Below are 212634 nucleotides of genomic sequence, written 5' to 3'. Positions count from 1 at the left end.
CGGCCAGACCAATCTGATGATTAAGATCTGTCCAAAACAACCCCCGCAATAATGCGGCCCGACTAACCGGACGGTCAGCAAGGCCACACCCGCAAAGGGTTAAAACATTGGCATTGACTATCAAGCACACTGTTGAGTTCTCAAACAACCGACGCACACCGTCAGAGCTGCAATCTTTCCGATCGCTTCCCTGTCCGGGGCAGTGCCTGTAACTTACCAGGCTCTTTCGGACTTTTCCAAATCCTCGTCAGCCTGTCAGCCGGGAGAATTCTTCAACCATCCGAGGTATTTCCAATTCCCATTTACGCCATCGTCAGAAGAATGAATCCCTGACGACCCGCGGAGGTTGGGACGCCTCCTGGTCGATCGCGGCGCTAGCCGCTTGATCAACGTTCGGAGGCAACCTGTGTAACTTACCCTACCACGTTCCCCGGCGCAAGGACCCTCTTCAGGATCCATGGTTGGGGAGGCGATCTGACAAGCCCCCACCCAGTTCCGGAGCGCACAAGGCTACTACGAGATCTGGGTTGGTTTCCACCCCGGGACCGGCCAGTCGCGCTTGTCGCGCTTCCTGTCCGTGTCTCCCTGTCGGGCGAACAACCGGAACAGTACACAGCGATCGGCGCCCGCGCAAAATCGGCGTGCGATCAGGGCCGCAGGGCGCCGGGAACGCTGGATCGGCGGCGGACCCGATGGGGGTCCGCCGACGTCGTCGTCACTCCACGGTTACCGACTTGGCCAGGTTCCGGGGCTTGTCGACGTCGTGCCCGAGGGTCAGGGCCGCGTGGTACGCCAGCAGCTGCAACGGCACGGTCAGCAGCAGCGGGTCGAGCTCCCGCTCGCTGCGGGGCACGTCGATCCGTTCCGCACGCAGCTCCCCCAGGTCCACGCCCGGGTGCGTGACGACCACGAGCGGCCCGCCACGGGCGGAGATCTCGTGCAGGGCTGCGACGTTGCGGTCGGTCAGCTCGTCGTCGGGCACGATGGCGACGGTCGGCACCTCAGGCGAGATGAGGGCGAGCGGCCCGTGCTTGAGCTCCGACATCTGGTACGCCTCGGCGTGCCGATAGCTGATCTCCTTGAACTTCTGCGCGCCCTCACGTGCCACCGGGTACCCCCGGACCCGGCCGACGAAGAACAAGCTCTCGGCGGCGGCGAGCGCCTTCGCCGCCTCAGCGATACGCGCCTCGCCGTCGAGCACCTGCTCGATCTGTGCCGGCAGGTTCTGCAACCCCGCCACGAGCCGGCGTCCGTCGGCGACGGACAGGTCGCGAACGCGGCCGAGCTGGAGCGCCAGCAGCGCGAAGCCCACGAACATCGTGGTGAGCGCCTTGGTGGAGGCGACGGCGATCTCCGGTCCGGCGTGCAGGTAGATCCCTCCGTCGCAGGCCCGGGCGATCGCGGAGCCCACGACGTTGACCAGGCCGATGACCCTGCCGCCCTTGCGGCGGATCTCCTCCACCGCCAGCAGGGTGTCGATGGTCTCGCCCGACTGGCTCACCGCCACGTAGAGCGTGTCCGGTTCGATCACGGGGCTGCGGTAGCGGAACTCGCTCGCCGCCTCCGCGTCGGCGGGGACGCGCGCGAGCTCCTCGATGAGGGACGCGCCCATCTGTCCCACGTAGTACGCCGATCCGCAGCCCAGGATCTTGACGCGCCGTACGGCGCGCAGCTCGCGGGCGTCCATGTCGAGCCCGCCCAGGTGGGCCGTGGCGAACCGCTCGTCCAGGCGCCCGCGCAGCGCGCGCTCCACGCTGGCCGGCTGCTCGAGCATCTCCGTGTACATGCGCGGGCGTCCGTCGATCTGCCCGTGCTCGTAGGCACTGGGGTCGACGTCGACCTCGCGCGCCGTCGTCTGCGTCCGGGTCAGGTCGCGGCGGAACGTCGTGAAGCCCGACGCAGTCACGGTCGCCAGCTCGCCGTCGGTCAGGTGCGCCACCGTGGTGGTGTGTCGCACCAGTGCCGCGAGGTCGGAGGCGATGAACATCTCCTTGTCCGCCACCCCGACCAGCAGCGGGCTGCCGTTGCGGGCCACCACCACCCGGTCCGGGAAGTCGGCGTGCACGACGGCCAGCCCGTACGTGCCCTCCACCGCGTCCAGCGCGTCCACGACCTTGCCCTCGAGCGTGTCGGCGTCCGACCGCGCGATCAGATGAGCGAACACCTCGGTATCGGTGTCGCTCACGAGTGCCACGCCCTCGTCGGTGAGCCGTGCGCGCAGCGCCGCGGCGTTGTCGATGATGCCGTTGTGCACCACCGCCACCGTGCCGCCCGCGTCCGTGTGCGGGTGGGCGTTGGCGTCCGTCGCGGGCCCGTGCGTGGCCCAGCGGGTGTGGCCGATGCCCACCCGCCCGGGCATCCGCTTGGGCAGCACCTCGGCGAGGTCGCGCACCCGTCCCGCGCGCTTGGTCACCCGCAGCTGGGAGCCGACGACGGCGACGCCCGCCGAGTCGTACCCCCGGTGCTCCAGCCGGCCGAGCGCCTCCACGAGCAGTGGGGCCGCATTCTGGCCCCCCACGTAACCGACGATTCCGCACATGTCTGTTCTCCTTCAGCCGTAGATCTTCAGCCGTAGATCATCCGGCGCAGCTGCCGCTCGCTGAGCCGGGGCGCCGCGACGACCCGGTGCTCCAGCTCGGCGGCGATGCGCGCGAAGATCTCGGGGTTCTTGGCCCCATGGGTCTTGAGCTCGGCGTGCCGCCGTCGGACGATCTCCTCGACCGGGGTGGCGTAGTACGCCACGACGTCGCCGATCACCCGCGCGGCCTCGGCGGGCGTGAGACCTGTGGACGCCGCCACGTGGGCGACGAGGTCGGAAGACGTCCTCATGCAGTGAGACTCGCTCATCTAGATCCAGATCAGCAACTTCTTGCCCGATATCGGGCAAAAACGGGCAGCAGAAGTGTCCGGGCATGCGAAACGGCGGCCGCCCGCTTGTCAGCAGGCGACCGCCGTCGTACGCACCGGCCGGTCAGTCGGCCGTACAGGGAGACGTCACTCCGACGTCGCGACCGCCAGGGTCTTCTTGCCCCGCCGCAGGACGGCGAACCTGCCGTGCAGCAGGTCCTCGGTCGTCAGAGCCTGGTCCTCGGCGGTGACCTTGACGTTGTTCACGTAGGCGCCGCCCTCCTTGACCGCGCGGCGTGCCTCGCCCTTGGAGGCGACGATCCCCGAACCCGCCAGCAGGTCCACGACGAGGTCACCGGCCTTGGCCGTCACCCGCGGCAGCTCGCTCACAGCACCCGCCAGGGTCCGCTCGTCCAGACCGCCCAGCTCACCGCGGCCGAACAGCGCCTGGCTCGCCGCGATGACCGCCTCGGTCGCGGCCGCGCCGTGCACCAGCGTGGTGAGGTCACCCGCGAGCGCCTTCTGGGCCTCGCGTGCGAAGGGACGCTCGGCCACCTCGCGCTCGAGCTCCGCGATCTCCTCCTGGCTGCGGAAGGTGAACACCTTGAGGTAGTTCACGACGTCCGCGTCGGCCTGGTTGAGCCAGAACTGGTAGAAGGCGTACGGGCTCGTCATGTCGGGGTCGAGCCAGACGGCACCGCCCTCGGACTTGCCCATCTTGGTCCCGTCGGACTTCGTGATCAGCGGGGTCGTCAAGGCGTGCACGGCGACACCCTCGGACTTGCGGATCAGCTCGACGCCGGACAGCAGGTTGCCCCACTGGTCGTTGCCGCCGATCTGCAGCGTGCAGCCGTGCTCCCGGTACAGCTGGCGGAAGTCCATGCCCTGCAGGATCTGGTAGCTGAACTCGGTGAAGCTGATGCCCTCCTCGGAGCTCAGCCGCCGCGCGACGATGTCCTTGGCGAGCATCGTGCCCAGCCGGTAGTGCCTGCCCACGTCGCGCAGGAATTCGATCGTGCCCAGCGGGCCCGTCCAGTCCAGGTTGTTCACCATGCGCGCGGCCGCAGGACCCTCGAACTCGAGGTACGGCTCGATCTGCCCCCGGATCCGCGCGACCCAGCCCTCCACGACCTCACGCGACTGAAGGCTGCGCTCCGTGGTCGGACGCGGGTCGCCGATCAGGCCCGTGGCGCCACCGACCAGCGCGAGCGGGCGGTGCCCCGCCTGCTGGAAGCGGCGCATCGTCAAGATCTGCACCAGGTGCCCGACGTGCAGGCTCTGCGCGGTGGGGTCGAAGCCCGCGTAATAGGTGACAGGGCCCTCCGACAGTGCAGAACGCAGCGCGGCCTCGTCGGTGGACTGTGCCACCAGGCCTCGCCATTGCAGCTCGTCGAAGATGTCGGTCACCGTGGTTGCTCCTTGTTCGTGGGTCGGGGCCCGTCCTGGGCCCACCGTCATAGTCTGCCCGACGGCGGGAGCGGCCCGGCTCCGATGAGTTCTGGCGCGCCGCGTCGTCGGACGTTCCATGGAAACGAAAATGCCTCAGCGTTCAGCCGTGCGGTCAGGCAGGCTGGAACAATGACCGACAACGACCTGCCCGACAACGACATGCCCGGCTGGAAGCGGAACGTAGCGCTGTTCCTGACCGGACAGACCATCTCTCTGCTCGGGTCGATGTTGGTCATGTTCGCCGTCATGTGGCACCTGACCATCGAGACGCAGTCCGGGGCCGTGCTCATGATGAGCATCGTCTTCGGCATGCTGCCGCAGGCGGTCATGTCGATCTTCGGCGGGGTGTGGGCCGACCGGCACTCCCGCAAGCTCCTGATCATGGGCGCCGACACGGCCATCGCCGTGGTCACGCTCGGGCTGGCCCTGCTGATGGTCAGCGGTGTCGACGACCTGTGGATCATCTACGTCGCACTGGCCGTCCGATCCACTTTCGCGGGTATCCAGACGCCCGCGGTGAGCGCGATGATCCCGCAGATCGCGCCGGCCGATCAGCTGATGCGCGTCAACGGCATCTTCCAGTCGATCCAGTCGGGGATGATGCTGCTCGCCCCCGCCCTGGCAGCCGTGGTCTATGCGTCCTTCGACATCGTCACGGTGTTCTTCGTGGACGCGGCGACCGCGCTCATCGGCGTCGGGATGCTCGCCCTGGTCACCGTGCCCCGCCTGGTGCGGGCCGACGCCGAGAACGGTCCGGTCAGCTACTTCGGCGACCTCGTCGCGGGTGTGCGGTACATCGGTTCGAACGGCCCCGTGAAGTGGCTGGTCTCGCTGTTCGCCCTGGTGATGTTCCTGGTCGGCGCACCGAGCTACCTCACGCCGCTGATGGTCACCCGCACGTTCGGCGACGAGGTGTGGAAGCTGACCGCCAACGAGCTGTTCTGGGGCGGCGGGATGCTGCTGGGCGGCATCATCATGGCCACCGTGGGTCCGCGGATCAAGCGCCGGGTGCGGCTCATGGTGGGTTCCGTGGTGGCCACCGGCGTGCTCGTCGCGGGCCTCGGCCTCTCCACGAACATGTGGGTGTTCTTCGGGCTCGGCCTGCTGATCGGCATCACGTTCGCGACCCTCAACACGCCGGCGTTCACGATCCTCCAGGAGCGTGTGGAGCCCGAGATGCAGGGCCGGGTGTTCGGCTTCGTCGGGATCGTGATGACCGTCGCGATGCCGCTGTCCATGGTCGTGTTCGGTCCGCTGGCCGACCGGTACTCCGTGGAGTCGCTCCTGATCCTGGCCGGAGTCCTGCTGGTCGTGGTGCTGGGCGGGATCCTCGCCGTACCGGCGGCCCGGCGCTCCCTGGCGCAGGTCGACGTGGCGCCGGAGCCCGTGGACGGCGACCCCGGCTCGCGTGCCAGGATTGACGCGTCCCACTGACGGCAGCCCAGCGTTCGGAAGGTCCCTGTGAGCACTCCCAAGATCTATGCCCTGCACGAGAACCCGGAGTGGTTTCCCCCGTTCGCTGAGGCCTTCGCCGCCGAGGGGGTCGAGTGCGCCGAGTGGATGCTGACCGACGGCGTGCTCGACCTCGACGAGGCCCCGCCCGAGGGCATCTTCTGGTCCCGCATCTCGGCGAGCAGCCACACGCGCGACCACGGGCTCACCAAGGACTACTCGCGCGCGGTGCTGTCCTGGCTGGAGGCCTCCGGGCGGCGCACCGTCAACGGTCGCCGTGTGCTGGAGCTCGAGGTCAGCAAGGTGGACCAGCTCACAGCGCTGCGCGCCGCCGGGATCGACACGCCCCGCACCGTGGCCGCCGTCGGGCGTGAGCAGGTGCTGAAGGCCGCGCAGGGGTTCCCTACCCCGTTCGTCACCAAGCACAACCAGGGCGGCAAGGGTCTCGGCGTGCGCAAGTTCGATTCGTTCGACGACCTCGCCGACTACGTCGGCTCGGACGAGTACGAGGAGCCCGTCGACGGCATCACGCTGGTCCAGGAGTACGTGGTCGCGGCCGACGGCGGCATCACCCGCGTCGAGATCGTCGGCGGCGAGATGGTCTACGCCGTGCGCGGCGACACGGAACGCGGCGGGTTCCAGCTCTGCCCCGCCGACGCGTGCGCGATCGACCCGGAGACGGGCCGGCCGATCCCGCCGGTGGGCGCGACCATCTCCATGGCGCCCGACGAGGACTGGGGCCTGTTCTCCGAGCGCGCGGGTTACGACGACCCGGTGGTCGCCAAGTACCTGGAGTTCACGCGGCGGCACGGGATCGAGGTGGCGGGGATCGAGAACATCCGGACGGCCGACGGCCGCGTCCTGACGTACGACGTGAACACCAACACGAACTACAACAGCGACGTCGAGCGGAGCACCGCGAAGTCGGGACCGCGCGAGATCGTGCGGCACCTGGCCCGCGTACTGAAGGAGACGTACCCGGACGCGTGACCGGAAGCCCGGCCCTAAGCGCTGGCACCGACGGTACTTCAGACGTACTCTTGAGGCGCCGCCCCTGGCTCAGGGGAGTGGAAGTGAGGCCGGGACCCCCCGCCGGACGACGGGAGCCCGGCCTTCGCGCTGTCTACGCAAGCCGAACGTCGATGACGTTGACCACGCCCAGCTCATCCGCGACATCGGCGTCGTGACCGAACCGGGCGCTGCTCACCGCTCCGGCGACAGCATCCGGGGCCCACAACATCGGTTCGAGCTTTGGCAGGGCGAAGTTCACCACGATCGTTCTGGAGATCGAGCCTCGGATGCGCAGTGCGTCGACGAGCCGGATATCGCGCGTGTTCAGCGCATCGTGACGGCTCTCAAGGAACACCTGACGCACGCCAACCTGGTCCAGCTCATAGAGCAGCCGCTCCATACAGATCGCCCTCGCCCTTTCCTGACGCCGGTGATCGATCGGCGCCCCGACGACGACGACGAGGGCCACGTCCTGGGCGCCGATCGCCGATGCAATCTTCAGTCGCCGGTCCACCGTCTCGTCACGCCAGTGAAGCCGCTGTGCTCCACGAAGAAGCAGCGCCCTGAGCGTCTCCCGCATCGCGTCACAGGCCGACGGGTCGGCGACGACCGCGGCCAGCAAGTACAGCCCTTCTCGCCCGTCTCGGGCTGCACGCATCGACTCGTCCACCCACGCGTGCAGGGCAAAGTCGTCGGCCCTAGGTTCCTGATCCACCGGAGGATCATCGCCCAGCACCAGCCATCATGCGCGCCCAGCAGGCGTTGCATATACGCAAGTACGTTCTTAGCTCTACCTTGATCGTCGGCGGGGCTGAGCAGCGCGGTAGGCGGAGACCGTCTCCTCGCCGTCCAGCCAGAGACGCCAGGGATGCAGGTCGGCGCGGCCGCCGTCGCCGCTCACGCCTACGCGTGGGCCGGTGCGGATGGCGGTCGCCTCGACAGGTTCGACCAGTGGAGCGGGCTCGGCGGACGGGGTGGGCTCGACCAGCGGGCGAGCGAGCACCACGTCGCCCTCGGGATCGGTGACGTCGGCGCCGTCGGCGGACAGGTCGAGGCCCAGGGCGACCGCCAGCCGCGCCGGGCCGCGCGCGAGGTCACGGTCGGTCCGGGCGACGCCAGAGGCGAGGCGGCGGGAGCGGGCCAGGTCCACGCCGTCGACCACCTCTCCTGCCCGGACCAGCACCGCCGACGCCTCGCCCTCCGGCCCGCACACCACGTTCACGCAGTGGTGCAGGCCGAGATGGCGGTACACGTACAGCCGACCCGGCTGGCCGAACATCGTCGCGTTCCGCCGGGTGGGGCCGCGATAGGCGTGCGAGCCGGGGTCGGTGGCGCCGTCGTACGCCTCCACCTCGGTGAGGCGGAGGGAGACGACGCCGTCGGGCGTGCGCGTCGTGAGTGTGGCCCCCAGCAGGTCCCGGGCGACGTCGAGAACTGGTCGCAGGTACCAGTCCCTGCCCGGGACGCTGCTGAGGAGGACGTCGGGAGACTTCATGCCCCGATCATGCACGGACCCGCTAGGCGAACGCGAAGACGGGCGGGAAGATCACGACCACGATCAGCGCCCACACGGCGTACGCCGGGAGGTACCGCGTCTGCCAGCGCTCGATCGGGGCGAACGGCCGTGCGCCCCGGAGGAACCCGACGGTCAGCCAGGCCGACCACGCCAGGTGCACCAGCAGCACCAGGTTGAGGCCAAGGGCCGCCACCTTGTTGGCGCTGAACCCGAACTCGGCGATGCGGGTCAGCATCGCGCTGAGGGTCACCGCGTCGACCGCGAGCGCCGCGACCACCAGCACGAGCTGGAGGACGTCGAACAGGCCGGGCGGCGCGAGCGAGTCGCGGGCGGAGATCGAGTAGAGCAGCAGGCACAGGACCAGCACGAGCACGGCGTCCATGAGGATGAGCAGCTCGCGGTCGACGTGGAGCAGGCCGCCGGTGGTCGCGAAGACGCCGAGGAACACGAGCAGCATCACGATGGTGAGCGGCGTGAAGACGCGGGTCAGCACGGGTGCGATGTTCTCGACGACGTTCTGCTTGGCCTCGACGAGCCAGGCCGCGACGATGAGCGCACCGGGCACGCAGAACGGCAGGATCCAGGACTCGAGGACTGGCTCGAAGTCGACGCCGACCAGGCCGAGGGTGCCGAGGGTGAGCCCGATGAGCACTCCCCCGCCGAGCGCGATCAGGACGAAGTAGATGGCGAGCTCGCCGGTGAAGCGGACGTAGTCCATGCGGCGGGCGTCGGACCGCCATCTGCCGCCGGCGTACACGACGGAGACCAGCGCCCACAGGGCGACTAGCGAGTGGCTCGCCGCGAGGAACAGGGTCGAGCCGTCCGGGTCGAACGGGTAGACGTTCAGCACCACCGCGAGCACGGCGAACGGGACCAGGAGCGCCGCGCCGACCCGCCAGGTGAGCTTGCGCTTCCAGGCGAAGTAGCCCGCGAGGAACGGGAGCACCAGCAGCCCGATGTTGCGCACGACCACCATCTCGTCGGCGAACAGCTCGACGCCCAGCTTGACCGCGGCTCCCGCACCGAGGGCGAGCGCGAGGACGACACCGAGCTCGCGCCAGGACCGCGCACCGCCGTCGGAGGGTTCGGGGACGAGCACGAGCTGCTTCCACAGCCGGTCGGAGTGCTCACGGGCGAACTCGCGGGAGACCTCGTCGAGGTTGCCCATGCGCTTGACGGAGACCAGGAAGGCCTCGTCGTCGTCGAGCCCGGTGCCGGTCAGGTCGGTCACCTGCTCGCGCAGGTGGTCCTCCATCTCCTCGACGTCGCTCGCCGAGATGGCCCGACGGCGCTGGACGTAGCCGCGCCACTGGTCGATCTGTGCTTCGAGCTCGGGGTTGGTGCTCATCATGCCCACCCTTCTACGACGACGGGAGGTCGCTGGACGTCCTGCCACACCTGCTTCAGGGCGTCGGCCACCACTGACCACTGCTGCTGCCGGTCGGCGAGCGTCTCGCGGCCGGCCGGCGTGATCGCGTAGTGCTTGCGGCGACGTCCTGCCTCCGAGGTGCCCCAGCTCGCCTCCACGTACCCGAGCCGCTCCAGCCGGTGCAGCAAGGGGTACAGCATCCCGTCGGTCCACTGCATGCGCCCGCCGGAGAGCTCGTTGACGCGCTTGACTATCGCGTAGCCGTACGACTCGCCGTCGGCCAGGATGCCGAGGACGAGCGGTGTGGCCGAGGCGGCCACCAGATCCTTGTCGATGTGCATAGCACTCCTATGCCTAGGTCTTCTAGGGTTGGAACCCTAGCAGATCTAGGCCTAGCGGATCTAGGTATGGACGGTCGGGCGTCCGGCTCTGTCGATCGGGCTACTGCAGCTCGATGCTCGTGATCGTCACGGGCTGCTCCGGTTGTCCGTTGCCCTTGCTCCCCTGCTCCGCTACCGCTTCGAGGATCTCCATACCCGAGGTGACCTTGCCGAACACGGTCTGCCCCTGGGGACTGGGTAGGTTCGAGTCGGCGTACACGAGGGAGAACTGAGCGTCCGAGTACCCCTCACCGTTGAATCCCATGACCAGGCTGCCTGCCGGATACACGGCGTCGGCCGGGACGTTCTCCGGCGGCCCGAACACGAAGCCCGGATTTCCCTCACCGCTGAAGGAGGGGTCTCCGCACTTCAGACGGTAAGGGTCGGCGGTCTTGAGCTCGTGGCATCCGGTGCCGTCGTAGTAGCCACCTCGGGCGAGCTCCACGAAGACCGCGACGGCGGCCGGTGCGGAGACCCCGTCGAGCTCGACCTCGATGTCGCCAACGCAGGTCTTCAGCGTGGCGTGCCACTTCCGGTTCTCGGAGGCCGACTCGTCCTCGGGAAGCGAATAGGTCGCCCGAGGCTCCTGCACCGGGGCCGGGCAGTCGGCCGCGGTGAACTGGCCCTCGTTCGCAGGAGCGCTGTCGGGGGTGTCGGACGGGTCGGCTTCCGTGTCCGCGTTGGCGTCCGTGTCGGTGACGCCGGGACTCGCACCACCGCTCGCCGTGACCAGAGGGCCGTCACCCCCCGGAAGCAGCAACCGCATCAGGAAGAATCCGCCGACGGCGAGCACCAGGACGCCCGCGAGCGCCACGGCGGACCAGATCCATCTGCGGCGGCTCCAGCCCGGCTCTGTCACCGGCGCGGGCGCCTGCGCATCGGGCCGACTCATCTCGGTCGCGTCCGCCGCACCCCGGAAGTGGGTCTCCGGGACGGCGATCGGGATGTCCGACGCCGGTGACGACACGGCCTGTTCACTCGGCAGCGGGGCCACCGGCCGTGCCGGAACCGGCTCCGGAGCCGCGGCAGGGACCTGCCCGGTCGTGGACTGCGCAGGCCGCGCGAGCGGCAGCGACCCGGTCGTGCGTGTCCCGTTGCGCTCCGCGATCATCGTGGCGATCCCGTCGGTGAGCCACGGCCGGTTCGACGCCGCTCCGACCATCACCGTGGCCGCGTCGCCCGAGTCGGCGAGCCAGTCCAGCACCTGCGGCACCTGGGGCCTGGCCGCCGAATCCTTGGCGAGGCAGGCCAGCACCATAGACCTGAGCTCGTCAGGGACTCCGGTCATGTCCGGTTCGCCGTGCACCACCCGGTAGACCATCGTCTCCAGCCGGCCGGACCCGAACGGGTTGTGGCCCGAGACGGCGAAGGTCAGGACACCACCGAACGCGAACACGTCACCGGCTGCCTCGACAGGATGCCCGAGCGCCTGCTCCGGCGGCATGTACGCGGGCGTCCCCATCAGGGCGTCAGCACTGGTGAACGACGTCACGTCGAGAGCACGGGTGATACCGAAGTCGATGACGCGCGGGCCGTCGGCCGCGATGATGATGTTGGCGGGCTTCAGGTCGCGATGCACCAGCCCGGCGGAGTGGATGGCCTGGAGCCCTTCGGCCAGCCCGGCGCCGATCGCCAGGACGGCTTCGACGGGCAGCGGGCCGTGCGCGTCGACGGCGGCCTGGAGCGAGGGTCCGTGGATGTAGTTGGTGGCCATCCAGGGCCGGTCGGAATCGGTGTCGGCGTCGACCACCTCGGCGGCGTAGAAACCGCCCACCCGGCGCGCGGCGGCGACCTCGCGCTCGAAGCGCTGCCTGAAGTGCGGGTCGGCCGCGAGTTCTCCCCGGATCACCTTGAGCGCGACCTCGCGACCGCCGCGGGAACGGCCCAGGTATACGGCGCCCATTCCGCCACGTCCCAGACGGCCGAGCAGTCGATAGGGACCGATCTCACGAGGGTCAGCGGCCGGGTCCAGTGGTTCCAGGAATGTCACCGGCTAAACGTACCCAAGCAGGCCGGTCGTGCTTGACGTTCCGAGCGTAGAAAGCGCAGGAACTGATTACGGCGTGAGCCTGCCCAATCCGTCCAGGCGGATGTCCGCGCGGGCGCGGGTGTCCTCGCGCGTGAAGTGCTCGGCCTCGTCCTTCATCCAGCGCAGCCAGTGCTCGCGTGCGTCGTCGCCGTCGCGCTCCAGGCCACGACGCAGCCGCTCGACGTCGTCCGCCTCCACCCAGATGCGGAACGCGCCCAGCGCGTCCACCTGGCGCGCCGCCGCGCCGCAGCCCTCCACCACGAGATAGGTGGACGGCGGGACGTCGTGCCACTCGGCCCAGTCGCCCTCCACCCAGTCGTAGCGGCGGTAGCGGACGGGCTCACCCGCCGCCAGCGGGTCGAGGACCCACCGGCGCAGGTTGGCGGCGCCGGCGTCCGGGCCACCGGCCCAGCCCTCGTAGAGGTCGTCCATGTGCACCACGGGGGCCTCGAACGCGTCGGCCAGCTGGGCGGCGAGCGTCGTCTTGCCGGAACCGGCCGGCCCGTCGACGCACACGAGGCGCGCGTCGGCGGACCGGATCCGGTCCAGGAGACCGCCCAGGACCGCGGGTGGGACCGTCATCGGGTCTCGACCGAGCGGCGGTGGGTCATGGCTGGGCCCAGAAGCGGTACTCCGTCGAACGCTCCTTCGCCGCCTCGATCTGTTCGCGGACGCGGACCGGGGCCGTGCCGCCCACGGCGTCGCGCGAGGCGAGCGAGCCCTCTACCGAGAGGACGCCGCGCACCTCCGGGGTGAGGTGCTCCGAGATCTTGGCCAGGTCCTCGTCGGACAGGTCCCACAGCTCGATGCCGCGCCCCTCGCACTCCTGCACGCAGGAGCCGGCCACCTCGTGCGCCACCCGGAACGGGACGCCCTGCCGGACGAGCCACTCGGCGATGTCGGTCGCGAGCGAGAAGCCCTGCGGGGCGAGCTCCGCCATCCGGTCGGTGTCGAAGACCATGGTCCGCACCATGCCGCTGAACGCGGGCAGCACAGTGGTGAGCGTCGCCACCTGGTCGAACACCGGCTCCTTGTCCTCCTGCAGGTCGCGGTTGTACGCGAGCGGCAGGCCCTTGAGGGTGGTGAGCAGACCGGTGAGGTCGCCGATCACGCGCCCGGCCTTGCCGCGCGCGAGCTCGGCGATGTCCGGGTTCTTCTTCTGCGGCATGATCGACGAGCCCGTGGAGTACGCGTCGTCCAGCCGGACGAACCCGAACTCCTTGGTGTTCCAGAGGATGACCTCCTCCGCGATCCGCGACAGGTCGACGGCGATCATCGCGGCGACGAACGCGAACTCCGCCGCGACGTCACGCGACGCCGTGCCGTCGATCGAGTTCTCGACCGGCCCGCCCTCCAGCCCCAGGTCGGCGGCGACGGCGGCCGGGTCCAGCCCGAGGGACGAGCCCGCGAGCGCACCGGAGCCGTACGGCGACTTCGAGGCGCGCACGTCCCAGTCGAGGAAACGGTCGACGTCGCGCAGCATCGGCCAGGCGTGCGCCAGCAGGTGGTGCGCCAGCAGGACCGGCTGGGCGTGCTGCAGGTGGGTGCGGCCCGGCATGGGGGCGTCGCCAGCGGCCTCCGCCTGGGTGATCAGCTCGTCGATCAGGTCAAGGAGCTGCGCGGCGATGGTGCGCGCCTGGTCGCGCAGGTAGAGCCGCACGAGCGTCGCGATCTGGTCGTTGCGGGACCGGCCGGCGCGCAGCTTGCCGCCCAGCTCCTCCCCGGCACGCTCCAGCAGGCCACGTTCGAGGGCGGTGTGCACGTCCTCGTCGTCGAGCACCGGGAGGAAGGCGCCGGAGGCGACGTCCTGCTCCAGCATGTCGAGGGCGTCGATCATCCGGGCGAGCTCCGGCTCGGTCAGCAGGCCCGCGCCCGCCAGGACGCGGGAGTGCGCCTTGGAGCCGGCGATGTCGTAGGGCGCGAGCCGCCAGTCGAAGTGCGTCGACTGCGAGAGCGCCGCCAGCTCGGGGGCGGGCCCGCCGGCGAACCGGCCGCCCCAGAGGGCTACCTTCTCGCCGGAGTGCGCACCGACGGTACGGGACGGCGCCGGCCGTGCGACGCCCTGACCTGCAGCGTCGTGACCCGCGACGTCCTGCCCCGCGGCGTCCTGAGGTGTGCCGTCGTGCTCCGTCACAGCGCCCCGACCCCCAGGTCCACGCCGTTGCCGAACTTCTCGTCGCGTGCGGCGGCGAGCTTGGCGGTGAGGCCGTAGATCTCGATGAACCCGCGGGCCTGTGACTGGTCGAACGCGTCGCCCTCGTCGTAGGTGGCGAGGTTGAAGTCGTACAGCGACTGCTCCGAGCGGCGTCCCGTGACGGTGGCCCGCCCGCCGTGCATGACCATGCGGATCTCACCGGAGACGTACTTCTGGGTGTCGTCGATGAAGACGTCGAGCGACTTCTTCAGCGGGGAGAACCACATGCCGTCGTACACGAGCTCGCTCCAGCGCTGCTCCACCTGGCGCTTGAACCGGGCCTGCTCCCGCTCGACGGTGACGTTCTCCAGCTCCTGGTGTGCCGCGATGAGCGCGATAGCGCCAGGGGCCTCGTAGATCTCGCGGGACTTGATGCCCACGAGGCGGTCCTCGACGATGTCGATCCGGCCGACGCCCTGGGCGCCGGCGCGACGGTTCATCTCCTGGATGGCCTGCAGCGGGGTGACGGCGACGCCGTCGAGCGCCACGGGCACACCCTGCTCGAACGTGATGATTACCTCGTCCGCCACCGGCGGGAACGTGGGGTCGTCCGTGTAGGAGTAGACGTCCTTGGTGGGCTCGTTCCAGATGTCCTCGAGGAAGCCCGTCTCCACCGCACGGCCCCAGACGTTCTGGTCGATCGAGAAGGGGTTCTTCTTCGTCGTCGCGATCGGCAGGTCGTGCTTCTCCGCGTAGTCGATGGCCTTCTCGCGGGTCAGCGCGAGGTCCCGCACGGGCGCTATCGACTTCAGGTCGGGCGCGAGCGAGGTGGTGGCCACCTCGAAGCGGACCTGGTCGTTGCCCTTGCCGGTGCAGCCGTGCGCGACGGTCGAGGCGCCGAACTGCCGGGCCGCCGCCACCATGTGCTTCACGATGACCGGCCGGGAGATCGCCGAGACCAGCGGGTAGCGGTCGAGGTACAGGCCGTTGGCCCGCAGCGCGGGCATGCAGTACTCGTTGGCGAACTCGTCGCGCGCGTCGGCGACGTACGCCTCGACGGCGCCGCAGTCCAGGGCGCGCTTGCGGATGACGTTCATGTCCTCGCCACCCTGGCCGACGTCGACGGCAACGGCGACCACCTCGGCGCCGGTGGCCTCGGCGATCCAGCCGATGGCGACGGAGGTGTCCAGGCCGCCCGAGTAGGCGAGCACGACGCGTTCAGTCATGATTGACGATCTCTTTCCGGTGGTGGTGTCAGGTGCGATTGTGAAGTGTTTTCAGGTGCTCAGCGCGAGGAAGCGGCCCGCGAGCGCGGCGCCGTCGGCGTCCCGCGCTATGACGAGGATCGTGTCGTCGCCGGCGATGGTGCCGAGCATCCCCGGGAACACCGAGTGGTCGATCGCCGAGGCCAGCAGGTTCGCTGCCCCCGGCGGGGTTCGGAGGACCACGAGGTTGCCGGACGACTCCGCGGAGACCAGCAGCTCCTTGGCGAGCCGGGTCAGCCGCGCCGACAGGTACTCCTCGCTCGCGTCCGACTGCGTGCTGCGGTCCCCGCCCTCACCCGGGACCGCGTAGACGAGGGTGCCGTCCGAGCCGCGCACCTTCTCGGCCTGCAGCTCGATCAGGTCGCGCGAGAGCGTGCCCTGCGTGACGCTGACGCCGTCCGCCGCGAGCGCCTCGGCCAGCTCCGCCTGCGAGTGGATGGCGTTACGCGTCACGATCTCGGTGATCCGGGCGTGCCGGGCCGCCTTCGTCGTCGCGGTGGTCGCCGTCTGCTTGATGACCATCAGCCCTGCCCCAGCAGCCAGGTCAGCAGCGCCTTCTGCGCGTGCAGCCGGTTCTCCGCCTCGTCCCAGACGACTGACTGCGGGCCGTCGATCACGGAGGCGGTGATCTCCTTGCCGCGGTAGGCGGGCAGGCAGTGCAGCACGAGCGCGCCCTCGGCGGCGCCCGCGAGCAGGTCCGCGTTGAGCTGGTAGTCCCAGAACGGCTTGGCGCGCTCCTCGGCCTCTGCCTCGTCACCCATCGAGACCCAGGTGTCGGTGGCCACGACGTCCGCCCCCGCAACGGCCTCCTTGGCGGACGTGGTCACGGTCACCGAGCCCCCGGTCTCGCCGGCGATCTCGTGCGCGCGGGCGACGACCGCGGCGTCGGGCAGATAGCCCTCCGGGCCCGCGATCCGCACGTGCATGCCCGCCGTGACGCAGCCCAGCAGGTAGGAGTTGCCCATGTTGTTCGCGGCGTCGCCCACGTAGGCGAACGTGGTGCCGGGCAGCGCGTCGAGCCCACGGTGCTGCGCCACCGTGAGGAGGTCCGCGAGGATCTGGCACGGGTGGAAGTCGTCGGTCAGCGCGTTGATGACCGGCACGCGCGAGACCGCTGCCATCTCCTCGATGCGGTCCTGGCCGAACGTGCGCCATGCGATCGCGGAGACCTGCCGGTCGAGCACGCGGGTGGTGTCGGCGATGGACTCGCGGACGCCGATCTTGGCCAGGTTGCCATCGACGACGAGCGGGAACCCGCCCAGTTCCGCGATACCCGCCGCGAACGACACCTGGGTGCGCAGCGTCGGCTTGTCCGTGATGAAGGCGACCGCACGCGGGCCCTCGAGGGGGCGCCGGGCGAACCGGTCCGCGCGCAGGGTGAGGCCGAGCTCAAGGACCGCCTTCTGCTCGGCGGGCGTGAGGTCGTCGTCGCGCAGGAAGTGGCGGGTCATGCGGAGGGCTCCTTGGACTCGGAAGGGGTCTCGACGGGCTCGACCAGCGTCGCGAAGAAGCGGGCGGCCTCTGCGGCCTGCTCCGCGGTCAGGATCAGGGGCGGGGCGAGCCGGATCGCGTCGGGTGCCACGGCGTTCACGATGAACCCCGCCTCCAGCGCCGAGTCGGCCACCTGCGGCGCTACCGGCTCGTTCAGCACCACGGCGAGCAGGAGCCCGCGCCCGCGGACCTCCTTGACGAGCGGGCTGCCGTTCGTCTCGATCTTCTGGCGCAGCTGCGCCCCGATCTCCCGCACGTTGGTGAGCAGGCCGTCGCGCTCGATCACGCCGATCGTCGCGAGCGCGGCGGCCGCGGCGACGGGGTTACCGCCGAAGGTGCTGCCGTGCTGGCCGCGGCCCACCAGCCGTGCGGCGGCGCCGTACGCGATCACCGCGCCCACGGGGAAGCCGCCGCCGAGGCCCTTGGCGACCGTGACGACGTCGGGCACTATGCCACCGCCGATCTCCGGCTGCTGGTAAGCGAACCAGGTACCGCACCGGCCCATGCCGGTCTGGACCTCGTCCAGCACGAGCAGTGCGCCGTGCGTGGTGGTGAGCCGGCGGGCGGCCACGAGGTATCCCGGCGGCAGCGGGCGCACTCCGGCCTCGCCCTGTACGGGCTCGACCACCAGTGCCGCGACCTCGCCGCGCTCGGCGATCGCCTGGGGCGAGAACGCTGCTTCCAGCGCCGTCAGATCACCGAACGGCAGGTGCTCGACGCCGCCGGGGAGCGGCTCGAACGGTTCCCGGTAGGCGGCCTTCGCGGTGAGCGCGAGGGCGCCCATCGAACGGCCGTGGAAGCCGCCCTCCAGCGCGAGCACCCGCGTGCGGGTACCCACGCCGGACGACGACGCGACCCGGCGCGTCATCTTGAACGCCGCTTCGACCGCCTCGGTGCCGGAGTTCGTCAGGAACACGCGCGAGCCCTCAGGGGCCTCGGCGATCCGCAGCAGCGTCTCGGCCAGCGCGATCTGGGCGGGCGTCCCGAAGAAGTTGGAGACGTGGCCGAGCGTGCCGAGCTGGGCGCTGATCGCCGCCGTGAGGGTCGGGTGCGCGTGGCCGAGCGTGTTGACGGCGATGCCGCCGAGCAGGTCGAGGTACCGCTTACCGTCCGCGTCCCACACGTAGGCGCCCTCGCCGCGCACCAGGACGCGCTGCGGCGGGCCGAAGGTGTCCATCACCGCGCCCGTGTACCGCTCGGTCCAGGCCGCGACGGAGCCGTTCGCGGACAGGGTCGAGCCGTCCTCGGTGGGGATCAGCGTGCTCATGATGTGGCACCTTCCTTCTGGGCGGACGGGGCGGGAACGACCATCGTCCCGTTGCCTCGCGTGGTGAAGACCTCCAGCAGCACGCTGTGCGGCTGGCGGCCGTCGATGACCGTCGCGGCGGCCACTCCGCCCTCGACCGCGCGCAGGCACGCCTCCATCTTCGGCACCATCCCGGACTCCAGGCTGGGTAGCAGCTCGGCCAGCTCCGGCGCGGTGATCCGCTCCACGAGCGAGCCCTTGTCCGGCCAGCTCGTGTACAGGCCCTCGACGTCCGTCAGGACGATGAGCTTCTTGGCACCCAGCGCCACCGCGAGCGCCGACGCCGCTGTGTCCGCGTTGACGTTCAGCACCTGGGTGGGGTCGTCCTTGTCGGGCGCGATCGTGGACACGACGGGGATACGACCGGCCTGCAGCAGGTCCTCGACGGCGCGCGGGTCCACCTGGACGACGTCGCCCACGAGGCCGACGTCGACGGGCTCGCCGTTCACGACGGCGTGGCGGCGTTCGGCGCCGAGCAGGCCGCCGTCCTCCCCCGAGAGGCCGACGGCGACGGGGCCGTGCGCGTTGATCAGGCCGACCAGCTCGCGGCTGACCTGGCCGGTCAGGACCATGCGCACCACCTCCATCGCCTCCGGCGTGGTGACGCGCAGGCCGCCCTTGAACTCCGAGGCGATGCCGAGCCGGTCGAGCATCGCGTTGATCTGCGGTCCCCCGCCGTGCACGACGACGGGCCGCAGCCCTACCTGCCGCAGGAACACCATGTCCTGCGCGAACGCGGCCTTGAGCTCGGCGTCCAGCATCGCGTTGCCGCCGTACTTGACGACGACGAGGGCGCCGGAGAACTCCTGGAGCCAGGGCAGGGCCTCGATCAGCACCTCTGCCTTCTGGTCGGGCCGCAGCCCGTTGACGATGTCGCTGCTCATGAGCTGTACGCGCTGTTCTCGTGGACGTAGTCGTGCGTGAGGTCGTTGGTCCAGAGCGTGATCTCGGCGTCGCCGGCGTGCAGGTCGATGGTGAACGTGACGTCGCGCGACGCGGCCATGTCGACCTTCTCCGGCGGCTCGTACGCGCCGCCCGCCTTGCAGACCAGGACGCCGTTGACGCTCACGTCGAGCTCGGCGGGGTCGAACGGCGCGACCTCCTCTGGCACAGTGCCGACCTGCGACAGGATGCGGCCCCAGTTGGGGTCGTTGCCGAAGACGGCGGCCTTGACCAGGTTGGACCGGCTCACGGCGCGCGCGACGGCGAGCGCGGCGTCCTCGGTGGTGGCGTTCGTGACGGTGATGGCGATGTCGTGGGAGGCGCCCTCGGCGTCGGCCACGAGCTGGCGGGCCAGGTCGGCGCAGATGGCCGTGACCGTCTCGGTGAGCACGTCGAGGTCCGGCGTCACGCCGGAGGCGCCCGAGGCCATCAGGACCACCGTGTCCGAGGTGGACATGGCGCCGTCGGAGTCGACGCGGTCGAAGGTGACCCGGGTCGCGGTGCGCAGCGCCGCATCGGCGTCCTGCGCCGGGACGACGGCGTCCGTGGTGATCACGCACAGCATGGTCGCCAGCGCCGGGGCGAGCATGCCCGCACCCTTGGCCATGCCGCCGACGGTGAAGGTGCCGGACGGCAGGTCGACGGTGCGGACCGCCGTCTTGGACACGGTGTCGGTGGTCATGATGGCGGTGGCGGCGGCCTGCCCCGCTGCGGCGTCGGCCGCGAGGGCGTTCGCCGCGACCGGGACGCCCGCCAGCAGCTTGTCCGCGGCCAGGCGCACGCCGATCAGGCCGGTGGAGGCCACGAGCACGTCGATAGCACCGATGCCGAGCTCGTCCGCGACCTTCTCGGCGGTGGCGTGCGCGTCCTGGAAACCACCGGGACCCGTGCACACGTTGGCGCCGCCGGAGTTGAGCACGACCGCACGCGCGACGCCGTCCTTGACCGCCTGGCGCGACCACATGACCGGCGCGCCGACCACGCGGTTGCTCGTGAACACCGCGGCGGCGGCGAACTCGGGGCCGTCGTTGACGACGAGCGCCAGGTCCGGTGTGCCGGACGCCTTGAGGCCGGCGGTGACGCCGGCGGCCCGGAACCCCTGCGCTGCGGTGACCCCCGCTGTGGTGTCGGTCATGGCGCGACTCCTTCGGTGATGAGGCCGGCGGTCTCCCGCAGGCCGAGGGCGAGGTTCATGGACTGGATGGCGGCGCCGGCGGTCCCCTTGACCAGGTTGTCGATGGCGGTGATCGTGACGACCCGGCGGGCGGCCGCGTCGACCGCCACCTGCACGCACGCCGTGTTGGCGCCCAGCGTCATCGCGGTGCTGGGCCACTGGCCCTCCGGGAGCAGGTGCACGAACGGCTCGTCGGCGTACGCGGCCTCCCACGCGGCGCGGACCTGCTCCGGGTCGACGCCCTTGGCCAGCGGGGCCGTCGCGGTCGCGAGGATGCCCCGCGCCATCGGCACGAGGGTGGGCGTGAAGCTGATGGTCACCTCGGGCGCGCCGGCGGCCCGCAGGTTCTGCTGGATCTCCGGGATGTGCCGGTGCGTGCCGCCCACGGCGTAGGGCTGGGCGGAGCCGAGCGCCTCGCTCGCCAGGAGGTGCGGCTTGAGCGCCTTGCCCGCGCCCGAGTAGCCGTTGGCCAGCACGGCGACGATGTCCGTCGGCTCGATGACGCCGGCCGCGACACCCGGCTGCAGGCCGAGCGTGACCGCCGTGACGTTGCAGCCGGGCACCGCGATGCGGCGTGCGCCGGCCAGCTTGTCGCGCTGCCGGGCGGCGGTGGCGACGTCGGCACCTGGCGCCTCTGCATGGATCAGCTCGGGCAGGCCGTAGGGCCAGGTCCCCGCGTGGGCGGAGCCGTAGAACTGCTCCCAGTCGCTCGCCGACTCGAGCCGGTGGTCGGCGCCGAGGTCGATGACCAGGACGTCGTCCGGCAGATCTGCAGCGACCTTCCCCGACGCGCCGTGCGGCAGGCCGAGCAGCACCACGTCGTGCCCGCCCAGCGTGTCCGGCGTGGTCGGTTCCAGGATGCGGTGCGCGAGGCTGCGCAGGTGCGGCTGGACCTCGCCGAGGCTCGACCCGGCGTTCGAGTGGGCGGTGAGCGTGCCGATCTCGACGAAGGGGTGGGCCGCGAGGAGGCGCAGGGCCTCCCCTCCCGCGTAACCGGACGCGCCGGCGACGGCGACTCGGATGAGCTGGCTGCTGGACATATTCCGTACTATACATAATTATGCAGGACGGCGAAACCGCGGAGGCGACCCCCGACCACCCTGCGACATAGGCTCGCCGCATGCACGCAGTCGTAGCCCGTGAAGCGGGCGGTCCCGAGGTCCTGCAGTACACCGAGCTCCCCGACCCGACACCGGGTCCGGGTCAGCTCCTGGTCCGGGTCGCCGCAGCCGGCGTGAACTTCATCGACACCTATCGTCGCTCCGGCGTCTACCCCATGCAGTACCCGCACGTGGTCGGCGTCGAGGGTGCCGGCACCGTGGAGGCGCTCGGCGACGACGTCACGGGTTTCGCGGTCGGCGACCGCGTGGCCTGGCACGACGCGCCCGGCTCCTACGCGGAGCTGGTGGCGGTCGACGCCGCGGGCGCCGTACCGGTACCCGACGGGCTGGACCTCACCACGGCAGCGGCGCTCCCGCTGCAGGGCATCACCGCGCACTACCTCGTGCGGTCCACGTTCGAGGTGCGGCAGGGGCACGACATCCTGCTGCACGCGGGAGCCGGCGGCGTCGGCCTGCTGGCCACGCAGCTCGCCGTCCTGCACGGCGGACGGGTCGTGACCACCGTCTCGACCCCGGAGAAGGCCGCGCTGTCCGCCTCGGCCGGCGCCGCGCACACCATCGACTACGGCGCACCGGACGACCTCACGGCCGAGCTGCCCGCCCTCGTGCGCGAGCTCACCGACGGCCGGGGCGTGCACGTCGTGTACGACGGCGTCGGCCGGTCCACCTTCGAGGCATCGCTCGCCTCCCTGCGTCCGCGCGGGATGCTCGTACTGTTCGGCGGCGCGTCGGGCCAGGTGCCCCCGTTCGACCCGCAGCGGCTCAACAAGGCCGGCTCCCTGTTCCTCACGCGGCCGACGATCGCGCACCACACGCTCACCCGCGACGAGCTCGAGTGGCGCACGTCCGAGGTGTTCGAGGCCGCCGCGTCGGGCGACCTGAAGGTCCACGTCGGCTCCACCCTCTCGCTGGCCGACGCCGGGGCGGCCCACGAGGCGCTGGAGGGCCGGGCCACCACGGGCAAGGTGCTGCTCGTCCCCTGAGCCTGGCTCTCTCCGCGGACTCCGTGACTTCGGTCCGTTGCTCTGAGATCGGTCGGTTGATTGACCGATCTCAGAGCAACGGACCGAAGTCACGCAACGGCTGATGCAAGCGACCGATCTCAGCGCTCACGTGTCTCGTCACCGGGTCTAACGTTGGAGCGAATCTTCCGGTGAGCGAGATCATCGCACCCGAGGCCTTTACAGCGAATGGCCCAGTCGCGACAATTCACCGGTCGAGTTTTCTCTCGCCCGGAGGTTCAACGTGGTACTTCCCCGCTTCTCCCGTGTTCTTGTCGCCGGCACCGCCGTCGCCGCCCTGGCCTTCGGGCTGCTCACGACCAGCTCCGCCGCGGCAGCGCCCGCGGACGGCATCAACACTCCTGCCCGGTCAGGCGGCGTCGCCGCCCCGGGCGACGACGTCTCCGTCCAGGCGACCGTGCGCCCGAGCCTCGCGCTCGACCGCGACTTCCCCGACCCCGACGTGTCGAAGTTCGGCGACGCCTACTACGCGTACGCGACCAACGAGGGCAAGAACCTGCCCTGGGCGACCGCGCCCGACCCGGACGGGCCCTGGACGTACCGGTCCACGGACGCCCTGCCGAACCTCGGGGCGTGGGCGAAGGAGGGACGCACCTGGGCGCCCGACGTCTCCCGCCGTGCCGACGGCCGCTACCTGCTCTACTACACGGCCTGGCACGCGGCGTCCGGCCGGCAGTGCATCGGTGCCGCCCTGTCCGACTCCCCCGGTGGCCCGTTCGCCCCCGTCGGCACCCAGCCGCTCGTCTGTCCGCTGGGTGCGGGCGGCGCCATCGACGCGTCCAGCTTCGTCGACACGAACGGCGCGCGGTACCTGGTCTGGAAGAACGACGGCAACGCCATCGGTGCCACCACCTGGATCCATGTCCAGCGCACGGCTGCGGACGGCATCACCTTCGAGGGCGGCGCCGCCCAGGTGCTGCGCAACGACCGGGCCGACGAGGCGGGCATCATCGAGGCTCCCGTGATCACCAAGGTGGGCGGCCAGTACGTGCTGTTCTACTCGGCGGGCCCGTACACGACCAACCAGTACGGCACGAACTACGCGGTCTCGAGCTCGATCACCGGGCCGTACACCAAGGCGGCCCGGTTCCTGATGACCACCGCCTCGCTCGACGGCGCGGTCGGCGGCCCAGGCGGCGCCGATGTACTGCGTGACGGCGGGGGCGACAAGCTCATCTTCCACGGTCACCGCGACGGAGGCGGCCGCGGTATGTACGTCGCCGACCTCGGCTGGGCCAACGGGAACCCCGTGGTGCGGGGCAGCCGGGTCCGGTACGAGGCCGAGCGCGGCACGCTGCGCAGCTGCTCGGTCCGCACGAACGCCGCGGGCGCGTCCGACGGCAAGGTCGTCGCGTACATCGACCACGCCGACAGCTCCGTCGACGTCGGATCCATCTACGTACCCACCACCGGCAGCTACTCGCTGCACGTCGGCTACGCCAACGGCTCGGCCGGGACGGCGACGCACACGGTGACGGTGAACGGGGCAGCCGCCGGGTCCATCAGCTATCCCGTGACCGGCTGGGACAGCTGGCGACAGGCCACGAAGGACGTCACCCTCCAGGCGGGCTGGAACACCATCCGGCTGGGTAAGGGGACCGCATTCGCGGAGCTGGACTACATCGAGATCGCGTAGGTCCGGATCCTCGTGCGGACATGATGTATCTTGACGTCAAGATACTCGACGACGAGGAGTAATCATGGCCGACTGGAACCCCGGCGCCTACCTGCAGTACACGGACGAGCGGTCCCGGCCGTTCACCGAGCTGGTCGCCCGGGTGCCCGGGACGCCCTCCACCGTCGTCGACCTCGGGTGCGGGCCCGGCCACCTCACGGCGGTGCTCCGCGCCCGCTGGCCCGAGGCCCAGGTGACCGGCGTCGACGCCTCCCCCGCCATGGTCGAGCGGGCGCGCGCCGCCGATCCCGACACCGAGTACGTGCTGGCCGACCTCAGCACCGACGACCACACCGCCGACCTCGTCATCAGCAACGCCGCGCTCCAGTGGGTACCGGGGCACCGCGACCTGCTGACGGCGCTCGCCGACCGGGCCGCGCAGACGTTCGCGTTCCAGGTCCCGGGAAACCACGACGCGCCCAGCCACCTCCTCCTGCGGGAGGTCGCCGGCCGGGAGCCGTACGCCGACGTCGTCGGACCGGTCGAACGGCGGGCCACCGCCGAACCCGCCGAGTACCTGGACCGCCTGGCCAGGCCCGGGTGGACCGTCGACGCGTGGGAGACCACCTACACGCACGTGCTGCACGGACCGGACCCCGTGCTCCGCTGGATCTCGGCGACCGGCGCCCAGCCAACGCTCCAGGCGCTGGAGGCCAAGGACCCGGCACTGCGCACCCGGTTCGAGGAGGAGTTCGGAGCGGCACTGCGCGAGGCCTATCCGGAGCGCGCCTACGGCACGGCGCTCGCGTTCCGCAGGGTGTTCGCGGTGGCGACCCGGGCATGAGCCAGCGCTGAGCCCGCCCTGAGCCGGGCCCTCGAGGCGGCGGACGGAGCAGGGAGTCCTGGCGTTACGAGCCCAGCCTGGCCCGCAGGCCGGCGAGCTCGGTGTCGACGTACTGGCGGGTGCGGCCCATGGTGAGCCTGCCGAGCAGCCAGGCCAGGCCGCCGGTCTGCGTGATCGCCAGGGTCACCCGGGACCGGCCGTCGGGCAGGGGCTCGACCAGGTGCTCCGCCTGCGTGGTGACGCCCGGTGCCTCGCTGATCCACGCGAAGTGCCGCGGCGCGTCCCACTCGTCGATCAGCCAGACCGCCAGCGGCATCTTCGGCTGCTCGATCCGCACCTGCGTGCCGACGTCAGGCGGGTTCGGGCCGTCGATGATCGACACCGAGGTCATGGACGACGTCCAGTCGGGCATGTGCTCGACGTCGGACAGGACTGCCCATACGGCCTCCGGCGAGGCGTCGATCTCTGCGGACGTGCTGTAGTTCGGCATGCGTGCTCCTGTCGTTCCGGTGGTCGCCGACCGGCGGCACACCCATGGTCACACCGCGACGCCGTCTACATCGTCGTAGGCTGCGGATATGACTGATCGCGCCATCCGCATTGCGCTGCAGCTCCAGCCGCAGCACGCCGACTACTCCGCCATCCGCGACGCGGTGCTCCGCGCCGAGGACATGGGTGTGGACGTTATTTTCAACTGGGATCACTTCTATCCGCTCTCGGGCGACCCGGACGGAAAGCACTTCGAGGCCTGGACCATGCTCGGCGCCTGGGCCGAGCAGACCGAGCGCGTGGAGATCGGCGCACTCGTCACGGGGATCGGCTACCGCAACCCCGACCTGCTGGCCGACATGGCACGCACCGTCGACCACATCTCCGGCGGGCGGCTGATCCTGGGCCTCGGTGCCGGCTGGTTCGAGAAGGACTACGACCAGTTCGGCTACGAGTTCGGTACCGCCGGCTCGCGGATCGCGAGCCTTGCCGAAGCCATGCCGCGGATCAAGGCCCGCCTCGCCGCCGGGAACCCGGCGCCCCAGCGCGAGATCCCGATCATGATCGGGGGTGGCGGGGTCAAGAAGACGCTGCGCATCGTCGCCGAGCACGCCGACATCTGGCACACCTTCGGCGACGTCGACGTCCTGAAGACCAAGTCCGCGATCCTCGACGAGCACGGCGCCGCCGTCGGCCGCGACACCGGCAAGCTGGTGGAGCGGTCGGTGGGCGTCAGCGGCGCGCCGGAGGAGACCGGCGACGTCCTCGTGGCGGCCGGCGCGACCCTGCTGACCATCGGCGAGAGCGGTCCGGACTACGACCTGAGCACCGTGCAGGCCTGGGTCGACTGGCGCGACGAGCGCCGCTGAGCCTGCCGGCTCAGGCGATCTTTTCCGCCGCGGGCGTGACGGCCACCTGAGCCGTCACGCCCGACTCGATGTCGCGGGGCGTCGCCCCGCGGCCGAGGCGCAGCGCGCTGTTGACCAGCCCGAGGTGGCTGAAGGCCTGCGGTGTGTTGCCGAGGTGGCGCCCGGTGCGCACGTCGTACTCCTCGCTCAGGAGCCCGACGTCGTTGCGCAGGGTGAGCAGGCGCTCGAACAGGGCGACGGCCTCTTCCCGCCGGCCGATGCCGTGCAGCGCGTCGACCAGCCAGAAGTTGCACACCAGGAACGTCGACTCGCTGCCGGGGAGGCCGTCCACCCGGTCGTCGGCATGCGTGTGGTAGCGGAGCAGGAGCCCGTCCTGGCTCAGTTCCCGCTGTACGGCGTCCACCGTGCCGACCACCCGCGGGTCGTCCCAGGGCAGGAACCCGACCTGCCCGATCAGCAGCAGGGCGGCGTCCAGCCCGTCCGACCCGTAGAACTGCGTGAACGTGTTCCGGCTCGCGTCGAACCCGTGCGCGCACACGTCGGCGTGGATCTGGTCACGGATGGCGCGCCACCGCTTCACGGGCCCGTCGAGCCCACCCTCCTCGACGGCGCGCACCGCCCGGTCGAAGCCCGCCCATGCCATGACGCGGGAGTGCACGAAGGCACGGCGCGGGCCGCGCACCTCCCAGAGCCCGTTGTCGAGATCGTCCCAGTGCTGCGCGAGGTGCTCGAGGAGCGACTTCTGCAGGCGCCATGCCTCGTGGTCGTTCTCCAGCCCCGCCTCACGTGCCAGGTGCAGGGCGTCGAGCGTCTCGCCCCACACGTCGATCTGGAGCTGGCCCGCGGCGCCGTTGCCGATCCGCACCGGGCTCGAGCCCTCGAACCCGGGCAGCCAGTCGATCGTGTACTCCGGGAGGCGACGGCGCCCGTCGAGCCCGTACATGATCTGCAGGTCCGCGGGGTCGCCGGCGACCGCGCGCAGCAGCCACCCCCGCCAGTCGCGCGCCTCGTCGATGAACCCGGTGCCGATCAGCGCCTGCAGCGTGAACGCGGCGTCGCGCAACCAGCAGTAGCGGTAGTCCCAGTTGCGGGTGCCGCCGATCTCCTCGGGCAGCGACGTCGTGGCGGCCGCGACGATGGCCCCGGTCGGTGCGTAGGTCAGCGCCTTCAGCGTGACGAGAGACCGGTGCACGGCGTCGGCCCAGGGGCCGGTGTACGTGGACCGCGCGATCCACGACTGCCAGAACTCCTCGGTGTCCCGGAGCGCCTCGTCCGCCACGACAGGGCTCTTGGCGGCCAGGTGGGAGGCGTGGTACGTCAGGACGAACGGCACCCGGTCGCCCGGTCCCACGGTGAACCGGGCGCGGTGGACGAAGTCGTCGGCCACGCCGCCGGGAGTCATCTCGACCGCCGCGTCGATGTCGAGACGGACAGCGTCCGGACCCGCCACGGCCAGCAGCGCGCCGCCGTCCCGGGTGACCCAGGGCACGACGTTCCCGTAGTCGAACCGGAGCCGAAGCTCGGTGGTCATGGAGACGTGTCCGCTGATCCCCTCGACGATGCGCACGAGGTCGGCCTGTTCGCTGCGCGGCGGCATCAGGTCGATCACGCGGACCCGCCCCTCGGGCAGGTCCCACTCCGTCTCCAGGATCAGCGTGCCGTCGCGGTAGCGGCGTCTGGTGCACTCGCCGCCCCCCTCGGGGCCGAGCTTCCACGACCCGTTGCGCTCGTCCCCCAGCAGGGCGGCGAAGCAGGCCGGGGAGTCGAAACGAGGCAGGCACATCCAGTCGACCGCACCGTCCCGGCCGACCAGCGCCGCCGTCTGGAGATCTCCGACCATCCCGTAGTCCTCGATGCGGCGCGTCATCGCCACAGAATAGGTTCACCGCCCCGTCTCGACCAGGAGACATACCGGCGCGGCGGGCTCCCGCATGTCAGACGTGCAGGGCACGCGGTGCCGTAGTCCCCTCACACCAGTACCGCCGGATGAACGTCCCGTGTCGGCCCGTCAGCGCTTCGTGAGGGCGTCCGCCAGCGGGTCGTCGCTGCCCGCGGGCAGGACCCGCAGCCGGCGGGCGGTCGCCTCGCCGCCCTGCCGCGCGACGTCGGCGGCCAGCGCCTTGAGCGACTCGGGGGTGTCGTGCGAGACGCGCAGGAACCAGCCCGAACAGGCATCGAGCTCGCCGGCTGCTATCGCGTTCACGACATCGGTCACCCGCTCGACCGGGGTCCATTGGGTGCGTCCCTCGTGCAGGGTCATCCCCGTGGACATGTCAGTGCGCACCACGCCCGGCGCGAGCTCGAAGACGCGGATGCCGCGCGGGAAGCCGTCGCCGTGGAGGTTGGCGCCCATCCGCGTCAGCGCCGTCTTGCTCGCGTTGTACGCCGAGTAGCCGCCGCCCATCTCGTGCGAGCTCGCGCCCGAGGCCAGGTCGATGACCCGTCCGCCACCGCGCGCGATCATGCCCGGCAGGGCGTAGCGCATGAACAGGAACGGCGCGCGCACGTTGGTCTCGAAGACCGACCACCACTCCTCGGGGTCGGCCTCCCACAGCGGGTGCTCGGACTCGATGGCGCCCGCGTTGTTGACCAGCAGGTCGATCGACCCGAGTGAGTCCTCGGCCTGCCCGACGGCGGCGCGCACCGCCGCCGGGTCCGACACGTCGGCGGTCAGTTCTACCGCCGTCACGCCCTCCGCCCGGATCTCCGCGGCCACTGCCGCCAGGCGCGCCGCGTCCCGCGCGAGCAGGGCGACGTCCAGCCCTGCTCGCGCGAGGCCCAGCGCGATCTCCCGGCCGATCCCGCGCGACGCACCCGTGACGAGTGCGGTGCGCGACGGCGGGGTCGCACCGGTGCCGACCACTTGCTGCGGGTCAGCCACGCAGAGCCGCCCCTACCTTGTCCGCCGCCGACTCCACGACAGCGTCGCGCACCGCGCGGACCTCCTTCGCGGACAGCGTCCGGTCAGCGGCCCGCAGACGGAGCGAGTAGGCGAGCGACTTCTTGCCCTCGCCCACCTGCTCCCCGGTGAAGACGTCGAACAGGGCCACGTCCTCCAGGAGCTCACCCGCACCGGCCACGATGGCCGACCGAACTGCCTCGGCCGGCACGCCGTCGTCGACCACGAAGGCGAAGTCCTCCTTGGCGGCGGGGAACGCCGACACGGGGGCGGCCGCCACGGGCTCGCCCGAGGCAGCGCCCACCAGGACGCTCAGGTCCACCTCGAACGCCGCGGCCCGGGCAGGCAGCCCCAGCGCCTCGACGACCTTGGGGTGCAGCTCGCCGGCGTGGCCGACGACCGTTCCGTCGGTGAGCTCGAGGCGTCCGCAGCGTCCAGGGTGCCACGGCATCTGCCCGGAGTCCGGAACGACTACCACCTCGGCCCCGGCACGCTCGGCCACCAGGCGAGCCGCCGCGAGGGCGTCCTCCCAGCCTGCCGTGCGCCCCGCGCCCCACCAGCCGGCCAGCTCGCGCTTACCGGTCAGCACGCCGGCGACACGACGCGGCTGGTCGGGGACCGCCGCGGCGAGCGCCGCGAGCTGCTCCTCGGTGGGCCGCACCCCGCCGGGCAGCGTGGGCGCCGCGGGGGCGCCCGGCGTCGGGCGGGTGACGAGGCCGATCTCGTAGACCGCGAGGTCGGTCAGCCCGCGCGAGACGTTGCGCCGAACGGTGTCGAGCAGCGTGACCAGCAGGTTCGACCGCAGCAGCGGCTTGTCGTCGGCCATCGGGTTGACGAGCCGGAGGGAGACGCGGCGCGGGTCGTCGGCGGGAAGGCCGAGCGCGTCGTACTCGGGGACGCCGACGAACGGGTAGCTGAGCGTCTCGACGAAGCCGGCCTCGGCCAGTGCCCGTGCCACCGAGCGACGCGTGCGCTGCTCGGTGGTGAGGCCCCGGCCACCGGGCGCGGACGGGAGCACAGAAGGCACCTGGTCGTAGCCCTGGATGCGCACGACCTCCTCGACCAGGTCGGCCGGACCGGTCAGGTCAGGGCGCCAGGACGGCGGGGTGACGAGGAGGACCTGCACGGGCTCGACCACCGAGGACGCCTCGACCGTCGCGCCGATCTCCTCCAGGGTGCTGCGCACCTGCTCGGGGGTGTACTCGACACCCGAGAGCCTGGTGGGCTCGGTGACCTTGAGCGCGATCGGCACCCGTACGGTCTCCGCGGTGTTGTCGAGGTCGCTCACCGCGGCGTCGGCGGTGCCGCCACCCAGCTCGACCAGAAGGTCCACGACGCGCTGCGCCGCGACCGCGGGCAGCAGCGGGTCGACGCCACGCTCGAACCGCTTGGCGGCCTCGCTCGAGAGCTTGTGCCTGCGTGCGGTGCGCGCGACGGTGATCTGGTCGAAGTGGGCCGACTCGACGAGCACGTCCGTCGTGGTGTCGCTGACCTCGGACGACGCTCCGCCCATGACGCCGGCGAGCCCGAGCACGCGGCTGCCTGCTCCCGTGGGCGAGTCCGTGATCAGGAGGTCCTCGCTGTCGAGCGCGCGGTCGGCGTCGTCCAGCGTGGTGAGGCGCTCGCCGGTGGTGGCCCGGCGGACCACTATGGGGGCCGAGACCTTGGCGAGGTCGTAGGCGTGCAGCGGCTGCCCGAGGTCGAGCATCACGTAGTTCGTGATGTCGACCGCCAGGGAGATGGACCGCATGCCGGAGCCCTCGAGGCGGTGCTTCATCCACGCGGGCGTCGGCGCGGCCGGGTCGATGCCGCGCACTATGCGCGTCACGAACCGGTCGCAGCCGACCACGCCGTTGATCGGCGCGTCATCGCGCACCTGGATCTCGAACCCGTCAGGGGTCGCGGCGGGCTCGGCACCCGTGGCCAGACCGTGGTCGGTGAACTTGGCCCCCGTCGAGTGGGCGTACTCGCGTGCCACACCGCGGTAGCTGAACGCGTACCCGCGGTCGGGGGTCACGTTGATCTCGAGGATCTCCTCGCCCAGGCCGAGGAGCGCCACGGCGTCCTGGCCAGGCGTGAGGTCCGCCTCGGCGAACCCGTTCCGGGTCAGCACCAGGATGCCGTCGTGGTCGTCCCCGATACCGAGCTCGTTGACCGAGCAGATCATGCCGTCGGACACGTGCCCGTAGGTCTTCCGGGCGGCGATGGCGAACGGTCCGGGCAGCACGGTGCCGGGCAGGGCCACGGCCACGAGGTCGCCGGGCGCGAAGTTGTGCGCGCCGCAGACGATGCCGCGCGCGCCGTCGGCGTCGTTGTGCTCGGGTCCGACGTCGACACGGCACCAGTTGATCGTCTTGCCGTTCTTCTGCGGCTCGGGCGTCATCTCGAGCACCCAGCCGACCACGAGGGGGCCGGTCACGGCCGCCCCGTGGATCGCCTCTTCTTCCAGGCCGATCTTGACGAGGTCGGCCGCGAGCTGCTCGGCGGTGAGGTCCGCAGGCACCTCTACGTGGTCAGCGAGCCAGTCCTTCACGATGAGGGGCACTTCAGATCTCCGTCCCGAACTGGGTGGAGAAGCGCACGTCGCCCTCCACTATGTCGTGCATGTCCGCGATCGAGTGGCGCAGCATGAGCGTGCGCTCGATGCCCATGCCGAACGCGAAGCCCGTGTACTCCTCCGGGTCGACGCCCGCGGCGCGCAGCACGTTGGGGTTGACCATGCCGCAGCCGCCCCACTCGATCCAGCCGGCTCCGCCCTTCTTCTGCGGGAACCACAGGTCCATCTCGGCGGACGGCTCCGTGAAGGGGAAGAACGCCGGGCGCAGTCGCGTCCTGGCCTCCGGCCCGAACATCGCCCTCGCGAACGCGTCCAGCGTGCCGACGAGGTTCGCCATGGTCAGGCCCTTGTCGACAGCCAGCCCCTCGACCTGGTGGAACACCGGTGTGTGGGTCTGGTCCAGCGCGTCCGTACGGAAGGTGCGGCCGGGGCACGCGATGTACAGCGGCACGCCACGCTCGAGCAGAGACCGCGCCTGGACCGGGGACGTGTGCGTACGCAGCACCAGGTTCGACTCAACGTCCTGACCGTCGCCGGCCACGTAGAACGTGTCCTGCATCTGGCGGGCGGGATGGTCCGGGCCGAAGTTCAGCGCGTCGAAGTTGAACCACTCGGCCTCGACCTCGGGGCCGTCGGCGATCTCCCAGCCGAGACCGACGAAGAAGTCGGCGATGCGCTCCTGGACCAGCTCGATGGGGTGGCGGGCGCCCGCCGTCGTGCGCCGGACCGGGAGGGTGACGTCCACCGACTCCTCCGCCAGCACGCGTGCGTCGCGCTCATCCTCCAGCTCGGTCTGACGGGCCGCTATCGCCTGGTTGATCTGCCCGCGTCGCGGGCCAACGAGCTTGCCGGCCTTGGCCTTGTCCGGGCCGGGCAGCGCGCCGATGCCCCGGTTGGCGAGGGCCAGGGAGCTGCGGTCCCCGGTGTGCTGGGTGCGGACGGCCTTCAGCGCGTCGAGATCGCCGGCCTTGGCGATGTCGTCGAGTGCGGCCTTGACCGCGGCGTCGAGCGCCGCCTCGTCGAGCGGATCGATGGGTGCCTTCTCATCGGGCGTGGACATGCTTGCCTTCCTGGCGGATTCGGGAGCCGGTTCGGTCCCCTGCCAGGGGCCCTCTGCCGGCAAATGAAGTCTAGGTGCCCGCCAGGGCTCAGGACGCGTTGTCCACAGGGCAGCTCAGTGCCCGCGCGCAGCAGTCGCCGCGCAGCCCATGGCGGGCTGCGTAAATCGGCGGGTCAGTGGCTGCATGCCGCCATCATTTCACGGTGCTGTCGGAGCGGCAACGTCGTTTCCCGGGGGTTCACGGTGCTCGCTTGGCACACTTTTTATGAGTGTCAGTGGATCGCCGTAGGGTGCAACACATGTTCGAAGGGTTTCGGACAATCCTGTCTCCACGGCCAGGGCGGCCCTGGTCCTGGTCGTGGAGATAGACCTCCCGCCGAGGGCTACCGTCCGCCGGTCAGCCCTCGAGGCTCCAGGTCTCCACGATCTCGTAGCGCGGGCCGCCCTGCGGCCCCTCCCCCGGGTGCGACTCGACGAGCGCGAACGAGTCCGCCGTCCAGTCCGGGCCCGCGTAGACGGACAAGGCCTGGGCAGCGGGCTCCAGCGCCGACCGCGGTTCGCCACCCGCCCGCTTGCCCCAGCGGTCCCGCCCACGCGGCGGCTTCACCTGACCGGCACGCGCCCGGGCGACCGTGACGTGCGCGCGATGCGGCTTGACGTCGTCCGGCACCTCGCGAGGAGAGGCGGCCAGGCAGTCCGCCGCCAGGTCCTTCAGCGCGCCGGTCCCCCCGTCGACGCCGATCCACAGGACCCGGGCGCCGAACGATCCGGCGCCGCGCAGCCGCAGGTCGATCGGCGCGTGCTTGTGCGCGACGTCGGCCAGCTCGTCGCGCAGCTCGGGCACCGTTCCCTCGGGGAGGTCCGCGTAGAACGCGAGGGTGATGTGCAGGCTCTCCCGCGGCACCCAGCGTGGGGAAGCGGGTACGCCGTCGATGGCGAGCCCTAGATGGTCCTTGACGCTCGCGGGCGGGATGACCGCCGTGAATAGCCGCACCCCGCGATCGTATGCGGTCCGGTGCGCCTGCCCCAGCCTTTTCAGGCCGACGCCGGCGGGCACACGGACCTGTGGTCGGGACAACCCCCGCATGACCCCGTGGGGCAGCAGGATGGGCCGCCCTACCGCGCAGGACGACGCTGGTACCTGCAGGAATACCCCAGCCCCCTCACCCACCAGGAGCAGCCATGAGCCCCACGGAACCGCACCCCGTCAACCGCCGGACCTTTTTGCGGGCAACCGCCACGGCCGGTGTCGCTACGCTCGCCGGGGTGACGACACCGAACGCCGCGTGGGCAGCGCCCGTACCGGCCGGACACACGCACCACGCCGTGAACCAGCGCTCGATCGACGTCGCCACCGGGTCGATCGAGGCGGATCTTGTAGCGCTGCGACGCGACATCCACGAGCACCCCGAGGTCGCCGGCGAGGAGCGGCGCACCGCCGCCCTCGTGGCCGACCGCCTGCGCGCCGCGGGGCTCGCGGTCACGACGGGCATCGGTGGCCACGGAGTGGTCGGCATGCTGCACGGGGCACGCAAGGGCCGCACCGTCGCCTACCGCGCCGACATGGACGCGGTGCAGACGGGTCAGACCACCGGCGGGGTCACCGACACGGGCCACCTGTGCGGGCACGACCTGCACACCACCGTCGGGGTCGGCGTCGCCGAGGTGCTGGCCGGACTGCGGTCACGGCTCAGCGGGAGCGTCGCGTTCGTATTCCAGCCCGCCGAGGAGAACCTCACCGGCGCCCGGGCGATGCTGGACGACGGCGTGCTGCGCCGCACCGGAGCCCGGGAGATCCACGCGCTGCACTGCGGCCCGATGCCGGTGGGGACGCTCGCGGTGACACCCGGGTTCGGTATGCCCGGCCTGGACCGGGGCGCGGTCACCCTTACCGGCCCCGATGCCGCCGCACGGGCCGAGGCTCTCGCCGCGGACATCGTGGGCCTGGCCACCGTCCGGCGTCCGCAGACGCTGGACGACATGGAACAGCTCCTGGCCGACCTCGGGACGCCCGACGGGCCCCTGGCCCGGTTCGTCAACATCCAGCACGCCACACCACAGCCGGGCGACAACGGCTCCGTCACCGTGGCGACGTCCTACCGGTGCTGGCCCGAGGCGCGCCACCTCGAGGTCCGCGACAGCATCCAGGCGATCGCAGCCCGGTACGGCGCCCACGCGGAGTTTCCCGATCCCCCGTTCCCCGCCCTGCTCAGCCCGGAACGGGACGGCACCCGGCTGGAACGCCATCTGCACCGTTCGCTCGGCGACGGGAGCGTGTCCCGGATGCACGCCGCACCGCCGTTCAACGGAGAGGACTTCGCGCTGTTCGGTCAGCGGATCCCCGTCACGTACACCTTCCTGGGCGTGCGGTCGCCTGGCGCGCTCGTCACCACGGCCTTCCCGCACCACGTGGACTTCGAGCCGGACGAGCGCGCCATCGGCACGGGAGTGCGGGCGATGGCGGGCTGGCTCGCCGAGCGCGCGCGACGCGGCTGACCTGGTCCCAGCCCGCGTCGGAGCGAGATGTCAGGCACACGACAGTCAGGCACTTGACAGACTTCGGTTCGAGGCGCATCGTTGTTGTCATGCACCTGACAGACAGGTGCCTGACAATCAGGAGAAGCAATGAGATACCCCAACGAGATCGAACCGGACGACAGCATCGACGAGAGCGAGGCACCCACGAACGAGACCAACGAGACCGAGACCGACGACCCACGCCAGGAGGCCATGAACCGGCTGTCGACGGTCGGCATGCTGCAGCTGCACCAGGCCAAGCGCGCGAAGCGGACCGGCCGCGGAGCACCGTGGCTGGACCCCAGCCAGGGACAGGGCCGCGTGCTCGCCCTGCTGCAGCTCAAGCCCGAGACCACCCAGAAGGACCTCACGTTCCTGCTGGGCATGTCCCGCCAGGCGACCGCCGAGCTGCTGTCCAAGCTGGAGAAGCAGGGGCTGATCGAGCGCGAGCCCTCGGCCGACGACAAGCGAGTCGTCGTCGTCCGGCTCACCGAGGCGGGCACTGCCGCCGAACAGGCCACCGAGCGCCCGCCGCACGGGACGCCGGAGCTGCTGGACGTCCTGGACGACGACGAGGTGGCGCAGCTGTCCGGCTACCTGGCCAGGATCCTCGAACGCGCCGAGCGTGAGTGGGCCGGCGAGTTCGGCGAACGCCGCGAGGCGTTCGAGGAGTTCTGGCGCTCCCGCGGCGGGTTCGACCCCCGCATGCGTGGGTTCGGCCGCGGCGGATTCCCCGGCGGCCCAGGTGGGTTCCCGGGTGGACCCGGTGGGTTCCCCGGCGGACCTGGCGGTTTTCCCGGCGGCCCCGGTGGATTCCCCGGCGGACCTGGCGGTCACCCCGGCCCGCACGGCCGGCGTGGCCGGCGCGGCCGACGGGACGACCAGGGCGAGGAGTGACGGCAGGTGTGCCGAACCTCAGCCGCGTCCAGCGCGTTCAGCGCTGGGCGCGGCTGCTCGCGTAGAGGCAGACGGTCGCCGCCGTGGCCAGGTTGAGCGACTCGGCCTTGCCGCGGATGGGCACCCGCACGACGGCGTCGGCCAGCGCGCGATCCTCCTCGGGCAGCCCCCAGGCCTCGTTGCCGAACACCCAGGCGGTCGGCCCGGCAAGATCCGGGGCCTCCCCGGACCCTGCGTCGTCGAGGAGATCGTCCAGGTCGAGCGGACCGGTCCCGTCAGCCGCGAGGACGTGACACCCGGCGGCGCGCAGCTCGGCCACAGCGGCCGCGAGCGACAGCCCGGTGACGACGGGCAGGTGGAACAGCGACCCGGCGGTCGAACGGACCACCTTGGGGTTGTGCACGTCGACGCTCTCCCCCGCGAGGACCACGAGGTCGGCCCCGGCGGCGTCGGCGGCCCGGATGACGGTGCCCGCGTTCCCGGGGTCGCGGACGGTGGCGAGCACCGCGGCGAGCAGGGGCCGCCCGGCGCGCTCCGGATCCCGCGCGGCCAGCGCGTCGGGCAACGACAGCACGGCGGACCGCACGACGGCGAGCACACCCTGGGCGTCGGCACTCATCGCCTCGAGCACCTCGGGGGTGCCGAGATGTACGAACAGCCCGGCCGAGCGGGCGTCGTCGACGATCTCGGCGTACCGCGTCGCGGCCGACGGCGTCAGGTAGACGTCCCGGACGGACGGCGCCGCATGGCGGACCGCCTCTCGCACACCCTGCGGGCCTTCGACCAGGTACAGCCCGTGCTTGGAACGCGCCGAACGCCCGGCCAGTGCCCGTACCTGCTTGACGCGGTCGGCTCGCGGATTCGCGAGCGTCACATCAAGCGCTGACGGGGCCTCCGGAGAGGCAGCTGACCGGGCGTCCGGTGAAATGCTCAACCTCAGGCAGCGGCCGGGGCGTTGACATCCGCCGGCAGCGCGTCCTTGGCGACCTGGACGAGAGCGTTGAACGCCGCGATGTCGTTGACCGCGAGCTCAGCGAGCATGCGGCGGTCGACCTCGACGCCAGCGGCCTTGAGGCCCTGGATGAGGCGGTTGTAGGTCAGACCCTGCGCGCGGGACGCAGCGTTGATGCGCTGGATCCACAGCTTGCGGAAGTCACCCTTCTTCTTCTTCCGGTCACGGTATGCGTAGACCAGAGAGTGGGTGACCTGCTCCTTCGCCTTACGGTAGAGGCGCGAGCGCTGGCCGCGGTAACCGGCGGCGCGCTCGAGGGTTGTACGGCGCTTCTTCTGGGCATTTACTGCCCGCTTCACGCGTGCCACGTGAGACTCCTTGTACTTCGGGGCTGAAAGGGTTCTTGGCGACGCCCGTCAGGCGTGCGCCACAAAAATCACTTACCGAGCAGGCGCTTGACCTTCTTGACGTCAGACGGTGCGACGACCTGGTCCATGGCCAGACGACGCGTGCGACGGCTGGACTTGTGCTCGAGGTAGTGGCGAGCGTTGGTCTGCTCGCGCATGATCTTGCCGCTACCCGTGACCTTGAACCGCTTCTTCGAACCGGAGTGCGTCTTGTTCTTCGGCATGACTGCCGTTTCTCCTCATGTCGGTCGACCGCTGCTGGAGCGGCGACGTTGTACCTGGGCCGGTGGGCCGACCTGGTGTCGTAGTGGTCTTGGGGACCGCGCCTCAGCCGGCCTTCGGTGCACGCGGCTTGGGGGCCACGGGCTTCGGCGCCGGCTTGGGGGCCGGGACGGGCTTCGGAGCTGCCTTGGTGGCCGGCTTCGCTGCCGGCTTCGAGGCAGCCTTGGCCGCAGGCTTGGTGGCCGGCTTCGGCTCCGCCGGGGCGGGCTTCTCGACGACAGGCTCGGGCTCGGGCTCGGCCTTCGCGACCGGCTCGGGCTCGACGACAGGCTCGGGCTCGGCCTCGACGACCGGCTCCGGCTCGACGACAGGCTCGGGCTCGACAACGGCTACGGGCTCGGGCTCCGCGACGGGCTCCTCGACGACGGGCTCCGGAGCCGGCGCAGCGGCAGGCTCCTCGACCGTGGTCTCGAAGGTCTCGTCGACCTGGTCCTCGAACTGGTCCTCGTCCTGGTCGTCGGTCTCGGGCTCGTCGGCCGCACGGGCCCGCGCCTTCGCCTCGGACTTGGTCATCCGGCCCGCGTTGACCTCGTCCGAGCGCTTGCGCTGCTCGACCTTGGCGTCCGCCTTCTTCTTGACCGGCCCGAGGACCATGGTCATGTTGCGGCCGTCCTGCTTCGGCATCGACTCGACGAAGCCGAGCTCGGCGACGTCCTCCGCCAGACGCTCCAGCAGGCGACGACCCATCTCCGGGCGCGACTGCTCGCGGCCGCGGAACATGATCATGACCTTGACCTTGTCGCCGGCCGAGAGGAAGCGGACGACGTGGCCCTTCTTCGTCTCGTAGTCGTGCGGGTCGATCTTCAGACGGAACCGGATCTCCTTGAGAACCGTGTTCGCCTGGTTGCGCCGCGCTTCTCGCGCCTTCATGTCGGACTCGTACTTGAACTTGCCGAAGTCCATGAGCTTGGTGACAGGCGGGCGAGCGTCCGGCGCAACCTCGACGAGGTCGAGGTCAGCGTCCTGGGCCAGCTTCAGGGCGACCGCCGTGGCAACCACGCCGACCTGCTCCCCGCCAGGACCGATGAGCCGGACCTCGGGAACACGGATCCGGTCGTTGATGCGAGGCTCGGTGATGGTGATGCTCCTCAGAAGTCGTTGATTGACCACCAGGAACGAGAAATGGCTCCCGCCCTGAACACAGGTGGAAGCCATCACAAGGAAAGGGTGCCCGGACCGGCCAACAACTGAGCCGATACCGCTGCACCCGACCTAGGACCCGGCCTCTGTCGGCACCTTGCGGCGCTCGGTCGTGACTCGGGTGGGATGGTGATCCACTTTGTGCACCCGGCTCTCACCGGGTCGGTCGTGCCCCCACGATAGCAGCATGCCGGCGTGGGTCGCCATACCGGCCGGTGTGAGGTCGGCCGCCCGGACCCGGCACCGCCGTCGGGCAGCCGCAGAGCAGCCGCCAAGCTCACCGAAGACCAACTGGAATCATTCCAGTTTAGGGGCTAAGGTCGGAGGTATGACGTCGACCGCCCCCGCAGCCGTGACGCCGGAGGACCTCCTCCGCGGCGCCGGCCTGCGTGTGACCGCCCCCCGCGTGGCGGCCCTGCACGCGGTGGGCGACAGCCAGCACGCCACTGCCGACGACGTGCTGGGCTCGGTCCGCGCGGAGCTCGGCACGGTCTCGGTGCAGGCGGTCTACGACGTCCTGCACGCGCTGACCGACGCCGCACTCCTGCGCCGCATCGAGCCCGCCGGCCACCCGGCACGCTACGAGCGCCGCACCGGCGACAACCACCACCACATCGTCTGCCGCGCCTGCGGCGCCATCGGCGACGTGGACTGCTCCGTCGGCCACGCCCCCTGCCTGACCCCCAGCGCCGACCACGGGTTCGTGGTCGAGACCGCCGAGGTCACGTACTGGGGCCTGTGTCCGGACTGCAGCGCCTGAGCCCGCCCGCAGTGCTGGGCACCAAGAGTTCGCCGACCACGCCGAACCCCGCAAGAACCCCCGAGCAGCACCAAAGGAAGGCACGTCTGAAGATGACAACTCCTTACACCACCACGCAGACCGGCACGCCGGTCGTCAGCGACGCACACTCGCTGACCGTCGGCGCCGACGGCGCGACGGTCCTCCACGACCGCTACCTGGTCGAGAAGCTCGCACAGTTCAACCGTGAGCGGATCCCGGAGCGGATCGTGCACGCCAAGGGTGGTGGCGCCTTCGGTGAGTGGGAGATCACCGGTGACGTGTCGCAGTACACGCGTGCCGCTGGCTTCCAGCCGGGGGTCAAGGGCGAGGTGGCGCTGCGCTTCTCGTCCGTCGCCGGTGAGATGGGCTCCCCCGACACCTGGCGCGACGTGCGCGGCTTCGCGCTGCGCTTCTACACGAGCGAGGGCAACCTCGACATCGTCGGCAACAACACGCCGGTCTTCTTCATCCGCGACGCGATCAAGTTCCCGGACTTCATCCACTCGCAGAAGCGCCTCCCCTGGTCGGGCCTGCGCGACCCCGACATGCAGTGGGACTTCTGGACCCTGTCCCCGGAGTCTGCCCACCAGGTCACCTACCTCATGGGCAACCGTGGCCTCCCGGCGTCGTGGCGTGAGCTGAACGGCTACGGCTCGCACACCTACATGTGGACCAACGCCGCCGGCGAGAAGTTCTGGGTCAAGTACCACTTCATCTCCCGCCAGGGCATGAAGTTCCTCGACAACGACCAGGCCGCCGCCATCGCCGGTACGGACGCCGACTACTACCGCCGCGACCTGTACGAAGCGATCGAGCGCGGCGACAACCCGGTGTGGGACATCAAGGTCCAGGTCATGCCGTACGAGGACGCGAAGACGTACCGCTTCAACCCGTTCGACCTGACCAAGGTCTGGCCGCACGCGGACTACCCGCTCATCCACTTCGGCCACTTCACGCTGAACCGCAACCCGAAGAACCACTTCGCGGAGATCGAGCAGCTCGCGCTCTCCCCGGCCAACCAGGTCCCGGGCACCGACATCTCGCCCGACAAGATGCTGATGGCCCGCGTGTTCTCCTACCCGGACGCACAGCGCTACCGCGTGGGCACCAACTACCAGTCGATCCCGGTGAACCAGCCGCACGCCGCGCCGGTGCACAACTACTCGCAGGACGGCTCGCAGCGCCACACCTTCAGCGAGGTCGGCGTCCCGAACTACGCGCCGAACTCGTTCGGTGGCCCCGTCGCCGACCCGGCCCGCGGCCAGGACGGCACCTGGGAGTCGGACGGCGAGCTGGTGCGCGCCGCTGCCACGCTGCACAGCGAGGACAGCGACTTCGGCCAGCCGGGCACGCTCTACCGTGAGGTCTACGACGAGGACACCAAGGCCGGCCTGCTGGAGACCCTGACCGGTCAGGGCCAGGCCATCACGATCGACGAGATCCGTGAGCGCTTCTTCCAGTACTGGACGAACGTGGACGCGGAGCTGGGCGCCAAGCTGCGCGCGGCCGTCGCCGTCTGATCCACCCAATGCTGTCGGGCGGCCTTGAGGCCACCCGACCGCATTGCCGAGGCCCGGATGCCTGCCCCTTGCGGAGGCCAGGCGTCCGGGCCTCTTAAGCTTCGCCGCTCCGACGAACGTCGATCGCTGGCGCCGAACCCAGTCGACACATAGACTGCTGAGAGCCGCCTCCCGCTGGGAGGACCGGAAGTGAGGCCGGGACCCCCCGCCGTAGGACGGGAGCCCGGCCTTTGCGCTGCCGTCAGAGATCGATGGCGATCTCGTCCACGCCCTTTCCGAGGGCGTCGCGCAGTTCCATCCGTCGACCCCGACGTACGAGCGAGACGATCCCAGCCACGGCGTCCGGGACCCAGAGCATGGGGTCATCCTTCGGCTTGCCGAAGTCGACACGGATCGCCTTCGAGATGGCCCCGTTCGAACGAAGGGCGTCGACCATGACGACACCGCGCCGGTTCAGCGAGTCGTGTCGGCTCTCCAACCAGACCTGCACGACCCCCAACTGATCCAGCTCGAAGAGCAGTCTCTGCATGCAGAGCCGACGAGCACGCTCCTGCCTGCGAGGGTCGACGGGCGTCCCGACGACAATGACATGCGCGAGGTCCTGAGCCCCGATAGCGACGGCGATCTTCTCCTGCTGATCCGGCAGCTCATCGCGCCAGTGCAGGCGACCATGCCGACGGCGAACAAGACCACGCAGCGCTTCCCGGGTTGACCCGCACTCGTCGGGATTCGCGACGGCCGCAGCCAGGTAATAGACGCCGGGCTGTTCGCCACGTGCCGCTTGAATCGACTCGTCCACCCAGGCGTGAAGGGAGAACGACGCCGGGAGGTCATCAGCCACTCGGCGAGGATGGCACACATCGTCGATCATTTCGCGCCAAAGAGTACGTTGCATATACGCAACGCCTCTGCTGCCTGAAAACGACATCACGACGGCTCGATCCCCGTCTGCCCTGTATCAGGGAAGTCCGCAGGATGAGGAGAACCTCCTTGCCCAACGTCGCAGGTCCCGCTACGGTCCCGACGGCAGTCCGGAGCACTTCGGCCGTGGTCCGACGCCCGCGGTACCGCTCAAGAACCAGGGAGTCAACGATGTCTCGCTCACTCATCCGGATCGGCGCCGCACTCGCGGCAGGCCTGCTGGCGCTGACGGCGGCGGCCGGGCCGGCCACCTCAGCGCCGCAGCACGACCCGAAGGCGGAGGCGGCAGCCGCGTCCCATCGCGTCCTGGCGTTCTACCAGACCATCTACGAGACCGGTTCCGACGGCGTCCGCCGCTACGTCGACCCGAAACCGCTCCTCGGCTCGGTCACCGACGTCAACGTCGGTGCCATCCACCTGAACGCGGACGCCTCCCTCACCGTCAACGACATCCCGGCGAACCACCCGGAGCTCGGCGTGATGTGGGACGACCTGGCCACAATGCAGGACCAGGGCGTCACGGTCAGCGCCTTCCTCGGTGGCGCCGCGCCGGGCACCTACCGGTACCTGCGCGAGGACTTCGACCGCTTCTACCCGGTGCTGCGGGACTTCCTGCGCACGTACGGGCTGGACGGCGTGGACCTCGACATCGAGGAGACGTTCTCGCTCGCGGACACGATCCACCTGGTCGACACGCTGCGCGCCGACTTCGGCCCCGACTTCGTCATCACGCTCACGCCCGTCGCCACCGACATGGCGGGCCGATCGAGCTTCTCCGGCGGCTTCTCCTACGCCGAGCTCGAACGCCGCGCCGGTGACCGGATCGACTGGTACAACACCCAGTTCTACTGCGGCTGGGGCGACCTGCGGACCACCAGGGTGTACGACCAGATCCTCGCCAACGGGTTCACCCCCGACCGCGTGGTGGCCGGCACCGTCACCAACCCCGCCAACTGCAGCGGGTACGTCGACTGGCGCACCTTCGACGCCACGGTCGGCACGCTTGCCGCGCGGCACCCGAACTTCGGCGGCGTCTTCGGCTGGGAGTACTTCAACTCCGTCGGGTACGCGGGCGGCGGCCCGGCGAGCTGGTTCGCGCACGCGGCCGACGTGGTCACCCGCTGACGTGGTCGGCAGGACGTCAGGTAGTCGGTAGCCCGGAATGCCGACTACCTGACATTCTGCCGACCACCCGTGTCTGGACGGGCCGGGATCGACGACAGGAGGCGGCGGGTGTAGTCGTGCTCCGGGCGGTCGAAGAGCTGGTCGACCGGGCCTGCCTCCACCACCTGGCCGCGGTGCAGCACCGACACCGTGTCCGCGAGCTGGCGGACGAGCGCCAGGTCGTGCGAGACGAAGACGTAGGTGAGGCCCAGCTCGGCCTGCAGGCGCACCAGCACCTCCACGATGTCGGCCTGCACGCTCACGTCGAGGGCGGACGTCGGCTCGTCGAGCACCAGCACGTCGGGGCGCTGCACCAGCGCGCGGGCGATCGCCACGCGCTGCCGCTGGCCGCCGGACAGCGCAGCGGGGCGCCGCGACAGGAGGTCCTCGGCCAGGCCGACCGCCGCGAGCGCCTCCCGCACCAGGGCTGGGCGCTCCCCCGGCCGGCCGATCCGGAACCGGTCGAGCGGCTCGCGCACCAGCCGTCCGACGCGCCAGGTCGGGTCGAGCGACGTGAAGGGTTCTGGTAGACGAGCTGGTCAGTGCGCCTGTCGCACGCTGGCGAGCCACGTCCGGATCTTCCCTACGCGCAGGGCCAGCTGGCCGCTCCAGTCAGCCCCAGCGGTCGGCACATCCTGCAGGAGGAGTAACGGAGCGAGACCGGACACTGGAGAGTCTCCCGCTGCTTCCCTGACGAGGAAAGGGGCTGGCTCGCTTGAACACACCAAAACCGCGATGGGGATCGATCCGGCCAAAGCGATACCCACCTCGATCCAGATGCTTGACGTCGCTCCCGACCCGACTACCACAACCAGCAGGTCACTCTTCAGAATTCCCTCGATATTGCTGGCGACAAGCGTGCGTCCGCTGTTCTGCGGCGGGTCTCCAGGGACGGGAACAACCTCCCATCCTTCCGCGACGAATTCGGCGGTGAGAAGCCGACATACTTCGGCGATAGATGCCGGATCTGCCGCCGCGCTAATGGGACGGGCCAGGAAGACTCGCCCGCCCGTCACAGACGTCTGCCCGTAACGAGGAAGGACAGTTCAGGGTCGAGCGGAGTGCGCCTGGCTGCGCGAATCGCGCATGTCAGAACCAGACGGGTCATTCCCCGCAGAAACTCTCCTACGGGTACGAACTGGAGAGAAGGAAAGCCCCGTCCCCAGACCTGCCGAACAAGGGCTCGGTATGAGCGAACACCGCCCGATACCACCATCTTCGCGTCGAGCCCGGAGAAGCCCGCTGCGTGCAGGGCCTCCAGGATGCGTTGCTCGTACGGCATCACACGCCGCTCGGCGGCGAGCGCCGTCGGGAAGAAGGTGAGGAACGTGAACGAAGAGATCGTTGACTGCGTCGCCGTCCGCACGCCCAACACCCCGCCGGGCGCGACGACGTCGAACAGCCGTCGACACGTCGCATCAAGGTCCGAACTGTAGTGCAGCACCATCGAGCACCAGCAGCTGTCGACCGAACCGCCTGCAAGCGGAAGCTGGTCAAGGTCACCGCACACGCGGACGACGTCAGCGCCCTCCGCCATACTCAGCATCTCTACCGACGCGTCGACCGCGAGGATCCTGCCGGGCGACCATGCCTCGCGTAGGACGGGCCAGAACCTTCCGACGCCCGATCCCAAGTCGAGGCAAACTCCACCCGGTCGTGGCTGGTGTGCGGCCAGTTCCCGAACCCACGTCGCCCGAGTGACCTCGTCGATCTGACGGCTGCGCGCGTACCGCTGGGCGAAGGCCGGTCGGGAATAGTCGGTCTTCATCGACACTGCTCCGCCCACTCAAGCGCGTCAGTGGCGGGCTGCCCGATGTACCCGGCGAGGCGTCGGCGGACCTCATCCGGCGACTGCCCGCTCACAGTGATCCTCGACGTAGCGACGACGCAACCCTCCAGCACTGGTGCTCCGGCGTAAGGCACTTCGGCGGCGTAGTGGCGTACGGGGACGACGCCGCTTGCTTGGGCGTAGGTATGAGGCGCGAAGACCAGCACTGCGGCAGCCATCGCGGCGATTCGCAAAGTTCCGGACACGCGAGGATTCAGCTCGAGGACGTGCAGCGTCCCGTCCGCCGTCACCACGACCTCCAACTCGAAGAACCCCCAGGCGTCTACCAGGTCGCCAACTTGACGGGATAGCGACGCGAGACGAAGCCCGAGCGGATCGTGCCGCCCCGGTGGCGGAGTGAGCCGAAGCCGACGCCACGGTGGCAGAAGGTCCTGACGCGTGCGCCCCTTCCAAACGACTGGTAGGACTGTCGTCTCGTCGCGTGTCCTGTAGGCGACTACGGAATATTCCACCCCATCGATGAACTGTTCCCAGTACGTCTCGTCATCGGCGTGGCCGGTGCCGTCGTCCCACCGGATTCCCTGGCTCTGCGTCGAGTTTCGGTGTTTCCGCAGCGCCGCGTGCGTCGCCATCGGCTCGGCAAGCCCGGTTCCCCAGGCGGGTGTGACGATCCCGGCGCGCTCCAGCAATTCCTTGAACCAGCGCTTGTCGGTGCCGGCCCGGACGGCCGCAGGGGACTGGACCTCCGGCGCGAGGCCGTGGGTTTGGAGGATCGCGGCGACCTCGAGGTCGCGGACGAGCGTCTCGTGGTCGGAGTAGATCCGCACGCGTCGGCCGTCAGCGGCCCGCAAGATCCGCTCGGCCGCGGAGGAGGCGGTCTCCCGCCCGACGAAGACCACCTCCTCTGGCGTAGATGCGAACAGGGAGAACCACGTGATCAGGCTGGGCTGAGAGATGGCACTAACCCCATGACTCATCGGCGCGCCGTTCCGGCGTTGGCCAGAGCACGCTCGGCGCGGCGCGCCACTTCGCTCGAGTACGTCGTGTCAGCACCGTAGAAGTACTCCGACTCCAGGCTAATCATGCGATCGTGCTGGGATGCGCTCGATGGCAACCTGAGGTCGCTGCCCGCATCGGATGCGAGCTCCTGGAGGCGGCGGACAAGGGCGTGCGTCGCGGGCGCTCCGCCCCGGGTCGTGGCCAGGACTCGGTGCACGGGCCGGGTCGCTGGTGGGCGAGCCGGCACCTCTGCCACCGACAGCGCAGCCACCAATGCGTCGCGCGCGGAGGTCGGAACCCCCGGTCGCAGTTGGTAGACGATGTCGTAGCGAGTCCGGTTATCGCAGCGCTCGCTCGTCGGCGGACGGTCGAACCATTGCAGGAACGCGCTGTCGAGGACCTCGATGTTCGCGAGATGGCTCCCGGAGATCTGATCGATACGCTCCAGGTGGTCCAGCGCCAGCGTCGCGCTGAGGGGCGACATCCGCAGGTTCCCGCCCAAGGCAAACTCGCCGAGACGGCGCAGATCCTGCGAACGGATGCGGTTACGGGTACGCGGCTTGAAGTGGCCGACCAGCGTCGCAAGGTCGCCGAACGTCGAGTCCGCGGTGACGAGAAGACCGCCGTGCCCGCCGGAGATCATCTTCCGCGCCCCGACGCTGAAGACGGCGATATCTCCGAATGTGCCTATGGGAGCTCCCGCGAACGTAGTCGCGTGCGCGTGCGAGCAGTCCGTGACCAGGGGCAGACCGCGGTCGCGTGCTAGCGCAACCAGGGCGTCGAGCTCGACCGTGTCCCCGAACAGGTGGGTCGTCACGATCGCTCGCGTCCTGGCCGTGATTGCCTTCTCGAACTCGGTAGCCGAAACTCCCGGACCCGATCCCGAGTCAACGAGCACCGGAGTGGCGCCGAGCCACAGAAGTGGGGAGGCCGTCGCGAAGAACGTCCAGCTCGGCACGAGCACTTCGGCACCAGGCTCGAGCCCCAGAGCTGCAAACGCTGCGAAAAGCGCGCTGGTTCCAGAGTTGAAGCTCACGACGTGACGGCCGCCCTGGTACCTGCTGAACTCGCTCTCAAGCTCTGCTACGGGACCACTGCCCGCGTAGTCGAAGGTGGCCCCACGCTGGATCAGGTCGGAGACGCGCGCAACCGCCAGAGCACTGTACGACGGCCAGGGAGCCGGCTTACGATTCATCACTAGTAGCCCTTCATGATGTTGAACGCGTTGCGTGGGGACACCCCGACGACGCGCCGCCGCGCCTCGTCGATGAAGACGCCGAAGGCGCGCTGCTGCGCGTCGATGCTCGCCGCCGAGACATGCGGGGTCACGATGACGTTCGGCCTGCACCACAGGTCGCTCGACGCCGGTAACGGTTCGGGGTCGACCGCGTCCAAGACCGCACCACCCAGCTCACCCGAGTCCAAGGCATTTAGCAGTGCGCCCTGGTCAACAACCCGTCCACGGCCAACGTTGACGAGCCAGGCGCCGCGCTGCAACCGCGCGAGGACCGCGCCGTCCACGAGGCCGCGGGTGTCGTCCGTCAGTGGGAGCGTCACCACAAGGAAGTCGGCATCTGGAAGAACGCTTCGCCAGTCGTCCTCGGCGCCGAGCACAAGGTCCGCGCCGGAACGCTCCGGCGACGACGAGCGGACGACACCGACGGTGCGCATCGACAGCGCAGAGCAGAGGCGCGCGACCTGTGTACCGATGGAGCCCAGCCCCAGAATTGCGACGGTGCTGCCCGCCACCCGTCGTGACTGGACAGTAGGGCCCCACTGCGCGGCATCCGATTGCCTCACCAGGGCAGGCATTCCTTTGGAGACTGCCAGCACGGCGCCCAGCACCCACTCGCCCATAGCCTCGGAGTAAGCCCCGCGTGCGTTGGTCAGTGTGATGCCGCGCCGCGTCCACTCCGCGAGTGGAAGCCGGTCCACCCCGGCGGTGTCAGTATGTACCCATTCGACGCCGGGCAGGGAGTCGACGACCCCGAGGAGCCAGGCGGTGCGGTCGCTCTGCCGTCTCCAGACAGCACTGCATCCGCTGCCCGGCTCGGTCCACAACCGAACTCGAGGGTGAGGGTCAGGGCCGATCCTCGCCAGTGTCTCGGTCGAGACAAGCACGTCGAGTCTCGTGGCCGTCATGCCAGGTCCCGATATTCGAGGAGCACGGGCAACAGATACCCCCGGGGGGAGGCCGACACACCGACGACACTGACTTCATTCCATGTTGGCGAAACCGCGTGGGACGCCCGCTCACGGTTCTGCACGATCGCGTGTGCCAGCCGGTCGGAGAGCTGCCCCAGGTCGGCCGGGATCGAGCCGAGGATGATTGCCGCGTGGTCGAACGAATCGACGGCTTTGTCAGGTTGGCCGGTCGCCGCCTGCATCACCCCAAGAATGACAAGGCCTTCGGCCTGCTCGTATCGGAAGATAGGCGCCCTGCGTCCGGTGAGGCGGTGCAGGGCAGTCGCCTCGGCGGCCATCTGCATCGCGTCAGCGCGATTCCCGGCGGCGAGCACGGCTGGGGCCGCGTTGGCCAGGGTGCGAGCGATGTACGGCAGATACCTGTCCCGGTCCCGGAGGGCCTGTTGCTTGCGCAGCGAGAGCGCCAACCGGCCGTGCTCGGCTGCCTCGTGGTGAGCTCCGGACGCCAGCTCGATGCAGCAGAGGTTATTGAGCGCGGTCGCCAGACCGCGGGTCCGCTCAGGGTGGCCACCAAGGCCACCGCGCCAGGTGCTCAGCGCGTCGCGGGCCTGGGCGCGCGCGGCCTCGACGTCGCCGACCTCGAGGAGGCGAAACGCGAGATTTCCGCGCGACCACGCGATCGTCGCCGTATCTGCCCCGGCGTCGACGAGCATGTCGACAGCTGCACGCGCCGGATCCACGGCCTCGTCGATCCTTCCAGATTCCCATAGCCGGTTGGACAGGCTCGAAAGCGCACGGCCGAAGCGCTCCGACGGCGCCTGCGCCTCGTTCGCGCCATCTCGGAGCTTCTCGACGGCGAGCAGGATCGCTTCGCTGGCCCGGTCGACCCAACCAGCATCACTGAAGCGGTTGGACGCCTCGATCAGCAGGTCCGGAGAGCCTCCTTCACCCTGCGCGCCGAGGATCCTGGCCGCGAGTTCGGCCGCGATCTCGGCGAGGTTCACCGTCTCCTCGGGCAGTAACTGGAACAGTTCAAGCGCACCTCCGAGTGAGAGACCGTGGGCTGCGGTCGACAGTGGGCCGGTGATCGCCGCAGGCTCCTCAAGCTGCGTGGCGACGTCCACGGCCGCGCGCAGGACGCGCGACGAACCGCTGCGGACGACCTGTTCCAAGATCGCCGTCGCCTCCCTTGACTGAACGGAGGCGAGCAGCCACAGGCCACGCCGAACCTGAGGGACGTCGAGCTGTTCCCAAGTCGGGGCGCCGATTGGGAGGACTCCATCGTCGGCGAGCAACTGGGCGACAAGCTCCGCGGCAAGAGAGTCGGGACGCAGCCCCGAGACGGAGCGACCTTCGCCGGGGTAGAGCCGGCGGTAGACACGAGCCAACCTACGCAGCGTCACAGGGCCGAAATCCCGACGGCACTGGCCGAAGAGCCACACCGTGGCATCTTCGTCCGGAGCGCCGAAGAGACTCACCAACACAGAGAACCGGTCGAGGTCGGTGAGACCCACCTCATCGCCGACCCCCTCCGCGCGAACGGCCGTCTGCAGGTATCGACGCTCGTGGGACAGGATGCGGCTCGTGACGCTCCCCGCCCCGATGTCGTCCCCTACAAGTGTTCTCGCGAGCGCATCTTGGAGGAGGTCGAGCGGTGACTGAAACTCTCGGTACGGTGCGACCGTCGGCAGCTCGCGCAGCAGGCCGAGCTCTGCACTGAACGTCACACACGCCGCCCGATAGAGCTCATCCGTCGCGTCACGTCCGATCGCAATGGGCGAGAGTCGCTGCACAGTCGCACCGTCCAGCAAGGACGAGGCCGCGTCACTAGACGCAAGCAGGCTAGGCCACCACTCCGACGTCGAACGGGCCAGCATCAACAGGCGCACCGGTCCGAGCAGGCCATCGTCGAAGACCCCGTGGAGCAGTTCCTTCACCTGCCCATCACGCGTCTCGGCGTAGTCGACGACGAGCAGGGTCGGCCGCGCGCCGAGCCCTTGTATTACGAAACCTCCGCGCCCCGACTCCTCTAGCAACTGGACGTCCCATCCAGTGGACTGCAGCGACACGGCGAGCTCGTGGGCCAGCCTGCTTTTTCCCTGACCGCCTCCCCCGACGAGCAACCGGGCGTCGAAGTCGTCATCGCGTGTCGCCCACTGCTCGAGCCGTGCCATGTCCTCGTCCCGTCCGACGAGGGGCAGTTTGTCGAGTTGGGCCGTCAGGAGGTTGCTCGGTGTGAGCCGTACCCGCGCAGGCCTCCGTCGGCGTGGCGCCTCCAGGGACACCGGCGCGGGAGCAGCTGCCGCATCGCTGTGTCGCTCGCCGAGCGAGGCGATCACCTCCGCAACGATGTCGGCGCTCGTCAACAAGCTCCGCACCTGCACCGCACTGAGCCAATAGCTCCATTCCGTGGACGCCAACGCATCAAAGTCGAGCACAGACACTGCGAACGGAAGGAGCCGCCGACGCTCGTCGATCGATAAAGAGACTTCGCGCCGCACATGCGGAGAGGCGAGGGCGGAGGGCGACAGGAGTATGACAACGGCATCGCACGAGGCGATGGCCCGAACGATCTCGACGGCGAAGTTTGCGCCGGACGAGATATCTCGCGGTGCAAAGAAGGAGGTGACACCGGCTTCGTCGAGCTCCGCAACCACAGCCTCGGCAAGCGTGAGGTCGGCACCGGCAAAACTGACGAACACCGTGCGCCGACCTTGTCCTTCGTCACTTGCCAGGTCCCGTCGGAACGTCACGCTGCAACACTAGTGTCCGATGCCCATCGGACTCGGGTACTTCCGAGAGATCACCCGGGTGGTCCAGTATTGGCCTACACGCTGGCCGGTCATCCGCAACCGAGTCGGGACAGGCAGCGGAACAACGCTGGGCACCGCGGCCAAGCCGCAGTCAATGACAGCGTCCGCACGAACAAGGTCTTCGGGCAGGACACCAACGCATCCGACCGACAGCGTGAAGTCCTCGACGTCGGAACGACCTCGCACGCCTCTAGCTCCCGACGGCGGTACTCAGAGGAGCGGTGTCCAGTTGTCCAAGCAGTCGTCTCTGCTGGGGCGGCGGCGCCGGGGCTTCACGTTGACGCGCGCGGATGCCATATCGCCCGTCAAACATCGCCCCACAGGGTGACCGCGCGGATGTCCCGACCGCACAGGCAAGCTCTCAGCTAGGCCCGCACCGACATACCGGATGACTGCGACCTCACGATCCCGGGCCCGCGCATAGGCGACGGACTCACCCGTTCCGCTGTTGGGGCTACCGTCCTAGACTGCGAGTAGAAGCTCCGACCGGTCGACAAGGGTCGCCTGGACCCGTCCGCCCCGCCCAGATCCCAAGCAGCTCCGCGGCTGGATCGCCGAACGCGAGGGCGTCGACGCACGCCGGATCCTGATCACCAACGGCGGCATGCACGGCCTGTCGCTCACCGTCCAGGCGCTCGTCGAGCCGGGCGCCGTCGTCGCCGCCGACAACCCGGTGTACCCGCTGTTCCTCCGCACGCTGGAGCTGATCGGCGCCGAGACCCTGCCCGTGCCCGTCGAGGCGGACGGGCTCGACGTCGAGCACCTGGCCCGGCGCCTTGCCGACGGCGAGCGCGTCGCCGCCGTGTACACCGTGCCCGACTTCCACAACCCCTCGCAGGGCACCCTGTCTGCGGCCAAGCGCGCGGCCCTGGTCGAGCTGGCCGCGCGGTACGGCTTCGTCGTGATCGCCGACGACCCGTACCGCGAGCTGCGGTTCGCCGGCGAGGACCAGGGGCGGCGCGTCTTCTTCGACTCGGAGCACGTGGTGCACGTCAACACGTTCACCAAGACGCTCGGCCCGGGCCTGCGGCTGGGCTGGCTCGTGCTCCCCGAGCACCTGGTCGACGCGGTGCTGCGCCTGCGCAACCGCCAGGACTCGCACTCCTCGACGTTCGTCCAGACCCTCGTCCAGCACCTGCTCGTCAGCCGGCCCGGCTGGTTCGACGCCACGCTCGCCCGCGCCCGCGACCTGTACCGGCACCGCGCGGAGCTGCTCGTCAGGGAGCTGGAGACCCGGCTTCCCGGGCGGCTGACGATCACCGCGCCCGAGGGCGGGTTCTTCCTCTGGCCGCTGCTGGCCGACCCCGCGGTAGACGCCGCCGGGCTGCACGCCCGGGCCTCCGCCGCGGGCGTGGACTACCAGCAGGGCGAGTTCTTCGCGTCGGGACCTGGCACCGACTCCGGACGCCGGCTACGGCTCGCCTACGGCGACCGCACCGATGCCGAGCTGCGCACCGCCGTCGAACGGCTGGCGTCCGCCTTCGACTGAACCTCAGGGCCGACAGGCGCCCGTCAGGTCCGGATAGTGAGAAATCCGGGTCTGGTCCTGGTCATCGGCCCTCCGGCGACCTATACCTCCCCACGGCCACCCCGCCCGACGCGAGACCGCGCCGCTCAACACGATGCGAGGAGCACCACCATGACCGCACAGCCCGCAGAGGACACCGACCTGTCCGCCCTGGAGGAGCTCTTGGCCCAGCAGGACGAGCCCCAGCTGAGCCCCGACGAGTTCAAGACCGTGTTCCGCAACCACCCTGCCGGGGTCGCCGTCGTCGCGCTCCGGCACGAGGGCCGCCTGGTCGGGTTCACCGCCACGTCCGTCATCTCGGTGTCCGCGGCGCCCCCGCTGCTCGCCTTCTCGCTCGCCTCGGCGTCCTCGTCCTGGCCGGCGGTCTCGGCGGCGCGCACCCTCACGGTGAGCTTCCTGGCCGCCGACCAGGACTACATCTCGGGCCGGTTCGCCACGAGCGGCATCGACCGGTTCGCCGACGGCGGCTGGACGGCGCTGCCCACCGGTGAGCCCGTGATCGACGGCGCAGTGTCGTGGTTCCGGGCGCGCGTGGTGCAGCGCACGCCCGTGGGAGACAGCTACCTGGTGTCGCTGCGCGCCCTGGAGTCCAGCCTCACGCGCACCGGCGGGGAGCCGGTCGCCTCCCCGCTGGTCTACAAGAACCGCGCCTACCACCGGATCGGCGACGACACGGCTGTCTGAACTCTGTCCGATTCCGGTCCCACCCCTGCGGCCCCACCCCTGCGACCTCGGAGGACCCCATGCCCTCAGCACAGCCCCTCTCGCCCTTCTTCGTGGGCCTCGACGCCGACGGCACCGGCACCCACCCGGCGTCCGCCGCCGTCGCGGGGCTCGCCGGCGCCGACCTCGTCTCGGGCGACCGGCTCGCCCGTTCGGTCCGGCAGGCCGAGAACGCGGGCCTCACGTTCGTCTCCTTCGCCGACGCGCTCCTACCCGCGGTGCCCGGCTCACCGGCGTCGGCCCGTCTGGACGCCGTCACCCGCGCCGCGTTCGTCTCCCGCACGACGACGGCGATCGGCCTGGTGCCGCAGGTGCCGACCACCTACCCCGAGCCGTTCCACGTCGCGGCGCAGCTCGCCTCGCTCGACATCGCGACGGCGGGCCGCGCCGGCTGGGTCCCGTCGGTGACCCGCGATCCCGAGACGGCCGACGCCTACGGGCGCCCCGCCGTCTCGGACCCGGAGCGCGAGGCGCGCGACGTCGTCCAGGTGGTCAGGTACCTGTGGGACTCGTGGGAGGACGACGCAGTGGTGCGCGACGTGACCACCGGCCGGTACCTCGACCGCGGCCGGGTGCACTACGTGGACTTCGAGGGCAAGAGCTTCTCGGTCAAGGGGCCGCTCATCACGCCCCGTCCGCCGCAGGGGCAGCTCGTGGTCCTCGCGGCCGACGGCGACATCGCCCCGGCTGCCGAGCAGCTGGTCGACGTCGCGCTCGTCGGCGGGTCCGACGTCGCAGCGGTCCGGGCCGGTGCCGCGGCCGCCCGCGAGCGTTCCCCGCGTGCGGGCGTCGACATCGAGGTGGTGCTCGACGCCGGTGGGCGTTCCGGCGTCGACCGCCTCGCGGAGCTGGACGCCGGCTCGCCACCCGGGAGCCGGACGCCGTGGGGCACCGGCGCACTGCGCCACGTCGGCAGCGCGGCGAGCCTCGTCGCCCTGCTCATCAAGCTCGCGACCCCAGGCTCGGACGGGCGGCGCCCGGTCGACGGCGTGCGTCTGCTGCCCGCCGTGCTCGACGTCGACCTGCCGGTGCTCGCGCGCGACGTCCTGCCCGCCCTGCGTGCGGCGCGGCTGACCGCGGCGCCCCGGCCGGGCGCCACCCTGCGCGACGCCCTCGGGCTCCCGCGCCCCGCCAACCGCTACGACGTCCGCGTCAGCGCATAGGAGACCTTGCCATGACCGTCCCCGACACCCGCCCTGACCGTCCTGATCACTCCGACCATCCGGTCACCCGCCCCGCCGCCCAGGTGCACTTCGGCGTCTTCTTCCAGGGGGTCAACCACACCACCATCTGGTCCGACCCCGAGTCCGGTTCGCAGACCGACTTCGCCACCTTCGAGCGCGTGATCCGCACCGCCGAACGCGGCCTGTTCGACGCGTTCTTCCTTGGCGAGGGCCTGCGCCTGCGCGAGACGCGGGGCGCGCTGCACGACCTCGACGTCGTCGGCCGCCCGGACGCGATCACCCAGCTCGCGGCCCTCGCCGCGATCACCACGCACATCGGCCTCGTGGCCACCCAGAACACCACGTACAACGACCCGGCGGACCTGGCCCGCCGCCTGCAGAGCCTGGACGTGCTCTCGGGCGGGCGCGCCGCGTGGAACGTCGTGACCACCGACAACGCGTGGACCGGGGCCAACTTCCGCCGCGGCGGCTACCTCGACCACGCGCTGCGGTACGAACGGGCGCAGGGGCAGCTGGACATCGCGCGCCAGATCTGGGACGCGTTCCCGGACCCGGCGGACGGCGGCTCTCCCGGAGACGTGGTGGCCCACGTCTCCGAGCACAGCGCCCTGTTCGACGTCGAGCTCGACCCGACCACGCCGCGCAGCCCGCAGGGCCACCCGGTCATCTTCCAGGCGGGCGACTCGCCACAGGGCCGGGACTTCGCCGCCGCCAACGCGGACGTCATCTTCTCCCGCCACGGCGCGGTGCTGGCCGACGCGCTGGAGTTCGCGGCCGACGTGCGGCGCCGGGCCGTCGCGGCCGGGCGCCCCGAGGACGACATCAAGATCTTTCCCGGTACCGGCATCATCGTCGGCGACACGCCCGCCGAGGCCGAGGAAAAGGCGCGCTGGGTGCGCTGGAACCAGGTCTCCCCGGCCACCGCGCTCTCGATAGTCGGCAACATCTGGGGCGAGGACCTGTCGGGCTACGACCCCGACGGCCCGCTCCCGGCGCACGACCCGGTGGTCGAGGAGCTGGGCGGGGAACGCGGCTCGGCCACCACTGGCGCGCGGACCCGGGAGATCGCCGCGCGGTGGCGGGCTCTTGCGGAGGCCGAGAACCTGTCGATCCGTGAGCTGGTGGTCCTGGGCAGCAGCGAGCGCGGCTTCGAGGGCACGCCCGCCGCCGTCGCCAAGGACCTGATCCGCTGGGTGCGCACGGGCGCCGTCGACGGGTTCAACATCAGCCCGTGGATCGTGCCGTCGGGGCTGGACGACATCGTCGACAAGGTGGTCCCGGAGCTGCAGGAACGCGGCGCCTACCCGGCGTCGTACAGCGGGTCGACGCTGCGCGGGCACCTGGGGCTGCGGGCCCCGCTCACCCGCCGCGCGGCGGCCGCGATCGGCGCGGCGTAGCACTCTCGCTCCGGCGGCGCGGATCAGACGGCGCGGATCAGACGGTGCAGATCAGACGGTGCAGATCAGACGGTGCAGATCAGACGGTGCAGATCAGACGCAGTGCGGCGGGGACGCGGGGAGAACGTACGTCGGCGGGGTACGAGACCGGATCAGGTCTCATCAGGGTTGTGCGCGGACGACCCTGGCTCCTCCGGCCCGGTCGTACGGCGTGCGGCCCTCGCCGACGAACAGCGTGACGACGTAGACGAGCGGCAGGACGTAGGACGCCGCAGTGAGGATCGCGAGACCCGGGTCGATCGTCGTGGACCCGGACCCGACGAGGGCTATCGCCGCGGCGTGCCCGATCGTCCAGGGCACGGCGATCTTGAGCACGTTCCGGAGCAGGGCCGAGGCGAACGAGAGCCGCCCGCCGTCCCTGGCGGTCACCACCTTGAGCCCCAGCACACGCTTGCCGATCGACGCCTGCCGCTTACCGGACTCGAGCACGGCGAGGAAGATGGTCAGCGGCACGGCCGTCAGGAGCGCGGAGACCACGTTCGTCGTCACGGCGGACCACTGGCCGGTCATGCCGGCGGCGTACAGCGGGATCCCGATCGCCGCGACCAGCGCGAGCCACACGAAGAAGCAGAGCCAGTCGATGAGCCACGCCACGATGCGCCGCCATGCTTGAGGGTTCACGGGGCTGACGGTACTCCGTCGGTCACAGCCGCTTCTCGAAGCAGATGCTCGGCAGGGTAGGGCGGATACGGATCGCTTCTTCTACCGGTTCGTCGGGGCCCCTGCACGTACCTGCCGGGTAGCGAACCCGGTCATGGTGCGGCGCTCGGTGCGGCGCTGGACTCAGACTCAGACTCAGGCTCGGTCGCGGGCAGGCCTGCCTCCTTCCAGGCGGGGAACCCGCCGTCGACGTGCGAGACGTCGGTGTAGCCGCGTGCCGCGAGCGCCTCGGCGACCGGGCCGGAGCCGTTGACCGAGCCGCACACGACGACGACCGGTGTGTCGAGGGTGATCGCGGGGCTGTCCGACGGCCCGAACAGTGCGTCGAGGTTGCTCCTGTCGACGAGCGTGGCGCCGGGGATCTCGCCGGTCGCCGCCCGGCCCGCGGCGGAGCGGACGTCGATCAGCAGGGCGCCGCCCGCGACCTTGGCGCCGGCGTTCTCGGGGTTCCGCAGCTCAGGTGTGCTCATGGTTCTTCTCCTCAGGATCGATGGTTGACGGCGGCCTGTCGGAGGGCAGCCGCCAGGGGTGGCCGTCAGGCGCTCAGCAGCCGGCCCGTGGGAAGCGCCCGGGAAATGGCGGCGGCGTCGGGCAGCCCGAGCGATCCGCGCAGCGTGGTCTCGGTGCGCTCGGTGCGGAACAGCCCGGCCCGCTGCAGGGCCGGCACGAGGTGGTCGGTGATCGCGTCGAGGTCCGCGCTGAGCGACGACGGGCGCAGCAGGAACCCGTCGGCGGCGCCGACGGCCGCCCAGTCGGCGATGAGGACCGCCAGCTCGTCCGGCGTGTCCGCGACGACGTGCGCGCCGCGCCCCGGATCGGGACCTTCGAGCGCCTCGACGAGCTCCAGCCGGGCCTGGGCGCTGGCCCGTTCGGCGGCGAGCACCACGTACACCTCGGCGAGCACCCGCACCTCCTCGGGGTCGCGTCCGGCGGACAGCGCCGCGTCGCGCACGAGCCGCCGCAGCCGGACCGCCTGCGCGGCATCCCGCACGGCGATCCGCACGACGTCGGCGGTGCGCCCCGCCAGCCTGGCACTCGCCTCGGAACGCACGCGCAGGACGACCGGCGGACGTACCCGGGACAACGCCGCACCGCTACCGCCGGCACGGGTCGGGCGGCTGCGGATCGCGAACCGGATGCCGTCGTGGTCGACGCGGAAGCGGCCCTCGGCGTCCAGCTCGACCGCGCCCGACCCGGTGCCGGGCCGCCCCGTCCACACGCGGTTCACGGACTGGATGCCCAGCTCGACCCGGGACGCCCAGGCCTCGTCGGGCTCGGGGACCGCCGTCTGCCGGGTGGCCTGCCAGCCCGCCCGGCCGCTGCTCGCGCGGTCGACGCTGCTGAGGGCTACGGCGGTGTGCGCCGCCTCGGTGTGGACGGTGTCGACGGCGGCGACCAGGCCGATCCCCGTCGTGACCCGGGCCGCGCGGGCCGCCGCGACGACCGTGTCGAGCCGAGCGGTCACCTGGCCGCGGCCGGGGTGCAGCAGGAAGTCCTCGTCGAGGGTGATGAGGTCGAGCAGACCGCGGTCGGCGTTGCGGACCAGCTGGAGGAAGCGTTCGCCGTCGAACGGGCGGGGCGGGAGCGGGCCGCGGGCGCGGTGCGCGCCGGGACGGGCGCCGGCCGAGGTCAGGTCCACGCCGAGCACGACGGGACGGAGCGAGGAGGAGGCGGAGGTGATGGATGTGGGCTGCAGTGGGTACGGCACGGCGGGGCTCCGTTCGGGGCTACGGCTGCGCGGCGACACCCGGACGACCCAGCCGGCGGCGCACGGTCGGCGCGCTTCGGCATTGCTGGGTCACCCGGGAGCGTGGCTGCCGGAAGGTATGGGAGAGGAGGGTCGGGTCTGCCGCGGTCAGCGGCAGGAACGGCGACAACACATACCCGTGCGCGGGGCAGCACCAGCCCGCGGGGAGACGTTCCAGGACGGCAGGGGCACGTGGACGGCGGGGGCAGCGCTCCGGGTCATCGTGGTTCTCCTCACCTGCTCGCCCAGCGGCGAGCGACGCGTGTTGTCATCCGCCGGCGGCGGTGGCCTGGTCCTCACCCGGGGCACCCACCCGCGCGGGGGGTTGCCGTCCGACCAGCCGGGGCTTCGCGTCGGAGCTCATGACCTGTCCAGAGTTACTACATCTTTCCGATCGGATTAGTGCGGTTCTTCTGGATGTCAGAGAACATACGAATGAAACCGATAGAAGTCAACGATCTATGGCCAGATCTCACATACCGGAACCGCGCAGGCCGCCGGGAAAGACCATGCGGGGCGGGTGTGTTGCTGAGAGTGGACGATGTCTACTCTCAGCAACACACTCCGCGGGGTACCTGTTCTCCCAGCACACCCCGCAGCGCCTCGGCTCAGTCGACGAGCAGCTCGACCTGGGCAAGTGCGCCGCTCTCGCCGAGCTCCAGCCGGAGACCGGTCAGCGGTATGGGCTCGGCCAGCACGAACGGCCGCAGCTGACCGGGCCAGCGCCACTGCTCGCCGGACCGCTCGTCCAGCACGCGGCCGTCGTCCGCGACCAGTCGCCACGCCGACGGCGGCTGCGCGTCCCCTGACCTCGCCACTGAGACCGACGACACCGAAGCCGACGCCGTCAGCGTGTACGCGCGAAGCAGCGCACCCTCCGGGACCGAGCCGGACGGGCGCCACTCGAGCACGCCCGTCACCTCTGCAGTCGTCGTCAGGTCGCCGTCCGTCAGCCGCGGCAGGGACCCGTCGGTGCCCTGCCAGCCGCCGTCGGCCCGCTGCCACGGCCGGGCGACCACCACATCGGAGCCGCCCGCCCCGGCCGACACCGGCACCCCCCAGCTCGTCGGCCCATCGGACATCGCGAACCGGAGGGACGCTCCCCCGGTCAGGTCGCCGTGCTCCACCGACGGCGCCTCGACCGCCCGGGCCGCGCCAGCGACGTCGGACAGCTCGAGACCCGCCACGTACCAGCGGTCGGCCGCGCCTGGCGCCTCGACCACGAGGTCGCCGTCGGGCCGGTGCACCACCGCGCGCTCGAAGAGCGGTGAGCCGACCGCCCAGCGCGAGGACCCGATCTCCAGGGGGTACAGCCCCAGGGCGGAGAGGACGTACCAGGCCGACATCTCGCCGTTGTCCTCGTCGCCGTGGTAGCCCTGCCCGATCTCGTTGCCGGTCCACAGCCGGGCCAGGATCTCGCGCACCGTCTCCTGCGTGCGGTCGGGCCGTCCCGCGAACAGCCACGCGTAGGCGATGTGGTGGGACACCTGGTTGGACTGGCCGAACTGGCCCATCCGCACGTCGCGCGCCTCGACCATCTCGTGGATCACGGACCCGTAGGTGCCGGGCTTGTCCGCCCGCTCCGGCGTGGCGAAGAACCGCTCCAGCAGCCGCTCCAGACCCGCGCGGCCGCCGTGCAGGGCGGCCAGGCCGGCGCCGTCGTGCACCGGGTGGAACAGGAAGTTCCACGCGTCGGACTCGGTGTAGTCGCCGCCCCACTCGTCCGGGTCGAACGAACCCGAGCCGAACGAACCGCCCCGGTCCCGTCCCCGGAAGAACCCCGTCCAGGCGTCGAAGAGGTGTACGTACCCGAGCGAGCTCTGCCGCAGGTAGGCGGCCTCGTCGCGCAGTGCGCGCCGGCGGTCGTCGGGGGTGCCCGGCGCGTCCGCGAGCGCCTCCGCCATCCGCGCCAGGCCCGCGTCGTTGATGTAGCCCTCGAGGCTCCAGGACACGGACTCGTCGACGTCGCGCGGCACCCAGCCGTGGGCGAGCGCAAAGTCCTGGCCCTTACGGCCCACGCCGGACCGGGTGGGCAGCGCCGTCGCGTTGCGCAGGCCGGCGTCGTAGGTGGCGAGCGGGTCTGGCAGGGGTACGTCGCGCAGGTACAGGTCGGCGAAGGCGACGTCGGACGACGTGCCGGTCATCAGGTCCGCGTAGCCCGGCGACGACCACCGCGCGACCCAGCCGCCCTCGCGGTACTGCTGCACGAACCCGTCGGCGAGCCGCGCGGCGACGTCCGGGTAGAGCAGCGCGTACGCGGGCCAGCAGGTGCGGTAGGTGTCCCAGAACCCGTGGTTGACGAACATCTCGCCGGGCACGACGGGCGCGCCGTCGAGCACGGGCGACGCGTGCACGAGCTCGCCGTCGGTGCCGAACTCCGTGTACGACGACGGGTACAGGTTGAGGCGGTAGAGGTTCGAGTAGAGCGTCACCTGCTGCTCCTCGGTGGCGCCCTCGACGTCGAGCACGCCGAGGCGCCCCTCCCACTGCGTGCGCGCGCACTCGGCCACGTCGTCGAAGGAGCCGCTCACCTCGCGGTCCAGGGCGCGCCAGGCGAGGTCCTCGCTGATGTACGACGTCGCCACGCGCACCTCTACCGTGCGGTCGGCCTGGTCGCCGGGCCCTGCCGCCGGGTCGAGCGCCACCGTCGCGTAGGTCGCGTGCTCCCGGCCCCGTGCCCGGCCCGTGCGCAGGACGGGCCGGGAGACCTGGCCCACCACGTACATGCGGCTGCGGCCCACCGAGAGCGCGCTGCCGTGGTCGCTCCAGCCGGTGAGCGTGCCGTCGTCGTGCACGGTGACGGCGACGGGCGGGCCGTCCGCTCCGGCGTCGCTGACGGCGTCGACGATCAGGTGGCCGGTGGTGGCGCCGGGCGGGAACGTGAACCGCAGCACGCCGCCGTGGTCCGAGGCCGCGACGTCGATGCGGGAGCCGTCGTCCAGGTCGACGCCGTAGCGGTGCGGGCGGGCCGTCTCGGTGTCGTGCGAGAAGCCGAGCGCGCGGGACTCCAGGCCGGCGTCGGGCGTGCCCTCCTCACCCGGCTGCGCGGCGACCAGGTGGAACGCGAGCTGGTCGCGGTCCCCCATCCACGGGCTGGGCTCGTGCGAGATGCCGATCCCCTGCAGGCGCGGCCGGTTGTCCGGGCCGTTGTGCGCGGCCCACGAGTAGAGCCAGCGTTCGGTCGACGCGTCGGTGAGCGGCACCCACATCGTGAAGCCGTTCGGCACGGCCGCCGCCGGCACGTTGTTCCCGCGCGAGTAGGCACCCGAGGAGTGGGTGCCGCGCCGGGTGTCGACGAGGTCGGTGCGGCCGGCCACGACGCGCTGCGGGCGCGGCCCGACCGTGACGGCGTCCAGCCACACCTCGGTGTCGCCGCCGTCCGGCGCCGCCGTCACGACGGCGGCGGCCCGCACGCGGCGGCCGGGCAGCAGCTCGGCCACGCGGTCCAGGTCCACCCGTACCGCGTTCCAGTGGTCGGGTACCAGGATGCGCGCTTCCCCCTGCCCGACGGCGGTCGCGGGCATGCCGTGCTGGTCGCGCAGCTCGCCTCCGGGCCCGGTCTCCAGGAGCCACGTCCCGTCGTCGAGCAGCAGGTCGACCGCCACGTAGGTCGAGCGGTAGGTGAGCTCCTGGTCGAGCACCGGCAGGAGCGTGTAGCGCAGCTCCGTACCGGCCCCGAGCGGGACGTCCAGCCCGTCGAGGACCACCGTGCGGCCCGCGCCGCCGTGCCCGATCCGCCGTGCGTGCTCGCTCGTGAGGCCGACTCCGGGCCGACCCGCCGGGACGTGTGCTGGCCCGGTCATGCCGCCACCCCCGGGACGCGGCCCGTGCTGCCGCGCACGGTCAGCACGGGGGTTGGAGCGCCGACGACGTCGGGCACCGGCTCGCCCCGGACCAGCGACAGCACGGTGCCTGCCACGAGCTCACCGAGCTCGAAGGTGTCCCTGGTCATGGCGGTGAGCGGCGGGTGCGCGAGGCGCACCAGCTCGGAGTCGTCGAAGGATGCCACGGAGATGTCGCCGGGCAGGTCGAGCCCTGCCTCGGCCAGCACGGTGACGCCCGCGAGTGCGGCGACGTCGGAGTCGTAGACGATTGCGGTAGGCCTTTCGTCGCGGGCCAGCAGGGCCCTGGTTGCTGCCGCGGCCTCGTCCTGTGAGAAGTCCGCCGGCACTGTCGTGATGTCGAGGCCGAGGCGCGCCCCGGCGTCGTGCAGGGCGGTGGCCCGCCGCGCGGAGTGTACGTACGCAGGGACGCCGCCCACGTGACCGACGTGCACGTGCCCCAGCGCGGCCAGGTGCTCGGCGAGCGAGGTCATGGCGGCGTGGTCGTCTGCGAAGACGGCGGGCACGGGGCCCGGCGTGCCGTCGCCGCTGAGCAGCACCGCGGGCAGGCCCATCCGCACCAGCTCATCGGGGCGCGGGTCGTCGCGTTCGAGGTCGAGCACCACCACACCGTCGGTTCGCCGCTCGGCCGCCCAGCGCCGGTAGACGTCGAGCTCGGCGGACACGTCCTCCACCACCAGCAGCTGCAGCGCCACGAGGTCCGCCGACAGCCGCGCCTGCAGTCCCGAGACGAGCTGGGCGAAGAACGGCTCGACACCCAGGGTCCGCGCGGGCCGCGTGACGACCAGGCCCACCGTGTCGGCCCGCCGTCCGCCCAGCGCCCGGGCGGCCACGTTCGGCCGCCACCCGAGCTCCGCGACGGCGGCCAGGATGCGGGTCCTGGTCCGCGCGCTGACCCCCGGGCGGTCGTTGAGCGCGAACGACACAGCTGTCGGGGAGACGCCCGCGTGCGCTGCGATGTCGGCGATGGTCGGCCTGCGGCTCGGGTGCCCCGCGGACGACGTCACTGGTCGGCGAGCAGCTTGTCGCACTCTTCGACCGCTGCGTCCAGGGCTTCCTGCGAGGTCTTGTCCCCCGCTATCGCCGCCGCGAGCTGCTGGTTGATGATGGTGGTCATCGCCTCGCTGACCTCTACCGGCTGCAGCAACCGCGCCGCGCCGAGGCTGGTGTACGCGATCTGCTTGGCCGCACCCTGCGGGGTGCCGTCGCTCTCGGCGAGCTCCGGCTTCTCCAGCGACGCGGTGGTCGACGGGAACACGCCGGGGACCTCCTTGGCGAACGCCTCCTGGTTGGCGGCGTTCGTGACGAACCGCGCCAGCGCCACCGCCGTCGGCAGGTTGGCCGACTGGTTCGAGACCGACAGCCCCTGCACGTACAGCGGGGTGGCGCCCATGTACGGCGACGGGACGACCTTGCCCTCGAGCGACGGGTTGTTCTCGAGCACGGTGGCGATGAAGTTGCCGCCGCCCGTCGACCAGGCCACCTTGCCCTCGGTGAACAGCTGGCTGTTGCCGAGGTAGGCGTCGCTGAGCACGTCGTCGGGCATGAGGCCGTCGGCGTACGCGTCGCGGTAGGCGTCGAGCAGCTCGGCAGCCTCCGGGGTGTTGAACGTGAACCTCGTGCCGTCCTCGGACAGGATCGGGAGACCCTCTGCCGCGAAGTCGCCGAGCCCCGGCTTGCGGCTCATGAGGTAGCCGCCGGTGACTTCCTTCATCGTGCGCGCCTGGGCGATGAGCTCGTCGAGGCTGGTGGGCGGCGCCGCCGGGTCGAGGCCCGCGGCCTCGAACATCTCGGCGTTCCAGTAGTTCAGGTCGGTGGTCAGGTACCACGGGTACCCGAACGTGCCCTCCGTGCCCGCGTACCGGTAGGCGTCCAGCGCGCCGGGCACGTAGGTGTCCGCGAGCGCGTCGTCGACCGTCGTGAGGTCCGTGAGGAGGCCCTCGCGCGACAGCGAGAACGCGAAGTCGGGCGGCAGGTTCGTGACGTCGGGCAGCTCGCCGGCAGCGGCCTGTGAGCGCAGCGTCTCCGAGTAGCCGTCGCCCGGCTGGTCGAGCCAGGTCACGGTGGTGCCGGGGTACGTCTTCTCGAAGTCGGCGATGACTCCCTCGACGTACTGGGTGAAGTTCGGCTTGAGCGCCCAGGTCTGCAGCGTGACCTCGCCGGTGACGTCGGCCGCCGCGCCCGCCGCGCTGTCGGCGGCAGGCCCGGTTCCTGCTTCGCCCCCGCCGCTCAGGGTGCAGCCACCGAGGGCGGCCAGCACGGTCAGGGCCGCTCCCGCGGCCCCGATCCTCCCGATCTTCATGACAGTTCCTTCCAGCAATGCTTCGTCGCGCCCTGGGGACTTGCCGTGTCTCTGGTGCTGCGGCGCCGACTAAAGCGCTTTAGCGCCGTTAGCGTGCCGCGTGCCCCACCTGCTGTCAAGACAACAGCACACTCCGTCGAGCGCCGGCCGTCCGTGGGTCCGCATCCGCTGATCCCGCAGACAGCCAGCACTCGACGCCTGTCCTGATCTTGTCAGGCTCGCGCGAATCGGAGCGTGCGGACCTCGAACGGGGCGAGGTCGAGCGCGACGACGCCGTCCGCCGTCACGTCCACCTCGCCGCCCGCGATGCTGTCCTCGATGAGGCTCACCGTGCGCGCACCGGATACCGGCGCGGCCACCGTGACCGTGCCGGACGCGCGCCGACCCAGCGCCTCGTAGACGCGCACGACGAGGTCGCCCGACCGGTCGTCGGCGAGCTTGACCGCCGACAGCGTCACCCCGCCGCCCACCCCGCTGTTCACCGTGACGAGCGGCTCGACGCCGGTCCCGCCGCGCAGCTCGCGCGGACGCGCTCCGAACGTCGCGCCCGCCTCGGTGGCCGCCGCGGTGTCCACGCCCACCACCAGGCCGTACCGGTGCGTCTGGCTGCCCTGGTCGGTCTCGGGGTCCGGGAACCGTGGCGCCCGCAGCAGCGACAGCCGCACGGTGGTGGTCACCGCGGGGACGCCGGGCGCCGGCGCCACGCCGTCGTCGGAGACCTCGCGGGTCACGTCGTAGCCGTAGATCGAGTCGTTGACCAGGCCGACGCCGAAGCCCGGCTCCTCTGCGAGCACCCACTTGTGCATGGAGGTCTCGAACTTGGCGGCCTCCCAGCTGGTGTTGGTGTGGGTGACCCGCTTGTGGAACCCGAACTGCGTCTCAGCCGCCACGTGCTCGGCCCGCACGTCGAGCGGGAAGGCCACCTTGAGGAACTTCTCGGCCTCGTGCCAGTCGGTCCGCAGGGCAACCTCGAGGGTCCGGCTGCCCGGCGCGAGCGTGATCACCTGCTCCAGGCTGGACGCGGAGAACTGCCGCCGCACCGTCACCGTGGCGACGCCGTCCTCGACGGTTGCGGTGACCTTCTCGGCCTCGCGCAGGTCGGTCACCGAGTTGCGGTAGAACCGGTCCACGTCCCAGGCGTCCCACTTGTTCGGGAAGTCCTGGTGCAGCTGCAGCACGTTGGCCGCACGGCCCGGCGCGACGGCGTCGCGACCGCTGGACAGGTCGACGGCGGACGTCACGTGGCCGGCGGCGTCCAGCGTGACCCGGACGAGCTCGTTCGCCAGCACATAGCCGCCGTCGGGCAGCTCGGTCAGGGTGCTCGGCGCCGACGTCGGCTCCGCCGCCAGGGCGACCCCCAGGGCAGGCACTCCCGCCTGGGCGAACACCGCGGGGTTGGCCCGCAGGGCCGTGTCACCCTCGCCGACCAGGGCCCGCAGGGAGCGCTCGATGATCGCCTGCGCGCCCTCCGTGATCACTGCGTGCTGCGCCATGGCCTCCCGGTGCACCCACGCGACCGACGTCCCGGGCAGGATGTCGTGGAACTGCAGCAGCAGGACCTGCTGCCACAGCGCGTCGAGCTCGTCGTACGGATAGTCCGCGCCGGTACGGGCAGACGCCGTCGCGGCCCACGCCTCCGCCTCGACCAGCAGCTGCTCGTTGCGGCGGTTGCCCTGCTTGGTCTTGTGCTGCGAGGTCAGCGTGGCCCGGTGCAGCTCAAGATAGAGCTCGCCCACCCAGACAGCGCTGTCACTCGTCGCGTGTGCGGTGAGCTCCTCGCGAGCGCGCTCGAAGAAGGCGTCCGGGTGCTCCCAGCGGACCTTCGCGCTGCCCTCGAGATCGGCCAGCCGCTCGGCCTTGCCCGTCATCTCGCGGGTGGTGCCGCCGCCGCCGTCGCCGAACCCGACGGGCGCGATCGAGCCCGAGGCGCGCCGCGACTCGCGGAACTGGTGGGTCGCCTTGGCCAGCTCCTCGCCCGAGAGCTGCGAGTTGTAGGTGTCCATCGGCGGGAAGTGCGTCAGCACGCGGGAGCCGTCGATGCCCTCCCACCAGAACGTGTGGTGCGGGAACACGTTGACCTGGTTCCACGAGATCTTCTGCGTGAAGAACCAGTCGAACCCCGCGCGGCGCACGAGCTGCGGCAGGGCCGGCGAGTAGCCGAACGAGTCGGGCAGCCACACACCCTTGCTGCGGATGCCGAACTCCCGCTCGAAGAACCGCTGCCCCTGCGAGAACTGGCGCACGAGCGCCTCGCCCGAGGGCATCACCGTGTCGGACTCGACCCACATGCCGCCCAGCGGCAGGAACCGGCCCTTGGCGACCGCGTCCTTGATCCGGGTCCACACCTCGGGCCGGTGCTCCTTGACCCACGCGTACTGCTGCGCCGACGACATGCCGTACACGAAGTCGTCGGTCCGGTCGATCAGGTCCGCCATGGACGACGTCGTCCGCGCGACCTTGCGGATCGTCTCCCGGACCGGCCAGAGCCAGGCGGAGTCGATGTGCGCATGGCCGACCGCCGAGATCTCGTGGGCGCTCGGCTCCGCCGGGCTGGCGAGCACGTCCGTGAGCGCGGCCCGGGCGGCCGCGGCCGTCTGCGGGATGCGCTGCAGGTCGAGCACGTCGAGGGCGTCGTCGAGGGCCTGCAGGATCCGCATGCGGCGCGGGCCGGTGGGCAGCTCGGCCTGCAGCTCGAGCAGCACCTCGACGTCGAGCGCGAGGTCGTGCACCTCTGCCTCGAAGATCGCGAGGTCCATGCGCCGCGTCGTGTACAGGGGGCGCGGGGACGACGTGGTGGTGTCGCCCTCCTGGGTCTGCTTGAACAGGTCGTGCCCGAGGAGCACGGGGTTCGACGCCGCCTCCAGGAGCAGCTCTACCCGCTCGCCGCCGGACGCGGCGTCGGCCACCGGGACGTACTGGTTGCGCGGGTTGATGGACTTCACCGTGGTGCCGTCCGGGCGGTAGACCAGCGCCTCGGCCTGGAAGCCCGGCATGTTGGTGTCGAAGCCGAGGTCGATCACCGCCTCGACGGGCCGGCCGGTCCACTCCGCGGGGACCGATCCCGTCAGCCGGAACCAGGTGGTGCCCCACGCCGGGCCCCACGGTGTGCCCACCTCGTAGGGCTCCATGGCGAGGGCCAGACCCTCTCGCGGGGGGATCGGCTCCCCCGGCAGCGCGTGCCGCTCGACGTCGAGCGGTACTGACGTCGCATGGACCGCCGGCCAGATGCGTTCCGTCAGCACGCGTTGCGCGCGCCCGGTGGTCAGTGTGATGTCGTCATGCATCGAAGGGCCTCCCCTGTGTCACCGTTGAACCCAGGCAGGCTAGCCCAGTCTGGATGTTCACCCGCACCCCTGTCGGGATGGAAAGATGGAGCCCATGAGCTCCAGCGACGAGACCCCCGCCGGCATCCAGGCTCCGGTGGGCACTGACCAGGCCACACGCGATATCGCCGAGGTCGCGGCAGTCGAGGTCATCACCACCGCCGCCGTCCACCTGATGAGCGCCGCCGCCGTGAAGTGCGGCCTGGCCGAGGGCGAGGACGCCGAGGAGCTCAAGGACCTCGACGAGGCCCGCAAGCTGATCACCGCGCTCGCCGCGCTGGTGGTCGCGAGCGCGCCCGACATCGGCAACCAGCACGCCCGCTCGCTGCGGGACGGGCTGCGCAGCCTCCAGCTCGCGTTCCGGGAGGCCTCGGTGATCCCGGACGCCCCGGGCGAGGGACCTGGCGAGAAGTACACGGGCTCCGTCGTCTGATGACCGAGGTTTCCGTCCTGGCGGCGCCGGAACCCGCTCAAGCACCCGGGCCACGTCGTGGCCGTGGTTCTCGTGTGCTCGCCATCCTGCTGGTCGCCACGATCGCCGTCGGCGCCTACCTGTGGGTGACCACGGTCCGCTGGCAGCGCAACGCCGCCGACTGGCAGGAGAAGGCGCACGAGCACGCCGAGGAGGTGGCCTCGCTGCGGATGCAGCTCGAGGGCGCCAACACCGAGCTGCAGGCCGCCCGCGATCAGCTGTCCACCGCAACGTCCCGCATCACCGACCTGGCGAACGAGAAGGCCCAGCTCGGTGACGAGAACGTCGCCTCGCAGCAGTACCTCGACTACCAGACCCAGGTCAGCGCGGCCGCTGCCACCGTGGCGTCGGCGCTCGGGCAGTGCGTGTCGGGCCAGGAGGAGCTCGTCGGCTATCTCAAGGAGGCCGACCAGTACGAGGCAGCCGACCTGAGCCGCTACGAGCAGCAGGTCAACGCGCTGTGCGCGGACGCGGAGAACGCGAACGAGTCGCTGCAGAAGGAGCTGCGACCGTGAGGCCGGCGGGCCGCGCCCTGCTCGTCGGAACGCTTCTCGTCACCGGTCTCACCGGTTCGCTGGCCGGCTGCGGCGTGCTGCCGCCCCTGCCGGAGCCGGTGCCGAGCGACATCGTGCCGACGTCACCGGTGGGCCTCTCCCCTGCCGCCGGCGGCGGCACGCTGAGCCCCGACGGGTTCGACGCCGTCGAGCGCATGGCGGTCCGCATCCGCAACGTGGGCTGCGAGGAGCTGTCGACGGGCTCGGGCTTCGCGATCGACGCCCACACGCTCATCACGAACAAGCACGTGGTCTCCGACTCGAAGGACCTCGAGGTCAGCACCTACGACGGGCACGACATCACGGTCGGCGCCACCTCGACGGCGGGGCTCGCGGACCTCGCCGTCGTCCGGACGACCGATCCCCTGCCGTCGTTCCCGAAGCTGGCCAAGGCCGACCCGAAGCCCGGCGACCCCGTCACCGTCGTGGGCTATCCGGCGGGCGGCGAGCTCACCGTGACGGAGGGCGAGGTCATGGGCGCGACCCGGGACCCGCTGAACGCCAACCTCGGCGAGGTGCTGCTCACCGACGCCCAGGTCGAGCCCGGCTCCTCGGGGTCGGCGGCGCTGGACGACAAGGGGCGGGTGATCGGCGTCGTCTACGCGAAGACCGCGGACGACAACAGCCTGCTCGTGCCCCTGTCGACGCTGCAGGACATGCTCGCCGACGACACGGCGTTCACGCCGGCGAAGGGCTGCTGAGCAAGTCTGGGAAGGTCCGCTTCCAGCATGCTGTTGCGCATGCTTTTCTGCCCGGAACCATGCGTAACCGCATGCTGGAGGCGGACCTCCGAGCTAGCGTGCCACGCCGATTCGCAGCTCCAGCGAGTCGACCCGCGCAGAGATCACCTCTGACGCCGCCAGCCGGGCATTGACCTGGGCCAGCACCGCGTCCAGCCCGGCGCGGTCCAGGCCAGGGTTGAGGCCGAGCACCACCGCGACCTCTGCCGTGCGGCCGGGTTCGGCGTGCGCTCGCACCACGTGCTGCACCGGGGCCGCCGCGACGGCCACCTCCGAGGCGACCTCCGGGTCCACGACGATCCCGTCCTCGTGCGGCACCAGCGCCGGCCGCCACTCCTGCCCCTGCGCCAGCGCCCAGACGGCGGGCCGCGGCACGAGCGCGGTCGACGGCCCGGCGGGGTCGACGACGATGAGCGCCCAGTTCTCGTTCACCGCGGACAGCGCGGCGCGGGACGCCTCGACCGGCACCGGCCGCGCGTCGGTCCGCCAGGCCTGCATGGCGGCGACGGACGTGAAGACGGGCAGCGCCCGGCGCCCGTCCGGTGCCTCCAGCGCCACGACGCCGGACGACGCCTCCTTGTCCACGGTCAACCCGTCCGGGTTCTGCTCTGCGACCCCGAGCTCGGCCAGGACCGGCACCAGCACGCGGGTCTCGGCCAGCCGCGCGACGACGTCACGCAGCGGGGTGGTCCCCGTCGTGTAGCCGTCGAGCAGCTGGGTCAGCTCGGCGTCGGCCGAGCCGTCGTCGTCCGCGAACTGGCTGGACGGCTGGATCGACTTCACTCTCCGGCCTCGGCGCCAGGGCGGCCGGCGACGTCGAGCGCCTCGGGCAGGGTGAACGCACCCGCATACAGGGCCTTGCCGACGACCGCGCCCTCGATCGTGCCCAGCGCCCGCAGGGCGGTCAGGTCGTCGAGCGACGAGATACCGCCCGAGGCGACGACGTGCGCGGAGGTGCGCGCGGCGACGTCGGACAGCAGCTCGAGGTTGGGGCCGCGCAGCGTGCCGTCCTTGGTGACGTCGGTGACGACGTAGCGGACGCAGCCTGCCTCGTCGAGGCGGCCGAGGACCTCCCAGAGGTCGCCGCCCTCCTTGGTCCAGCCGCGTGCGGCGAGCGTGGTGCCGCGCACGTCGAGGCCGACGGCGACACGGTCGCCGTGCTCGGCGATGACCTTGGCCGTCCAGGCCGGGTCCTCGAGCGCGGCAGTGCCCAGGTTGACGCGCCGGGCGCCGGTGGCGAGGGCCTGCTCCAGCGACTCGTCGTCGCGGATTCCGCCCGACAGCTCGACCTGCACGTCGAGCTCACCGACGACCCGCGCGAGCAGCTCGGCGTTGGAGCCGCGCCCGAAGGCGGCGTCCAGGTCCACGAGGTGGACCCACTCGGCGCCGCCGGACTGCCAGTCCAGGGCCGCCGTCAGCGGGTCACCGTAGGAGGTCTCCGAGCCGGCCTCGCCCTGGACGAGGCGGACGGCCTGGCCGTCAGCGACGTCGACGGCGGGCAGGAGCACGAGGCGGTCGGTCATGTCTCTCCAAGTTTTGATCTGTCCAGGGTGGGTGCTGCCGGTCGAGCTCGTCGAGACCGGTCTCGACGAGCTCGACCTGACGGAACAGCGGCCTAGCTGAGGGTACGGAGCCAGTTCTGCAGGAGCTGGGATCCTGCGTCGCCCGACTTCTCCGGGTGGAACTGGGTGGCCGCCAGGGGGCCGTCCTCGACGGCTGCGACGAAGCGTCCGCCGTGGTCGGCCCAGGTCACCTTCGGCGGCGAGAAGATCTTCACCGCGTTCTGGTCGTAGCCCTTGGTGAAGGTCTGCACGGCGTACGAGTGCACGAAGTAGAAGCGCTCGTCGGCGATCCCCTCGAAGAGGGTAGAGCCCTCGGGCGCCTCGACCGGGGACCAGCCCATGTGCGGCACGACGGGGGCCTGCAGCCGCTCGACGACGCCCGACCACTCGCCGATGCCCTCGGCGCGCTCACCGTGCTCCACACCGGCGTCGAACATGACCTGCATGCCCACGCAGATGCCGAGGACCGGGCGGTTGCCGGCCAGCCTGCGGCCGACCACCTCGTGCCCGCGGACGGCCTTGAGGCCCGCCATGCACGCGGCGAACGCACCGACACCCGGCACCACGAGGCCGTCGGCCTCCTGCGCGGCGGTCCGGTCGGCGGTCAGCGTGACGTCCGCGCCGACCCGCTCCAGGGCGCGGACGGCGGACCGGACGTTGCCGAAGCCGTAGTCGAGGACGACGACCCTCGCGCCCACGCTCAGGCCCCGTCCCTGCTGCTCTGGTCGGGCTCGCCCTTGCCCATGCCCTTGCGGGCCTTGCGCGCCGCGGACGTGAGCATCCGCACCGCCTTGAACTTGCTGATCGAGGTGGAGCCGACCACGCCGTCCAGGTCGGCCACGCTGGTGGCGCCCGTCAGCAGGTCGACCACGTTCTCGGGAGCGCCGCCCAGGACGAGGCCGGGCGCGAGCTCGTCACCGCGGACGCCGTCGGCGAACCGGACCGCCGTCATCTGCTCACCGGTGCGGGTGATCAGGACGAGCGGGACGCCCCGGACGAGCTGGGAGATCGCGGCGGCGGCCTGTTCGGGCGCGTCCCCGGCGAGGTCCTTGAGGACTCCGACGGCGCCCACCGACGTGGGTACCGCGTCGAGGTCGAGCTGCGCGAGGGAGCTGGCCGCTGCGAGCGGTTCCGCCCCGGCGATCTGGGTGATGAGCGCGGCGAACTCGGGCTCGCCGCTACCGGTGAGGGACGACAGGTCGTCCGGGATCTCGAAGTCGAGATCGAAGTCGGGCAGGTCGTCACCGGGCGGCGTGCTGCTGCTGGACCCGTCGTTCTCGGGCTTGGGGCTGTCGGACATGGCTGCTAGAGCGCACCCTTCGTGGACGGTATTCCGTCGACCCGCGGGTCGATCGCGACGGCGGCGCGCAGCGCACGCGCCAGCGCCTTGAACTGGGCTTCGACTATGTGGTGCGGGTCGCGGCCCGCGAGCACCCGCACGTGCAGGCAGATACCCGCGTGGTGGGCTATCGACTCGAGCACGTGCCGCGTCAGCGAACCCGTGAAGTGGCCGCCGATGAGGTGGTACTCCTGACCGGCGGGCTCACCCTCGTGCACCAGGTACGGCCTGCCGGACACGTCCACCACTGCCTGGGCGAGCGCCTCGTCGAGCGGCACGAGGGCGTCGCCGAACCGGGAGATACCCGCCTTGTCGCCGAGCGCCTCGCGCAGCGCCTCGCCGATGCTGATCGCGACGTCCTCGACCGTGTGGTGGGCGTCGATGTGGGTGTCGCCGGTCGCGTGCACGGTGAGGTCGATCAGCGAGTGCTTGCCGAGCGCGGTGAGCATGTGGTCGTAGAACGGCACGCTCGTGCTGATGTCGGTGCGCCCTGTGCCGTCGAGGTCGAGCTCGACCAGCACCTTCGACTCGGAGGTGGCGCGCTCGACGCGTGCTGTCCTGGTCATGGCTGTTCCTCTCCCTGCTCGTGTCCGTGCTCGTTACTCTGCCCGTGCACGACCTGGGTGAGCGCCGAGCGGAAGGCGGCCATCTCGGCGGACGTGCCGATCGAGACCCGCAGCCAGCCGTCGGGGCCGGTCTCGCGGATCAGGACACCGCGGTCCAGCAGACCCTGCCACACGGCGTGCCGATCGCTGAACCTGCCGAACAGCACGAAGTTGGCGTCGGTGTCGGCGACCTCGAACGGGGCACCGTCCGGGAGCCGCTGCTCGCGCAGCCAGGCGACACAGGCGTCCCGCTCGGCACGCAGCGTGGCGACCTGGGCCATGAGGGACTCACGGTGGCGCAGCGCGGCGCCGGCCGCGGCCTGCGTGATGGCGCTCAGGTGGTACGGCAGGCGCACGATCCGGAGCGCGTCGACGAAGTCGCCGGAGGCGACCAGGTAGCCGAGCCGGGCGCCGGCCGCGGCGAAGGCCTTGGACATCGTGCGGGTGACCGCGAGGTTCGGGTACCGCTCCAGCAGCGCGACGGCGGACGGCGTGCCGGGACGCCGAAACTCCGCGTAGGCCTCGTCCACCACGACGACGGGGTGCGCGCCGTCGAGGTCCACGCCGAGCGCGGCCTCGCAGACCGCCTCGACGGTGGCCGTCGGCAGCGCCGTGCCGGTCGGGTTGTTGGGGCTCGCCAGCAGGACCACCGACGGGCGTACCTCGCGGATGGTCTCGGCGGCGTAGGCCGGGTCGAGCGTGAAGTCGTCCTCCCGGCGGCCCACCACCCAGGTCGTGTGCGTGTCGCGCGCGTACTCCGGGTACATCGAGTACGTCGGCGCGAACGACAGGGCGGTGCGGCCAGGACCGCCGAACGCCTGCAGCACGTGCAGCATCACCTCGTTGGACCCGTTGGCGGCCCACACGTCGAGATGCTCCAGGTCGACGCCGGTCTCTACCGCGAGGTAGTCGGCGAGGTCCCGACGCAGGACCGTCGCGTCCCGGTCCGGGTAGCGGTTCATCCCGCGGGCGGCGCGCGCCACCTCCTCGGCGATGGTGGCGACCACCTCCTCGCCGGGCGGGTACGGGTTCTCGTTGACGTTCAGCAGCACCGGGACGTCGAGCTGCGGAGCGCCGTACGGCTTCTCGTTGGCCAGCTCGGGGCGCAGCGGCAGCCGCACCGAGGGCGCGGGAGCGCTGTCCTCGGCACTGTGCTGGTCGACGGCGTGTGTCATCACCGGACCAGTCTACGAACCGCGGCGCACCGGACCGGTGCGAGTCCGCCCACCGGGCGCGTGGGCAACGTCACCGTGGGAATCACCGTGGGAATCACCGCTGCAGTCACCGCACACCCAGCACGAACGGGTACACCGCTGCCGCACCGGCCTCGCGCAGCAGCCGTGCGGCGACCGTCAGCGTCCATCCCGAGTCGGTGTAGTCGTCGACGAGCAGCACGGTCCGGCCCGGCAGGCCACGGAGCGCACCCTCACCGAGCTGCAGCTGCAGCCGCCGGGCCACCCCGGCGAGCCGCATCGCCGAGTTCACGTCGTGCCGCCCGGGCTCTTCCTGCCCGGCGACCGGGCCGATGGCACCGATCATCGGCACACCCAGGTACTTCGCGAGCCCGGTGGCCAGGTGGTACGACAGCTGCGGCCGGGTGATGGACCGCACCGCTACCACCGCCTCGATCAGCAGCGGGCCGGCCTCGGCCTCGCCCGCGCCTGGCTCGTCCACTCCCCCCACCTCGGTGGGCTCTGCCGCGGGGCGAAGTGCGCTCCACTCGTCGAGCACACGCGCGGCGGCCCGGCGCAGCGGCACCGGGAGCTCGCCGTCGCCCGCCGTCGGCGCGAGCAGGTCGCGCAGCGGGCCGGACCAGCCGAGGCCGTCGAGCCGGGCGACCGCCCTTCCCGGCTCGGCCAGCTCGGCGGGCGGGATCTTGCCCTTGAGGTCCAGGCCGATCGAGGCCAGGCCGGTGGGCCACATCTTGCGGGTCTCGACCTCGACCCCTGGTCTGTCCATCTCGGCACGCGCCGCGGCGACCGCCTCGGCGTCGGGGGCCTCCGGCAGCTCCATCCCGCCGCACCGGTCGCAACGACCGCAGCGCCAGCCGGGTGCCAGCTCCGGATCGTCGAGCTGTGCCCGCAGGTACGCCATGCGGCAGCCCTGCGTGCCCACGTAGTCCACCATCGCCTGCTGCTCGGCGGCACGGCTGGCGGAGACCCTCGCGTACCGCTCGGCGTCGTACGACCACTCCTGGCCGGTGGACTCCCAGCCGCCGCGCACCCGGCGGACCGCGCCGTCGACGTCGAGCACCTTGAGCATGGTCTCCAGGCGGGAACGGCGCAGGTCCACCTGCGTCTCCAGCGCCGCCGTCGACATGGTGCCGCCGCCGCGCAGCGCCTCGAGCGTCGCCCGCACCTGGCCCTCGGCGGGGAACGCCTGCTCGCCGAACCAGTCCCAGATCGCCTTGTCCTCGACACCCGGGAGCAGCACGACGAGCGCCTGGTCGACACCACGTCCGGCACGACCGACCTGCTGGTAGTACGCGATCGGCGACGACGGCGCGCCCAGGTGCACCACGAACGCCAGGTCCGGCTTGTCGAAGCCCATGCCCAGCGCTGACGTCGCGACCAGCGCCTTGACCTCGTTGTTCTTGAGGTCGATCTCCAGCTGCTCGCGCTGCGCGGGCTCGGTCCGGCCGGTGTACGCGGCGACCGCGAGGCCGTACCCACGCAGCTGCTCGGCGACCTGCTCCGCCGCCGACACCGTGAGGCAGTAGACGATGCCGGAGCCGTCGATGTCCTGCAGCGTCTCGGCCAGCCAGGCCACGCGGGTGGGCTGGTCGCCGAGCTCCAGCACCGCCAGGTGCAGCGACTCGCGGTCGAGCCCGCCGCGCAGCACCAGCACCTCCTCATCGCTCACGCCGTCCGCGTGCACGGCGAGCTGCTCCGCGACGTCCTGGGTGACGCGCTCGTTCGCGGTGGCCGTCGTGGCGAGCACGGGGATGCCCGTGGGCAGGTCGGCCAGCAGCGTACGGATGCGGCGGTAGTCCGGGCGGAAGTCGTGTCCCCAGTCGGAGATGCAGTGCGCCTCGTCGATGACCACGAGCCCGGCGTCGGCCGCCAGGCGCGGGAGCACCTCGTCCCGGAAACCCGGGTTGTTCAGCCGCTCCGGCGAGCACAGCAGCACGTCGACCTCGCCGCGCGAGATGGACGCGTGCACCTCGTCCCACTCGGTCATGTTGGCCGAGTTGATGGTCACCGCACGGATGCCCGCACGGGAGGCCGCCGAGATCTGGTCGCGCATGAGCGCCAGCAGCGGCGACACGATCACCGTCGGCCCGGCGCCACGCGCGCGCAACAGCTTGGTCGCGACGAAGTACACGGCCGACTTGCCCCACCCGGTGCGCTGCACGACGAGCGCCCGGCGGTGGAAGGCGGCGAGCGCCTCGATGGCGGTCCACTGGTCGTCGCGCAGGCGTGCCTCGTCGCGGCCGACGAGCTCGCGGAGCGCGGCCTCTGCCTCCTCGCGCAGCGACGCTCCCGGTAGGGCCGCGGCCACCGGCGCCGGCTCAGCGGCGTCGGGTTCGGCCTCCGGCGTCGTTTCCAGCACCGGCTCCGGCGTCGGCTCGGGCTTGCGCCTGCGCAGTGGCGGGGCGGCCGCCGCTGCGGCCGCGTCCTCGTCCAGCAGGCCGCGCAGCATCTGCAGCTTGGCCGCCTGCGCCTCCGGCGTGTTCCGGGCGGACGGCGGAGGCGCCGGGTCACCGACCTCGGTCAGGAAGGCTGCGTCGTCGGGCGGCTCCTCCGCGCTGAAGGGGAGGTCTGCGAAGGGGTCCTTGGTCACGTCATCGATCCTATGAGCAGCCACCGACACCGCGAGCGGGTTATCCACACCGACCGCTCCGGACGTACCTAGAATTCGGCGCGTGACCTCCACCGCGAACGCGACCGACCCGCCGTCGGACCAGGAAGCGCGCCGCGCGGACTTCCTCGCCTACTACGACGCGGAGGCCGCTGACCGGGCCCGCAGGCCCGTCCCGCCGTGGCGCACCGCCGCACAGCAGGAGTTCCTGGCCCGGCTCGCCGAGGAGCGGTGGCGCACGGTGCTGGAGGTCGGCTGCGGCCCGGGCCGCGACGGGCAGGCGATCACCGCCGCGGGTCTCGCCTACACAGGCGTGGACCTGTCCCCCGGCATGGTGGAGGTCGCCCGGGCGGCCGGGCTGGACGCGCATGTCGCGTCGGCGACCGACCTGCCGTTCGACGACCACACCTTCGACGCCGTCTGGTCCATGAGCACACTGATGCATCTCGACGATGCCGAGCTGGAGGCGGCGCTGTCGGAGATCGTCAGGGTGCTGGTGCCGGGCGGGCTGTTCGCGGTGGGGATGTGGGGCGCGGCGGAGCTGACCGTCGGCACCCTCGCCGAACCCGCCGCAGCACCCGACAAGTCCTACGGGCCGCCCCGCTACTTCCACCGCCGCACCGACACGATGGTCCGCGAGCGCCTGGGCGAGCACGGTGAGGTCGAGTCCTGGTGGACACGGCCGAGCAGCCCGGGCAGCAGCCACCGCTATCAGTACGCGGTGGTGCGCACGTCCAGCCCGGCCGGCTGACGAGCCGGCCGGGCTGACGAGCAGCGGCCGACTACCGGCCCTGCAGCGACCGCACGTTGTCGGCGAAGGTCCAGCCGCGTGACCCGTCCCAGTTGATCGACCAGGTCATGAGGCCCTTGAGCGACCCGTTGTAGGAGCCGTACGCCTGGCTCACCAGCGACGGCGCCATGTACCCGCCGCCCGCGCCCTGCTGTGCGGGCAGGCCGGGGACCTGCTTGTCGTACGGCACCCGGATGGTGGTGCCCTGGATGTTCAGCCCGGCGTTCAGGCAGTCGGTCTGCGCCCGGAACCCCGCGACGGTGCCCGCCGCGTAGGAGTTGCCCGAGCAGTCGTACATCGACCCGTTGTAGTACTGCATGTTGAGCCACCAGAGCCGCCCGTTGTCGGCGTACTTCTTGATGATGGGCAGGTAGGAGCCCCAGATCGAGCCGTAGACGACGCTGCCGCCGGTGACATAGGCCGTCTCGGGCGCCATGGTCAGCCCGAACCCGGCGGGCATGCCGGCGAGGACCCCGTCGATGATCCGGATCAGGTTGGCCTGCGACGTCGAGAGCTGCGTGATGGAGCCGCTGCCCGTCAGGCCGGTCTCGATGTCGATGTCGATGCCGTCGAAGTTGTACTCCCGCAGGATCGGCACGATCGTCGTGACGAACCGGTCGGCTACGGCCTGCGAGGACAGGTCGATGCCTGCGGTCGCGCCGCCGATCGACATGAGGATGGTCAGGCCGCTCTCCTTCGCGGCGCACATCTCCGCAGGCGTCGGCACCCGTACCCCGGAGTCCATGCCGTTCTCCCACAGCACGGTGCCGTCGGACCGGATCACCGGGAACGCCAGCGTCGCCACGGTGTACCCGTGCTGCGTGATGCGGGAGTCGGTCACGGGGATCCAGCCCATGCCGGGGTGCACGCCGTTGCTCGCGCCGTCCCAGTTCTCCCAGTAGCCCTGCAGCACCTTGCCCGACGGGCGCGGCCGCTGGCCGCAGTCGGTGGGCGTGGGCTCGGGGTCGGGCGTCGGGTCGGTGGGGTCGGGGTCCGGCGTCGGATCCGTGGGGTCGGGGTCGGGCTGGGTGGCGCACGCGCCGTCGTCGGTCCACAGGCTCGGCGTGGTGCCGGGCGTCCAGCCCGCGCCGACGTGTGCGGTGTGCCCGACCAGGGCGGTGTAGCCGCGGCCGAGGTGCGTCACGTGGTCGCCGGTGCGATAGGTGCTGCCCTCGGCCCAGGTCGCCGCCGTGCAGTCGGCGGCGGCGGCCTGTGCCACCGGCCCGGTCTGGGCGATGACCGCAGGGATCGCCAGTCCCGTGACGAGCAGGGCGGCGACGCCCGCCGCCAGGAACGATGTACGTCGTCTCATGACCACTCCCCAGTCTTCGACATTTGTCAGGGACGCTAGCCAAATACTGCACAACGGGGAATACGGGGAACCCACACCGGACGTCCGGGCGGCGCCGGGCGCGCGTCCGTGCCGACCTAGACTCGCGTGGTGATCCGACTCAATCCCGAGCAGCTCGTCTTCGTCACGGAGCGACACCTCGCGACCCTCACGACCCTGCGTCCCGACGGGACCCCGCACGTGGTCCCCGTTGCCTTCACCTGGGACGCCGAGGTCGGGGTCGCGCGGATCACGACGAACCGCACCTCGTTCAAGGCCCGGCACGCCACCCCCCTGCCCGACGGCGGAGCCCCGCGCGCCGCACTCTGCCAGGTCGCGGGCGGCCGCTGGATCACGCTCGAGGGCACCATCGCCGTCAGCGAGGACGAGGCGGAGATCGCCGACGCCGTCACGCGGTACGCGCGCCGCTACCGGGAGCTGGGGCCGAACCCGGAGCGCATAGTGCTGCGTGTGACGGTCGACAAGGTGATGGCCTCGACGTACATGGCGTCCTGACCCGCCACGCCGAGCACGTCCTGCCCGTGGGCGTCAGCCGACCTTTGCCGATGCCTCGCCCGTCGGGAGCGAGACCGCCACCACGTCGCCGCGTACGAGCTGGCGGCCACGGCGGAGCTCGGCCTCGCCGTTGACCCGCACCTCGCCGTCGGCGATGAGGTCGCGCGCCTGCGCGCCGTCCTCGGCGAGGTCGGCGAGCTTCAGGAACTGCCCCAGGCGGATGACGTCGTCGCGGATCGGTACCTCAGGTACTGGACCGGAGCTGGATACGGGACCGGATTCGGCTGCAGAGTTGGACACGACACCATTGTCCCCCGCCTGCCGCCATAGACTGGCAAGGTGATCCAACGCATCGACCTGCGCGGCCAATCCCTCGGGCGCCGCGCCCTCCTCGACGTCCTACCCCGTGCCGAGGTCGGAGTGGACGAGGCCGTCCATGTGGTCGAGCCGTTGTTGCGCCAGGTCCGTGCGGGCGGCGGCGCCGCGCTGCGCGAGATATCGCTCCGGCTGGACGGGATCGCGCCCCAGCACCTGCGGGTTCCCGCGACCGCCCTCGCTGACGCTCTCGAAGGGCTGACGCCGCTGGTGCGCCGGGCCCTGGAGGAGTCGATTCGCCGCGTCCGCCGGGTGCACGCCGAGCAGCTCCCCGCCGACCACGTGACCGACGTCGCACCGGGCGCCGTCGTGCGGCAGCGCTGGATCCCGGTCCAGCGGGTGGGCCTGTACGTGCCCGGCGGGCTCGCGGTGTACCCGTCGTCGGTGGTGATGAGCGTCGTCGCGGCGCAGGAGGCGGGCGTGCCCGGCCTCGCCGTGACGTCCCCGCCGCAGAAGGACAACGGCGGCCTGCCGCACCCGACGATCCTCGCCGCGTGCGCGCTGCTCGGCGTGGACGAGGTCTACGCGGTCGGCGGCGCGCAGGCCGTGGCGATGTTCGCCTACGGGGCCGCTGGCAGCGAGCCGCAGGACGGCGAGACGCTGTGCGAGCCGGTCGACGTCATCACCGGACCCGGCAACGTCTACGTCGCCGCGGCGAAGCGGCTGGTGCGCGGCATCGTCGGGATCGACGCCGAGGCCGGGCCCACCGAGATCGCCGTCCTCGCCGACAGCACGGCCGACGCCGGGCACGTGGCCCTCGACCTGATCAGCCAGGCCGAGCACGACCCGATGGCGGCGTCCGTGCTGGTCACCGACTCGGTCGAGCTGGCGTCCGCTGTGGAGGCCCGGGTCCTGGACCTGGCGTCCGCGACCAAGCACGCCACCCGCGTTGCGCGCGCCCTCGACGGCCCGCAGTCCGCGATCGTCCTGGTGGACGACATCGACGCCGGCGTGGCGGTCGTCAACGCCTACGGCGCGGAGCACCTCGAGATCCAGACGGCCGACGCCGCCAGGGTCGCCTCGCGCGTGCACAGCGCCGGCGCGATCTTCGTCGGGCCGTGGTCGCCGGTGTCGCTGGGCGACTACATGGCCGGGTCCAACCACGTGCTGCCCACCGGCGGCACCGCGCACTTCGCGAGCGGCCTCGGCGTGCACAGCTTCCTGAAGTCGGTGCAGCAGGTCGAGTACACGCGGGACGCCCTCGAGGAGCTCGCCGACCGCATAGTCGCCATCGCCAACGACGAGGACCTGCCCGCCCACGGCGAGGCGGTCCGGGGCCGCTTCCACTGACGTCGCCGGCCGCCAGCCCCTCTTCGAGGTCTAGGTTGCTCCGCTCTGAACCGTTTCAGGGCGGAGCAACCTAGACCTCGAAAGCGGTAGATACGAGATCGGCACGCCGGGTGAATCCAGCGCGGAACCATTGACACGGCCCTCACCGTGCGCGAGGAATAGCGAGCAACTGCATGTGCTCGTTATGCGCTCGTTCCATCGCTGCTGCATCGAGGGAGCCGTAGATGTCACACCGGTCCAGAACGCCCCTGCTCGTCATAGCGGCCGTCACGGCATTAGCGGCCGCGGTCGCGCCGGCAGCCGTCGCGGTCCCCCAGGCACCACCAGCCGCGGACAAGATCGACCCTCGCGACCTGCTCGCCGAGAACCTGGTACCGGCCGAGACCACGCCGCAGCCCGGCGTCGAGCGCACGGCCACCCTGCAGAAGCTGTCGCTCGGCCGCGGCAAGGCGGAGCGCACCTACCTGATCCGGCTCGCCGACGCCGCGGTCCCCACCTACTCCGGCGACGTCGCCGGGCTGGACGCCACCGCGCCCCGGGCCGGCCGCACGCTCGACCCGTCCGCCGCCCGCGTGCGGGAGTACACCGAGTTCCTCGAGGCGGAGCAGGACGACTTCGTCACCCGCATGGAACGCGCGGTGGGGCACGACGTCGAGGTGCCGTTCACCTACCAGTTCGCCGTCAACGGCCTGACCGCCGTGCTGACGCCGGCCGAGGCCGCGAAGGTCGCCAAGGACCCTGCCGTCGCGCACATCGCGCTCGACAAGGAGCACGAGCTGCACACGGACGCGGGCCCGGTCTGGAGCAACGCGGACGCGCTGTGGAACGCCGTCGAGGAGCTGGGCCTGCCGGAGGACTACCAGGGTGAGGGTGTCGTCATCGGCACCATCGACACCGGTATCCACCCGAGCAGCCCCTCCTTCGCCGAGACCGGCGACGACGGTTACACGCACACCAACCCGCTCGGCGCCGGCAACTACCTCGGCGCGTGCGACCCGGCGAACACCGACCAGTACGACCCCGAGTTCCCGTGCAACGGCAAGCTGATCGGCGCCTACGGCTTCCTGGCCGCCGACGACCGGAGCGCCCTGGACGAGGACGGGCACGGCTCGCACACCGCCTCGACGTCGGGCGGCAACGTCGTCGACGACGTAGAGCCGACCGCCCCCGAGGGCACGAACCCGCCGCCGTTCGACATCTCCGGCGTCGCGCCGCACGCCAACGTGATCAGCTATCGCGGCTGCTGCACCAGCGCGGGCCTGGTGGCCTCCATCGACCAGGCCATCGCGGACGGCGTCGACGTCATCAACTACTCGATCGGTTCGTCCTCGCCGTCGGACCTGTGGAACGACTTCGACTCGATCGGGTTCCTCAACGCGCGGGCCGCGGGCATCTTCGTGGCGACCTCCAACGGCAACGACGGCCCCGGCGTGGCCACCACCGGCTCCCCCGCCGACGCCCCGTGGATCACGTCGGTGGGCGCCTCGACCCACAACCGGCACGCGCTGAACGCCCTGACGAACCTGACGAGCAGCACGACGGACCTGCCCGACCTGACCGGCAAGTCGCTGACCGGGCCCCTGCCCGCCACGGCGATCATCGACGCAGGCTCAGTGGGCGACCCGCAGTGCACCGCGACCACCGGCCACGAGGCGGACTACGCCGACAAGATCGTGGTCTGCGCCCGTGGCGGCAACGGCCGCGTGGAGAAGTCGTCCAACGTCAAGGCGCAGGGCGCCACCGGCTTCGTGCTGACGAACGACGAGGCCAACGCCGGCTCCCTGCTCGGTGACGCGTTCGCCGTCCCGGGCGTCGCGATCAGCTACGCCGACGGCCAGACGCTGCGGGCCTGGCTGGCCGAGGGTTCCGAGCACACCGGCGCGATCTCGGGCACCAACTTCACCATCGACGATTCGCTCGGCGACGTCATGGCCAGCTTCTCCTCGCGCGGACCCAACCGGGCGGTCGACACGATCGTCCCGTCCATCACCGCGCCCGGCGTCGACATCCTCGCCGCGAACGGCGTGGCCGACGGCGCGTACGACCACGTCCAGTACGGCATCATCTCGGGCACGTCGATGTCGAGCCCGCACGTGGCCGGCGCCGGAGCCCTGCTCACGCAGGCCCGCCCGAGCTGGACCCCTGCGCAGCAGCAGTCGGCGCTCATGACCACTGCCCGCACCGGCGTGAAGGACTTCGACGGCTCCCCCGCCACGCCGTACGAGCAGGGCAGCGGCCACATGGACATCGGGGCCGCCGCGCAGGCGGGCCTGCTGTTCGACGAGACGCCGGCGAACTACCTGGCCGCCGACCCGGAGGCGGGCGGCGACCCCAAGTCGCTCAACCTGCCGTCCTTCGCCGACACCCAGTGCCTGTCCACCTGCTCGTGGGAGCGCACGGCGGTCCCGCCGCCGTCCGCCCCGGCTGACGTCACGTGGACGGCGACAGCGGTGGCCGACGACGGGCTGTCCGTGGACGTGACGCTCTCCCAGGACACCGTGTCCCCCGGCGATGCGCTCGGCATCTCCGTCACCGCGAACGTGGCGGAGGCCCCCGAGGGCGAGACGCTGTTCGGACGCATCACGCTCACCCCGAGCAACGCGGACGTCCCGGCAGTGACGCTCCCGGTCGCCGTCGTCCCGTCCGGGGCGATCCTGCCCGAGGAGATCGACATCACCACGCGCCGGAACACCGGCTCGCAGGCCGTGACCGACATCCGGTCCACGACCGTCAGCGACTTCACCGGTTCGGTCAAGGGCCTGGTCGAGGCCGACCTCCACGAGGCCTCGCTCAGCCAGGACCCCACCAACGCTGACGCGTTCGACGACCTGAGCCAGGTCCACGTCACCACCCTGGAGGTGCCCGACGACGCGGCGCGGCTCGTGGCGGAGATCACCGCGGCCGAGGCGCCGGACCTCGACATGTTCGTCGGCACCGGCGACACGCCGAGCGCGGCGACCCAGGTGTGCGCCTCCACCACGTCGTCCTCCGCCGAGGCCTGCGACGTCCCCGACCCGGAGGCCGGCACGTGGTGGGTGGTCGTCCAGAACTGGGGCGGCAGCACCAGCCAGCCGGACGCGCACACGCTCGCGACCGCCGTCGTCCCGTCCGAGGACCTCGGCAACGCAGGCGTGGCCGGTCCCGAGGGCGAGGTGCCCGTGGGCGATCCGTACGACGTCCGCGTGCACTGGAACCTGCCCGACGCCGCCGAGGGCGACCTGTACTTCGGCACCGCGGTGCTCGGTACCTCGCCGGACAACGCGGGCGACATCGGTGAGATCCCGGTCCGACTGAGCCGGGTGGCCGACGACGTGACCAAGACCGCGTCGACGGAGACCGCCGTCATCGGCGAGACGATCGGGTACGACATCTCCGTCGCGCCGAACGTGACACCGGAGGATCTGACCTACACGGTCACCGACACCGTGCCCGACGGGCTGACCATCGACCCCGCGTCGGTGACCGGCGGCGGCGTGGTCGAGGGACAGACGATCACGTGGGAGGTCGAGATGCCGACACAGGTGGGTGCCACAGGCACCTACGAGGCGTCGACTCCCGTCGACGACCCGCAGTGTGCGGCGTGGGCCGGTTTCCGCGACCTGGGGGCGGCTGGAGTCGGGTTCAGCACGCTCGACGGCGACAGCGTCGCCGTCAATGCGTTCTCGAACATCGGGCCGTTCCCGCACTACGACCAGGAGTCGCCGGGCCTTATCGTCTCCGACGACGGCCTCATCACGATCGCCGGCGGCTACGCCGGCGAGCCGTGGACGCCGCAGGAGGTGCCCAACTCGGCAGCTCCCAACGGAGTGATCGCACCGCTCTGGTCCGACCTGCAGCTCTCGCTCGCGAACGACCGCGGCGTGCGGCTGGCGACTGACGTTGATGGCACGGTCGCAGTGGTCCAGTGGGACGACCCCTTCCCCTTCGACGCCGACCCGGCCGACCTGTCCAACTCCGTGGGCACGTTCCAGGCCTGGATCTACAACTCGGTCGCGGACGACCGTCCCGAGATCACCTTCGAGTACGGCGACGTCGGAGCGCTGCCGGCCACGGCCACGATCGGCGTCGAGAACCTCGCGGGCACACTGGCCACCACTGTCGTGAACGCGGGCGACCCGTCCGCCGCCATCGCCGACGGCAGCAGCGTCTGCTTCGACTACGTGGGTCCGAACCTCGACCCGGTCGAGCTCTCGTACGAGGTCACGGTGGATCCCGACGCGCTCACGGGCGTCTACGTCAACTCCGCCGAGCACGTCACGTCCAACCCGTTCGACGAGCCCGCAGTGACCGGGGTCAATGTCGCCGTGACGGGTCTGGCGCCGTGCGACGAGACGATCACCGGCCGGCACAACGGACGGATCGTCGTCGATGAGGGCACCACCTGCATCGACGGCGCGACCGTCGCAGGCCGGGTCACCGTGTCCGACGGCGCGGGGCTGCGGGTCACCGACTCGCGGATCCTCGCGGTCGTACAGGCCACGGAGGCGTCCGAGGTACGCGTCTGCGACACGAGCATCGCGGGCACGTTGACCGTGACCCGCAGCTCCGGGGTCATGATCGGTGACCCGACGGCGGACTGTGCGGGCAACCGGATCACCGGCCCCGTCACCGTGACCAGGTCGGAAGGCCCGGTCATCGGTGGCAACCGGATCACCGGAGCGCTCACCTGCCTCCACAACGACCCGCCGCCGGTGAACAACGGTTCGCCGAACACAACCAAGGGCAAGGAGCTGGGCCAGTGCAAGGGCCTGTGACGCACAGGCACTGACCAGGCGCCGCCCTCGAGTCGCTTGGGAGATCCCTGCTGATCTGTAGCCGGCGAGCGCTCACCCGTCCCATCCGCCTAGGAACGGGTGAGCGCTCGTGCTCGGTGACGGCAGCACCTCGTCGGGGCAAGGTGCTGCCGTATCAAGGCACCATCCCTTCTGGAAACCTTCCAGCGACGCCGGCCTGCTCGGAAGAAGTCTCCGCCCCCGACATGCAGTCCGGTGATCGAAGCCACCGTCCCGGTCCTGAAAATTTGCCGCAACCACGAACATCTGTGGGTGAATTTCAACACTTGCGTTGACATCTCATACGCACAGGCACAAGAATCCTCTTTGTCCGTGCTGTACAAGATGTCGCATTTGGGGGATTAGATGAAGTGGCAGAGTAAGCGCGGCGCAGGAGGCGTAGCACTCCTTCTCACAATTGCAGTGTTCGCGAGCCCACAGACAGTCATGGCAGCAGAGCCAGCGAGCACGGGGGATTCTGCAGGGGTGCAGGATTGGGTTCCGCTCTCTGCAGCTGAGCAAGTCATCGAGCAGAATCCGGCCAACATCGGCATGGAAGCGGCGCCCGACCCGAAGGTCACGATCAACGCCGACGGCTCGGGCTTCCAGGGTGCACTGGATGGGGGTGGAACGGTAAGCATCAGCAAGTTGGTTCAGGCGGGGACCAAAACCACCAACGGCGCTTCCGTGACGTCAGAGAACAGCGGCACCGCTGTCGACACAGTAACGCAGACAAATAGCGGTGGTGCAAGGATCGTCGAGGTAATCCACAGCCAGGAGGCCAGCAGCCGATTCTTGTATCTCGCGAGTGTGCCGGCCGGCACGGTCCTTCGGAAGCAGGACGATGGTTCGATCCTAATCGGCAAGGAGGTCCCGCTAGACGGGTCGGAGATCTGCGAGAACGAGGCGGCTGAGGTCGTACCCTGCACCCTTCCGGAGGATGAAACCGGGGCACCGACAAGCCCGACCATGGAGGTTACGGGCATCATCGGTTCAGCGTGGGCAGTCGACGCCGCCGGCACTCCCGTCCCCGCACACTACGAGTTGGGCGCCCGCAACTCGATAACCATGGTCGTCGAGCACAGCGACGAGTTCCAGTATCCTATCGTTGCAGACCCCACATACACACGAGGCGGATTCAAGATCGCCTATTACGCGGGCGTGGCTCAGGTTTACATGAATAAGATCCGGTCAGGGGACTTCAATAACGGATACACGGCCGTCTGCGTCGGCATCGTTTTTGTTCCGGTCGTGGGACCTGCCCTCGCTGCCATCTGTGGTCTTGCCGCTGTCCTCAACGACGCAATCCTTCGCCGCGGGTATTGCTTCAAGTTGACCGCATTTGTTGCATCACGAAACTGGCGTGTCGCCCAATACAGAGGCGGATTCTGCCGATAACAGGGAGCAGAGATAATGGCGTGGGCAATCGGATTCTTCGTTCTGGGTGCACTTACTGGGCAGGTGCTTCGCTTGAGGCCGTTGCTGGGCATCTCCCTGCTCATAATCATGACGGCCACCTACTTTGCGCTCATCTATCTAGTTTTCGACCCTCCACGCCAAACCGTTAGCACATGGTGGATGATTGGACTCTTCGTCGGTGGCGGACAAGTAGTCATCACCAGACTGCTGCGGAGCCGCTCGACTTCGAACTCGCCTACAGAAAGCAATAGCCCTCGTTGACTGCTGACGTCTTCGCGAGGCTGACAGTGAGGCCCGGCCTTGGTGACGAGACCGGGCCTCGCTCGTCAACACGCTGAACCGTGGCCGTAACGCGGCAGGATTGCGCATAGCCAAGTTATGAGCCTCGCCTGGCGTGTGCGCCATCCGAGAGGGCGACCGTGTCGCGCATCTGCTACCGAGGCGGCTATGTGGATCCTCAAGAATCAGAAGCCGACGGTCATCAGGCGCGGCATCTCGGTACCGTGCCGGCCCGCGTCGTGCACGGCACGCAGCACCGCGGCCTCGTGCGGGACGAGCGGCTCCGGCAGCGCGACGAACGGGAACCACGCCAGGTCGGCGGCCTTGTCCGCCTCCTGGATCGACGGCGTCCCGGTCCAGCGGGTGACCTCGAACATGAAGTCGACCCGCTGCTCGATCGCGGGTCCGCCGGGCTCACCGCGGTGCAGGACGGTCAGCGGTCGGACATCCTCGGGGGCCACGACCACACCGAGCTCCTCGGCCGCCTCCCGCACGGCGGCGTCGATCACCGACTCGCCCTCCTCGACGTGCCCCGCTGCCGCGCACGCCCAGAACCCGTCGCGGTAGCCGGTGCCCTGCCGTAGCTGCAGCAGGACCTGCCCCTCGCGCCGGAGGAAGAGGTACGCGGCGGGGACGAGCGCGAACCGCTCGTGGTCCCGCTCGTCGTAGCGGTCGCTCTCGACCGGCGCCACGCCGGGTGCCTCGGTCACGACAGGCAGCCCTGGCCGAGCAGCGCCTTCAGGTCGCCGAAGAGGGCGGGCGACTTCTCCACCCGCAGGCTGTCGGACGCCCGTACCAGCGTCTTCTTGCCCGGCTCTGCCACGACCACGTGCACCTCCGCCGAACCCGGGTGGGTGGCGAGCACCTCGCGCAGCCTCACCATCGTGGCCTCGATCGCCCGGGTGTGCGGCACCGTCACGGCCAGCGGCGAGTCCGAGCCCACCGTGATGTCGGGCATGGCCACCTCCATGGCCTGCAGCGACAGGGTCTCGTCGCGACGACGCACCCTGCCCCGCAGCACCACCACCTGGTCCTCGACGAGCATCGTCGAGTACGCCAGGTAGGTCTCGCCGAAGAACATGACCTCGACGGCGCCCTCCAGGTCCTCGACCGTCACGGCCGCCCAGGGGTTGCCGTTCTTGCTCATCTTGCGCTGCACCGAGGTGAGCAGGCCGGCCACGGTCACCTGCGAGTTGTCCGGGCGGCCCTCGTCGGCGATCAGGGACGCGATAGAGGTGTCGGCGGCACGCTGCAGCACGTGCTCCAGGCCGGACAGCGGGTGGTCGCTCACGTAGAGGCCGAGCATCTCGCGCTCGAACTGCAGCTTCTGCTTCTTCTCCCAGTCGGGCAGGTCCGGCACCTCGACGGAGAAGCCCATGCCCGCGTCGTCGTCGGACGAGCCGCCGAAGTCCGCGAACAGGTCGAACTGGCCCTCGGCCTCCTTGCGCTTCACTCCGATCACGGAGTCGACCGCCTGCTCGTGGACCACCAGCAGCGAGCGCCGGGTGTGGCCGAGCGAGTCGAACGCGCCGGCCTTGATGAGCGACTCGATGGTGCGCTTGTTGCAGACGGGCGCAGGGACCTTGTCGAGGAAGTCCTGGAACGACGTGAAGGTGCCCTTCTCCTCACGGCTGTCCACGATCGCGTCCACGACGTTGCGGCCCACGTTCCGCACGCCGGTGAGCCCGAAGCGGATGTCGCCCTTGACGGCCGTGAACTTGGCGGAGGAGTCGTTGACGTCTGGCGGGAGCACCGTGATGCCCATACGACGGCACTCGTTGAGGTAGAGCGCCATCTTGTCCTTGTTGTCACCCACCGACTGCAGCAGGCCGGCCATGTACTCGGCGGGGTAGTTCGCCTTGAGGTAGGCGGTCCAGTAGGCGACGAGGCCGTAGCCGGCGGAGTGCGCCTTGTTGAAGGCGTAGCCGGCGAACGGGACGAGCGTGTCCCAGACCGCCTTGATGGCGGCAGGGCTGTACCCCTTCTCCTTGGCGCCCTTCTCGAAGTTGACGTACTCCTTGGCCAGCACCTCGGGCTTCTTCTTGCCCATGGCGCGGCGCAGCAGGTCGGCCTGGCCGAGCGAGTAGCCGGCCATGATCTGGGCGGCGCGCTGGACCTGCTCCTGGTAGACGATCAGGCCGTAGGTCTCGTCGAGGATCTCGGCGAACGGCTCGACGACCTCCGGGTGGATCGCCTCGATCTGCTGCTGCTTGTTCTTGCGCAGCGCGTAGTTGATGTGCGAGTTCATGCCCATCGGCCCTGGCCGGTACAGGGCGATGACGGCGGAGACGTCCTCGAAGTTGTCGGGGCGCATCTGCCGCAGCAGGGACCGCATGGCCCCGCCGTCGAGCTGGAAGACACCGAGCGTGTTACCGCTGGCCAGCAGGTCATACGTGGCCTTGTCGTCAAGGGCCACGTTCTCGATGTCGACCGGGTCCTTGCCGTTCATCACGATGTTCTCGAGCGCGTCGTCGAGGATCGTGAGGTTGCGCAGGCCCAGGAAGTCCATCTTGATCAGGCCGAGGCCCTCGGACGTCGGGTAGTCGAACTGCGTGATGATCGCGCCGTCCTGCGGGCGCTTCATGATCGGGATGATGTCGATCAGCGGGTCGCTCGACATGATGACGCCGGCCGCGTGCACGCCCCACTGCCGCTTCAGGCCCTCGATACCGCGCGCGAGCTCGACCACGCGCTGCGCCTCGGGGTCGGCCTCGTGCACCTGGCGGAACTCCGCGGCCTCCGAGTAGCGCTTGTCCTTGGGGTCGAAGATGCCGCTCAGCGAGATGTCCTTGCCCATGACGGCGGGCGGCATGGCCTTGGTGAGCTTCTCGCCCATGGCGTAGGGCATGCCGAGCAGCCGGGCGGAGTCCTTGAGGGCCTGCTTGGCCTTGATGGTGCCGTAGGTGACGATCTGCGCCACGCGGTCGTCGCCGTACTTCTCCGTGACGTACCGGATGGCCTCACCGCGCCGGCGCTCGTCGAAGTCGACGTCGACGTCGGGCATGGAGACGCGCTCCGGGTTGAGGAACCGCTCGAAGATCAGGCCGTGCACCAGCGGATCCAGCTCGGTGATACCCATCAGGTAGGACACCATCGACCCGGCCGCCGACCCACGCCCGGGCCCCACGCGGATGCCCTGCTGCTTGGACCAGTTGATGAAGTCGGCGACCACGAGGAAGTACCCCGGGAAGCCCATCTGGATGATGACCTCGACCTCGTAGTCGGCCTGCTTGCGTACCGCGTCCGAGTAGCCGTTCGGGTACCGCCGCAGCAGGCCTGCCTCGACCTCCTTGATGAACCAGGAGATCTCGTCCTCGCCCTCGGGGACGGGGAAGCGCGGCATGTAGTTGGCCGACGTGTCGAAGGAGACCTCGCACTGCTCGGCGATGAGCAGCGTGTTGTCGCACGCCTCGGGGAGCTCCTTGAAGACCTTGCGCATCTCGGCGGCGGACTTCACGTAGTAGCCCGAGCCGTCGAACTTGAAGCGTTTCGGGTCGTCCAGCGTGGAGCCGGAGTTGATCGCCAGGAGCGCCTCCTGGCTCGTGGAGTCCTCCTCGCGGACGTAGTGCAGGTCGTTGGTGGCCACCAGCTTGGCGCCGATGGTCTTGGCGAGCTCGAGGAGCTGCTTGGTCACCCGGGTCTCGATGTCGAGCCCGTGGTCCATCAGCTCGACGTAGTAGTTCTCCTTGCCGAAGATCTCCTGCAGCTCGCCGGCCTGCCGGACCGCCTCGTCCCACTGGCCCAGCCGCAGTCGCGTCTGCACCTCGCCCGACGGGCAGCCCGTGGTCGCGATGAGGCCCTCGGAGTACTTCTCCAGCAGGTCCCGGTCCATGCGGGGCCACTTGCCCATCTGGCCCTCCAGGGAGGCCAGGGAGGACGCCCGGAACAGGTTGTGCATGCCCGTGTTGTTCTTGCTCAGCAGCGTCATGTGGGTATAGGCACCACGCGCCGAGACGTCGTCGGACTCCTGGCCCGCCTCGCCGTAGCGCACGCGCGTCTGGTCGAACCGGCTGGTGCCCGGCGTGACGTACGCCTCCACCCCGATGATCGGCTTGATGCCGGCCTTCTGTGCCTGCGCCCAGAACTCGTGCGCCCCGAACAGGTACCCGTGGTCGGTCGTCGCGATGGCGCGCTGCCCCTGCCGCCCGACCTCTTCCATGAGGTCGCCGATCCGCGCCGCGCCGTCCAGCATCGAGAACTCGGTGTGCACGTGGAGGTGGACGAAGTCGTCGCTCTTCGAAGCGGTGGCGGTGGGCATGCGGCGAGTCTAAATCCAGCCACCGACACTCTCGCCCAGCAACGCCGAGCGGAACCTCACATCACTTGTACGCGCCCCGCACGACCTCGAGCGCGGCCTCCAGGTCGGCCGGGTACTGCGACTCGACCTCGACCCGGCGACCCGTCGTGGGGTGCTCGAAGCCCAGCCGGTGCGCGTGCAGCCACTGCCGCTTCAGCCCTACCTTGGCGGCCAGGACGGGGTCCGCGCCGTAGGTCAGGTCCCCCACGAGCGGGTGGCGCAGCGCGGCGAGGTGCACGCGGATCTGGTGGGTGCGCCCGGTCTCCAGGCGCACCTCCAGCAGCGAGGCCGACGACAGCATCTCGAGCGTCTCGTAGTGCGTCACCGAGGGCTTGCCGTCCGCGGTCACCGCGAACTTCCAGTCCGAGCTCGGGTGCCGGCCGATCGGCGCGTCCACGGTGCCCGACGTCGGGTCCGGGTGGCCCTGGGCGAGCGCGTGATAGATCTTGTCGACGGTGCGCTCCTTGAAGGCGCGCTTGAGGCCCGTGTAGGCGAGCTCCGACTTCGCGACGACCATCAGGCCCGACGTGCCGACGTCGAGCCGGTGCACGATGCCCTGCCGCTCCGCCGCACCCGACGTCGACACGCGGTAGCCCGCCGCGACGAGCGCCCCGACCACGGTGGGCCCTGTCCAGCCCGGCGAGGGGTGCGCCGCCACGCCGACCGGCTTGTCGATCACGACCAGGTCGTCGTCGTCGTACACGATGCCCATGCCGGGCACGGGCTCCGCGACCACCTCGACGGCGGGACGCTCCTCCGGCATGTCGACCTCGAGCCAGCCGCCGGGTACCACCCGGTCCGACTTGCGCACCTGGCGCCCGTCGAGGCGCACGGCACCCGCCTCGGCGAGCTCCGCCGCACGGGTGCGGGAGAAGCCGAGCATGCGCGCAAGGGCGGCGTCCACGCGGTCGCCTGCCAGCCCGTCCGGCACGGGCAGCGTACGCAGCGCCATCAGGCGGGGTCGTTCTGGTCGTCCGGCCGGTCCGCGGGCCGCTCGGCGGGCTGTGCGTCGTCCGTGTGCCGCTTGCCGTCCAGGCCGATGCCCCGCAGCGACAGCAGCCCGATCAGCACGGCCGCGGAGACGACGGCGATGTCGGCGACGTTGCCGACAAAGAAGCCCGCGTAGTCGATGAAGTCGACCACGTGCCCGCGCGCGAACCCGGGCTCGCGCACGAGGCGGTCCACCAGGTTGCCGACGGCGCCGCCGAGCAGCAGGCCGAGCGCCACGGCCCAGCCACGCGAGCCGAGCCGTCCGATCGCCCGGACGATGAAGACCACGACCACCGTCACGACGATGGTCAGGATCCAGGTGTAGCCCGAGGCGATCGACAGCGCGGCGCCGGGGTTGTAGATCAGCCGGATGCCGAGCAGGTCGCCCACTAACTGGATGGTCGGCGCGTTCACGTCCAGCGCGGACTCGGCCCACCACTTGGTGAGCTGGTCGGCGGCCAGGACGAAGGCCGCGAGGACACCGGTCCAGGCAACCAGCGCACGGCTGCCGGACGACGGGGGCGTGGCTGCTGCGGGATCCGTCTCGCCGCCGGCCACGGCGGAAGGTTCAGCGGGAGTAGACATCAGGCAAATTCTCCCATGCCACGGACGGTACCCGTGCCCACCACCCGGGGGCCGGACGAAGGGTGTCATGTTCCTGTTCCACGGGCCGCCCCTCGGTACACAACAATTGATTCCGGATCAAAGAGCGGCACCTTCTGGCAAAGCGGTGGGGCCCTCTCCCGGAAATCCGGGAAAGGGCCCCACCTGGTGCAGCACTACCGTCGTGTCACCGCACGATGGCAGTCAATTGACGCGAGCGTCAGTTGCAGGCCGCGTACTTCGTGAAGTTACCCGTGTTGAACAGGTTCAGCGGGCCGTCCCAGTGCCACGGAGCGACACACACGTTGTTGGCGATGTTGACCGAACCATCGCCGCCCAGCTCGGTGTCGCCGCCGTTGCAGGCCTTGTACTCGGTCACGTTGGCGGTGCTGCCCACGTTGCCCGGACCCTCCCAGTACCAGGGAGCGACACACACGTCGTTCAGAACGTTGAAGCTGCCGTCGCTCTCCTCGTAGGAGACGACGTCACCGGTGGTGGCGACCTCCTCGGGGACCATCGCACCGTCGACGCCCGCAGGCAGCTCGGTCGTGCCGTAGCCCTCGAGCTGGTCGAACGCACCGTCGGCGGTAACGACACCCAGCGGGTCCGTGGTGCCGAGCAGCTCAGCCGCGGCGGCCGCGTCCGTTGCGCTGCCGGCGGCGGGCGCGCTGATCAGCTCGGGCGTGTCGCCCATGACCATTGCGCTCGCACCCGTAGCAGCGGCGACGACCAGACCGGCCGACATGACAACGGCTGCCCCTGCACGGCAGGTTGCACGGAATCCTCGGATCATTGTGTTTTCCCCCTCGAATAGCTCAGACGAATTTGCGACGAACCACACACGTGTGATTCATCTCGACGAGCATCCGATGAGTAATTCACCCTGTCAATTCGAGCGTGACGCGGCACACAGGGAATAAAACAAGACATTCCCGGACCGAACCCCGCGGCATTCCGCCAGGAATACCCGTAACCCAGACATCACAACCCTGATATCGGATATTCAAGGCGGCCGACCGCGGGCTTCGCTGCCCCGCGGGTCAGGCTCCGCGACGCTCTTCGCGGGCCTTGGCCTCTACCGACAGCGTGGCCCTGGGGAACGCCTGGAGCCGCGCCTTGCCGATCGGCATGTTGGTGAGCTCGCACGTGGCGTACGTGCCTTTGTGGATGCGGTCCAGCGCGTGGTTCGTCTGGTCCAGCAGGTCACGCATGTTGTTGACGAGCGTGAGCTCCTGTTCGCGTTCGAGCGCGCTCGATCCGTAGTCGGCCTGGTCGTCGCCCGCGCCGTCGCCCGAGTTCCGCAGGAGGTCCGACAGCTCGCGGTCGGCGGACTCCAGCTCGCGTTCGAGCCGCTCCTTGTCCTCGACGAGCAGCGCGGCCAGCTCTTCGGCCTCACGTACGGTCCACGGTTCTTCGCCTTCGCGGACGGGGAACTTCTTCACGTCGCGCGTAAGGTTCGGGAACTCTTGCTTGATCGCGGCTCGCGTCGCGGTCGAGATCTTGGTCATGGGTTCCCCTTCACGGTCGCCCCCGGTGGTCAAGTCAACGAAGCGTAAGCACAAGCGGCCGGACGCACAACGGGGCACGCCGATGTGGCGTGCCCCAATCATGAGTGCGTCTGGCTTGTCGCGCGCGACGGCCGGGCGTGAGGTGGGAACGCCCGGCCGTCGTGCTCGACAGATACTCCCGACAGACGGTGCCGTCAGATGCCCTGCGCCATCTCGGCCGGACGGCCGGACTGCTGGTTGTTGCGCGGCGGCAGGGCCGAGCCACGTGCGTCGAGGTCGCCGAGCAGGTTCTGCAGGAAGCTCTTCAGACGTGTGCGGTAGTCGCGCTCGAAGAGGCGCAGCTCGTCGATCTTGCGCTCCAGCAGCGAACGCTCCTGCTCGAGCTGGGACAGCGTGCGGTGCGAGGTCTCCTCGGCGTCGCGCACGATACGCGCGCCCTCGGTCTTGGCCTCGGTGATGAGCCGGTCGCCCTCTTCCTGACCCGAGCGCACGTAGTCGTCGTGCAGCTTCTGGGCCAGCTGGAGCATCCCGGTCGCCGACTCCGGCTCCGGGCCGTTGCCCTTGGGCCCACCTGCGGGACCTGTCGGCATGACCGGAGCCGCGACCGGCGCGGCCTGCGCACGGGCCGAACCAGCGGCCTCGTTGCGCGAGAGCTCGGCGATACGTCGCTCCGCGGCGGCGACCTTCTGCCGGAGGCCCTCGTTCTCTTCCTGGACGTTGGTCAGGGTCCGCACGACCTCGTCGAGGAAGTCGTCGACCTCCTCGACGTCGTAGCCCTCGCGGAACTTCGTCGCGGAGAACTTCTTGTTGAGGATGTCCTCTGCAGTAAGCAGTGCCATCGTGTCACCTCGAAAGTTAGAACGTAGGAACGCAGAACTCGGACGTCGGCGCTGCCAAGCCGCGCGCCCTCCGTCGAAGCCCACGGTAGCGGACGAGATCGGCGTGGGACACCGGGAGCACCGCCGGGCACGATTTCCTCACAGAGTGTGCCGTGTCACCCCAGGCCATATCCATGCTCTGGTCAATGTTTCCGGGGGATCGGCACAACAGCCCAGATCGGACCCGCCACGAACCGGCACAGATTCGACACCTTCACGCGCTCGCGAGGAACCCGACCAGGCCCTGGAGCAGCGAGACGCCGAAGAACAGGACGATGAAGGCGAGATCCAGCTGGACCTGACCCAGCCGCAGCGGCGGGATCAGGCGACGGAGGAACCTCAGCGGAGGGTCGGTGACCGTGTAGATCGCCTCCGCGATCACGAGCAGCACGCCACGCGGCCGCCAGTCCCGAGCAAAGAACTGCACCCAGTCGAAGACCAGCCGCCCGATGAGGAACAGCAGGAAGAGCCACAGGACGAAGCCGATGAATTGCCAGATCACATTCACAAGGCACAACCTAACCTGTCTGAACTGGGAAGCACATGAGAGCAAGGGTCCTGACCGCACGCCCGCGGCCGTCGAGGGACATGTGAGGGGCGGCCGCCGTAGCGACCGCCCCTCATACATCGTCCAGCTCTACGGACTCAGCTCTGTTGGACTCAGCTCTGGTTGTAGAACCCGCCGCGCCCGTTCGGCTTCTCGGGCGGCGCCTGCTCCTCGGCCGCGATCTCCACGTGCTCGGGCGAGAGCAGGAAGACCTTGTTGGTCACCCGTTCGATCGAGCCGTGCAGACCGAAGATCAGGCCGGCGGAGAAGTCGACCAGGCGCTTGGCGTCGGCGTCGTCCATGTCGGAGAGATTCATGATGACGGGGGTACCGGCGCGGAAAGCCTCGCCGATGTTCCGTGCGTCGTTGTACGACCGGGGGTGCACGGTCGTGATCCGGCGTAGGTCCGAGGAGGACAGGGCCTCACGCGGCACACCATCGCGGTGCAGCGGCGTGACCTGCGCGTGCCGGTGATCCTCCACATTTTCCTCCAGGCCCTCGTCGTAGTCGTCGAGGTACTCCTGCTCGCCCTGATCGTCGGCGAGGCCCAGATACAGCATGGTCTTGCGAAGCGCTCCGGCCATCGCTCATTCTCCGTTCGTCGCCTGCTGTGCGTCCTTCTGTCTCGGTGTCCAGCGGGGCCCGCAAGCAGGTCCGACCTTGACCCCTGGTCGAGGTCGCCTTGACAAAAGTAGCCCGGCGCGATCCGACCCGGAAGTGCGACACGCCGTGCCACGAACAACTTTGCCAAAGTTGTTCAGCGAATGCTCGCTAAAAACGACATCCGTGTGATTTCGCAGGTCAGAGCGTTGCTGTCGGCGTGTCGCGGAAGGACGATCCGGGCGCTGGCGTCAAATGAGCGCGATGATTCCGGCTTGTCTGCCCGTTGTGGTACCGGCCACGCCGGCCCGGCGGTGGGAGAACAGGTCCTGATCCTCCAGCGTGCAGCGTTGCACCCGGCTCGCCGCGACACCGCGCGCGGCCAGCTGCGCCATCACCCCGGACGGCAGGTCAAGCCCGGGTGTGCCGTCCCTTGTCGTCGCGTAGGCCTCGGGTACCACGCCGGCCACCTCGTCACGCATGGCGGCGGGCACCTCGTAGCACCACCCGCACACGGCAGGACCGACGACGGCGCGCACACGCGCGGGGTCCGCGCCACGTGCCATCAGCGCGTCCAGGGCCCTGTGCACCACACCCGCGAGCACACCCTTGCGTCCCGCGTGCGCCACCCCGACCACGCGCGCCTCCGGATCGGCGAGCAGCACCGGTACGCAGTCGGCGACCAGGACGCCGAGGCCCAGCCCGCGTTCCGCGGTGACCAGCGCGTCGCCCTCCCCCGCCGACGCCGGCGGACGACCGGCGGCCCACACTGCACGGTCGGCAGGGCCGAGCTCCAGCACCTCGTCGCCGTGCACCTGGGTGGCGAAGGCCACCGGCGCGCCGAGCCGTTCGGCGACCAGGGAACGGTTGACCGCCACCCGGGTCGCGTCGTCGGACACGTTGAGGCCCAGGTTCAGGCCGCCGCCGTCCGAGGTGCTCCAGGGGGCCGGCGAGACGCCGCCCGCAGCGGTGGTGAAAAAGGCGTGCACCCCGTCGCCAAGATCGACGGGGTGCACGCCTGAAAGTGTCCGGCTGTCGCTCACGGGTGCGAGAGTACCCGGCGGCCGGCTCCGGGCCGGATCACTTCAGGAAGTCGGGGACATCCAGGTCTTCCGAGACGCGGCGGGGGTTCTCGTCGTACAGCGGCGGCACCTCCACACGCTCGCCCTGCTCGCGCGAGACGTCCTGCCGGTTGAACGAGCCGTGCACCACGACGGCGGGCTCGTCGAGCGTGCGCGGCACGTCGTCCGAACCCTCGTCGTCGATGATGCGGGGCAGCGTGGAGACCGGCGAGGGCTGGTGCACCGGCGGGACCGACGGCGGCATCCCGTTGCCGTGGTGGTGCTCCGGCGCGCGGCGCGCCGCGTCGGACACGTCGGGCAGCGGCACCGGCGCGGTCGCCGGGCTCCGCGTCGCCGCGGGGCTCGTGACGGCACCGGCCACCTGGCCGAGCGCGCGGTTGTCCTTGCGCTCCTTGGGCAGGCCGCCGTCGAAGCCCGCCGCGATGACGGTGACGCGCACCTCGTCGCCCAGGGCGTCGTCGATGACCGTACCGAAGATGATGTTCGCCTCGGGGTGCGCCGCCTCCTGCACCAGGCGCGCGGCCTCGTGCACCTCGAACAGACCGAGGTCGCTGCCACCCTGGATCGACAGCAGCACACCGTGCGCACCGTCGATCGAGGCCTCGAGCAGCGGCGACGAGATCGCCAGCTCCGCGGCCTGGACCGCACGGTCCTCACCGCGGGCCGAGCCGATGCCCATGAGCGCGGAGCCCGCACCCTGCATCACCGACTTCACGTCCGCGAAGTCGAGGTTGATCAGGCCGGGCGTGGTGATGAGGTCGGTGATGCCCTGCACACCGGAGTGCAGCACCTGGTCGGCCGAGTGGAACGCCGCGATGGCCGACACGTTCCGGTCCGACATCGACAGGAGCCGGTCGTTCGGGATGACGATCAGCGTGTCGACCTCGTCGCGGAGGTTCTCGATGCCGCTGTCGGCCTGCACCGCGCGGCGCCGGCCCTCGAACGTGAACGGCCGGGTGACCACCCCTACGGTCAGCGCGCCGAGCGAGCGCGCGATGCGTGCGACGACTGGCGCGCCGCCCGTTCCGGTGCCGCCGCCCTCGCCCGCCGTCACGAAGACCATGTCGGCGCCGCGCAGGACGTCCTCGATCTCCTCCGCGTGGTCCTCAGCCGCCTTCTTGCCGACCTCGGGGTCCGCGCCGGCGCCGAGGCCGCGCGTGAGCTCCCGCCCGACGTCGAGCTTGACGTCGGCGTCCGACATCAGGAGTGCTTGTGCGTCTGTGTTGATCGCGATGAACTCGACGCCCTTGAGGCCGACCTCGATCATGCGGTTGACGGCGTTCACACCACCGCCGCCGATACCGACCACCTTGATTACTGCCAGGTAGTTCTGCGGAGTTGCCACGTCGTCTGCCTTTCGATCGGGTCCCGAGTCCCGACTCTCATCCCAGAACCCTCAGGTTGAGGTAGAGGGTTAGAGTTATGTCAGGTTGCTGCTGAGTTCGACGGTAGGTGCGTCGTCGAGGTGTGTCGAAGACATCGTTGCGCGTGTCGCGCACCGATGCACGCGAGAAATCACACGGATGTCATTTTGGGTCGCGACCAGCGTGACCAGCGACGTCAGAAGCCCGATCTGCGGTGTTCCGCACCTGACCTGCGACATCACAAGCCAGACCTGCCGTGCTATTCGCCCCACCGGGGGCGAAACCGGCAGGTGACGGTCAGCGCGTGACCGGCAGGGCGGGCGACGAGACGTCGATGGTCCTGGCCGACGGCTCCGCGCGCAGCAGGGTCTGCGCCACCTTGATCTTGAGCTCGACCTGCGCCCCGCTCCCCCACCGGATCACACGCCCGTCCGAGAGCGTGGTCCGCACGTCGTCCTGCGTCGCCGCGCTGACCGTCTGGACGTGGCCCGCGAGCTTCCGTGGCAGAGCGCCCAGCACCTCGAGCGCAGCGTTCATGGCACGGCGGCCGGCCTCGTCGTCGGTGAGCGAGACCACTATGGACGGGAGGCGGTCGGGGACGTCCTCCACCGTGCCGACCCGCACGCCCTCTGCGTCCATCAGGGCGTACACGTCGCCCGGCTGCGGGACGGCGGCCACCGGCTCGCGGGAGGTGAGCCTCACGGTCAGGCCGTCCGGCCACGCGCGCGTGATCTCCACGTCCTTGACGGCGTTCATCGCGAGGATCTCCTCGCGCAGTCCCACCGTGTCGATCCGGGGCAGCGGTACGCCTGCCTCGTCGGTCGCTGCCTCGCGCACCTGCTCGACGTCGACGGTGGTGCCCTGCCCGGACACCTGGACCTGCTCCGGGTCGAGCGCGAGCAGCGGCGAGAAGAACGTCACCCACACCAGACCGGCGGTGACCGCCAGCGCCAGCGCGGTCCAGCCGATCCGCCGCCACATGCGGTAGCGGGCCATCGCCGTGCGTTCGGCGAGCCGGTCGGCCAGCTGGTCCGAGACCACGTCGTCGCGGATGCCCGACGGCGTCGCGCGAGCCGCGCCGGGGCGGCCCGCCGGGAGCATCTCCGGCGCCGGCCCTCGCGGCGCCGGCTGTTCGACCGGGCGCCGCTGGGCCGGTGCCTTCGCACCGGACGGTCTGCGGCCGGTCCCGGCCGGCGCAGCAGGCCGCTGAGCGGACTCCTGCGCCGGACCCGGACCCCGGGGACCACGGGCGGTCGGACCCGTAGCCTCCTGACCGTCGTACTCCTGCTGTGCCGGACCCTCACCTGCGGGGCGCGGCCGTGCCGTGCCCGCGGCGCGAGGACGCGCGGGCGGTCGCATCAGTCCTCGCCCAGCCCCGTCGCCGTGCCCGACGCCACGCGACCGTTCAGGCGCGCCAGGACGGCGGGCCCGAGCTGCGTCACGTCGCCGGCGCCGACCGTGAGCACCACGTCGCCCGGCCGGGCGAGGTCGGCGATCGCGTGCGCGGCGTCCAGCCGGTCCGGCACGGCGTAGACGGCGCCGTGGTCGACCATCAGGTCGACGATGGTGTTCGCGGTGATCGACGGGTCGGGCTCCTCGCGGGCCCCGTAGATGGCCGTGACCACCACCTCGTCGGCGGCGGACAGCTCCAGCGCGAACTTGTCGGCGAAGAACTTCGTGCGCGAGTAGAGGTGCGGCTGGAACAGGACCAGCACGCGGCCGCCGTCGGCGATCTCGCGCGCGGCGGTCACGATGGCCCGGATCTCCGTGGGGTGGTGGGCGTAGTCGTCGATGACGCGGACGCCGTCGGCGGTGCCCTTCTCCTCGAAGCGCCGGCCCGTGCCCACGAACGCCTCGACGCCCGCGACTGCCTGCTCGGGCGCCACGCCCAGCTTCACCGCAGCGATCACGGCGGCGGTCGCGTTGAGCACGTTGTGCTTGCCCGGGACCGAGAGCCGCATCAGGATGCCCGGCACGTTGCCGGACACGCCGGCGCCGTCGGCCACCTGCTCGTTGGTGCCAAGGATGTCGCCGCGCAGCACCGCGGTGGTGCCCTCCGGCGTCGTCGAGATGTCCGTGACCCGCACTCGCGCCGTGTCGCTGGTGCCGTAGGTGATGACGTGGCCGCCGGTCGCGCAGATGGTGGCGCCCACCGAGAGCGAGCCCTCGTCGTCGGCGCACGCGATGAGCCAGCCGTCGGAGACCAGACGGCGCGCGAACCGGATGAACGCTCCGCTGAACGCCTCGGGGGTGCCGTAGTGGTCCAGGTGGTCCGCCTCGACGTTCGTCACCACCGCGATGGTCGGCGTGTAGTTCAGGAACGAACCGTCCGACTCGTCGGCCTCGGCCACGAGCACGTCGGACGAACCGAGGTGACCACCCGGCGTCGAGCCGTTGGCGGTACGGACGGTGCTGCCGATCGCGTACGACGGGTCGAGACCCGCCTCGCGCAGGATCGTCGCGATCATCGCCGACGTCGTCGTCTTGCCGTGCGCGCCGGCGACGGCGACGCCGCGCCGGCCCTCCATCAGCGCGGCCAGCGCCTGCGAGCGGTGCAGGACGTTGAGACGACGGGCGCGGGCGGCGGCCAGCTCCGGGTTGTCCTCGTGCACGGCGCTCGAGATCACCACGGAGTCCACGCCGGTGAGGTGCGCCGGATCGTGCCCGACCCACACCTTGACGCCCTCGGCCCGCAGGGCCTCCAGCGTCTCCGAGTCGGCGGCGTCCGAGCCCTGCACGGGTACGCCGCGCCCGGCGAGCAGGCGCGCCACCACGGACATGCCCGCGCCGCCTATGCCGATCATGTGGACGCGTCCGAGCTTCGCGACCTGATCCGTCATCTGATCCGTGACCGTGGTGCTCATGACCTGACCTCCGTGGTGTCGGTACCTGCTGACCGTACGGCTTGCTCGACGAGATCGACGACACGTGCGGCGCCGTCGGTGGTGCCGGCCGACCGGGCGGCCTTCGCCATGACACCGAGCCGCTCGCGGTCCGCGAGCAGCGGGGGAACGTTCGTGGACACCCACTCGGGTGTCAGGTCCGCGTCGTCCACCAGCAGGCCGCCGCCGGCCTCCACGAGCGGCGCGGCGTTCAGCCGCTGCTCGCCGTTGCCGATGGGCAGCGGTACGTAGATCGCGGGGATGCCGAGCGCTGCCTGCTCGCCCACCGAACCCGCACCGGAGCGGCAGACCACCAGGTCCGCCACCGCGTAGGCGAGCTCCATCTGCTCCAGGTACTCGCGGACCTGGTAGCGCCGGCGGTCGAGGTCGGGTACCGCCGCCAGCGTCTCGAGCACCTCGGGGCTCCTGCCCTTGCCGGTCAGGTGCAGCACCTGCGCGCCAGTCGCGAGGATCTGGGCGGCAACACGGGACACCCCGCGGTTCAGGTTCACCGCACCGAGGGAACCGCCGGTGACGACGAGGGTCGGCAGCGCCGGGTCGAGGCCCAGCTCGGCGGCGGCACGGACCCGGGCGCCCGCGGCGTCAGCCTCGCGCTCCTGCACGAGACCCGCGATCGCCTGTCGCAGCGGCAGTCCCGTGAGGACGCCGCCGCGCAGCGGGGTGCCGGCGAAGGTGAGCCCGACCCGGGCCGCCCACCGGGCACCCAGGCGGTTGGCCAGGCCGGGGCGCATGTTCTGCTCGTGGATCACTATCGGTATGTCCTTGCGCCGGGCCGCGAGGTACGCCGGCGTTGCCACGTACCCGCCGAACCCGATGACCGCCTGCGCGTCGATCTCGTCGATCGCGTCCTCCGCCGACTTCACCGCGGCGGCCAGCCTGCCCGGCAGCCGCAGCAGGTCGGGGCTGGGGCGCCGCGGCAGCGGCACGCGCGGGATCGGCCGCAGCTCGTAGCCGCGGGCCGGCACGAGCTCGGCCTCCAGACCGGTGGTGGTGCCGAGCGCGAGCACGCGCGCGCCGGGCTCCCTGCGCCGTACCTCGTCGGCCACCGCGAGCAGGGGGTTCACGTGTCCTGCGCTACCGCCACCGGCGAGCACCACCGACACAACTGCTGAGCTCATCATCACCTTCTCGTCGTCGCCCGGCCGAACGGCGCGGGCGGATCGGTGCGCGGCCGCCCCGCCGCGACAAGACCTGAGGTGCCGGATCTCGTCACGGATGGAGCCACCGTGCACATTTCTACCGTCTACGAACCGCGCCGCCCAGCACAGCCAGTGACTTGCGGACGACGCTACCGCGTGCAGCCAGTGCCTTGGCAGCCCCTGGCTCGGTCCGGGCGAACGAGATCACCATCCCGAGCGCCGCCATCGTCGTGATGAGCGCCGAACCACCGGCGGACACCAGCGGGAGCGGCACGCCGATCACCGGCAGGACGCCGATCACCACGCCGATGTTCACGAACGCCTGGCCCACTATCCAGCAGGCGACGGCGGCGGTGGTGACCTTGACGAACGGGTCGGTGTGCCGCCGGATCACCCGGCTCATCGCCAGCCCGAGCACCGCGAAGAGCGCGAGCACCAGCACCGTGCCGAACAGGCCGAGCTCCTCGCCGATGACGGCGAAGATGAAGTCGTTGTGCGCCTCGGGCAGGTAGCTCCACTTCTCGCGGCTCCCGCCCAGGCCAACGCCCCAGAGCCCACCGGTACCCAGGCCGAACAGGCCGTGCAGGGACTGGTAGCACCCCGAAGCAGGGTCGCACGAGCCACCGTAGGTTGCGTTGATGCGCTCCAGGCGGTCCCCGCCGTCCTGCTGCAGGATGAACACGTAAACCACGACGAAGGCCGCGAGCACGCTGCCGAGCGTCATGAGGGACATGGGCACGCCGGACACGAAGAAGGCGCCGGCCACCAGGAGGCCCATCACGAGCGCCGTGCCGAGGTCTCCGCCGGCGAGCACCAGGCCGAGCACCACGACGGCGCCCGGCACGGCGGGCAGAATCGCGTGCGACCAACTGCCTAGCAGAGCCTGCTTGCGGCCCAGCACGGTGCCGAGCCAAATGGCGAGGGCAAGCTTGGCAAGCTCGGACGGCTGGAAACGCACTGGCCCGAGCTCCAGCCAGTTCCGCTGGCCGTTGGTGACGTCGCCCAGGAAGATCACCGCGACAAGCAGCACCAGCACGACGGCGAGACCAGGCATCGCGAGCCGTTTGTACCAGCGGACCGGCAAGTGTGCGGCGACCAGCAGCACGGGCAGGCCCATCAGCGCGTACTGCGCCTGGACCAGGAACGCCGCGTACGGCGACTCGTCCGCGGCGATCGAGGTCACCGTCGAGCTGGACAGCACCATGATCAGGCCGATGACGGTCAGCAGCCCCGTGACGCCCACCAGGAGGTAGTAGCTGGAGACGTTCGAGTTCCACTGACCCAGCCAGGAACGCGCAGGAGCGCCGCGGTTCGTACTCGTCGTGGCCATACCCGTCCCTCCTGCTCAGGCGGTGAGCTCACGCACCACGCGTGCGAACTCCTCGCCGCGCTGGGCGTACGAGGCGAACTGGTCCTGCGACGCACCCGCAGGCGCCAGCAGCACGGTGTCCCCCGGCTGGGCCAGGTCCCGCGCTGCGGCTACCGCCCGGTGCATCACGGACCCAGTGTCACCGGGATCGATCACCACCACCGGGATCTTCGGCGCGTGTCGGGCCAGCGTGTCAGCCAGCGGACGGGGGTCCGAGCCGATCACGACCGCGGCGCGCATCCGGTCGGCGCGGGACGAGACGAGCTCGTCGAAAGTGGCGCCCTTGGGCAGCCCGCCGGCTATCCAAACGACGCTGCCGTGCGCGAAACCGGCCAGCGAGGCGGCCGCGGAGTGCGCGTTCGTGGCCTTCGAGTCGTTCACGTACGTGACGCCGTCCGCCTCGGCGACGCGCTGGATGCGGTGGTCGCTCGGCCCGAAGGACCGCAGCCCGTCGCGGACGGCGGACGCGGGCACGCCGTGTGCGCGGGCCAGGGCCGCGGCGGCCAGGGCATCGGCCACGATGTGTGCGGGCACGACGCCGTTGTGGTCACCCAGCTGCTTCAGGTCGGCGAGGGTGCCGAGCTCCGCGGCGCTCTTGCGGCGGTCCGGATCGTCGCCCGCGGCATGGAAGGCGCGGTCCACGAGGACGTCGTCGACCAGGCCGAGGTCGCCCGGGCCGGGCATGCCGGCCACGAAGCCGACGGCGCGCGCGCCCTCGACGACGTCGGCCTCGAGCACCAGGTCCTCGGTCTTCTTGTCCGCGGCGTTGTAGACGCAGGCGACCCGTGCGTTCTCGTAGATGCGGCCCTTGTCGCGCGCGTACGCGTCGATGGAGCCGTGCCAGTCGAGGTGGTCCGCTGCGACGTTGAGGACCGCGCCGGCCTGCAGCGACATCGTGTGCGTGAAGTGGAGCTGGAAGCTCGACAGCTCCACCGCGACGACGTCGAGGGTCGGGTCGAGCGCCGCCTCCACGAGGGACCTGCCCACGTTGCCGACGGCGGCGGTGCGCAGGCCCGCGGCCCGCAGGATCGCGACCAGCATCTCGACGGTGGTCGTCTTGCCGTTGGACCCCGTGATGCCCAGCCACTCGGCGGGCTGGTCGGAGCCGAGGCAGACTACCCGCAGGCGCCACGCCAGCTCGGCCTCGCTCCACACCGGTACGCCCGCGGCCAGCGCGGCAGCGACGACCGGGTGGTGCGGCGCGAAGCCCGGTGAGGCGACCAGCAGGTCCGCCGCGGCCAGCACGGCCGCGGCGCCGTCGGCGTCCAGCCCGCGGTGGTCGGCGTCGTCGGCCTTGTCGTCGACCGTGACCAGGGAGGCGACGCGCGACGTCAGGACGCGCTGCAGCGAGCGGCCGGTGACGCCGAGGCCGGCAAGGACCACCCGGGCCTCGGCGAGCGGGACGCGCAGCTCGACGGTCCCGTAGGCGTCGGAGCCTGCCGCGTCCGTCACGAGGCGACCCACTCGGCGTAGAAGATGCCCATGCCCAGGCCCGCGAGCAGGCCGGCGATCAGCCAGAACCGGATGACGATCGTGACCTCGCCCCACCCGGACATCTCGAAGTGGTGCTGCAGCGGCGCCATCTTGAAGACCCGCTTGCCCGTCATCTTGAAGTACGCGACCTGGATCACCACCGAGGAGACGATGACCACGAACAGCCCGCCGAGCATCACCGCGAGCAGCTCGGTCCGCGACAGGATCGACAGGCCGGCCAGCGCGCCGCCCAGGGCGAGCGAGCCGGTGTCGCCCATGAAGATCTTGGCGGGGTTGGCGTTCCACCACAGGAACCCGACGCACGCGCCAGTGACCGCCGCGGCGACGATGGCCAGGTCCTGCGGGTCGCGCACCTCGTAGCAGCGTGGTCCGGCTGTGGCGACGAGCTGGCACGACTGGTTGAGCTGCCAGATCCCGACCAGCACGTACGCGCCGAACGTGATGATCGAGACGCCGGTGGCCAGGCCGTCCAGGCCGTCGGTCACGTTCACCGCGTTGGACCACGCGGACACCAGCAGGTTGGCCCAGATCACGAAGAGGATGACGCCGACGGTGGCGCCGGCGAACGCCAGGTCGATCTCGGTGTCGCGCAGGAACGAGATCTTGGTCGACGCGGGGGTCCGCGAGTTCTCGTTGGGGAACTGCAGCGCGAGCACGGCGAACGAGACGCCGACGACGCCCTGCCCGATCAGCTTGGCGCGCGGGGTCAGGCCGAGGGAGCGCTGCTTGCGGATCTTGGTGAAGTCGTCGAGGAACCCGATCAGGCCGAGGCCCGCCATGAGGTAGAGCGCCAGCAGCGCCGACACGCTCGGGAGCCGCTGCGACACCAGCATCGAGGCAGCGACGCCGAGGACGGTCGCCGCGATGATGACGACGCCGCCCATCTGAGGCGTGCCGCGCTTGATGAAGTGCCCGGTGGGGCCGTCCTCGCGCACGAACTGGCCGTAGTTCTTGTGGATCAGGAACTTGATGAAGACCGGTGTGCCCAGCAGGGCGACGAGCAGCGCCACTGCGGCGCTGACCAGGATCGCGATCACTTGTGGTTGTCCTCTGTGGTCTTGGCACCCGACAGGTGGTCCCCGAGCGCGGTCAGCCCGGCACCGAGGGAAGACTTCACGAGCACGACGTCGCCGGACTCCAGCGACTCGTCCAGCAGCTCGCGGGCGGCGGCGATGTCGGGCACGAAGATCGACTCCGAACCCCAGGAGCCCTCCTGCATGGCGCCCTCATGGATGTGGTAGGCGCCCTGGCCGACCACGACGAGCTGCTTGATGTTCAGCCGCACCACGAGCCGGCCGATCTCGTCGTGCGCCGCACGGGCACTGTCGCCGAGCTCGAGCATCTCGCCGAGCACCGCTACCGAACGGCGGGTCCGGCCGGACACCACAGCGAGAGTGCGCAGCGCGGCCTTCATCGAGTCCGGGTTGGCGTTGTACGCGTCGTCGATCACCGTGACGCCGTCGGGCCGCTCGGTGACGGCCATCCGGTGCGGGCTCAGCGCGGTGGCCTCGGAGAGCCGCTTCGCGACGTCGGCCACCGGCACGCCGAGCCGCAGCGCCACCGTCCCGGCAGCGAGCGCGTTGCTCACGTGGTGCGCGCCGACGAGCTGCAGCGCGACGTCGGCGCGCTGCTCGTCGGCCTCGCCGCCGCGGGCTACGCGGAGCGTGAAGCTCGCCCGGCCCATGGGGTCGATGGTGATGTCCTCGGCGCGGACGTCGGCGGACGGAATGGTGCCGAAGGTCTGGACGGTCGTGCCGGGACCGGCCAGGCCGGCCATGGCCATGACCCGCTGGTCGTCGGCGTTGAGCACCACGGAACCGCCGTCGACGACGCCGGAGACCATCTCGGCCTTGGTCTTCGCGATGATCTCGACGCTGCCGAAGTGGCCGATGTGCGCGACGCCCACCGCGAGCACGACGCCGACGTCGGGCGGCGCGATGCCCGTGAGGTAGGCGATGTTGCCGAGGCGGTCGGCGCCCATCTCGAGCACCAGGTAGCGCGTGGCGGCGGTGACCCGCAGGACCGTGAGCGGCAGGCCGATCTCGTTGTTGAACGAGCCCTTGGTGAAGATGATCGCCTGCTCGCCACCCGCTTCAGGGGTGAGGAGCTGGCCGAGCAGGTCCTTCGTGGTCGTCTTGCCCACCGAGCCGGTCACGGCCACCACCTGGGGCACGACGCCGCCGTGGGCGCCGCTGCGCGCCGTCGCCAGGACGTACCGCGCCAGCTCACCGAGAGCCGCCTGGGGGTCGTCCACCACTACCGTGGGCAGGCCGTCCAGCTCGCGGGACGCCAGCACCAGCGCGGCACCCCCGGCAACCGCGGTGGCCGCGTAGTCGTGACCGTCCACCCGGTCGCCGGGCAGCGCCACGAAGAGCGCACCGGGCGCGGCGTCGCGCGAGTCGATGATCACCGCCCCCGTGACCGTGACGTCCGGGTCGGCGTGCAGCCGCCCGCCGGTGGCTGCAGCGACCTGGGCCGCAGTCAGCTCGATCATGCCTGTGGTGTCCTCTCCTGCACGGGGTCCTGCTCTGGCTACGCGTACTGCTGGGGCCTGCTGGGCTTGCACGTACTGCTGGGATTGCACGTACTGCTGGGGCTACACGTTCTGCTGAGGTACGGCTGCCCGGTCCGCCAGCGCGGCGCGTGCCTCGACGCGGTCGTCGAGCTGGTGGTCCACGCCGGCGATCTCCTGGACGGTCTCGTGCCCGCGGCCCGCGACCAGCACCGTGTCATCCGGGCCGGCAGCGAGGATCGCGGCGCGGATGGCGTCCGCGCGCGGGGCGACCTCGTGGACCTCCACGGTACGCGAGCCGCTGCCGTCCGCCGCATCGACCGTGCGGCCGGGTGTGCCGTCGGTTCCGGTGCCCGCGAGCACCTCTGCCCGTACCTTCGCGGGGTCCTCGTCGTGGGGGTCGTCGTCGGTCACATAGACCACGTCCGCGCCGCGGACGGCGGCGGCACCCATGAACGGCCGCTTGCCCGGGTCGCGGTCGCCTGTCGCGCCGAAGACCACGGAGAGCTTGCCGGACGTCGTCGGGCGCAGGGCGGCGAGGCTGAGCTCGAGCGCCTCGGTGTTGTGCGCGAAGTCCACGACCACGCGCGGGGAGGTGGCGAGCACCTCCATGCGGCCCGGGACGGTGGCACTCAGGCCGTCACCTGCCGCGAGCGCGTCGGTCACGTCGCGGATGTCCGAGCCGCCCTCGAGCACCATCGCCACCGCGAGCGCCGCGTTGGCCACGTTGTAGCCGCCGGGCAGCGAGGTGGAGGTGCGCAGCGTGCGCCCATCACGGTGGGTGAGGGTGAAGGCGGATCCGGTGCCCGACGGCGCGACGTCGGTCACGGTCCAGTCGGCGTCCTTGCCGGGCAGCGTGGTGAGCGTCGCGACGGGGATCTGCGCGGCCTCGGCCATGCGCTCCCCCCAGGTGTCGTCGATGGTGACGACGCCGCGGCGGGCCCGGGCGGGCGTGAACAGGTCGGCCTTGGTGGCGAAGTACGACTCGAAGTCACCGTGGAAGTCGAGGTGGTCCTGGGTCAGGTTGGTGAACCCTGCGACGCCGAATACGACGCCGTCGACCCGGTGCTGCGCGAGCGCGTGGGAGGAGACCTCCATGGCGAGCGTGCGCACGTGGTCCTCGCGCATCGCGGCGAGCAGGGCCTGCAGGTCCGCGGCCTCGGGGGTGGTTAGGACGCTCGGGATGACGCGGTCCCCTGAGCGGGTCTCGACGGTGCCGATCAGGCCGCCCTTCCAGCCGAGCGACCGCAGGAGGTGGTCGAGCTGGTAGGTGGTGGTGGTCTTGCCGTTCGTGCCCGTGACGCCGAAGGTCATCAGGTCCTCGGCGGGGTTGCCCAGCACCCAGGCGGCGACCTGGCCGAGGATGGCGCGGGGATCCTCGTCGGCGATGAGCACCGGGACGGTGTTGTCGGCGCCGATCAGCTCGGCCCCGCGCGCGTCCGTGAGGATGGCGCTGGCCCCGCGCGCGACGGCGTCGGCGGCGAACTGCGCGCCGTGCGCGCGGGCACCGGGGACGGCTACGAAGAGGTCTCCCGGCCTGGCGACCCGGTTGTCCGAGGCCACGCAGGTGACCGCGGCATCAGCGGGATGACCTGGGGCGATGGTGAGGCCGAACGCGGCGGCGAGGTCGGAGACCTGGCGCGCGGTGGTGGCCGCCGGGCGGATCCGGTCGAACGGGGATGTCACGGGGTAGAACCTACCGCGTCCGGGGGTAGGGGCCTGTCCTGTCTGTGGGGCTTGGGTGGTGGTTGTGGGGCGGTCCCGGTCACTGGGCGTCTACGTGCAAGAAAGCCCCGTACCGCGGCTGAGGAGTTATCCCTGTTCCCTTGAAACCGTCCAGCATCCCGAGTCAACAGGTGGAGCGGCGCGTCGTGTCCACGACGAGCGGTCGGCCCCCTCCCACCAGTCAGGGATCGGCCGTTCGTACAATATGACTGTCGCCCAGTAGAAGTCGGTTTCGTGCAGCATGATGTCCGTCGGGCTCGCCATGTCAAGATCGCCCCACTGCGCATTGATCCGAGCCACGGCTTCCGGCAGGGGCAACCCATTCCTGCCCGTCAATTCATCCAAGATTTCAGCGACGAGCTCGGCGACTTCGGTTGACATCGAAAACGGAAACCAATTGGACCCAAATATCGCCACTTAGACCGCCGTTCTGTCAGATATTGTCTTCATCCAATCAGAAAACTGATCTGACGAGACGCAATGGATTCCCAGGCGTCACCACCGAAAATCGCGGGCGTGGCATTTCGATTCAACTGACCGCCAGCCCTTCGATGATCAGATCTTGAAGTTCATGTGCGACATTCCGAATTCTTGAGCGCTCTTCGTCCTGATATACATCGGCCGACGAGTCGGCCACCGGAAAACTTCAACAAGGACGCCCGCAACCTCATGGTCGACGACGCTCTCGCCACGCCAGTGCTTCGCACAGGAGTGCGGAACCCATCAACTCGAGCATTTTAAGTCCAATCGAAGCAGTATCGATTGGCAGCACGATCGAACGTCTCGAGAATCCGCGTTGGTGAAAGTTCGAATGCCTTCTCGGCCCACCGACACATGGCTACAGCCAAGCCGTCGACCTGAAAATCGACCTCATTGAACAGGACATTCTCGATATTCACAAGAACAGGCGAGTTTCCAACCCGAGCGACGATGTCATCGGCAACGGCATCCAGGCCCCTGCGAAGCTCACTGCGATACGACTCGGGCAATGACGGTGCCGCATCGCCGAAACTCAAGCCGATGGAATGCCCGCGATCAGCAACGCGGTTGGAGCCATCACCAATCGACACTGTGCCGGTTATTACAATACTGATACCCCAGGACGATTTGATCAGCCGGTAAGCATGAGTCGTGCGTCGACTCTCCATCAGTGCCACCTTAGTAAGTTGAATACGTCCGCCGAGAAGAAGTGCTCCGTACCCTTCGATGTCGGCCGTGAGATGTAGCCAAGACCATGTCTCGCACCATCGCCATATATAGAGCTATGCCGCTCGACGAACTCGGCTGCGGCCCTATCTGTCATCCTCCCAACATGCGCTTGAGACATCCCAGCAAGGTCACGGTTATTCACCGAGAACCGCATAATTGTAGTTCCGGACTTATTCGCAGCATAGGCCACGGCTTCCGCTTTGCTACCCCACGAGTAGACACCAGGACCAAGATGTGCCTTGAAGGGATCCGTGGGGAACGGCTGCCCACCAGAGGCCAACCGCGCTGCATCATGCGGCCCCTGGACCGTGAAGAAGTCGGTACGACTGTCGTCCGCTTCATCGTCATCGCCTTCTTCCTCAGGGTCGGCGAAGGTGGTTTTGATTCCGCCATTTCCGCTGTTGTTCCCGCTGCCGGCACCACCAGTGGCAGGCGACGGTGCCGTCGGCCGAGTGACAGAGACGGCCCCGGTGTCCTGATTCATCCTGGCAATATCGGGCACCACGATCTTATCCTGAACGGTCGAGCAGCCCCCTATTGGGCACGTTGCGTCTGCGACCGACGGGGCAGATGCGATGTCCGAGATCACACCACCCACAACACCGAGAATAAACTTCAGGCCCGTGCTTGAAACGACTCTTCCGAGCGCCCCGGACAGATTGATGTTCCAGCCTGAGTTCCTGTTCGCAACTGCCCGGTTTGTATTCTGGGTGAGCCGGTAGTCCCCATCGATCGTCGGCCTAGGGGCCTGCAATAGACCTGATGGATCAGAGTAGGTGGTGGGGTTGTTGTTCGCGTACGCGTACCCGTTCCACTGTTGCGGGTCGGCCAGGTCCATGACCGGGTCGACCGACAGGAACCTGCCGACGGTCTCGTCGTACCACCGCGCACCTACGAGGGTCAGGCCCGTCGAGGCGTCGCGGACCTTGCCGAGGAACTCGTGGTCGCCAGGAGCCGAGTCCCCGCCACGTTGCTCACCGAACGGCAGCGTGTAGTGCTTGGCCACACTGCTGGTGGTCCAGTTGGTGTTGTGCACCGAAGCGAGCGCTGTGCCCTGCGGGTCATTAATCAGCGACGTGACACCGCCGAGGCCGTTCGCGGTACGCATCGCGACCGTCTGGCCGGCGAAGCTGTAGTACCTGGCGCCGGTGACCGTTCCGTTGGGTGCCTTGGTGATCTCCTGGCCACCGAGGTACACCGTGATCGTCCCGTCCGGGGCAGTGCGCACGAGGCGGTCCCCGTCAGCGGTGTACAGGTTCCGCCCGGTGACGGTCGCCGTCGTACCCGTTCCCCGGTCGGGCCCGGTCCCAGAGGACTGGTCACCGTCGCTGTCGTCGTCCCCTGAGCCCGGCTCGGGCTCCGGGTACACCGTGGTGGCAGTGCTGGTCGAGGCCAGCTCGGTCTCGTGGTCCCAGCCCAGCGAAAGCTTGGTGGTCAGGTAGTCGCTGTCCTGCGTCTGGGTCCGAGTCCGGCCCGCGTTGTCATAGGTGAACGACGTTTCCGTGCTGCCACTGGGCCCGTCCGTCGTGATCGACGTGACTGCGTGCGGCCCGGCGAACTCACCCGCGTCCGTGGAGTCACCGTCCGCGTTGAGGTCCCTGCTGCCCTCATAGTCGTAGCCCCTCTGGGTCGTCACTCCACCGTCGACATCGCCGGCGAGCCCGCGAGTTCTGTAGGTCTCGTCGGTGCGATTGCCAAGAACGTCGTCGTACTCGAAGGACGCCCAGTACGGGGCAGACCCGCCCAATGCGGCGGGAGACTTCGCCAGCGCACAGTTGCCAGTAGCGGGCGTCCAGGCCTCGGTCAGACGGCGCAGCGCGTCGTACTGATAGCACTGTTGGTCCGCGGCGCGGCCCGCCGCGGTCGGCTTGTCCTTGGCGCTGAGGACGTTGCCTGCGTCGTCGTACGCGTACCTGATGTCGAGCTCGGTGCCGCCGATCCGTTCGCGGTCGAGCTTCACGTTCATCAGCCGGCTGGTGCCGACCTCGTAGCCGTAGGACACGACGGTGCCGTAGGTGTTACCGAGGTCGAGGTAGGACAGCCGGCCGAAGACGTCGGTACGGCTGGAGGCGACGTACGTACCCCACCCGAACCCGCCACCCATCCACTCGGCGACGCTCGTCTCCTCGTCGAAGTGCGTGGTCACCGTCTCCTTGCTCAGCCCACCGGCGGCCGGATACGTGGTCGAGGCGACCTGCCCGTCCGCGGTGTAGGTGACCTTCTGCTCGTAGCTGCCCTTCAGCCCGGCCATCTGGGTAGTGTCCGGGATGACGGTCACCGTCCCGGTCGGACGATAGGCAGCGTCGAACCCGGTCAGGGCCGTGACGAACTCGCCGCTCCCGTCAGCCGACGGCGCGACGCGGGTCGAGCTCGTGACCTGCCCCTTGGCCGACGGCGGGTTCGTGCCGGCGTAGGAGGTCAAGACGTCATACGTCCACTTGGCGCGGAGTGTGCCTGTGGTGGCTGTGTCCTGCCGGACCGTCTTGCGGCGCCCCAGCTGGTCGTAGGTGTAGTGCAGCTTTTGGTTCGCGCCGTTCATCACCCAGGTGACCTGACCTGCGGCGTCGTACTCCGTTTCCGTCTTGCCGGCGTCCGGGTCGATGGCCACGACCTGTCGGCCGAGCTTGTCGTACCGGTACTCCCATTCGTTCATATCGGGGTCAAATACCTTGGACAGCCGTCCCGCCTTGTCGTACTCGTACTTGGTGGTCTGCTCGTCCAGGTCCAGCACGCCGGCCAGCGTGCGGACCGACAGGTCCTTGACCGGGTCGCGGAGGAACTGGCTCAGCGCCACGGTCCGGCCACGGGCGTCGACCTTGGTCTGGGTCGGGGTCGCGCCGTCCGGAGGAATGACGGTCGTAGTGGCACCGTCGTAGTGCGTGGTCGTGCGCCATCGCTCGTAGGCCGCGTTCGAGATGTTCCCCGTGAACAGGGCCTCGGTCCGGACCCGTCCTAGGCCGTCGTAGGTGAAGACCGTGGTGGCGTCCGGCTCGACGGCCGCGCCCACCAGGGTCGTGCTCGGCTTCCCGGTCGCGAACCAGCCTGAGGTGGTGAACCAGACCCGGCCGTTCACGTCGTACTCCGTGTCGGTGATGAGCCGGCCGTTGACGGCTTCCTCGTCGCCGTCCAGCGACTCGGTCTGCGTCTGGATGGGTCGCAGCAGACCGTCGTACAGGGCCACGGACACGTGGTACTTGACCCCGTCCGCGGCGAGCGTCCTAGTCGTCACAGCGTTCACACCGGTGCGCGACGTCGAGTAGGCGTACGTGACGTTTGCCGACTCGCCCTGCCGATCCGGATAGTTCACCGACAGCAGGCGGCCCGCGGCGTCATAGCTCGCCGTCGTGAGACGGTTGTTGGGGTCGCTCACCTTGGTCGGTACACCGAGCAGCGGGTGCAGGGCGGTTGTCGACTCGTGTGCTGTCAGGGTGACGCCGTCACCGTCGCCATCGCCCGCGCCATCCGGATCCGGGCTCTTGGTGGTCACCGTGGCAGGGACACCATGAGACTCCGTGTATCGAGTCTCGGATACCCGCCCCAACGGGTCGGTCGAGCTCTCTACACGGCCCCGGTCGTCATACACCGTGTGCACGGTCGGAGACGCGTTGTTGAGAGCACCGTCCTTGTCGTTCGTCTTGACGCTCGTCGGCAGCCCTCGGTCGCCAGGATCGTCATAGCTGATCTTTGACGCCCCGATCAACTGGTCGGGAGTGGTCTCCGTGATGGCGCATCGCACGCTGACCGTCTTGGTCGTAATCGGCACCACGAAATGCTTGGCGCTGTCTTTCAGATAGCCGGTAGTGATGCAGAGGTCGTCCGACGTCGTGTTGTCGTCAGCCGTCTCCGAGAACGCCCCGTAGTCGTTGACCTTGGTGACTTCTCCATGATCGCCGTACTCCGTATCGGTACGCGTCACGTACTCCTGCGTGCCGTCGGCCGTGTACGACGCGGTGTAGACGTCCATCCGGGCGGTCCGGGTGGCGACCAACAGATCATCCGTCCCGGCACTACCCGTTCTCGCCGTCTCCTCTGCCTCGGGGATGGTGATCGTCTTGGAGACCCCCGTCTGTCCGTTGACCACCGTGCTCGTGACCGGCATACCGGCAAACCGCTCGTGGTCCCTGACACCGCGGGTGGTGATCGAGCCCAGCTCCAGGTTGATGTCCTTGCCAGTTCCCTGTAGGTACCGCGTCTTGGTCTTCGCAGCAACCGAGTCGGATCCAGTGGTAGTCGTGACGGTCTCGTAGCCGCGGTTGATCGAGTAGGTGCGGTCCTTCTTGGGCGTCAGCGGATCATCGATCCGCGCCCACTCGATGCCGCCGCCGTACGCGTACGAGGTGACGACATCAACGCTGAACGCACCGGTCTGGCCTGCCGACTGGGTCACCTTGGACACCATGTAGGAGTGGAAGTACTCGCTGCGCGGCTCGGGCATACCCCACGGGTGCCACACCACCGGGAAGCATCGCTTCTCGTTCGCGGACTGGTGCGCGGTCGAGATATAGCCCTGTGCGACCGGCTCGTACAGAGCAGCCGTGCACTCCGTCGGCGTGTACTTGATGGCGATCGTCGCGCCGGTTTCGGTAGTGATCCCCTCGACCCGAATACGGTTCATGGCAGGCAGGCCATCGACAACCGTGTCCGCGACACGCCCCGGCATCTGCTCGTTGCCGGTGAACCGGATGGGGTCGAAGACGACGTCGTCCGACGTCGAGCTGCTGGGTCCGTTGGCAGTGCGCCTGATCGCGTCGAGCCACAGGATCCGGCCCGTACCGTCGCCCGGGTCACGCCACGTCTGCGTCAGGGCGACCGAGTCCTTGGCCGTCAGCGTGCCGCCGACGTTCACCTTCGTCACCACGGTCGTGAGGCGCTTGGTCGAGAAGAACGCAGGGCTCCGGACGTCCGGGCAGCTGGTGCTCGATGAGCACAGCAGGTCCACGGGTGTGTCGTGCCAGCGCACCGCCCCGGCAGTCGTCCCCCGGTCGGCGTTCTCGCAGTCCGTCGCCGCCACCAGGCAGCGCTCGGCAGTGGCGAAGGCGACCAAGTTCGGAGCGCCGGCTCCGGTAGCGCTCACCGGCTCGGACCCGGCACGGGTGCCGTAGCTGATCCAGTCGAGTGTGCCGCCGCGCGTGTAGGTGCGAGTGGCGCCCGTGTTGTTGTTCGCGCCGTACCGGTTGGTCTCGCTCTCGTACCGGTAGGTCATCGTGTTGTCCGACGTGTCGCGGACGTAGTCGAGGTTGAACCGCCACCCCATCTGGCGGCCCGACTCCGCGAAGGCGGACTTGTACCCGGGCTCGTTCGGGTGGTTCGAGTACACCGGAACGGTCCAGCGGGAGTTCTGTGCCAGCGTGTCGCCGGAGTACCGCCCGTCCTTGCCGAAGAAGTAGACGGTGCCGTCAGTCGTCGTGACCTTCCAGTACTCCCCGGCCCAGCCGGCGTCTGTCGTGGCAGCCGTGCCTGTCGGCCGTCCGTACTGCTGCACGAGCGTGCCGTCGTCGGACTCGGGACGCCATTCGATGGCGTCGGTCGTGTCGGCGTCGTCCTTCTTCACCAGTGCCGAGGAGGTGCCGTTGAACACGAGGAAGGCGTTGTCGCTGTCCCAGCACAGGTCGCCCGTCTTGCGGGAGGCGTTGTTCGGGTTCTGCCCGCCGGACTCGTCCCGGTCCTCGGAGCACGGCACATACCGTCGCTCCACGAAGCCGCTGGTCATGTCCCACCCGTCCCCGACCCACGAGGACTGGTTGTTCGTGCTGGACACCCGCCCGTCGAGGGAGGCGCTCGAGTAGCCGATCGCGAGCTCGGGCGAGGGCCCGGCCGCCGGGGACGGGACCTGGATCGGGTACGACCAGCCCAGTGAGCCCGTGCCACCACTGACCGACCATGAGGATGCCGAAGACAGCGGAGTGGCGCCGAAGTCACCGGCACCCGAGCTGGTGCCCGCCGTGACGGCGAACGTGTCACCACCACCCGCCGCGAGTGCGCCCACCTGTGTTTCGGTGGTGGCGGACCTCTCCGCCGCGCCCGCAGCAGCAGCGGGGGTTCCCGCGGCAGCCAGGTCGAGCGTCGCGGTCACGCTTCCGTCCGTGGCGTTGTTCGTCGAGTCGACCGGCGTGGGTGAGCACTCCTCCAGGTCCGGGGTCGTGGCATGGCACTCCGGGATGCGGACGATGCCGAGACGGCCCGACCAGTCAGCACCCGCGAGGTCGGTGAACTTGTCGTAGTCCACCTGGACCTGCACCTGCCGCACCCCGTTCTCCGGCGGTGCCTCGGCGGACGTGTCGGTGACGTCGAGGAGCACACCGGAGATCCCGGCGCCGATCGCCGTGGCTTGGTCCGCGACCTCGACGTGCACCTCTGAGGCGGCCTCAGGCGTTCCCGCGGCAGGGGCCGGGGCACCGATCTTCAGGTCGAGTCCGCCCAGTGCCGTGTCCGGGACCGCGGTCAGCGTCTCGGGCACGGGAAGGGTGGCCTCGGCGGCATCCGGGGTCTTCTGCACGGGGACGAGCGCCGGGTCCGCGGTCGGCTCCGGCGGTGCCGCCACCGGCTCCGGTGTCGGCGTGACGGCGTCCGGTGCCGCGTCGTCCGCGGCCCGCTCGGCCGGGTCGAGGTTCTTCGTACGCGCCGCCAGGTCGGCGCCCTCCGCGTTCGCCGAGACCGCCGGGGGCTCGTACTCGACGGTGAGCTTGGCGTCGTGTCGGTACCGCTTCCACCCCTGCGTCATGTCGGTCTCGTTGAGGGCCACCAGACCCAGGCTGAGCGTTCCGGTATCGGTCGCGGCCAGGTTCTTGGCCCCCGTCGTCGCGTCGAAGTCGACCCATCCGGCGTTGTCGCACGCCTCCTTGTGCGCAACCGTCACACGGGACAGCTCCGTACCGAACGGAGGAGCGCCCCAGTTGTCCCAGTTCGACGCCGCGTCGATCGGCTTCGTGCCGTACAGCCGCACCGTGCGTGCCGTGCAGTCCCAGCTGTGGTCGCCGTAGACGCTGAACGTGGCTGAGGTGATCGCGGCGGGCTCGAGGAGCCCGAGGTGATCGAGGCCGGCGAACTGCCAGCCCAGCCGGAACCGAACCTTTTCCAGGCAGGAGGCAGCGACTGCGACGTCACAGAGCCCGAGGCCCTGGTTGCCCTCGAACATGTAGCCGCTGGTGGCATCCTGCGTGCCCTCGTGCACCATGAGCCACTCGTTGCCCGCGGAGGTCACGGTCGGGTCGATCAGGGCGGGGAACACCGTGTCCGGGTCCGAGAGCAGGAAGTCCCGGTCGGGCCGGATCCGCACACCGACCGTCGAGGGCTCGGTGGCGCCGGCAGAGCCGAACCCGCCCAGGGATTCCCCGCCAACGGACAGCCCGCCGGTCAGATCGGTGCCCGGCGCAGAGGCGCCGCTCAGCGCGCCCGCTCCCGTGCCCGCGTCGGCCGGCGTCCCCGACGTCAGCGCGCCGGTGGTGTGGCGGGCCTTGGCCGGGACGAGGTCCACCGGCATCGACACCTGCTCGTCTCCGTGAAGCGGGGCCGTCGCGCGGGCCGCCGGGTCGTCGGCGTCCTCGCCGCTGACCTGGTCCCACCGCGCGGCGGGCGTCGGCCCTGCGGAAGCCTTGGTGCCCCGCTGCGTGGCACCAGAGCTGAACAGACCGGAACCCGCGGCGCTCTCGTCGGGCGCGCCGGAGGCAGAGGAGTCCCACATCTTCGGCTCGGGAGCGCGGAAGACGTCCTCCCCGAAGGCGTCGACGACGTCGAAGCCACCCGCCGCGTTCTGCGTGACGGTCAGACCCGCCGACGTCGTGACGGGGAACGTGAGCTCGCCGAGCCCGATCTTCTTGTCGGCACGCAGGGCGGCGGCACGATCGGCCAGGCGCAGCGCCGTGGAGATGCCGGTGCCGTCCGAGTTGATGGTGACGACCAGGTCGGCACCCTTGCCCGCGACCCCGGGGTAGGTCACCGTGTCCCCGTCGACGACCGGCTCGGTCAGGTCGAACGGACTGTCATAGGTGAGGGTGTGGCCATCCTTGTTGATCGTCGCGAGCGGCCTGCCCGCCGTGCCGTCGGACAGCGTGATCGGGTAGACCGGTGCCGTGACGGCGAGCATCCCGTCGGTGGGGTCCGCGTCGGTGACCCGGTTCGAGACCGGCCCCCAGGCCCCGCTCACCGAGGTCCGGGTGGCGACCGCGGTGACCTCCTGGGAGACCTTGCCCTCCTCGGTCGCGGTGAACGTCGACCACGGCGAGCGGGCAGTCGTGATCTCCACGTCCATCCCGCAGGACTCCGCCAGCTCCAGCGCGGCGTCCTGTTCCGTCGCGGTGGGCTGACACTCGACTCCCGTGTGCGGGCCGACGGCGAGCGCCGGCTGGGCGACGAGGGCGAACACCAGCCCGCTCGCGACAGTCGCGACGCCGATGCGGTGTGTTCCTGCGCGCCAGCCCGACCGGACCTCACGCATCTTCCTGGCTGTCACCCTGCTCAGACCGCCACGCACCCTCTTGCCCGTCCCCGTCACCGCAGTTCCCATCTCGCTCATCAGCTTCCGAACGTCTCCACCCGCTTCTCGCGCGGTCACTGGCCCAGCTCCTCTGCCGGCTTGTCGCCGGCGGTCGGGTCCAGCGCCGGTGCACCGCCCCGGAAGTCGGTGTCATCCGCGCCCTGACACAACCGGCGGATCTTGTTCTCGGCGATGACCGTTCCTTCGAACACGCGCACGTTGTCGACCTCGCCGTCGAAGTAGTGAGCCGTCGCGCCGTTCCACATGCCGCGGCCGATCACCGTCGGACCCGTCGCGCGCCACAGCGTGGGCGTGGTTGTCGTGGAATCACTTCGGATCGGGTTCGCCGGCGAGGGACGCTCCGGCGTGCCGATGGGGCACACCCACAGCGATGCCTTACCCGTGTCCTTGTCCCACGAGCCCGTCAGGTGCACCCACTCACCCGGGGTATAGGTCACCCCGGTGGACTGGGTGGCGCGGACGATCGGGGACTCGTTTGCATCCGCGCGGTACAGGTTGAACGACCAGCAGCCGCCGTCGGGCCGACACGACCCCCACCACATCAGAGCGAAGGGCGACTGTGCGGTGCCGTTCTGCGAGACCGCGATGTCGTTTCCAGCCAGGTCGGCGTCCGGTGGTAGACGCACGTGCGCCGTCACGACAAAGCTCTTCGTCGTGTCGATCCCGGCGCCGACAGTCACGGCGCGGTCGTCGATACCGTCCAGAGAGAGCGCCTTGTCCCCGGCTCGCGATCCGAACAGCTCGTGCGGTCCGATCTTCCAGGACGGTGACGTGCCTGCTCCGTCGTCCCTGAGCGTCAGCGGCTCCTTCACCGTGACCCATGCTCCGTCCGCAACGGTCGTACCGGAGCCCTCGTCCATCCGCCAGACATGCGTGGCCTGAGGCGCGGCGACGTCCACGGAGTACGTCCGCGGGTCGGAGATGTTGCCTGCACGGTCTACCGACCGCACGTACACGGTCACCGGACCGGGCTTGGTCGGCGTGAACGAGATGACGGCGTTCCCGGTCGAGGTGGTTGCGACCCGCTTCGGGGTAGCGGGATCCGTGAAGCCGTAATGGAACCGGACCACGTCCGTGGACCCGTTCCATCCGAGCAGGAACTTGCCCGTCAGTCCGATGCCGCCGGCCTCGACGTTCTCGTTGGTGTACACAGCCTCGATACCCGGGCCGCTCGTCACGGGAAGGATGTTCGGCATCGACGGTTTGGTGATGTCCACCGTGAACTCGCACCACTTCGACCACGAGCCTTCTCGGCCCGTCGAGTCCCTGGCCAGCGCGCGCCACTTGTACACGACGTTGGACGCGAGCCTGCCGCTCGGCACCTGGATGGTGTGCGTCCTACCGGTCGGCAGGTACGAGGACATGTACGCGCCCCAGGTCTGGGTGCCGCTGTTGATCCGCCAGATCTGGAACCGCGCCTTGGTCGCGTTCCCATCGGGGTCGCGGATGAAGACGGACAGCTTGGGAGTCGTGGTGCGCAGCACCGGACGGTCCGTCCCGGTCCTGCAGGAGTAGTCCTCCTTGCTGTGCCACGTCTTCTGGCTCGTCGGGATGCCAGGCGCACGGTTGTAGGTGACCGACAGAGTCGCGCGCGGGCTGGTACCGCCGTTGCCGTCGTTCCGGCCGATGTACCGCTTCCAGCCGGCCATCGTCGTCTCGTTCGCCGAGCGCACACCCAGGGTGAGCGACGACCAGTTCGACGACGCGACCTTCTTCGCGCCGGCCGTGACGTCGAACCCGACCGACCGCACCATGCCGTCACAGCCGGACCGGTGCGTCACCAGCGCCGTCGCGAGCCTCGTCGACCAGGAGCCGGGGTTGTGCCACGTCGTCGAGCTGCTGACGGCGTTCGAGCCGGTCTGGTACACCCAGACGCCGGTCTTGTCACAGTTGTAGGAGAACGTGGCATTGATGTTGAAGACGGCCTTCGTCACGTCCGACGACGACAGGCCTCCCACCCCGCTCAGGCCGCCGAACTCGTACAGGCTGCGGTGCGTGCTGGACAGCCCGCACTGGTACCCGGCGTACGGGTCCGGCGCCGAGCACCGGCCGACACCGGCGTCGCCGTCGAACTGGTACGAGGAGGAGCTGTCCGGCCAGGCGCTGCGGATGGCCGTCACCTCGGAGAGCGTTCCGGAGACCGCCAGAGCGGCGAACATCGGAAACTGTGTAGTTTCCTCGGTCGCCGCGCTCTCGATCGCGGCGCCGACCACATCCTCGGTACCATCGCCGTCATCCACCGGAACTTCGACCACCGCGTCCGGGGTCAGCGGACCCGCCAGCGGGTCTGCCGAGCCGGACAGGGCCGATGCGGACGGGCTGGCTTCCGCCTCGGAGAACGACGCCGCCCGGGCCGGCACGACAGTCGTGTCGGCGGCCTGCTCGGCGGACGCTTCATCCGCGGGCGCTTCCTCCACAGGCGCTTCAGAGGTCCAGACCAGCGGGCGGGACGACCGGAACACCTCTGGGTCGCCGTCGTCGGCGTCCGGCTCGGTCGCATGCGGATCGGTGACGGTGAAGGCACCGTGCTCACGCGCGACCTCCAGGCCCGCACCGGCGGCGTCCTGGGCGCTCACGCCGAGGCCGAAGTCAGCGTCGAGGCCCGCCACGTGCGGGTTCCTCGCAGCCTTCTCGTCCGCGATACGCAGCACCTGGCTGAAGCCCGAACCGTCGGCGTTCACCGCGACGACCAGGTCGACGCCGGACGGCTTGCCGCCGGTCGACAGGACGTCGGGGTACACGATCCGGTCCCCGTCGACGACCGGGTCGGTGAGCTCGAAGGGCGCCTCGACGTCGACGACCTGACCGTCCGCGGAGGTCATCCGTGCCAGCACGTCCGGCTCGGAAGCGGCATCGTCGCCCCCCGAGGAGAAGCTCATCGCCACCGCCGGTGCGGCGGGGCTCAGGCGGCCGGTCTCGTCCTCGGCGACCGCCGTCTCGATCGGCTCGAAGTCTCCGTCACCGTCCGCGTCGGAGGCGTCCGCGCTGCTCCCGACCTCCAGCCGCACCTGCCCCGACGGCTGACCGAAGAACGACTGCCAGGGCGTCTTCTCGTCGAGCGCCTCGACCTCGTGGCCGCACCGGGCGGCGGTGGCCAGGGCGTCCGACATCGTGGGCTCCTCGACGGGGCACTCCAGCACGGGCTCATCGCCCGGGCTCATCGCCGACAGCATCCCGTCGGCAGCGCCCGTCGCGACCAGCGCTGACGCACCCGTCGCGAGCACTACCAGCGCCGTCACCGCGGCTACCGCGCTGCCGGCACGCGTCCGAATCCCTCGCGCCGAACGCTCCCACACCGCATTCGCCGTTCGACGCGCCCCACCAATGCCCAAAATATCCACATAGGGGAGGTTAGGGGTAAGAAGGAACCAATCTTGCCGAATTGCGGGTGAACTATTACCAGCCGCGGGTGATGTTTCGAGGCTTACGGACGAGGGCCACGCACGTCCTCGTCCCGGTCGCCCTCGAGCACGGCGATGCGGTGCTCGAGCCGCTTGATCCGGTCGTACAGGTCCACCAGGGTCACGCCGTCAGCGACGACGCCCGGCCGGTGGCGGTGCCGTCGGACGAAGTCCTCACGACTCTCCCCTGCTCCCTGATGGAACGTGCTGGGGCTGGCGTCCCAGCCCGTCGGCTCCGGGCGGCCGGCTCCCCCGCCCGTCGGCTCCGTACCGCTCGGGAAGAGCGGCTCACGGAGCTTCTTCTGCAGACGCATGATGAGCATGCCGCCGAAGATCACCGCGAGCAGCGCGCCCAGCGGGATCACGAGCCAGAACAAGGGGGACTCGAACATGGCAGCAGGCTAGCGGCGGTCCGGGGCCGGGCGGCACTCATGACGCGGAACTGTTTACGCAGGTGAGGTGTGTTGCTGTGCGTAGACGATGTCTACTCACAGCAACACACCTCGCAGACCTACACCTTCCGCCGGTCGGTCCCGACGGCGGCAATCCGCTACCGCGCCACCAGGTCCGGCAGCTCGCCGCCCACCAGCCCGGACGTGTGCAGGTGACACGCCACCAGACGCCCCTCCTCTGCCTGCGCCGTCCGCCCCAGCACGGGCAGCTCCGTACGGCACACGTCCATGGCGTGCGGGCACCGGGGCGCGAACGGGCAGCCCGGCGGGCGCTTGGACAGGTCGGGCGGCGCCCCCGGGATGCCGGTGAGCTCCCGCCGCGGCCCGTGCAGCGGAGGGAACGACCCGAGCAGCCCCGCCGAGTACGGGTGTCGGGGCTTCGCGTAGACGTCCCGCGCGGCCGCCGTCTCCACTATCTCGCCCGCGTACATGACGGCGATCCGGTCGGCGACCTCGACGAGCAGGGACACGTCGTGCGTGATGAGCACCACGGAGAAGCCCAGCCGCTCGCGCAGCTCCATCACCTGCTCCAGGATCTGGCGCTGCATGACGACGTCGAGCGCCGTCGTGGGCTCGTCCATGATGAGCACCTGCGGCTCCAGCGCGAGCGCCATAGCGATCATGACGCGCTGCCGCATGCCGCCGGAGAGCTGGTGCGGGTAGGACCGCAGCCGGTCCGCCGAGATGCCGACGAGCCGCAGCAGCTCGGCCGCCCGCTCCCGGGCCTCCTCGCGGCGCATGCGCGGCCGGTGCGCCATGATGCCGTCGATGAGCTGACGATCTACCCGGAACACCGGGTTGAGCGAGCTCATCGCGCCCTGGAACACGATGGCGATGTCGCGCCAGCGGGCGGCCCGGAGTTCGGCGTCGGACAGGGAGAGCAGGTCCGCGCGCTTGCCGTCGCGGCCCGTGAGCCACACCTCGCCGCCCGTGATGAGACCGGGTGGCGACAGCAGCCTGGTGGCCGCGTAGGCGAGCGTGGACTTGCCGCAGCCCGACTCCCCCGCCAGCCCCAGCACCTCGCCGCGATTCAGCGTGAGCGAGACCTCCCGCAGCACGTGCGTCGGGTCGTCGCCGAACCCGTAGTCGACGCTCAGGTTCCGGATCTCCAGGACCGGGTCCGACGGCGTCGGCGCCTGGGCCTGCGCGCTCGCCTGGGTACTGATGTCCGTCTGGCTCATGACCGTGCCTCCCGCACCACCGGAGTGAACCCCACGCGCGGCCGGATGCCCCGGCGGCGCAGCGAGCGCGCGTGCAGGCCGGTGGACCGCAGGCGGGGGTTGACGATCTCGTCGATACCGAAGTTGACCAGCGTCAGGGCCATGCCCAGCAGGGCGATGCACGCGCCGGCCGGCACGAACCACCACCACGCACCACGCTGCAGCGCGAGGTTGTTCTGCGCCCAGAACAGGATGGTGCCCCAGTTCCACTCGCTGACCGGCGTGATGCCGATGAACGACAGCGTGACCTGGGACAGCACGGCGAACGTCACGGTGCCGACGAAGCCGGAGGCGATCACCGCCGTCAGGTTGGGCATCACCTCCGCGAGCACGAGGCGCCACGTGCGCTCCCCGTTTGCCCGTGCCGCCTCGACGAAGTCGCGCTTGCGCAACGACAACGTCTGGGCCCGCAGCACACGCGCGCCCCACGCCCAGCCGGTCGCACCGATGACGAGGGCCACCGTGAGCCCGCCCGCGGACGGCAGCTGCGCGGCGATCAGGATGATCAGCGGCAGCTGCGGGATGACGAGGAACATGTTCGACAGCGCGGACAGCGACTCGTCGCCGATGCCGCCGATGAACCCGGCGGTCACGCCCACGAGCACACCGACCACCGTGGCGCTCACGCCGGCGACCAGGCCGACGACGAGCACGCCGCGGGTGCCGACGACGAGCTGCGACAGGATGTCGCGGCCCGTGTGGTCGGTCCCGAGCCAGTGCGCCGCCGACGGCGGACTGAGGAGCGCGTCGCTCACCTGGTTCGGGTCGTACGGCGCGATCCACGGGCCGAACAGCGCGAGCAGCGTGAAGAAGCCGAGGATGACCAGGCCCGTGATCACCTTGCCGTTGCGCAGGAACATCAGCCGGTTGTTCATCGGTCCTCCGTCCGGGTGCGGGGGTCGAGCAGGGCGTAGGCAAGGTCGGCCACCATGTTCGCCACGAGGACGGACAGCGTGATGACCAGGAAGCAGCCCTGCATCAGCGGGTAGTCGTGGGTGGAGACCGCCTGGTAGAGCGTGTAGCCGATGCCCTGGTAGGAGAAGACCATCTCCATGATCAGCGTGCCGCCCACGACGAAGCCCAGGGACAGCGCGAAGCTGGAGACCTGCGGCAGCACGGCGTTGCGGGCCGCGTAGCCGAGCATCACCTGGTGCTCCGGCAGGCCCTTGGCGTGCGCGACGGTGACGTAGTCCTCCGAGGAGACCGTCACCATCATGTTGCGCATGCCGAGCACCCAGCCCGCCACGGATGACAGCACCACGGTGAGGGCCGGCAGGAAGCCGTAATAGATGACCGAGCCGATGAACTCGCCCGTGAACGCGGGTACCAGGCCGCGGTCGTAGCTGCCGCTGGACGGGAACCAGCCCAGGTTCACCGACAGGACGGCGATGGTGATCAGGCCGAGCCAGAAGTACGGGACGGCCTGGAAGAACGTCGCCACGGGCAGCAGCCCGTCGGCCCACGTACCGCGGCGCCAGCCGAGGAAGGTGCCGATGAGGGAGCCGATGACGAACGCGATGATCGTCGCCACGCCGACCAGCCCGACCGTCCACGGGAGCGACTGGCTCACGATGTCCGCGACCGGCGTCGGGAAATGCGTGAAAGAGAGGCCCAGGTCGCCCCGGAAGAGCAGACCCCAGTAGTCGACGTACTGCTGCCACAGGCTGGTGTCCTGGTCCAGCCCGAACAGCACGCGCAGCGAGTGCTCCGCACGCGAGTCGATGCGGCCCTGCATGCGGCCCAGGAGGGCCGTCACCGGGTCGCCGGGCAGCATGCGCGGGATGAAGAAGTTGATGGTGATCGCGGCCCACGCGGTCAGCGCGTAGAACAGGACCCTGCGCAGCAGAAACCTCATGTGCCCGCCTCCCCACCGCTGGTCGAGCCCGCGCCGCTGGTCGAGCCGGTCGAGACCCCCGAACCCGCCGGCACCAACGGCCGGTCCTCCCGGTCGCTGTACCCCCAGCACGCCGCCGACCGGCCGGCCGACACCTCGATCAGCGCCGGCGTCTCGCGCCGGCACAGGTCGGACGCGTACGGGCAGCGCGGCGCGAACCGGCATCCGGGCGGCGGATCGACCAGGCTCGGCGGCTCGCCGCCGGTCCCCTGGTCCCGCACGGCCGCCGCACCGGCGCCCGCGAGGTCGTCCGGATCGGGCGCGGAGGCCACGAGCAGCCGCGTGTAGGGGTGCAGCGGCTCCTGGGTAACCGACTCGCTGTCCCCGTTCTCCATGACCTGCCCCGCGTACAGCACGGTCGTCCGGTCGGCGAAGTACCGCGCCGAGGCGATGTCGTGCGTGATGTAGAGGACGGCGATCCCGAGCCGGTCGCGCAGGTCCGCCAGGAGGTTGAGGATGCCGAGCCGGATCGAGACGTCGAGCATCGAGACGGGCTCGTCCGCGAGCAGCACCTCGGGCTCCGCCGCGAGCGCCCGCGCGATGGCGATGCGCTGCCGCTGCCCGCCGGACAGCTCGTGCGGGTACTTGTCGACGTACCGCGCGGCGGGCGTGAGGTGCACGCGCTCCAGCAGCTCGGTCAGGGCAGTCTCCAGCTGCGCTCCCTGCAGCCTGCCCCGGTGCAGCCGCAGCGCCCGGGTGAGCGTGTAGCGCACCGGGTGCACAGGATTGATGGACGCGAACGGGTCCTGGAAGATCATCTGCACGCGTCGCACGTACGCGCGGAACGCCCGCCGGCCCCGCACCTGGACCTCGGTGCCGTCGAGCAGTACCTGGCCGGCCGTGATCGGGATCAGCCCGGCCAGCAGCCGGGCGACCGTGGACTTGCCGGAGCCCGACTCCCCCACCACGGCCAGGACCTGGCCGCGGTGGAGCTCGAGGTCCACGCCGTCGACGGCGTGGATCGCCCGGGCGGGCGGGCGGCCGGCGATGCGGCGTCCACCCGCCCGGATCTGCCCTGCTCGAAAATATTTGGTGAGGCCGCGCGCGGCCAGCACCGGTGTGCTGTGACTCATCAGCCGTCCGCAGGCTCGAGGTTCATCAGGATCTGGGCGGCCTGCACGCCGGTCGGCTGCGGCTGGTTGTAGGGGTCCTCCTCGGAGGGCCAGCCCACGTAGTTCTGCGTCGAGTACTGCGCGGTGGCCGGGCGGGTCCAGATGGCGATGCCCGGCACCTCCTCGACGAAGACCTTCTGGACCGTCTCCAGCGCGGCGGCACGTGCGGCCTCGTCGGGCGCCGCGGCGTAGTCCGCGAGGGCCGCAGTGGCGTCGTCGTTCTGGAAGCGGCCGAAGTTCCACGTGGCCGGCTCGCCGAGCTTCTTGTAGTGGGCGCCGTCCATGATGTCGGAGTACATGTCCCACGGGGTGGCGCCGCCGTCGGTCCAGTGCAGGGTGGCCTGGAAGTCGCCGCCGGGGATGACGTCGGCGAACCAGCCGTCCTGGTTGACGGGGTTGACCGTCGCTGTGGCGCCGAGCTCGGCCGCCGAGTTCTTGATGAGGTCGAGCGCGGTCAGGTAGTCGTTCCAGCCGGCGGGGTTCACCAGCTCGAACGTGACGTCCTCGCCGTCGGGGTCGACGAGCTTCTCGCCCTCCCAGGTGTACCCGGCATCCTCGAGCAGGGCGCGGGCGCCCTCGACGTCGACCTCGTACTCCTGGTCGGCGTACTCGGCGAAGAGGAAGTCCTCGCCGGCGGGCAGCGGCAGGCCGGTCACGCTGGTCAGCGCGGGGTTCACGCCGGACGTCGCGACGTCGACGAGCTCCTGGCGGTCGATCACCATGTTGAGCGCCTGCCGGAACGCCTTGTCGTCGAACGGCTTGGTCTCGTTGTTCAGGTAGAGGACGTCGATGCCGAGGCCGCCCGCGGCGTACTGGTTGTAGTGCTCGGGGTCCTGGGCGATGTAGACGTTCTCGAAGTCGGCGATGAACGTCCAGCCCCACTGGGCCTCGCCGGTGGTGAGCGCCGTGGTCAGGGCGTTGTTGTCGTTGTACGACGAGTAGCGGATCTCGGGGACCGCCGGCTCGCCGCCCCAGTAGTCGTCGCGGGCGACGACGGTGGCGGCCTGCGGCGTCCACGACTCGAGCGTGTACGGGCCGGTGCCGACCGGCTCCGGGTTGGTGTCCGTGGTCGGGTCCTCGATGTCGGCCCAGATGTGCTCGGGCACCATGACCAGGTCGTACAGCTTGGACTGGTTGACGAACTGCCCGGCCGTGAACGTCACCGTGACGGTGGTGCCGTCGGACTCGATCGTGTCGTACGGCAGGGCCGCGGCGTTGAGCGCGTCGAAGTCCTTGCGCAGCTGGATGGAGAAGGCGACGTCATCCGCGGTGAACTCCTCGCCGTCCGACCAGGTCACGCCCTCGCGGGGCGTGATGACAGCTTCGGTGAAGTCCTCGTTCCACACGACGCTCTCGGCGAGCCAGGGGGACGGCTCCTCCGAGGGCCGCGCCTGGTTACGCATCATCAGCGGCTCGTAGATGGTGAACGCGTAGCCGAGCGAGAGCGCCGACGAGCCAGTGGCGAACGGGCTGTGGTTCTCCGTCTGCACGCCGTTCGGCATGCCGACGGTCAGGGTCTCCCCGCCTCCGGTCTGGGTGGTGCCTTCGCCTTCGCCTCCGCCGCCACCGCCGCAGGCCGTGGCCAGCAGCGCGATGGCTGCCGCGGCTGCCGCCGCGGCGACGTGCTTGTGAATCCTCACGGTGTGCCTCCTTGCACTCCTCCCGCGTGTGCGGGACGGATGGTTATGTGGTCAGCTCGTTGGTCAGTCGCAGGTCCGCGACGGACCTGCCGGTACGCAGCCGGTAGACACCCGGCGGCGTGACCCAGTCCTTGGTCTGCGGGTCCCAGACCTGCAGCGCCCGGGCCGGGACGGGTACGCGGACGGTGGCGCTCCCCATGGCGGGGACGTCGGCGACCGCGAAGCCGCCGAGCCATCGCACGGGGCGGCTCGGGCCGCCGTCGGGCGCCTCGATGTACACCTGGACGACCTCACGGCCCGCGCGGCGGCCGGTGTTCCGGACCGTCACGTACACGGTCAGGGTCGCCGGGGAGTCGTGGGCCTCGCCCCGGGCGAGGACCGCGTCCTCGTAGTCCCAGGTGGTCCAGCCCAGACCGTGCCCGAACGGGGCGGCCGGAGCGGGGGCGTCCGCGCCGCCGTCGACCGTAGCCGCGAGCCTGCGTTCCCAGGCCCGGTAGCCGATGTCGGTGCCCTCGACGTAGTCGACGACCCCGTCGACCGGCCGCGCATGCGGCACCGGGACGTCCTCGAAGCGCGCGGGAAGGGTCCACGGCAGGCGTCCGGACGGCTCGGTGACGCCGGTCAGCACGTCGGCGAGCGCGGTGCCCGCCTCCTGCCCGGGCAGCCAGCCCCACAGCACGGTCGGTACGTCGGAGAGCCAGGGCAGCAGCACCGGCGCACCCGCGTTCACGATGACGACGGTGCGCGGGTTGGCCGCCACGACGCGGCGCACGAGCTCGTTCTGGTTGCCCGGCAGGTCCAGGTCGGGGCGGTCGTAGCCCTCGGACTCGACCTCGGCGGTGGTCCCGACGATCACGACGGCGACGTCGGCGGCCGCTGCGGCCGTCACCGCCCGGGCCAGCTCGTCCGCTACCGAGGGGCCGGGCAGCCGGTGCACCAGGGCGGCGCGCACGAAGTGCCCGTAGCCCACCGCGTGCACCACCTGGAGCGTCGCGTCGAGTACCGCGGTTCCGCTCGCCGTGACCAGCTCCGCGATCGGGTGGTTGTGCCCCGAGGAGAGCACTATGCCCTCGTCCACACGGGTGTCGCCCTCGGCCACGCGGGCGCCGTCGACCTGCACGCTGTGCACGCCGACCGTGCCGACGCCGAGCTCGTGCTCGCCCGCCTCGTCGAGGCGGACGCGCGCCCGCAGCCGGACGGCGTCGGCGTCGGGCCGGACGTCGTGGAGCCAGCCGGTCCACTCGTGGGCCGTGTACTCCTCGAGCGTGCCGCCGTCGGCGGCGAGCAGCTCGACGTGGAGGCCGGGCTCGCCCGTCGCCGGGTCGGTGCACCGGTCGACGTCGAGCTCCGGCGGGTTGTGCAGGGCGCGCGCGCCGGCCAGCAGCGTCACCTCTGAGCCCTGCGGCAGCGCGGCACGCAGCTCCTCGGCCGGGTACGTGAGGCGGTCGGGGTGCACGAACGACGAGCCGCCGCCCTGGAAGAACGGCTCGACGGCCGCAGGTCCGAGCAGCGCGACACGCAGCGGCCGGGCCGGGTCGTGCCCGAACGGAACCAGCCCGGCGTCGTCCTTGAGCACGACGACGGACCGCGCGGCGAGCTCGCGCAGGAGCTGCTCGGCCGGAGGCTCGCCGGTGGTCGCGGCGGCGAGGTGGATCGCGGCGTGGACACCGGCCGCGGCCGCACCCGTGCGGTCGCCCGCACCGTCGTCGGGCAGCGTGAGGCGCCCTGTGCGGTGGGCGAGCCGCAGCAGGCGCAGCACCTTGTCGTCGAGCTCGGACTCCGCGACCTCGCCGGAGCGGACGGCGTCGAGCAGGCCGTCGCCCCACGCGCCGTCGGGTCCGGGCATCTGCAGGTCGAGGCCACCGCGCACCGCGGGCGCGACCGACTGGGTGGCCACCCAGTCGCTGACGAACAGGCCGTCGTAGCCCCACTCCTCCTTGAGCAGGTCGACCACCAGCGGGCGGTGCTCGAGGAGCCTGGCGGAGACGCCGCCGGTGTCGGCACCGTTGTAGGCGCCCATCACCGACCACGGGCCGACGTCGCGCACGAGCCGCTCGAACGGCGCCAGGTAGGCCTCGCGGAGCGTGCGCTCGTCGAGGCGCGCGAGGTAGCGCGTGCGCTCGGTCTCGGAGTCGTTGGCGACGTAGTGCTTGACGCACATCCCGACGCCCAGCTCCTGCGCGGCGCCCACGAGCGCCACCGCGATCTCGGCGGTCAGGTGCGGGTCCTCGGAGTAGCACTCGAAGTGCCTGCCGCCCACCGGCGTGCGCTGCAGGTTCACCTGTGGCGCGAGCACGACGTCGACGCCGTGCCGCTTCGCCTCGGCGGCGAACAGTGCACCGGACCGGCGCGCCAGGTCCAGGTCCCAGGTGGCCGCGAGGGCGGACGGCGCGGGGAACATCGCCGACGTCCCGCCGCCCGGGCCGCGCACGCCGACCGGACCGTCGGACATCACGACCGGCTCCAGGCCGAGGCGTGGCACCGCGGTGGTCGCCCACATGGAGGCGCCCACGACGAGCGACACCTTCTCCTCGGCGGACAGCTCGTCGAGGAGGCGGAGCAGCTCGGGCTCCGGGGCGATGGGTCGCGTGGTGGTGACCCGCGTGGTGGCTGCCTGCATGGTGCTGGCCTGCCGGGTGATTGCCTGCCGGGTGATTGCCTGCGATGACAACGTGTGCTCCGTTCAGCGTCGGACGGCTGCCACGCATTCAACCACACTTACTTACTGGTTAGTAAGTCAGTTCACCCCGTATCGTATGGGCATGTCCGAAGCGACCGAGCAGGCTGCCCCGAAGACCAAGCGACCCACCCGTGCCCACCGGCGGGAGGAGATCCTCGCCGCGGCCACGCGGGTCTTCGGGTCCAAGGGCTATCACCAGGGCTCGCTGGTCGACGTCGCCGCGCAGGTAGGGATCACGCATGCCGGCGTGCTGCACCACTTCGGCAGCAAGGACAAGCTGCTGTGGGAGGTGCTCGAGTACCGCGACCGCGTGGACGTGCAGCACCTGGAGGGCAAGCACATCCCCGGCGGCATGGACCTGTTCCGGCACCTGGTCACCACCGCACGCCTGAACGCCGACCGGCGCGGCATAGTGCAGGCGTACGCGGTGCTCACCGGCGAGTCGGTGACCGACGGGCACCCGGCGTCGAGCTGGGTGGCCCACCGGTTCTCGGTGCTGCGCGGCGAGATCTCGCAGGCGGTCCTGGAGCTGGCCACGGAACGCGACGTACGGCTGCCCGACGGCGAGGCCGAGCGTGCGGCGGGCTCCGTCATCGCCCTGATGGACGGCCTTCAGCTGCAGTGGCTGCTCGACCCGGACGCCGTCGACCTCGCGGAGGCCACCCGGTTCGCCATCGAGTCGATACTGACGGCGACGCTTGGCAGCACCGTGGAGATCACGGGCTCGTGATCGGCAACGCCTGATCACGAGGTCTGATCACGGGGCCTGATCAAGAGCCCTTGAACCCCGGGGCTACCACTCGGTCTTGAGCCGCCGGTGCTCCTTCGTGCTGGGCGGCACGTCCATCTTCTGCAGCGTAAATCCCATGATGTCGCTGAACACCGGCGCCGCGACGTCGCCACCGAAGATCGAGCTCTTCGGGCTCTTGAGGAAGACGGCGACCGTGTACCGGGGGTCGTCCGCCGGGGCGACCCCGATGAACGACGCCATGATGGTCCAGCCGTTCCCCGCAGGCATCTGCGCGGTACCGGTCTTGCCCGCGATCCGGTAGCCGGGGATCTCGGCGTTGGTTCCGGTACCGCCGTCCTCGGTCACCGTCTCCATCATCCCGACGACCATGTCGGCGGTCCTCTCGGAGATGACGCGCTTCCCGGCCGCCCGCTCGGCGGGCGTCACCGTGCCGTCCGGGCTCGTCGAGCCCTCGAACAGGGTGGGGGTCATCCGCACCCCGCCGTTCGCCACCGTCGAGAAGACGCTGGTGGCCTGCATGGCGTTCACCGAAAGACCCTGACCGAACAGGACCGTGTACTGCGTGCGGCCGTCCCAGTCGGCCACGTCGTCGGGCGGCATGAAGCCCACCGACTCGCCGGGCAGGTTCAGGCCCGTCGGCTGGCCGAGACCGAACTTCTCCAGGTACTCCTGCCGCTCCTGGAGGGGGATCTTCTCGCCCGCCTGGACGGTCCCGGTGTTCGACGACTGCGCCAGGATCCCCGTCAGCGTGAGCCGCTGCACCGGGTGGTCGTGCGAGTCGTGGAAGGTCTGGCCGTTCGGCGCCGTGTACGTGTCCGGCACCGTGAACCTGCTCTCCGGGGTCCAGTGGCCGCCCTCCAGCGCTGCCGCCGTGGTGATCACCTTGCCCGTCGAGCCCGGGTCGAAGACGTCCTTCACCACACGCGAACCGTCCGCAACGGCCGCGGTCGAGCGGTCGTTCGGGTCCACCGCACCCGAGTCGGCGAGCGCCAGGATCTCGCCGGTACGGATGTCCTGCACGATGGCCATGCCGTACGCCGCGCCGGTACGTCGCTTGGCCTCGTCGACGGCGTCCTGCGCCTTCCACTGGATGTCGTGCACCAGCGTGAGCATGACGTCGCTGCCCGGGACCGCCGGGACCGACTCCTGCCCCGCCGCCGGGATCCGCAGGCCGTCGAGGCTGCGCTCGTAGGTGTCCGAGCCCGCGGTGCCGGCCAGCGTGTCGTCGTACGCCATCTCGATACCGCCCTGACCGGTCTGCTCGTCGTTCACGAAGCCGACCAGCGAGCCAGCGACCGTGCCCGACGGGTAGGTGCGCCGCGAGGTGAGGTCGGTCCGGACGTACGCGCGGACCTCCAGCGCGGCGATGGCACGCTGCACCTCCGGCACCACGTTCTTGGCGAGCACCTTGTAGCGGGACTTGCCCACGAGCTGGGCCGCCAGCTCGTTCTTGGGTATGTCCAGGATCGGCGAGAGCAGGTGCGCGATGCCGAGCGCGCCGTCCTCGACGCCGCGCGCCGCACCGCGGAACTCCTTGATCGCCACCGGGTCACCGACCACCGTGTAGCGGTCGACCGACGTCGCGAGCACCACGCCGTTGGCGTCCGTGATGTCACCACGGTGTGCCGGGGTGACGGCGGTCGCCGTGCGGGCCGCCTGCGCCTTCTCCGCGAGGCTCGGGCCCTCGATGAGCTGTACGTGGACCAGCCGGACCAGGAAGATCAGCACCACGAGCGCCGCGATGCCGACGAGCCAGCGCTGCCGCACCTCCGGCCGGCCCGGTCGGGGCGGCAGCGGGCGCGCCACCCGGGAGCGGGCGGGCGACTGGGCGGGACGCGCCGGGGCCGCGCTCCGGCCGGGCCCAGCGGGTGCCTGAAGTCCCAGCCGGGTGCTTGTCGCACGGGGCTGGGACTTCTTGGGCTGGGGCTTCTTCGGCTGGAGCTTGGGTCGGGCCTTGGCCTGAGGCTTGGGCTGAGGCTTCCTGACCTGGGGCTTGGGCTGAGGCTTCTTGGGCTGGGGCTTCGGCTGAGCCTTCTTGGGCTGAGGCGTGCCGGTCTGCGGCTTGCGGGGCTGCGCAGAACGGGGTTGCGCAGAACGGGACTGGGCAGCGCGCGGCTGTGTGGAACGCGGGCCGGCAGCGCGCCCCGTCGGGGTGCGCTGCCGGCCCGGGTCCGACGTCGGGCGGGTCACTGACCCGTTCCCTTCACCACCTTGCCAGTCTCGATGCTGACCATCGTCGGGTTCTCCGCCGGGATCATGCCGAGACTGCGGGCCTTGTCGTCCAGGTTCGTCTCGGCGGCGCTCAGGTCCTCCTGGAGGCCCTGCACGTCCTGAGCGGTCTGCGCGACCTCACCCTGCAGCTTGGACATCTCGTAGGAGCCACGCGCGAGCGTGGTGTTCAGGACCAGTACCGCCACGAGCGAACCGATCATCAGGGTCGCGCACAGCACGAGGAACGGCACGCGGCTCTTCGCGTGCAGCGGCGCGCGGACGGCGTCGAGGCGGCGGCCGCGCTGGCCGGCACCCCCCGAGATCGCGGTCAGGGGCGCTCTGCGGGTACGGGGCAGCTCGGCGGGGCGAGCGGCGCGGGCCGTCGCAGCGGTCGTGGCACTCATCGGCGGTCCTCCTTCGCGGTGTGGTGCTTGGTGGTGCGGTTCAGCAGGTGGTCAGGCGTAGGGCGCAGACGCCGGGCGGCGCGGAGCCGGACCGAGGCGGAACGCGGGTTGCGCTCCAGCTCCTCGGCGTCGGCTTCCTCCGCGCCCCGGGTGAGCGCCTCGAGGTAGGGCCGGTGCGTCTCCGGCTCCACGGGCAGCCCTGACGGGGCGGACGACGTGGTGCCCTGCGCGATGGCACGCTTGACGATCCGGTCCTCCAGGGACTGGTACGACTCCACGACGATCCGGCCGTCCACGGCGAGCGCCTCGATCGCGGCGGGCACGGCGCGCTCGAGCACCTCGAGCTCACCGTTCACCTCGATCCGAAGTGCCTGGAACGTGCGCTTGGCCGGGTGTCCGCCGGTCTTGCGCGTGGCCGCGGGGATGCTGGCCCGCAGCAGGTCGACGAGCTCAGCGCTGCGGTCCCACGGCCGCTCCGCCCGAAGCCTGACGATGCCCTTCGCGATCCGGCTCGCGAACCGCTCCTCGCCGTACTCCCGCAGGATCCGCGCGAGGTCGCGTTCGTCGTACGTGTTGAGCACGTCGGCCGCCGTCAGCTCCTGGGTGGAGTCCATGCGCATGTCGAGCGGCGCGTCCTGCGCGTACGCGAAGCCCCGCTCGGCCTCGTCGAGCTGCAGCGAGGACACCCCGAGGTCCATGAGCACACCCTGCACGGAGCCGCCGGCGTGCTCGGCGACGACCTCGCCGATCTCGTCGTAGACCGCGTGCACCGGCGTGAACCGGTCGCCGAAACGGGCCAGCCGCACACCCGCGAGGGCGAGCGCCTGAGGGTCCCGGTCGATGCCGATCACGCGGGCCGTCGGGATCTGGTCGAGGACCGCCTCGGTGTGACCGCCCATGCCGAGCGTGCAGTCCACGAGCACGGAGCCGGGCGCGGCGAGCGCCGGCGCGAGCAGGTCGACGCACCGCTGGAGCAGCACCGGGAGGTGGCGGTCGGCGGCGTCGCTGTTGGTACCTGGACGGTTGTCGGTCGCGTTCATCGGTGGCTCCTTTCCTGCGTCGTGCCCTGCCGTGGTGCTGAACCTGCGGACGTGCTGGACCTGCCGGGCCGAGCCGTCCGGTCAGGTCTCCCTCCGCACGGTTCCGGCGGCGGGGAAGTGCGCCGGATCCAGCGGGAGGAGGCCTGGCCGTACGGCCGCCTGCCTCGTCCTGCCCTAGAAGCCTGTCTAAAAGCTCAGACCGGGGAAGATCTCCTCGGCCTGATCGATGTAGTCGGGTTCGGTCTGCTCCTGATATGTCGACCAGGCCTGCGCGTCCCACACCTCCACGCGGCTCCCGACCCCGATCACGACCACTTCGCGATCCAGACCGGCGTACTCGCGCAGGTGTGACGGGATGGAGACCCGGCCCTGCTTGTCCGGTACTTCGTCGCTAGCTCCCGCGAGGAAGTTTCGCGTGTAGTCCCGTGCAGCCTTGCTCGTCACCGGCGCCTGCCGGATCTGGGTGTAGATCTGCTGAAACTCGTCCATCGGGAGAAGGAAGAGGCACCGCTCCTGCCCTTTGGTCATGACCAGACCGCTGGACAGACGCCCCCGGAACTTGGCGGGAAGGATCAACCGGCCCTTCTCGTCCAGCTTCGGGGTGTACGTACCGAGGAGCAGACCCAGACCCGCGAAATTTTCTGCCATCGCAGCCATGGGCCAACACCTCCTCTCGCTCCCGCACACTCCACGCTACTCCACTTTCCACCACACCACTCGGAAAAACGATGGGGAGAACTACCCACAGACCCTCAATGCGCAGGTCAAAGAGGTAAAGAGCGGGTGGAGTAAATTCGTGCCCGGCGCGGCGCGGAATGGCGGAGTAGTTGGCACCGGGCCGCGCTCCCACGCCGGTCACCAGCCCCGGCAGGGGGCCGATCCCGCCGGGCAAATCACCTTCTGGGACCTGTGAAGACTGCGTGATGCAGACAACTGAGTGCTTTACATCTCTACTACGCTGGACCAGCCGGGCAGCGCCAGCCGCCCCGGCTCCGAATCGGCGCGACCACGCGCCGAGAACCCCGGCCAGTAGCTCGGCCCTGATGGAGGTCTCCACCTGTGCACACGGAACCCGCCGCGCCCGGCCTCGCGGAAACTCACTACAGCGGCGGGGCCGCCCCGCAGGCGGCGCCCGGACCGGGTGCGCTCGACGAGCTGGTGGAAACCATGGCTCGCGTCCGCGGAGCCGTCGAGTCCGTCGTGACCGGCCGGCCAGGGCTGGCCGACATCACCCTCGCCGTCCTGCTGGCCGAAGGGCACCTGCTGGTCGAGGACGTACCCGGCGTCGGCAAGACGACGCTCGCCAAGGCGATCGCCCGCAGCATCGACTGCCACGTCGGCCGTATCCAGTTCACGCCCGACCTGCTGCCGAGCGACCTCACCGGCGTCAACATCTTCCGCACCGGCACCCACGAGTTCGAGTTCCGGCCCGGTCCGGTGTTCAGCAACATCGTGATCGGCGACGAGATCAACCGCGCCTCCCCCAAGACGCAGTCCGCGCTGCTGGAGTGCATGGAGGAGGGCCAGACCACCGTCGACGGCACCACCCACCAGCTGCCGCGGCCGTTCCTCGTCGTCGCCACGCAGAACCCCGTGGAGATGGAGGGCACCTACCCGCTGCCCGAGGCGCAGCGGGACCGCTTCATGGCGCGCATCACCGTCGGCTACCCCGACGTCGACGCCGAGATCCTCATGCTGGACAGGCAGGAGACCAGCACGCCGCTGTCCCACCTCCAGCCGGTGACGGACGGGCACTCGATGCTGCGGTTCTCCCAGCTCGCGCGGTCCCTGTACGCGTCGCCGTCGGTCAAGCGGTACGTGGTGGGCCTGGTCGGGGCCACGCGTGAACACCCGGGGCTGCGCCTCGGCGCGTCCCCGCGCGCCTCGCTCCAGCTGCTGCGCGCCGCCAAGGCGATCGCCGCCATGGCGGGCCGCGACCACGTGCTGCCCGACGACGTCCAGCGGCTCGCCCGGCCGGTCCTGGCGCACCGCCTCATCCTCACCACCGAGGCCCGCCTCAGCGGTGTGACCCCCGAGACGCTCGTGGACGAGCTGGTGCAGCGCACGCCGGTGCCTGCCCTCGGGCCCGCCGACCGGCGCAAGTTCTGAGCGGCCAGGGCGACAAGCGCATGAGGTGGCGTGACACGCTCGTCCGGATCAGCAGGGTCAGGCTGACCCCGCGGGGCATCGGAGCGGCCTGCATGGGTGGTGCGATGGTGCCGCTCGGCCTGGTGCTCACCCTGCCCGACCTCGTCGGGCTGGGCGCGGCCGCGCTGCTCGCCGTCGCGGTGGCCTGGGTGGCCATCGGGACCCAGCGGCTCGAGTCCGGGCGCGGCGCCCTGCACGTGACCCGTGCGGTGGCCCCGAACCCGGTGGTCCGCGACCGGACCGCAGAGGTGAACCTGCTGGTCGCCGCGCACCACGCCAGCGGTGCCGCGTACGAACGGCTGTCCCGGCTCCGGCTGTCCGAGCAGGCGGCGCACGAGCTCGCCGGCCACCAGGGCATCCGCGCCCGGGTGTCGGCCCGCGCCGACCGGATCGCCGTGCACTACTCGCTCACGCCGACGCGGCGCGGGCGCTGGTCGCTCGGCCCGCTGCTGACCACCCGGACCGACGTGTTCGGTCTGGTCCGCGCCACCCAGCCGCTGGGCGCCGCGACGCACGTGCCCGTCTGGCCGCGCACCGTCGAGCTCGCCGTCCGCACTCGATCCGTCGGCGACATCGACCACTCGGCCACCGGTGCGCGGCTCCAGTCCTCCGACGACTCCGTGCTGCGCGAGTACGTGGCGGGCGACGACCCGCGCCGTGTCCACTGGGCGAGCGCCGCACGGCGCGGCCAGCTCATGGTCCGCGCCGACGAGAGCGCCGGCGTGCGCCCGGTGACGGTCCTGCTCGACCGCTCGCTGCTGCCGCACTGGCAGGAGGCAGGGAGCCCGCGCCGTCCCGCGGCGGTGGACGACGGCGAGTGGGCCGTTGAGCTCGCCGCCTCGATCGCCACGTCGTTCCTCGACGCCGGGCACCCGACCCGCCTGCTCACCACCGCCGTCGCCCCGAGCCTGGAGGGCGAGCGGTTCGCGACGACCCGGGCGAGCCGGTCGGCGCTGCTCGACGCCTGCGTGGACATCCGCGGGCACCGCGGGTCGGCCGAGGGCAATCACGCGACCGGCACCACCGCGCGTGCGCTCCGGCTCGCCAGGACTCCCGGCGAGATAGTCATAGCAGTGCTCGGCCCGCACGACCCCGACGCCCGCCACAACCTCGCCGCCCTGGGCGCCGAGGGCACGTGCTGGGCGATCCTGGTCACGCCGCGGGGAGCCGGGTTCCAGCACGAGATGGACGAGACCGCTGCCGAGCTGAGCGCGTCCGGCTGGCAGGTCAGCACGTCAGAGGCCCGGACCGACCCGGAACGCGCCTGGGCCCTGCTCGCGGAGCGTGCACGGTGATCCCCGCACACCGCGGACCGCTCGTCCGCACGGTCGCCTCAGGCGTCCTGGTCGCCATCGCCGTCATCACGTCGATGCACGCGCTCACTCTTGTCATCGACCCCGGTCCGTGGCTCACGACCGGCACCACCGGCGTCATCCTCGTGTCCGCGACCAGCTGTCTGGTGCGTTACCTGCTGCTCCGGGCCGCCGTCGACCGGGCAGCGGCTCGCCGCGCCGCAGGCCAGGGCCTGAGTGCCGACCGGGCCGCCGACCGCGCGTCGGGCAACGCCTCGTTCGTCGCGACGGCGGCCGGCGTGCTGGTCGCCTGCTGGTTCGTGCTGGCCCGTTACGGCGGCCCCGGCCAGCGCTTCGAGCCGTTCGTGGGACCGGACGCCCTGGACCAGGTCATCGAGCGGTTCCGGCAGGCCACCGAGACCATGAGCACGCAGGTGGCTCCGGTCGGCCCTGGTGAGGCCATCAGCATGGTCGCCGTGGGTGGCACGCTGCTGGTGCTGCTCGTGGTGGACTCGCTCGCCGGTGCTCGCATGCCCGGCTTCGCCGGCGTGCCCCTGCTGCTCCTGTGGACCCCGCCTCTCACGCTGATCGGCGAGGTGCCGTGGCAGGTCTTCGTCATCAGTGTCACCGCGATGCTCCTGCTGCTGACCGTCGACCCGGTGGGCGTGACGCCCGGCCGGCACAGCGAGTCCGACTCCGCGGCGGTCCGCCGCGCGCAGCGGTTCCGCTCGTGGATCACCGCGGCCACGGCCGCGGCGGTCGCGGCGGCGTCGCTCGGCGTCGCCACGGGCATGGCCGCGCTGCCCGCGCTGGCCGGCACGTGGAGCCAGCTCATCTCCACGCCGTCCGACACGGTGGAGCTCTCGTCGACGCTCGACATGCGCCAGCCCCTGGGCGCTCGCTCCCAGGGCACCGTGCTCACGTACACGCTGGCGGGCGACGAACCCGCCGGCCCGCTGCGGGTCATGACCCTCACGGCCTTCGACGGCGTCCAGACCCACCGCTCGGTGCCCGACGGCGGGCTTGCCGAGTTCGACTCGTCCACCGTCCTGGCGCCCCCGGGCGAGGGAGGCGTCGGCGAACGTCGCAGGATGGACATCCAGATCGGTCAGCTCACCGGCGCCGAGCTCCCGCTGCCGCTCGAGCCCCGCACCGTCGACGTCAGCGGCGAGTGGGCCTACGACGGGATCCGGGACGAGGTACGCGGTCCGGGTGGCACCGAACGCGCCGCCACGTACGGCGTCGAGATCATCGACCGGCAGCTGACGCCGGAGGTGCTCCGCGCCGCGCCGATGTCCGGCGACCCCCGGTCGTCCGGCTACGTCTCGGTGCCCGAGACCGCGCACCAGGCCGAGATCGCCGAGTACGCCCGTCGGATCGCCGGTGACGCGCCCACCCGGTTCGACGCGGCGGTCGCGCTGCAGAACCACCTGCGGTCGGGCTCCGGGTTCGTGTACAACCCGGACGCGGACTACCAGGACTCGTCCGACACCGTCTGGGACTTCCTGCAGAACAAGGAGGGGTACTGCACGCAGTACGCCCTGTCCATGATGGTGATGGCGCGCAGCCTCGACATCCCCGCGCGGATCGGCATCGGCTGGCTGCCCGGCCGGCCCGACGGCGGCGGCGGCTACCGGGTCACCGGCCAGGACTCGCACGCCTGGCCGGAGATCTACTTCCCGTCCGTCGGGTGGGTCCGGTTCGAGCCGACGCCCCAGGTCCAGACGGGCCCGCTGCCCGCGTACGCCAACCCGGGTATCGGGAGCGCCCCCAGCGCCTCGCCCACGTCCCCGCAGGGCGCCGATGTACCGACGCAGCAGCCGACCCAGAACCCCGAGCAGTCGAACCCGGCTGCCACGGCGGGCGGGTCGTCCGGCAACGGCGTCTCCGACCAGACGCTTCCCGGCTGGGCCTGGGTGGTCGCGGTGATCATCGCGCTCGGCGTGCTCGGCGGTGCCGCATGGCTGCTGCTGCGCCGGCGTGCCGAGGTGGAGGTGCTCGATCCCGAACGCGCCTGGTCACGTGTCCTGGCGCTGCTCGCGGAGCAGGACGTGCGGCTCGGCCCGTCAGTCACCCTGCGCAGGGCTCCGGCCTTCATCGCGGACGAGGTGCGCACCCGGACCGGCACACCCCTGCCCGACGACGTCGCGGAGCGGCTCACCGCGCTGGCCGACGCCGCGGAGGAGGAGCGTTACGCCCGCTCCTCGACACCGCCCTCCGCCGAGGAGCTCGAGGAGCTGACGACGGCGATTACGACGGACCTGACACAGGCCCTGACCAGCAAGCCCTGACCAACCCGTTGAGTGCTGGGTATTTGCGCCTTCCAGGCCTTGGAAAGCACAAATACCCAGCACTCAACGGGTTTTTGGGGCGGGTATGACAGGAGCCGGGCCCCTGGGGGCCCGGCTCCTGTCATGTGGCCGTGTCAGGCACGTAGTGCTGTGCCTGACACGCACATGGGTCGGTGGTCCGGTGACGGACCACCGACGTTTGTCGGTCGGCTAGCGACCACCCTCGTTGCGCCGGTTCTCCCAGCGCTCTTCAAGCCGGGCCAGGAAGCCGCCTGAGCGGCTACCACCGTGCCGCGTGCGGGGCTTGTGTGCTCCCCCGTGCGGTGGCTGGACCGTGCCGTCGTCAGCAACGACACCGACCGGACCGTCCTGCTGCTTCTTGCGCGGTCCGAGGAACGCGAAGACCACGCCTGCGAACATCAGCACGAAGCCGATGGCGCCGAGCCAGGTCTGTGACGTTGCCGCACCTACGACAAGAAGAAGCAGACCGACGACAACGCCGGCCCCGGACAGCACATAGCGCAGCGCGTTACCCCGACCTGTGGACTGAAGCGTATTTGCAAGCCGCGGGTCGTCTGACGTCAGAGCACGCTCCATCTGCTCCAGCACCCGCTGCTCGTACTCGGACAGAGGCATCGAGACCCCCGGATCTCGCAAAGGAACAGTGTCCCTTCCAGGATAGGACGACCCGGCCGTCGTTGGTAGTCGACATCCCGGGCATACCAGCGACTATAGGGGCAGATCAGTAACGATGCGCGCCGTTCTTGTGATGTACACCCAGGTCGATCGCTGTTTTCCCAAACTTTTCGCGCACAGCGTCGAGCGCAAGTTCAGCCTCTCGCTGGGCTCCCAAGCGCGGATCGACCGCTTCCTCGAGCGTCGGCTGCTGCGTGGACCCGTCTCTTTGCTGGAGATTTTCACCCCGTACACCGACCAGCCGCACCGGCAGCCCGCCCAGATCGACCCCCGCGACAAGCTCCCGAGCGACCAGGTAGATGTCCCGCGCGACGTCAGTGGGCCCCTCCAGTGTTCGCGATCGGGTGAACGTGGCGAAGTCGCTGGACCGGACCTTCACGGACACCGTGCGCGCCATGACGCCCTGGTGCCGCATACGGGCGGCGACCCGGTCGGACAGCTCGAGCACCCGCCGGCTGACCGCCACGGTGTCGTCCTGGTCAGTGCCGAAGGTGGTCTCGGCCCCGATGCTGTGCTCCCGGTGCTCCGGCACGACGGGACGGGGGTCGCGGCCCCACGACAGGTCGTGCAGGTGCGCACCGCTCACCCGCCCGACGGCGGTCTGCAGGCTCGCCAGGTCCGTGTGCGCCAGCTCCTCGACCGTGGTGATGCCCCACGCGGCGAGGGCCTTCTCGGTCTTCTCGCCGACACCCCAGAGGGCGCCGACCGGCAGCGTGTGCAGGAAGTCCACAGTGGCCTGGACGGGCACGAGCATCAGCCCGTCGGGTTTGGAGTGCGTCGAGGCCAGCTTCGCCACGAACTTGTTCCGCGCGATGCCCACCGACGCCGTCAGGCCGTGCTCGGCCTGGATGCGACGGCGCAGCGCGGCCCCGATCACCGTGGGCGGGCCGAGCCGCCGCCGGGCACCGCTCACGTCGAGGAATGCCTCGTCCACGCTGACCTGCTCGACGAGCGGGGTGACCTCCTGGAGGATGCCCATGACCGACCGGGACACGTCGTGGTACAGGGTGTGGTCGGGCTTGATCACGGTGGCCTGCGGACACAGCAGGCGGGCACGTGTCATCGGCATCGCGGACCGCACACCGTACGCGCGGGCCTCGTAGGTCGCCGCCAGCACGACCCCGCGGTCCTGCCCCCCGACGATCACCGGCCGCCCACGCAGCTCCGGCCGGCGAGCCAGCTCGCACGACGCGAAGAACGCGTCCATGTCCAGGTGCAGCACCGAGCAGCCGGACTCGTCCGATCCCCAGTTGCGTCTCGCTGCCGCTGACCGCGGCCCCTTGCTCACGAACGTGCTCCGTTCTTGCTGTTGCTCAGTGCTCCGGGAATCGCTCCGGGCATCCACCAGGCAGGACGCGCCCGCCCGGCCGTACGTGCGCCTGCTACGACGCCTCGGGCACCAGGGTCAGGCGCTGCGCGGAGAACCCGGCGTGCGGGTCGACGAGCATCGCCACCTCGTCCCGGAAGTCCTCGGCGCACGCGAGCAGCTCGTCGGCCCGGGCAGGCTCCACCTGCTCCGGGCGGCCCGCGTCGACGGCAGCCCGCAGGGGCGCCCCCGCCGCGAAATAGCCGGACCAGGCCGCCAGCTCCGGCTCGGCGTGCGCGAGCATGTCCCACACCGTCCGCGCGCCGGAACGCGCCGACGGTCGCCCGCGGAGCGCCACGACAGCGGCCGCCGAGCGGATCGCCGCGAGGTGCGCGTGGACGAACCGGTCCCCCGGATCGGCCGAACGCGCCGCCTCGGCCAGCTCCGCGTCCGCCTTGCGCAGCAGAGCGCTGACGCCTGGCGGGACCGGCACGAGCATCCGCGCGGACACGACGTCCCGCGCGCTCTGAGAGTGCATGGTGCCCATCTCGAACCTCCGATCGAACCCCTTGTGCGACACTATCGAACATACGTTCTATTCTGTCAAGCGAGGCGCTGAGCCGGGAGAGACTGTCCTCATGGCCCGCCGCTCCGCCCGACGCAGCCCATCCTCCTCCGCACCACTGACACTCACCGCCGAGCTGCCCGTCGGCCCCGTGCCGATCAGCACCGGCACCGCGGAGGTGGTTCGCGACCCCGACTTCCCGCAGCGGGTGACGCTGCACGTCAACGGCGTGCCGAGCTCCAGCCTCGACCTGTCGGACCCGGGATTCCTCGACTTCGAGTACATGCAGCAGATGGCCGCCTTCGTCGCCCTGCTGCCGCCGGGACCGCTCAAGGTGCTGCACCTCGGCGCCGCCGGCAGCGCGTTCGCCAGGCATGTGGAGCACGAACGGCCGGGCTCCCGCCAGCTCGGCGTCGACCTCGACGCCCGGCTCCTCGAGCTCGTCCGCGAGTGGTTCGCCCTGCCGCGCTCACCCCTGCTGCGCCTGCGCGCCGACGACGCCGGGCGGGCACTCGCGTCCGCCCGCGACGAGTCCTACGACGTGGTGGTCCGCGACGTCTTCGCCGGGGACCGCACGCCAGCCCACCTCGTGGGCACCGGGTTCGCCGCCGAGGCGCACCGCGTGCTCCGCCCGGGCGGCGTCCTGCTGGTCAACTGCGCCGACAAGCCGCCACTGACCACCGCCCGCCGCGAGGTCGCGAGCCTCGCCCAGGCCTTCGGGCCGGACGCCGCCTCCTCGGGCCGGCTCGCCGCCGTCGCCGAGCCCGCGATCCTCAAGGGCCGCCGCTACGGCAACCTGGTCCTCGCCGCCGTCCGGGAGCTGCCGAAAAGCCCTCCGCCGCCCCGGCACGACCCGACCGGCCACGACACCGTCCGCCGCGACGGAGAGCCGCACAACGCCCCTCAGGGCGCCGCAGAGGCCCGCGCGGGGCACGACGACGACGTAGTGCGGCCGGACCTGCGTGAGGCCCGCCTGGGGCGTGCCCTGCGCACGCTCGCGGTGCCGGCGACCCTGCTCGTGGGCGACGACGCCACCGCGTTCGCCGGCACGGCGGCACCGCTGGAGACCGCCGCACCCTGATCTGGACGCCTGACCCGGGCCCGGACCCGGAAGCGGGCCCGGACGCGAAAAGGCCGCCACCCCGAGGGGTGGCGGCCTTTCACAGATACCTCAGAGCAGAACTACTGCTTCCGCCTGCGGACCCTTGGGACCCTGCGTGATCTCGAACTCGACCCGCTGGGCCTCCTCGAGAGACCGGTACCCGTTGGACTGGATCGCGGAGTAGTGGACAAAGACGTCGGCGCCGCCGCCGTCCTGGGCGATGAACCCGAAGCCCTTTTCCGCGTTGAACCACTTCACAGAACCCTGCGCCATGCTGTCCTAAGACCTTCCGTCCGGGATACGGCGGCGGACCCGATGCCCACCCCCGTTGCCGCAATGCTTTCCCCGCTTGCTCACGACACGCCGGACGTGGCTTTGGTACGTCACTGCAACGTGCGCCAGTGTGGCACGGACACATCAGATGTGCCATGGAACAGGCACAATTCTCCCGCAGCTATGACTTACCGGGCTCCGGATCTCCTGTTCGAACCAAGCCGGTGTGCGCCTCAGCCTCCGGCTCTGGCGACCGCTGTGCGGCTCAGACCTGCGGTTCCGCGCGGGGCACGCGCTCTCTTGCTCGCCGCGCACCCCACGCGGGATTCCCGGCTCAGTCGCCGTTCTGCTGTGCGAGGAACCGCTCGAACTCCGCGCCGAGCTCCTCCGCGCTGGGGATCGGGGTGGTCTCCGCGAGGAGGCTCGGGCGACCCACCGAACGCGCGAAGGCGTCGTACTGCTCCTCCAGCGCCTTCACCACCGCCGCGATCTCTGCCGAGTCGGCGACCTGCTTCTCGACCTCGATCTTCGCGTCGGTGGCTGCCTCTTCCAGCTTGGGGATCGCCAGGTCGAGACCGGTGGCCCGCTCCGTGTGGTGCAGCGCCACCACGGTCGCCGGCGGGTACTGCGCCTGGGAGAGGTAGTGCGGCACGTGGACCGTGAAGCCCATCGCGTCGTGCCCCGCCTCACCGAGCCGGTACTCCAGCAGCGCGGCCAGGGAGCCCGGCACCTTCACGCTGCCGAACCACGACGTGTAGTCGTCGACGAGGGCGGGCCGCGTCGCGTGCGCGGTCAGGGACAGCGGGCGCGTGTGGGGCAGACCCATCGGGATGCCCTGGATGCCGATGACGAGACTGACCCCGAAGCGCTCGACCAGCTGGATCACGCCGGCCACCACGCGCTCCCACTGCAGGTCCGGCTCGGCTCCGTGCATCAGCAGGAAGCCGGTGCCCTCGGCGTCGGTCACGTGGTCGATCGCGAGGTAGGGCGCCTGGTAGTCCGACCAGCGGTCGGAGTCGAAGGTCATGGTGGCCCGCTTGGAGCGGTAGTCGAGCAGCTGGTCGACGTCGAACGTCACCAGGCGCTCGACGCGGAACTCGTCGACGAGGTGCTCCACGGCGATGTCGCCCGCGCTGCCTGCGTCGACGAACCCGCGTACCGCGTGCAGCAGAACAGGTCCGTCGGTGCTTCCGGGCACGCTGCGACCCAGCGTGCGCTCGACCGCTGCTTCGTCGACGTCGTAGATGCCCTGGGGGTCAAGCACGTGCGCTCCCTCGCTCGTCGGAGTGGTTCGGCGATCACCCGGTATGACCGGGTGCTCTGCTGAGGTCCAACGCCGCGAAGGCCTGGTGTCTTCCCGTTACGCCCTCAGCGTCGCGGGAACCTTACCGAGTCGCGGAACTCCTACAGAGCCGCTACCGAATCGGAGGAACCCTACCGACCGGGCAGACGGACCACGGAGACGAAGAAGTCGTCGATCTGGCGGACCACGTCGATGAAGCGGTCGAAGTCCACGGGCTTGGTGACGTACGCGTTGGCGTGCAGCGAGTACGAGCCGACGACGTCCTCCTGCGCGTCCGACGTGGTCAGCACCACCACGGGGATGTGCCGCAGCATCGGGTCACCCTTGGCGACCGCGAGCACCTCCATGCCGTCCATCTTCGGCAGGTTGAGGTCCAGCAGCACCAGGTCCGGGGTCGGGGCCTTGGCGTACTGCCCCTGCTTGCGCAGGAACTCGAGCGCGCTGACGCCGTCACCGACCACCGAGACGTTGTTGGGCACGCGGTGGTCCTCGAACGCCTCCCGGGTCATCAGGACGTCGCCCGGGTCGTCCTCCACCAGGAGGATCTCCATCACCTTGTGACCGCTCACGCCCGTACCTGTCCCCTGGATTCGGCAACAACGGGACCCGTCGTCGCGACCCGCCGTCGGCCCTGGTCAGGCCGCCTCATCCGAGCGTAGTCGACTGCGCACGTTCGGTCGAAAGACGCCCTCCGCCGGGCTGCCCCTGCCGCCTGGCGAGGGTGAACCGCACGATGGTGCCACCCCCGGCTGCCGGCTCGATCCAGATGCGGCCCTTGTGGTACTCGACTATGCGTTTCACCAGCGAGAGGCCGATGCCGGTGCCCGGGTAGTCGTCACGCGGGTGCAGCCGCTGGAAGATGATGAAGACCCGTTCCGCGTACTGGGCGTCGATGCCTATGCCGTTGTCCACCACGGAGATCTCCCAGTGCGCACGCATGCTGCGCACCTCGATGCGCACCTTGGGCGCCCGTTCGGGGTCGCGGAACTTCAGCGAGTTGCCCACAAGGTTCACGAACAGCTGCTGCAGCAGCGCCCGCTCACCGTGCACGACGGGCATCGGGTCGTGGACGATCTCGGCCTCCGTCTCCACCACCCGCTCGGACAGCTCCGACAGCGCGCCGGCCAGCACCGCCTCGAGCTCCACGTCCTCGCGCGGCACCCCGGTCCGGCCCACCCGCGAGAAGCTCAGCAGGTCCTGGATGAGGCGCTGCATGCGCTTGGCGCCGTCCACCGCGAACTCGATGTACTGGTCGGCCCGGTCGTCGAGCGAGCCGCCGTACCGCTTCTGCAGGAGCTGGGTGAAGCTCGCGACCTTGCGCAGGGGCTCCTGCAGGTCGTGCGAGGCCACGTAGGCGAACTGCTCGAGGTCGCGGTTGGACCGCTCGAGCTCGCGCGCCTGCTCGCTGAGCAGGCCGTGCGCGTTCTCGACCTCCTGGTGCGACAGCCGGATCTCCTCCACCTGGTGCACCAGCTCGCGGCGCATGGTCTCCACGTGCATGGCGAGCAGGGCGACCTCCCCCGCACCCACCGGACGGATCTCGCGGCCGAGCACACCGCTGCTCACCACTCGCACACCGGCGGTGAGCGTGGTGAGCGGGCGGATGACCCAGGTCTCCAGAGCCAGCCACATCATCGTGCCCATGAGCACCACGACGAGCACCAGCGCCACCACCGCGCCCAGCAGGAGCTGCTCCCAGACCGCCCGGGTGTCCATGATCGCGTCGCGCTGCGCGCCCAGCTCGGCCAGGTACTGCACGACGGCGGTGCGGGCGCTGTCGTAGAGCGCGTCGCCGTCGGCGGAGGCCGGCGCGGTGCCGAGGAGCTCCATCCGGCACGCCATCTGGCCGGCGGGCGCCGCCTCGACGGCTGCCACCACGGGCTCGGCGTACTCCTCGAACCAGGCGTCGGTGCGGCGCACCGCCTCCTCGTGGGCGAGCGCCACCTCGGCGTCGGACGCGAGCTCGCGCCGTTCGACGTCGGCCAGGAGCATGATGCGGCCGCTCGAACCGACGGCCCGGGTCCAGGGTTCGAGCGCCGCGTCGTCGCACGTCGCGCGGTACGCGCGCAGCGAGGCCTCGGCGTCGCCCAGCGCGAGCGAGGCGCGCTCGCCGTCGACCAGCGCGCGGTAGTACGGGCCGTCGGCCCTGGCGTCGAGGCTGCGCGACTGGACAAGGGCGAGCACCGCCACCGCGAGCGCGATGATGAGCATGGCGGCGACCGCACCCAGGAGCCGGGCGAGCCGGCGACGCATGGACACACCGGTGAACCGGTGCTCGTCGGGCACCAGCGTCATGCGCGCGACCACTCCACCGAGTCGGCGAGCGTCGACGTCCGCTCCGGCGGGCCCGTCGCCTCGGCGCCGGCCCAGCCGACGAAGAGCAGTGCTGCGTCGTCGACCAGGGGGCCGCCGTGCAGCTCGCGTACGCGGCGCAGCACGCGGGTCACCACCTCGTCGGTGCCCTGGTCCATCTCGCGCTCCACGACGCTGCGCAGGCCGTGCGCCCCGAGCCGCGGCATGCGCCCGTGCGCGCTGGGCGCCAGGACTGGCGTGCCCTTCGGGTCGGCCCCGACCGCCGCCTCGACGAGCCCGTCCGTGTAGAGCACGGCGGTCCACACCTCGGGCAGCTCGACGGTGTGCGCCGACCAGCCGCCGTCCACCGGGATGCCCAGGGCGCGGCCCCGCCGCACCGAGGGCAGCTCCTCGCAGTGGTGCGTCACCTGCGCCGCGGATTCGGTGGAGGTCCGGGGCACCACGAGCAGCGGCGGCAGGTGGCCGGCGAGGTAGACGTCCATGCTTGAGCGGTCCGGTGAGATCACCGCCTGGCAGATCGTGACGAACACCTCCGGGCGGCCCCGCTCCGCGAGGAGCACGCGCTCCAGCAGCGGCAGCACGTTGTCGGCGGGGGTGTCGGCGAGCACCAGCGTGCGCCACGCGGTGCGCATCGCGGCACCGAGCGCCGCCTCGTCCGGGCCGTGACCCGCGACGTCGCCGATGACCGTGACGAGCGTGCCGTCGGGACGCTCCACCGTGTCGAAGAAGTCGCCCCCGAGCAGCCCGTTCCCGCCGGGCAGGTAGCCGACCATGACCGAGACCTTCTCGTCGGTGACCAGCTCCTTGGGCAGCAGCGCGCGTTCCAGCCGGGTGGTCTCGGCGGCGCGCACCTCGCTGCGGTACAGCGCGATCTGCTGGGCGGCGGACCGGCGCCGGAGCGTCGCGTACCGCAGGCAGCGGGCGAGCGCGTCGCCGTCCACCTCGCCCTTGACCAGGTAGTCGTCGGCGCCGTTGGCGACGGCCGCGGAGCCGAGGTCGTGCGAGGTGTTTCCGGTCAGCACCACGACGGCGGGCTGGACGGGCAGCACGTCGATGCCGTCGATGACCCGGCGCAGGGCGCCCAGCCCCTCGGCGTCGGGCAGACCCAGGTCGAGGAGCAGGCAGTCCACCGCGACCATCGAGAGCACCCCGAGTGCCTCGTCGACCGACCGCGCCCGGTGCAGCTCGGCGCGCAGGTCGGCCTCGACGTCCGCGTCGGCGAGCAGCTCGCTCACGAGGAACGCGTCCGCGTCGTCGTCCTCGACGAGCAGGACCGAGATCGGACCGTCGATCCAGGCAGGGCGCACCTCGGGTCCGCGCCCGCCCCCGGGCCCCGCAGTACCTGCCCCGCCCAGTGCCATGGCGGCGATCCTATCCAGCGAGATGACGCCGTGTCAGCGGACAGGCCGACAGGTGCGCGATAATGGTCGGCCGGTTGATTCTGACCGAGGTTTTTTTGGCTGGTGAACCACGGAGGTATGGCGTGACGGGAATCGCGGGCGAGCTCGCCCACGAGCAGGCAGTCGTCGACACGATGTACGTCCGTCTGGACACCCTTCGGGGCACCACGGCGGACCGCCTGCGAGGGGTCCGCCTGGCGGGCGCCAGCGGTACGCACCAGAACCGCAGCGAGCGGGACGCTTTCGCGACCCTCTACGAGGACCGGGCCGCGCAGCTCGACGCGGTGGAGGACCGGCTGGTCTTCGGACGTCTCGACCTGGCGGACGGCGCCACGCGATACGTCGGGCGCATCGGGCTGACCGACGTCGAGCACCGCTCGATGCTCACCGACTGGCGTGCCCCTGCGGCCGAGGCGTTCTACCGCGCCACGGCGCTGCACCCGGGTGACGTGCACCGGCGTCGGCACCTGGTGACGAAGGGCAGGTCGGTGACCGGCCTGGAGGACGAGGTGCTCGACCTCGACGCCGAGATCGACCCCGACGCGCTGTCCGGCGAGGGCGCGCTGCTCGCTGCGATGGCCCAGGGCCGTACGGGCCGGATGTCGGACATCGTGGCGACCATCCAGGCCGAGCAGGACCGCATCATCCGCTCCGACCTGTCGGGCGCGCTAGTGGTCCAGGGCGGCCCGGGCACGGGCAAGACGGCGGTGGCGCTGCACCGCGCCGCCTACCTCCTGTACGCCCACCGGCGCCTGCTGGAACGGTCTGGTGTGCTTGTCGTTGGCCCGTCCAGCGCGTTCCTGCGCTACATCGACCAGGTGCTGCCGTCGCTGGGCGAGACCGGCGTCGTGTCCACCACCGTCGGCGACCTCATCCCCGGCATCCGGGCGACCGCCGTCGACGAGGGGCAGGTGGCCCGGCTCAAGGGACTGCTCCTGTGGCGCAACATCATCCGCCGCGCCGTGCGGGCGCGGGAGCGCGTGCCCGAGCACGAGACGCCGGTGCGGGTCGAGGGACACGACTTCGTGATCCGCCCCAAGGACATCGGCGACGCGATCGCCCGCGCCCGCCGCACGCACAAGCCGCACAACCTGGCGCGCGGCGCGTTCGTGCGCGACATGCTCGACCGCCTCACCGACCAGTACCGCGACTTCGCGGGCGGGCTCCTGTCGGGCGAGGACCGCTCCTCGGTGTTCGAGGACCTGCGCTCGGACCGCACGGTCCGCGTGGCGCTCAACATCGCGTGGCTGCCGATCAGCCCCGAGAAGCTCGTCAGGGACCTGTACTCGAAGCCCCACCGGCTCGCCGAGGCCGCGCCGGAGCTGACCGCACGAGAGCGGCGCCTGCTGTTCCGGGAGGCCGGCGCGCCGTGGACGGAGTCCGACGTGCCGATCCTCGACGAGGCGTACGAGCTGCTCGGGGAGGACGACTCCGTGGCGCTCGCCGAGGCCCGCAACCGCGAGGCCGAGCAGGCGCGGGAGATCGAGTACGCCCGCACCGTGCTGTCCTCGACGGGCGCGGGCGACGGCCTGGTGGACGCCGAGATGCTCGCCTCCCGCTTCGCCGCGAGCGGCCCGTCGCTGACCACCGCCGAACGGGCCGCGGGCGACCGCGCCTGGACCTACGGCCACGTGGTCGTCGACGAGGCGCAGGAGCTCTCCCCCATGGCCTGGCGGTCGCTCGTGCGCCGGGTGCCCACCCGGTCGATGACCATCGTCGGCGACGTCGCCCAGACGTCGTCCGCCGCGGGTGCCCGCAACTGGGACCGCATGCTCACGCCGCTGCTGCACGACGGCTGGCGGCTCGCCGAGCTGACCGTCTCCTACCGCACGCCGTCGACGGTCGCGGACACGGCCCAGGCCGTCGCGCGGGCGGCCGGGCTGCCCGTCTCGGAGCTGCGCGCGGCGCGCGACGTCGAGGACTCCCTCACCGCCGTGCGTACCGCGCTGGGCCCCGACGGGCTGCCGGACGACGACGCGGTGGTCGCCGAGGCGCTCGCCCTCGTCAAGGAGCTCGTGGGGCCGGACGCCGGGCGCGTGGCGGTCGTGGCGCCGACGAACGGCGTCGCGCGGCTGGCCGAGGCGGTCGCCACGGCCCTGCCCGAGGCGGTCGGCGCGGCCGAGGCCGCCCGGCTGGCGGCGCAGCGCCCGGAGGACGCGCAGGTCACGGTGCTCGCACCGCGGCAGACCAAGGGCCTGGAGTTCGACGCGGTGGTGCTGGTGGAGCCGGCCGCGATCGCCGAGGGGGCCGGCGCGACGAGCGACCTCTACGTGGCGATGACCCGCCCGACCCAGCGCCTCGTGGTGGTGCACGGCAGGGACCTTCCGGAAGGGTTCTGACCTCTTTGCGGGGGCCGTGTCCCAGCAGGCGGGACGTGGCCCCCGTTCGTTTGTTGCTTCCGCCTCCCCTGGCGCACCATGGGTGCGTGCAGCGAGCCCTTCTCCTCGAGAACGTCCACCCCACCTCCGTCCCGATCCTGGAATCGGCCGGGTACGAGGTCGACTACCGCAAGGGAGCCCTCGACGAGGACGAGCTGATCGCCGCGCTCGACGGCGTCCACCTCCTGGGTATCCGGTCCAAGACCGAAGTGACGGCGCGCGTCCTGGCCGAGGCCACGAGCCTCGTCGGCGTGGGTGCCTTCAGCATCGGCACGAACCAGATCAACCTGACCGCCGCCGCGAACCGCGGCGTCGCGGTGTTCAACGCGCCGTTCTCCAACACCCGGTCGGTGGTGGAGCTGGCGATCGCCGAGATCATCTCCCTGACCCGCCGGATGACGGAGCGCGACCGCGCCCTGCACGCCGGCGTCTGGGACAAGTCCGCCGAGGGGTCGCACGAGGTGCGCGGCCGCACGCTCGGTATCATCGGCTACGGCAACATCGGCTCGCAGCTCTCCGTGCTCGCGGAGAACCTCGGCATGTCGGTGATCTTCTACGACACCGCCGAGAAGCTGGCGCTCGGCAACGCCCGCCGCGTCGAGACGCTCGACGAGCTCCTCGAGACCGCCGACATCGTCACGCTGCACGTGGACGGCCGCTCGGGCAACGCGGGGCTGTTCGGCGAGAAGCAGTTCGCCCGCATGAGGCAGGGCGCGATCTTCCTCAACCTGTGCCGCGGGTTCGTCGTCGACGTCGACTCGCTGGCGGAGCACATCACGTCGGGGCACCTGTCGGGCGCCGCGGTCGACGTCTTCCCGGAGGAGCCCAAGAAGCGGGGCGACACCTTCGAGTCGGTGCTGCGCAACCTGCCCAACGTGATCCTCACGCCCCACGTCGGCGGCTCCACGGAGGAGGCGCAGGAGGCGATCGGCCAGTTCGTGGCCAAGAAGCTCAGCGACTACGTGGCGACCGGCTCGACGATGCTCAGCGTCAACCTGCCGAACCTGCAGCTCGAGCACACGGGCGTCGGCCGGATCAAGCTGCTGCACCGCAACGTGCCCGGCGTCCTGGCCACGGTGAACCAGATCTTCGCCGACCACGGCGCCAACATCGAGGGCCAGATGCTCGCCACGCGCGGCGACATCGGCTACGTGGTCACCGACATCTCGGACGTGACCGAGCGCGGCGCCTCGAAGAAGCTCCAGGCGCTGGACGCCACCATCCGCCTCCGCATCCGCGACGCCTTCGAGCGCCCAGAATTCCCCCCGGGCCCGGCTGCCCGCTGACCCCTCGCTGAGTGCGTGATATTTGCCCTTCTGACAGTGTCAGGAGGGCAAATATCACGCACTCAGCGGTTTGTCAGAGGGCGGACGGCGGGAGCTCGTACGACGCGAACGCCTCCGCGACCTTCGCCTCCGTCAGGGCGTAACGGTTCAGCGTGTAGGCGTGCGGGCGGTGACCGGTTCGGTCGAGCGATGCCGCCAGGTTGGCCTCGTCCTGCTCGCCCCAGGTCAGGTCCAGCCGGTCGAAGACCCCGCGCAGCACCGTCCCCGGGTCGGCGAGCAGGTCGTCGTAGAGGACGTCGATCACGGCGTCGTCGGGGAGCTGCTCGCGCAGCTTGATCGCGCGCTCGACCCCGCCGGCCGAGATCCCGAGCCACTCCTGGCCGATCCGGGCCAGGTCGATCCGGCCCGGCTTGATGTACATCGTGTGGGTCGCCTCGGCCATCGAGCAGCCCGAGGCGACGGCGGCACCGGGCGCGCGGTGCGTCCAGACGAACCGCGCGTCCGGGAAGGCGCGCAGGATCTCCGGCAGCCGCCACAGGTCCATCGGGTGCTTGAGGACCCAGCGGTCCGGCGCCTCGCCTGCCGCGATGACCTGCAGGGCATCGCGGAGGAACAGGAAGTCGGCGGTGAGGTCGGCGTCCGACACGTAGTCCAGGTAGCGCGGTGCGGGCCCCCATGTCGCGAACATCTCCGTGTGGGCGCGCAGCATGAAGTCCTCCTCCTCGCTGTCGGCGACCAGCGGGTGCAGGTGCGCCCACGCGGGGCTCAGCTTCGCCACCGTCGCGAACCGCTTGCGGGCCTGTGCGATCAGCTTCGCGCGCTCCGCGTCCGGGCGTGGCAGGCCGAGGTTGGTCATCTCCCAGAGCTTGGGGCCGCGGTTGCCCGGGCTGCGCGCGATCAGGTTGTACGTGAGCGTGGTCCCGGTCCGCGGCAGGCCGACGACGAAGACCGGCGCCGTCACCGGCTCGTCGCGCACCACTGGATGGTTCGCCTGGATGTCGCGGACCACCGCGCGGTTGTCCAGCCGCTCCCGGATCTGCTGCTGGGTGCTCATCCACCCCATGCCGCTCAGGTCGGGGTTGGCGGCGTGGTCGGCGAGGAGCAGCCGCAGCCCGTCGAGCGCGGCGAGGTCGTCGGCGCCGAGCGGGACACGCCCTTCCTGGACCTCCTGGAGCAGCCGCTCGAAGACGGCGTCGGGGTCCTTGCGGGTGCGCATACCGGGTGCGAGCAGCACGTTGAGGAGTCGAAGCAGGGGTGTGGCCTGGGGCATGGCGCACATCCTGCCCATACCGACGGGTGGCGACAAGCCGCCGGGCACCGGCCGGACCGGATCGTGACGGAGCCGTTTCGCCAATCCGGAGCGTCGGTCCACTAGCATCCGGAGCGAGTGCTTGTGCGCGGGGTCACACCGTCGCGCAGAGCTGTCGTCGAGAGGGGAATCGTGACCGCACGACCGCCATCGGGCCCGCTGGTACGGCTGGGCGACGTCAGTGACCGCACGCTCCTCGTGGAGACGACGGCGGCCGCCGACGCCAGCGAGGTCTACGAGCGGCTACGGCTCCGGTGGGGAACGGTCGCGCCGGTGGACCTGGAGCCGGGCGTGCCTGCCTGGCTCGTGCTCGGCCACCACGAAGCGGTGGGCGTGCTGCGGGACGACCGCACCTTCATCAAGGACCCGGCGATCTGGCACGGCCACGCCGAGAACCTGCTCGGCCCGCAGTCGGCGCTCCATCTGGTGCTCCCCCGCGCCCCGAAACCGACGCTCGCCGACGCCGACGGCGCCAAGCACGCCCGCATGCGGCCACCCGTCGACGACGCGCTGGGTCAGGTCGACGAGGCCCGGGCGGGCGCGATCACGCGCAGGCTGTGCGGGATGCTCATCGACCGGTTCGAGGACCGGGGCCGCGCGGACCTGGTCGCCGAGTACGCGGCGGTCGTACCGTTCCTCGTCCTGTCCGAGCTCGACGGGCTCGAACCGGGACAGGCGCAGCGCCTCCAGGAGATCACCCGGGCGATCTTCGAGTCCGGCGCCGCGGCGCGCGAGCGGACCGTCGAGCTGCTGGAGATCGTCACCGGGCACATCGCCCACAGCAGGGCGCTCGGCACCCGCGACATCGCGGGGATCCTGGCCGTGCACGACAACTTCGAGAGCGACCTGGAACGGGCGCAGACCCTGACCGCCATCACGCTGGCGGCCAACGAGTCGTTGCTGGCCTGGATCGCGCAGACGCTCGCACTGGTCCTGAGCGACCCGCGCTTCTCCCACCGGGTCTCCGGGGGCCGGCTGCACATCGACGACGCCCTCGACGAGGTGCTGTGGCGCTCGACGACGAACCCCAACCTCATGCCGCGGTTCGCCACACGCGAGGTGACGATGGGCGACAAGCTGATCGAGCGCGGGGCGGCGGTGATCGTCGGGGTGCACGCGGCCAACCACGACCCGCAGGTCCAGACCGCCGACCCGTGGGACACCGTGGGCAACCGGGCCCACCTGTCGTTCGGCGCCGGGCCGCACCGGTGCCCCGCGCCGCGCCTCGGGCGGGTCATCGCGCGGATAGCGGTGGCGGAGCTGTTGCAGCGCCTGCAGGTCACCTTCGTCGGCGACCCGGACAAGGTCGAGTGGGCGACCAGCCCGTGGATGCGTTTCCCTGCCCGGCTGCCCGTGACGTTCCCGTCGCCGCTCCAGCAGCCCGTCCCCGGCGGCTGGCCCCCGGAGGAGTTCGCGCTGTAGGCATCCGGGTTCCGGGGAGCGTCACGCCGCCCGGACGGCGGCGAGGCTGGTCGCGATCACGACGTCGGCAGGCGGCGTGTCGTCGATGACGACGCCCGCCTCGTCCGGCTCGAGCGGCTCCAGGGTGTCGAGCTGGGACTGCAGCAGCGACGGCGGCATGAAGTGGGTACGGCGCCTCATCCGGTCGAGCAGCACGTCGGACGTCGAGTCGAGGTGCACGAAGAACAGCCCGGGATGGCCCTCGCGCAGCCAGTCGCGGTACACCCGGCGCAGCGCGGAGCAGGCGGTCACAGTGATCTCCCCCGCGGCGTCGAGCCGGGTGATCTCGTCGGCGAGCGAGCGCAGCCACGGGCGCCGGTCGTCGTCGTCCAGGGGGATCCCGGCCGACATCTTCTCGATGTTCGCGGGCGGGTGGAACGCGTCGCCCTCGACGAACACGCCGCCGAGCGCCTCCGCGAGCGCGCGGCCGACCGTCGTCTTGCCGGTCGCGGTGACGCCCATGACCACCAGGTGGCGGGGCGCGCTCATCCCGCCACCAGCAAGGTGACGAGATCGGTCGCGAGCCAGAGCAGTGCGGCGATCAGGAAGATGGCGAGGCCGAGGGTCGTCTCCAGGACGGTCCAGGTCCTGAGCGTCGTCCTGACGTCCATGCCGAAGAACCTGCTCACGAGCCAGAATCCGGAGTCGTTGACGTGCGACAGGACGGTCGCGCCGGCCGCCACCGCGAAGACCAGGAGTGTGATCTTGATGTCGCTCAGGCCCTCCGCGGCCACCTGTGCCGAGATCAGCCCGGCCGTCGTCGTCAGGGCGACCGTCGCGGAACCCTGGGCGACGCGCAGCACGGTCGCGATCACGAACGCCTGCAGGAGGATCGGTATGCCGAGGTCGGACAGCGACTCGGTGAGCGCCGAGCCGATGCCACTCGCGCGCAGCACGCCGCCGAACATGCCGCCCGCACCGGTGATCAGGATGATCGAGCAGATCGGGCCGAGCGCGTCGTCGAGGATGCCGGTGGCCTGGCCCATCGAGAACCGTCCACGGGACAGCATCGCGAGAGCGACCAGCACGGTGATGAGCAGCGCGATCGGGGTCTGCCCGACGAGCGTCAGGGCGTTCGCCCAGACGGCGTCCTCGGCGACGATGTCCGCCGTGACCAGCGTGCTGACCACCGTGTTGAGCGAGATCAGCACCAGCGGCAGGAGCAGGATGAACAAGACGGTGCCGAACCCTGGCGGGGCCTGGGTTGCGGTCGCCGTCGGCGCGCCGCCCGCTCCGGTACCCCCGTCTCCGGTGCCCCCGTCGGCATCCTGGTCCCGGCCGCCGTTCAGCTGGCCGAAGACCGCGGTCGGGATATCGATGACGTACCGCCCGCTCAGGTAGCGGGCCACGTAGTGGACGCCCAGGAACCAGGCGGCGATGGCCACCGGCACGCCCAGGAGAAGAGTGAAGCCGATGTTCCCGCCCATCAGGTCGGCGGCGGCGACCGGCCCGGGGTGCGGCGGCACCACGGCGTGCATGACGGCGAAGGCTCCGGCCGTGGGCAGCCCGTACCGGAGGATGCCGCCCCCGAACCGGCGCGCGACGGTGAAGATGATCGGCAGGAACACCACGAGGCCGGCGTCGAAGAAGATCGGGAAGCCGAAGATGAGCGCGGCGACGCCGAGCGCGAGCGGCGCATGCTTCTCGCCGAACCTTGCGATGAGCGTGTCGGCAAGGACCTGCGCGCCGCCGGTGGTCTCCAGCAGCCTGCCGACCATGACGCCGAAGCCCACCAGCAGGGCCACCGAACCCAGCGTCCCGCTGAACCCGGTCAGCAGCGCGTCGGGGACATCCGCTATCGGGATCCCCGCTGCGACCGCCGTGAGCAGGCTGACGAGCACGAGCGCGACGAACGCGTGCAGCTTCAGCCGGATGATCAGGAACAGGAGCAGGGCGACCGCAGCCGCCGCAATCAGGAGCAGGGTGCCCGCCCCGTAGACCGGTTCGATCTCGGTCATCACCGCCTCCTCGCGGTCCGTTCTTGCGCACAGGATCGCACCGACCCTAGCAGGGTGAATTACGGCTACCGGGTAGGTTTGTCGAGCGTCTTGCCAGGTAGTCAGCTCGGGCCGGATGCCGCCAGAACCTCGGCACGGCCCTCCGCGCGGGCCTGCTCGATCAGATGGTCGAGCCTGGCGCGGCGTGCGCGCAGCGCCCTGCGGGTGGCCCACGCGACGAGTACGAGGACGAGCAGCAGCAGGAGATGCGGCAGCGGCAGCGCCCATGCTGTGCCGGTGAGCGGCACGTCCGCCGGCACCGCCACGTCCGGGCCGCCCTCGGGGACCGCGCCGCGCACCACCGCCTCGACGCCGAACGGTCCGAGCGGCCAGACCTCGGGCACCCGGACGGTCACCTCGCGACGGCCACCGGGCAGCACCTCCAGCCCCTCGCCCGATGGCGCGGACGCGTCCGCGCCGCCGAACCGGCTGTCCGCACGGAACTCGGTGGTTGTCCGCAACGCGACGGTCCCGTCGTTGACCACCGCGTACCGCACCACGAGCTCACCCGGACCCAGCAGGCTGGACCCCTGCGTGTAGGACACGTCGAGCAGCTCGGCGTCCAGCACCGCGACCACCTCCCCAGGGGCGCGCAGGTTCACACGAACACCTACCCGGGAGTCGACCTGCATCTCCCCACCTGAGCGCACCGACGCCGCGACACCGGCCGGGTGGTCGCCGGGCACGGCGTCGGCGGGCGCCGTCACCTCGAAGGGCACCACCTCGGTCTCCCCCGGGCCGACCACCACCTCGTCCGCCACGGTGATCCACGCACCGCCGTCGGTGGGCGGGACGGAGGCGGGCCGCATGTCGAAGCTGCCAAGGTCGGTCAGGTACCCGTCGTTGGCCGACAGCGCGAACGTCACCTCGGTCGCCGAGTGGTTGCTCACCGCCACGTGGTCGACGGCGCGCTCGCCCGGTTCGAGCTCCAGGTCGACCACCCGGCGCCCGTCGGGACCCGACGCGTCGGCGGGGACGACGGACCAGGTGACGCGGTCGTCGTCGGCGGCACCCGCCGTGACGGCGGCCGGCGCCGCCATGGCGAGTGCCGACCAGATGACCGGCACGAGGGCCGCGGAGGTGACCAGGGCGGCGACCGTCCTGGCTGCCGTGGGGATGCGCATCTACGGGCCTTTCTGCGTGATGTGTCAGACGGTCCGTGACGTGTCAGACGCTCAGGTCACCCGGGTGACCTGAGCGTCTGACACGTGGCCGGTGGTCTGACACGTGGCCGAGCGTCTGACAGGTGGTCAGCCCTCGAAGAGGGAGAGGGTCAGGACCGAGGTGTAGTCGCCCGGGGCGACGGTCGCGGGGGTGCGCAGCGTGAGGTCCGCCGTCACGTCCCACGGGCCCGCCTCGGCGCCCGAGGCCCAGGTGGACAGGAGCAGCTCCTGCCCCTCGAGGCCGACGGCGGCGCCGCCCGAACCGTCCGGGAGGACGCTGGACACGGGCTCGCCCGCCGCCACGTCGCCCGAGGGTGACGGGGTCAGCAGGCGCGGCGCCCAGCCGAGGTACTCGGGCCCGATCGGCGCGCGTCCCTCCGCAGTGAACTCGCTCGCCTGGCCGACCACCGCCCAGTACGCGCCCTCCGGGATCTCCCCGGCGTCCCGCGTGTCGGCGACGGTCACCGTGGGCAGGGTGCCCAGGAACTGCCGGGCCTCCGCGTCGGAGCCCTCCTCGGCGAGGACCACGCCGTCGTTGGGCGCCACCGACATGCTCAGGGCGCCGGGCGTGTTGTCCTCGATGGTCACTGACAGGTCGACGCCGGTGGGGTCGTCGGCGGCCATCGCGGTGGTGGCGAGGCCACCGACCGTCGCCGCGACGGCCATACCCGCCGCCGCCGCCGCGATCCGCTGGGTGGTTCGGCTGCTCATCATCTCGTCTCGTCTCTTCGTGTCTTGGTGGTTGTTGATCAGGCGCAGGACAGGGCCGCGAGCGCGAGGTCGTGCCGGACGGTGACCTCCTCACCGTCGACGGTGCCCGTGGCGGTCACCGAGGCGGTGCCCCCGGAGACCGAGGCGACCCGGGTGGCGAACGACTGGTACGCGCTCGCCCCGGGCTGCACACCGGCCACGTCGCGCGACCCGTGCTCGGTGGTGAGGACGACGTCGACGGGGACGTCCGAGCCGTTGGTCGCCCGCACCGCGACGTGCACCCGGCCCGCCACGCAGCGGGCGGAGGCCTCCGCCGTCACCGGCAGCTCGGCCCCGGCGGCGGGCAGCGTCAGCGATCTGCGCTCCTCCGGGTTGCCCGCCACGTCGGTGGCCGCGAACTCGATGACCTGCTCCGTGTCCGTCAGGGCCCGCGTGAACGGTCCGGTGTAGGTGCCCCCGAACGTCCCTGGCCCCTCCCACTGGATCCGGTCCACGCCGGATCCGTCGCCGTCGTCGGCTACGAGCGTGATCTCGACGCTCGAACCGAGGTTCTCGGCGTCCGCGGTGGTCACGGGTGCGGTGGTGTCGACCCGCAGGTCCCGTTCCGCCTCGCCGACGTTGCCCGCCGCGTCCGTCGCCAGCACGCGCACGGTGTGCGTCCCGTCGCCGTCCAGCGTGAACGGCCCGGTGTACGGGGCCGGCTCGCCGCCGTCGACGACCACCTCGACGAGGGGGTCCGGGTCGCGGTTGTCGCTCGCCCGTACGGTGACCGTGACGGGCTCCACGAACCAGCCCGACGGCGCCGCCGCAGGTTCGGCGGTCAGGGTGACCGACGGCGGGGAGGTGTCCTCCGCGGTGTCCGGCTCCAGGACGAACACGACGGCCTCGGCCGGCACGTCGGTGTCCTCGACGATCCCGGCGACGAAGAACAGACCGCCCGGCTCCGCGTAGTCGCCGGCGTCGACGTCGTCCCAGCCGACCGGGATGCGGCTGTCCCGCGACCCGTCGTCGTACTCCGCGGTGACCGACGGCGGCAGCACCGGCGACGTGCCCGCGACGGTGACCACCGCGACGTTGTCGACCGTGACGACCGGGCCGGGTTCGCCGTCCCGGACGTACACGGTGCCCGTGACCGGCTCCACCAGATCGGGCGACGTGCCGGTGACCTCGAACGAGCCAGGTTCGGCGACGTCGTCGGCAGGGACGTCCGCCCAGGTCACCGCAACGCGCACGACCCGCCCGTCCTCGTAGGCGGCGTCGAGCTCGTCCGGCAGCTCGGGCAGCACACCCACCTGGGTGGGGATGTGCACCGGCGTGTGGTCGATCGGGCCGAACGGGTCCTCCGGGTCGGGCTCCACGACCCCGCCCGTACCCCAGACCTCCCACTCGGAGACCCCTACCGCCGAGTACGTGCTGGCCGTACCACCCGCGAGCGCCTGGAAGGTCGCCCGCAGCCTGGTGGTCGAGACGGGCTCGAAGGTGGTCTCGTTGAGGCCGAGGCGGTCGGTCGGGAAGCCGCTCGGCGCGGGCAGGTCGGCGAACGCCCCGGTGGCCTGGTCCCAGTACTGGATGGTCCAGGAGCTGGGTACGCGCACGTTGTCGCCGTTGGGCTCGGTCCCGTCCGACCAGAACCGCAGGACCGACCGGTCGACCCGGACGGGCACCTCCCACGTGTACTCGAGCCACTGGCGCGCGGGGCGGGGGTCCTCGCCCCAGGTCGCCCAGGTGTCCTCGTGCGAGCCGCCGGTGCTGACGCCCTCGCCGTCGTTCACGGATGCGACGCGGTTCCAGGAGGCGGTATAGCTGGCGTTCGGCGTGCCGAGGAGCGCGACGTTCGCCGGCTCCGCGGCCGATGCGGGGCCGATGCCGGTCAGGCCGATGACCAGCGCGCCGAATACGGCGATGGCGCGACGGCGGACGGCGGTGCTGCGTCGTGTTCTCATGCCATCCTCGCCTTGCCCGCGGTGAGCAGGATCCGCTGGGCGTCCCGCCGGCTGATCAGCCCCTCGGTGGTGAACCGTTCGGTCACCGTCTGGACGCGAGCCAGGAAGTCCGCCCTCGTCGCGAACCCGCCGTCGGCCCAGACGGCGTCGAGCAGGGTCGTGCCGCCCGGGCGGGCGGCGTTCACCACCCCGCTGTCCAGGCCGGCGAACACGACCCGCGGCTCCGAGCGGCGCACGTACATGTGGTAGGTGGTGTGGTCGCCCGACCACGCGGGTTCGAGGACGCGGTCCCCGAGCCGGAAGTAGCCGTCGCCGGTGGCTTCGAACGCACTGTCGAGGGTGCCGTCCAGGCCCACGTGGCCGTAGAGGGAGATGTCGAGGTAGCTCGTCGAGGGGTCGCGGACGAGCAGCACCGTGGGTCCCCACTCGATGCTCTGCACCGCCGGGTCGTCGACGGTCGGCACCGCCCGGACGCTGAACGGCATGTCGACGTCGACCACGTCGCCGGACGCCCAGGTGCGGGTGATGCTGACGTACTCTCCCGGCACCGCCTCCAGGTCCAGTACCGCGTCGTTGACCCGGACCGTGAAGCCCTTGCGCACCCAGCCGGGCACGCGCAGCCGCAGGTCGAGCTCACCGGAGCCGTCGAACGTCAGGCGGGTGGAACCAGCCTTCGGGTACTGGGTCTCCTGGACGACGCGCAGCCCGCGCTCGGGCCAGTCCAGCGTCGAGGCGAGGTAGAGGTTCACGTACAGCGCCGTCCCGTCCGCTGACCGCAGGTACACGGTGTCTGCGTACTTGACGTGGTTCTCCAGCCCGGTGCCGCCGCAGCAGGTGCCGGTGTTGCCGTACTCGCGGCGGGTGCCGGGGTTCACGCCGTACATGTAGGTGACGTCGGGGCTCGTGTCCGACGTCGTGTTCCGCTTGGAGCCCACTATGTGGTTGAGCAGGCCGCGCTCGTAGTACTCCAGGTACTTCGGGTCGAGCGTGTGCAGGTACAGCTGACGGGACAGCTTGAGCATGTTGTACGTGCCGCAGGTCTCGGCGTTGCGTGCCCCGATGTCGCCCGCGACGGTACCGGGCGGGCCGAACAGCTCCCCCTCCCCGTGGCCGCCGTGCGCGTAGGTGCGGCCGGGTACGACCATCCCCCAGAACCCGGTGACGGCGTCCAGGTACCGCTGCTCCCCGGTCTGCTCGTAGGCCTTGAGGTAGCCGGGGAACTGCGGGATGTGCTGGTTGGCGTGCTTGCCGTTGAGCGTGTCCCGGCCCTCGGCGCACGCGTCGACCAGCGGGGTCAGGTCGAACTTCCGGGCGGTCGCCAGGTACCGGTCCTCGCCGGTGATCGCCGCGAGGTCGCACAGCACCTCGTTCATGCCCCCGTACTCGCCGGCGATGTAGATGCCCCACATCCGCGTCAGATGTTCGGCGGGCAGCGGGTCGAGGCGGCCGGAGACCCAGTCCGCCATGGGCGCAAGGATCTCCAGCGCCCGGTCGCTGTCCGCGAGCTGGTAGGCGTCCCGCAGCCCGGCCATGATCTTGTGGCACGTGTAGTAGGGCGCCCAGATCTCGCCGTACGGGGCGTACTTCTCCAGCTGGCTGAACTGCCACTCGCCGTAGGCGGCGAGGAAGCCCGGATGGGTGAACCGGCCCATCGCGGCGAGCGCCGCCTGGACCTCGCCCAGCCCGGCCACCATCTCGTCGACCTTGTCCTTGAACACCTGCTCGCCGGTCGAGGCCCACGCGAGCGAGAGCGCCGACAGGAAGTGGCCGCCGTAGTGGCCGCGCAGCAGGTTGGCGGTCTGGACGTTGGCCCGGCCGGGGTAGTCGTCGGGGCCCCAGGCCTGCTCGTTCGCATGGCCGAAACCCTCCCAGCCGCCCGGCGGGTTGGCGCCCCGCGTGTCGAGGCCCGCGTTCCGGCGGAAGACCGCGAGCACCCGGTCCACGGGGTAGACCCGCAGCAGGTGCAGGAGCTGGTCCTGCGACCGGGTGGCGACGCTCGGCGCGAGGGTCACGTCGGCGAGCGGGAACGGCGCGGCGAGCCAGCGGTCCGACGCCGCCGTCCGGTCCAGGAGCCGCAGGTGGCGGCGGGGCAGCCGCGCGACGGCGGCCGGTCCCGCCCCCGCCGGGGCGGCGGCGGCCGCCCCGACGGGGAGCCCGAGGGCGACGACGCCCCCGGCGAGGCCGGCTGCTCCGATGCGGAGCAGCGACCGGCGAGAGAACGCCGTCGTCCGCGGCACGCTCTGCGATGTGGCCTGCGGCGTGGTCCCAGGTTCGCTGCGCATGGTGCTCCCTTCCGTCAGCCGCACGTGAGCGCGGGGTACTCGACGCTGGTCTCGGAGGTGCGGCCGGCGCCGTCCTTCGCCGTCACCGTGGCGGTGCCCGCGGTGACCGCAGCGGTGCGCGTGGCGAACGACTGGTAGGCCGCCGCGCCGGATGCGACGCCGGTCGCCGCCTTGTCGCCGAACGCGGTCGACAGCGTGACGTCGAGCGGGCCGTCCTCGTCGTTCACCGCCCGTACGGCGAGGGTCGCCCGCCCGGCCAGGCAGCGTGGTTCGGCGGTGGCCGTGACCACCGGCCCCTCGGCGGGATCACCGCGCACGGTGAGCGTGAGCGTGGTCTGGGTGGTGCCCGCCTCGCTCACGTAGTCGGGCAGCACGAGCTGCCCGGTGACGACGTGCACGCCAGGCTGCTGGACCACCGACTCGTCGAAGTCCCACTCGACGCCGATCGCCTGGTTGTCGCGGGACCCGTCGTTGTACGACACGGCCACGCGGGTCGGCAGGTGGGGCAGCTCGCCGACGTCGACCGTCCGTTCGAACTGCTCCGCGCCCTGGATGGCTATGCCGTCCTGGGCCGTCTCCGGCCGCACGTACACCTGGGCCTCGGCGATCAGTCCGTACTCCGAGTTGGTGCCGTAGACCGTGAACGGTTCGACGTTGGTCTCGGCGACCATCGCCGGGGTGATCTCCTGCCAGGTGAAGGGCAGGGCTCCGCGGGTGCCGCCCGAGTAGACGACGTCGAGCCCACCGGGCAGCTCCGGGACGACGCCGGTGGTGGTCCGCATGATCACAGGGCTCGCCACCGAGTCCACCGTGTCGCCGTTGACCCGCCAGCGCAGGACACCGGTCCCCGCGCCGCCGGTCTGCACACCCCAGACCCGGATGCGCAGCGCGCTCGCCTCCACCGGCTCGAAGGCCAGGTGGTTGTAGGTGTTCTTGGCGAGCGCGCCGCCGTACGTGGACCCGTCCGCGAGGGTGACCGGGCTCCAGGTGCTGCCGTCCGTCGTGTACTCGACCACGTAGGTGTCGGCCCGCGGGGTGCGGACGCCGCCGTTGTCGTCGTACCAGTAGAGGTCGGCGGAGCTGACCTGGACCGGCGCGCTCCACGAGTACCGGATCCAGGCGGCCTGCGCCTCGCTGGTGCCGTTCTGGGCCTGGCCCCAGGTGCCCCAGCCGTTGCCGGCACCGGGGGCCGAGCTTGCCGGCGTCGACTCAGCGTTGACCCGCAGCGGGTTCTCCCACGGCGAGGCACCGCTGGTCGTGATGGTGGCGAGCCGCCCGAACTCGGCGGACGTCTCGCGTTCGGCAAGGGTCACAGTGACGTCCCGGGTGGTGGTGAGCTCCCCGTCCGCCGCGCGGAAGCGGAACACGTACTGACCCGCCGCGGTGCCGGTCACGCGGGTGGTGAGCGCGGCGTCGTCGGCGAAGATCACGCCCGCACCCTCAGGGGCCGAGACGGTCTCCCAGCCGTAGGTGAGCTCGCCGTCCTCCGGGATGCCGTCGTCGGTGGCCGTGGCCACGAGCAGCGTGGACAGGTTGCCGTCCGCGCTGTCGTCCGACGTCGCCGTGACCGCCGGCGGGTCGTTCTGCACGGGCGGCACCTCCCGGCCCGAGTCGAACACCTGGATCTCGGAGATCGCCGTCCAGTGGCCGGGCGCGTTCGTGAACGAGACCCGGACGCGGTCGGTGGTGGCGGTCGGGAACAGCGCGTCGTTCGTCTTGGGCCCTGGCACCTTGGGCGCCTTGGCCTGTCCCGGGACCGCCGTCCAGCCGCCCTGGCCGTCCGGCACCTGGATCGAGTAGCGCTGCGGTTCGGCGTAGCCGCCGTCCTGCCGGTCGCTGACGAACCAGACCTTCACGTTGTCGATCGCCACCGGCTCGCCGAGGTCGAGCTCCACGTGGCCGGTGTCGCCGTCGGTCCCGTAGTTGCCCCAGTAGGGCTCGTTCACGGTCACGCCGTCGGTCACCGCATCCAGGGACACGGGCCGTTCGGTCGTGGCGATGGCGCCGGGCGTGTAGTTCATGGATCCGCTGGAGAAGCCGGGGGTGTGGAAGTTGCGCCACGGCGTCGGACGGGCGCCGACCTGCGTGGCGGACGAGCTGAGCGTCGCGCCCTCCGCGAGATTGACGGCGTCTTCCTGAAGGTCGATCCCCGCCGTCTTCAGGTAGGAGACGACACGCTCGTCCTCGATCGGGGTGTCCACCGCGGCGGGCAGGTCGACACCCTGGTCAGCGACGACGACGGCACCGATACCGGCGTCCGCGTCTACCACCTCGTTGGCGGCCGGGTCGTACACGAAGGAGCCGATGCTCTCCGCGGACGCCTTGCGCTCCCCGTCGACGAACAGCGAGTAGCCGGCGCCGAGGCCGTAGTGCGTGCCGTCCGGGTCCCAGACGACCGTGACGTCGTGGCCGTGGTACCGCAGGTTGTTCACCATGAAGTGCTCGTAGCCGAGGTCGATCGGCGAGAGCTCGATGAGGTCGTCCGAACGGGGCTGGAGGCCCGCCATGTCCTCGACGAAGATGTAGCTCATGTTGCCGAGCATCACGTGGTTGGGGTTGTTGCGGTTGTAGGTCTGCGTCTCCGCGTTCCAGCCCGAGTAGTACTCGGCCTGGTTGGCGACGCGCGCGTCACCGTTCGGGTAGATGCTCCACGCCATCCAGTCGAGCAGCTTTGCCGCGTACTCCGGCGTGATGTACCGCTGCTCGGGGTCGTAGTGGCGCAGCGCGGAGCGCACGCCCCGGTACTGGACGGTGAAGTTGATGTTCGAGAAGTTGTTGGAGCCACCGATGGCGAACTTCGACCGGTCGTACTGGTTGGCCGTGTAGAACGGGAAGACCGGGAAGTTGTCGCCGTAGCGCAGGAACCGGAACCCGTCGACGTACTTCTCCCACTCGTCCGCGGGGATGAGGTTCTGCGCGTAGACGTCGTAGAGGTTCGACTCCTTGGCGGGGATCAGGTCCCGCTCCGGCACGGGCAGCGGGTTCGCGCTGCCGCCCGACGACGCCGCCGACGTCGCGCCGTGCGACGTCCCCGCGAGGAACATCTGGGTCTCCTCGCTCCACAGGTTGTCGAGCACCGCCTGCTGGATGCGGTCCGCCTCGGCGGCCGTCTCGGTCACGCGCGACGGGTCGGCGCCGGCGATGTCGTAGAGCTTGCTGGCGGCGTCGAACGCGCCCCAGACGTACGCCGACTCGGGCCGCTCGATAGTGCGGGCGCCGGGCGCCCCGCCGTTGGTGCGCGGGTAGCCGAAGCTGATCGCGTCGGCGTCGTTGCCCGGCATGTAGTTGGTGTCGTAGGCGATGAGGCCGTCGTCGTTGCCGTCGTAGTGCTCGAGCTGGCCTACGCCGTCCTGCTCGAAGTAGTGGGCGAACCGCCCGGCGACGTCGGGTCCGCCGCCGTGCACGTTGTACGCCTCCAGCCCTGCCGTGCCGAGGTACTGGGAGTAGTGGTTGTTCCAGCTCGTGTGCCCGGGGCTGTCGAGGAAGGCCGAGGACCCGGACAGCTCGCCGACGTTCAGGACCTGGCCGTACGCGAGGTACGGGTTACGGATCCACTTGGTGTCCTGCAGGTGCATCGGCTGCGTGAGCACCACCGAGTTCTGGTACAGGTTCACGCCCTCGATGGTCGTCGGGTACTGGTAGACGTACCCCGGCTCGTTGGCGTCCAGGCTGTTGTACCGCTCGCCCCACCACCGGTACACGATCGCCTTCTCGACGGCGGGGTCGGGCACGTCGATGTACGGGATGTCGGCCGCCCACCGCTCGTTGAAGGCGGTCACACCTGCGCGGAACGCGGCGCCGGGCGCCAGGTCCGCGTAGTCGCGGAGCTGCTGCTCGCCGTCAGGCAGCGATGGGGAGTAGAGCGCGCCGACCACCGACAGGTCGACGGAACCGCCCGCCGGGACGGTGACCTCCCGGTCCAGGCTGGTGCCGTTGCGCGCGAAGCCCTCGGCCTTCAGGCCGACCGTCACGGTCGACCACGGGGTGTCGACCAGCCCGTTGTTCGCGCCGCTCGTCAGGGTGCGGGTGCCGGTCAGCTCGTCGGCGGCGTCCGCGGCGGCCCGGGCGATCGGCGACGCGGCACGCACGGTGAAGGTGACGGCGCTCGTGCCGGGGTTGGTGAAGGTGACGGCGGACAGCGCGGTGTTGTCGTAGGTGATCAGCTTGCGCAGGTCGGCGGTCACGCCGGTAGTGCCGATCGTGTACCGGGCCTTGGCGTGGCTCGGCGCGTTGAACCGGGCGGAACCCACCTCGCTCACGGTCTGGCCGGGCACGGTGATCGTGTAGAAGTTCCCCAGGTCGTTCGGCCCGCCCGCATAGGCGGTGCCGGCGAAGCCCATGGTGTTCCAGGCCGCCCCGCTCCCGCCCCGCATGTACAGCGTGCGGCCGCGGGTCTGGAGCACGGAGTTGCCTGCCGTTCCCGTCACGCCCAGCACCCGGTCGAGGTAGAAGTCGGTGCCACCGGCCGCGACGTCCGCGTCGAAGATCGACTCGTACATGCTGTCCGCGGTGAACGGGACGCCGGGGTCGAGCGCGGCGTCCACCGCGTCCAGGTTGCGGTACACCGGGTCGCCGATGTCCAGGGAGTCCGTGAGCCCGTCGGTGTAGACGCCGACGTCGCCCTCGTTGCCCGGCAGCACCGGCGAGGCCGCGTAGGCCGTGGGCGGCAGGAGCGCCACGCTCCCGCAGGCGACCAGCGCCGCCACAGCGGTAGCCGCTACCGCGCCCCTTCGTGTTCGTCCCGACATCACATGTCCTCTCCGTCGACGGCCAGGCAGTCGGACGGACGGTGGCCGCTCGGGCGGAGGCCGCGCATCGCTGCGCTCCCCACCCCGGCTCGCTTGCGTCCGCCAGGTGGTTCCGCCGGCTCGCTCGCCATCGAGGAGCCCGGCGCCGACCAGTGAAGCATCACCGTCCGGCTCCGGCAATGGTTTTCGGTGTTTTCGGTTGATGATCACCCTGGCAGCCAGTCTGCACGCCGAAAAACACCGAAACCCATTGTTGGCGGCTCTCCGCTGTGAAATGGTCGGCGCGTCAGTGCGGCAGTGCCACGACGAGGTGCCACGACAGGAGAACGCGCATGAGACAGACACGCATGAGGCAGGCCGGTGGTGGAAGACCGGTAACGGCAGGCGCCCTGGCGGCGATCCTCGCCGCAGGGCTCACGGCGCCGACTGCGCCCGCGGCCCAGGCCGCCGAGCAGGCGACGGACCGGGCAGCGGATCCGGTGAGCATCACGAGCACGGAGAACCCGATCCTCGCCGACGGCAGCTACTACTCGGCGGACCCGGCCCCGCTGGTCGTCCCGGCGGGGGCACCCGGCAACAACACCAGCGCGGACCAGCTCTACGTCTACACGGGCCACGACGAGGCGGGCCCCACGCGCAACGACTTCATCATGAACGAGTGGGGCGCGTTCGTGACCGCCGACGTCGACGCCGGCGAGTGGACCCACCACCCGTCGCTGATGCGCCCGGAGGACGTCTTCTCGTGGGCGACGCCGGGGCGCGCCTACGCTGGAGAGGTCCAGCAGGGCGTCGACGGCCGGTACTACTGGTACGTCCCCGTGCACGAGGCGGCGAGCCCGGCGGGCGACAAGTTCGGCATCGGCGTCGCCGTGTCCGACTCCCCCACCGGCCCCTGGACCGACCACGCGGGCGGGCCCATCGTCTCCCAGCGGCTCCCCACGCCCAACACCATCCACAACATCGACCCGACAGTGCTCGTGGACGGCACGGGCGACGCCCGCCGCGTGCACATGTACTGGGGCAGCTTCGGCAACCTGCGTCAGGTCGAGCTGGCGCAGGACATGAAGACGCCGGTCGGCGGCGTCCGGTCCGTCACGGGCCTCACCGGGTTCTTCGAGGCGCCCTGGCTCTTCGAGCGCAACGGCACCTACTACCTGGCGTACGCGGGCAACAACGCCGGCCCCACCAGCCGGTGCACGCCCGCGAATTATCACGCGTGCATCGCGTACGCGACGGCGCCGTCGGCCGAGGGCCCGTGGACCTACCGGGGTACCGTCCTCCCGCCCGTCTCGTCGACGACGAGCCACCCCGGCATCGTCGAGCTGAACGGCGAGTGGTGGATCGCCTATCACACGGCCGACGCAGAGGGCGGCAACCACTTCCGGCGGTCGGTGGCCATCGACCGCATCGAGTGGGACGACACGCAGAGCCCGCCGCGGATGCTCCCGGTGACCACTACTCCCCCGAAGGAGCCCGACCGCACACCACGGGCGAACGTCGCGCAGGAGGCGCGCGTCACCGTCTCGAACGATCCAGTGCCCACGCAGTACTGGGTCAAGGCGCTCAACGACGAGCTGGTGCGGCCCAACCCGTTACCGCCGGACATGTGGGGTACCTGGACCGGGAACAACCCGCCCCAGCAGTGGGTGCAGTACACCTGGGACCAGCCGGTGCGCGTCTCCGGGTCGCAGATCGAGTTCTGGAACGACCAGCCGCAGGGCTCCGGCGTGGGCGTGGCCGCCCCGGCGTCGTGGCGCATCCAGTACTGGGACGCCGACGACGGCGCCTGGGCCGACGTGCCCGGGGCCGACGGGTACCCGACCGGCACCGCCGGCTATCAGCCGACGTCGTTCGACCCGGTGACGACCACGCAGGTCCGGGCGGTCTTCGACGCCTCGACCAACGGCTCCACCTACTCGGGCATCGCCGTCGAGGAGTGGAAGGTGCTGGCCGAGCAGCCCGAGACGGTGACACCCGGGCGGATGACCGTCGAGGTCGGCGAGACCGAGCTGCCCGGCACCGTGACGGCGACCTACCCGGGCGGCCACACCCTCCAGGTGCCCGCCTACTGGGACCCGCTCACTCCCGAGGACGTCGCCCAGCCCGGCGAGCTCACCGTGGAGGGTTCGGTGCTCGGCTACGCCGCGGGCCGGGTCACCGCTCCGGTGACGGTGGTCGATCCGGCTGACACCTCGAGCGACGGGACGCCCCCGGAGGTGATCGTCACCCCGATCGGCAGCGCCGGCACCGGCGGCTGGTTCCGATCCGCGGTCCGCGCCCGAGTCGCGGGTGTGGACGACGGCGGCGGCCGGCTGGTCCTCACCACGTCGGTCGACGGCGCCGAGCCCGTGGTCACGGACCCCGTCCGGTACACCGACGTGGAGGTGACCGGCGACGGCGAGCACACGGTCACGGCGACGGCGGCCGACCGCGCCGGCAACTCGTCGGCGCAGGCCTCGCTCGACGTCCGCATCGACGGCACGGCGCCGCGGAGCACCGCGACCCTCGACGAGCGGGCCCGCGCGGTGACGGTGACCGCTGACGACGCCACGTCCGGCGTCGCGCGCATCGAGGTAGCGGTGGACGGCGGCGGGTTCGAGCCGTACGACGGACCGGTGGCCGCCGGGAACACGGATCGGCACGACGTGCGCTACCGCGCCGTCGACCGGGCGGGCAATGCCGAACCGGCTCGGACGATCGCGATTCCCTCCGACATCGGCGGGCCGCTCAGCGGGAACGTCGCCGCGCTGGCGACGCCGACGGCGTCGTACACGGCGGGCTGGAACTCCGTGCTCGCGCTCAACGACGGGCTGGATCCCGCGAACCCGCCGCAGGCGCAGCTCTGGGGCACATGGTCGGGCGACCATCCGGCCACCCAGTGGGTCCGGTACGACTGGTCCCGGCCGATCCGGCTCACCGCCGCGGAGATCAAGTTCTGGGCCGACCAGCCGCAGGGCACCGGCGTGGGCGTGGCCCCACCCGACTCCTGGGAGCTGTCGTACTGGGACGAGACCGCACAGGAGTGGGCGCCCGTACCCGATCCGTCGGCGGCCGGGACGAGCACCGGCCAGTTCAACCGGATGACCTTCGGGCCGGTCACGACCTCGCGTTTGCGGGCGACGGTCCACGCGAACGGCGACGGCACGCAGTTCTCCGCGGTCGCCGCCACCGAGTGGCGGGTCATCGCCGACGACCCGGGCACCGGCGGCCCTGCCGAACCAGCGGTGACCGTCACGGCCGAGGCACGCTGCCTGGCCGGCAGCGCGACCCTGGCCGTCCGTGCGGTGAACGACCACGACGGTCCGGTGGACGTCACGCTCGTCACGCCGTACGGCACGCGCGAGGTCACCGGCGTGGCCGCTGGGCGAGCCGCCTACCAGTCCTTCGCGGCGCGGACTGCGCAGGTCGACGGCGGGGCGGTCACGGTGCGGGTGCGCGGCGACGTCGGTGGGGATGCGGTGACCCGTGAGCTGGTGGCCTCGTACGCGGGGGTGAGCTGCGAACCCTGATCGCGGGCCTGTGCGGGCGGTGCGGCTGTGCGCGCGGTGCCGACCGTGAGAGCTGGGCGCCCGGGTGAGTTCGGTCAGTTGTCACGTCGCTCGCACGAGATCGGTCGGTTGCCACGAGTTCGGTCGTTTGATTGACCGATCTCAGGGCAACCGACCGAACTCAGCAAGGAAGCCGTGCAACCGACCGAACTCAGCACGCAGCCGCCCGACCACCGCGCCAGCCCAGTGATCAGGCCCGAATTAGCCAGGAGTCCGGGCCCAATCACTGGGCTGGCGCGCGGCTGCGCGCCGAGACCCGGTCAGAGCGTCGGGAGCCAGACCCGCATCGTGGCCGGTCCGCGGTTGGCCCAGTCGTGGTACGCGACGAGCGGCACGTCGCGCAGCTCGGGCCGGGGACGCTGCACGACGTCGCCCATTGCCGCGTAGGGCCAGCCGCCGTCGGCTCCGGCGTCTCCGACCAGGGCTCCGGCCCGGACGTACACCGTGCCGTCCACCTCCCATGGCGGCACGGAGGTGTCCACGACGATGTCGTCCACCCCGCGACCCGCCGGCAGGTCGACCGACTCGAGGCACAGCACCTCCGGGCCGCGCTGCACCGCCACGCAGCCCCGGACTGCGTCGATGTGCGGGTCGGGCGTGACGAACCGTGGCACGGTGTCCAGGTCCAGCACCACCAGGCCGCCGGCACCAGGCCCGGCGACCTGCACCGCGCCCGGACCGACCTCGCGGACCGCCCCGTCGTCCACCCGGACCCGCGCCGACGGCGACCAGGAGGGCACCCGCAGCGTCAGGGTCCAGCCGCTCGCCGGCGCCTCCAGCACCCGGACCTCGACCCGGCCGTCGACCGGGTAACCGGTCACGACGTCCAGGGCCACCTGCGCCCCGGACGGCAGCGTGGCGCGGATCTCGGCCGGCGCGTACTGGTGCAGCTGGACCCCGCCGTCGTCCATCGTGGCGACGTACGCCGCGAGGCTCGCGAACGTGCGCGCCACGTTGGGCGGGCAGCAGGAGACCTCGAACCACGGTGCCCGCAGGGACGCCTCGGCACGCTTGCTCACCTCGTCGGTGGCGACGTGCTCGGCCGGGACCCGCTGGTGCAGGGTGTTCGCGTAGAAGAAGGACTGCCCGTCGTGGGCGGGCGAGGTGGCGATGACATTGGTGAGCGCGCGCTCGATCGCGTCGGCGTACTCGGCGCCGCCGCGCGCCAGCAGGAGCCGCCAGGACACCATCACCGAGCCGACGCTCGCGCACGTCTCGGAGTACGCGCGGTCCGGGGGCAGCACCCAGTCGTCGCCGAACGCCTCGTCCTGATGGTGCGAACCCTGCCCGCCGGTCAGGTACGTCCGGCGCGCCTGGGCGTGCTGCCACTGCCCGGCGACGGCGTCGAGCAGCTTCTCGTCGCCGGTCTCGACCGCCACGTCCACGGCGCCCGCGGCCAGGTAGTTGGCCCGGACGGCGTGCCCGTGGAAGACCTCGGCGTCGCGCACGGGGACGTCGTCCTGGTAGTAGGAGCGACCGAACTCGATGTCGGCGAGGACCCCGTGCCCGCGCCGGTCGAGGAACAGCGCGGCCTGAGCGAGGTAGCGGGGCTCGCCGAGGGCGCGTCCGAGCTCGGCCAGACCTACCTCGACCTCCGCGTGACCGCAGACCCCCTGGTTGCCGTCGGGGCCGAACGTCGCGCACACGTGGTCGGCGCTGCGCCGGGCGACCTCGACCAGGAGATCGCCGGGGCGGCCGGTGCGGGCCCGCGCGGCGGCCGCCTGGTAGAGGTGGCCCTGGCAGTAGAGCTCGTGCCCCCACTCCAGGTCGGTGTAGCGGGGCTCCTGCCCGGGCCTGCCGAACCTCGTGCCGAGGTAGCCGTCCGGTTCCTGGGCGGCGGCGACCCTGCGCACTATCGCGCCGAACCGGTGCTCCAGGTCGGCGTCGGGCCGTCGGCCGAGCTCCCAGGCCATGGCCTCGAGGAGCTTGTACACCTCCGAGTCGCTGAACTCCCTGCCGCGGCGGCCCTCCGCCAGGCCGCCGGTGACCGCGAGCCCGAAGTTCGCGAGCCAGCCCTCACGCTCGAGCCAGTGCTCGATGTGGGCGAGGGTGGCCGTGGCGTTCACCTCTTGGCGGCGGGCCCACGGGCCTCCGGTGATGCGCACCTGGTCGAGGCCGAGTGGTTGGAGCCGCCCGGTCGAGGGCACGACTGGCGCGGGCGTGGCCGCGCCGCGGTGTCCGGTCGGAAAGAGCATGCGGAGACCTCCGAGAGGGGTGGACGGACGAACTGGGGGAACCGGACGGTCAGCCCTTGAGCGCCCCGGACATGAACCCGCGGACGTAGTGCCGCTGGAGCAGGAGGAACAGGACGACGCACGGCAGCGCCATGACGACGACGCCCGCCTCGGTCGCGCCGTAGTCGACGATGCCCATGACCTGGGCCCGGAGGTTCGCCACGGCCAGCGGGAGCGGGATCTTGTCGGAGTCCGAGATGAGGATGAGCGGCGCGACGAAGTCGTTCCAGGCCGCGAGGAACGCGAAGAGGCCTACCGTGATGACCCCGGGCTTCACGGCGGGGAGCAGCACCGTGCGCAGCGCCCGGAACGACGAGCAGCCGTCCACGAGCGCCGCCTCGTCGAGCTCGCGCGGGACGGCGTCGAAGGAGATCCGCATCATGAACGTCGCGAACGGGAGCTGGAACACCGTCAGGACGAGCGACAGCCCGACCAGCGTGTTCTGCAGGCCCACCGCGTTGAGCATCACGTAGAGCGGGATGAGCAGCGTCGCGTACGGGACCATGAGGATCGCGAGCGTGAGGAGGAACAGCACGTCCCGCCCCGGGAACCGGAAGCGCGAGAACGCGTAGCCGCCCAGCACCGACGCCGTCAGCGTGAAGAGCACGGTCATGCCCGATACGAGCGTGGAGTTGAGCAGGTACTGGGGCAACCCCGCCTGGTACTCCATGAGGGTGACGTAGTTGCCGAAGCCCCAGCCGTCGACCTGGCTGCTGCCGGGCTGCGGCGCCACGGACGCGACGCCCGCCCACACCAGGGGGAACACAAAGACGAGGGCGAGCGCCCCGGTGAGTACCCAGTACGGCGTCCGGAGGGCGATCCCCGCGAGGCGGGCTCGCGGGGCGCGTGGCTGACGGCGGAGCTGGGGGGCCGGCGAGGTTTTCGGGGGTGCGGTGGTGGTCATGTCAGTCCTCCTGGCTCGTGCGCATCGCGCGCATCTGGGCCACGTTCACGACGACGAGCACTACCAGGACGACTATCGACAGCGCGGCCGCGACGCCGAGGTCGTTCTGGCCCTGGAAGGCCACGTTGTAGATGAGCTGGACGACCGTGAGCGTGCTGTTGTCCGGCCCGCCCTTGGTCAGGATGTAGAACTGGTCGAACGCCAGCAGCGAGCCGGTGACGCACAGGACAGTGCACAGCGCGAGCGACGGGCGCAGCAGCGGGAGCGTGATGCTCACGAAGGTCTGCCGGCGGTTCGCGCCGTCCATCCGGGCGGCCTCGATCACCTCGTGCGGGATGCCCTGGAGCCCCACCATGAGCAGCAGCATGTAGAACCCGGCGAACCGCCAGACCACGAGAAACACCGTCGACCAGAGCGCGCTGTCCGGGGTACCGAGGAACGTCACCGGACCATCCGCGAGACCGAGCCGCTGCAAGAGCGGCGAGAGCGGGCCGACCTGCGGCGAGTAGAGCGCGTAGAACAGCAGCGAGGCGGAGGCGAGGCCGAGCGCGCTGGGTACCAGGATCGACGTGCGCAGCACCGCCGACCAGCGACTCGACTCCTGCACGAGCAGCGCCAGGCCCAGCCCGAGACCGATGAGCAGCACAGTGGCGATCACCGTGTACTTCACCGTGAACACGACCGAGTCCCAGAAGTACCGGTGCCCCAGGGCGTCCTGGTAGTTCGCCGGCGCGTTGATCCCCTGGTTCCCGGACAGCAGCGGCCAGTCGGAGAGCGACATCTGGCCCACGAGCAGGACGGGCAGGAGGAACAGGCCGACGACCAGCACCGCGGTCGGGGCGGCGTAGGCCCAGCCGTGCAGGGCTCGGCGCCGCGCGACGGCGACGATCGCCGGTCTCGTGGATCTGGCGGGTGGGCGGGCTGAAAGCTTCGCGGGCACGGGGTGGCTCCTCGTTCACTTCGGCGCGTGGTCCCGCCGCCCACTCCGGCGCCGGGACCACGCAAGCTGACATCTGCGGGCGGCTACTGCCCCAGCACCGCGGTGATCTCCTCGTTGTCCGTCTCGACGGTGCCGCCCTCGCCGAACACCTCGTTGCGGACCATCGTCACCCACGGGCTGCCGGGGGCGTTGAACGCCTGCTGGAAGTTGATCGCGAGCGGGGTGCGGCCCTGTGCGGCGACCTCGTTGACCGCCAGGACGCGCGGGTCCTTGGAGGAGTACTCGTTCTCCGCCAGGTCCGCCCGCGAGACGACGTCGCCGTTCTTGGCGAGGACCTCGACCTGCGCCTCCTCCGACATGAGCCAGGACATGAAGTTCCAGGCCTGGTCGGCGTTCTCGGAGTCCTTGGAGATGCCGATGCCGTCGCCGCCCACGAAGGTGGACGCGCCGCCGTCGGGCCCGGGGATCGGGGCCACGCCGACCTCACCGAGCGCCTCGTCCGCAGTGGCGAGCATCGTGGCGGGGAACGGCATCACGCCTACCTCGCCCTCGAGGAACGGGCCGGTCCAGGTGGCGCCGGTCTCCTCCTTGGAGCCCTCGCCCACGGCGTCGGACTCGACGAGGTCGCGCCAGACGCCGTAGACCTCCTGGGCGGTGTCACCCGCGAGCAGCGACTCCGTGCCCTCGGCGTTCATCACGTCCTCGTCCCCGGCCCAGATCTGCGGGAACCACGTGAACACGAGGCAGCCGCCGCAGTTGCCGCCGAAGTAGGTGCCGTTGACGTTGCCGCCCAGCTCGTCGACGGCCTTGGCCTGGTCGGCGAACTCGGCGAGCGTCGTCGGCCCCTGCTCGGGGTCGAGGCCGGCCCGCTCGTAGAGGTCCTTGTTGTAGAACATGACTGACACGTCGAGCACGAACGGCAGGACGTGCTGGCGGCCGTCGAGCGTGCCGCCCTCGAGGTGGCCCTGGTTGATCTGGTCCGCGTGCTCCAGCTCGCCGACGGCGTCGGTGACGTCCGCGAAGAGGCCCTGCTGCACCCAGTTGGGCACGTACACGATGTCGGCGGCGAAGAGGTCGGGCAGACCGTCGCTGCCCGCGGCCGCGCCGACCTTCGCCACGTAGTCGTCGTTCGGCACGACGGTGAGCTCCACCTGGTTCTCGTGCGAGGCGTTGTACGCCTCGACGAGCAGGTTGGCCTGCTGCTCGAGCGGTGCGCGCGTCCAGAGCGTGAGCTCGGTGCCGTCGTCGACGCCCTCCGCGGAGACCGGTGCCTCCTGCGCGCCGCCGTTCTCGTCCGACGTGCCGCAGGCGGCGAGCGCCGTGCTCGCCAGGCCTGCCGCGATGACCGAGGCAACGAGCCTCGCGCTCGTTCTGCGGTGGGTAGCCATCATCCGTCTCCTTGACTTCGTCGTCACTCGGCTGGCCGGTGTGCGGGAGGAAGGCCCGCGCCGAAACCTCCCGAAAAGGCTTTCTGTGACAGTAGACTGGGCGCCACATCACGTCAAGGACGAACCTTCGTCACGTTTGTGTTACACCTTTTCGGTATGGTTCGACATCGAAATCAGGAGGAAGCCATGGCCTCGGGCGAAACCCCGCGTACCGCCACACTGACCGACGTCGCCCGCCTCGCGGGGGTCTCGATCGCCACTGCCTCCAAGGCCATCAACGGTCGCGCGCAGGTGCGCGCCGAGACCCGCACGCGGGTGCTCGAGGCCGCCGAGCAGCTCTCGTTCGCGCCGAACGCCGTGGCGCGCGGGCTGCTCCAGGGCCGGACGGGCACCGTCGGCCTGCTCACCTCAGACCTCGAGGGCCGTTTCTCGATCCCCGTGCTGATGGGCGCGGAGGACGCGTTCGGCGCGGGCCAGGTGTCCGTGTTCCTGTGCGACGCACGCGGCGACGCGATCCGGGAGCAGCACCACATCCGCGCGCTGCTGTCCCGCCGCGTCGAGGGGCTGATCGTCGTCGGCTCCCGGACCGATCCGCGCCCGCCACTCATCGGCGATCTGCCCGTTCCCGTCGTGTACGCGTATGCGCCGTCGGAGAACCCGGCGGACATCTCGATCACTGCCGACAACGTCAGCGCGGGCGGGCTGGCGATCGACCATCTGCTGGCCTGCGGGCGGCGGCGGATCGCGCACGTGACCGGTGACGCCTCCTACGCGGCGGCCCAGGACCGGTCGCGCGGCGCGGAACGCGCCATCAAGGAGGCCGGGCTCGATCTCGTGGGCGGGCGGACGTTCTTCGGGTCCTGGAGCGAGGGCTGGGGCCGCGGCGTGGCGAGCATGATCCTCGACCAGTACCCGGACGTGGACGGCTTCTTCTGCGGCAGCGACCAGATCGCACGGGGCGTGCTGGACTCGCTGCGCGAGTCCGGCAAGGACGTGCCGCGCAGCATCTCCGTCATCGGGTTCGACGACTGGCAGGTGCTGACGACGAACACGCGGCCGCAGCTCACGAGCGTCGACATGAACCTCGAGCAGGTCGGCCGGATCGCGGCGCGCCGGCTCTTCGAGGCGATAGAGGGCAAGGCCGCCTCCGGCATCGAGGAGCTGCCCTGCCGGATAGTCACGCGGGAGTCGTCGGTCCCGGTTCCCTGACTCCCCCGTCGCGTCGAGCAGCCCGGCGGGGACGCCGACGCGGTCCACGCGCACCTGACCGGCCGCGCCGGACGGCGTCCTGCTCGACGTCATCCAGCCGATCCCGCCCACCGCCGAGTACGCGGACGCCTATGCGGAGGCCTGAGCCCGGGCGCCGACGGTCCGGGCCGAAGGTCCGGTGCGGGGCCAGGTCCAGACGTACCGCACGACGAGGGCGAGAAGGATCAGTTCCAGGACGACGCCGAGGCCGTAGAAGTACAGCCAGGACGCGCCCGCCACGTTGAATACCGTGACGGGGACGTAGAGCAGGGCCACGACGAGGTTCGTGGCGCGGTTCGCCCGGGCGGGCAGCGTCGTCGACAGCACGACCATGAAGATCGGGACGGCCATGAGGGTCAGCGCAGTGGTCGAAAAGGTCTGGGAGAGGTCGAACTCGAAGACCTTGCCGTCGAGGATGTCCTCGACGATGCCTGGCGTGAAGAAGCCGAGAATGTCCACATAGGCGTACAGGAACATGAAGCTTGTCCACGCTGCGGCGAGCTTGATCCTGACCGGGACCGGCTGGTCTTCCAGCGTGGTGGTGGGCTGACGTGTTGTCATCATGGGCTCCGTGGTTGTGGTGGGGATCGGTGCGTCCACGATCGCTGAGCCCGGGCGTCGGGCGCATCGGCCCGGAGGCTGGAGTCGCCCGGCCGATGGGATGGTCCCTCTCTCGTTCTTTCGGTGGGTACGCCGAGGCGCGCCGATCTCTAGGCTGGAGCCGTGAACACTGTCGGGCGTTCCATCTGGCACGAGCCGCGGCCTGCTGGCGCCCCACCCATCGGTCGTCTCGACTGGCTGCTGATGGGCGCGTTCGCGGCCGCTGCGTTGGTCGAGGGCATCGTTCGGCCGGACCTGGCCTGGCGACCCCTCGTGACGGTGCTCGCCGTGGCGCTGATGCCTGCTCTGCTCTGGCGGCGGGACCGCCCCCTGATCGCCGCCCTGGTCGGGTGGGGCGTCGCCGGGCTGCTCTCGGTCCTCCAGCTGACCACGCACGCCGGAGAACTCGGCCTCTACTCCATGGTGGCCGTCCTGATCCTGCTCTACTCCCTGGTGCGGTGGGGCTCGGGACGGGAGATGGTCCTGGGGACGGCGTTCGTGGCGGTCGTCGTCGCTCTGGGGATGTACGCATCCTCCGGGGGCTGGGCCGACGTCTTCGGCGGGAGCGTCCTCTTGCTGTTGGTCGTCGCTCTCGCGGCGGTGTTCCGCTACCGCGCGGCGCTCTGGCATCGCCAACAGCGCGAGATCCGCAATGAGGAGCGGGTGGCGCTGGCGCGCGAGCTGCACGACACCGTGGCCCACCATGTCTCGGCTATCGCCGTGCAGGCGCAGGCCGGTGGCGTGGTCGCCGGCATCCGGCCCGAGAAGGCTGCCGAGATCCTGGCCGCGATCGAATCCGAAGCGTCGCGCACCCTGGCGGAGATGAGATCCATGGTGCGGGTGCTGCGTGAGGAGGAAGCCGCCGCCTACGCACCGCAGCCGGGTGTCGCGGACCTGCCTGCCCTGGCGCGCGGCGACGCGACGCCCACCGTCGAGGTCTCGCTGCACGGTTCGCTGGCCGGACTGGCGGGATCCGTGGACGCCGCGCTCTACCGGCTCGCGCAGGAGTCGCTGACCAACGCGTTACGGCACGCCCGGGGCGCGACCCTCGTCGGGATCGACGTACGCCGGGAGCACGACGCCGTCAGGCTCCGTGTCAGCGACGACGGACGGACCGAGCCGGGGCCGGCCCCGGCTCCTGGGTTCGGCCTGCTGGGCATGGCCGAACGCGCCCAGCTCCTCGGCGGATCGCTCTCCGCGGGGCCGGGGCCCGCGGGTGGCTGGGTCGTCGAGGCCGTACTGCCGGTGGTGGCGCTGCCATGAGCATCCGTGTGGTCGTGGCCGACGACCAGGACCTGGTCCGGGCCGGGCTGGTGATGATCCTCGGCGCGCAACCCGACCTCGAGGTCGTGGGGGAGGCAGCAGACGGGATCGCAGCGCTCGACCTGGCGACCCGGCTGCGTCCCGATGTTGTACTCGTCGACATCCGGATGCCCGGGCTCGACGGCGTCGAGGTGACGCGGCGTCTGGCCGGGCCAGGGGTGACGGACCCGATGGCGGTCGTCGTGATCACCACCTTCGACCTCGACGAGTACGTCCTCGGCGCCCTGCGCGCCGGCGCCCGCGGCTTCCTGCTCAAGGACGCCGGGCCGGAGCTCCTCGTGCAGGCCATCCACGCGGCGGCAGACGGGGACGCGCTGATCGCCCCCAACGTCACCCGCCGGCTGCTGGCGACCCTCGCCGACCAGGCGCCCGCGGTGCCGGTCCAGCCCACCGACCCCCTCACCGAGCGCGAGGAGGAGGTGCTCGCGCTGGTCGCACGGGGCCGGACCAACGCCGAGATCGCCACCGAGCTCTTCGTCGGCCTGAGCACGGTCAAGACCCACGTCGCGTCGTTGCTGACCAAGCTCGGCGCCCGCAACCGCGTCGAGATCGCGATCTGGGCCTACGACACCAGACGCATGAGGGCCGGCTAGCGGGTACGGATCGCTACACAGGCCCGACCGCACGGGTACGACAAAGGCCGCTGACCCGGTTGTTCACCAGGTCAGCGGCCTCCACCACCGAGGATCAGCCGGACTTGCGGCGGAACATCTTTTGGACTGGGCCGGTCGTCTCCGAGCCGTGCACCGCACCAGTGTTCACATCGCCCGCGGAGGTCCGGCTCCGAGCCGCATTCTTGCGGTCCAGAGCTTCCTTGAACTTCGCCTTCGCGTCCGTGCTCGGCGCTGTCGCGACCTTGGGCTCTTCAGCGCCCTTGGTCTCGGCCGCCTCGGCATTGGGCTTCTCGTCCGTCACACCGATCACCTCCTCTTGTTCCGGGGGTCCCTCGATCGGGTCCGTCGTCGGCCCCAGCCTGCACCACGGCACAGGCAGGTGCCAACATTTTTGGATTCCACCCAGGCTAGCGCGCCCGACGACGGCGCGCCGGGCCGCCCGGACTCCCTACGCCTGAGCTGCCGCCCGCTCGGCGCGCTCCGCACGGAGCGAGGTGATCGCGCTCTCGAAGTCCTCGAGCGAGTCGAACGCCTGGTAGACGCTCGCGAACCGGAGGTAGGCCACCTCGTCGAGCTCGCGGAGCGGGCCGAGGATGGCGAGGCCCACCTCGTACGCGTCGATCTCCGCGCTGCCGTTGCTCCGCAGGGTCTCCTCGACGCGCTGGGCGAGGATCGCCAGGTCGTCGTCGCTCACGGGGCGCCCCTGGCACGCCTTGCGCACACCCGCGGCGACCTTGTCGCGGCTGAACGGCTCTGTGGCGCCGGAGCGCTTGACCACGGAAAGGCTCGCGGTCTCCACGGTGGTGAACCGTCGGTTGCAGTTCGGGCACTGCCGTCGGCGCCGGATCGACAGGCCGTCGTCGGCAGTCCGCGAGTCCACCACGCGCGAGTCGGCGTGGCGACAGAACGGGCAGTGCATGCTCACTCCTGCGTGGTCGACCATCGACCGGAGGCCTCCGGTCGCGCCCCGACCGTAAGCGGGCAAACCACCCCCTTGCAACATAGCCGCAACATTCGTCCGCGAATCGAGGCCTTCGGTCACTCCTTGGGTAGGAGCAACAGCTCCCCGACGCGCAAGGTCCCGGTCGACATCTCGTTCAGCTCCTGCAGCCTGCCGACCGCGTGCCGGACGTCCTCGCCGGGCCTCGCGACCTCCTGGGCGAAGCCCCAGAGCGTCTCTCCCGGCTGCACCGCATGCACCCGGACCTCGGTGGGCTCCCCCGGGGAGCTCGCGACCGCCGTCGCCCCCCACGTGACCATCGGAGCGAGCAGGAGCATGGCCAGCAGCACGAGGACGACGCGGCCGCGCCGCGTGAGCCGCAGGCCGGCCAGGCCCAGCCGGTCGGCGAGCGTGCGCGCCTCCGGTGGGGTGTACGCACGGACCGCGGCCAGTCCGGCCGCCGGTGCATACCCCCTGCCGTACGACGGCACATACGCCTGTTCATACGTCGGGGTGTACTGCCGCAGCGGAATCACGTCCCCCATGGCCCCTCCTCGAAGTGTGCAGAGCTTCTGTCGTTCATACAAGCGTTCGTCGAACGCCCGTACCATTGTGTAGCACGGGACACCGTCCATGTCGAGACACGCTCGAACATTCGTTTGAGCCGAGCGCGTTTGTGACCTAGAGTGGGTAGCGCACAGGAGAACATTTGTCGGAACGGGAGGGGCACGGGCATGACGGGACGGGACGGGACCAGCGACACGAGAGCCGTCGACACGGCACTTTCCGGCGTCGCCACGCTGGACACGCCAGCCGACAAGGCGGTCGCTGACGTGCACACGATCTCGCCGACTGACCGCCTCACCGAACGGCAGCGCCTCGTGCTGGACACGATTCGGCAGTCGTTCGAGACGCGGGGCTATCCGCCGTCGATGCGCGAGATCGGCGAGGCCGTCGGGTTGGCCAGCCCGTCGAGCGTCAAGCACCAGCTCCAGATGCTCGAGAAGAAGGGCTTCCTGCGCCGCGACCCCAACCGGCCGCGCGCCATGGAGCTCGTGGAGCCGATGGCCGAGCAGGTCGACAAGCCGAACCGCGGCGAGATCCACTGGCCCGAGCCGCGCCGTAGCGGCCAGGTCCACTGGGGCGGCTCGGTGCCCGACGACGCCAGCGCCCCGCCGCCGTCGTACGTGCCGCTCGTCGGCCGTATCGCGGCCGGTGGCCCCATCCTTGCCGAGCAGGTCGTCGAGGACGTGTTCCCGCTCCCCCGCCAGCTGGTGGGTGACGGCGAGCTGTTCCTCCTCAAGGTCGCCGGTGACTCGATGGTCGACGCCGCGATCTGCGACGGGGACTGGGTGGTCGTGCGGCAGCAGAACGTCGCGGAGCAGGGCGAGATCGTCGCCGCCATGATCGACGGCGAGGCCACGGTCAAGACGTTCAAGCAGACCGACGGTCACGTCTTCCTGCTGCCGCAGAACCCTGCCTACGAGCCCATCCCGGGTGACCAGGCGCAGATCCTGGGCCGCGTCGTCGCGGTGCTGCGCAGTCTCTGACGAGACCGCGAAGTAGAGCGCCTGTCCGCCTTGCGCCACGCTGAGCGTGCGTAGGGCGGACAGGCGCTCTACTTCCCGGTCTCGTCAGAAGCCGAACCGCTTCTGCACCGCCCACACGCTGTCCGCCGAGGCACGCAGCCCGGCCAGTTCCTCGTCCGACATCGGCACCCGCACGTTGTCCGTGACGCCCCGCCGGTCCACGAGAGACGGCACGGACAAGCAGACGTCGCTGATGCCGTGATAGTCCTCCAGCAGCGAGGACACCGGCATGATCCGGCCCTCGTCGTTGAGCACCGCCTCGATGATGCGGGTAGCGGCCAGGCCGACGGCGTAGTTGGTGGCGCCCTTGCCGGAGATGATCCGGTACGCGGAGTCGACCACCTCGTGGTGCACCGCGGCGTCGAGCGGCGGGTTCGCGCCCAGCGGCTCCCAGTCCAGCAGCGGCACGCCGCCGATCGACGCCGAGCTCCACAGCGCGATCTCGGAGTCGCCGTGCTCTCCGGCGATGTACGCGTGCACGTTCCCCACTGCCACGCCGCAGCGCTCGGCGAGCACCACGCGCAGCCGCGAGGAGTCCAGCACCGTGCCGCTGCCGAACATCCGCTCGCGCGGCAGGCCGGAGATCTTGAGCGCCGCGTAGGTCACGACGTCCACGGGGTTGGTCACCATGACGTAGGTGGCGTCCGGCGCGACGTCGACCAGGCCAGGCAGGATCTCACGCATCAGCCCGATCGTTCCCTCGGCGAGGTCGATCCGGGTCTGCCCGGGCTTCTGCTTCGCCCCAGCGGTCACGACCACGACGTCGGCGCCCGCGCAGACGCCGACGTCGTCCGAGCCGATCACCTGCGCCTGGGGCGTGAACATGAGGCCGTGCTGGAGGTCGAGCACCTCGGCCTCGACCTTCGACCGGTTCACGTCATGCAGGGCGATGGTCCGCGCCGAGCCCCGCGCGAGCGCGGCGAAGGCCAGCGTGGAGCCCACCGCGCCCGCGCCCACCACCGCGAGCTTGGTGGTGCGGGCTCCGGCGGACCGTGCGGCCGGGATGTCCGAAAGGGCTGCCATGCCCCCAGGTTAGGTGTCGAGCCTCGCCAGCGCGGCGCGGACCAGCGCCGAGTCGGTGGTCGGCCAGAACCCCGGCATCGAGCGGGTCAGGAACGAGGCGTAGCGGGCGGTCGCGAGGCGCGGGTCCAGGACCGCCACCACTCCCCTGTCGTCCATGCTCCGCACTAGACGCCCGGCACCCTGCGCGAGCAGCAGCGCCGCGTGCTGCGCGGACACCGCCATGAACCCGTTGCCGCCCGCCTGCTCCACGGCCTTGGCGCGTGCCGCCTTGACCGGGTCGTCGGGGCGCGGGAACGGGATGCGGTCGATGAGCACGAGCTGACACGACGGGCCCGGCACGTCGACGCCCTGCCACAGGGACAACGTGCCGAACAGGCATGCCTCGGGATCCTCGGCGAACTCGCGCACGAGGGTGGGCAGCTGGTCGTCGCCCTGCGCCAGGATCGGGAAGTCCAGCCGCTCACGCATGGCCTCCGCCGCGGCGTTCGCGGCACGGCGCGAGGAGAAGAGCCCGAGTGTGCGGCCTCCGGCGGCGGTGATCAGCTCGGCGATCTCGTCGAGCTGCGCCTCCGTCGTCGGCTCCCGGCCCGGGGCGGGGAGATGCCGCGCGATGTACAGGATGCCCTGGCGCGGGTAGTCGAACGGGCTGCCGGCGTCGAGGCCGTGCCACGGCGGGGCGTCCTCGCCCTTGAGGCCGAGCGTGCCGGCGACCGCGTCGAACGTGCCGCCCAGCGCCAGCGTGGCCGACGTGAAGACGCCCGTCGCCTCGCCCAGCAGGTGCATCCGGATCAGGCCGGCAACGTGCAGCGGCGCCGCGTGCAGCCGCGTCACGTTGTCGGCGAACCCGCCCCAGTTGTTGTCCGGGCGCGAGCACCACAGCACGTCGGCGGTCGTGTCCTGGAACGACATGCGTTCCGCCGTCTCGAACAGCTGCAGCATCGCGCCCTGGGCCATCTTCAGGCCGGGTTCGGGCGGGGCGGGGGCCTGCCCCTTGCCGCCGCCCGCCTCGGGCTTCAGCGTGCTCAGCACCTCGCGCGCGGCGTCGCGCACCGCGCCGACCGCCATGCGCAGCTCGTCGGGCAGGCCGCTCGGGAACCGTTCGGCGGGAGCGGTGACCAGCAACGTCCCGAGCGCCTGGGCCGCGGCGTCCAGGGTGTCGGTGTTGGTGCCCGCATGCCGCCGTGCCAGGCGTGCGGCGTTCTCCACCGAGGCCATGGACAGGTCAACGGTCGCCGAGGAGGTGACCCGGTCCGTGAGCTCGTGCGCCTCGTCCACCACCACGACGTCGTGCTCCGGCAGGATGCCCGGGCTGCCCGTGGCCGCGATGCCGAGCATCGCGTGGTTGGTCACCACCACGTCGGCCTCCCGGGAGGCGGCCCGCGCCTTGTCGGGGAAGCATTCGGCGAGCATCGGGCACTTGCCGCCCAGGCACTCCATGGCGGTGACCGAGACCTGGCGCCACGCCCGGTCGGGAACGCCCGGCACGAGGTCGTCGCGGTCGCCCGAATCCGTCTCGTTCGCCCACTCGTGCAGGCGGCGGACGTGGTCGGCGAGCGTGGCACCGTCGTCCTTGCGCCGTCCGCGAGCGCCCCCGGAGGCCGCGGGCTCCTCGGTGCGCGGGTGGTCCTCGCCGCCGGGCAGGTCGAACAGGGTGGGCTCGTCGACGGGGTACCCGCCGCCGATCTTGTGCACGCAGAGGTAGTTGTGCCAGCCCTTGAGCAGTGCGATCTTCGGTTCGCGCGGGAGCTGCGGTGTCACGGCCTTGGCCACGAGCGGCAGGTCGCGCGTGATGACCTGCCGCTGGAGGGCGAGGGTCGCCGTCGAGATGATGACCTTGCTGTCGGCGGCGACCGCGTGCCGGACGGCGGGCACCAGGTAGCCGAGCGACTTTCCGGTGCCGGTACCCGCCTGGACGAGCAGGTGCTCACCCTTCTCGATGGCCTCGCCGACCGCCACTGCCATGCGGTGCTGGCCGTCCCGGCGCCCGCCGCCCAGCTCACCGACGGCGAGGTCGAGAAGCTCCTCGACCTCGGGAATCCGCTGGGTGTTGGTGGTTTGGGGAGGGGCGTCGGGAAGGCTGGTCACACGTTCGATCCTAGGCCGGACCACCGACATGCACCCCATCTCGTCCACAGGTGCCGGCGGCCGGCCGAGGGGCTATCCCTTGACCGCGCCGCCCAGTCCGGCGCCGCTGAGGAACAGGCGCTGGAAGGCGAGGAAGAGGGCGATCGGCAGCACCGTGGAGATCGCGAGCGCCGCGAGGAACACGTCGAGCTCCAGGTACGGGGCGATGGCGGGCAGCCGGACGGAGAGCGGCTGGTGGGCCGGGTCCGGGAGGACCAGCAGCGGCCAGAGGTAGTCCTTCCAGGCGGCGATGACGGCGAACACCGAGACGACGCCGAGGATGGGCTTCGACATCGGCAGCACGATGCTCCACAGCAGCCGGAAGGGTCCGGCGCCGTCGACGCGGGCGGCCTCGAAGATCTCGCGCGGGAGGCCGTCGAAGAACCGTTTGACGAGCAGCACGTTGAACGCGCTGGCGCCCATGGGCAGCCAGACCGCCCAGAACGTGTTGAGCAGGCTGATGTGGACTATCGGCACGTCGAGGATGGTCAGGTACAGCGGTACGAGGAGCACGACGGACGGCACGAAGAGCGTCGCGAGGACCAGCCCGAAGATCACGTTGCCGTACCTGGGCCGCAGCACCGACAGCACGTAGCCGCCGGTGGTTGCGACCAGGATCTGGAAGAACCAGGCCCCCAGCGCCACGATCAGCGTGTTGACGAAGTAGTGGTCGATCTCGGCCCGGTTCCACGCCGTGGCGAGGTTGGCCCAGTCGATCCCGGTGGGGAACAGCCCGAGCGGCTGGCGGAGGGTCTCCTGCGTCGGGGTGACGGCGGCCTTCGCGAGCCAGAGGATCGGCCCGAGCCCGACGACGACCAGGGTGATCAGCAGGCCGCCCTGCAGCACGCCGAGGGAGGTCCGTACGCTCGGCCGGCGCCGGTCGTGGGACGAGACGATGCCGCGTTCGATGGTGGCTGCCATATCAGCTGCTCCAGGGTCGGGTCACGCGGAAGTACACCGCGGAGAGGACTGCCAGGACGCCCGCGAGCATCAGGCTCAGGGCGGTCGCGGCCCCGTAGTTGCCGCCGAGGCTGCTCCCGAACGCGTAGTCGTAGATCAGCATCAGGACCGTGAGGGTCGCGTTGTTGGGGCCGCCCCCGGTGAAGAGGAACGGCTCGAGGAACACCTGTGAGGTGCCGATGATCTGCAGGATCAGCGTGATGAAGAGGACGCCGCGCAGCTGCGGCAGCGTCACGTGCCAGATCTTGCGCCACACGCCCGCGCCGTCGACCTCCGCGGCCTCGTAGAGCTCTGTCCGCACCCCGACGAGTGCGGCGAGGTAGATGATCACCGTCCCGCCGGCCGCAGCCCAGGTCGCTTCGAGGACCAGGGACGGCATGGCGCTGGTGGCGTCCTGGAGCCATGGGTACGGGCCGAGCCCCACCCAGCCCGCGATGGTGTTGAACACGCCGGTGTCCGAGGCGTCGTAGAAGAACTTCCACAGGAGCACCGCCACGACGGGCGGCACGACGACGGGCAGGTACGCCAGCGCGGAGAAGAGGCCCCGCATCCGTCGCACCTCGCTCATCAGTACCGCGGCGGCCAGCGGCAGCGGGTACCCGAAGACGAGCGCGAGCAGGGCGAACCACAGCGTGTTCTGGACGGCTTTGCCCAGCAGCGGGTCCTGCAGCACGAACACGAAGTTGTCGAGCCCCACGAACACGGGAGCGGTGACGAGGTTCGTCTCCTGGACACTCATGACGAGCGCGCGACCGATCGGGAACCAGGAGAAGACGCCGAACACGAGGATCATCGGCAGCGCGATGATCAGGGTGCTCAGACCGCCCTCGCGCAGCCAGTCCTTCGGCGTGCGCCGCCGGGTGCGGCGGGGGCGCGGGCGTGACGGCGGTGGTGGTGCCGGAGCCGTGGCTCGCAGCGGGCTGGAGATGGTCGTCATCGTGGATCCTTCGCTTCGTCGGTCGAGCGTGTCCCGCCGCCGGCCGGGGCCACCGGTGGCCCCGGCCGGCGGGAGGTCAGCTGCGGTCGAGCAGGCCCTGGACCTGGGTCTGCGCGTCGGCGAGCAGTGCGTCGATGTCCGCGTTCTCGTCGGTCAGCACCGCCTGGACCACCGGGTCGAGCGCCGCGTACACGTCCTGGGTCGCGACGGCGGGCTCGGGGATGACCGGCTGGTCGAACATCTGCTCCGTCATCGGCGCGAAGTTCTCCAGCGGGACGTTGACGAGGTCCTTGATCCAGGCCTGCTGCTCCTCGTACGTCTCCCGGTCGAAGATCGGCAGGGCGGGAGCGCCGACGGGCTGGTCGGTCTCGGCGAGGACCTCGGCGTCGGCCGTGGCGGCCTCCTGGTCGGTCAGCTTGGAGATGTAGTAGAAGTCGATCCACTTCACCGCCGCCGCCTGCTCGGCCGCGGATGCCGCGGAACTCACCGCGGCGAGCGTGCCGCCGCCGAGCGTGCCTGCGTCGTCGCCCTCCAGGGGCAGCACCGTGACGCCGTACTCGTCGGGGTTCATCTGGTTCTGGGTGAACAGGTTGGGGTAGTTCGCCCCGCCCGAGATGTACATGCCGATCTTCCCGGCGGCGAAGTCCTGGTTGATGGTGCCCCAGTCGTACAGGAAGCTGGCGCCCATCGAGTCGTCCTCCCAGCGCATCTCCTGCAGCATCTCGAGCGCCTGGACCGTGGCGTCGTTGTCGACGGTGGCGGTCACCTCCTCGCCCTCACCCTCGACGATGCGGCCGCCGAGCGCGTACGTCTCGGTGGTGAGGATCCAGCCGCCCGTGTTGCTCTGCGTCATGTGGGCGTAGCCCGCCTGGCCGGTCTTGTCCGCGATGGCCTTGGCCGCCTCGCGCACCTCGTCCCACGTCGCCGGCGGGTTGTCCGGGTCGAGCCCGGCCTCCTCGAAGAGCGCCCGGTTGTAGTGCAGGCCCTGGTTGTAGGCGGCGATCGGGATGGCCCACATGCCGCCGTCGGCGTCCTGGCCTGCCTCGGCGATGATCGGGTTGAACTGGTCCGCGTAGGGCAGCTCCGCCACCAGCTCGCTGACGTCGGCGATCTGCCCGCGCTCGATCAGGGCGCGGCCGTCGGTGAACGGGATGGGGAAGACATCGGGCAGCGTGCCGCCCGCGAGCTCCGCGGCGAACGTGGTGCCGGACCAGGTGAACTCCTTCGTCTCCACCTGGATGTCCGGGTTGGCCTCCTCGAACTGCGCGATGCGCTCGTCGAACGCGTCGATCGCCTCCTGCTCGAGACCGGCGTCGATGGAGACCTCGATGGTCACCGGGCCCGTGGGCTCCGCGGCCGGCTCCTCGGACGAGCCGCAGGCCGTGAGGGTTCCCGCGACGGACAGAACGCCCACCAGGGCGATCGCCGCGCGCTTCTGTGCTGACTTCATTGTCACTCCTTGGTCGTGTGCCGCTGGGGCGGCATCTGTGGGGGAAGACGAGTAGGGCAGAGGGGGGTCAGGACGGCAGGTCGAGCCAGACGGCTGTGTCCGGTCCGATCTCGCCGTCGACGGGGCCGCTCGCCAGGAGCACCGTGGCTCCGGCGGGCAGCGGGACGGGAGCCGTCCCGAGATTGACGACGCACGCGAAGCGTGCGCCGCGGGTGAAGGCGACGACGTCGTCGCCCTGGCCGTCGACATCAAGGTCGGCATCGAGGCCGAGCCACGTGAGCTCCTCGGCGTGCAGCGCCGGGAGGTCGCGCCGCAGGTGCAGCGCACGGCGGTAGAGGCTCAACATCGAGTCCGGGTCGCCGTCCTGCGCTTCCACGGAGCGGTCGCGCCAGCCGGTGGGCTGAGGCAGCCAGGGCGCCCCGCCGCCGTCGGGCCCGAACCCGAGGCTCGTGCCGGCCCGGGTCCACGGGAGCGGGACACGGCAGCCGTCCCGGCCGGGGTCGACGCCGTCGGACCGGAAGTGCATGGGGTCCTGGATGAGCTCCTTCGGGACCTCTGCCTCGGGCAGGCCGAGCTCGTCGCCCTGGTAGACGTACAGGGCGCCGGGCAGCGCGGCGACCAGCAGCGCGGCGGCCCGCGCCCGGCGCGTGCCGAGCTCCAGGTCGGACGGCGTGCCGAACCGCTTGGCCGCGAAGTCGAAGGACGAGTCCTCCCGCCCGTACCGGGTGACGGGCCGCGTGACGTCGTGGTTCGACAGCACCCAGGTGGCCGGTGCACCAACTGGGGCGTGCGCCTCGAGGGTCATCCGGATCGACTCACGCAGCTCCTTCGCGTCCCAGGGGCGGGCCATGAAGTCGAAGTTGAACGCCGTGTGCATCTCGTCGGGGCGCAGGTACTGGGCGAACCGCTCGTGGTCGGCGAGCCACACCTCGCCCACGAGCACGCGCGGCTCGGTGTACGAGTCGGCGACGCGCCGCCAGCCGCGGTAGACGTCGTGGATCTCGTCGCGGTCCAGGTGGGGGTGCTCCCCCGGGCCCGGCGTCTCCGGGACCTCGGGCAGCCCGGGGTCCTTGACGATGAGCGCCGCCGAGTCGATCCGGATGCCGGCCGCGCCGCGGTCGAACCAGAACCGCAGGACGTCCTCGTGCTCCTGCCGGACGTCGGGGTGGTTCCAGTTCACGTCCGGCTGCTCAGGGGTGAACAGGTGCAGGTACCACTGGCCGGGTGTGCCGTCCGGGTTGGTCGTGCGGGTCCAGGTCTGACCCTGGAAGCTCGAGACCCACCCGGTCGGGATCTGTGCCCCGTCGGCGCCCCCGCCGTCGTGGAACCAGAACCGCTCGCGCTCCGGCGAGCCGGGGCCTGCCGCGAGCGCCGCACGGAACCATTCGTGCTCGGCCGAGATGTGGTTGGGGACCACGTCGACGATGGTCCGGATGCCCAGCTCGCGGGCCTCGGCGATCAGCGCCTCGGCGTCGTCCAGGGTGCCGAACGCCGGGTCGATCCGGCGGTAGTCCTGCACGTCGTAACCGCCGTCCGCCAGCGGCGAGACGTACCAGGGCGTGTACCAGATGGCGTCCACGCCCAGGTCCCGCAGGTAGCCCAGCCGCGAGCGGACGCCGGCGAGGTCACCGGTCCCGTCGCCGTTCCCGTCCGCGAAGCTGCGCGGATAGATCTGGTAGATCACCGCGCTGCGCCACCACTCGGGCCCGGCGGGTTGCGGGTCGGCTGCAGGCTCGGACGTCGTCGTCATGCAGTGAACCGTAAGTCACATGACAACGACTGCGCAAGAACTCGACATTATCCTTATCGATTTGTGACAGCTCGATTCGTCACAACCTTCAGCGCGGCGGTGGAGGCGCGGACCACGAGCTCCGGCTCGAAGAGCAGCTCGTCGCGCGGCACGTCGCCGCCGTCGATGAGCGCGGCGAGCAGGTCGACGGCCGCGCGCCCCATCGGCTCGATCGGCTGGCGGACGGTGGTGAGGGCCGGGTCGGTCGAGTTCATCAGCGCCGAGTCGTCGAACCCGACCACCGAGACGTCCGCCGGGCACGACAGCCCGACCCGGCGCACCGCCCGGATCGCGCCGAGGGCTAGCGGGTCGCTGGCACAGACGATCGCGGTGGCGCCGCGCTCGATCAGCCGGTTGGCCGCGGCCTGGCCGCTCTCCAGCGAGTACTGCGAGTGCACCACCAGGTCGTCGTCCAGCTCGAGGTCGTTCCGCTGCGCGAACCGGCGGGCGGCGGCGAGCTTGCGCTCCGACGGGACGTGGTCGGCCGGGCCCAGCAGCAGGCCGATCCGCTGGTGCCCGAGCGACGCGACGTGCCCCATCGCCTGCTCGATCGCGACGAGGTCGTCGGTAGCGACCCGCGGGAAGCCGAGGTCCTCTATCGACGCGTTCATGAGCACCACGGGCAGCCCGAGGTCCTCCAGCCGCCGGTAGTGGGAGTGGTCGGCCTCGCGCTCGGCGTAGAAGCCACCCGCGAAGATCACGCCGGAGACCTGCTGCTGCAGCAGGAGATCGATGTACTCGGCCTCCGTGACGCCGCCGGCCGTGCGGGTGCAGAGCACGGGCGTGTACCCCTGCTGGGCCAGCGCGCCGCCGATCACCTCCGCGAACGCGGGAAAGATCGGGTTCACCAGCTCGGGAAGAACCAGCCCGACGAGCTTGCCGCGGCTGCCGCGCAGCTTGGTGGGCCGCTCGTAGCCCAGCACATCCAGCGCCGTCAGCACGGCATCCCTGGTGCTCTGGGACACTCCTGGCTTTCCGTTGAGCACACGACTGACCGTCGCCTCGCTCACGCCGACCTTCTTCGCCACATCCGCTAACCGTCTCGACATGACGTCGATCCTAGTCACGGAGAACGCAAACCGCTTGCAGGGATTGCATACCCCTGCAAGCGGCTTGCGTGTCCCGGCGTCGGACGCCGGCGGTGGATCAGGAGGCTACGGCGACCTGCCGCAGCTCGATGGCGAGCTGCTCGTCCACCCGTCCACGCAGGTGGGTACCCGCGGCGACGTGCTCGGTCAGGTCGATGTCACCGTGCTCGTGCACGCGGTGCACCAGGTCGCCCCGCTCGTACGGGACCACGAGGTCGATGGCGACGCCCGGCCGCGGCAGCTCGGCCGCGACGCGGGCCCGCAGCTCGGCGATGCCCTCGCCGGAGTGCGCGGAGACGACGGCGGTGTGCCGCTCGCGCCGCTGGATCCGGCCCACGACCGTCGGGTCGGCGATGTCGGCCTTGTTCAGCACCACGATCTCGTGCACCTTGTCGAAGGCCGGGATCTCGGAGAGCACCTCCCGCACCGCGGTGATCTGCCCCTCGGGGTCCGGGTGGGACGCGTCGACCACGTGCAGCAGGATGTCGGCGTCGCCGACCTCCTCCAGCGTGGACCGGAACGCCTCGACGAGCTGGGTCGGCAGCCGCCGCACGAAACCGACGGTGTCGGTCAGCGTGTAGACGCGGCCATCCTCGGTCTTGGTGCGCCGCACGGTCGGGTCCAGGGTCGCGAACAGCGCGTTCTCGACCAGCACGCCCGCGCCGGTCAGCGCGTTCAGCAGCGAGGACTTGCCGGCGTTCGTGTAGCCGGCGATGGCGACCGCGGGGATCGCGTTGCGCTTGCGGCTCAGCCGCTTGGTCTCGCGGGCCGGCTTCATCGCGACGATCTCGCGCCGCAGCTTGGACATCCGGTCACGGATGCGCCGCCGGTCCAGCTCGATCTTGGTCTCACCGGGACCGCGCGAGCCCATGCCCGCACCCGCGCCGCCCACCTGGCCACCGGCCTGGCGGGACATCGAGTCACCCCAGCCGCGCAGACGCGGCAGCAGGTACTCGAGCTGGGCGAGCTCGACCTGGGCCTTGCCCTCACGGGACTTCGCGTGCTGCGCGAAGATGTCCAGGATCAGGGCGGTGCGGTCGACGACCTTGACCTTCACCACGTCCTCCAGCGAACGACGCTGGGACGGGGCGAGCTCGCCGTCGACGATCACGGTGTCGGCGCCCGTCGCCATGACGACCTGGGCCAGCTCGAGGGCCTTGCCGGAACCGAGATACGTGCCCGGGTCGGGCTTCTGCCGGCGCTGGAGCATGCCGTCCAGCACCTGGGAGCCGGCCGTCTCGGCCAGTGCGGCGAGCTCGCGGAGCGAGATCTCGGCGTCACGGGCCGCGTGCTCGCCACCCGTGAAGAGGCCGACGAGCACCACCTTCTCCAGGCGCAGCTGCCGGTACTCGACCTCGGTGACGTCCTCGAGCTCGGTCGACAGGCCGGCCACGCGGCGCAGCGCTGTGCGCTCCTCGAGCTCAAGCTGGTCGCCGTCCGCCACGGTGTGCACCGTGGCGCCGTCGGCACGTGCGGTCCCCGCCCGAGCGAGAACCCGTGCCACGACATCGTTCGCGATCGCCTGGGCATCAGGCTGGACCTCGCGGAGTTCGGGCGTCTCCTCTGCGGGGAGCTCGGGCTCTGTCGGGGTGTGGGTCATGTACTACCTAACTCTCGATTGTTCTTCCGTCTGTACAACAAGGATCCCACGGCCGAAAGTCCCGCGGCTATGTCTTTCCCGACCGGGTCACCGGGGGCCTGGCGTCAGAAGTCCAGCCGCATCACCCGGCGCCGTTTCGTCGGCCGGCTGACCTCCGTCAGACCCGCAGCCGCGAACGGTCCCGGCGTACCGACGTTGACCTCGCCCCACGCGATCTCCTGGCCTGGGTTCGGCACGATCGGGTAGCCCTCGACGGCCTGGGCGCCCCGCTCCCGCGCGTGCTCGACGGCGGCAGCGGCCAGCTCGTACATCAGGCCCTGCTTGCGGTGGCCGACGCGGACGGCGAAGCACGTGACCGCCCACACGCCGTCGTCGTCCTTGTCCTCGTGCCGGCCCGCCCACGGGACCTGGCTGCCGCGGTACCGGACGAACTCCGTGCGGGGCGCGACCGCCACCCAGCCGGCGGGCTCGCCGTCGACGTACGCGACCAGGGCGCCGGTCGTCGGCGCGTCCGGGCCCGCGTCGAGCTGCTCACGCAGGTGGTGGCCGCGCTCCTCGACCGAGAGGTACCACCAGGCCCGGTCGCCGAGCCGGATCCGCTGGCACTGGCAGTGGTGGGCGCCGCCCCGCAGACCGAACACGGTCTGCACGTCGTCCCACCGGTCCGGATCAGCCGGCACGATCTCCATGCCGGAAGTTCTTGGGACGGTTGGAATCTGGCTCTTTGGGACGATGGTGCGGGTGGTCGTCCCGTCGGGCGATAGGGAACTGCCGTAGTACCGGTCTCGGCCGTTCGAAGTCGGCTCGGCAGCAGGAACTCCAGGCGTTCTTCGGCCCGCTCCACGATATCGATAGCGCGTTCGACCCCGGCGAACGACCGGGGGGACGGCAGCAGCACGCGACGGGCCGCGATCACCACTTTCTCCCGACCGTCTCGACGGCGAGGTTGCCGAGCTCGGCCGCCGCCTCCGGCACCAAGCCGGCGTCATCCAGGCTCGCCACCGCGGCGGTGACGAGCGACTCGGCCGACTCCATGCTGGAGCGCCGCCCGCCGCAGACCTCGACCAGCTCGGCGGCGCGCCGTAGCTGGGCCTCGTCGAGCGGTTCGACCCAGGTGAAGAACCCGGCCAGCTCGGCCGCCTCAGGAAGGTCCGAGCCGAGCGCGGCGGTCACCGGCAGGGTCTTCTTGCGGCTGCGCAGGTCGGAGTAGACGGCCTTGCCGGTGATCTTCGGATCGCCCCAGATGCCCAGGAGGTCGTCGATATGCTGGAAGGCCAGGCCGAGCCGGAGCCCGAAATCTCGCAGGGCCCCCACCTGGTGGTCGGTGCCACCCGCGAACAGAGCTCCGAGCGCGGTCGCACAGCCGATGAGCGAGGCGGTCTTGGCCTCGGCCATCGCCACGCACTCGGCGATACCGACCCTCTCGCGCTTCTCGAAGTAGAAGTCGGCCAGCTGTCCCTCGACCAGAGCGCGGACGGTCGTGGCCAGCAGGCCGGACCCGGCTGCGGCCCGCGCGTCGCCGGAGCTCGCGAGCACCTCGAAGGCCAGCGCGTGGAGCGCGTCGCCGACGAGAATCGCCTCCGTGACGCCGAAGACCTTCCAGACCGTGGGGCGGTGCCTGCGGAGATTGTCCTGATCAATGATGTCGTCGTGGACGAGCGAGAAGTTGTGGACGAGCTCCACGGCCACGGCCGCAGGTACGGCGGGCCGCCAGTCGTCGGCCACTGCCCTGGCCGCGAGCAGAGTCAGCAACGGTCGCAGAGCCTTGCCGGAGCTCCCGTCAGCCGGCTTGCCCGCGACGTCCGTCCATCCGAAGTGGTAGGACGCGATGCGGGATGCGGCGTACGGAAGCCGGGCGACGGCGGCCCTCAGCCCGTCGTCGATGGCCTCACGCTCGGGCGTGTATTGGTCGGTCAGGACGGTCATGAGTCCTCCCTCTTTGGCACGTCCGGTGTCAACTGTTCGGGGCTGAGGGCTTCAACTGGCTGGTGGGGTTAAGTGCTGAGAGGACGCAGATGTCGGTGAGGACGGGCACGTCCCAGGGGATCGGGCGGGGGCCTGCTTGGTCCGGTCGTGAGGTGAAACCTCCGTCAGGCTGTTGTTGAGCCAGCAGGTAGCCGAGCCCCGCGCGGTGGGTGGGTGTCGTGTGCCAGTTCCGGCTGGCCAGGAGCGCGTACGACGTGCTGATGGGGTCGCTTGGCTCAGTGGGCTGTTGTCCCCAGCCGCCGTCTGGGTGTTGTGTGGTCGCCAGTCGGCTCATAGCCAGAGAGGTCACCTGGTTGACCCGAGTGCGCGTCGGGGGTGCCTGGAGGTGTTGGGTGTGCTGGAGAGCTTGCAGGGCGCGGAAGATGGAATTGGCCTCACTCGAACTCCAGCTGCGCTCGAAGGTGCCGTCAGGTTGCTGCGCGCTGAGCAGGTATTCCAGGGCGGCCGGTGCGATCTCGGCTCGGCCGCGCGCGTCAGGTGTCAGGGCGGTCAGGGCACCGGCGGTCATGGCGATCTCGGAGGGGTGTCCGTGGCGGAAGGTAGGGAATCCACCGTCCGGGTTGGCTATGGCCAGCAGATATTCGCCCCCTGCGTCGATCTGAGTGGCGTAGCGGGCGGGGTTGAGCGCCCAGAGGAGCTGGAGGCAGTAGGCGGTGTCGTCGACGTCACTTTGCCGAACGTTCTCGGCGTAGGCCCACCCACCGTCGGCCAGCTGACGGTCGGCCAGGTAGTCGCCCATCGCGGCTGGCAGGTGGCGGGGCAGATCGGGGGCGGTGAGCATAGCCAGACCGGCGGTGGCAGTGCAGAAGATCTCCATGCCGTCGACGAAGGGGAGCCCTCCGTCGGGGTTCTGGCAGGACAGCAGGTCGGCGATGCCGTCGTCGACCAAGCGGTGGCCGGGGTCGCAGCGGTGCAGCGCAGTCAGGGCCAACAAGTAGGCGAAAACGTTTCGTTCCAACGCGGGCTTGCCGCCGTCGCGAGCCAGCCGGTCGGTGAGGAATGCCAAGCCGGCATCGTCACGCTGACCGCGGGCATGCAGATGCAGGAGCTTCACCGCGCACAGGGTGGCGTCCCCCCAAGAGGTGATTCCCCGGTAGCGGATAGCGGCGGGGTCGACGTCCTCGCTGAAGGGGATCGCGCCGAGCACGGCGAGCACGGTGCTGAACGTGAGGAACTTGCGGGGCGCGGTGAAGTGGTCGAAGCTCTCGAGCCAGGCGGTCGCACGCTGTGGTCGTAGGGAGGGGTGTTCGGCCTGCAGGGCCGCGTCGACCAGGAGGCGATCGAACGTCTCGGGGCCCGCCGGGACGGTGCGCAGATAGCTGGCGATCTGGGCTTGGCGGTCGTGATGCTGCCGCGCGTCGCGCAGCAGAACGAGGGTCAGGGCGGACTCGAGTGCCCTGCTGGCGCAGCGGTCCCGTACCGCACCGTCATCGGAGACGTGAGTGAGCAGGTGCGCGACGAGCCTGTCGCGGGCCTGCGCCACACGGGAAAGATCAGGGAGCGTCTGGGTACTCACATGGAACCTCCGTTGTGTGTGGCGGCGAGGAGGGACCACCCGCCTTAGCGGCAACAGAAAACACCAACGGAGCGCATGATTCGAGACATGACACGTTCCCACCCCGATGCGTTTATGGCACACCAGACCAACGAGACGCTGCTCAGCGTAGATAGAAACCATCGATCCGGTCAATGGAAAGTCAATGAAAGTCGGTGAGACGTCGGTGTGCCCCCTTTGCGGCTCTACCATCTGGTAGATGACCCATACCTCGCTCACCGACATGTCCGGATGCGACTTCGGCATCCGCGTCCCCGACCGAATCCACCCTGAGGCGGGGCGCATCGGTGAACGCCTCCTGGAGTGGTCTTCCCAGGTGGGCCTGACAGTCGATGCCCGTGAGCGTGCCCGCTTGGATGCCGCCGGACTCCACCTGCTGGCCGCCCGCATCCTGCCTGACGCCCTCCGCGCAGACGTTGAGCTCTTCGCCCAGTGGATCGCCTGGCTCACATACCTCGATGACGAGCAGGACGAGGGGGCCATGGGCCGTTCCACCGCTACCATCGAGGCCACCTTCAGCCCCGTCCTGCGAATCCTCGACGACCGACCCGTCCTCGAGGGCAGCGGACCGGCAGCTCAAGCCCTGGCCGACCTGTGGCCGCGCACCGCCGTCGGCATGTCAGCGGCCTGGCAGCGCAGGATCCGTCACCACATAGACCGCTATCGCGACGCCTTCCTCGTGCAGTCCGCCCACCATCGCCACGGCACCGTCCCCAGCCCCGAGGACTACCCTGCCCTGCGGCGCTACGACAGCGGCATGTTCATCTACGACCTCATCGAAGTCGCCCACGGCACCGAAGTGCCCCATCACATCACCGACGCCCATGCCTGGCCCGAGCTGTGCGCCGCCTCCAGCGACATCATTGCCTGGTGTAACGACCTCGCCTCCCTGCGCCGGGAAACAGCCCAGGGCGAGACTACGAACTACGTCACCGTCCTGCAGCGCGCCACCGGTTGCAGCCAGACCGCCGCCATCAGCCAGGTCGCCGACCACATCCGCGCCCGCAGTGCCGGGCTTGCCGCCGCTCGCAGCCACCTGCTGGCACACGTCCGAGATACCAGCCCCGGTCTGCTCGCTGATATCTCGACGGTCGCTGACACCATCAGCGTCATGCCAGGAGCCCACCTCGCCTGGCTACCCGAATCAGGACGCTTCTCGTCTTGACCCACAGCACTGGAGATTTCCGTCGCACAGGTGTCAGTTTTCATGCGCGTCGGCCGCCAGCCAGGCACAACGCCTTCGACCGGCCGCTGACTACTCGCCCGCGCATGTCCACCACCTGGCACTTCCACGGGGTTGGCACCGGTCATGCCAGGCGGCAAGCGCCTACGATGACGCGGTGTCCACCGACCACTACTTCACCGCGCAGCCCGCCTCGGACGACGAGCGCCGCACCCGCACCATCCACCTCTCCGGTCGTGAGCTGGAGGTCGAGGTGGCACCGGGGGTCTTCTCGCCCGGCGGGGTCGACAAGGGCACGACGGTGCTGCTCAACGCGGTTCCGGCGCCTCCGCCGTCGGGCAACCTGCTCGACCTGGGGTGCGGCTGGGGCCCCATCACCATCTCCCTCGCGCTGGAGGCGCCGCACGCCACGGTGTGGGCAGTGGACGTCAACGAGCGGGCCCTCGACCTGGTGCGGCGCAATGCCGAGCGGCTCGGCCTGACGAACGTCCGCGCGGCGCTGCCCGACGACGTGCCGGAGGACATCACGTTCGACACGTGCTGGTCCAACCCGCCGATCCGCGTGGGCAAGCAGGCGCTGCACGACCTGCTGACGCGGTGGCTGCCGCGGCTCGCGGACGGCGCCGAGGCGTGGCTGGTGGTGCAGAAGAACCTGGGGTCCGACTCGCTCGCGCGCTGGATCACCGACACGCTCGACCTGCAGGTCGAGCGGGAGACGTCGTCCAAGGGGTTCCGCGTCCTGCGGGTCGCGGGCTGACCTGTCAGACCTCCGCGCACGTGTCAGACCCGTGAGTCACCTGAGTGACCTGTACGTCTGACACGTGCGCCTGGGTCTAGCTAGCGCGCGACGTGGCCCGAGTACACCAGCTCAGCGGGGCCCGCGAGCTCGACGTTGCCGCTCGGCAGTACACGCACCCGCACCTCGCCACCCGGCACCTCGACGATCCACGTGTCGGGCGCGCCGACACCGGACGAGCCGGCCTGCCAGGTCCGCACCGCAAGCGCAGCGGCGCACGCGCCGGTCCCGCACGACGGCGTCTCGCCGACCCCGCGCTCGTGCACGCGCATGCGGAGGCGGCCGACGACGCCGTCCGGCCCCTCCTCCTCACCGAGCGGCACCACGAGCTCGACGTTGGTGCCGTGCGGGGGCAGTGGCGCGACCTCGGGGGCGTGGAAGAGCTCGAGCGAGTCGAGCTCGTCGAGGCTCGCGAGGGCGACGACGGTGTGCGGGTTGCCGAGGTCGACGCTGAGGGCGGGACGGGGTGCGGTCCAGCCGTGGACCGCCACCGCCGCGTCGTACCCCTCGGCCGCGGCGGACTCGCCGCCGGGCAGGAACCAGGGGCCCATGTCGACGGCGTACCAGCCGCCGGGCTCCTTGGTGACGCGCTTGACGCCCCCGCGGGTGCCGAGGCTGAGGGGCCCGGTGGACAGGTCGGCGAGCCCCTCCTGCTCGGCGAACGCCGCGAAGACCCGCACGCCGTTGCCGCACATCTCGGCGACGGAGCCGTCCGCGTTGCGGTAGTCCATGAACCATTCGGCGGTCGGGTCCTCCGCGAGCGCGGCCTGGGCGGCCTCCTCACCGGCGCGGGCGAGGGCGGCGGTCGGCGCGAGCCGGATCACGCCGTCGCCGCCGATGCCGCTGCGGCGGTCGGCCAGCCTGCGCACGTCGGCGGGCCCGAGGTCGAGCGTGCCCTCCGGGTCCGCGATCAGCACGAAGTCGTTCTGCGTGCCGTGCCCCTTCGTGAAGGCAAGGGTGCCGGATGTCGGCACGGAGGGCACAGGGCTGGTCGCGGGCTGCGTCATGAGCCCAGGCTACGGCGCACGGGTTCGGATCCGGCAACCGGCAGGGCCCCGTCGTCAGCGGCGGCGACGATCGCGAGCGCCTCGTCGAGCAGGCGGGGCGAGGCGGCGTCGAGCCAGTGGACGCGCGGGTCGCGGCCGAACCAGCCCATCTGCTTGCGGGCGAGCCGCCGGGTGTTCGCGGTGATCGCCTCCGTGGCCTCCGCCTCGGTGAGCTCGCCGCGCCACCAGGCGAGCACCTCGGCGTAGCCGACGGCGCGGGCGGCGGTCACTCCGAGACCGGATCCGGTGCCGCCCTGCTCAGGGCTCGCCAGTGCGCGCACCTCGTCCACGAGGCCCGTGTCCCACATGCGGTCGACACGCGACGCCACCCGCGCGTCCAGCACCTCGCGGGAGCAGTCGAGCCCGATCTGCACGGCGGGCCGTACGTACTCCTGCCGGGGCAGGTTGGCCGTGTACGGGCGGCCGGTGATCTCGATGACCTCCAGCGCGCGCACTATCCGGCGGGTGTTGTGCGGGTCGATGCTCTCCGCCGCCTGTGGGTCGAGGCCAGCGAGCTCGGCGTGCAGGGCGCGGCGGCCCTCGGCCTCGGCGCGCGCCTCGAGCCACGCCCGGACCTCGGGATCGGTGCCCGGGAAGTCCATCGCGTCGAGCAGGGCCCGTACGTACAGCCCGGACCCACCGACGACGACGGCGCGCGCACCCCGCCTGGCGATCGCGTCCAGGTCGGCGCGTCCCGACTCCTGGTAGCGCGCGACGGAGGCGTCCTCGGCGGGCTCCAGCACGTCGAGCTGGTGGTGCGCGATCCCGCGCCGTTCGGCCGGCGGCACCTTGGCCGTCCCGACATCCATGCCTTGGTAGAGCTGGTAGGCGTCGGCGTTGACGATCTCGGCGGGGCCCAGCGCCTGGGCCAGGTCGAGCGCGAGGTCCGACTTTCCGGTGGCGGTGGGACCTACGACGGCGACTATCACGCGGCCACTTTACGGGCCGCTGCCCTCTGTCTCCGTCACGTGAGCGTGGTCACGCGATAGGCCGGCGGCAGGTGGCCGTGCGACTGCTCGAACACCTGGACGTCGACGCGCCAGGCGTCGGCTCCGGCCGCGCGCAGCGCCGCCCGGATCCCGTCGGTGAGTGCGTCGGGACCGTCGTCCACCCCGCCGGGCGCTCCCCCGCCCGCGACGACCAGGCCGGTCGCACCGCGCAGCAGGTCGGCAACGCCGCCGCCGTCGAGCGACGTGCCGTCGGCCGGGACCTCCAGCGTCTCGACGTCGGTGGCCCGGTCTCCCAGCACGTCCGCGAGCGCCAGCAGCGCGACGGACGCGCCGGTGCCCGCGGGGGCGCCGTCCGCCCAGGACGCGGCAGCCGACGGGTCGGGTAACCAGCGGTCGCCGATACCGGCTCCCGCGAGCGACGGGCGCATCCGTCCGTGCCGGAGCGCGGGTCCGTGCGCAAGGACCAGTGGCAGCCGACCACCCGCGACGAGCTCCGCGAGGGCGGCCCGGACCGCGCCGCGCACCGCCATGAGGGGGTCCGCCCTCAGGCCGGGAGCGAGCCCCGGGACGAGCAACGGGGTCGCAGGCAGGATCACGGCTCGCACGATCCACGAAACTACACGGCCCGCGCCGATCCGGCCGCGCGCACAAGCTTCTGGACGATTCCACCCCATTTCCCACGTGTCCGACGCAGCGAGAGAAGGGGTCGGGCGGGTACTGTGGGCAGGTGAGGTTCTTCGGGTCACGACGCCGTAACACGGCGGGCGACGGCGACCGTGCGGCCACCGGCCCGCAACAGCCCGAGCCCAGGGAACTCGACGACGACGAGCTAAGGGCCCAGGTCGAAGGGGTTCTGCTCCGGGAGCTGACGGGCGGTCTCGACGATCCGTCGTCCATCCCTGAGCCGTTGACGCGCGACCGCGTCGTCGAGTGGCTGGGTGAGAACGGGTTCAGCTACTTCGTGGACTCGGAGGGCGACGTCGGCGGGCTGTGGCACGGCTGGCTGTTCTACTTCCTGATGGTCGGCGAGAGCTCCGAGGTGCTCCAGGTGCGCGGGCAGTGGCACCGGGACCTGACCATCGAGCGGCTCGAGGAGATCCTCGAGCTCTGCAACGAGTGGAACGCCGAGCGCATCTGGCCCAAGACGTACGTCCGGGTCCGTGACAACGGGGCGGTGCTCGTCTACACCGAGGTCACGGTCGACCTGGAGCACGGCGTCACCGAGGACCAGCTGGACCAGCTCCTGCAGTGCGGGCTGACCACCGGCTCCATGTTCTTCGAGCATCTCGACGAGACGTTCCCCGATCCGCTGAGGTCCGCACCATGAGCCCGCCCATCGGCGGGGGCGGACGCGGCGCGGGCCGCTGGCTCGCACGTCTGCTGAACCCGCGTCCGCCGGCCGCGCGGCGGTCCTCCGGCGCGCAGGTCCGGACCATCACCAACAGCCAGGTCGAGAAGCCCCGGCCGCTGAGCACGCAGCGTGTCGGCGACGATCTCTCGCGGCGCGGCTACCGGTTCCGCATCGACGACGACGGCGACGTCACGGGCACCTGGGACGGCAACCGGTTCTGGTTCCTGCTGCTCGGCGAGCACGACGAGATCCTGCAGGTGCGCGGCCGCTGGGCGGGCACGCTGCCCGCGGGGGCGCGCCTCGCCGTGCTCCAGGCCGCCAACGACTGGAACCGCGAGCGCATCTGGCCGAAGGTCTACACGCGCGAGGAGTCCTCGGGCCTCGCGCTGTACGCCGAGGTGTCGGTGGACTTCGAGCACGGCGCCACCGAAGAGCAGCTCGCCCAGACCGTGTCGTGCGGCCTGGTCACGGCCAGCCAGTTCTTCTCGACGGTGGCCTCGCTGGCCCCGCCGTCGGACGAGAAGCCGGACGAGTCGTCGTCGGACGGGAAGTAGGCAGCACCCACCACCGCCGGCCTGGTCTCCAACCCCATCGGCTGGACGATCCTGGAAGGATTGCGGCCGGCCCTCTTCGTCGTCGTCGGCGGGTGCTGCCTGCCAGTCGCGCTGGGGCAGCGGGCCAGGGTCCGCCATCTGGAGCGAGGCTCGCAGGACAGCTGATCCTCGCGGCGCCGACTCCCGCAGCGCGGGGCCGGCGCCGCGCTGCGTCAGCGACGCAGTGTCGGCAGGCCCAGGGAGACGGCGCCGGACGGCGCGGACGTGCCGTGCGAGTGCGTGTCCTCGCCCCCGCCGAGCCGTGCCTTCTCCCGCGCCGCCCAGGCGTCACCCGAGCGGGTCCGCCGCACCGGCAGACCGTCGGTGAGCGCAGAGTCCGCCAGCAGGTGGTGCGGGGCGGCCTTCGTCACGGTCACGGTCACCATGTCGCCGGGCCGCGGCAGCCCCTCGGGCACGACGTCGGCGAGGCGAGGGTCGTCCAGGCTCGCCGGTGCCTGTGTGAGGTCGGTGTCGGCGACGTAGGCGCCCGTCCTGGCCAGCGCGTCGGGCTGGGGCAGGGCGAAGTGCACCAGGCGGTTGTCCTCGGCGCGGCCCGACAAGCGGTGCCGCTCGCCGCCCTTGCGGCCGGAGTCCTCGGCGACGAGCACCTCGAGCGTGCGACCGACCTGCTTCGCGGCCTCTTCGCCGCCGACGCGGTCCTGCAGGGCGAGCAGGCGCTCGAACCGCTCCTGCACGACCTCCTTGGGCAGCTGGCCGTCCATGGTCGCCGCGGGCGTTCCAGGGCGCGGCGAGTACTGGAAGCTGAACGCGGAGCTGAACCGCGAGGCCTCGACGACGCGCAGCGTCTCGGCGAAGTCCTCCTCGGTCTCGCCCGGGAAGCCCACGATGATGTCGGTGGTGATCGAGGCGTCGGGCATGACGGCGCGGACGCGGTCGAGGATGCCGAGGAACTTCTCCGAGCGGTAGGAACGGCGCATCGCGCGCAGGATCCGGTCGGAGCCGGACTGCAGCGGCATGTGCAGCTGTGGCATCACGTTGGGCGTCTCGGCCATGGCGGCGATGACGTCGTCCGTGAACGCGGCGGGGTGCGGGGACGTGAACCGGACCCGCTCCAGACCCTCGATCCGGCCGCAGGCGCGCAGCAGCTTGGCGAACGCGCCGCGGTCGCCGAACTCGACGCCGTAGCTGTTCACGTTCTGGCCCAGCAGCGTCACCTCGATGGCGCCCGCCGCGACGAGGGCCTCGACCTCGGCCAGGATCTCCCCCGGCCGGCGGTCGCGCTCCTTGCCGCGCAGGTGCGGCACTATGCAGAACGTGCACGTGTTGTTGCAGCCCACCGAGATGCTCACCCAGCCGGCGTAGACCGACTCGCGCCTGGTCGGCAGCGTGGACGGGAAGACCTGCAGCGACTCCGCGATCTCGACCTGCGCCGACTCGTTGTGCCGGGCGCGCTCCAGCAGCACCGGCAGGGCGTCGAGGTTGTGGGTGCCGAAGACGACGTCGACCCACGGCGCCTTCGCCACGATGTCCCCGCGGTCCTTCTGGGCCAGGCACCCGCCGACGGCGATCTGCATGCCCGGCCTGGCGGCCTTGATGCTCGCGAGCTGGCCGAGGTTCCCGTACAGCTTGTTGGCGGCGTTCTCGCGCACCGCGCACGTGTTGATCACCACGACGTCGGCGGCGTTCGCGGCCTCGTCCTGGCTGGACGCGCGGGTGTAGCCCGCTTCCTCGAGCATCCCGGCCATGTGCTCGGAGTCGTGCACGTTCATCTGGCAGCCCAGCGTGCGCACCATATAGGTGCGCTGCGGCTGCTCCGGAACCTCGTCGTGGACGGCTGGATCGGTCCAGCGGTCGGTCGCGGCGGCGTCGGGCAGGGCTGGGGTGAGGGCGGTCGTGGACATCCCGTCAATTTTACGACCCCTGTCGAGTCGCGCCGAACAGGGGTCTTTCAACCTCATAGCGGGCATCTGTTACCGAAACGTTGTGCCCCGATGACCCGTCGACTTGGTCCTTGAAACATCGGATCGTTAGGTTCAAGGGATGGACCAGAGCACCCCGACCACCGGCCAACCGGCGGCCGACGAGACCGTGGACGCTCCGACGTCGGACCGCGTCCTCGGGGCGCCCCTCGTAGAGCTGACGCACGTCAACAAGCACTTCGGTGCGCTGCACGTCTTGCAGGACATCGACCTCACCGTCCGCAAGGGCGAGGTGCTGGTCGTGATCGGCCCGTCCGGGTCCGGCAAGTCGACGTTGTGCCGAGCGATCAACCGCCTCGAGACCATCGACGACGGCACCATCTCCGTCGACGGCAAGAACCTGCCCGAGGAGGGCAAGGCCCTCGCGCAGCTGCGCGCCGAGGTCGGCATGGTCTTCCAGTCGTTCAACCTGTTCGCGCACAAGACCGTGCTCGACAACGTGACGCTCGGCCCGCGCAAGGTGCGCGGCCTGTCGAAGAAGGACGCCGAGGCCGAGGCCATGACTCTGCTGGAGCGGGTGGGCGTGGGCAACCAGGCGCGCAAGATGCCCGCGCAGCTCTCGGGCGGGCAGCAGCAGCGCGTGGCCATCGCCCGGGCCCTGGCGATGAAGCCGAAGGTCATGCTGTTCGACGAGCCGACCTCCGCGCTCGACCCCGAGATGGTCAACGAGGTCCTCGACGTCATGGTGTCGCTCGCCCAGGAGGGCATGACCATGATCGTCGTCACGCACGAGATGGGCTTCGCCCGCAAGGCGGCGCACCGCGTGGTTTTCATGGCGGACGGCCAGATCGTCGAGGAGGCTCCCCCCGAGGAGTTCTTCACGGCGCCCAAGAGCGAGCGTGCCCGCGACTTCCTCTCCAAGATCCTTACCCACTGAACTTTATTGACTGATCCCAAGCCAAGGGTTCCGGTACCGGATCCCGTACTTACCGAAGGGGAATCATGCGCAAGCACACCATGGGGCTGCTGGCAATGGCGGCAGCGACCACTCTCACTCTCTCCGCCTGTGGCGGCGCCGAGGTCGGCGGCGAGCCGACCGATGGCGCCACTGACGGCGGTGCCGGCGGCGGCGACACCATCCGCATCGGCATCAAGTACGACCAGCCGGGCCTTGGCCTACAGGACGGCGACACGTTCACGGGCTTCGACACGGACGTCGCCCGCTACGTCGCGAACGAGCTTGGCTACTCCGAGGACCAGATCGAGTGGGTCGAGACCATCTCGGCCAACCGCGAGACGGCGCTGCAGAACGACGAGGTGGACATGATCTTCGCCACCTACTCGATCAACGACGAGCGCAAGGACCTCATCGACTTCGCCGGCCCCTACTTCGTCGCCGGGCAGGACCTGCTGGTCGCCGCCGACAACACGGACATCACCGGCCCGGAGGACCTCGAGGGCAAGAACCTCTGCTCGGTCACCGGATCGACCTCGGCGGAGAACATCAAGAACGACTACGCCGAGGGCGTGCAGCTCGTGGAGCGCCCCGGCTACGCCGACTGTGCCACCGCCCTCGCCTCCGGCGCTGTCGACGCCGTCACTACTGACGACATCATCCTCGCCGGCCTGGCCGCGACCGAGCAGAACGCCGGCAAGTTCAAGGTAGTCGGCGCGCCCTTCTCCGAGGAGCGCTACGGCGTGGGCCTGCCCGACGGCAGCACGGACACCTGCGAAGAGGTCAACGCCGCGATCACGAAGATGATCGAGGACGGCACCTGGGAAGAGCTGGTGGCCTCCAACACCGAGGGCGCCGACTACACCGCGAACGCGGAGCTCAACCCGCCGGAGCCGGACGCCTGCGCCTGATCTGCTGACCACCCTCTGATCTCCGTGCCCGACGCCGGACCGGCCGCCTCTCCAGGCGACCGCCGATCTGGCGTCGGGCACGTCCGGCGTCGCCGACCGGTGCCGCGACGCCCTTGACCATTCCTCCTGAAAGGTGACCGTGGACGACTTCCTCGCCGGGTTCGCCGAGCTCTTCGACCGGTACGACGTCCCTGGCGCGTTCCTGGTCAACATCCAGCTCACGTTCTGGGCCGCAATCCTGTCCCTGCTCCTCGGCACCGTGCTCGCGCTGATGCGCATCTCACCGATCGCATCGCTCCAGTGGGCCGGCACCGCCTACGTGACCGTCTTCCGGAACACGCCGCTGACGATCATCCTCACGTTCATGTACCTGGTGGTGTTCTCGCAGCTCGGGGTCACGCTGTCGGACGACCTCGCGACCACGTTCTTCTGGTTCGCGGTGATCGGCCTGTCGGTCTATCACGCGGCGTTCGTCTGCGAGGCCATCCGGTCCGGGGTGAACACGGTGCCGGTAGGTCAGGCCGAGGCCGCGCGTGCCATCGGGCTGTCGTTCTTGCCGGCGGCGGGCCTGGTGATCTTCCCGCAGGCGTTCCGTGGGGCCATCGCACCGCTCGGCAACACACTCATCGCGCTCCTGAAGAACTCGACCGTCGCCGCTGCGGCCTCGGTCGCCACCGAGACGTCGTCGCAGATGAGGACCATGATCGAGTTCCGACCCGACCTCATGGTCGCGATCTTCCTGACCTTTGCCATCGGCTACGTGATCCTGGTGATCCCGATCGGTGTGGGCACTACCTGGCTGTCGAGTCGACTGGCGGTGAAGCGATGAGCGCCTCCGTCCTCTTCGATGCCCCGGGCCCTCGTGGTCGGGCCGTGTCCGTCGTCGGTAACGTCGTCGCCGCCCTGGCGGTCCTCGCCGGGCTGGGCTGGTTGGCCTCGGTACTGGCCGCCAAGGGCCAGTTCGAGCCGTCGCTCTGGCAGAACGCAGTCTCCGCCGAGGCCTGGCAGTTCTACTATCTGCCAGGCCTGCAGAACACGCTGCGCTCAGCGCTGTTCGCCACGGTGGGCGCCGTCGTGTTCGGCATCGTCTTCGGCATCGGGCGCCTGTCGCACAACCGTGCGGTCCGGTGGATATCCGGTGTGGTCGTGGAGTTCTTCCGCGCGGTGCCTGTACTGCTGATGATGATCTTCTTCTACATGTTCTTCTCGGCACAGGCGCAGTGGATCGTCGACCGGCCGTTCGCCGCAGTAGTGGTCGCCCTCGTCCTGTACAACGGCTCCGTCATCGCGGAGCTGGTCCGGGCCGGAGTCGGGAACCTTCCGAAGGGGCAGGGCGAGGCAGGTCTGGCGATCGGTCTGACTCGCGGGCAGACGCTCCGCTCGGTCCAGCTTCCGCAGGCTCTGGTCGCCATGCTCCCTGCGATGGTGTCGCAGCTCGTGGTCGTGCTCAAGGACTCGGCGCTCGGTCAGTTCATCCTGTACTCCGAGCTGCTCCGGTCCGCCCAGATCCTCTCGTCCAAGGAGCAGAACCCGCTACAGGCGCTGGTCGTCGTGGCGATCGTGTTCATCGTGATCAACTGGCTGCTCACCGTCGTGGCGCACCGACTCGCGAGGCTGCTCTCCAGCCGGACGGCGGGGGCCACGGTCGAGGGCACCGGGATCGGCAACCCGACCGCCGCTGCCGGGTTCGTCGGTGCAGGCCCGGGTCCGGGCGGCACCTGACGCACGTGCTGGGAAGCTGGTGAAAGGTCGGTAAGAGGTCAGGTGGTGGGGGGGGGGGGGGGGGGGCGCACAGGACAATATTACACAGTGTATTGTTGGCCCCGGGCGCAGGGTGGCGAGTGGGGGCGGGGGGCGGCGGGGGT

General features: G+C 70.7%; 166 protein-coding genes and 1 riboswitch. Of the genes, 44 read left to right on the top strand and 122 right to left on the bottom strand.

Translation table 11 applies throughout. The annotated features are described in order from the left end of the window. Positions 1-715: 715 nt before the first annotated feature. The 3 genes from glmS to tyrS form a co-directional block, all read right to left on the bottom strand. Complete coding sequence (gene glmS / locus AB0F70_RS09145) at positions 716-2539, bottom strand: glutamine--fructose-6-phosphate transaminase (isomerizing) (protein ID WP_357446476.1); 1824 nt, start codon at positions 2537-2539, stop codon at positions 716-718. Positions 2540-2565: 26 nt separating this feature from the next. After that, positions 2566-2829, bottom strand: a complete 264-nt coding sequence (locus tag AB0F70_RS09140) for a hypothetical protein (protein WP_116674681.1) — start codon at positions 2827-2829, stop codon at positions 2566-2568. Between the two features lie 165 nt (positions 2830-2994). Beyond that, complete coding sequence (tyrS, locus tag AB0F70_RS09135; RefSeq protein WP_357446473.1) at positions 2995-4254, bottom strand: tyrosine--tRNA ligase; 1260 nt, start codon at positions 4252-4254, stop codon at positions 2995-2997. A gap of 171 nt (positions 4255-4425) precedes the next feature. Between tyrS and AB0F70_RS09130 the strand changes: the two genes are divergently transcribed. Beyond that, positions 4426-5730 carry an MFS transporter gene (locus AB0F70_RS09130; RefSeq protein ID WP_357446470.1) on the top strand — a complete coding sequence of 435 codons (1305 nt, stop codon included), beginning with the start codon at positions 4426-4428 and terminating at the stop codon, positions 5728-5730. A 27-nt stretch (positions 5731-5757) separates the two neighbouring features. Continuing rightward, positions 5758-6738, top strand: coding sequence for an alpha-L-glutamate ligase (locus AB0F70_RS09125; RefSeq protein WP_357446467.1), 981 nt, complete (start codon positions 5758-5760; stop codon positions 6736-6738). Between the two features lie 133 nt (positions 6739-6871). On the opposite strand, the gene AB0F70_RS09120 is transcribed toward AB0F70_RS09125, so the two are convergent. From AB0F70_RS09120 to argC, 14 genes are all read right to left on the bottom strand, one after another. Next, positions 6872-7474, bottom strand: coding sequence for a hypothetical protein (locus AB0F70_RS09120; protein WP_357446464.1), 603 nt, complete (start codon positions 7472-7474; stop codon positions 6872-6874). Positions 7475-7549: 75 nt separating this feature from the next. Then, on the bottom strand, positions 7550-8254 hold the full coding sequence (locus AB0F70_RS09115) for a DNA-3-methyladenine glycosylase (protein ID WP_357446461.1): 705 nt from the start codon (positions 8252-8254) through the stop codon (positions 7550-7552). Positions 8255-8276: 22 nt separating this feature from the next. Continuing rightward, positions 8277-9623 (bottom strand): permease prefix domain 1-containing protein, encoded by a 1347-nt coding sequence (locus AB0F70_RS09110; RefSeq protein ID WP_357446458.1) that lies wholly within the window; start codon positions 9621-9623, stop codon positions 8277-8279. Beyond that, positions 9623-9985, bottom strand: coding sequence for a helix-turn-helix transcriptional regulator (locus tag AB0F70_RS09105; RefSeq protein ID WP_116674676.1), 363 nt, complete (start codon positions 9983-9985; stop codon positions 9623-9625). Before AB0F70_RS09105 ends, AB0F70_RS09110 begins: the two co-directional genes overlap by 1 nt. A 100-nt stretch (positions 9986-10085) precedes the next feature. Further along, a complete protein-coding gene (locus tag AB0F70_RS09100; protein WP_357446455.1) occupies positions 10086-12014 on the bottom strand; it encodes a protein kinase in 1929 nt (642 codons plus the stop codon). A gap of 66 nt (positions 12015-12080) precedes the next feature. Then, the gene (locus tag AB0F70_RS09095) at positions 12081-12635 is read right to left on the bottom strand and encodes an AAA family ATPase (RefSeq protein WP_357446452.1); all 555 of its coding nucleotides are present in this window, start codon (positions 12633-12635) and stop codon (positions 12081-12083) included. A gap of 25 nt (positions 12636-12660) precedes the next feature. Then, positions 12661-14187: an argininosuccinate lyase gene (gene argH, locus AB0F70_RS09090; protein ID WP_357446449.1), complete on the bottom strand. Its 1527-nt coding sequence runs from the start codon at positions 14185-14187 to the stop codon at positions 12661-12663. Then, complete coding sequence (locus AB0F70_RS09085) at positions 14184-15413, bottom strand: argininosuccinate synthase (RefSeq protein WP_357446446.1); 1230 nt, start codon at positions 15411-15413, stop codon at positions 14184-14186. The genes argH and AB0F70_RS09085 overlap by 4 nt, the downstream gene beginning before the upstream one ends. Before the next feature lie 51 nt (positions 15414-15464). Next, on the bottom strand, positions 15465-15974 hold the full coding sequence (locus AB0F70_RS09080) for an arginine repressor (protein ID WP_357446443.1): 510 nt from the start codon (positions 15972-15974) through the stop codon (positions 15465-15467). Next, positions 15974-16903, bottom strand: coding sequence for an ornithine carbamoyltransferase (gene argF, locus AB0F70_RS09075; RefSeq protein WP_357446440.1), 930 nt, complete (start codon positions 16901-16903; stop codon positions 15974-15976). The genes AB0F70_RS09080 and argF overlap by 1 nt, the downstream gene beginning before the upstream one ends. Then, positions 16900-18210, bottom strand: a complete 1311-nt coding sequence (locus AB0F70_RS09070) for an acetylornithine transaminase (protein ID WP_357446438.1) — start codon at positions 18208-18210, stop codon at positions 16900-16902. Before AB0F70_RS09070 ends, argF begins: the two co-directional genes overlap by 4 nt. Beyond that, positions 18207-19133, bottom strand: coding sequence for an acetylglutamate kinase (gene argB, locus AB0F70_RS09065; RefSeq protein ID WP_357446435.1), 927 nt, complete (start codon positions 19131-19133; stop codon positions 18207-18209). Before argB ends, AB0F70_RS09070 begins: the two co-directional genes overlap by 4 nt. Next, entirely contained in the window at positions 19130-20326 is a 1197-nt protein-coding gene (argJ, locus tag AB0F70_RS09060; protein ID WP_357446432.1) for a bifunctional glutamate N-acetyltransferase/amino-acid acetyltransferase ArgJ, read from the bottom strand. Before argJ ends, argB begins: the two co-directional genes overlap by 4 nt. Next, on the bottom strand, positions 20323-21405 hold the full coding sequence (gene argC, locus AB0F70_RS09055) for an N-acetyl-gamma-glutamyl-phosphate reductase (protein ID WP_357446429.1): 1083 nt from the start codon (positions 21403-21405) through the stop codon (positions 20323-20325). Before argC ends, argJ begins: the two co-directional genes overlap by 4 nt. A gap of 80 nt (positions 21406-21485) precedes the next feature. On the opposite strand from argC, the gene AB0F70_RS09050 reads away from it, so the two are divergent. The 3 genes from AB0F70_RS09050 to AB0F70_RS09040 all read left to right on the top strand — a co-directional run bounded on the left by AB0F70_RS09050 (position 21486) and on the right by AB0F70_RS09040 (position 24967). Beyond that, positions 21486-22469, top strand: coding sequence for a quinone oxidoreductase (locus AB0F70_RS09050; RefSeq protein WP_357446427.1), 984 nt, complete (start codon positions 21486-21488; stop codon positions 22467-22469). A gap of 262 nt (positions 22470-22731) precedes the next feature. Further along, on the top strand, positions 22732-24144 hold the full coding sequence (locus tag AB0F70_RS09045) for a family 43 glycosylhydrolase (RefSeq protein WP_357446424.1): 1413 nt from the start codon (positions 22732-22734) through the stop codon (positions 24142-24144). Positions 24145-24208: 64 nt separating this feature from the next. Next, positions 24209-24967, top strand: coding sequence for a methyltransferase domain-containing protein (locus tag AB0F70_RS09040; protein ID WP_357446421.1), 759 nt, complete (start codon positions 24209-24211; stop codon positions 24965-24967). A 64-nt stretch (positions 24968-25031) separates the two neighbouring features. Here the strand turns inward: AB0F70_RS09040 and AB0F70_RS09035 are convergent, their stop codons facing one another. Then, positions 25032-25457: an SRPBCC family protein gene (locus AB0F70_RS09035; RefSeq protein WP_357446418.1), complete on the bottom strand. Its 426-nt coding sequence runs from the start codon at positions 25455-25457 to the stop codon at positions 25032-25034. An 88-nt stretch (positions 25458-25545) separates the two neighbouring features. Between AB0F70_RS09035 and AB0F70_RS09030 the strand changes: the two genes are divergently transcribed. Beyond that, positions 25546-26325 (top strand): LLM class F420-dependent oxidoreductase, encoded by a 780-nt coding sequence (locus AB0F70_RS09030; protein WP_357446416.1) that lies wholly within the window; start codon positions 25546-25548, stop codon positions 26323-26325. Between the two features lie 10 nt (positions 26326-26335). Here the strand turns inward: AB0F70_RS09030 and AB0F70_RS09025 are convergent, their stop codons facing one another. The 5 genes from AB0F70_RS09025 to thpR form a co-directional block, all read right to left on the bottom strand. Beyond that, a complete protein-coding gene (locus AB0F70_RS09025; RefSeq protein ID WP_357446413.1) occupies positions 26336-28192 on the bottom strand; it encodes a glycoside hydrolase family 15 protein in 1857 nt (618 codons plus the stop codon). Positions 28193-28333: 141 nt separating this feature from the next. Beyond that, complete coding sequence (locus AB0F70_RS09020) at positions 28334-29206, bottom strand: SDR family oxidoreductase (RefSeq protein ID WP_357446410.1); 873 nt, start codon at positions 29204-29206, stop codon at positions 28334-28336. Next, positions 29199-31769: a phenylalanine--tRNA ligase subunit beta gene (gene pheT / locus AB0F70_RS09015; RefSeq protein WP_357446408.1), complete on the bottom strand. Its 2571-nt coding sequence runs from the start codon at positions 31767-31769 to the stop codon at positions 29199-29201. The genes AB0F70_RS09020 and pheT overlap by 8 nt, the downstream gene beginning before the upstream one ends. A gap of 1 nt (position 31770) precedes the next feature. Continuing rightward, complete coding sequence (pheS, locus tag AB0F70_RS09010) at positions 31771-32841, bottom strand: phenylalanine--tRNA ligase subunit alpha (protein WP_357446405.1); 1071 nt, start codon at positions 32839-32841, stop codon at positions 31771-31773. A gap of 397 nt (positions 32842-33238) precedes the next feature. Next, complete coding sequence (gene thpR, locus AB0F70_RS09005) at positions 33239-33835, bottom strand: RNA 2',3'-cyclic phosphodiesterase (protein WP_357446402.1); 597 nt, start codon at positions 33833-33835, stop codon at positions 33239-33241. A 272-nt stretch (positions 33836-34107) separates the two neighbouring features. On the opposite strand from thpR, the gene AB0F70_RS09000 reads away from it, so the two are divergent. Next, the gene (locus AB0F70_RS09000; RefSeq protein ID WP_357446399.1) at positions 34108-35337 is read left to right on the top strand and encodes a M20/M25/M40 family metallo-hydrolase; all 1230 of its coding nucleotides are present in this window, start codon (positions 34108-34110) and stop codon (positions 35335-35337) included. Positions 35338-35466: 129 nt separating this feature from the next. Beyond that, positions 35467-36255 carry a MarR family transcriptional regulator gene (locus tag AB0F70_RS08995; protein WP_357446396.1) on the top strand — a complete coding sequence of 263 codons (789 nt, stop codon included), beginning with the start codon at positions 35467-35469 and terminating at the stop codon, positions 36253-36255. 37 nt (positions 36256-36292) lie between these two features. Here the strand turns inward: AB0F70_RS08995 and AB0F70_RS08990 are convergent, their stop codons facing one another. The 4 genes from AB0F70_RS08990 to infC form a co-directional block, all read right to left on the bottom strand. Then, entirely contained in the window at positions 36293-37129 is an 837-nt protein-coding gene (locus AB0F70_RS08990) for an RNA methyltransferase (protein WP_357446393.1), read from the bottom strand. Positions 37130-37191: 62 nt separating this feature from the next. Further along, positions 37192-37575, bottom strand: a complete 384-nt coding sequence (gene rplT / locus AB0F70_RS08985; protein WP_116674657.1) for a 50S ribosomal protein L20 — start codon at positions 37573-37575, stop codon at positions 37192-37194. A gap of 68 nt (positions 37576-37643) precedes the next feature. After that, positions 37644-37838 (bottom strand): 50S ribosomal protein L35, encoded by a 195-nt coding sequence (gene rpmI, locus AB0F70_RS08980; RefSeq protein ID WP_116674656.1) that lies wholly within the window; start codon positions 37836-37838, stop codon positions 37644-37646. A 103-nt stretch (positions 37839-37941) separates the two neighbouring features. Continuing rightward, the gene (infC, locus tag AB0F70_RS08975; RefSeq protein ID WP_357446388.1) at positions 37942-39051 is read right to left on the bottom strand and encodes a translation initiation factor IF-3; all 1110 of its coding nucleotides are present in this window, start codon (positions 39049-39051) and stop codon (positions 37942-37944) included. 313 nt (positions 39052-39364) lie between these two features. On the opposite strand from infC, the gene AB0F70_RS08970 reads away from it, so the two are divergent. After that, positions 39365-39796 (top strand): Fur family transcriptional regulator, encoded by a 432-nt coding sequence (locus AB0F70_RS08970; protein WP_357446385.1) that lies wholly within the window; start codon positions 39365-39367, stop codon positions 39794-39796. A gap of 92 nt (positions 39797-39888) precedes the next feature. Then, positions 39889-41337 carry a catalase gene (locus tag AB0F70_RS08965; protein ID WP_357446382.1) on the top strand — a complete coding sequence of 483 codons (1449 nt, stop codon included), beginning with the start codon at positions 39889-39891 and terminating at the stop codon, positions 41335-41337. Between the two features lie 241 nt (positions 41338-41578). Here the strand turns inward: AB0F70_RS08965 and AB0F70_RS08960 are convergent, their stop codons facing one another. Continuing rightward, positions 41579-42178: a hypothetical protein gene (locus AB0F70_RS08960; protein WP_357446380.1), complete on the bottom strand. Its 600-nt coding sequence runs from the start codon at positions 42176-42178 to the stop codon at positions 41579-41581. Between the two features lie 251 nt (positions 42179-42429). Between AB0F70_RS08960 and AB0F70_RS08955 the strand changes: the two genes are divergently transcribed. Continuing rightward, entirely contained in the window at positions 42430-43383 is a 954-nt protein-coding gene (locus tag AB0F70_RS08955; RefSeq protein ID WP_357446377.1) for a glycosyl hydrolase family 18 protein, read from the top strand. Positions 43384-43427: 44 nt separating this feature from the next. Here AB0F70_RS08955 and AB0F70_RS08950 read toward each other — a convergent pair whose 3' ends face one another. The 6 genes from AB0F70_RS08950 to AB0F70_RS08925 form a co-directional block, all read right to left on the bottom strand. Then, complete coding sequence (locus AB0F70_RS08950; protein WP_357446374.1) at positions 43428-43901, bottom strand: ABC transporter ATP-binding protein; 474 nt, start codon at positions 43899-43901, stop codon at positions 43428-43430. Positions 43902-44434: 533 nt separating this feature from the next. After that, positions 44435-45190, bottom strand: coding sequence for a class I SAM-dependent methyltransferase (locus AB0F70_RS08945; RefSeq protein WP_357446371.1), 756 nt, complete (start codon positions 45188-45190; stop codon positions 44435-44437). Further along, positions 45187-46110: a hypothetical protein gene (locus tag AB0F70_RS08940; protein ID WP_357446368.1), complete on the bottom strand. Its 924-nt coding sequence runs from the start codon at positions 46108-46110 to the stop codon at positions 45187-45189. Before AB0F70_RS08940 ends, AB0F70_RS08945 begins: the two co-directional genes overlap by 4 nt. A gap of 74 nt (positions 46111-46184) precedes the next feature. After that, entirely contained in the window at positions 46185-47405 is a 1221-nt protein-coding gene (locus tag AB0F70_RS08935) for a DegT/DnrJ/EryC1/StrS aminotransferase family protein (protein WP_357446365.1), read from the bottom strand. A gap of 2 nt (positions 47406-47407) precedes the next feature. Then, complete coding sequence (locus tag AB0F70_RS08930; RefSeq protein ID WP_357446362.1) at positions 47408-48352, bottom strand: D-2-hydroxyacid dehydrogenase; 945 nt, start codon at positions 48350-48352, stop codon at positions 47408-47410. Continuing rightward, positions 48349-51108 carry a toll/interleukin-1 receptor domain-containing protein gene (locus AB0F70_RS08925; protein ID WP_357446360.1) on the bottom strand — a complete coding sequence of 920 codons (2760 nt, stop codon included), beginning with the start codon at positions 51106-51108 and terminating at the stop codon, positions 48349-48351. Before AB0F70_RS08925 ends, AB0F70_RS08930 begins: the two co-directional genes overlap by 4 nt. Positions 51109-51718: 610 nt before the next feature. Between AB0F70_RS08925 and AB0F70_RS08920 the strand changes: the two genes are divergently transcribed. From AB0F70_RS08920 to AB0F70_RS08905, 4 genes are all read left to right on the top strand, one after another. Then, entirely contained in the window at positions 51719-52657 is a 939-nt protein-coding gene (locus AB0F70_RS08920) for a PLP-dependent aminotransferase family protein (RefSeq protein WP_357446485.1), read from the top strand. A 150-nt stretch (positions 52658-52807) separates the two neighbouring features. Then, positions 52808-53380 (top strand): flavin reductase family protein, encoded by a 573-nt coding sequence (locus AB0F70_RS08915; RefSeq protein WP_357446357.1) that lies wholly within the window; start codon positions 52808-52810, stop codon positions 53378-53380. A gap of 59 nt (positions 53381-53439) precedes the next feature. Continuing rightward, the gene (locus AB0F70_RS08910) at positions 53440-54582 is read left to right on the top strand and encodes an LLM class flavin-dependent oxidoreductase (RefSeq protein ID WP_357446354.1); all 1143 of its coding nucleotides are present in this window, start codon (positions 53440-53442) and stop codon (positions 54580-54582) included. A gap of 11 nt (positions 54583-54593) precedes the next feature. Further along, on the top strand, positions 54594-56000 hold the full coding sequence (locus AB0F70_RS08905; RefSeq protein ID WP_357446351.1) for an NtaA/DmoA family FMN-dependent monooxygenase: 1407 nt from the start codon (positions 54594-54596) through the stop codon (positions 55998-56000). Positions 56001-56162: 162 nt separating this feature from the next. Here the strand turns inward: AB0F70_RS08905 and AB0F70_RS08900 are convergent, their stop codons facing one another. The 7 genes from AB0F70_RS08900 to AB0F70_RS08870 form a co-directional block, all read right to left on the bottom strand. Next, complete coding sequence (locus tag AB0F70_RS08900; protein ID WP_357446348.1) at positions 56163-56681, bottom strand: RDD family protein; 519 nt, start codon at positions 56679-56681, stop codon at positions 56163-56165. Positions 56682-56812: 131 nt separating this feature from the next. Beyond that, positions 56813-57190, bottom strand: a complete 378-nt coding sequence (locus tag AB0F70_RS08895; RefSeq protein WP_357446345.1) for a rhodanese-like domain-containing protein — start codon at positions 57188-57190, stop codon at positions 56813-56815. A gap of 65 nt (positions 57191-57255) precedes the next feature. Beyond that, positions 57256-58428 carry an LLM class flavin-dependent oxidoreductase gene (locus tag AB0F70_RS08890; protein ID WP_357446342.1) on the bottom strand — a complete coding sequence of 391 codons (1173 nt, stop codon included), beginning with the start codon at positions 58426-58428 and terminating at the stop codon, positions 57256-57258. A gap of 296 nt (positions 58429-58724) precedes the next feature. Continuing rightward, positions 58725-58835, bottom strand: a riboswitch (SAM riboswitch). A 240-nt stretch (positions 58836-59075) separates the two neighbouring features. After that, the gene (locus tag AB0F70_RS08885; protein WP_357446339.1) at positions 59076-62270 is read right to left on the bottom strand and encodes a GH92 family glycosyl hydrolase; all 3195 of its coding nucleotides are present in this window, start codon (positions 62268-62270) and stop codon (positions 59076-59078) included. Beyond that, positions 62267-63316, bottom strand: a complete 1050-nt coding sequence (locus AB0F70_RS08880) for a LacI family DNA-binding transcriptional regulator (protein WP_357446336.1) — start codon at positions 63314-63316, stop codon at positions 62267-62269. Before AB0F70_RS08880 ends, AB0F70_RS08885 begins: the two co-directional genes overlap by 4 nt. Continuing rightward, positions 63313-64611 (bottom strand): sugar ABC transporter substrate-binding protein, encoded by a 1299-nt coding sequence (locus AB0F70_RS08875; protein ID WP_357446333.1) that lies wholly within the window; start codon positions 64609-64611, stop codon positions 63313-63315. The genes AB0F70_RS08880 and AB0F70_RS08875 overlap by 4 nt, the downstream gene beginning before the upstream one ends. A 212-nt stretch (positions 64612-64823) precedes the next feature. Continuing rightward, the gene (locus AB0F70_RS08870) at positions 64824-67895 is read right to left on the bottom strand and encodes a glycoside hydrolase family 38 C-terminal domain-containing protein (protein WP_357446330.1); all 3072 of its coding nucleotides are present in this window, start codon (positions 67893-67895) and stop codon (positions 64824-64826) included. Positions 67896-67989: 94 nt separating this feature from the next. Between AB0F70_RS08870 and AB0F70_RS08865 the strand changes: the two genes are divergently transcribed. The 3 genes from AB0F70_RS08865 to AB0F70_RS08855 are packed head-to-tail and all read left to right on the top strand — an operon-like array spanning position 67990 to position 69661. After that, entirely contained in the window at positions 67990-68367 is a 378-nt protein-coding gene (locus tag AB0F70_RS08865; protein ID WP_357446327.1) for a DUF1844 domain-containing protein, read from the top strand. Beyond that, entirely contained in the window at positions 68367-68921 is a 555-nt protein-coding gene (locus tag AB0F70_RS08860) for a hypothetical protein (RefSeq protein WP_357446324.1), read from the top strand. The genes AB0F70_RS08865 and AB0F70_RS08860 overlap by 1 nt, the downstream gene beginning before the upstream one ends. Beyond that, entirely contained in the window at positions 68918-69661 is a 744-nt protein-coding gene (locus AB0F70_RS08855) for a serine protease (protein WP_357446321.1), read from the top strand. The genes AB0F70_RS08860 and AB0F70_RS08855 overlap by 4 nt, the downstream gene beginning before the upstream one ends. 93 nt (positions 69662-69754) lie before the next feature. On the opposite strand, the gene AB0F70_RS08850 is transcribed toward AB0F70_RS08855, so the two are convergent. The 7 genes from AB0F70_RS08850 to AB0F70_RS08820 form a co-directional block, all read right to left on the bottom strand. After that, on the bottom strand, positions 69755-70483 hold the full coding sequence (locus AB0F70_RS08850; protein WP_357446318.1) for an SseB family protein: 729 nt from the start codon (positions 70481-70483) through the stop codon (positions 69755-69757). Beyond that, positions 70480-71223, bottom strand: a complete 744-nt coding sequence (gene priA, locus AB0F70_RS08845) for a bifunctional 1-(5-phosphoribosyl)-5-((5-phosphoribosylamino)methylideneamino)imidazole-4-carboxamide isomerase/phosphoribosylanthranilate isomerase PriA (RefSeq protein ID WP_357446315.1) — start codon at positions 71221-71223, stop codon at positions 70480-70482. Before priA ends, AB0F70_RS08850 begins: the two co-directional genes overlap by 4 nt. A 92-nt stretch (positions 71224-71315) precedes the next feature. Further along, entirely contained in the window at positions 71316-71960 is a 645-nt protein-coding gene (gene hisH, locus AB0F70_RS08840) for an imidazole glycerol phosphate synthase subunit HisH (protein ID WP_357446312.1), read from the bottom strand. A gap of 2 nt (positions 71961-71962) precedes the next feature. Further along, the gene (locus tag AB0F70_RS08835; RefSeq protein ID WP_357446309.1) at positions 71963-72562 is read right to left on the bottom strand and encodes a hypothetical protein; all 600 of its coding nucleotides are present in this window, start codon (positions 72560-72562) and stop codon (positions 71963-71965) included. A gap of 5 nt (positions 72563-72567) precedes the next feature. Continuing rightward, positions 72568-73167, bottom strand: a complete 600-nt coding sequence (gene hisB, locus AB0F70_RS08830; protein ID WP_357446306.1) for an imidazoleglycerol-phosphate dehydratase HisB — start codon at positions 73165-73167, stop codon at positions 72568-72570. Continuing rightward, positions 73164-74381 carry a histidinol-phosphate transaminase gene (locus tag AB0F70_RS08825; RefSeq protein ID WP_357446482.1) on the bottom strand — a complete coding sequence of 406 codons (1218 nt, stop codon included), beginning with the start codon at positions 74379-74381 and terminating at the stop codon, positions 73164-73166. Before AB0F70_RS08825 ends, hisB begins: the two co-directional genes overlap by 4 nt. 106 nt (positions 74382-74487) lie before the next feature. Beyond that, on the bottom strand, positions 74488-76989 hold the full coding sequence (locus AB0F70_RS08820; protein WP_357446303.1) for a RecQ family ATP-dependent DNA helicase: 2502 nt from the start codon (positions 76987-76989) through the stop codon (positions 74488-74490). 82 nt (positions 76990-77071) lie between these two features. Here AB0F70_RS08820 and AB0F70_RS08815 point away from each other — a divergent pair, with 82 nt between their 5' ends. Then, entirely contained in the window at positions 77072-77758 is a 687-nt protein-coding gene (locus AB0F70_RS08815) for a class I SAM-dependent methyltransferase (RefSeq protein WP_357446300.1), read from the top strand. A 31-nt stretch (positions 77759-77789) separates the two neighbouring features. Here AB0F70_RS08815 and AB0F70_RS08810 read toward each other — a convergent pair whose 3' ends face one another. Then, positions 77790-79109, bottom strand: a complete 1320-nt coding sequence (locus AB0F70_RS08810; RefSeq protein ID WP_357446297.1) for a glycosyl hydrolase family 18 protein — start codon at positions 79107-79109, stop codon at positions 77790-77792. Between the two features lie 129 nt (positions 79110-79238). Between AB0F70_RS08810 and AB0F70_RS08805 the strand changes: the two genes are divergently transcribed. After that, on the top strand, positions 79239-79643 hold the full coding sequence (locus AB0F70_RS08805) for a PPOX class F420-dependent oxidoreductase (protein WP_357446294.1): 405 nt from the start codon (positions 79239-79241) through the stop codon (positions 79641-79643). A gap of 33 nt (positions 79644-79676) precedes the next feature. Here the strand turns inward: AB0F70_RS08805 and AB0F70_RS08800 are convergent, their stop codons facing one another. Further along, positions 79677-79943, bottom strand: coding sequence for an RNA-binding S4 domain-containing protein (locus tag AB0F70_RS08800; protein WP_357446291.1), 267 nt, complete (start codon positions 79941-79943; stop codon positions 79677-79679). Between the two features lie 39 nt (positions 79944-79982). Between AB0F70_RS08800 and hisD the strand changes: the two genes are divergently transcribed. From hisD to AB0F70_RS08785, 3 genes are all read left to right on the top strand, one after another. After that, positions 79983-81308, top strand: a complete 1326-nt coding sequence (gene hisD, locus AB0F70_RS08795) for a histidinol dehydrogenase (protein WP_357446289.1) — start codon at positions 79983-79985, stop codon at positions 81306-81308. A gap of 224 nt (positions 81309-81532) precedes the next feature. After that, a complete protein-coding gene (locus tag AB0F70_RS08790) occupies positions 81533-86062 on the top strand; it encodes a S8 family serine peptidase (RefSeq protein ID WP_357446286.1) in 4530 nt (1509 codons plus the stop codon). A 384-nt stretch (positions 86063-86446) separates the two neighbouring features. Beyond that, positions 86447-87478 (top strand): hypothetical protein, encoded by a 1032-nt coding sequence (locus tag AB0F70_RS08785; protein WP_357446283.1) that lies wholly within the window; start codon positions 86447-86449, stop codon positions 87476-87478. A 485-nt stretch (positions 87479-87963) separates the two neighbouring features. Here the strand turns inward: AB0F70_RS08785 and AB0F70_RS08780 are convergent, their stop codons facing one another. The 29 genes from AB0F70_RS08780 to AB0F70_RS08640 form a co-directional block, all read right to left on the bottom strand. Further along, positions 87964-88488: an NUDIX domain-containing protein gene (locus AB0F70_RS08780; protein WP_357446280.1), complete on the bottom strand. Its 525-nt coding sequence runs from the start codon at positions 88486-88488 to the stop codon at positions 87964-87966. Beyond that, entirely contained in the window at positions 88485-92036 is a 3552-nt protein-coding gene (gene dnaE, locus AB0F70_RS08775) for a DNA polymerase III subunit alpha (protein ID WP_357446277.1), read from the bottom strand. Before dnaE ends, AB0F70_RS08780 begins: the two co-directional genes overlap by 4 nt. 61 nt (positions 92037-92097) lie before the next feature. Further along, positions 92098-93027, bottom strand: coding sequence for an RluA family pseudouridine synthase (locus tag AB0F70_RS08770; RefSeq protein ID WP_357446274.1), 930 nt, complete (start codon positions 93025-93027; stop codon positions 92098-92100). After that, positions 93027-93650, bottom strand: a complete 624-nt coding sequence (locus AB0F70_RS08765) for a signal peptidase II (RefSeq protein ID WP_357446271.1) — start codon at positions 93648-93650, stop codon at positions 93027-93029. The genes AB0F70_RS08770 and AB0F70_RS08765 overlap by 1 nt, the downstream gene beginning before the upstream one ends. Positions 93651-93888: 238 nt before the next feature. Further along, positions 93889-94413: a hypothetical protein gene (locus tag AB0F70_RS08760; RefSeq protein WP_357446268.1), complete on the bottom strand. Its 525-nt coding sequence runs from the start codon at positions 94411-94413 to the stop codon at positions 93889-93891. Between the two features lie 295 nt (positions 94414-94708). Then, a complete protein-coding gene (locus AB0F70_RS08755) occupies positions 94709-95176 on the bottom strand; it encodes a TraR/DksA family transcriptional regulator (protein WP_357446265.1) in 468 nt (155 codons plus the stop codon). A 194-nt stretch (positions 95177-95370) separates the two neighbouring features. Continuing rightward, positions 95371-96015, bottom strand: coding sequence for a DivIVA domain-containing protein (locus AB0F70_RS08750; RefSeq protein WP_357446262.1), 645 nt, complete (start codon positions 96013-96015; stop codon positions 95371-95373). 253 nt (positions 96016-96268) lie between these two features. Beyond that, on the bottom strand, positions 96269-96562 hold the full coding sequence (locus AB0F70_RS08745; protein ID WP_357446259.1) for a YggT family protein: 294 nt from the start codon (positions 96560-96562) through the stop codon (positions 96269-96271). Between the two features lie 152 nt (positions 96563-96714). Continuing rightward, positions 96715-97185: a cell division protein SepF gene (gene sepF / locus AB0F70_RS08740; RefSeq protein ID WP_357446256.1), complete on the bottom strand. Its 471-nt coding sequence runs from the start codon at positions 97183-97185 to the stop codon at positions 96715-96717. A gap of 267 nt (positions 97186-97452) precedes the next feature. Next, complete coding sequence (locus AB0F70_RS08735) at positions 97453-98244, bottom strand: polyphenol oxidase family protein (protein WP_357446253.1); 792 nt, start codon at positions 98242-98244, stop codon at positions 97453-97455. A 37-nt stretch (positions 98245-98281) separates the two neighbouring features. Continuing rightward, a complete protein-coding gene (gene ftsZ / locus AB0F70_RS08730; protein WP_357446250.1) occupies positions 98282-99628 on the bottom strand; it encodes a cell division protein FtsZ in 1347 nt (448 codons plus the stop codon). Between the two features lie 316 nt (positions 99629-99944). After that, positions 99945-100748, bottom strand: coding sequence for an FtsQ-type POTRA domain-containing protein (locus tag AB0F70_RS08725; RefSeq protein WP_357446247.1), 804 nt, complete (start codon positions 100746-100748; stop codon positions 99945-99947). Between the two features lie 257 nt (positions 100749-101005). Then, a complete protein-coding gene (murC, locus tag AB0F70_RS08720) occupies positions 101006-102511 on the bottom strand; it encodes a UDP-N-acetylmuramate--L-alanine ligase (RefSeq protein WP_357446244.1) in 1506 nt (501 codons plus the stop codon). Further along, positions 102508-103671, bottom strand: coding sequence for an undecaprenyldiphospho-muramoylpentapeptide beta-N-acetylglucosaminyltransferase (gene murG, locus AB0F70_RS08715; RefSeq protein WP_357446241.1), 1164 nt, complete (start codon positions 103669-103671; stop codon positions 102508-102510). The genes murC and murG overlap by 4 nt, the downstream gene beginning before the upstream one ends. A 115-nt stretch (positions 103672-103786) precedes the next feature. Continuing rightward, positions 103787-105019, bottom strand: coding sequence for a putative lipid II flippase FtsW (gene ftsW, locus AB0F70_RS08710; RefSeq protein ID WP_357446238.1), 1233 nt, complete (start codon positions 105017-105019; stop codon positions 103787-103789). A 15-nt stretch (positions 105020-105034) separates the two neighbouring features. Then, positions 105035-106510 (bottom strand): UDP-N-acetylmuramoyl-L-alanine--D-glutamate ligase, encoded by a 1476-nt coding sequence (gene murD / locus AB0F70_RS08705; RefSeq protein WP_357446235.1) that lies wholly within the window; start codon positions 106508-106510, stop codon positions 105035-105037. Further along, on the bottom strand, positions 106507-107589 hold the full coding sequence (mraY, locus tag AB0F70_RS08700; RefSeq protein ID WP_357446232.1) for a phospho-N-acetylmuramoyl-pentapeptide-transferase: 1083 nt from the start codon (positions 107587-107589) through the stop codon (positions 106507-106509). The genes murD and mraY overlap by 4 nt, the downstream gene beginning before the upstream one ends. Then, positions 107586-109046 (bottom strand): UDP-N-acetylmuramoyl-tripeptide--D-alanyl-D-alanine ligase, encoded by a 1461-nt coding sequence (gene murF, locus AB0F70_RS08695; protein ID WP_357446229.1) that lies wholly within the window; start codon positions 109044-109046, stop codon positions 107586-107588. Before murF ends, mraY begins: the two co-directional genes overlap by 4 nt. Positions 109047-109148: 102 nt before the next feature. Beyond that, complete coding sequence (locus tag AB0F70_RS08690; protein ID WP_357446226.1) at positions 109149-110750, bottom strand: UDP-N-acetylmuramoyl-L-alanyl-D-glutamate--2,6-diaminopimelate ligase; 1602 nt, start codon at positions 110748-110750, stop codon at positions 109149-109151. A gap of 776 nt (positions 110751-111526) precedes the next feature. Then, a complete protein-coding gene (locus tag AB0F70_RS08685) occupies positions 111527-111937 on the bottom strand; it encodes a hypothetical protein (protein WP_357446223.1) in 411 nt (136 codons plus the stop codon). Further along, complete coding sequence (locus AB0F70_RS08680; RefSeq protein WP_357446220.1) at positions 111937-120432, bottom strand: RHS repeat-associated core domain-containing protein; 8496 nt, start codon at positions 120430-120432, stop codon at positions 111937-111939. Before AB0F70_RS08680 ends, AB0F70_RS08685 begins: the two co-directional genes overlap by 1 nt. A gap of 113 nt (positions 120433-120545) precedes the next feature. Continuing rightward, positions 120546-123731 (bottom strand): hypothetical protein, encoded by a 3186-nt coding sequence (locus AB0F70_RS08675; protein WP_357446217.1) that lies wholly within the window; start codon positions 123729-123731, stop codon positions 120546-120548. A 185-nt stretch (positions 123732-123916) separates the two neighbouring features. After that, positions 123917-124285, bottom strand: a complete 369-nt coding sequence (locus AB0F70_RS08670) for a hypothetical protein (protein ID WP_357446214.1) — start codon at positions 124283-124285, stop codon at positions 123917-123919. Between the two features lie 158 nt (positions 124286-124443). Beyond that, positions 124444-125526: an ABC transporter ATP-binding protein gene (locus AB0F70_RS08665; RefSeq protein ID WP_357446211.1), complete on the bottom strand. Its 1083-nt coding sequence runs from the start codon at positions 125524-125526 to the stop codon at positions 124444-124446. Next, the gene (locus AB0F70_RS08660) at positions 125523-126440 is read right to left on the bottom strand and encodes an ABC transporter permease (protein WP_357446208.1); all 918 of its coding nucleotides are present in this window, start codon (positions 126438-126440) and stop codon (positions 125523-125525) included. Before AB0F70_RS08660 ends, AB0F70_RS08665 begins: the two co-directional genes overlap by 4 nt. Next, positions 126437-127420, bottom strand: coding sequence for an ABC transporter permease (locus AB0F70_RS08655; RefSeq protein WP_357446205.1), 984 nt, complete (start codon positions 127418-127420; stop codon positions 126437-126439). The genes AB0F70_RS08660 and AB0F70_RS08655 overlap by 4 nt, the downstream gene beginning before the upstream one ends. Further along, the gene (locus AB0F70_RS08650) at positions 127417-128532 is read right to left on the bottom strand and encodes an ABC transporter ATP-binding protein (protein WP_357446202.1); all 1116 of its coding nucleotides are present in this window, start codon (positions 128530-128532) and stop codon (positions 127417-127419) included. Before AB0F70_RS08650 ends, AB0F70_RS08655 begins: the two co-directional genes overlap by 4 nt. Next, positions 128532-130211, bottom strand: coding sequence for an ABC transporter substrate-binding protein (locus AB0F70_RS08645; RefSeq protein ID WP_357446199.1), 1680 nt, complete (start codon positions 130209-130211; stop codon positions 128532-128534). Before AB0F70_RS08645 ends, AB0F70_RS08650 begins: the two co-directional genes overlap by 1 nt. Positions 130212-130254: 43 nt before the next feature. Continuing rightward, entirely contained in the window at positions 130255-132882 is a 2628-nt protein-coding gene (locus AB0F70_RS08640) for a glycoside hydrolase family 3 C-terminal domain-containing protein (RefSeq protein ID WP_357446196.1), read from the bottom strand. 91 nt (positions 132883-132973) lie between these two features. Between AB0F70_RS08640 and AB0F70_RS08635 the strand changes: the two genes are divergently transcribed. Further along, positions 132974-133621 carry a TetR/AcrR family transcriptional regulator gene (locus tag AB0F70_RS08635; protein WP_357446193.1) on the top strand — a complete coding sequence of 216 codons (648 nt, stop codon included), beginning with the start codon at positions 132974-132976 and terminating at the stop codon, positions 133619-133621. A gap of 63 nt (positions 133622-133684) precedes the next feature. On the opposite strand, the gene AB0F70_RS08630 is transcribed toward AB0F70_RS08635, so the two are convergent. From AB0F70_RS08630 to mraZ, 4 genes are all read right to left on the bottom strand, one after another. Further along, the gene (locus AB0F70_RS08630) at positions 133685-135832 is read right to left on the bottom strand and encodes a penicillin-binding transpeptidase domain-containing protein (RefSeq protein ID WP_357446190.1); all 2148 of its coding nucleotides are present in this window, start codon (positions 135830-135832) and stop codon (positions 133685-133687) included. Then, positions 135829-136257, bottom strand: coding sequence for a hypothetical protein (locus AB0F70_RS08625; RefSeq protein ID WP_357446187.1), 429 nt, complete (start codon positions 136255-136257; stop codon positions 135829-135831). The genes AB0F70_RS08630 and AB0F70_RS08625 overlap by 4 nt, the downstream gene beginning before the upstream one ends. Then, positions 136254-137297 (bottom strand): 16S rRNA (cytosine(1402)-N(4))-methyltransferase RsmH, encoded by a 1044-nt coding sequence (rsmH, locus tag AB0F70_RS08620; RefSeq protein ID WP_357446184.1) that lies wholly within the window; start codon positions 137295-137297, stop codon positions 136254-136256. The genes AB0F70_RS08625 and rsmH overlap by 4 nt, the downstream gene beginning before the upstream one ends. Positions 137298-137483: 186 nt before the next feature. Beyond that, positions 137484-137954 carry a division/cell wall cluster transcriptional repressor MraZ gene (mraZ, locus tag AB0F70_RS08615; RefSeq protein WP_116674600.1) on the bottom strand — a complete coding sequence of 157 codons (471 nt, stop codon included), beginning with the start codon at positions 137952-137954 and terminating at the stop codon, positions 137484-137486. 402 nt (positions 137955-138356) lie between these two features. On the opposite strand from mraZ, the gene AB0F70_RS08610 reads away from it, so the two are divergent. The 3 genes from AB0F70_RS08610 to AB0F70_RS08600 are packed head-to-tail and all read left to right on the top strand — an operon-like array spanning position 138357 to position 143028. After that, positions 138357-139406 carry a MoxR family ATPase gene (locus AB0F70_RS08610; RefSeq protein WP_357446180.1) on the top strand — a complete coding sequence of 350 codons (1050 nt, stop codon included), beginning with the start codon at positions 138357-138359 and terminating at the stop codon, positions 139404-139406. Between the two features lie 20 nt (positions 139407-139426). Further along, positions 139427-140740 carry a DUF58 domain-containing protein gene (locus AB0F70_RS08605; RefSeq protein WP_357446178.1) on the top strand — a complete coding sequence of 438 codons (1314 nt, stop codon included), beginning with the start codon at positions 139427-139429 and terminating at the stop codon, positions 140738-140740. Continuing rightward, positions 140737-143028, top strand: a complete 2292-nt coding sequence (locus AB0F70_RS08600; RefSeq protein WP_357446175.1) for a transglutaminase domain-containing protein — start codon at positions 140737-140739, stop codon at positions 143026-143028. Before AB0F70_RS08605 ends, AB0F70_RS08600 begins: the two co-directional genes overlap by 4 nt. Positions 143029-143238: 210 nt before the next feature. Here AB0F70_RS08600 and AB0F70_RS08595 read toward each other — a convergent pair whose 3' ends face one another. The 3 genes from AB0F70_RS08595 to AB0F70_RS08585 form a co-directional block, all read right to left on the bottom strand. Beyond that, positions 143239-143664: a DUF3040 domain-containing protein gene (locus tag AB0F70_RS08595; RefSeq protein WP_357446172.1), complete on the bottom strand. Its 426-nt coding sequence runs from the start codon at positions 143662-143664 to the stop codon at positions 143239-143241. 106 nt (positions 143665-143770) lie between these two features. Continuing rightward, a complete protein-coding gene (locus AB0F70_RS08590; RefSeq protein ID WP_357446169.1) occupies positions 143771-145012 on the bottom strand; it encodes a DNA polymerase IV in 1242 nt (413 codons plus the stop codon). Between the two features lie 94 nt (positions 145013-145106). Beyond that, the gene (locus tag AB0F70_RS08585) at positions 145107-145568 is read right to left on the bottom strand and encodes an SAV_6107 family HEPN domain-containing protein (RefSeq protein ID WP_357446166.1); all 462 of its coding nucleotides are present in this window, start codon (positions 145566-145568) and stop codon (positions 145107-145109) included. A gap of 100 nt (positions 145569-145668) precedes the next feature. Here AB0F70_RS08585 and AB0F70_RS08580 point away from each other — a divergent pair, with 100 nt between their 5' ends. Then, complete coding sequence (locus tag AB0F70_RS08580) at positions 145669-146676, top strand: fused MFS/spermidine synthase (protein WP_357446163.1); 1008 nt, start codon at positions 145669-145671, stop codon at positions 146674-146676. Between the two features lie 90 nt (positions 146677-146766). Here the strand turns inward: AB0F70_RS08580 and AB0F70_RS08575 are convergent, their stop codons facing one another. The 5 genes from AB0F70_RS08575 to AB0F70_RS08555 form a co-directional block, all read right to left on the bottom strand. Continuing rightward, a complete protein-coding gene (locus tag AB0F70_RS08575) occupies positions 146767-146970 on the bottom strand; it encodes a cold-shock protein (RefSeq protein WP_357446160.1) in 204 nt (67 codons plus the stop codon). A gap of 334 nt (positions 146971-147304) precedes the next feature. Continuing rightward, positions 147305-148234 carry a PAC2 family protein gene (locus AB0F70_RS08570; RefSeq protein WP_357446157.1) on the bottom strand — a complete coding sequence of 310 codons (930 nt, stop codon included), beginning with the start codon at positions 148232-148234 and terminating at the stop codon, positions 147305-147307. 170 nt (positions 148235-148404) lie between these two features. After that, on the bottom strand, positions 148405-148824 hold the full coding sequence (locus AB0F70_RS08565; RefSeq protein WP_129783750.1) for a response regulator: 420 nt from the start codon (positions 148822-148824) through the stop codon (positions 148405-148407). A gap of 94 nt (positions 148825-148918) precedes the next feature. Continuing rightward, the gene (locus AB0F70_RS08560) at positions 148919-150568 is read right to left on the bottom strand and encodes an ATP-binding protein (protein WP_357446154.1); all 1650 of its coding nucleotides are present in this window, start codon (positions 150566-150568) and stop codon (positions 148919-148921) included. Beyond that, positions 150565-151947 carry a fused response regulator/phosphatase gene (locus AB0F70_RS08555; protein ID WP_357446151.1) on the bottom strand — a complete coding sequence of 461 codons (1383 nt, stop codon included), beginning with the start codon at positions 151945-151947 and terminating at the stop codon, positions 150565-150567. Before AB0F70_RS08555 ends, AB0F70_RS08560 begins: the two co-directional genes overlap by 4 nt. A gap of 122 nt (positions 151948-152069) precedes the next feature. On the opposite strand from AB0F70_RS08555, the gene AB0F70_RS08550 reads away from it, so the two are divergent. Together AB0F70_RS08550 and serA are read left to right on the top strand one after the other, a co-directional pair. After that, entirely contained in the window at positions 152070-154325 is a 2256-nt protein-coding gene (locus AB0F70_RS08550) for an AAA family ATPase (protein ID WP_357446148.1), read from the top strand. Between the two features lie 86 nt (positions 154326-154411). After that, entirely contained in the window at positions 154412-155650 is a 1239-nt protein-coding gene (gene serA / locus AB0F70_RS08545) for a phosphoglycerate dehydrogenase (RefSeq protein ID WP_357446145.1), read from the top strand. A gap of 73 nt (positions 155651-155723) precedes the next feature. On the opposite strand, the gene AB0F70_RS08540 is transcribed toward serA, so the two are convergent. After that, positions 155724-156920, bottom strand: a complete 1197-nt coding sequence (locus AB0F70_RS08540) for a sulfotransferase (protein ID WP_357446143.1) — start codon at positions 156918-156920, stop codon at positions 155724-155726. Between the two features lie 171 nt (positions 156921-157091). On the opposite strand from AB0F70_RS08540, the gene AB0F70_RS08535 reads away from it, so the two are divergent. Next, positions 157092-158381: a cytochrome P450 gene (locus AB0F70_RS08535; protein ID WP_357446140.1), complete on the top strand. Its 1290-nt coding sequence runs from the start codon at positions 157092-157094 to the stop codon at positions 158379-158381. A gap of 21 nt (positions 158382-158402) precedes the next feature. Here the strand turns inward: AB0F70_RS08535 and AB0F70_RS08530 are convergent, their stop codons facing one another. The 7 genes from AB0F70_RS08530 to AB0F70_RS08500 all read right to left on the bottom strand — a co-directional run bounded on the left by AB0F70_RS08530 (position 158403) and on the right by AB0F70_RS08500 (position 171264). Continuing rightward, positions 158403-158909 (bottom strand): gluconokinase, encoded by a 507-nt coding sequence (locus AB0F70_RS08530; RefSeq protein WP_357446137.1) that lies wholly within the window; start codon positions 158907-158909, stop codon positions 158403-158405. After that, a complete protein-coding gene (locus AB0F70_RS08525; protein ID WP_357446134.1) occupies positions 158906-160378 on the bottom strand; it encodes a gluconate:H+ symporter in 1473 nt (490 codons plus the stop codon). The genes AB0F70_RS08530 and AB0F70_RS08525 overlap by 4 nt, the downstream gene beginning before the upstream one ends. Before the next feature lie 101 nt (positions 160379-160479). After that, positions 160480-161541 carry a DUF916 domain-containing protein gene (locus AB0F70_RS08520; protein ID WP_357446131.1) on the bottom strand — a complete coding sequence of 354 codons (1062 nt, stop codon included), beginning with the start codon at positions 161539-161541 and terminating at the stop codon, positions 160480-160482. A 126-nt stretch (positions 161542-161667) separates the two neighbouring features. Continuing rightward, complete coding sequence (locus tag AB0F70_RS08515; protein ID WP_357446128.1) at positions 161668-162294, bottom strand: hypothetical protein; 627 nt, start codon at positions 162292-162294, stop codon at positions 161668-161670. Positions 162295-162329: 35 nt separating this feature from the next. After that, positions 162330-164234: an Ig-like domain-containing protein gene (locus AB0F70_RS08510; protein ID WP_357446125.1), complete on the bottom strand. Its 1905-nt coding sequence runs from the start codon at positions 164232-164234 to the stop codon at positions 162330-162332. Continuing rightward, positions 164231-166516, bottom strand: coding sequence for a beta-L-arabinofuranosidase domain-containing protein (locus tag AB0F70_RS08505; protein ID WP_357446122.1), 2286 nt, complete (start codon positions 166514-166516; stop codon positions 164231-164233). The genes AB0F70_RS08510 and AB0F70_RS08505 overlap by 4 nt, the downstream gene beginning before the upstream one ends. A gap of 14 nt (positions 166517-166530) precedes the next feature. Next, positions 166531-171264 (bottom strand): discoidin domain-containing protein, encoded by a 4734-nt coding sequence (locus AB0F70_RS08500; protein WP_357446119.1) that lies wholly within the window; start codon positions 171262-171264, stop codon positions 166531-166533. 332 nt (positions 171265-171596) lie between these two features. Between AB0F70_RS08500 and AB0F70_RS08495 the strand changes: the two genes are divergently transcribed. Next, entirely contained in the window at positions 171597-174773 is a 3177-nt protein-coding gene (locus tag AB0F70_RS08495) for a family 43 glycosylhydrolase (protein WP_357446117.1), read from the top strand. A gap of 299 nt (positions 174774-175072) precedes the next feature. On the opposite strand, the gene AB0F70_RS08490 is transcribed toward AB0F70_RS08495, so the two are convergent. The 4 genes from AB0F70_RS08490 to AB0F70_RS08475 all read right to left on the bottom strand — a co-directional run bounded on the left by AB0F70_RS08490 (position 175073) and on the right by AB0F70_RS08475 (position 180278). Continuing rightward, positions 175073-177007 carry a beta-L-arabinofuranosidase domain-containing protein gene (locus AB0F70_RS08490; protein ID WP_357446114.1) on the bottom strand — a complete coding sequence of 645 codons (1935 nt, stop codon included), beginning with the start codon at positions 177005-177007 and terminating at the stop codon, positions 175073-175075. 49 nt (positions 177008-177056) lie between these two features. Beyond that, on the bottom strand, positions 177057-177950 hold the full coding sequence (locus tag AB0F70_RS08485) for a carbohydrate ABC transporter permease (RefSeq protein ID WP_357446110.1): 894 nt from the start codon (positions 177948-177950) through the stop codon (positions 177057-177059). A gap of 1 nt (position 177951) precedes the next feature. Further along, entirely contained in the window at positions 177952-178890 is a 939-nt protein-coding gene (locus tag AB0F70_RS08480) for a sugar ABC transporter permease (RefSeq protein ID WP_357446108.1), read from the bottom strand. Positions 178891-178973: 83 nt separating this feature from the next. Next, on the bottom strand, positions 178974-180278 hold the full coding sequence (locus tag AB0F70_RS08475; protein WP_357446105.1) for a sugar ABC transporter substrate-binding protein: 1305 nt from the start codon (positions 180276-180278) through the stop codon (positions 178974-178976). A 186-nt stretch (positions 180279-180464) separates the two neighbouring features. Here AB0F70_RS08475 and AB0F70_RS08470 point away from each other — a divergent pair, with 186 nt between their 5' ends. After that, positions 180465-181487 (top strand): LacI family DNA-binding transcriptional regulator, encoded by a 1023-nt coding sequence (locus AB0F70_RS08470; RefSeq protein WP_357446102.1) that lies wholly within the window; start codon positions 180465-180467, stop codon positions 181485-181487. A gap of 129 nt (positions 181488-181616) precedes the next feature. On the opposite strand, the gene AB0F70_RS08465 is transcribed toward AB0F70_RS08470, so the two are convergent. Further along, positions 181617-182087: a DUF6326 family protein gene (locus AB0F70_RS08465; protein ID WP_357446099.1), complete on the bottom strand. Its 471-nt coding sequence runs from the start codon at positions 182085-182087 to the stop codon at positions 181617-181619. 162 nt (positions 182088-182249) lie between these two features. Here AB0F70_RS08465 and AB0F70_RS08460 point away from each other — a divergent pair, with 162 nt between their 5' ends. Together AB0F70_RS08460 and AB0F70_RS08455 are read left to right on the top strand one after the other, a co-directional pair. Then, positions 182250-183389 (top strand): sensor histidine kinase, encoded by a 1140-nt coding sequence (locus AB0F70_RS08460; RefSeq protein WP_357446096.1) that lies wholly within the window; start codon positions 182250-182252, stop codon positions 183387-183389. Then, complete coding sequence (locus AB0F70_RS08455) at positions 183386-184042, top strand: response regulator transcription factor (protein WP_357446093.1); 657 nt, start codon at positions 183386-183388, stop codon at positions 184040-184042. The genes AB0F70_RS08460 and AB0F70_RS08455 overlap by 4 nt, the downstream gene beginning before the upstream one ends. A 94-nt stretch (positions 184043-184136) precedes the next feature. Here AB0F70_RS08455 and AB0F70_RS08450 read toward each other — a convergent pair whose 3' ends face one another. The 3 genes from AB0F70_RS08450 to AB0F70_RS08440 all read right to left on the bottom strand — a co-directional run bounded on the left by AB0F70_RS08450 (position 184137) and on the right by AB0F70_RS08440 (position 185548). Beyond that, positions 184137-184364: a DUF5302 domain-containing protein gene (locus AB0F70_RS08450; RefSeq protein ID WP_357446090.1), complete on the bottom strand. Its 228-nt coding sequence runs from the start codon at positions 184362-184364 to the stop codon at positions 184137-184139. Positions 184365-184511: 147 nt separating this feature from the next. Next, positions 184512-184982: a transcriptional regulator NrdR gene (gene nrdR / locus AB0F70_RS08445; protein WP_357446087.1), complete on the bottom strand. Its 471-nt coding sequence runs from the start codon at positions 184980-184982 to the stop codon at positions 184512-184514. Between the two features lie 119 nt (positions 184983-185101). Beyond that, on the bottom strand, positions 185102-185548 hold the full coding sequence (locus AB0F70_RS08440; protein WP_357446085.1) for a LysM peptidoglycan-binding domain-containing protein: 447 nt from the start codon (positions 185546-185548) through the stop codon (positions 185102-185104). A 255-nt stretch (positions 185549-185803) separates the two neighbouring features. Between AB0F70_RS08440 and lexA the strand changes: the two genes are divergently transcribed. Continuing rightward, a complete protein-coding gene (gene lexA, locus AB0F70_RS08435; protein ID WP_357446479.1) occupies positions 185804-186553 on the top strand; it encodes a transcriptional repressor LexA in 750 nt (249 codons plus the stop codon). An 84-nt stretch (positions 186554-186637) separates the two neighbouring features. On the opposite strand, the gene AB0F70_RS08430 is transcribed toward lexA, so the two are convergent. The 11 genes from AB0F70_RS08430 to AB0F70_RS08380 form a co-directional block, all read right to left on the bottom strand. Then, positions 186638-187615, bottom strand: a complete 978-nt coding sequence (locus AB0F70_RS08430) for an L-lactate dehydrogenase (protein ID WP_357446082.1) — start codon at positions 187613-187615, stop codon at positions 186638-186640. A 9-nt stretch (positions 187616-187624) separates the two neighbouring features. Continuing rightward, the gene (locus tag AB0F70_RS08425) at positions 187625-189700 is read right to left on the bottom strand and encodes an ATP-dependent DNA helicase (protein ID WP_357446079.1); all 2076 of its coding nucleotides are present in this window, start codon (positions 189698-189700) and stop codon (positions 187625-187627) included. Between the two features lie 72 nt (positions 189701-189772). Then, positions 189773-190660 (bottom strand): carbohydrate ABC transporter permease, encoded by an 888-nt coding sequence (locus AB0F70_RS08420; RefSeq protein ID WP_357446076.1) that lies wholly within the window; start codon positions 190658-190660, stop codon positions 189773-189775. Between the two features lies 1 nt (position 190661). Continuing rightward, entirely contained in the window at positions 190662-191636 is a 975-nt protein-coding gene (locus AB0F70_RS08415; RefSeq protein WP_357446073.1) for a sugar ABC transporter permease, read from the bottom strand. Between the two features lie 76 nt (positions 191637-191712). After that, a complete protein-coding gene (locus AB0F70_RS08410) occupies positions 191713-193086 on the bottom strand; it encodes an extracellular solute-binding protein (protein WP_357446070.1) in 1374 nt (457 codons plus the stop codon). Positions 193087-193153: 67 nt separating this feature from the next. Next, positions 193154-194836, bottom strand: coding sequence for a glycoside hydrolase family 13 protein (locus AB0F70_RS08405; RefSeq protein WP_357446067.1), 1683 nt, complete (start codon positions 194834-194836; stop codon positions 193154-193156). Between the two features lie 53 nt (positions 194837-194889). Next, complete coding sequence (locus AB0F70_RS08400; RefSeq protein ID WP_357446064.1) at positions 194890-195924, bottom strand: LacI family DNA-binding transcriptional regulator; 1035 nt, start codon at positions 195922-195924, stop codon at positions 194890-194892. A 97-nt stretch (positions 195925-196021) separates the two neighbouring features. Continuing rightward, entirely contained in the window at positions 196022-197563 is a 1542-nt protein-coding gene (hflX, locus tag AB0F70_RS08395) for a GTPase HflX (RefSeq protein ID WP_357446061.1), read from the bottom strand. A gap of 104 nt (positions 197564-197667) precedes the next feature. Then, positions 197668-198252 carry a GNAT family N-acetyltransferase gene (locus AB0F70_RS08390; RefSeq protein ID WP_357446058.1) on the bottom strand — a complete coding sequence of 195 codons (585 nt, stop codon included), beginning with the start codon at positions 198250-198252 and terminating at the stop codon, positions 197668-197670. A 223-nt stretch (positions 198253-198475) separates the two neighbouring features. Continuing rightward, positions 198476-199489, bottom strand: a complete 1014-nt coding sequence (locus AB0F70_RS08385) for a polyprenyl synthetase family protein (RefSeq protein ID WP_357446055.1) — start codon at positions 199487-199489, stop codon at positions 198476-198478. Positions 199490-199517: 28 nt separating this feature from the next. Continuing rightward, positions 199518-201065, bottom strand: coding sequence for a prenyltransferase/squalene oxidase repeat-containing protein (locus AB0F70_RS08380; RefSeq protein ID WP_357446052.1), 1548 nt, complete (start codon positions 201063-201065; stop codon positions 199518-199520). Between the two features lie 238 nt (positions 201066-201303). On the opposite strand from AB0F70_RS08380, the gene AB0F70_RS08375 reads away from it, so the two are divergent. Then, positions 201304-202269, top strand: a complete 966-nt coding sequence (locus AB0F70_RS08375; protein WP_357446049.1) for a terpene synthase family protein — start codon at positions 201304-201306, stop codon at positions 202267-202269. 175 nt (positions 202270-202444) lie between these two features. After that, positions 202445-203044, top strand: a complete 600-nt coding sequence (locus AB0F70_RS08370; RefSeq protein ID WP_357446046.1) for a methyltransferase — start codon at positions 202445-202447, stop codon at positions 203042-203044. A gap of 80 nt (positions 203045-203124) precedes the next feature. Here AB0F70_RS08370 and dapF read toward each other — a convergent pair whose 3' ends face one another. The 3 genes from dapF to AB0F70_RS08355 are packed head-to-tail and all read right to left on the bottom strand — an operon-like array spanning position 203125 to position 205675. After that, on the bottom strand, positions 203125-204090 hold the full coding sequence (dapF, locus tag AB0F70_RS08365; protein ID WP_357446043.1) for a diaminopimelate epimerase: 966 nt from the start codon (positions 204088-204090) through the stop codon (positions 203125-203127). Then, entirely contained in the window at positions 204087-205058 is a 972-nt protein-coding gene (gene miaA / locus AB0F70_RS08360; RefSeq protein ID WP_357446040.1) for a tRNA (adenosine(37)-N6)-dimethylallyltransferase MiaA, read from the bottom strand. Before miaA ends, dapF begins: the two co-directional genes overlap by 4 nt. 35 nt (positions 205059-205093) lie before the next feature. Further along, positions 205094-205675 (bottom strand): hypothetical protein, encoded by a 582-nt coding sequence (locus AB0F70_RS08355; protein WP_357446037.1) that lies wholly within the window; start codon positions 205673-205675, stop codon positions 205094-205096. A gap of 131 nt (positions 205676-205806) precedes the next feature. Between AB0F70_RS08355 and AB0F70_RS08350 the strand changes: the two genes are divergently transcribed. Then, entirely contained in the window at positions 205807-206406 is a 600-nt protein-coding gene (locus AB0F70_RS08350) for a YbjN domain-containing protein (protein ID WP_274994189.1), read from the top strand. Beyond that, on the top strand, positions 206403-206984 hold the full coding sequence (locus AB0F70_RS08345; protein WP_357446033.1) for a YbjN domain-containing protein: 582 nt from the start codon (positions 206403-206405) through the stop codon (positions 206982-206984). The genes AB0F70_RS08350 and AB0F70_RS08345 overlap by 4 nt, the downstream gene beginning before the upstream one ends. A 212-nt stretch (positions 206985-207196) precedes the next feature. On the opposite strand, the gene miaB is transcribed toward AB0F70_RS08345, so the two are convergent. Next, positions 207197-208885: a tRNA (N6-isopentenyl adenosine(37)-C2)-methylthiotransferase MiaB gene (miaB, locus tag AB0F70_RS08340; protein ID WP_357446030.1), complete on the bottom strand. Its 1689-nt coding sequence runs from the start codon at positions 208883-208885 to the stop codon at positions 207197-207199. A gap of 139 nt (positions 208886-209024) precedes the next feature. Here miaB and AB0F70_RS08335 point away from each other — a divergent pair, with 139 nt between their 5' ends. The 4 genes from AB0F70_RS08335 (at position 209025) to AB0F70_RS08320 (ending at position 212491) form a co-directional block, all read left to right on the top strand. Next, the gene (locus AB0F70_RS08335; protein WP_357446027.1) at positions 209025-209840 is read left to right on the top strand and encodes an amino acid ABC transporter ATP-binding protein; all 816 of its coding nucleotides are present in this window, start codon (positions 209025-209027) and stop codon (positions 209838-209840) included. Positions 209841-209905: 65 nt separating this feature from the next. After that, positions 209906-210769: a glutamate ABC transporter substrate-binding protein gene (locus AB0F70_RS08330; protein WP_357446024.1), complete on the top strand. Its 864-nt coding sequence runs from the start codon at positions 209906-209908 to the stop codon at positions 210767-210769. A gap of 139 nt (positions 210770-210908) precedes the next feature. Next, positions 210909-211598: an ABC transporter permease subunit gene (locus AB0F70_RS08325; protein ID WP_357446021.1), complete on the top strand. Its 690-nt coding sequence runs from the start codon at positions 210909-210911 to the stop codon at positions 211596-211598. Continuing rightward, positions 211595-212491, top strand: a complete 897-nt coding sequence (locus tag AB0F70_RS08320; RefSeq protein WP_357446018.1) for an amino acid ABC transporter permease — start codon at positions 211595-211597, stop codon at positions 212489-212491. Before AB0F70_RS08325 ends, AB0F70_RS08320 begins: the two co-directional genes overlap by 4 nt. Positions 212492-212634 lie beyond the last annotated feature (143 nt).

Origin of the sequence: Promicromonospora sp. NPDC023805, assembly GCF_040639635.1 — a bacterium.
Lineage (GTDB): Bacteria > Actinomycetota > Actinomycetes > Actinomycetales > Cellulomonadaceae > Promicromonospora.
Note: the sequence above shows the minus strand (reverse complement) of the source record. Positions and strands in the feature narration are given on the sequence as shown.

Bases quoted from the DNA above. Each gene is read 5' to 3' on its own strand.
- AB0F70_RS08520 (WP_357446131.1), bottom strand. From the start codon at position 161,541: ATGCGCATCCCCACGGCAGCCAGGACGGTCGCCGCCCTGGTCACCTCC.
- AB0F70_RS08465 (WP_357446099.1), bottom strand. From the start codon at position 182,087: ATGACAACACGTCAGCCCACCACCACGCTGGAAGACCAGCCGGTCCCG.
- nrdR (WP_357446087.1), bottom strand. From the start codon at position 184,982: ATGCACTGCCCGTTCTGTCGCCACGCCGACTCGCGCGTGGTGGACTCG.
- AB0F70_RS09085 (WP_357446446.1), bottom strand. From the start codon at position 15,413: ATGACTGAACGCGTCGTGCTCGCCTACTCGGGCGGCCTGGACACCTCC.
- sepF (WP_357446256.1), bottom strand. From the start codon at position 97,185: ATGGCCGGAGCGCTTCGCAAGACCATGCTGTATCTGGGCCTCGCCGAC.
- AB0F70_RS08565 (WP_129783750.1), bottom strand. From the start codon at position 148,824: ATGGAGATCCTCCTGGTGGAGGACGACCCGGGCGACGTCCTGATGACC.
- AB0F70_RS08495 (WP_357446117.1), top strand. From the start codon at position 171,597: ATGAGACAGACACGCATGAGGCAGGCCGGTGGTGGAAGACCGGTAACG.
- AB0F70_RS08660 (WP_357446208.1), bottom strand. From the start codon at position 126,440: ATGAACAACCGGCTGATGTTCCTGCGCAACGGCAAGGTGATCACGGGC.
- AB0F70_RS09105 (WP_116674676.1), bottom strand. From the start codon at position 9,985: ATGCACATCGACAAGGATCTGGTGGCCGCCTCGGCCACACCGCTCGTC.
- AB0F70_RS08625 (WP_357446187.1), bottom strand. From the start codon at position 136,257: ATGAGTGCCACGACCGCTGCGACGGCCCGCGCCGCTCGCCCCGCCGAG.
- ftsW (WP_357446238.1), bottom strand. From the start codon at position 105,019: ATGGCCACGACGAGTACGAACCGCGGCGCTCCTGCGCGTTCCTGGCTG.
- AB0F70_RS08405 (WP_357446067.1), bottom strand. From the start codon at position 194,836: ATGACGACGACGTCCGAGCCTGCAGCCGACCCGCAACCCGCCGGGCCC.
- AB0F70_RS09025 (WP_357446413.1), bottom strand. From the start codon at position 28,192: ATGACGCGCCGCATCGAGGACTACGGGATGGTCGGAGATCTCCAGACG.
- AB0F70_RS09030 (WP_357446416.1), top strand. From the start codon at position 25,546: ATGACTGATCGCGCCATCCGCATTGCGCTGCAGCTCCAGCCGCAGCAC.
- AB0F70_RS08485 (WP_357446110.1), bottom strand. From the start codon at position 177,950: ATGACCACCACCGCACCCCCGAAAACCTCGCCGGCCCCCCAGCTCCGC.
- pheS (WP_357446405.1), bottom strand. From the start codon at position 32,841: ATGTCCACGCCCGATGAGAAGGCACCCATCGATCCGCTCGACGAGGCG.
- AB0F70_RS08320 (WP_357446018.1), top strand. From the start codon at position 211,595: ATGAGCGCCTCCGTCCTCTTCGATGCCCCGGGCCCTCGTGGTCGGGCC.
- AB0F70_RS08430 (WP_357446082.1), bottom strand. From the start codon at position 187,615: ATGGCAGCCCTTTCGGACATCCCGGCCGCACGGTCCGCCGGAGCCCGC.
- AB0F70_RS08680 (WP_357446220.1), bottom strand. From the start codon at position 120,432: ATGCGTGAGGTCCGGTCGGGCTGGCGCGCAGGAACACACCGCATCGGC.
- AB0F70_RS08725 (WP_357446247.1), bottom strand. From the start codon at position 100,748: ATGCTCCCGGCGGGCCGCCCCGGCGCGGCTCGCGCGACGCCGTCGGGC.
- AB0F70_RS08935 (WP_357446365.1), bottom strand. From the start codon at position 47,405: ATGAATCGTAAGCCGGCTCCCTGGCCGTCGTACAGTGCTCTGGCGGTT.
- AB0F70_RS08955 (WP_357446377.1), top strand. From the start codon at position 42,430: ATGTCTCGCTCACTCATCCGGATCGGCGCCGCACTCGCGGCAGGCCTG.
- AB0F70_RS08865 (WP_357446327.1), top strand. From the start codon at position 67,990: ATGAGCTCCAGCGACGAGACCCCCGCCGGCATCCAGGCTCCGGTGGGC.
- AB0F70_RS08410 (WP_357446070.1), bottom strand. From the start codon at position 193,086: ATGAAGTCAGCACAGAAGCGCGCGGCGATCGCCCTGGTGGGCGTTCTG.
- AB0F70_RS08760 (WP_357446268.1), bottom strand. From the start codon at position 94,413: ATGTCGGCCGGTCTGGTCGTCGCCGCTGCTACGGGTGCGAGCGCAATG.
- miaB (WP_357446030.1), bottom strand. From the start codon at position 208,885: ATGTCCACGACCGCCCTCACCCCAGCCCTGCCCGACGCCGCCGCGACC.
- AB0F70_RS08945 (WP_357446371.1), bottom strand. From the start codon at position 45,190: ATGAAGACCGACTATTCCCGACCGGCCTTCGCCCAGCGGTACGCGCGC.
- hisB (WP_357446306.1), bottom strand. From the start codon at position 73,167: ATGACCAGGACAGCACGCGTCGAGCGCGCCACCTCCGAGTCGAAGGTG.
- AB0F70_RS08635 (WP_357446193.1), top strand. From the start codon at position 132,974: ATGTCCGAAGCGACCGAGCAGGCTGCCCCGAAGACCAAGCGACCCACC.
- AB0F70_RS08420 (WP_357446076.1), bottom strand. From the start codon at position 190,660: ATGGCAGCCACCATCGAACGCGGCATCGTCTCGTCCCACGACCGGCGC.
- AB0F70_RS09110 (WP_357446458.1), bottom strand. From the start codon at position 9,623: ATGAGCACCAACCCCGAGCTCGAAGCACAGATCGACCAGTGGCGCGGC.
- AB0F70_RS08665 (WP_357446211.1), bottom strand. From the start codon at position 125,526: ATGAGCCAGACGGACATCAGTACCCAGGCGAGCGCGCAGGCCCAGGCG.
- AB0F70_RS08385 (WP_357446055.1), bottom strand. From the start codon at position 199,489: ATGACCGTCCTGACCGACCAATACACGCCCGAGCGTGAGGCCATCGAC.
- AB0F70_RS09050 (WP_357446427.1), top strand. From the start codon at position 21,486: ATGCACGCAGTCGTAGCCCGTGAAGCGGGCGGTCCCGAGGTCCTGCAG.
- AB0F70_RS08655 (WP_357446205.1), bottom strand. From the start codon at position 127,420: ATGAGGTTTCTGCTGCGCAGGGTCCTGTTCTACGCGCTGACCGCGTGG.
- AB0F70_RS08470 (WP_357446102.1), top strand. From the start codon at position 180,465: ATGGCCTCGGGCGAAACCCCGCGTACCGCCACACTGACCGACGTCGCC.
- AB0F70_RS08790 (WP_357446286.1), top strand. From the start codon at position 81,533: ATGTCACACCGGTCCAGAACGCCCCTGCTCGTCATAGCGGCCGTCACG.
- AB0F70_RS08510 (WP_357446125.1), bottom strand. From the start codon at position 164,234: ATGAGAACACGACGCAGCACCGCCGTCCGCCGTCGCGCCATCGCCGTA.
- AB0F70_RS08670 (WP_357446214.1), bottom strand. From the start codon at position 124,285: ATGTTCGAGTCCCCCTTGTTCTGGCTCGTGATCCCGCTGGGCGCGCTG.
- dnaE (WP_357446277.1), bottom strand. From the start codon at position 92,036: ATGCCCACCGCCACCGCTTCGAAGAGCGACGACTTCGTCCACCTCCAC.
- AB0F70_RS09040 (WP_357446421.1), top strand. From the start codon at position 24,209: ATGGCCGACTGGAACCCCGGCGCCTACCTGCAGTACACGGACGAGCGG.
- AB0F70_RS08555 (WP_357446151.1), bottom strand. From the start codon at position 151,947: ATGGCACTGGGCGGGGCAGGTACTGCGGGGCCCGGGGGCGGGCGCGGA.
- AB0F70_RS08930 (WP_357446362.1), bottom strand. From the start codon at position 48,352: ATGACGGCCACGAGACTCGACGTGCTTGTCTCGACCGAGACACTGGCG.
- infC (WP_357446388.1), bottom strand. From the start codon at position 39,051: ATGGCTTCCACCTGTGTTCAGGGCGGGAGCCATTTCTCGTTCCTGGTG.
- rsmH (WP_357446184.1), bottom strand. From the start codon at position 137,297: ATGAACGCGACCGACAACCGTCCAGGTACCAACAGCGACGCCGCCGAC.
- AB0F70_RS08390 (WP_357446058.1), bottom strand. From the start codon at position 198,252: ATGGAGATCGTGCCGGCTGATCCGGACCGGTGGGACGACGTGCAGACC.
- AB0F70_RS08540 (WP_357446143.1), bottom strand. From the start codon at position 156,920: ATGCCCCAGGCCACACCCCTGCTTCGACTCCTCAACGTGCTGCTCGCA.
- AB0F70_RS08605 (WP_357446178.1), top strand. From the start codon at position 139,427: ATGAGGTGGCGTGACACGCTCGTCCGGATCAGCAGGGTCAGGCTGACC.
- AB0F70_RS08575 (WP_357446160.1), bottom strand. From the start codon at position 146,970: ATGGCGCAGGGTTCTGTGAAGTGGTTCAACGCGGAAAAGGGCTTCGGG.
- dapF (WP_357446043.1), bottom strand. From the start codon at position 204,090: ATGACGCAGCCCGCGACCAGCCCTGTGCCCTCCGTGCCGACATCCGGC.
- AB0F70_RS08870 (WP_357446330.1), bottom strand. From the start codon at position 67,895: ATGCATGACGACATCACACTGACCACCGGGCGCGCGCAACGCGTGCTG.
- AB0F70_RS08770 (WP_357446274.1), bottom strand. From the start codon at position 93,027: ATGGCGCTGCGTACGCTGCCCGTGCCGGACGGGCTGGCAGGCGACCGC.
- hflX (WP_357446061.1), bottom strand. From the start codon at position 197,563: ATGACCCACACCCCGACAGAGCCCGAGCTCCCCGCAGAGGAGACGCCC.
- rpmI (WP_116674656.1), bottom strand. From the start codon at position 37,838: ATGCCGAAGAACAAGACGCACTCCGGTTCGAAGAAGCGGTTCAAGGTC.
- AB0F70_RS08505 (WP_357446122.1), bottom strand. From the start codon at position 166,516: ATGCGCAGCGAACCTGGGACCACGCCGCAGGCCACATCGCAGAGCGTG.
- AB0F70_RS08330 (WP_357446024.1), top strand. From the start codon at position 209,906: ATGCGCAAGCACACCATGGGGCTGCTGGCAATGGCGGCAGCGACCACT.
- AB0F70_RS08825 (WP_357446482.1), bottom strand. From the start codon at position 74,381: ATGACACACGCCGTCGACCAGCACAGTGCCGAGGACAGCGCTCCCGCG.
- AB0F70_RS09080 (WP_357446443.1), bottom strand. From the start codon at position 15,974: ATGGTCATCAAGCAGACGGCGACCACCGCGACGACGAAGGCGGCCCGG.
- AB0F70_RS08810 (WP_357446297.1), bottom strand. From the start codon at position 79,109: ATGAGACGACGTACATCGTTCCTGGCGGCGGGCGTCGCCGCCCTGCTC.
- AB0F70_RS08965 (WP_357446382.1), top strand. From the start codon at position 39,889: ATGACAACTCCTTACACCACCACGCAGACCGGCACGCCGGTCGTCAGC.
- AB0F70_RS08905 (WP_357446351.1), top strand. From the start codon at position 54,594: ATGACCGTCCCCGACACCCGCCCTGACCGTCCTGATCACTCCGACCAT.
- AB0F70_RS08490 (WP_357446114.1), bottom strand. From the start codon at position 177,007: ATGCTCTTTCCGACCGGACACCGCGGCGCGGCCACGCCCGCGCCAGTC.
- AB0F70_RS08915 (WP_357446357.1), top strand. From the start codon at position 52,808: ATGACCGCACAGCCCGCAGAGGACACCGACCTGTCCGCCCTGGAGGAG.
- murC (WP_357446244.1), bottom strand. From the start codon at position 102,511: ATGAGCACCACGGTCACGGATCAGATGACGGATCAGGTCGCGAAGCTC.
- AB0F70_RS08400 (WP_357446064.1), bottom strand. From the start codon at position 195,924: ATGTCGAGACGGTTAGCGGATGTGGCGAAGAAGGTCGGCGTGAGCGAG.
- AB0F70_RS08755 (WP_357446265.1), bottom strand. From the start codon at position 95,176: ATGACCAAGATCTCGACCGCGACGCGAGCCGCGATCAAGCAAGAGTTC.
- argB (WP_357446435.1), bottom strand. From the start codon at position 19,133: ATGAGCAGCGACATCGTCAACGGGCTGCGGCCCGACCAGAAGGCAGAG.
- AB0F70_RS08585 (WP_357446166.1), bottom strand. From the start codon at position 145,568: ATGCACTCTCAGAGCGCGCGGGACGTCGTGTCCGCGCGGATGCTCGTG.
- argC (WP_357446429.1), bottom strand. From the start codon at position 21,405: ATGTCCAGCAGCCAGCTCATCCGAGTCGCCGTCGCCGGCGCGTCCGGT.
- priA (WP_357446315.1), bottom strand. From the start codon at position 71,223: ATGACCGACCGCCTCGTGCTCCTGCCCGCCGTCGACGTCGCTGACGGC.
- AB0F70_RS08835 (WP_357446309.1), bottom strand. From the start codon at position 72,562: ATGTCCGACAGCCCCAAGCCCGAGAACGACGGGTCCAGCAGCAGCACG.
- AB0F70_RS08415 (WP_357446073.1), bottom strand. From the start codon at position 191,636: ATGACGACCATCTCCAGCCCGCTGCGAGCCACGGCTCCGGCACCACCA.
- AB0F70_RS09095 (WP_357446452.1), bottom strand. From the start codon at position 12,635: ATGACGGTCCCACCCGCGGTCCTGGGCGGTCTCCTGGACCGGATCCGG.
- murF (WP_357446229.1), bottom strand. From the start codon at position 109,046: ATGATCGAGCTGACTGCGGCCCAGGTCGCTGCAGCCACCGGCGGGCGG.
- AB0F70_RS08595 (WP_357446172.1), bottom strand. From the start codon at position 143,664: ATGCCTCTGTCCGAGTACGAGCAGCGGGTGCTGGAGCAGATGGAGCGT.
- AB0F70_RS08885 (WP_357446339.1), bottom strand. From the start codon at position 62,270: ATGACCGGGCCAGCACACGTCCCGGCGGGTCGGCCCGGAGTCGGCCTC.
- AB0F70_RS09070 (WP_357446438.1), bottom strand. From the start codon at position 18,210: ATGAGCACGCTGATCCCCACCGAGGACGGCTCGACCCTGTCCGCGAAC.
- AB0F70_RS08375 (WP_357446049.1), top strand. From the start codon at position 201,304: ATGACCCATACCTCGCTCACCGACATGTCCGGATGCGACTTCGGCATC.
- AB0F70_RS08525 (WP_357446134.1), bottom strand. From the start codon at position 160,378: ATGACCGAGATCGAACCGGTCTACGGGGCGGGCACCCTGCTCCTGATT.
- murG (WP_357446241.1), bottom strand. From the start codon at position 103,671: ATGATGAGCTCAGCAGTTGTGTCGGTGGTGCTCGCCGGTGGCGGTAGC.
- mraZ (WP_116674600.1), bottom strand. From the start codon at position 137,954: ATGGCTGCGATGGCAGAAAATTTCGCGGGTCTGGGTCTGCTCCTCGGT.
- AB0F70_RS08500 (WP_357446119.1), bottom strand. From the start codon at position 171,264: ATGTCGGGACGAACACGAAGGGGCGCGGTAGCGGCTACCGCTGTGGCG.
- AB0F70_RS08335 (WP_357446027.1), top strand. From the start codon at position 209,025: ATGGACCAGAGCACCCCGACCACCGGCCAACCGGCGGCCGACGAGACC.
- AB0F70_RS08970 (WP_357446385.1), top strand. From the start codon at position 39,365: ATGACGTCGACCGCCCCCGCAGCCGTGACGCCGGAGGACCTCCTCCGC.
- glmS (WP_357446476.1), bottom strand. From the start codon at position 2,539: ATGTGCGGAATCGTCGGTTACGTGGGGGGCCAGAATGCGGCCCCACTG.
- argF (WP_357446440.1), bottom strand. From the start codon at position 16,903: ATGACCCGCCACTTCCTGCGCGACGACGACCTCACGCCCGCCGAGCAG.
- AB0F70_RS08650 (WP_357446202.1), bottom strand. From the start codon at position 128,532: ATGAGTCACAGCACACCGGTGCTGGCCGCGCGCGGCCTCACCAAATAT.
- AB0F70_RS08785 (WP_357446283.1), top strand. From the start codon at position 86,447: ATGAAGTGGCAGAGTAAGCGCGGCGCAGGAGGCGTAGCACTCCTTCTC.
- AB0F70_RS08910 (WP_357446354.1), top strand. From the start codon at position 53,440: ATGCCCTCAGCACAGCCCCTCTCGCCCTTCTTCGTGGGCCTCGACGCC.
- AB0F70_RS08530 (WP_357446137.1), bottom strand. From the start codon at position 158,909: ATGAGCGCGCCCCGCCACCTGGTGGTCATGGGCGTCACCGCGACCGGC.
- AB0F70_RS08440 (WP_357446085.1), bottom strand. From the start codon at position 185,548: ATGGGGGACGTGATTCCGCTGCGGCAGTACACCCCGACGTATGAACAG.
- AB0F70_RS08515 (WP_357446128.1), bottom strand. From the start codon at position 162,294: ATGATGAGCAGCCGAACCACCCAGCGGATCGCGGCGGCGGCGGCGGGT.
- AB0F70_RS08995 (WP_357446396.1), top strand. From the start codon at position 35,467: ATGAGATACCCCAACGAGATCGAACCGGACGACAGCATCGACGAGAGC.
- AB0F70_RS08580 (WP_357446163.1), top strand. From the start codon at position 145,669: ATGGCCCGCCGCTCCGCCCGACGCAGCCCATCCTCCTCCGCACCACTG.
- AB0F70_RS08860 (WP_357446324.1), top strand. From the start codon at position 68,367: ATGACCGAGGTTTCCGTCCTGGCGGCGCCGGAACCCGCTCAAGCACCC.
- AB0F70_RS09035 (WP_357446418.1), bottom strand. From the start codon at position 25,457: ATGCCGAACTACAGCACGTCCGCAGAGATCGACGCCTCGCCGGAGGCC.
- AB0F70_RS08345 (WP_357446033.1), top strand. From the start codon at position 206,403: ATGAGCCCGCCCATCGGCGGGGGCGGACGCGGCGCGGGCCGCTGGCTC.
- AB0F70_RS09130 (WP_357446470.1), top strand. From the start codon at position 4,426: ATGACCGACAACGACCTGCCCGACAACGACATGCCCGGCTGGAAGCGG.
- AB0F70_RS08475 (WP_357446105.1), bottom strand. From the start codon at position 180,278: ATGGCTACCCACCGCAGAACGAGCGCGAGGCTCGTTGCCTCGGTCATC.
- AB0F70_RS08895 (WP_357446345.1), bottom strand. From the start codon at position 57,190: ATGAGCACACCTGAGCTGCGGAACCCCGAGAACGCCGGCGCCAAGGTC.
- AB0F70_RS08685 (WP_357446223.1), bottom strand. From the start codon at position 111,937: ATGGAGAGTCGACGCACGACTCATGCTTACCGGCTGATCAAATCGTCC.
- AB0F70_RS08750 (WP_357446262.1), bottom strand. From the start codon at position 96,015: ATGGCACTGCTTACTGCAGAGGACATCCTCAACAAGAAGTTCTCCGCG.
- AB0F70_RS08765 (WP_357446271.1), bottom strand. From the start codon at position 93,650: ATGTCTACTCCCGCTGAACCTTCCGCCGTGGCCGGCGGCGAGACGGAT.
- AB0F70_RS08560 (WP_357446154.1), bottom strand. From the start codon at position 150,568: ATGACGCTGGTGCCCGACGAGCACCGGTTCACCGGTGTGTCCATGCGT.
- AB0F70_RS09115 (WP_357446461.1), bottom strand. From the start codon at position 8,254: ATGAAGTCTCCCGACGTCCTCCTCAGCAGCGTCCCGGGCAGGGACTGG.
- AB0F70_RS08875 (WP_357446333.1), bottom strand. From the start codon at position 64,611: ATGAAGATCGGGAGGATCGGGGCCGCGGGAGCGGCCCTGACCGTGCTG.
- AB0F70_RS08455 (WP_357446093.1), top strand. From the start codon at position 183,386: ATGAGCATCCGTGTGGTCGTGGCCGACGACCAGGACCTGGTCCGGGCC.
- argJ (WP_357446432.1), bottom strand. From the start codon at position 20,326: ATGACCGACACCACAGCGGGGGTCACCGCAGCGCAGGGGTTCCGGGCC.
- AB0F70_RS09140 (WP_116674681.1), bottom strand. From the start codon at position 2,829: ATGAGGACGTCTTCCGACCTCGTCGCCCACGTGGCGGCGTCCACAGGT.